The sequence below is a fragment of the Staphylococcus sp. HMSC072H03 genome (assembly GCF_001809305.1).
Classification (GTDB): Bacteria; Bacillota; Bacilli; order Staphylococcales; family Staphylococcaceae; genus Staphylococcus; species Staphylococcus hominis.
In genome coordinates, this window is sequence record NZ_KV796881.1 from 1 (window position 1) to 168,484 (window position 168,484).

At 31.6% G+C, this 168,484-nt stretch carries 163 protein-coding genes, 1 tRNA gene, 2 pseudogenes and 1 riboswitch; of the genes and pseudogenes, 131 read left to right on the forward strand and 35 right to left on the reverse strand.

Going from position 1 to position 168,484, the window contains the following annotated elements; translation table 11 throughout:
• The 4 genes from HMPREF2578_RS02905 to HMPREF2578_RS02920 all read right to left on the reverse strand — a co-directional run.
• Positions 1-324: hypothetical protein (locus HMPREF2578_RS02905; protein ID WP_141743925.1), on the reverse strand; the 324-nt coding region annotated here is incomplete at its 3' end.
• A 151-nt stretch (positions 325-475) separates the two neighbouring features.
• A complete protein-coding gene (locus HMPREF2578_RS02910; protein WP_070443299.1) occupies positions 476-895 on the reverse strand; it encodes a GNAT family N-acetyltransferase in 420 nt (139 codons plus the stop codon).
• A gap of 117 nt (positions 896-1,012) precedes the next feature.
• On the reverse strand, positions 1,013-1,483 hold the full coding sequence (locus tag HMPREF2578_RS02915) for a DUF2538 family protein (protein WP_002448219.1): 471 nt from the start codon (positions 1,481-1,483) through the stop codon (positions 1,013-1,015).
• A gap of 19 nt (positions 1,484-1,502) precedes the next feature.
• The gene (locus HMPREF2578_RS02920) at positions 1,503-2,741 is read right to left on the reverse strand and encodes an LCP family protein (protein WP_070443296.1); all 1,239 of its coding nucleotides are present in this window, start codon (positions 2,739-2,741) and stop codon (positions 1,503-1,505) included.
• 362 nt (positions 2,742-3,103) lie between these two features.
• Here HMPREF2578_RS02920 and HMPREF2578_RS02925 point away from each other — a divergent pair, with 362 nt between their 5' ends.
• On the forward strand, positions 3,104-4,273 hold the full coding sequence (locus HMPREF2578_RS02925) for a serine hydrolase domain-containing protein (RefSeq protein WP_070508274.1): 1,170 nt from the start codon (positions 3,104-3,106) through the stop codon (positions 4,271-4,273).
• Between the two features lie 47 nt (positions 4,274-4,320).
• On the opposite strand, the gene rihC is transcribed toward HMPREF2578_RS02925, so the two are convergent.
• From rihC to HMPREF2578_RS02955, 6 genes are all read right to left on the reverse strand, one after another.
• Positions 4,321-5,223 (reverse strand): ribonucleoside hydrolase RihC, encoded by a 903-nt coding sequence (rihC, locus tag HMPREF2578_RS02930; protein WP_070508275.1) that lies wholly within the window; start codon positions 5,221-5,223, stop codon positions 4,321-4,323.
• A gap of 132 nt (positions 5,224-5,355) precedes the next feature.
• Positions 5,356-5,646 (reverse strand): cytochrome aa3 quinol oxidase subunit IV, encoded by a 291-nt coding sequence (gene qoxD, locus HMPREF2578_RS02935; protein WP_002448242.1) that lies wholly within the window; start codon positions 5,644-5,646, stop codon positions 5,356-5,358.
• Entirely contained in the window at positions 5,643-6,248 is a 606-nt protein-coding gene (qoxC, locus tag HMPREF2578_RS02940) for a cytochrome aa3 quinol oxidase subunit III (protein WP_017175778.1), read from the reverse strand. The genes qoxD and qoxC overlap by 4 nt, the downstream gene beginning before the upstream one ends.
• Positions 6,238-8,226: a cytochrome aa3 quinol oxidase subunit I gene (qoxB, locus tag HMPREF2578_RS02945; RefSeq protein WP_017175777.1), complete on the reverse strand. Its 1,989-nt coding sequence runs from the start codon at positions 8,224-8,226 to the stop codon at positions 6,238-6,240. The genes qoxC and qoxB overlap by 11 nt, the downstream gene beginning before the upstream one ends.
• Positions 8,226-9,338, reverse strand: coding sequence for a cytochrome aa3 quinol oxidase subunit II (gene qoxA / locus HMPREF2578_RS02950; protein ID WP_070508276.1), 1,113 nt, complete (start codon positions 9,336-9,338; stop codon positions 8,226-8,228). The genes qoxB and qoxA overlap by 1 nt, the downstream gene beginning before the upstream one ends.
• Before the next feature lie 308 nt (positions 9,339-9,646).
• Positions 9,647-9,964 (reverse strand): DUF5011 domain-containing protein, encoded by a 318-nt coding sequence (locus HMPREF2578_RS02955; RefSeq protein ID WP_017175775.1) that lies wholly within the window; start codon positions 9,962-9,964, stop codon positions 9,647-9,649.
• 268 nt (positions 9,965-10,232) lie between these two features.
• Between HMPREF2578_RS02955 and HMPREF2578_RS02960 the strand changes: the two genes are divergently transcribed.
• Complete coding sequence (locus HMPREF2578_RS02960) at positions 10,233-11,378, forward strand: globin domain-containing protein (RefSeq protein ID WP_048682325.1); 1,146 nt, start codon at positions 10,233-10,235, stop codon at positions 11,376-11,378.
• 89 nt (positions 11,379-11,467) lie between these two features.
• On the opposite strand, the gene folD is transcribed toward HMPREF2578_RS02960, so the two are convergent.
• Positions 11,468-12,325 (reverse strand): bifunctional methylenetetrahydrofolate dehydrogenase/methenyltetrahydrofolate cyclohydrolase FolD, encoded by an 858-nt coding sequence (folD, locus tag HMPREF2578_RS02965; protein ID WP_048682324.1) that lies wholly within the window; start codon positions 12,323-12,325, stop codon positions 11,468-11,470.
• 210 nt (positions 12,326-12,535) lie between these two features.
• Between folD and purE the strand changes: the two genes are divergently transcribed.
• From purE to purD, 11 genes are read left to right on the forward strand one after another with little or no spacing between them, the layout of a single operon-like run.
• A complete protein-coding gene (gene purE, locus HMPREF2578_RS02970; protein WP_049379554.1) occupies positions 12,536-13,018 on the forward strand; it encodes a 5-(carboxyamino)imidazole ribonucleotide mutase in 483 nt (160 codons plus the stop codon).
• Positions 13,005-14,129, forward strand: coding sequence for a 5-(carboxyamino)imidazole ribonucleotide synthase (gene purK / locus HMPREF2578_RS02975; RefSeq protein ID WP_048682585.1), 1,125 nt, complete (start codon positions 13,005-13,007; stop codon positions 14,127-14,129). Before purE ends, purK begins: the two co-directional genes overlap by 14 nt.
• Before the next feature lie 3 nt (positions 14,130-14,132).
• Positions 14,133-14,837 carry a phosphoribosylaminoimidazolesuccinocarboxamide synthase gene (purC, locus tag HMPREF2578_RS02980; protein ID WP_019835351.1) on the forward strand — a complete coding sequence of 235 codons (705 nt, stop codon included), beginning with the start codon at positions 14,133-14,135 and terminating at the stop codon, positions 14,835-14,837.
• Positions 14,837-15,097: a phosphoribosylformylglycinamidine synthase subunit PurS gene (gene purS / locus HMPREF2578_RS02985; protein ID WP_048682723.1), complete on the forward strand. Its 261-nt coding sequence runs from the start codon at positions 14,837-14,839 to the stop codon at positions 15,095-15,097. The genes purC and purS overlap by 1 nt, the downstream gene beginning before the upstream one ends.
• 1 nt (position 15,098) lies before the next feature.
• Positions 15,099-15,770: a phosphoribosylformylglycinamidine synthase subunit PurQ gene (gene purQ, locus HMPREF2578_RS02990; protein ID WP_048682721.1), complete on the forward strand. Its 672-nt coding sequence runs from the start codon at positions 15,099-15,101 to the stop codon at positions 15,768-15,770.
• Positions 15,763-17,952: a phosphoribosylformylglycinamidine synthase subunit PurL gene (gene purL, locus HMPREF2578_RS02995; protein WP_017175769.1), complete on the forward strand. Its 2,190-nt coding sequence runs from the start codon at positions 15,763-15,765 to the stop codon at positions 17,950-17,952. Before purQ ends, purL begins: the two co-directional genes overlap by 8 nt.
• The gene (gene purF / locus HMPREF2578_RS03000; protein ID WP_070508302.1) at positions 17,931-19,415 is read left to right on the forward strand and encodes an amidophosphoribosyltransferase; all 1,485 of its coding nucleotides are present in this window, start codon (positions 17,931-17,933) and stop codon (positions 19,413-19,415) included. Before purL ends, purF begins: the two co-directional genes overlap by 22 nt.
• Positions 19,408-20,436 (forward strand): phosphoribosylformylglycinamidine cyclo-ligase, encoded by a 1,029-nt coding sequence (gene purM, locus HMPREF2578_RS03005; protein WP_070508277.1) that lies wholly within the window; start codon positions 19,408-19,410, stop codon positions 20,434-20,436. The genes purF and purM overlap by 8 nt, the downstream gene beginning before the upstream one ends.
• Before the next feature lie 2 nt (positions 20,437-20,438).
• Positions 20,439-21,005: a phosphoribosylglycinamide formyltransferase gene (gene purN / locus HMPREF2578_RS03010; RefSeq protein WP_048762318.1), complete on the forward strand. Its 567-nt coding sequence runs from the start codon at positions 20,439-20,441 to the stop codon at positions 21,003-21,005.
• 15 nt (positions 21,006-21,020) lie between these two features.
• Entirely contained in the window at positions 21,021-22,499 is a 1,479-nt protein-coding gene (gene purH / locus HMPREF2578_RS03015) for a bifunctional phosphoribosylaminoimidazolecarboxamide formyltransferase/IMP cyclohydrolase (RefSeq protein ID WP_017175765.1), read from the forward strand.
• A 35-nt stretch (positions 22,500-22,534) separates the two neighbouring features.
• Positions 22,535-23,773, forward strand: a complete 1,239-nt coding sequence (gene purD, locus HMPREF2578_RS03020; protein WP_019835355.1) for a phosphoribosylamine--glycine ligase — start codon at positions 22,535-22,537, stop codon at positions 23,771-23,773.
• Positions 23,774-23,844: 71 nt separating this feature from the next.
• Here purD and HMPREF2578_RS03025 read toward each other — a convergent pair.
• The 5 genes from HMPREF2578_RS03025 to graF form a co-directional block, all read right to left on the reverse strand.
• A protein-coding gene (locus HMPREF2578_RS03025) for an IS3 family transposase (RefSeq protein ID WP_093514945.1) occupies positions 23,845-24,986 on the reverse strand; the annotation gives its coding sequence in 2 pieces (ribosomal slippage) (positions 23,845-24,716 and positions 24,716-24,986; 1,143 coding nt in all).
• A gap of 198 nt (positions 24,987-25,184) precedes the next feature.
• Positions 25,185-25,994, reverse strand: a complete 810-nt coding sequence (locus tag HMPREF2578_RS03035; protein WP_017175761.1) for an energy-coupling factor transporter transmembrane component T family protein — start codon at positions 25,992-25,994, stop codon at positions 25,185-25,187.
• Positions 25,987-27,390 carry an ABC transporter ATP-binding protein gene (locus tag HMPREF2578_RS03040; RefSeq protein WP_017175760.1) on the reverse strand — a complete coding sequence of 468 codons (1,404 nt, stop codon included), beginning with the start codon at positions 27,388-27,390 and terminating at the stop codon, positions 25,987-25,989. Before HMPREF2578_RS03040 ends, HMPREF2578_RS03035 begins: the two co-directional genes overlap by 8 nt.
• A gap of 12 nt (positions 27,391-27,402) precedes the next feature.
• Positions 27,403-27,978, reverse strand: coding sequence for an ECF transporter S component (locus HMPREF2578_RS03045; protein WP_002448226.1), 576 nt, complete (start codon positions 27,976-27,978; stop codon positions 27,403-27,405).
• A gap of 92 nt (positions 27,979-28,070) precedes the next feature.
• Positions 28,071-28,172: riboswitch (TPP riboswitch) on the reverse strand.
• A 264-nt stretch (positions 28,173-28,436) separates the two neighbouring features.
• A complete protein-coding gene (gene graF, locus HMPREF2578_RS11230; RefSeq protein ID WP_002448238.1) occupies positions 28,437-28,556 on the reverse strand; it encodes a glycopeptide resistance-associated protein GraF in 120 nt (39 codons plus the stop codon).
• A 152-nt stretch (positions 28,557-28,708) separates the two neighbouring features.
• Here graF and auxA point away from each other — a divergent pair, with 152 nt between their 5' ends.
• The 5 genes from auxA (at position 28,709) to ptsP (ending at position 34,195) form a co-directional block, all read left to right on the forward strand.
• Entirely contained in the window at positions 28,709-30,004 is a 1,296-nt protein-coding gene (gene auxA, locus HMPREF2578_RS03050) for a lipoteichoic acid stability factor AuxA (RefSeq protein WP_070508278.1), read from the forward strand.
• 153 nt (positions 30,005-30,157) lie between these two features.
• Entirely contained in the window at positions 30,158-31,330 is a 1,173-nt protein-coding gene (locus tag HMPREF2578_RS03055) for a class I SAM-dependent rRNA methyltransferase (RefSeq protein ID WP_019835358.1), read from the forward strand.
• 65 nt (positions 31,331-31,395) lie between these two features.
• The gene (locus tag HMPREF2578_RS03060; protein ID WP_017175756.1) at positions 31,396-31,938 is read left to right on the forward strand and encodes a DUF697 domain-containing protein; all 543 of its coding nucleotides are present in this window, start codon (positions 31,396-31,398) and stop codon (positions 31,936-31,938) included.
• A 272-nt stretch (positions 31,939-32,210) separates the two neighbouring features.
• Positions 32,211-32,477 (forward strand): phosphocarrier protein HPr, encoded by a 267-nt coding sequence (locus HMPREF2578_RS03065; RefSeq protein ID WP_002448249.1) that lies wholly within the window; start codon positions 32,211-32,213, stop codon positions 32,475-32,477.
• Between the two features lie 2 nt (positions 32,478-32,479).
• Entirely contained in the window at positions 32,480-34,195 is a 1,716-nt protein-coding gene (gene ptsP / locus HMPREF2578_RS03070; protein WP_017175755.1) for a phosphoenolpyruvate--protein phosphotransferase, read from the forward strand.
• 51 nt (positions 34,196-34,246) lie between these two features.
• Here ptsP and HMPREF2578_RS03075 read toward each other — a convergent pair whose 3' ends face one another.
• The gene (locus HMPREF2578_RS03075) at positions 34,247-34,480 is read right to left on the reverse strand and encodes a glutaredoxin family protein (protein ID WP_017175754.1); all 234 of its coding nucleotides are present in this window, start codon (positions 34,478-34,480) and stop codon (positions 34,247-34,249) included.
• Between the two features lie 195 nt (positions 34,481-34,675).
• Here HMPREF2578_RS03075 and HMPREF2578_RS03080 point away from each other — a divergent pair, with 195 nt between their 5' ends.
• The 3 genes from HMPREF2578_RS03080 (at position 34,676) to HMPREF2578_RS03090 (ending at position 37,821) form a co-directional block, all read left to right on the forward strand.
• Positions 34,676-36,022 (forward strand): cytochrome ubiquinol oxidase subunit I, encoded by a 1,347-nt coding sequence (locus HMPREF2578_RS03080; protein WP_017175753.1) that lies wholly within the window; start codon positions 34,676-34,678, stop codon positions 36,020-36,022.
• The gene (locus HMPREF2578_RS03085; protein WP_070508279.1) at positions 36,022-37,038 is read left to right on the forward strand and encodes a cytochrome d ubiquinol oxidase subunit II; all 1,017 of its coding nucleotides are present in this window, start codon (positions 36,022-36,024) and stop codon (positions 37,036-37,038) included. The genes HMPREF2578_RS03080 and HMPREF2578_RS03085 overlap by 1 nt, the downstream gene beginning before the upstream one ends.
• A 123-nt stretch (positions 37,039-37,161) precedes the next feature.
• Positions 37,162-37,821: a potassium channel family protein gene (locus HMPREF2578_RS03090; protein WP_002448135.1), complete on the forward strand. Its 660-nt coding sequence runs from the start codon at positions 37,162-37,164 to the stop codon at positions 37,819-37,821.
• Between the two features lie 37 nt (positions 37,822-37,858).
• On the opposite strand, the gene rnjA is transcribed toward HMPREF2578_RS03090, so the two are convergent.
• The 3 genes from rnjA to def form a co-directional block, all read right to left on the reverse strand.
• On the reverse strand, positions 37,859-39,538 hold the full coding sequence (gene rnjA, locus HMPREF2578_RS03095; RefSeq protein ID WP_002448244.1) for a ribonuclease J1: 1,680 nt from the start codon (positions 39,536-39,538) through the stop codon (positions 37,859-37,861).
• Positions 39,538-39,756: a DNA-dependent RNA polymerase subunit epsilon gene (locus HMPREF2578_RS03100; RefSeq protein ID WP_002448185.1), complete on the reverse strand. Its 219-nt coding sequence runs from the start codon at positions 39,754-39,756 to the stop codon at positions 39,538-39,540. The genes rnjA and HMPREF2578_RS03100 overlap by 1 nt, the downstream gene beginning before the upstream one ends.
• A 355-nt stretch (positions 39,757-40,111) precedes the next feature.
• Entirely contained in the window at positions 40,112-40,663 is a 552-nt protein-coding gene (gene def, locus HMPREF2578_RS03105; RefSeq protein WP_002448106.1) for a peptide deformylase, read from the reverse strand.
• A gap of 134 nt (positions 40,664-40,797) precedes the next feature.
• Between def and HMPREF2578_RS03110 the strand changes: the two genes are divergently transcribed.
• From HMPREF2578_RS03110 to auxB, 12 genes are all read left to right on the forward strand, one after another.
• Positions 40,798-41,427, forward strand: a complete 630-nt coding sequence (locus tag HMPREF2578_RS03110) for a YkyA family protein (protein ID WP_017175751.1) — start codon at positions 40,798-40,800, stop codon at positions 41,425-41,427.
• Positions 41,428-41,593: 166 nt separating this feature from the next.
• On the forward strand, positions 41,594-42,706 hold the full coding sequence (pdhA, locus tag HMPREF2578_RS03115) for a pyruvate dehydrogenase (acetyl-transferring) E1 component subunit alpha (protein WP_002448048.1): 1,113 nt from the start codon (positions 41,594-41,596) through the stop codon (positions 42,704-42,706).
• Between the two features lie 3 nt (positions 42,707-42,709).
• Positions 42,710-43,687, forward strand: a complete 978-nt coding sequence (locus HMPREF2578_RS03120) for an alpha-ketoacid dehydrogenase subunit beta (RefSeq protein WP_002448131.1) — start codon at positions 42,710-42,712, stop codon at positions 43,685-43,687.
• A gap of 208 nt (positions 43,688-43,895) precedes the next feature.
• On the forward strand, positions 43,896-45,200 hold the full coding sequence (locus HMPREF2578_RS03125) for a dihydrolipoamide acetyltransferase family protein (RefSeq protein ID WP_048762323.1): 1,305 nt from the start codon (positions 43,896-43,898) through the stop codon (positions 45,198-45,200).
• A gap of 3 nt (positions 45,201-45,203) precedes the next feature.
• Complete coding sequence (lpdA, locus tag HMPREF2578_RS03130) at positions 45,204-46,610, forward strand: dihydrolipoyl dehydrogenase (RefSeq protein WP_002455496.1); 1,407 nt, start codon at positions 45,204-45,206, stop codon at positions 46,608-46,610.
• Between the two features lie 144 nt (positions 46,611-46,754).
• Positions 46,755-47,027 carry a UPF0223 family protein gene (locus HMPREF2578_RS03135; protein ID WP_048762325.1) on the forward strand — a complete coding sequence of 91 codons (273 nt, stop codon included), beginning with the start codon at positions 46,755-46,757 and terminating at the stop codon, positions 47,025-47,027.
• Positions 47,028-47,157: 130 nt separating this feature from the next.
• Positions 47,158-47,697, forward strand: a complete 540-nt coding sequence (locus HMPREF2578_RS03140; RefSeq protein WP_017175747.1) for a helix-turn-helix domain-containing protein — start codon at positions 47,158-47,160, stop codon at positions 47,695-47,697.
• Positions 47,698-47,710: 13 nt separating this feature from the next.
• A complete protein-coding gene (locus tag HMPREF2578_RS03145) occupies positions 47,711-48,805 on the forward strand; it encodes an ABC transporter ATP-binding protein (RefSeq protein WP_017175746.1) in 1,095 nt (364 codons plus the stop codon).
• Complete coding sequence (locus tag HMPREF2578_RS03150) at positions 48,798-49,601, forward strand: ABC transporter permease (protein ID WP_017175745.1); 804 nt, start codon at positions 48,798-48,800, stop codon at positions 49,599-49,601. The genes HMPREF2578_RS03145 and HMPREF2578_RS03150 overlap by 8 nt, the downstream gene beginning before the upstream one ends.
• A gap of 5 nt (positions 49,602-49,606) precedes the next feature.
• On the forward strand, positions 49,607-50,416 hold the full coding sequence (locus HMPREF2578_RS03155; RefSeq protein ID WP_017175744.1) for an ABC transporter permease: 810 nt from the start codon (positions 49,607-49,609) through the stop codon (positions 50,414-50,416).
• Positions 50,413-51,486: an ABC transporter substrate-binding protein gene (locus HMPREF2578_RS03160; RefSeq protein WP_017175743.1), complete on the forward strand. Its 1,074-nt coding sequence runs from the start codon at positions 50,413-50,415 to the stop codon at positions 51,484-51,486. Before HMPREF2578_RS03155 ends, HMPREF2578_RS03160 begins: the two co-directional genes overlap by 4 nt.
• Positions 51,487-51,558: 72 nt before the next feature.
• A complete protein-coding gene (auxB, locus tag HMPREF2578_RS03165) occupies positions 51,559-52,680 on the forward strand; it encodes a lipoteichoic acid stability factor AuxB (protein ID WP_017175742.1) in 1,122 nt (373 codons plus the stop codon).
• Positions 52,681-53,040: 360 nt separating this feature from the next.
• Here the strand turns inward: auxB and HMPREF2578_RS03170 are convergent, their stop codons facing one another.
• On the reverse strand, positions 53,041-54,387 hold the full coding sequence (locus HMPREF2578_RS03170; RefSeq protein ID WP_017175741.1) for an Nramp family divalent metal transporter: 1,347 nt from the start codon (positions 54,385-54,387) through the stop codon (positions 53,041-53,043).
• A gap of 179 nt (positions 54,388-54,566) precedes the next feature.
• Positions 54,567-55,178, reverse strand: a complete 612-nt coding sequence (locus HMPREF2578_RS03175; RefSeq protein WP_002448079.1) for a YktB family protein — start codon at positions 55,176-55,178, stop codon at positions 54,567-54,569.
• A gap of 354 nt (positions 55,179-55,532) precedes the next feature.
• Here HMPREF2578_RS03175 and HMPREF2578_RS03180 point away from each other — a divergent pair.
• Together HMPREF2578_RS03180 and HMPREF2578_RS03185 are read left to right on the forward strand one after the other, a co-directional pair.
• Positions 55,533-55,787 (forward strand): annotated as a pseudogene (locus HMPREF2578_RS03180) (GNAT family N-acetyltransferase); the annotation flags it as partial.
• A 239-nt stretch (positions 55,788-56,026) separates the two neighbouring features.
• Positions 56,027-56,842, forward strand: coding sequence for an inositol monophosphatase family protein (locus tag HMPREF2578_RS03185; RefSeq protein WP_002448077.1), 816 nt, complete (start codon positions 56,027-56,029; stop codon positions 56,840-56,842).
• A gap of 68 nt (positions 56,843-56,910) precedes the next feature.
• Here the strand turns inward: HMPREF2578_RS03185 and HMPREF2578_RS03190 are convergent, their stop codons facing one another.
• Positions 56,911-57,102 (reverse strand): DUF5325 family protein, encoded by a 192-nt coding sequence (locus tag HMPREF2578_RS03190; protein WP_002448174.1) that lies wholly within the window; start codon positions 57,100-57,102, stop codon positions 56,911-56,913.
• Positions 57,103-57,200: 98 nt separating this feature from the next.
• On the opposite strand from HMPREF2578_RS03190, the gene typA reads away from it, so the two are divergent.
• A complete protein-coding gene (gene typA, locus HMPREF2578_RS03195; protein WP_017175739.1) occupies positions 57,201-59,045 on the forward strand; it encodes a translational GTPase TypA in 1,845 nt (614 codons plus the stop codon).
• A 61-nt stretch (positions 59,046-59,106) separates the two neighbouring features.
• Here typA and HMPREF2578_RS03200 read toward each other — a convergent pair whose 3' ends face one another.
• Both HMPREF2578_RS03200 and HMPREF2578_RS03205 read right to left on the reverse strand, forming a co-directional pair.
• Positions 59,107-59,301 carry a DUF2197 domain-containing protein gene (locus tag HMPREF2578_RS03200; RefSeq protein WP_002449988.1) on the reverse strand — a complete coding sequence of 65 codons (195 nt, stop codon included), beginning with the start codon at positions 59,299-59,301 and terminating at the stop codon, positions 59,107-59,109.
• Position 59,302: 1 nt separating this feature from the next.
• Positions 59,303-59,788, reverse strand: coding sequence for a hypothetical protein (locus HMPREF2578_RS03205; RefSeq protein WP_017175738.1), 486 nt, complete (start codon positions 59,786-59,788; stop codon positions 59,303-59,305).
• Between the two features lie 138 nt (positions 59,789-59,926).
• On the opposite strand from HMPREF2578_RS03205, the gene HMPREF2578_RS03210 reads away from it, so the two are divergent.
• From HMPREF2578_RS03210 to HMPREF2578_RS03220, 3 genes are all read left to right on the forward strand, one after another.
• On the forward strand, positions 59,927-60,202 hold the full coding sequence (locus HMPREF2578_RS03210; protein ID WP_017175737.1) for an Fpa/YlaN family protein: 276 nt from the start codon (positions 59,927-59,929) through the stop codon (positions 60,200-60,202).
• A 244-nt stretch (positions 60,203-60,446) separates the two neighbouring features.
• On the forward strand, positions 60,447-61,679 hold the full coding sequence (gene ftsW, locus HMPREF2578_RS03215; RefSeq protein ID WP_017175736.1) for a cell division peptidoglycan polymerase FtsW: 1,233 nt from the start codon (positions 60,447-60,449) through the stop codon (positions 61,677-61,679).
• 335 nt (positions 61,680-62,014) lie between these two features.
• A complete protein-coding gene (locus tag HMPREF2578_RS03220) occupies positions 62,015-65,464 on the forward strand; it encodes a pyruvate carboxylase (protein ID WP_048682800.1) in 3,450 nt (1,149 codons plus the stop codon).
• Positions 65,465-65,587: 123 nt separating this feature from the next.
• Here the strand turns inward: HMPREF2578_RS03220 and HMPREF2578_RS03225 are convergent, their stop codons facing one another.
• Positions 65,588-66,508, reverse strand: coding sequence for a COX15/CtaA family protein (locus tag HMPREF2578_RS03225; protein ID WP_017175734.1), 921 nt, complete (start codon positions 66,506-66,508; stop codon positions 65,588-65,590).
• A 238-nt stretch (positions 66,509-66,746) separates the two neighbouring features.
• Between HMPREF2578_RS03225 and cyoE the strand changes: the two genes are divergently transcribed.
• From cyoE to HMPREF2578_RS03245, 4 genes are all read left to right on the forward strand, one after another.
• On the forward strand, positions 66,747-67,658 hold the full coding sequence (gene cyoE, locus HMPREF2578_RS03230; protein WP_017175733.1) for a heme o synthase: 912 nt from the start codon (positions 66,747-66,749) through the stop codon (positions 67,656-67,658).
• A gap of 29 nt (positions 67,659-67,687) precedes the next feature.
• The gene (locus HMPREF2578_RS03235) at positions 67,688-68,149 is read left to right on the forward strand and encodes a DUF420 domain-containing protein (protein WP_017175732.1); all 462 of its coding nucleotides are present in this window, start codon (positions 67,688-67,690) and stop codon (positions 68,147-68,149) included.
• Between the two features lie 245 nt (positions 68,150-68,394).
• The gene (locus HMPREF2578_RS03240; RefSeq protein ID WP_049382518.1) at positions 68,395-69,456 is read left to right on the forward strand and encodes a CAP-associated domain-containing protein; all 1,062 of its coding nucleotides are present in this window, start codon (positions 68,395-68,397) and stop codon (positions 69,454-69,456) included.
• Positions 69,457-69,474: 18 nt separating this feature from the next.
• Positions 69,475-69,909, forward strand: a complete 435-nt coding sequence (locus HMPREF2578_RS03245) for a YlbF/YmcA family competence regulator (protein ID WP_049382517.1) — start codon at positions 69,475-69,477, stop codon at positions 69,907-69,909.
• Between the two features lie 167 nt (positions 69,910-70,076).
• Here the strand turns inward: HMPREF2578_RS03245 and HMPREF2578_RS03250 are convergent, their stop codons facing one another.
• Positions 70,077-71,012 carry a glycerophosphodiester phosphodiesterase family protein gene (locus HMPREF2578_RS03250; RefSeq protein ID WP_017175729.1) on the reverse strand — a complete coding sequence of 312 codons (936 nt, stop codon included), beginning with the start codon at positions 71,010-71,012 and terminating at the stop codon, positions 70,077-70,079.
• A 144-nt stretch (positions 71,013-71,156) separates the two neighbouring features.
• Between HMPREF2578_RS03250 and HMPREF2578_RS03255 the strand changes: the two genes are divergently transcribed.
• A complete protein-coding gene (locus HMPREF2578_RS03255; protein WP_017175728.1) occupies positions 71,157-71,408 on the forward strand; it encodes a DUF2129 domain-containing protein in 252 nt (83 codons plus the stop codon).
• A gap of 17 nt (positions 71,409-71,425) precedes the next feature.
• Here the strand turns inward: HMPREF2578_RS03255 and HMPREF2578_RS03260 are convergent, their stop codons facing one another.
• The gene (locus HMPREF2578_RS03260) at positions 71,426-71,815 is read right to left on the reverse strand and encodes a DUF7147 family protein (protein ID WP_019835748.1); all 390 of its coding nucleotides are present in this window, start codon (positions 71,813-71,815) and stop codon (positions 71,426-71,428) included.
• A gap of 70 nt (positions 71,816-71,885) precedes the next feature.
• Between HMPREF2578_RS03260 and rsmD the strand changes: the two genes are divergently transcribed.
• Both rsmD and coaD read left to right on the forward strand, forming a co-directional pair.
• On the forward strand, positions 71,886-72,437 hold the full coding sequence (rsmD, locus tag HMPREF2578_RS03265; RefSeq protein WP_002450015.1) for a 16S rRNA (guanine(966)-N(2))-methyltransferase RsmD: 552 nt from the start codon (positions 71,886-71,888) through the stop codon (positions 72,435-72,437).
• Positions 72,430-72,915: a pantetheine-phosphate adenylyltransferase gene (gene coaD, locus HMPREF2578_RS03270; protein ID WP_017175726.1), complete on the forward strand. Its 486-nt coding sequence runs from the start codon at positions 72,430-72,432 to the stop codon at positions 72,913-72,915. The genes rsmD and coaD overlap by 8 nt, the downstream gene beginning before the upstream one ends.
• Positions 72,916-72,961: 46 nt before the next feature.
• Here the strand turns inward: coaD and HMPREF2578_RS03275 are convergent, their stop codons facing one another.
• The gene (locus HMPREF2578_RS03275) at positions 72,962-74,101 is read right to left on the reverse strand and encodes a nucleotidyltransferase (protein WP_019835747.1); all 1,140 of its coding nucleotides are present in this window, start codon (positions 74,099-74,101) and stop codon (positions 72,962-72,964) included.
• 126 nt (positions 74,102-74,227) lie between these two features.
• Between HMPREF2578_RS03275 and HMPREF2578_RS03280 the strand changes: the two genes are divergently transcribed.
• The 5 genes from HMPREF2578_RS03280 (at position 74,228) to pheT (ending at position 79,708) form a co-directional block, all read left to right on the forward strand.
• The gene (locus HMPREF2578_RS03280; RefSeq protein ID WP_017175724.1) at positions 74,228-74,782 is read left to right on the forward strand and encodes a YceD family protein; all 555 of its coding nucleotides are present in this window, start codon (positions 74,228-74,230) and stop codon (positions 74,780-74,782) included.
• A gap of 84 nt (positions 74,783-74,866) precedes the next feature.
• Complete coding sequence (rpmF, locus tag HMPREF2578_RS03285; protein ID WP_001830121.1) at positions 74,867-75,040, forward strand: 50S ribosomal protein L32; 174 nt, start codon at positions 74,867-74,869, stop codon at positions 75,038-75,040.
• Positions 75,041-75,155: 115 nt separating this feature from the next.
• Complete coding sequence (locus HMPREF2578_RS03290) at positions 75,156-75,896, forward strand: TrmH family RNA methyltransferase (RefSeq protein ID WP_017175723.1); 741 nt, start codon at positions 75,156-75,158, stop codon at positions 75,894-75,896.
• Positions 75,897-76,247: 351 nt separating this feature from the next.
• On the forward strand, positions 76,248-77,306 hold the full coding sequence (gene pheS / locus HMPREF2578_RS03295) for a phenylalanine--tRNA ligase subunit alpha (RefSeq protein ID WP_017175722.1): 1,059 nt from the start codon (positions 76,248-76,250) through the stop codon (positions 77,304-77,306).
• On the forward strand, positions 77,306-79,708 hold the full coding sequence (gene pheT / locus HMPREF2578_RS03300) for a phenylalanine--tRNA ligase subunit beta (protein ID WP_049416184.1): 2,403 nt from the start codon (positions 77,306-77,308) through the stop codon (positions 79,706-79,708). The genes pheS and pheT overlap by 1 nt, the downstream gene beginning before the upstream one ends.
• Before the next feature lie 438 nt (positions 79,709-80,146).
• Here the strand turns inward: pheT and rnhC are convergent, their stop codons facing one another.
• Positions 80,147-81,073 (reverse strand): ribonuclease HIII, encoded by a 927-nt coding sequence (gene rnhC / locus HMPREF2578_RS03305; RefSeq protein WP_017175720.1) that lies wholly within the window; start codon positions 81,071-81,073, stop codon positions 80,147-80,149.
• 213 nt (positions 81,074-81,286) lie between these two features.
• Here rnhC and zapA point away from each other — a divergent pair, with 213 nt between their 5' ends.
• The 13 genes from zapA (at position 81,287) to HMPREF2578_RS03370 (ending at position 94,732) form a co-directional block, all read left to right on the forward strand.
• Positions 81,287-81,553: a cell division protein ZapA gene (zapA, locus tag HMPREF2578_RS03310; RefSeq protein WP_017175719.1), complete on the forward strand. Its 267-nt coding sequence runs from the start codon at positions 81,287-81,289 to the stop codon at positions 81,551-81,553.
• A complete protein-coding gene (locus HMPREF2578_RS03315; protein ID WP_061544464.1) occupies positions 81,554-82,075 on the forward strand; it encodes a CvpA family protein in 522 nt (173 codons plus the stop codon).
• Between the two features lie 73 nt (positions 82,076-82,148).
• The gene (gene polX / locus HMPREF2578_RS03320; RefSeq protein WP_017175717.1) at positions 82,149-83,861 is read left to right on the forward strand and encodes a DNA polymerase/3'-5' exonuclease PolX; all 1,713 of its coding nucleotides are present in this window, start codon (positions 82,149-82,151) and stop codon (positions 83,859-83,861) included.
• A gap of 9 nt (positions 83,862-83,870) precedes the next feature.
• Entirely contained in the window at positions 83,871-86,222 is a 2,352-nt protein-coding gene (locus HMPREF2578_RS03325) for an endonuclease MutS2 (protein ID WP_017175716.1), read from the forward strand.
• A gap of 180 nt (positions 86,223-86,402) precedes the next feature.
• On the forward strand, positions 86,403-86,717 hold the full coding sequence (trxA, locus tag HMPREF2578_RS03330) for a thioredoxin (RefSeq protein ID WP_002449989.1): 315 nt from the start codon (positions 86,403-86,405) through the stop codon (positions 86,715-86,717).
• Between the two features lie 96 nt (positions 86,718-86,813).
• Complete coding sequence (uvrC, locus tag HMPREF2578_RS03335; protein ID WP_049382514.1) at positions 86,814-88,598, forward strand: excinuclease ABC subunit UvrC; 1,785 nt, start codon at positions 86,814-86,816, stop codon at positions 88,596-88,598.
• Between the two features lie 421 nt (positions 88,599-89,019).
• Positions 89,020-89,634, forward strand: coding sequence for a succinate dehydrogenase cytochrome b558 subunit (locus tag HMPREF2578_RS03340; protein WP_017175714.1), 615 nt, complete (start codon positions 89,020-89,022; stop codon positions 89,632-89,634).
• Between the two features lie 80 nt (positions 89,635-89,714).
• Complete coding sequence (sdhA, locus tag HMPREF2578_RS03345) at positions 89,715-91,481, forward strand: succinate dehydrogenase flavoprotein subunit (RefSeq protein ID WP_048762346.1); 1,767 nt, start codon at positions 89,715-89,717, stop codon at positions 91,479-91,481.
• Complete coding sequence (gene sdhB / locus HMPREF2578_RS03350) at positions 91,481-92,338, forward strand: succinate dehydrogenase iron-sulfur subunit (protein ID WP_029376803.1); 858 nt, start codon at positions 91,481-91,483, stop codon at positions 92,336-92,338. Before sdhA ends, sdhB begins: the two co-directional genes overlap by 1 nt.
• A 175-nt stretch (positions 92,339-92,513) precedes the next feature.
• Positions 92,514-93,311: a glutamate racemase gene (gene racE / locus HMPREF2578_RS03355; protein ID WP_002450014.1), complete on the forward strand. Its 798-nt coding sequence runs from the start codon at positions 92,514-92,516 to the stop codon at positions 93,309-93,311.
• 30 nt (positions 93,312-93,341) lie between these two features.
• Positions 93,342-93,923 (forward strand): XTP/dITP diphosphatase, encoded by a 582-nt coding sequence (locus tag HMPREF2578_RS03360; RefSeq protein ID WP_017175711.1) that lies wholly within the window; start codon positions 93,342-93,344, stop codon positions 93,921-93,923.
• On the forward strand, positions 93,923-94,435 hold the full coding sequence (locus HMPREF2578_RS03365) for a YfcE family phosphodiesterase (RefSeq protein WP_017175710.1): 513 nt from the start codon (positions 93,923-93,925) through the stop codon (positions 94,433-94,435). The genes HMPREF2578_RS03360 and HMPREF2578_RS03365 overlap by 1 nt, the downstream gene beginning before the upstream one ends.
• Before the next feature lie 223 nt (positions 94,436-94,658).
• Positions 94,659-94,732, forward strand: a tRNA-Arg gene (locus HMPREF2578_RS03370).
• Positions 94,733-94,814: 82 nt separating this feature from the next.
• Here the strand turns inward: HMPREF2578_RS03370 and HMPREF2578_RS03375 are convergent.
• Positions 94,815-95,570, reverse strand: a complete 756-nt coding sequence (locus HMPREF2578_RS03375; protein ID WP_017174530.1) for a hypothetical protein — start codon at positions 95,568-95,570, stop codon at positions 94,815-94,817.
• 432 nt (positions 95,571-96,002) lie between these two features.
• Between HMPREF2578_RS03375 and HMPREF2578_RS03380 the strand changes: the two genes are divergently transcribed.
• The 37 genes from HMPREF2578_RS03380 to HMPREF2578_RS03560 all read left to right on the forward strand — a co-directional run bounded on the left by HMPREF2578_RS03380 (position 96,003) and on the right by HMPREF2578_RS03560 (position 132,963).
• Complete coding sequence (locus tag HMPREF2578_RS03380; protein ID WP_017174531.1) at positions 96,003-96,137, forward strand: beta-class phenol-soluble modulin; 135 nt, start codon at positions 96,003-96,005, stop codon at positions 96,135-96,137.
• 40 nt (positions 96,138-96,177) lie between these two features.
• A complete protein-coding gene (locus HMPREF2578_RS03385; protein WP_070508280.1) occupies positions 96,178-96,312 on the forward strand; it encodes a beta-class phenol-soluble modulin in 135 nt (44 codons plus the stop codon).
• Positions 96,313-96,346: 34 nt separating this feature from the next.
• Positions 96,347-96,481, forward strand: coding sequence for a beta-class phenol-soluble modulin (locus HMPREF2578_RS03390; protein WP_017174534.1), 135 nt, complete (start codon positions 96,347-96,349; stop codon positions 96,479-96,481).
• 42 nt (positions 96,482-96,523) lie between these two features.
• Positions 96,524-96,658, forward strand: coding sequence for a beta-class phenol-soluble modulin (locus tag HMPREF2578_RS03395; RefSeq protein ID WP_002488710.1), 135 nt, complete (start codon positions 96,524-96,526; stop codon positions 96,656-96,658).
• A gap of 125 nt (positions 96,659-96,783) precedes the next feature.
• Entirely contained in the window at positions 96,784-97,473 is a 690-nt protein-coding gene (locus HMPREF2578_RS03400; RefSeq protein ID WP_002448764.1) for a YjjG family noncanonical pyrimidine nucleotidase, read from the forward strand.
• Between the two features lie 380 nt (positions 97,474-97,853).
• The gene (bshC, locus tag HMPREF2578_RS03405) at positions 97,854-99,467 is read left to right on the forward strand and encodes a bacillithiol biosynthesis cysteine-adding enzyme BshC (protein WP_017174535.1); all 1,614 of its coding nucleotides are present in this window, start codon (positions 97,854-97,856) and stop codon (positions 99,465-99,467) included.
• 142 nt (positions 99,468-99,609) lie between these two features.
• Positions 99,610-100,041, forward strand: coding sequence for a division/cell wall cluster transcriptional repressor MraZ (mraZ, locus tag HMPREF2578_RS03410; protein ID WP_017174536.1), 432 nt, complete (start codon positions 99,610-99,612; stop codon positions 100,039-100,041).
• Positions 100,042-100,055: 14 nt separating this feature from the next.
• The gene (gene rsmH, locus HMPREF2578_RS03415) at positions 100,056-100,991 is read left to right on the forward strand and encodes a 16S rRNA (cytosine(1402)-N(4))-methyltransferase RsmH (protein ID WP_017174537.1); all 936 of its coding nucleotides are present in this window, start codon (positions 100,056-100,058) and stop codon (positions 100,989-100,991) included.
• Positions 100,992-101,004: 13 nt separating this feature from the next.
• On the forward strand, positions 101,005-101,406 hold the full coding sequence (gene ftsL / locus HMPREF2578_RS03420; RefSeq protein WP_017174538.1) for a cell division protein FtsL: 402 nt from the start codon (positions 101,005-101,007) through the stop codon (positions 101,404-101,406).
• Positions 101,387-103,633: a penicillin-binding protein gene (locus HMPREF2578_RS03425; RefSeq protein WP_037540980.1), complete on the forward strand. Its 2,247-nt coding sequence runs from the start codon at positions 101,387-101,389 to the stop codon at positions 103,631-103,633. The genes ftsL and HMPREF2578_RS03425 overlap by 20 nt, the downstream gene beginning before the upstream one ends.
• A 174-nt stretch (positions 103,634-103,807) precedes the next feature.
• Complete coding sequence (gene mraY, locus HMPREF2578_RS03430; protein ID WP_017174540.1) at positions 103,808-104,773, forward strand: phospho-N-acetylmuramoyl-pentapeptide-transferase; 966 nt, start codon at positions 103,808-103,810, stop codon at positions 104,771-104,773.
• A gap of 1 nt (position 104,774) precedes the next feature.
• A complete protein-coding gene (gene murD / locus HMPREF2578_RS03435) occupies positions 104,775-106,121 on the forward strand; it encodes a UDP-N-acetylmuramoyl-L-alanine--D-glutamate ligase (protein WP_017174541.1) in 1,347 nt (448 codons plus the stop codon).
• Positions 106,122-106,139: 18 nt separating this feature from the next.
• Positions 106,140-107,285: a cell division protein FtsQ/DivIB gene (locus HMPREF2578_RS03440; RefSeq protein ID WP_019835559.1), complete on the forward strand. Its 1,146-nt coding sequence runs from the start codon at positions 106,140-106,142 to the stop codon at positions 107,283-107,285.
• Positions 107,286-107,388: 103 nt separating this feature from the next.
• A complete protein-coding gene (ftsA, locus tag HMPREF2578_RS03445; protein WP_017174543.1) occupies positions 107,389-108,822 on the forward strand; it encodes a cell division protein FtsA in 1,434 nt (477 codons plus the stop codon).
• Between the two features lie 29 nt (positions 108,823-108,851).
• On the forward strand, positions 108,852-110,030 hold the full coding sequence (gene ftsZ, locus HMPREF2578_RS03450; protein WP_017174544.1) for a cell division protein FtsZ: 1,179 nt from the start codon (positions 108,852-108,854) through the stop codon (positions 110,028-110,030).
• A gap of 154 nt (positions 110,031-110,184) precedes the next feature.
• A complete protein-coding gene (pgeF, locus tag HMPREF2578_RS03455) occupies positions 110,185-111,015 on the forward strand; it encodes a peptidoglycan editing factor PgeF (RefSeq protein WP_048685142.1) in 831 nt (276 codons plus the stop codon).
• 62 nt (positions 111,016-111,077) lie between these two features.
• Entirely contained in the window at positions 111,078-111,752 is a 675-nt protein-coding gene (locus HMPREF2578_RS03460) for a YggS family pyridoxal phosphate-dependent enzyme (RefSeq protein ID WP_017174546.1), read from the forward strand.
• A gap of 5 nt (positions 111,753-111,757) precedes the next feature.
• Entirely contained in the window at positions 111,758-112,348 is a 591-nt protein-coding gene (gene sepF / locus HMPREF2578_RS03465) for a cell division protein SepF (protein WP_002455458.1), read from the forward strand.
• A gap of 22 nt (positions 112,349-112,370) precedes the next feature.
• Positions 112,371-112,667 carry a YggT family protein gene (locus HMPREF2578_RS03470; RefSeq protein ID WP_002455457.1) on the forward strand — a complete coding sequence of 99 codons (297 nt, stop codon included), beginning with the start codon at positions 112,371-112,373 and terminating at the stop codon, positions 112,665-112,667.
• 75 nt (positions 112,668-112,742) lie between these two features.
• The gene (locus tag HMPREF2578_RS03475) at positions 112,743-113,516 is read left to right on the forward strand and encodes a YlmH family RNA-binding protein (RefSeq protein WP_029376746.1); all 774 of its coding nucleotides are present in this window, start codon (positions 112,743-112,745) and stop codon (positions 113,514-113,516) included.
• A gap of 63 nt (positions 113,517-113,579) precedes the next feature.
• Positions 113,580-114,260 (forward strand): DivIVA domain-containing protein, encoded by a 681-nt coding sequence (locus HMPREF2578_RS03480; RefSeq protein ID WP_037540982.1) that lies wholly within the window; start codon positions 113,580-113,582, stop codon positions 114,258-114,260.
• A 219-nt stretch (positions 114,261-114,479) separates the two neighbouring features.
• A complete protein-coding gene (ileS, locus tag HMPREF2578_RS03485) occupies positions 114,480-117,230 on the forward strand; it encodes an isoleucine--tRNA ligase (protein ID WP_037540983.1) in 2,751 nt (916 codons plus the stop codon).
• Between the two features lie 196 nt (positions 117,231-117,426).
• Positions 117,427-118,836: an NAD(P)H-binding protein gene (locus HMPREF2578_RS03490; RefSeq protein WP_029376747.1), complete on the forward strand. Its 1,410-nt coding sequence runs from the start codon at positions 117,427-117,429 to the stop codon at positions 118,834-118,836.
• Positions 118,837-119,028: 192 nt separating this feature from the next.
• Positions 119,029-119,823: a VOC family protein gene (locus HMPREF2578_RS03495; RefSeq protein WP_017174552.1), complete on the forward strand. Its 795-nt coding sequence runs from the start codon at positions 119,029-119,031 to the stop codon at positions 119,821-119,823.
• Between the two features lie 4 nt (positions 119,824-119,827).
• A complete protein-coding gene (locus HMPREF2578_RS03500) occupies positions 119,828-120,304 on the forward strand; it encodes a CHAP domain-containing protein (protein ID WP_025987213.1) in 477 nt (158 codons plus the stop codon).
• An 84-nt stretch (positions 120,305-120,388) separates the two neighbouring features.
• The gene (gene lspA / locus HMPREF2578_RS03505) at positions 120,389-120,865 is read left to right on the forward strand and encodes a signal peptidase II (RefSeq protein WP_002448847.1); all 477 of its coding nucleotides are present in this window, start codon (positions 120,389-120,391) and stop codon (positions 120,863-120,865) included.
• 11 nt (positions 120,866-120,876) lie between these two features.
• Positions 120,877-121,794 (forward strand): RluA family pseudouridine synthase, encoded by a 918-nt coding sequence (locus HMPREF2578_RS03510; protein ID WP_017174554.1) that lies wholly within the window; start codon positions 120,877-120,879, stop codon positions 121,792-121,794.
• A 267-nt stretch (positions 121,795-122,061) separates the two neighbouring features.
• On the forward strand, positions 122,062-122,589 hold the full coding sequence (gene pyrR / locus HMPREF2578_RS03515) for a bifunctional pyr operon transcriptional regulator/uracil phosphoribosyltransferase PyrR (RefSeq protein ID WP_017174555.1): 528 nt from the start codon (positions 122,062-122,064) through the stop codon (positions 122,587-122,589).
• 224 nt (positions 122,590-122,813) lie between these two features.
• Complete coding sequence (locus tag HMPREF2578_RS03520) at positions 122,814-124,127, forward strand: uracil-xanthine permease family protein (protein WP_017174556.1); 1,314 nt, start codon at positions 122,814-122,816, stop codon at positions 124,125-124,127.
• Positions 124,128-124,152: 25 nt separating this feature from the next.
• Entirely contained in the window at positions 124,153-125,046 is an 894-nt protein-coding gene (locus HMPREF2578_RS03525) for an aspartate carbamoyltransferase catalytic subunit (RefSeq protein WP_017174557.1), read from the forward strand.
• A gap of 2 nt (positions 125,047-125,048) precedes the next feature.
• A complete protein-coding gene (locus HMPREF2578_RS03530) occupies positions 125,049-126,323 on the forward strand; it encodes a dihydroorotase (protein ID WP_017174558.1) in 1,275 nt (424 codons plus the stop codon).
• A 1-nt stretch (position 126,324) separates the two neighbouring features.
• Positions 126,325-127,431: a carbamoyl phosphate synthase small subunit gene (locus HMPREF2578_RS03535; RefSeq protein ID WP_017174559.1), complete on the forward strand. Its 1,107-nt coding sequence runs from the start codon at positions 126,325-126,327 to the stop codon at positions 127,429-127,431.
• The gene (gene carB / locus HMPREF2578_RS03540; protein ID WP_017174560.1) at positions 127,424-130,597 is read left to right on the forward strand and encodes a carbamoyl-phosphate synthase large subunit; all 3,174 of its coding nucleotides are present in this window, start codon (positions 127,424-127,426) and stop codon (positions 130,595-130,597) included. The genes HMPREF2578_RS03535 and carB overlap by 8 nt, the downstream gene beginning before the upstream one ends.
• Before the next feature lie 100 nt (positions 130,598-130,697).
• On the forward strand, positions 130,698-131,390 hold the full coding sequence (gene pyrF, locus HMPREF2578_RS03545; RefSeq protein ID WP_017174561.1) for an orotidine-5'-phosphate decarboxylase: 693 nt from the start codon (positions 130,698-130,700) through the stop codon (positions 131,388-131,390).
• A gap of 1 nt (position 131,391) precedes the next feature.
• Positions 131,392-132,000, forward strand: a complete 609-nt coding sequence (gene pyrE / locus HMPREF2578_RS03550; RefSeq protein WP_017174562.1) for an orotate phosphoribosyltransferase — start codon at positions 131,392-131,394, stop codon at positions 131,998-132,000.
• 14 nt (positions 132,001-132,014) lie between these two features.
• Positions 132,015-132,239, forward strand: a complete 225-nt coding sequence (locus HMPREF2578_RS03555) for a hypothetical protein (protein WP_231451764.1) — start codon at positions 132,015-132,017, stop codon at positions 132,237-132,239.
• 319 nt (positions 132,240-132,558) lie between these two features.
• Complete coding sequence (locus HMPREF2578_RS03560) at positions 132,559-132,963, forward strand: VOC family protein (RefSeq protein WP_017174564.1); 405 nt, start codon at positions 132,559-132,561, stop codon at positions 132,961-132,963.
• A gap of 69 nt (positions 132,964-133,032) precedes the next feature.
• Here the strand turns inward: HMPREF2578_RS03560 and HMPREF2578_RS03565 are convergent, their stop codons facing one another.
• Positions 133,033-134,736: an Rqc2 family fibronectin-binding protein gene (locus HMPREF2578_RS03565; RefSeq protein WP_019835569.1), complete on the reverse strand. Its 1,704-nt coding sequence runs from the start codon at positions 134,734-134,736 to the stop codon at positions 133,033-133,035.
• A 158-nt stretch (positions 134,737-134,894) separates the two neighbouring features.
• On the opposite strand from HMPREF2578_RS03565, the gene gmk reads away from it, so the two are divergent.
• The 4 genes from gmk to priA all read left to right on the forward strand — a co-directional run bounded on the left by gmk (position 134,895) and on the right by priA (position 139,604).
• Complete coding sequence (gmk, locus tag HMPREF2578_RS03570) at positions 134,895-135,518, forward strand: guanylate kinase (RefSeq protein ID WP_002448723.1); 624 nt, start codon at positions 134,895-134,897, stop codon at positions 135,516-135,518.
• Positions 135,518-135,730: a DNA-directed RNA polymerase subunit omega gene (rpoZ, locus tag HMPREF2578_RS03575; RefSeq protein ID WP_002448867.1), complete on the forward strand. Its 213-nt coding sequence runs from the start codon at positions 135,518-135,520 to the stop codon at positions 135,728-135,730. The genes gmk and rpoZ overlap by 1 nt, the downstream gene beginning before the upstream one ends.
• Positions 135,731-135,987: 257 nt before the next feature.
• A complete protein-coding gene (coaBC, locus tag HMPREF2578_RS03580) occupies positions 135,988-137,196 on the forward strand; it encodes a bifunctional phosphopantothenoylcysteine decarboxylase/phosphopantothenate--cysteine ligase CoaBC (RefSeq protein WP_017174566.1) in 1,209 nt (402 codons plus the stop codon).
• Positions 137,196-139,604, forward strand: coding sequence for a primosomal protein N' (gene priA / locus HMPREF2578_RS03585; protein ID WP_017174567.1), 2,409 nt, complete (start codon positions 137,196-137,198; stop codon positions 139,602-139,604). Before coaBC ends, priA begins: the two co-directional genes overlap by 1 nt.
• Before the next feature lie 59 nt (positions 139,605-139,663).
• On the opposite strand, the gene HMPREF2578_RS03590 is transcribed toward priA, so the two are convergent.
• Positions 139,664-139,867: a TM2 domain-containing protein gene (locus HMPREF2578_RS03590; protein WP_002448731.1), complete on the reverse strand. Its 204-nt coding sequence runs from the start codon at positions 139,865-139,867 to the stop codon at positions 139,664-139,666.
• A 176-nt stretch (positions 139,868-140,043) separates the two neighbouring features.
• On the opposite strand from HMPREF2578_RS03590, the gene HMPREF2578_RS03595 reads away from it, so the two are divergent.
• The 9 genes from HMPREF2578_RS03595 to HMPREF2578_RS03635 all read left to right on the forward strand — a co-directional run bounded on the left by HMPREF2578_RS03595 (position 140,044) and on the right by HMPREF2578_RS03635 (position 149,091).
• Positions 140,044-140,532, forward strand: a complete 489-nt coding sequence (locus HMPREF2578_RS03595; protein ID WP_017174568.1) for a peptide deformylase — start codon at positions 140,044-140,046, stop codon at positions 140,530-140,532.
• Positions 140,525-141,457 (forward strand): methionyl-tRNA formyltransferase, encoded by a 933-nt coding sequence (gene fmt, locus HMPREF2578_RS03600; RefSeq protein WP_025987215.1) that lies wholly within the window; start codon positions 140,525-140,527, stop codon positions 141,455-141,457. The genes HMPREF2578_RS03595 and fmt overlap by 8 nt, the downstream gene beginning before the upstream one ends.
• Positions 141,454-142,761: a 16S rRNA (cytosine(967)-C(5))-methyltransferase RsmB gene (gene rsmB, locus HMPREF2578_RS03605; RefSeq protein ID WP_017174570.1), complete on the forward strand. Its 1,308-nt coding sequence runs from the start codon at positions 141,454-141,456 to the stop codon at positions 142,759-142,761. The genes fmt and rsmB overlap by 4 nt, the downstream gene beginning before the upstream one ends.
• 1 nt (position 142,762) lies before the next feature.
• Complete coding sequence (rlmN, locus tag HMPREF2578_RS03610; RefSeq protein WP_017174571.1) at positions 142,763-143,857, forward strand: dual-specificity RNA methyltransferase RlmN; 1,095 nt, start codon at positions 142,763-142,765, stop codon at positions 143,855-143,857.
• A gap of 5 nt (positions 143,858-143,862) precedes the next feature.
• Positions 143,863-144,606: a Stp1/IreP family PP2C-type Ser/Thr phosphatase gene (locus tag HMPREF2578_RS03615; RefSeq protein ID WP_019835576.1), complete on the forward strand. Its 744-nt coding sequence runs from the start codon at positions 143,863-143,865 to the stop codon at positions 144,604-144,606.
• A complete protein-coding gene (pknB, locus tag HMPREF2578_RS03620) occupies positions 144,603-146,627 on the forward strand; it encodes a Stk1 family PASTA domain-containing Ser/Thr kinase (RefSeq protein WP_048762376.1) in 2,025 nt (674 codons plus the stop codon). Before HMPREF2578_RS03615 ends, pknB begins: the two co-directional genes overlap by 4 nt.
• 298 nt (positions 146,628-146,925) lie before the next feature.
• Positions 146,926-147,801 carry a ribosome small subunit-dependent GTPase A gene (rsgA, locus tag HMPREF2578_RS03625; RefSeq protein ID WP_017174574.1) on the forward strand — a complete coding sequence of 292 codons (876 nt, stop codon included), beginning with the start codon at positions 146,926-146,928 and terminating at the stop codon, positions 147,799-147,801.
• Positions 147,801-148,445, forward strand: coding sequence for a ribulose-phosphate 3-epimerase (rpe, locus tag HMPREF2578_RS03630; protein ID WP_017174575.1), 645 nt, complete (start codon positions 147,801-147,803; stop codon positions 148,443-148,445). The genes rsgA and rpe overlap by 1 nt, the downstream gene beginning before the upstream one ends.
• Positions 148,446-148,449: 4 nt before the next feature.
• A complete protein-coding gene (locus HMPREF2578_RS03635) occupies positions 148,450-149,091 on the forward strand; it encodes a thiamine diphosphokinase (RefSeq protein ID WP_017174576.1) in 642 nt (213 codons plus the stop codon).
• Positions 149,092-149,142: 51 nt separating this feature from the next.
• On the opposite strand, the gene rpmB is transcribed toward HMPREF2578_RS03635, so the two are convergent.
• Positions 149,143-149,331: a 50S ribosomal protein L28 gene (rpmB, locus tag HMPREF2578_RS03640; protein WP_002448748.1), complete on the reverse strand. Its 189-nt coding sequence runs from the start codon at positions 149,329-149,331 to the stop codon at positions 149,143-149,145.
• Between the two features lie 269 nt (positions 149,332-149,600).
• Here rpmB and HMPREF2578_RS03645 point away from each other — a divergent pair, with 269 nt between their 5' ends.
• The 17 genes from HMPREF2578_RS03645 (at position 149,601) to rplS (ending at position 167,725) form a co-directional block, all read left to right on the forward strand.
• On the forward strand, positions 149,601-149,975 hold the full coding sequence (locus tag HMPREF2578_RS03645; RefSeq protein ID WP_002448841.1) for an Asp23/Gls24 family envelope stress response protein: 375 nt from the start codon (positions 149,601-149,603) through the stop codon (positions 149,973-149,975).
• Between the two features lie 14 nt (positions 149,976-149,989).
• Positions 149,990-151,648 carry a fatty acid kinase catalytic subunit FakA gene (gene fakA / locus HMPREF2578_RS03650; protein WP_017174577.1) on the forward strand — a complete coding sequence of 553 codons (1,659 nt, stop codon included), beginning with the start codon at positions 149,990-149,992 and terminating at the stop codon, positions 151,646-151,648.
• Between the two features lie 583 nt (positions 151,649-152,231).
• Positions 152,232-154,283, forward strand: a complete 2,052-nt coding sequence (gene recG / locus HMPREF2578_RS03655; protein WP_017174578.1) for an ATP-dependent DNA helicase RecG — start codon at positions 152,232-152,234, stop codon at positions 154,281-154,283.
• 138 nt (positions 154,284-154,421) lie between these two features.
• Positions 154,422-154,991, forward strand: a complete 570-nt coding sequence (gene fapR / locus HMPREF2578_RS03660) for a transcription factor FapR (RefSeq protein ID WP_017174579.1) — start codon at positions 154,422-154,424, stop codon at positions 154,989-154,991.
• Complete coding sequence (gene plsX / locus HMPREF2578_RS03665; protein WP_017174580.1) at positions 154,984-155,970, forward strand: phosphate acyltransferase PlsX; 987 nt, start codon at positions 154,984-154,986, stop codon at positions 155,968-155,970. Before fapR ends, plsX begins: the two co-directional genes overlap by 8 nt.
• Positions 155,963-156,889, forward strand: coding sequence for an ACP S-malonyltransferase (gene fabD, locus HMPREF2578_RS03670; RefSeq protein ID WP_017174581.1), 927 nt, complete (start codon positions 155,963-155,965; stop codon positions 156,887-156,889). Before plsX ends, fabD begins: the two co-directional genes overlap by 8 nt.
• Positions 156,882-157,616, forward strand: a complete 735-nt coding sequence (gene fabG, locus HMPREF2578_RS03675; RefSeq protein ID WP_017174582.1) for a 3-oxoacyl-[acyl-carrier-protein] reductase — start codon at positions 156,882-156,884, stop codon at positions 157,614-157,616. Before fabD ends, fabG begins: the two co-directional genes overlap by 8 nt.
• Positions 157,617-157,742: 126 nt before the next feature.
• Positions 157,743-157,976, forward strand: a complete 234-nt coding sequence (locus HMPREF2578_RS03680) for an acyl carrier protein (RefSeq protein WP_001830184.1) — start codon at positions 157,743-157,745, stop codon at positions 157,974-157,976.
• An 81-nt stretch (positions 157,977-158,057) separates the two neighbouring features.
• Positions 158,058-158,789, forward strand: coding sequence for a ribonuclease III (gene rnc / locus HMPREF2578_RS03685; RefSeq protein ID WP_002448736.1), 732 nt, complete (start codon positions 158,058-158,060; stop codon positions 158,787-158,789).
• 69 nt (positions 158,790-158,858) lie between these two features.
• Entirely contained in the window at positions 158,859-162,428 is a 3,570-nt protein-coding gene (smc, locus tag HMPREF2578_RS03690; RefSeq protein WP_017174583.1) for a chromosome segregation protein SMC, read from the forward strand.
• Positions 162,425-163,654 carry a signal recognition particle-docking protein FtsY gene (gene ftsY / locus HMPREF2578_RS03695; protein ID WP_017174584.1) on the forward strand — a complete coding sequence of 410 codons (1,230 nt, stop codon included), beginning with the start codon at positions 162,425-162,427 and terminating at the stop codon, positions 163,652-163,654. The genes smc and ftsY overlap by 4 nt, the downstream gene beginning before the upstream one ends.
• Complete coding sequence (locus HMPREF2578_RS03700; RefSeq protein ID WP_017174585.1) at positions 163,641-163,973, forward strand: putative DNA-binding protein; 333 nt, start codon at positions 163,641-163,643, stop codon at positions 163,971-163,973. The genes ftsY and HMPREF2578_RS03700 overlap by 14 nt, the downstream gene beginning before the upstream one ends.
• A gap of 20 nt (positions 163,974-163,993) precedes the next feature.
• Positions 163,994-165,364 (forward strand): signal recognition particle protein, encoded by a 1,371-nt coding sequence (ffh, locus tag HMPREF2578_RS03705; RefSeq protein ID WP_002448737.1) that lies wholly within the window; start codon positions 163,994-163,996, stop codon positions 165,362-165,364.
• 261 nt (positions 165,365-165,625) lie between these two features.
• Positions 165,626-165,901: a 30S ribosomal protein S16 gene (gene rpsP, locus HMPREF2578_RS03710; RefSeq protein WP_002448807.1), complete on the forward strand. Its 276-nt coding sequence runs from the start codon at positions 165,626-165,628 to the stop codon at positions 165,899-165,901.
• Positions 165,902-166,032: 131 nt separating this feature from the next.
• On the forward strand, positions 166,033-166,533 hold the full coding sequence (gene rimM / locus HMPREF2578_RS03715) for a ribosome maturation factor RimM (protein ID WP_017174586.1): 501 nt from the start codon (positions 166,033-166,035) through the stop codon (positions 166,531-166,533).
• Positions 166,533-167,270: a tRNA (guanosine(37)-N1)-methyltransferase TrmD gene (gene trmD / locus HMPREF2578_RS03720; RefSeq protein ID WP_017174587.1), complete on the forward strand. Its 738-nt coding sequence runs from the start codon at positions 166,533-166,535 to the stop codon at positions 167,268-167,270. The genes rimM and trmD overlap by 1 nt, the downstream gene beginning before the upstream one ends.
• A 104-nt stretch (positions 167,271-167,374) precedes the next feature.
• Entirely contained in the window at positions 167,375-167,725 is a 351-nt protein-coding gene (rplS, locus tag HMPREF2578_RS03725; protein WP_002448843.1) for a 50S ribosomal protein L19, read from the forward strand.
• A 74-nt stretch (positions 167,726-167,799) separates the two neighbouring features.
• Here rplS and HMPREF2578_RS03730 read toward each other — a convergent pair.
• A pseudogene (locus HMPREF2578_RS03730) lies at positions 167,800-168,273 on the reverse strand (transposase); the annotation flags it as partial.
• Between the last annotated feature and the right edge of the window lie 211 nt (positions 168,274-168,484).

Sequence of the window (168,484 nt, forward strand, 5' to 3'; positions counted from 1 at the left end):
ATTAGAACGCGTTGAGTTATTTTGAGATGACGCTGATTGATTTAAGTGATCTAATTTTGCATCATATGTGTATGTATTATTAGTAGTATTTGATTTTACTAATGTAGGGTCTTGGTAAGTTTGCACCCCAGAAATATTTTGAGCTGCATTACTGACTTGATGTTTAGCTACATTGGCATTTTCAATATTTTGTTGATCATCGATTACATTATTAGCAGCCTCTTGTTTGTTTTCAGAGGCTTCAGCATGATGTGTAGTAAATGCTGCACCAAATAAAGTAAGGGCGATCATTGATGGGAATTTAAAGCTAAATTTTTTCGACATAATAGTTGCTCCTTTTTTAATTTACTTTTTTATTATAACGTCAAGAAAAGTAAGAGTAATTATTTTTAACTAATTTGTAAACTAAATTTAATTTTGTTTTTAAAAAATATCTAGCTGGTGTAAATAGAATTCAAGTATCGAAAAATATAATTTAAATTATTTTATACATTTTAATATGAACAATATTTTCTTCTTGAAAAGGAAGACCAATACTAACATAACCTAGTTTTTCATAGAACGGTTTAGCTTGTAGTTGTGCGTTTAAAATAAGTTTATGATGATGTTTTCGTTTTGCAATACTTTCAATCGTGTTCATTAATGTTTTACCGAATCCTTTATTGCGATAAGGTTTTAAAATTGCTACACGTTCTACTTTTATACCATCTTCATATGGACGAAATCGTGCACAAGCAAATGGATGATTATCGTGATATCCAATAATATGAGTAGAAGTATTTTCAAATGAATCTAATTCGTTTTCTAATGGAACCCCTTGCTCTTCTACAAAAACTGACTTTCTAATTTCAAAACAGTCAGAAAGCATAGATTGATTAATTACTTCTCTAAACATGTGACATTTACCTACTCTCTTAAATTAAATAAACTCAATCATTGTATAGAATCATTTTATATTATTTAAATATAGAAAAAAAACTCCTTTTACTAAAAAGTAAAAAGGAGTAATAAATTATAATGCTTCTTGGCGAACAATTGCGCAATATTGCCAAAAGATCCTTAATTGTGCGATGTTCCAGTTATTCATACCCATAGTGAAACCTGAAGGTCTAAAAAGATTAACGTCTGTCACCTCTAAAGCAGCTGCAATTAAATATTGCAAAGGAATACTAATGCTTTGCATTGTTTCTGTAATTCCATTTTCATCATATACCCAAGAAAAGGGTAAATCAGATTCAAATACATCTACTTTATTAAAAATTTCAGGTAAAGCAACAATGTAACAAGCTCCATTTACAATTGGATTCACTGAATTTTCACCATAGTATACTAATAATGCCTCATAGTTTTCACGATGTTCATGATTAACATAAAAGAATTCACTTCTAAATAAAGCCATGTCTTGACTATGAATAATTTGTTGTTCTAATACGTTAAACATACCGTTAATATTAGCAATTTTTTCATATGTTTTGCGTGACATTCTACGTGCTCCTCTCAAATTAATATAATTGATTTATTTCATTTTGATTGTTGAAGTCGTTTGAGTTGTCTGGATTGTTGCTATTGACTTGATTACTCGTTTGATCTTGCTGAACCATAGTACTATCAGATGGATTTTGTTCTGATTGTGATTGCGTAGAAGGGTTAGTATCATTATTTTGAATAGAGTTTTCATCTGTTGTGGTATCATTTTGATTATTTTCTAACAGAAACGAATCAATAGGTGTTAACGGTACTAGATTGCCATAATGTCTAATGACTCTTTCATCCAATAAATCATTCTTATCTGTTATTTTAGATAGTCCTAAATCAGAACGCAATAAATTTGAATATTTTAATATGCTCTTAATGCTAGGGTGATAATAGTAGATACCATTTAAATAATCATTGTCACCTTTAAGTTGAGACTTTTTAAAGTCTATATTATCAGATAAATAAATTGAAGCTATCGATTTAATTTCTTCTGTTGTTAGGTTATGTTTAGCATTTTTACCTACTATTTGAACGAGTTCATCTAGTCTGTCATATGAATCTAAATTTTTTGCTTTCTGAAATAAAATTTTGATTAAATCCATTTGTCTCTCGCCACGTTTTAAATCTGAATCGTGATGACGCGTGCGTGCTACAGCCAAAGCTTCATCACCATTTAATTTGTGATACCCTTTTTTAACTTTGATTCTTCCAGTATCATCTGTGTTAGGTTCATCTAAATCATAAGGTACATCGTAATAAATACCACCTAATTTATCTACCGCTTGAACAAAGGCATCCATATTAATTCGAACATAATAGTCGACAGGGACATTAAGTGTGGCTTCAACAGTATCCATAGTAGCAATAGGACCTCCATAGGCATGTGCGTGTGTGATTTTATCGTAATAACCTACTTTAGGAATATAACTGATTGTATCACGAGGAATGCTTAATAAACGGATTTGTTGTTTATTTGGACTAAGTGTTGCTAAAATCATTGAATCAGTTCTTGAATGTTCAGTCGTTTGACCATTTTTACGTCTACCTTCATTATCGTCTATCCCAAGAAATAATATTGATATAGCGTTTTTAGAAGGATTTATTTTGCTATTTCTTAAAGTAGAATGACGTTTTGCATCAGATTTATTATATGAAGATTGCAAAGCATTCTCAGAATGATGATATAAATTGACAATAAAAATGACAGGAACAACAATAAGTAATAATGTTAATAGCATCATAAAATATTTTAAAAAACGATTCATAATTATGTGCTCCTATACGTATTTATTAAAAAAATAAGTTAATAATTTAATCATACCATTTTAATATAAAAGAATAATAATTATTACTCCCATAGCCATAAATTGTATTACTAATTGGCTAAAATTACAACTTAATTTTAATATAAAAAGATAATGTTTAAAAACTTTTATTTACAATGAAGCAGGCTTGAAAATTTACTTTATCGGGCTAAAGAATGATGTAATAAAAAATAGTCGGAGTAAGATATATTAAAGATGATATTTTAGGGGAAATAATATATAATATAATTTATTGAAAGAATAAAAGTTTAATAAAATAGTGTAGAGTTAATAGTTTTTATTAAATTGTAATGAGGCAGCAAATGAAAAAAAGAATAGAAATAATAACATTAATCATAGTTTTAATCATCTTAGTCACATTATTCGTTATATTCTTAATGAAAGTATATAAAACAAATCATAAAGATACAGAATATAACAAAATTAATGATAATAAAACGTATTTACAAAAAAGAGATTATCATGTATCGAAATTGCCACATTTAAAGATAATTGAAGTCGAAGAACCACATATCAAAAATATTGATGAATATTTAAAAGCAATTCATTTTAATGGGGCAGTTACAGTTCTTGAAAATGGTAAATTAAAGTTGAATAAAGGATACGGTTATCAAAATTTTCATCATAAAACTAAAAACTCACCAAATACAATGTATTTAATTGGTTCCGCACAGAAATTTACAACTGGATTAATTCTAAAAAAATTAGAAAATGAAAATAAAGTGAATATAAATGATTCTGTCACTAAATATTTACCTTGGTTTGAAACAACAAAAAAGATAACTTTAAAAGATCTAATGTTACATAGAAGTGGGCTATATAAATTTGAAGCTTCTCCTAAAACTAAAAGTCTTGATGGTGTAGTACATGCAATACAAGCAAGGGGAATTGATGAAAAATTTTATCATAAACATTTATATAATGATGCTAATTACTTAGTGCTTGCTCAAGTAATAGAAGTAGTCACACATAAATCCTATGCTGCGAATTATTATGATGATTTAGCACAACCATTTAGTTTACAACATAGTGCTTTCTTTAATGAAAAACCATATAAAAAATATATGGCTACAGGATATAAAATGATTGACGGTAAATTAACTGCTATGAAACCAAATATATTAGCTCAATATTATGGAGCGGGTAATTTATATATGACAACATATGATATGGCTCATTTAGTAAATAATTTAAAAAATAATAATATTTTTAGTGAATCAGTGTCAATACCACTGACTCAGCAATTAGGAACAACGTCATATCCTGAATCTTATCGTTACGGATTTTATGTTACACCGCAATATAACAGAATTAATGGTGTATTCTATGGACAAATATTTACCGTCTATTTCAATCAACATTATGTCATCGTACTTGCTTCAAATATAGGTGATAATTCTAAAGTAACAAATGAAAATCGAATCTCATATATTTATCATAAAATATTAAATCAACAATCTTATTATCAATAAGAGTAAAATTAAATATTAAAAGGTCGGAACATTAATTGTTTCGACCTTTAATTTTTTAAAGTATTTAAAAATATTGTTTTATAATGTTCATTTATACTTGATACGACTACAGAACAATTAGGATAGGAAGATTCAAAATCAACTACAGTAGCACCACGAGTCAGTGACCCTTGTAATTCAATTTGCACATCTGCTTCTTTAATTTCATAACTCTTAGGATCAAGCAAATAAAGAATCGTAAATGCATCATATAGTTTTATTCCTTCTTTAAAATCTTCACCGCGATAGTGTTGGAAAATATGATACAACATTTGTGTTGTGTTGTTTTCATCTTTAAGAGTGTCTAAATAAGAATGAGTAAATAATGATTGACGCGCTAAATCTAAGCCAATCATCGTTAAAGGTAAACCAGCATTAAAAACGATATGAGCTGCTTCAGGATCACAATAAATATTAAATTCAGCTAGGGGAGTAACATTACCTCTTCCAGTACTACCACCCATCATAATAATTTCTTTAACATGGTTTTTGCATTCAGGATACGTATTAAAAAGTAGAGCTATATTTGTTAAAGGGCCTAAAGTTACAAGAGTAATAGGTTCATTAGAATGACTTAATATCTCATTCATAGCTTCTACAGCATGAGAAGACGCTAAATCTGAAGTAGAAATTGTAGGGAATTGATAGCCATCCATACCACTTTCTCCATGAATATGACTAGCATCTTGTATTTCACTTATTAATGGTTGAGAAGCTCCTCTATGAATAGGGACCTCACTGTTGAAAAAGGCTTTTAATTTTAAAGCATTCGCTGTGGTTTTCTCAACACCTACATTTCCATTTACAGTAGAAATCATTTTGACATCAAATTTTGTATGAGATAATGCAAGAGCGATTGCTGCTGCATCATCTATACCTGGATCAGTATCAATAATAATAGGTAATGACATGAATACACCTCCAAAGATTTTTACTTTTTCTTATATCTATCATACACAAAGAAGTAATTAATATAAACAAAACAAAAAGCCTGTACAAGTTAAAAAACTCGTACAGGCTTTTTAAGAAAGGTAGAAATTGAATTATAAGTGACTAGAATGTCCACCTTGCATAACCCAATAAGTACCAATAACTGTGATTAAAGTAATAATAATCGCAAAGATAACTTTGGCAGATTGTAAACGTCCATCTTTACCTTCAGTTAAGTGCATGAACATTAATAATTGTAATGCAGCTTGGATGAAAGCAAAACCAAAGATAATTGTTGTTTTAGCATGGAATGTCATGTTTGTGTATAGAGTTACAAAAACTGCTAATAACGTTAAAACGATTGAAGCAATAAAGCCAACTGTATGTTTTACGATTGTGTTCATCCGCTATACACCATCCCTATCATATATACGGCAGTAAAGATGAAGATCCATACAACATCTAAGAAGTGCCAGTATAAACTTACTATAAATAATTTTGGAGCATTAAATTTATTTAATCCACGTGTTGCTACTTGGATTAATAAACAAATAATCCAACCGATACCTAATGAAACATGGGCACCATGTGTACCTAATAGGATGAAGAAACTTGACCAGTAAGAGCCTACTTTAGGTGTTACACCTTCAGAAGCATAATGTGCAAATTCATAAATTTCGAATCCGACAAATACTAAGCCAAGGATTACTGTTAAAATCATCCAAAACATCATTTTACCTTTTTCTTCTTTACGTAAGTAGTAAATTGAAATACCACAAGTATAAGAACTGATTAATAAGGCAAATGTCATGATTAGGACAAGTGGTAATTCAAACAATTCAGTTGTCAATTTACCACCGTAACCGCCCCCATGTTGCAACGTTAATAACGCTGCAAATAGGGTACCGAATAATGCAAATTCGGCTGTAAGGAAAATCCAGAAGCCAAGTTTATTCAATTGACCTTCATGCGTACGTGAATCAATAGTGTTTGTATCATGACTCATGACCTACAGCCTCCCTTTCTTTAATACGTGCTTCTCTTAAACGTGCTTCGTTTTCAGCAACTTCAGAAGCTGGAATATGATAACCGTGATCTTGTACGAAACTTTGATAAATCATAGTTCCGAAGATACCAGCTACACAAATTAGGAATGGAATGATAGATTCGAAGATTAAGAAGAAACCACCAACTAACATGAATATACCCATAAATACACCAGTATGTGTGTTGTTAGGCATATGAATGTCTTTGTAGTTATGATTGTCTAAGAAATGACGACCATGTTCTTTCATATCAACAAATGTATCATAGTCATTCCAATCTGGAGTGATTGCGAAGTTGTATTTAGGTGGAATAGCAGAAGCTGTTGACCACTCTAAAGTACGACCTAAACCATCCCAGTTATCTCCAGTTGCTTCACGTGGAGATTTAATGTGGCTGTAGATAATGCTTGCTACTAAGAATAGGAAGCCGACTGCCATCATTAATGCACCGATAGTTGAGATGAAGTTTAATAACCACCAACCATCAGATGGCATATAAGTGTATAAACGACGTGGCATACCGTCTAAACCAAGAATGAATTGTGGTAAGAAACATACGTTAAATCCAATCATGAATAACCAGAATGCCCATTTATTTAATTTTTCATTTAATTTGTAACCCATCATTTTAGGATACCAGAAGATTAAACCAGCTAGACAGGCAAATACTACACCAGTAACCAATGTATAGTGGAAGTGAGCTACTAAGAAATAAGTGTTGTGATATTGATAGTCAGCTGATGCCATTGCTAACATTACACCAGTAACCCCACCTAATAAGAAGTTAGGGATAAAGGCTAATGAGAATAACATTGGTGACTCAAAAGTAATACGTCCTTTATATAATGTTAATAACCAGTTAAATAATTTAACTCCGGTAGGTACACCGATTAGCATTGTTGAGATTGAGAAGAATGAGTTAATTAAAGCACCATTACCCATTGTGAAGAAATGGTGAACCCAAACTAAGAAACTTAAGAACGCGATACCAGCAGTTGCCCACACCATACTTTGGTGACCGAATAAACGTTTACGAGCAAATGTTGGAATAATTTCTGAATAAATACCAAATGCAGGCAAGATAACGATATAAACTTCAGGGTGCCCCCATACCCAGAAGAAGTTTGCCCATAACATTGGCATACCGCCGTCTGCTACTGTAAAGAAATGAGTTCCGAATACTCTATCAGCTGTCATTAAAGCAAGAACAACTGTGAATACTGGGAATGCTAAAATTACGATTAATGTCGTAATAAAAGTAGTTACAGTAAACATAGGCATTTGCATAAACTTCATAGTAGGTGTTTTACATCTAAGTATTGTTACAAAGAAGTTAATACCTGTCATTAAAGTACCGATACCTGAAATTTGAATTGCTACTAAGTAGTAGTTAACTCCTGGACCAGGACTAAATTCTCCTGCTAGTGGAGCATAGTTTGTCCAACCAGCTGCTGGTGATCCACCTACGATAAATGATAGGTTAAATAAAATCATACCAACAAAGAATAACCAGAAGCTGATGTTGTTCATTACAGGGAATGCCACATCACGAGCCCCAATTTGTAAAGGAACAACAACGTTCCATAAACCGAAAACGAATGGCATAGCCATAAAGATAATCATGATAACGCCGTGCGTACTAAAAATTTCGTTATAGTGATTTGATTCCAAGAAAGTATTATCTGGAATAGTTAATTGAGTACGAAGTAATAACGCATCAATACCACCACGAACGAACATTAATACCGCACAAATTAAGTACATTAAACCGATTTTTTTATGGTCTACGGATGTGAACCATTCTTTGTATAGATATTTCCATAATTTGAAATAAGTAATTACTGCGATTAAACCGATAACTAAGAATGGGGCACCAATTTGTGCCATAGTAATCATCCAGTTACCTTTAACGAGTAATTCATCCCATGGAAAATTCATTAATGTTCACCTCCATGATCATTATCTGCTTTAGACGCATTCTCGTCTTTAGCTCCTTTATTGATTTTTTCCATTTCCTTAGCGTTGTGAGTTTCTTCATCTTTGAACTCACTATCGTAAGGGTCATCGTTGCCTAAAATCATTGGCTTCATACCATGACGAGGATAGTTGACATTTGTAACTGTTACCTTACGAGCTGGTTTTTGAGGTTTATCTGTTACATCTTTGTAAAGATCTTTTTCAGCAACGAAGTTAGGATCTTTTTGAGTATAGTTGTAACGTTTATATGCATAGAAGATATACTCTGGATCAGCTGCAGGATCGACAAATGCCATGTGAGTACCACTAAATGTTAATTCTTTATTTGGAGTACTTGGTAAGATTTGTTTATCAAACTCATCTTGGCTAATAGTTTTCTTACTTTTAGCATCTTTAACCCAAGCATCGAAATCTTTTTGGTCTACAGAGTGAACTTTAAATGTTTGGCGAGAGAAACCTTCACCATTGAAGTTAGAGTTACGTCCTCTGAATGTACCATTTTGATCGGCTGTTAAAGTCCAATTCATTGTCATGCCAGTCATGGCATATTTTTGACCACCTAATTGAGGAATCCAGAAACTAGTCATTGTATCCATAGATTGTAATTTAAATACCACTGGACGGTTTTTAGGAATAGTTAATGTATTCACTGTTTCAACCTTTTGTTCTGGATAAGCAAAGAACCATTTATATCCAGCACTAACTGCATAGACAACTAATGGGTCTTCTTTACTTTCAGGTGGTTTCTCATAATCGTATAATGTTTTAACTGTTGGAATAGCTAAAGCAATTACGATTAAGATTGGTACCACAAACCAAATTGTTTCAATTAAAGAATTGTGGTGCATCTTACCAGATTCGTCATTTTTATTGTAACTATACTTGAAAATAAAAACAGCGAACATAGTAAGTACAACAGCAACAATAACAAGCATGAAGATGATTGAGTAAATAATCAAGAACTTCTGACTACTTGCTACTGGCCCTTTTGCATTAAACACTTCTATGTTTGAACAACCACTAAGTAAAATTAGTGTGCCAAACATAAGAAGCAACGACTTAAATTTTGACACTTTTTTGACCTCCTAATACTACAAATGTAGGGCTTACCATTAATTTTAGTTTATTACGCGATATTTACAAGACCTTATTAGAAAAAAATTACAATAATAAATAGGAAAAAACTAGTAACAATAGGAATGACGGGGAATGTAAGGTTTGTTAAAATTATGTGTCTATTCTGTGAAAAATGTCAAAAATAGAAAATCGTTCGTTACATTTGAGAAACATTATCAATTCTAGCGTTTACAATAAAAATTAAATAAAAAAGACGAGATATTTATCTCGTCTTTTTCAGAAAATTGACACATTTATTTAACTTTTATTTAACTTTTATGTAACGTGTTGATGATTCTTCGGCTCCCTCTGAGTCGATGACATTATATCTTACTTTATATGTACCTACTTTTGACGTATCTACGTGACCATCAACTGTAATTTTATGTGTTAAATCACCATCTTCTTTATCATAGGCACTAATTCCATTTAATACATTATAATCTTGACCTTTTTCAATAACAATATCGTTTACTCCTTTAAGCTGTGGAGTATGATTTGAAGTAGCTTCTGCACTTAAATTTGGAGTCACAAGAGTAGCGGAGACACCGAGAGCTGAAAGAGATTGTATGAGTTTATTCATTACGTTAACCTCCGAATGTAATAAGTCATTTGAATAATTTAACTATACTTTAATTTCTGATTTTTAACATCATACTATAGTCTTAATATAGCTTATTCAAGATTAAATTTAAATGAACTTAAGATAAATAAATATTAAATTTATGTAAAATGAAAGTTCTGTGAATTTAAAAAAATCTATATTACATTATAATAAGTATTGTACTAAAATATATTTGTAGTAAATAAATATATTTTACACATATAATTTTAAGTAGGAGTGGATTTGAATGTTAACAGAACAAGAAAAAGGAATTGTAAAAGAAACTGTTCCAGTATTACAAGAAAGAGGAACAGAGATCACTTCTTATTTTTACAATAGAATGTTCCAACAACATCCAGAGTTAAAAAATATGTTTAACCAAACTAACCAACAAAAAGGATTCCAATCTACTGCTTTAGCTCAAAGTGTATTAGCAGCTGCAGTTAATATTGAGCATTTAGAAAATATTTTGCCAGTTGTTAAAGAAATTGCATATAAACATTGTGCGTTGCAAGTACCACCAGCTGGATATGATATCGTAGGAGAAAACTTAATTGAAGCAATTAAAGCTGTTTTAGGATTAGAAGATAATCATCCTATTATTCAAACTTGGAAAAAAGCATATCAAGAAATTGCTGATGTATTTATTCAAGTTGAAAAAGATATTTATAGTAAAATGTTATGGGAAGGTTTCCAACCATTTAAAATAGAAAAAATTGAACAACTTTCATCTGATATTAAATCCTTTACTGTAGTATCAGATAAATATGATTTAAGTCAATTTACACCAGGAGAATATATTACAGTTGATGTAAGTAGTGAAAAAATGCCTTATCGTGCAAAACGTCACTATTCAATTGTTAGTGGCGATAACAATCATTTAACCTTTGCTGTCAAACGTGATGTATCTACAGACCATGAAGGTGAAGTTTCAACTATTTTACATGATGAATTAAAAGAAGGAAATGATATTAACTTATCAGCTCCAGTAGGTCCATTTGGTGTGGTTAACCAAAATCAACCACAAGTATTTATTGGTGCGGGTATTGGTGTCACACCGCTTGTTTCAATGTTTGATAAAGTAGCTGAAAATGGAAGTCATGCACAGTTTATTCAAGTAACTGGAGACGTTAATGATACACCATTTACTTCTCATTTAAAAGATATTTCAAAACGCTACGACAACGCGAAATATGAGTTATATGATAGACAAGCTAAAGGTTATTTAACTAAAGAAACTCTTGAAAATTATGTGAATAATGATAGTGAAGTATATGTTTGTGGAAGTGCTAAATTTATTCAATCAGTGATTGAAGTATTAAAAGAAATAGGCGTAAGCCAAGAACATATTCATTATGAAACATTTGTTCCAAAATTAAGTGTTTCAGTATAAATGTAATATATTATTAAAAAAAAGAGAGAGGCATAATTAATTTGAAATTATGCCTCTCTCTTTTTTAATAATAAACGTTTGAATTTAAATTATTCAATGCCTCTACGCATTTTTTCAGCTAATAATGTATTATTTAAAACCATCGTAATAGTTAAAGGACCTACACCGCCTGGTACTGGAGTAATAGCACCTGCAATTTCTTTTACTTCTTCAAATTCAACGTCACCTTTTAGTTTGCCATTTTCATCAGGAGTATTACCTACATCCACAATCACTGCGCCTTCTTTTACATCGTCTTTAGTAACTAATCCAGGTTTACCTACTGCACTGACGATAACATCTGCATGTTTTAAATGGCTATGCATATCTTTAGTACGTGAATGTAAGATTGTTACTGTTGCATTTGCTTGTAATAATAACTTAGACACGGGTTGACCTACAATGTGACTTCGGCCAATTACGACAGCATTTTTACCTTCTAAATCGATATCTGCATGTTTTAAAATTTCCATAATTCCTAATGGTGTACAAGGAACAAACGTTTGTTCATCAATGTATAATTTACCAATGTTTGATGGGTGAAAACCATCAACGTCTTTTTCTGGATTAATTGCTTCTAAAATTTTTTGTTCGCTAACCTGTTTAGGAAGAGGTACTTGGACTAAAATGCCACTTACCGAATCATCATTATTTAAACGATCTAGTTCTTTTAATACGTCTTCTTCAGAAGTATCTTCAGCTAAATGAACAATTTCAGATATCATCCCTATTTTTTCAGCAGCTTTCTTTTTAGAATTAACATAGCTTTGACTTGCACCATCATTCCCAACTAAAATAACGGATAATTTTGGTGTATATCCCTTTTCTTTTAAAGTTTCAACTTGATTTTGCAACCCTTGTCTATAATCTTTTGCAATATGTTTCCCATCTAAAATTTTTGCAACCACAAAAAACTCCTCCTTGTTTATTAAACATCTGTCTATAGATTAACTTTAAAGGTATAAAAACGTCAAATTTTAGCTAAAAAGCGTAAATTAAGTTAAGAAACATAGATAAAGTTCGATTTTTGATTGAAATTAAATCTTATACTTGGTATGCTATACGTGTAATATACAACTAATAAGATTTATATTTTAAACTTTGAAAGGGTGTACAAAGTGAAAGTAGCAGTCATTATGGGTAGTTCCTCAGACTGGAAGATTATGCAAGAAAGTTGTGCAATGTTAGAACAATTTGAAATACCATATGAAAAGAAAGTAGTGTCAGCACATCGTACGCCAAAGTTAATGTTTGATTTTGCAAGTGAAGCACGTACAAACGGTTATGACGTTATTATTGCTGGCGCTGGTGGTGCAGCACATTTACCTGGGATGGTTGCTTCAATGACAACGTTACCTGTTATCGGTGTACCTATTGAATCTAAAAGTTTAAAAGGACTAGATTCACTATTGTCTATTGTTCAAATGCCTGGTGGAATTCCTGTTGCTACAACGGCAATCGGTAAATCTGGGGCTAAAAATGCTGGTATTTTAGCAGCGAGAATTTTAAGTATTGGAAATGATTCAGTTTGTAAACATCTTGAACAATATGAACAATCTTTAGTAGATAAGGTAGGCGAAATGCAAGATGAACTTCAATAGATTAAAGTTCGGAGCAACAATTGGTATTATTGGTGGAGGACAATTAGGTAAGATGATGGCACAATCTGCCCAAAAAATGGGCTTTAATGTAGCGTGTTTAGATCCTAATCCAGATAGTCCATGTAAATCAATAGCAGATGTTTTTATCACGGCAGAGTATGATGATGAAGAAGCCTTAAACAAATTGGGTCAACAATCAGATGTGATTACTTATGAATTTGAAAATATATCTGCTCAACAACTTAAGCAACTAACTCAACAATTTAACATTCCTCAAAGTTATCAAGCAATTGAATTATTACAAGATCGTTTAACTGAAAAACAAACATTAGAATCTGCAGGTACGAAAATTGTTCCTTATGTATCTTTAAAAGATGAAAAAGATTTGAATCAAGCAATTGAAACATTAAGTTATCCATTTATCGTAAAAACACGTTTTGGTGGATATGATGGTAAAGGACAAATTTTAGTGAAAAATGATTCCAATGTTGAAGAAGCTAAAGTACTTGTTTCAAAACATGAATGTGTGGCAGAAAAATTTTTAGATCTCGATCGAGAAGTATCTTTAACTGTAACGATTGGTAATCAAAAACAAATTGCTTATTTCCCACTACAAGAAAACGAGCATCGTAATCAAATACTATTTAAAACTATTATTCCAGCTAGATGCGATAAAGAGCAAGAAGCGAGAAAAGAAGTAGATAAAATAATCGAAAAAGTTCACTTTGTTGGTACTTTTACCGTGGAATTCTTTATTGATAAATCAAATCACTTATATGTAAATGAAATTGCACCGAGACCACATAACTCTGGACATTATACGATTGAAGCATGTGATTATTCTCAATTTGATACACATATCTTAGCAGTAACTGGTCAAGATTTACCTCAAGAGATTGAAATTTTAAAACCAGCTGTGATGATGAATTTACTAGGACGCGATTTAGACTTATTAGAAGATAAATTTGGAGATCATCCTGAATGGCATGTCCACATCTATGGAAAAACAGAACGAAAACCGGATAGAAAAATGGGGCATATGACCATTCTTACAAATAATGTTAATGAAACTGAAAATGAAATGTTGAAACAATTTAAAGGGAGAGAATAATCAATGTCATTACTTTATGAAGGTAAAGCAAAAAGAGTATTTTCAACTGAAACAGTACATCAGTTGAGAGTTGAATACAAAGATGAAGTCACAGCAGGTAACGGCGCCAAAAAGGATAAGATGCAAGGGAAAGGACGTTTAAATAATCGAATTACTTCAATTATTTTCGAATATTTAAATAAACATGGCCTTGAAAGCCATTTTATTAAACAGCTTTCTGAAACTGAGCAATTAGTTAAAGAAGTAAAGATTATACCACTAGAAGTAGTTGTAAGAAATATTGCGACAGGTTCTATTACGAAACGTTTAGGTTTTGAAAAAGGCCATGTATTTGATGAACCACTTGTAGAGTTCTTTTATAAAAATGACGATTTAAATGATCCATTGATTACTGATGATCATGTCAAATTACTTCATATTGCTAATGATGAGGAAATTAAGACATTAAAAGATATGGCTAAAAATATTAATAAAGTATTAATTCAATTAATGAATGAAATGGATTTAAGATTAGTAGATTTTAAAGTTGAATTTGGAAAAACAGAAAATGGTGATATTTTATTAGCGGATGAAATTTCACCAGATACTTGTCGTATTTGGGATAAATATTCAGATACGAATTTCGATAAAGATGTATATAGAAATGATACTGGTTCTTTAATAGATACGTATCAAACATTTTTGGATAAATTGGAGGAACTAAAATAATGAAAACAATTGAACTTCACATTACATTACAACCACAGGTATTGGATACACAAGGTCAAGCATTAAATCGTGCTGTGCATGACTTAGGTTATAAACAAGTTAATGACATTAGAGTAGGTAAAGTATTATATATGACTGTTGATGAAGCTACAGAGGAAGCAGTAAATAATATTATTACGACATTAAGCGAAAAGTTATTTGCTAATACGGTTATTGAAGAATATAGTTATAAAATTGTTGATGAAAAGGAGAATGCATAATATGAAATTTGCAGTTCTCGTTTTTCCAGGATCTAACTGTGATAGAGATATGTATAATGCAGCTATTAAAACAGGTGCAGAAGCTGAATATGTAGATTATCGTGAAACATCTTTAAAAGGTTTTGACGGGGTATTAATTCCAGGTGGTTTTTCATTTGGTGACTATTTACGTTCAGGGGCTATGGCAAGTGTCGCTCCAATTATTAGCGAAGTGAAACGTTTTGCCAGTAAAGGTAAGCCCGTTTTAGGTGTATGTAATGGATTCCAGATCTTAACTGAGATAGGACTATTACCCGGCGCCTTATTACATAATGATTCACATCTATTTATTAGTAGAAATGAAAAACTGAAAATTGTTAATAATCAAACTCCTTTTACTAATTTATATGGAGAAAATGAAATTGTTGTTTATCCTGTAGCACATGGAGAAGGACATTATTATTGTACAGATGATATGTACAATGAATTAGTTGAAAATAATCAAATTATTTTAACATATGAAGATAACCCGAATGGGTCTCATGAACATATTGCAGGTATTGTAAATAAAGCAGGCAATGTATGTGGAATGATGCCTCATCCTGAAAGAGCACTTGAAACACTTCTTGGTACAGACAGTGGTGTTAAATTATTCGAAGCAATGGTAAATAGTTGGAGGGAACAAAATGTCTAAGTTTATCGAACCTAGTATTGAAGAAATTAAACTTGAAAAACTATATCAAGACATGGGTTTAAGTGATGAAGAATATAATAAGGTACGTGAGATTTTAGGAAGAGAGCCTAACTTTACAGAAGTAGGTATTTTCTCAGTCATGTGGAGTGAACATTGCTCTTATAAACATTCTAAACCTTTCTTAAAGCAATTCCCGACAACTGGCGAGCATGTCCTTATGGGACCAGGTGAAGGTGCTGGAGTTGTAGATATTGGTGATAATCAAGCGGTAGTTTTCAAAGTAGAATCTCACAATCATCCTTCAGCAATCGAACCTTATCAAGGTGCAGCTACTGGTGTAGGAGGTATCATCAGAGATATCGTATCGATTGGAGCAAGACCCATTAACCTACTAAATAGTTTGCGATTCGGTGAATTATCAGTAAAACAAAATCAACGTTTATTAAAAGGCGTTGTCCGTGGTATTGGTGGTTACGGTAATTGTATTGGTATACCAACTACAGCAGGAGAAATCGAATTCGATGAACGTTACGATGGAAATCCGCTTGTCAATGCAATGTGTGTAGGTGTTATCGATCACGATATGGTACAAAAAGGTACTGCTAAAGGTGAAGGAAATTCAGTCATTTATGTAGGCCTTAAAACTGGACGTGATGGTATTCATGGTGCCACATTTGCATCTGAAGAATTAACTGAAGAAAGTGAAAGTAAACGACCTTCAGTACAAATTGGTGACCCATTTGTAGGTAAAAAATTAATGGAAGCCACACTTGAAGCAATCACATTTGATGAACTTGTAGGTATCCAAGATATGGGAGCAGCAGGTCTTACCTCTTCTTCATCAGAAATGGCTGCTAAAGGCGGTAGTGGATTAGTACTGTATCTAGATCAAGTCCCAACACGTGAACCAGGAATCTCACCATATGAAATGATGTTATCTGAAACACAAGAAAGAATGTTACTTGTTGTTGAAAAAGGAACAGAACAAAAGTTCTTGGACTTATTTGATAAACATGAACTTGATAGTGCAGTAATTGGTGAAGTAACGGATACTGACCGCTTCGTTCTTAAATACGAAGATGAAGTGTATGCAGATATTCCTGTTGATGCACTAGCTGATGAAGCACCTGTCTATATTTTAGAAGGTGAAGAAAAAGAATATAATACCTCAAAAAATGATTATAGTGAGATCAATGTACAAGATGTATTTAAGAAATTATTAAAGCATCCAACAATTGCTTCGAAACATTATTTATATGAACAATACGATCAACAAGTAGGTGCTAATACCATTATTAAACCTGGACTACAATCATCTGTAGTAAGAGTTGAAGGAACAAATAAAGCCATTGCTTCAACCATTGATGGTGAAGCTCGATATGTATTTAATCAACCTTACGAAGGTGGAAAAATGGTTGTGGCAGAAGCTTATAGAAATTTAATTGCTGTAGGCGCAACACCATTAGCTATGACAGACTGTTTAAATTATGGTTCTCCAGAAAAGAAAGAAATTTACCAACAATTAATTGATTCTACAAAAGGTATGGCAGAAGCTTGTGAAGTATTAAAAACACCGGTAGTATCAGGAAACGTTTCTTTATATAACGAAACTAGAGGAACTTCTATTTTCCCTACACCAGTAGTAGGAATGGTAGGACTCATTGAAGATATTCAATATTTAAATGATTTCCATCCAGAAACAGGGCATACATTATATCTTGTAGGAGAAACAAGAAATGATTTTGGTGGAAGTCAAATTGAAAAACTTTTATATAGTAAAGTCAATCATGAGTATGAAGAAATTGATTTAGGTGATGAAGTGGCAAAAGGCGAAGCAATAAAAACATCTATTAGAAATGGAATTGCTTCTCATGTACAAACTGTAGGTAAAGGCGGTTTACTTATTACGCTTGCTAAAATAAGTGCTTATTATAATTTAGGATTAGAAGCAAAAGTAGAACTCTCTGATGCACAATTATTTAGTGAAACACAAGGACGTTATGTCGTTGCAGTCAAAGAAGGACAAACACTAGATGTAGATGGAGCTATTAAAATTGGTGAATTAACAGATGTTGATGAATTTAAAGTATCTAATACTACATCTACAATTACAGAAAAAGTCTCAGATATTAAAGCAATTTGGGAAGGAGCTATTTCAGAATGTTTAACTACAGTGGATTAAACGAAGAATGCGGTGTCTTTGGCATTTGGAATCATTCAGAAGCAGCTCAGTTAACTTATATGGGATTGCATAGTTTACAACATAGAGGGCAAGAAGGTGCAGGGATTGTAGTTTCTGATGAAGATACTCTAAAGGGTGAACGTGGTTTAGGTTTACTTACTGAAGCCATTAAAGAACCACAACTTAATAAACTAAAAGATGGCAATCATGCTATTGGACATGTTCGTTATGCGACATCAGGAAATAAAGGTATCGAAAATATCCAACCATTTTTATATCATTTCTACGATATGAGTGTCGCAATTTGTCATAATGGTAATTTAATTAATGCACAAACTTTAAGACAATACCTTGAAAAACATGGTGCCATTTTCCACTCATCTTCTGATACTGAAGTGATTATGCATTTAATTCGTCGTAGTAAAGCTCCTACATTTGAAGAGGCGCTAAAAGAAAGTTTACGACAAATTAAAGGTGGATTTACTTTCGCGATATTGACTAAAGACGCTTTGTATGGTGCTGTTGATCCAAATGCGATTCGTCCTCTAGTAGTTGGTAAGATGCAAGATGGAACATACATTTTAGCTAGTGAAACATGTGCCATAGATGTGCTAGGAGCAGAATATGTCCAAGATATTCATGCTGGAGAGTATGTTGTCATTAATCACAATGGCATTGAAGTAAAATCATATACAAGTCACACTAACACAGCTATTTCAGCAATGGAATATATTTACTTTGCGCGTCCAGATTCAACAATTGCTGGAAAAAATGTGCATGCAGTTCGTAAAGTTTCTGGTGAAAAATTAGCTCAAGAAAGTCCGGCTCAAGCAGATATGGTTATCGGTGTTCCAAACTCATCATTATCTGCAGCTAGTGGCTATGCTGAAGAGATTCAATTACCTAATGAAATGGGACTTGTAAAAAACCAATATGTCGCACGAACTTTTATTCAACCTACACAAGAATTACGTGAACAAGGAGTACGCGTTAAGCTATCGGCAGTGAAAGATATTGTAGAAGGTAAAGACATTATTTTAGTTGATGACTCTATTGTAAGAGGAACAACAAGTAAACGTATTGTCAGAATGCTTAAAGATGCTGGAGCAAATAAAATACATGTACGTATAGCTTCTCCAGAATTTATGTTCCCTAGTTTTTATGGAATTGATGTGTCTACTACTGCTGAATTGATTTCTGCTAGTAAATCTCCAGAAGAAATTTGTGAGTATATTGGTGCAGATTCTCTTGCATATTTAAGTGTTGAAGGTCTTATAGAATCAATTGGATTAGATTTTGATGCACCCTATAGTGGATTATGTGTAGAAAGTTTTACAGGAGATTATCCAGCAGGTCTATTTGACTATGAAGAAAACTATTTAAATAATTTAAGTACACGTCAAAAAGAATATATTGATAATCATAAACATTATTTTGATAGAGAGGGAAATATACATGTCTAAAGCTTATGAACAATCAGGTGTTGATATTCATGCAGGTTATGAAGCGGTAGAAAGAATGTCTAGTCATGTTCAACGTACAATGCGTAAAGAAGTACTTGGCGGATTAGGTGGATTTGGTGCGACTTTTGATTTATCCCAGCTTAATATGAAAGCGCCAGTATTAGTCTCTGGTACAGATGGTGTAGGAACAAAATTAAAGCTTGCCATTGATAATAATAAGCATGACACGATTGGTATTGATGCAGTTGCCATGTGTGTAAATGATATTCTTACAACGGGCGCAGAACCGCTATATTTTTTAGATTATATAGCAACAAATAAAGTTGTTCCGGAAGTGATAGAGCAAATTGTAAAAGGTGTGAGTGATGGTTGTGAAGCTACTCATACTGCTCTTATTGGTGGAGAAACAGCCGAGATGGGTGAAATGTATCACGAAGGAGAATATGACTTAGCAGGTTTTGCTGTAGGGGCAGTCGAAAAAGATGAATATATTGATGGATCTGAAGTAGAAGAGGGACAAATTATCATTGGTTTAGCTTCTAATGGAATTCATTCTAATGGGTATAGTTTAGTAAGAAAGTTAATTCAAGAATCCGGAATTAATTTGAATGATTCATTTGATGGAAGTACTTATCTTGATACATTTTTAGCTCCGACTCAATTGTATGTGAAACCTATTTTAACTTTAAAAGAAAAAGTTAAAATCAAAGGCATGAATCATATTACTGGTGGCGGATTTTATGAAAATATACCTAGAGGCTTACCTGACGGGTTAGCAGCTAAAATTGATACACAATCCTTCCCAACACCAAAAGTATTTGAATGGTTACAACAACAAGCTGACATTGAAACGAGTGAAATGTATAACGTTTTTAATATGGGCATAGGCTATACTGTCATTGTAAATAAAGAAGATGTATCTAAAGCACTTGATATCTTAAAAGAACAAGATATTGCTGCATATCAAATAGGGGAAATTGTTAAAAGTAATGATGCACCGATTTATCTTGAGGGGGTATAGATATGACTAAGGTGGCTATATTTGCCTCTGGATCAGGAAGTAACTTCGAAAATATTGTATCTAAAGTTGATAAGGGGCACCTTAATAATATAGAAATTACTTCTTTATATACAGATCATCACGATGCTTATTGCATTGAGCGTGCAAAACAGTTGAAAGTGATGGTTCATATTAATGAACCTAAAGACTTTGAAAACAAAGCAGAATATGAACAAAAATTAATTCAACTTCTTCATAGTGAAGAGGTGGAGTGGATTATCTTAGCAGGTTATATGAGATTAGTGGGACCAGACTTATTAAATGCTTATGAAGGTAAAATATTGAATATTCATCCTTCATTATTACCAAAGTACAAGGGGAAAAATGCAATTGGTCAAGCATTTAATAGTGGGGATAAGGAAACAGGTTCAACAGTTCACTATGTAGATAGTGGAATGGATACGGGAGAAATAATTGAACAACGAAAATGTGATATAAAACCGGACGATACAAAAGAAGTGTTAGAAGAACGTGTGAAACAATTAGAATATGAACTTTATCCAAGTGTAATAGCTAAAGTTATTAAATAAGGAGCATAGTTAATCATGAAAAAAGCAATTATTAGTGTTTCAAATAAAAGTGGAGTCGTGGAATTTGCTAAATCATTAACACAATTAGATTATGAATTATATTCAACGGGCGGTACAAAACGTGCTTTAGAAGAAGCCAATGTAACTGTTAAATCTGTATCAGAGTTGACGCAATTCCCTGAAATTATGGATGGTCGTGTAAAAACGTTACATCCAGCAGTACACGGTGGTATTTTAGCAGATCGTAATAAACCTGAACATTTAGAACAATTATCAGAACAACACATTGATTTAATTGATATGGTTGTGGTCAACTTATATCCTTTCCAACAAACTGTAGCTAATCCAGATGTAACTGAAGATGATGCAATTGAAAATATCGATATTGGTGGTCCAACTATGTTACGTGCTGCAGCCAAAAATTTTAAACATGTAACAACCATTGTCCATCCATCTGATTATAATGAAGTCATTCAACGAATTAAAGAACATCGACTTGATGAATCATACCGTAAGTCATTAATGATTAAAGTATTTGAACATACAAATGAATATGATCATGCAATTGTAAGTTTCTTCAAAGGAGATAGTGAAGAATTACGATATGGTGAGAATCCTCAACAATCAGCACGTTTTGTTCGTACTTCTAATAGTAAACATACTATTGCTGGTGCGAAACAATTACATGGTAAGGCATTGAGTTTTAATAATATTAAAGATGCAGATTCAGCATTAGCATTAGTGAAAAAATTTAAAGAACCAGCTGCCGTTGCAGTTAAACACATGAATCCATGTGGTGTAGGTATTGGCACTGATATTGAAACTGCATTTAAACATGCGTATGATGCAGATAATCAGTCTATCTTTGGTGGGATCATTGCACTCAATAGAACAGTTACCAAAGATTTAGCGGAAACGTTACATTCTATTTTCTTAGAAGTTGTCATTGCACCAAAATTTGATAAAGAAGCTTTAGATATTTTAACTCAAAAGAAAAATATTCGCTTATTAGAAATTGATATGACAATTGATAATCGTGAAGAAGAATTTGTTTCAGTCTCAGGTGGATATTTGGTTCAAGATAAAGATAATTACGAAGTGTCTAAAGAAGAAATGAAGGTTGTTACAGACGTTGAACCTACCGATGCTCAGTGGGAGGCAATGCTTCTAGGATGGAAAGTTATTCCATCAGTGAAAAGTAATGCAATCATTTTAAGTAATAATAAACAGACAGTTGGAATTGGTGCAGGACAAATGAATAGAGTAGGTGCAGCTAAGATTGCATTAGAGCGCGCAATTGAAATAAATGACAATGTAGTAATGATTTCTGATGGCTTCTTCCCAATGGATGATACTGTTGAACTTGCTGCAAAACATGGTATTAAAGCTATTATTCAACCAGGCGGTTCAATTAAAGACCAAGATTCGATTGATATGGCTAACAAACATGGTATTGCTATGGTTACTACTGGTATGCGTCATTTTAAACACTAATTTAAAATAATTGAGAGAATAGAGGGAGAAAAGAAATGAATGTTTTAGTTATAGGTGCAGGCGGTCGTGAACATGCATTAGTATCAAAATTACATCAGTCGCCACTTATTGAAAAACTTTATGCTATTCCTGGAAATGATGCAATGACTCATTTAGCTGAAATACACACTGAAATTGCTGAAACCGACCATGAGGCTATTTTACAATTTGTCCACCAACATCATATAGAATGGGTGATTATTGGTCCAGAACAACCATTGATAGATGGTTTATCTAATAAATTGAGAGACAATCATGTTAAAGTCTTTGGTCCTAACAAAGAAGCAGCCCAAATTGAGGGTTCTAAATCTTTTGCTAAAAGGTTAATGGAAAAATATGATATTCCAACTGCTGATTATAAAGAAATAGACAATAAAACTGAAGCACTTAATTATGTAAATGAATGCGAATTACCTATTGTAGTCAAAAAGGATGGGTTAGCTGCTGGTAAAGGCGTAATTATTGCTAATACACGAGATGAAGCAATTGAAGCGGTAGAAGTGCTATATCCACAAGAAGATGGAAAAGTTGTCTTTGAACAATTTCTTGAAGGAGAAGAATTCTCATTAATGACATTCATTAATGGTGATTATGCAGTTCCTTTTGACTGTATTGCTCAAGATCATAAACGTGCCTATGATAATGACGAAGGTCCTAATACTGGTGGGATGGGCGCTTATTGTCCTGTTCCTCATATTTCAAATGACGTTTTAGAACGTACAAACAAAGATATTGCTCAACCAATTGCTAGAGCGTTAAAAGAAGAGGGTTATGACTATTTTGGTTTACTTTATATAGGTGCAATTTTAACTAAGGAAGGTCCTAAAGTTATTGAATTTAATGCACGATTTGGTGATCCAGAAGCGCAAGTATTGTTAAGTCGTCTAGAAAGTGACTTGATGGCACAAATCGTTGCTCTAGACCGTAAAGAACCTATTCGTTTTCAATGGATTAACGATTATGTGGTAGGAGTAATGCTTGCTTCGAAAGGCTATCCTGGGTCATATGATAAAGGTGCAGAGGTTTCAGGCTTTGAATTAAATAACCATTATTTCGTTAGTGGTTTGAAAAAAGAAAATGATACATTTCTTACATCCGGCGGACGAGTTGTATTAGCCATTGGAAAAGGAAAAACTATTCAACAAGCACAAAAAGATGCTTATGGAAATGTAGAAAAAATTAAGAGTGATCAACTATTTTATCGTAAAGATATTGGAAATAAAGCACTCAAATAAACTAAAAATAATAACCCATAGATGATAGGCACTGAACCCTTAAAATGGGAACTTAATAAAAACACTATGTTCTAGGCTGCTAATTCTCTGTATTTTACAGGGGATAAGTAGCCTAGTTTTTGTTGAATTCGATTATTATTATAGTTTTTAATGTATTTTTCGACAATATCTATTACAATATGATTAGAGCTATTAAGCTGATTATTGATGTAAAAAGTTTCAGACTTTAGCGAGGAATGAAAACTTTCTATCGGGGCGTTATCGGCAGGTGTTCCCTTTCGGGACATACTTCTGATAATGCCTTTTTCTTCGCATAATTGATAATAAGCATAAGATGTATAAACGCTGCCTTGATCACTATGTAATATACACCCCTCAGGTATATCGATTTGATTTAATGTATCATTAACTAAACTTTGGTCTTGTTTATCATCTATTTTATACGCCACAATTTCTCCGTTATATATGTCCATTATCGAAGATAAATACAACATAGAGTGACCAAATGGTAAATAAGTAATATCGGTTGTTAATACTTTCATGGGACAACTCGCTTTAAATTGTCTTTGTAATAAATTGTTTGTTTTATAATACGGTTTACCTATCCTTGTCGTCTTTTTAGGTCTAACTCGGCAGTTCAAATGATGCTTCTGCATAATTCTCTGTACTCTCTTATGATTAATTGGTGATGTATAACATTGATTAATCAATGCTGTAATCTTACGATAACCGTAGGTATAGTGGTTAGCTTCACATAATTCAATGACTTTTTGTGTTACAGTATCATTTTTATAGGTTTTGTTTTTCCATCGGTAATATGTTGATTTAGGTATGTTTAATACGTCTAGTATCAATTTGATTGAATAGTTTCCTTTTAATTGATCCACTAAATCTATGACTACCGTTGGTACCACTTCCTTTCCAATGCCTTGTACTTTTTTAAAATATCCAATTCTATATCTTTTCTCTTATTTTCTAATTTTAATTGTTCTACTTCTGACAGCTCTTCTAATCCTTTACCGTAGGTATATTGTTTACCAACGTGTTGTGAAAATCTATAACTTTCCCCATTTCGATACCATCGCCACCAAGTTTTCACTTGTGTTCTATTTCTAATATTTAATTCTTCCATAATTTCTTTTGTTGAAAATCCTGCTGCTTTCATTTCAACAGCTTTATACTTTGTTTCTACTGAATAAGCAACTCTTTTCATAGAAAAAACACCTCCGCATGATTCATTTTAATATGAATCATGCGGAGGTGTTTTTATATACTTCCCACTAATTGGGGTCAGTCCAGTTTTTTATAATGTTAGGGTTTAATATACGAGCAAGATAAATTTACTGTATTTTTGAAACTGTTTTTATCTTTGAACTCAATTTTTACTTTAGTTTGTCTTATGTTAGATATATTACTCTAACATTTCTGAAACACGAGCATCTTCAATACCAGTGATTGGAAAATATTGAGATAAATAAAAAGCAATAATAAGTAAAGCAATTGTCATACCAACAAAAAGAATATCTTTGTATGAGAAAGGTGCTTTATAATAATAGGTACGTGGGCCATCTTTAAATCCTTTTGATTCCATAGCTACTGATAATTGATGTGCACGACGTATGTTTTGACTTAAAACTGGAATAAGTAAGTGTTTTATACGTTTAAATCCACGATAATTGGAAGCATCAATCATTTGGTAACGCATTTTTAAAGAACGTCTTAATTGGATAAATGATGTGAAAATAAGTGGTACCATACGAATAGCAGCCATAAATGCATAGGCGATTTTAGGTTTTACTTTTAAATGTTGCATTAAACTATAGAAAATCATTACAATTTGCGATGTTAATGCAATTAACACACCAAACATTGAAACAGTAATTGTTCTTAAAGATAAGTGAAGACCTCTTACAATGCTCTCAGTACTAATATGAATAATTCCCCATTCAAATAACATATGTGTACCATCACCATATAAAATCATGAATAATGATGATAGCAAGGCAAAGAGAATGGTTGCTGATAAAAATGCAGCAATGACTTTAAAAGCTGTACCATTAAAAGATAATAAAAATATAAACATTAATAAAGTAATATAAATCATGTAATCAAAATTATGCACAAAAATGATAAAAATAAATAATAAAACTCCAAGAATTAATTTCGTAATAATATTTACATCATCTACAAGTGTATGACGCTTTTTCCAACGTTCAAACATTTGATTCACCTGCCATTTCTAAAAGCTTATGATTTTCTACGACAAGTCGACGTGTTGGATAACGATGAATAATTTCAGGGTCATGCGTCACCATTACGATAGTTTGTCCTTGTTTTACACGTTCTTCAAATAGCTTAATCAATTGAAATGTATTATGACTATCAAGTCCAAATGTTGGCTCATCTAGTAAAACAATTTCAGCTTTTGAACTTAAAGCAGTTGCTACGCTTAATCGACGTTTTTGACCTGTAGATATTTCAAAAGGATGATGATGTTTAACTTTTTCTAAATGTAAAAGTTTCAAAAGATGCTCAGTTTCTTCTTTCGATTTTGCTTTATCAAGATGATTATAATGAATATTAATTTCGTCATAAACTGAATTTGTAATAAATTGAAGTTCAGGATTTTGGTATACAAGATACATATTTTGAGCAGCATCTTTAATTTTCTTCAGTAATCGCTTCTCATAAAACATTGTACCGTTGTATTTCACTAATTGCATCATAGATTCGAGTAAAGTAGTTTTACCAGCTCCATTTTTTCCAGTAATTGTAATCCATTCTCCAGGATGAATATTTAGTTCTGAAACTTCAAATAGTGTATTTTTACTACGAATTATTTGTCCGTTTTGAAATTTAAAAAGTGTATTGGAATATTGGGGAGTTAAATCTTTTCGAATAGGTGCATAATCCCAAGCATGAGGATGCCATACGCCAAATTCAGTGAGTAACGATTCACAATGTTTGAGTATGTATTCAGGTGTATTATCAGCTATAATTTCTCCATCATAGTTCATTAATATGACTCGATCTACATGATGCCAAATATGTTCCACTTTATGTTCTACAATTAATACCGTTTGATCAGTCCATAAGTGAATTAATCGTTGCCATAAGTCAGCAGTTGCTTGTACATCTAACATAGCTGTAGGTTCATCTAAAAAGAGTGTATCAGCTTTCTGTAAAATCGTTTCAACGATAGCAAGCTTTTGTTTCATACCACCACTTAAATTATTTACGAAAGTTGAATTATCCACATCTAAATCTACAGACGCAAGTGCTTTTTTAATTTGTTCATCCATGTCTTCTCTTGGCACTTTTTGATTTTCTAAGACGAAAGCTAATTCTTCGTAAACTTTTGGCATACAAAATTGTGTATCTGGGTCTTGAAAAATAACCCCCGAATTAGGATCAATGTCTAGTTCATCATATTTCATCGGTAATTCTATAAGATTAGGAACAATGCCACTAAGGACATTAAGCAATGTGCTTTTACCAGATCCTGAAGGACCTAGTAAAAGCACTTTTTCTTTATCTTTAATTTCTATATTTAGATTATCGAAAATTTTTCGATCACCATTTGGATATTTTAGACGTAAATTTTTGACTTTTAACACAATCATTTCCCCTTATAAGTTGTCGTAATCTTTTTGAGAGGCAGGACGGAATAATTTAGTTACTCCAGTTTGATCTAAGGCTTTTACAATTAAATAAGAGAGTATACCAGACAGTACAATACCACTAATAGCACGGAAAATGATGAAAAGTAGTAAGTTCCAACCCGCAACTTCGTTTAGATAGCCGTAAAAATAATCTACAGGGAAAGATACTAATGCTGTTACTAAACCAGCTAACATTGCTACCATTAAAGAACGTGATTTGTATTTAAAGATAGCAAACACAACTTCACATGCTAGACCTTGTAAAATGGCATATACTATAGTAGGAATATCAAATTTCCCCATAACAATAGTTTCACCTGCACCAGCAGCAAATTCAGCAATTAATGCAATACCTGGTTTAGGAATAATTAAGTAAGCCACAATAGCAGCCATAAACCAAATACCGTATGTAAGTTGCTCTAGATGTATACCAGCTACTTGAGCTAAATTATATGGCAACCACCATAAGTTATAAATGATTGCAAAAATAACAGCAATCAGCACCGTAACTAGAATTTCTGAAAGTTTTAAACCTTTAGACATAAAATAGTTCCTCCTAAAAAAACGCACAACCCTTCGTAGAAAAGTTGTGCGTAAGTTTAAATAAAAATGCTATTGATTATTAAAAACATGATTTATTTAAGTTAACACTTTCCTACGCTAGTTTTTAACTAGATCAGGTTCAAAGGGTTTGAGGTTAAGCCTCATCTCAGTGCTATACACCCCTAGTGCATTTATATTTTATTTATTTTAAATGTATGACTTTTAATAGTAGATGTCAAGATGCTTTTAATCTATATTTAATTAAAAATAAATTATAATTAAACAGTTTACATATTTAACAATTAAAATGTAATTAGTTCTAAAAATAATGAAAGAAAGTAGGATAGATTTATTTCCAACTCAGCCATCGATAGCCAATATATTAAAAATACCTGAGACAGCTTGTATGTCTCAGGCTTATTCATTAAATATTCTTAATGATGACATAAATAAGAAAATTAGTCTAATGTATTTTGAACATCTTGTTTAGTTTGTTCAATATCATCAGTTTTTTCTTCTTTTTGTTCTTTTAATTTTTCTTCATATTCTTTTGCTTTTTTTGCATCTTCATGTGTCATAGGACAACTCTCCTTTTTCATAGATTACTTTACAAAATTAATATACCCAATTAATAAAAGAATAAACTTCATCTCAGTCTAGAGAAGTATTTTATTTTTTATTAAAGACAAGAATAGAAAGTTCATATATAATTAATTTTGAGGTGAACTGTATGTCTTTTCTTAAGAAACACGCCGAGATTATCTATAGTTACTTGATCGGTATCGTTTCACTCTTCACAGGTCTCATTATCTTAATCAATTTGCCTTTAATCCATAAACTAAAAGATAAAGATAAAATTGATTTAAAAATACATAATATATGGGACTTTCTTAATGCATTTTTTAGTGAAATAATTAGAGTGATGAGTAGATTCATAGGCAACTTTCCAGTTGTAAGTGCAGTCATAATTATTCTATTTGGTATTCTAGTCATATTGATTGGATATACGTTATTTAGAACAACCAAATACGATTACGACATCTCAATTTTCTTTTTAGTTATTGGTATTTTATACTTCCTCATTACAATTACATTGATGACTCAAGTATATGGTTTTTGGGCAATTATATTCATTATTCCATTTGTGATTCATACAGGATATATCGTTTATAAAGATGAATTGTATCAAGAAAATAGAAAAGTTCATTATTTATGGATTATTATTTCATATGGAATAAGTTACTTGATTACTCAACTGTCATTGTATGGCAAAATCGATGCAAATGAGATTGAGCCTATTGATATTTTAAGTGTAAATACATTCTTCATCATTATGTGGTTATTAGCTCAAGCGGCAATTTGGAATTTCTTATTCTTACGCCGTGCGTTACCTTTAACAAAAGAAGAATTAGGGGAAGAAGAGCCTGAATTATCAAGAACTCAAAAAGGAAACGTTTCGACTCAATCAAAAGTTCATTTTAAACAACTTCAAGATAAAACATCAGAATATGCACGTAAGACAAGAAGAAGTGTAGATTTAGATAAAATTAGATCTAAACGCGATAAATTTAAAAGTAAATTTAAAAATATTGTAGATATAGAAGAAGATGATATTCCTAAGTGGATGAGACCTCCTAAATGGATTAAACCAGCATATGTGGAAATTTTCTGTGGTTTTATCTTATTCTTATTTACATTTATAGAATTTAATAATAGAAATGCTCTATTTGTATCTGGAGAATGGGAATTATCACAAACTCAATACGTGATTGAATGGATTACACTGTTAATATTACTCTTTATTATTATCATTTACATTGCGACGACATTTACTCATTTTTTAAGAGGCAAATTTTACTATTTACAGTTGTTTATGATTAGTCTTCTATTCTTCAAATTGCTTACTGAATTTATTAATATAATGATTCATGGTCTATTACTTTCAATATTTATTACACCTACATTAATTATTATGTTAATACCTGTAATTATAGCATTTTCGTTGCAATTAAAAGAAAAACCATAATCTGAGTAAGGGAGTGGAACAGAATTCATTTTTGAATTCAGTGTTCCACTTCTTTTTTTAATTTAATATTTAGGTGAAGAATTTTAAATTTGTTAAAATAGTAGAGTAGATTACAATAGATTCGTTACAAAAATTAAAATAGGAGAAATTAAAATGAAAATAGCAACTTTAAATAAAGGCAAAGAAACTAAATATTTAAATCAATATCCTTTAGTTGAAGAAGAAGATATTTTTCAACACGATCATTTAAAAGAAGGTGACTTGTTTAATATAGTTACTGAAAATAACCAATATATTGCAACAGCTTATGTAGGACGTCAACATAAAGGATTAGGATGGGTAATCACATATAGCCAAGAAGAAGATATCAATATTACTTTCTTTGAAAATTTATTTAAAAAAGCGCTAGAAGAAAGAGAGTATTACTATAATATAGAAGGAACTAATGCTTTTAGACTATTTAACGCTGAGGGAGATGGCGTTGGAGGTTTAACTATTGATAATTACAATGGACATCTACTTATTCAATGGTATTCAAAAGGAATTTACAAGTTTCGTTATATAATTATTGAAGCAATAAAAAAAGTATTTAAATTTGAATCAGTTTTTGAAAAAATGCGCTTTAAAGATACGGAGTATACAGGAGGACATGTACTTGGAGAAACTCCGGAATTTCCAATAGTTATTGAAGAAAATTTTACATTTTACAATGTTGATTTAAACGATGGATTAATGACAGGAATATTTTTAGATCAAAAAGAAGTTCGTAAAAAATTACGTGATTATTTTGCCGAAAATAGAAGTATTTTAAATTTATTTAGTTATACGGGCGCGTTTTCAGTGGTAGCATCTAAAAATGCTAAAGTTACAACAAGTGTAGATTTAGCTAATCGTTCTCGTACATTAACTGAAGAAAATTTTGGGTTAAATGGTGTAGACCCTAAAAGTCAATATATCTATGTCATGGATACATTTGATTTTTATAATTATGCAGCACGTCATGGAAAACAATATGACACAATAGTCATTGATCCACCTAGTTTTGCGCGTAATAAAAAGAAAACTTTTTCAGTGCAAAAAAATTATGATGATTTAATTAATGGTGCTTTAGATGTTTTAGCACCAGATGGTACATTGCTTCTATGTACAAATTCAAGTGCTTTTTCTTTAAAAGCATTTAAAAATGTAATTAAGAAAACATTGGAACAAGCTAACGTAGAATATGAAATAGAAGAAGTCATGGGATTACCAAAAGACTTTAAAACACATCCACATTATAAACCTTCTAAATATTTAAAAGCTGTATTCATAAATATTAAGCATTAAAGTACTGAAATAGGGTATTAAATGTATATTGAAAATATTATGAAAAACGAAAGGTGAGTCAGTAAGTGGGTATTATTAATAAAATTACAAATGGAGTTACTGATAAAGTTGGTAAAAAGGTCTTAGATATAGAAGAAATTAACGAAAAAGATATCTTACCTAAAAATGAAGAAGAAATTGCACAACGTAGAGAAAAAGCTAAAGCTGTTGTTAAGAAAAAATCTTTATTATCTTCAGGGATGAGTGTTGTGCCAATTCCAGGATTAGACTTTGGTGTAGATATCAAATTGATGAAAGATATTATTGAAGATATTAATAAAATTTATGGTCTTGATCAAAAACAAGTCAATTCTCTTGGTGAAGATGTTAAAGAACGTATTTTATCAGCAGCAGCAATTCAAGGTAGTTCAATGATTGGTGAAAAAGTAACTAGTGGTGCTTTGAAATTAATTATTAGAGATGTTGCTAAGCGTACAGCAGCAAAACAAACAAAATGGTTCCCAATAGTGGGACAAGCTGTTTCAGCTTCAATTAGTTACTACTTTATGAATAAATTAGGTCAAGATCATATAGAAAAATGTGAAAAAGTTTTACGTGATATTATTTAATTTTTTAAAAATGTAGTATAATAAAAGGGAAGAAATTTATATATAACATTAGAAAATTGACTAACATAACGCTATACCTATTATAAGTAATCAAACTTTGTTTGATTACTTATATAATGATTGCTACTTTATTAATATAAGTGTATTTTTCTATAATAATTCAATTATATAAGAATTGAATTCAGTTATATATTTTGGTAGTGTTAGGGTATAAATTTTTATGTTAGATAATAAGAAAATTAATTTTCTAACTTACGGAGGAGAAATAGATTATGGAACAAAAATCATATGTAATTGTTGACGAAACTGGAATTCATGCACGCCCAGCTACAATGTTAGTGCAAACTGCATCTAAATTTGATTCAGATATTCAATTAGAATATAACGGTAAAAAAGTAAATTTAAAATCAATTATGGGCGTTATGAGTTTAGGTGTAGGTAAAGATGCTGAAATCACTATCTATGCTGATGGAAGCGATGAACAAGATGCAATTCAAGCTATCAGTGAAGTTTTATCAAAAGAAGGTTTAACAGAGTAATTATGTCTAAATTAATTAAAGGTATTGCAGCTTCTGATGGAGTTGCAATTGCCAAAGCATATTTACTAGTAGAACCTGATTTATCATTTACAAATGAGAAAATTACTGATACTGATGCTGAAATTAAAAAGTTCAGAAATGCTTTAGAAGCTTCCAAAATTGAATTAACAAAAATTAGAAATAATGCTGAAAAATCATTAGGTGCAGATAAAGCTGCTATTTTTGATGCACATTTACTTGTACTTGATGACCCAGAATTAATTCAGCCAATTGAAGATAAAATTGCGAATGAGAAAGTCAATGCTCCAGAAGCATTAAATGAAGTTACGACTCAATTCATTACTATTTTTGAATCTATGGATAATGAATATATGAGAGAACGTGCAGCAGATATTCGTGACGTTTCTAAGCGTGTACTTGCTCATCTTTTAGGCGTGGAGTTACCAAATCCTAGTATGATTGATGAAAGTGTAGTTATTATAGGAAACGATTTAACACCATCTGATACTGCACAATTAAACAAAGAGTTTGTTCAAGGTTTTGTTACAAATATTGGTGGACGTACAAGTCATTCTGCAATTATGAGCCGTTCATTAGAAATTGCAGCTGTGGTTGGTACTAAATCGATTACTCATGAAGTAAAACAAGGAGATATGGTTATTGTTGACGGTATTACTGGTGACGTTATCATAGATCCAACTGAAGACGAACTCATTGCTTATCAAAATAAACGTGAGCGTTTCTTTGAAGATAAAAAAGAATTACAAAAACTTCGTGATGCCGAAACTGTAACTGTTGACGGTGAACATGCAGAATTAGCTGCTAATATTGGTACACCTGATGATTTATATGGTGTTATGGAAAATGGCGCTGAAGGAATTGGTCTTTATAGAACAGAATTTTTATATATGGGTAGAGATCAAATGCCAACTGAAGACGAACAATTTGAAGCGTATAAAAAAGTTTTAGAAACTATGAAAGATAAACGCGTTGTTGTACGTACTTTAGATATTGGTGGAGATAAAGAATTACCATATTTAAATTTACCTAAAGAAATGAATCCATTCTTAGGTTATCGTGCAATTCGTTTGTGCTTAGATCAACAAGACATCTTCAGAACACAATTACGTGCGTTATTACGCGCATCTGCTTATGGTAAATTAAATATTATGTTCCCAATGGTAGCCACTATTAAAGAGTTTAGAGATGCTAAAGCTATTCTTTTAGAAGAAAAAGATAAATTAACTAGCGAAGGACAAGAAGTTGCTGATGATATCGAAGTAGGTATCATGGTAGAGATTCCTTCTACTGCTGCGTTAGCTGATATCTTTGCTAAAGAAGTAGATTTCTTTAGTATAGGAACTAATGACTTAATTCAATATACTATGGCAGCTGACCGTATGTCTGAACGTGTTTCATATTTATATCAACCATATAACCCAGCAATTTTACGTTTAGTTAAACAGGTCATTGAAGCTTCTCATAAAGAAGGTAAATGGACTGGTATGTGTGGTGAAATGGCTGGCGATGAAACAGCAATTCCATTATTATTAGGTTTAGGATTAGATGAGTTCTCTATGAGTGCAACCTCTATTCTTAAAGCTAGAAGACAAATTAATGGTTTAAGTAAAAACGAAATGGCGGAATTAGCAAATCGTGCCATTAATTGTGCAACACAAGATGAAGTTAAAGAACTTGTTCATCACATTTCTAAATAATATTAAAAATACCTGAGACAACTTATGATGTCTCAGGTTCTTTTTTATGTATTACAGTTGGATATCAAATATTCTGTTGATTTTTTCTAAATCTACATGATACATAGGCTCTTCATTTAATAAGATAAATGGTGTAGAGAATGCATCATATTCTAACATTTCATTACGATAAGAAGGATACTTAATATTTTTTTCAATAAAATTAATATGATGTTCCGTTAAATAATTTTTTATAAAATTACAAGGTGGACAATCATCTTGTGTATAGATAATTATTTTAGACATAAATCATATTCTCCTTTTAATTATACTTTTCTTACTATATATAAGGTAATTAAAAAATGCAAATTTTGAATTTTATGTGAATTCCATTTAAATTATCTATTAAAAAGTAAACAAAAAAATTTTAGTTACTAATGTTTAGGTATATAATTTAAATCTATAGGATTAAATTTTAAATTATAGAAAAGGTGGTTAAGTATGAATTCTGTCGAAATTAGTCGTTTTTTGACAGGGATGACATTAGGCGTTCATATTATTTTTGCTACTATTGGAGTAGGAATGCCATTAATGTTTGCAATCGCAGAGTTTTTAGGGATCAAAAAGAAAGATCCTAAATATATAGCATTAGCAAAACGTTGGTCAAAAGGGTATACGATTACAGTTGCAGTTGGGGTTGTAACTGGAACAATTATTGGATTACAACTTTCACTTGTTTGGCCTACGTTTATGAAAATGGGTGGCCATGTTATCGCGCTTCCTCTTTTCATGGAAACATTTGCTTTCTTCTTTGAAGCAATCTTTTTAAGTATTTATCTGTATACATGGAATCGTTTTAAAAATCAATGGATACATTTTTTAATTAGTTTACCTGTTATTATTGGTGGTTCATTCTCAGCGTTCTTTATTACTTCAGTGAACTCATTTATGAATACTCCAGCAGGTTTTGAAATGAAAAAAGGTAAAATGGTGAATGTTCAACCATTTGAAGCAATGTTCAATTCTTCATTTTTAGTTAGAGCATTTCATGTTGTTGCAACAGCTGGTATGACGATGGCGTTTATTTTGGCAGCAATTGCTGCATTTAAATTATTGAAAAATAAATATAGTGAAGATGCGCCATATCATAAAAAAGCGTTAAAAATGACTATGATTCTTGGATTTATTCAAACATTATTATCAATGTTAGCGGGAGATTTGTCTGCTAAGTTTCTTCATAAAGTACAACCAGAAAAATTAGCTGCATATGAGTGGCATTTTGATACACATTCCAAAGCAGATTTAGTATTTTTTGGTGTCTTAAATGAAAACACTCAAGAAGTTTCAGGAGCTATAAAAATTCCTGGATTACTGAGCTTTTTAGCTGATAATAATATTAATACTAAAGTAAAAGGTTTAAATGAATTTCCTAAAAATGATTTACCTCCATTAATCGTTCATTATTTCTTTGATTTAATGGTAGCTATGGGAATCTTTTGTTTTATCGTATCAGGCATTTTTATATTAGCATTATTGATAAAAAAACTACGTCCTATTATAACTAAAAAAGTAATGCTTTATGCAGTACTTTTAACAGGACCTGCTTCAATGCTTGCTATAGAGTTTGGTTGGTTCTTAACTGAAATGGGACGTCAACCATGGATTGTTAGAGGTTACATGCGTGTTAGCCAAGCTGCTACACAGGCAGGAGGAATTACATTAGTAACAATTTTATTCGGTTTACTTTATTTTGTACTTCTCTTTACATCTGCTTATGTATTATTGAGAATGTTTAGAAATAAACCAGCTCGCGAGGATATTGATAAAGTGATTGGAGGTCAAGAATAATGGATTATACTGGCATAGGTATTACAGTATTATGGATTTTCCTATTTTGTTATATTATCGTAGCGTCTATTGATTTTGGTGCTGGATTTTTAACTTTGCATACAAAATTAACGGGAGAAGAAAAAAAGATTAATCATCTTATAGAAAGATATTTAAATCCTGTATGGGAAGTAACAAATGTATTTTTTGTATTTTTCTTTGTAGGTTTTGTCGGATTTTTCCCAGATTCAGCTCTTTATTTAGGGACAGTGTTATTAGTTCCTGGTTCAATCGCTTTAATTCTTATTTCTATTAGAAGTAGTTTTTATGCTTTTGAACATTATGGACAAGATAATAAACTGCCTTGGATATTTTTATATGGTATTACTGGGCTTTTAATACCCGCAGCACTCGCAACTGTATTGACTATCTCAGAAGGCGGATACATTAATGAACAAGGCAATCATTTTGATTTGGATTGGGTACAATTACTATTAAGTCCTTTTGCATGGTCAGTTGTATTTTTAGCAATTGTAAGTGTGTTATATATATCATCAGGGTTTTTAACATATTACGCTTCTAAAGCAAAAGATAAAGTGGCTTATAAATTTATGCGTCAATGGTTTATGTTTTGGGGTCCACCGATGATTATTATTTCATTATTTGTATTCTTATCATTAAGAATACAAAACTCTAATCACTTTTATAATGCAATTACGCATTATTGGTGGATGTTTGCAATTAGTTTTATTTTCTTCTTAATTGCAGGAATTTTAAATATGATTAAAAAGTATCATGGTTTAGCATTTATTATGGTGATTTTACAAATGGCTTTCGCTTTTTACGGCTACGGTATGAGTAAGTTACCTTATATTCTTTATCCATATATTAAAATTTCAGATTCAGGTGTAAACTCATCAATGGGCTTAGCATTAACGATCGTCTTTATTTTAGGTTTACTTTTATTACTTCCATCGTTAATATTGTTATTGAGATTATTCGTTTTTGATAAACAATATGTGGAAGGTAAAAAGTAATTTAAATTAAGAGAGGAGCTGAAATGAGAGTGATTTATATTTATAGAACTTTGAATAAGTTTCTAGTATATAAATGAACTTATCATTTTAGCTCTTATTTTTTAGATGGGAGTTCCAGAATTCATGGAGAAAGAGTATGTAGTAATAGGATTAGGTCGTTTTGGAGGAAGTATTGTAAGAGAGTTAAACGCTTTAGATATGGATGTTATGGCTATTGATAGAGATGAAGCTCGAGTAAATGAATATAGTGAAATTGCGACACATGCTGTTGTAGCTGACACTACAGATGAAGCGGTAATGAAAAGTTTAGGTATACGAAATTTTGATCATGTCATTGTAGCAATAGGTGAGAATATTCAATCTAGTACATTAACAACTTTAATATTGAAAGAATTAGGTGTTAAAAAAGTTACGGCCAAAGCACAAAACGATTATCATGCAAAGATTTTGAATAAAATTGGTGCCGACACTGTGGTACATCCAGAAAGAGATATGGGTCGTCGTATTGCACATAATGTAGCAAGTGCAAGTGTACTAGACTATCTCGAACTCGCAGATGAGCATTCATTAGTGGAGTTAAAAGTAAGCGAAAAATTAACTGGTCAAACAATCAGAGATTTAGATATTCGAGCACAATTCGGTATTAATATTATTGCAATAAAAAGAGGTCGAGAAATCATTGTGTCACCAGATCCAAATATGAATATTGAAATTGGAGATATTATGATAATGATTGGACACGATAATGATTTAAATCGTTTTGAGAAAAAAATAGTAAGATAAAAAAAACACGGTATTTCTTAAGAAATACCGTGTTTTTTTATTCTTCATTTACTTTCATAATTACTGGTAAAATCATTGGACGACGAGCTGTTTTTTCATATAAATACGGCTGTAACGTTTCAATGATTGAAGATTTAATTTGATGCCATTGAATATCATCATTTGAATTTAGTTTTGAAATAACATCCGTTTTAATTTTTCGTTGTGCATCATAAATTAATTGGCCAGATTCACGCATGTAAACAAAACCACGTGAAATAATATCTGGACCTGAAAGAAGTTTATTTGTATTAAAATCAATACTTACTACAACAATAACCAATCCTTCTTCAGATAATAATTTACGATCCCGAATGACAACATTACCAATATCACCGATGCCACTTCCATCAACTAATACATTACCAGATGGAATTCGACCAGCTTTACGCGCAGAATCGTGTGTTAAAGCTAAAACATCACCAATATCAAAAATAAAGACATTTTCTTCTTTAACACCACAATCAATACCTGTTTGACCATGAGCTTTTAGCATACGATATTCACCATGAATAGGTAAGAAGTATTTAGGTTGAATTAAACGAAGCATTAACTGTTGGTCGCCTTGGGAACCATGTCCTGATGTATGAATGTTAGAAATCTTACTGTGAATAACATCAGCACCAGCTTTATATAATGCGTTAATTGTACGATTGATACTTTTAGTATTCCCTGGAATAGGAGAAGAACTGAATACTACAGTATCATCAGGTATAATTTTAATTTGTTTGTGTGTCCCATTAGCGATACGTGAAAGTGCAGCCATTGGTTCACCTTGAGAGCCAGTGCATAAAATAAGTAACTCGTGTTTAGGAATATTATTAATTTTGTTAGGCTCAACAAATGTTTCTGGGGGTGCTTTGATATAACCCAGCTCCATACCAATCTTAATATTATTTTCCATTGAACGGCCAAAAGTTACAATTTTACGATTATATTTAATTGCTGCTTCCACCGCTTGTTGGACACGATAGATGTTTGATGCAAAGGTTGCGAAAATAATACGACCTTTACAGTTACGGAAAATTTTATCTACATTTTGTCCAACTTCACGTTCACTTAATGTGAAATCAGGAACTAGCGCATTCGTAGAGTCAGATAACAAGCATAATACGCCTTCTTTACCAAGCTCTGCCATTTTGGCGATATTAGCAGGCGCACCAACAGGTGTAAAATCAAATTTGAAGTCACCAGTATGGACAATTTTACCTTCAGGTGTGTCAACAACAACACCATATGCTTCTGGGATACTATGCGTAGTTAAGTAAAAAGAAATTTCAAAATGTTTAGATTTTATAACACTATCTTCTGTAATTTCATTTAAACTAGCATTACGCAGTAAATTGTGTTCTTCTAATTTATTGCGTATTAAACCTAAAGCTAAAGGGCCACCATAAATAGGCACATTAATTTGCTTTAATAGGTAGGGCACACCACCTATATGGTCTTCATGTCCATGAGTAATAAATAAACCAACAATTTTATCTTGATTTTGTTCTAAGTAGGTATAATCAGGAATAACGTAGTCTATACCTAATAAATTATCATCAGGGAATTTAATTCCAGCATCAATGATAACAATTTCATCTTTATACTCCACAGCATAAGTGTTTTTACCAACCTCACCTAAGCCGCCTAGAGCATATACACCTACTTCATTAGAATGTAATTGTTTCATTATTGAGCGTTCTCCACATTAAAGTGATCAGAATGTTCTTTTTCATATTCTAAATGTGCGCCCTCTAATTTAGTAATAAACTCGATATTATAATTGCGATCTTTTAAATAACGTCTTACTTGTTCTTCAGTTTCACCTTCAACATAAATTGTATTTGTGTTCTCACGAACAATTACTTCGTCTTTATTATGTTGAAAAAATACTTTAAATACTGCCATGATATATATTTCCTCCTAAATAAATGTTTATTTATTGTCTTATGAGCACAAGTAGAAAATAAATAAAATATACATGTTTATTTATTTTCACATCTAACGTGAATGCTACATAACAGGTATTTTAAATTTTTAATATAAAATAATATTTATTTTACTGTGCTTAAAGGCAAATCATACATGTCGTTCATTTTTGAAAGATAGTAATTTACTATGATTTCAGTTAACTTTTATTTTACCTTATGTATCAGAATAAATAAAGCAGTTTATATGTAGTAAAAGTAGTAGGAAATTGAATAAAAAAAGAAAAGCCTAACACATTTATTACAATAATGTAAAAATGCATTAGGCTTGAATATTAAACTTCAACTGAGTCTGGTAATGGAGTAAGAGGATGATCTTTATCGATATAATCGTAGAACATAATGCCGTTTAAATGATCAATTTCATGTTGAAATACAATTGCTGGATAACCTTTTAAACGTAATTTAACTTCATTACCATCAATATCATAAGCTTTAATTGTTGTTCTATAATGACGATGAACTAAACCAGGTATATTTTCATCTACGCTTAAACACCCCTCACCAGTAGGTAAATAAGCGTGTTGGACACTATGACTAATTACTTTAGGATTGACTAACATATAGTCGTAAGATTTACCTTCCCCGTCGTCGGGTAAATACACAGCTATCATTTTTTTTGAGATATTAATTTGTGGTGCAGCTAAACCTACTCCAGAGCGTAGACCGTATTTTTTAGCAATTTCATCATCTTGACTATTAATTAAAAATTCACGCATATCACGCAAAGTATTTTTATCTTCTTCAGAAAGAGGTAAATTCACGTCTTTTGCTTTTTCGCGTAACGTAGGATGTCCATCTCTAATAATATCTTTCATTGTTAACATGTTATACACCTTCCTTATATAATATAAAATATAACAGATAATATACATTTACGTACATTATATAGTTTCATTTGATTTATAAACTATCTTTATATAATATTACAATCGAAACACTATGAGGAGGAATGACATTAATGAAATTACGTAAAACCATAGTTGTTGCAGCTGCCTCTACACTTTTATTAGCTGGTTGTACAACTGATAAAAAAGAGGTAAAAGCTTATGACGAGAATGTTCAAAAAGCATTTGATAAAGAACAATCTATAAATGAGGTTAGTAAAAAACTAAATTCACTTGAAGAAAAGAAACAAGGTTTGTATAAAAAAGCAAATAGCAATGACAGTAATACACGTAGTAAAGCAGCTGACGATGTACTTGATAATATTGATAAACGAGAAAAAACCTTTGATAAGGAAGTTTCAATTTTAAAAAATTCCGAAAAGCAATTTAAAAAAGGCGATTCTCATATTAACGATATTAAAAATGATAATAAAAGAAAAGAAGTTAAACAACTTGACGATGCTATAAAAAACAAATATAAAACACATGACGACTATGCTAAGGCTTATAGAAATGTATTAAGTAAAGAAAAAGATTTATTTGAATTAGTCAAACAAGATGGAGTAACGCAATCTCAAGTAGACGAAAAAAACAATGCGCTTAATAAAGCTCAAGAAAACTTTAAGAAAAAATTCCAGGCTTATGCTAAGGCAATGAATACAGTTAATAAAGAAAAACAAGACGTCGATCATTTAATCTCTTAACATCACTAATACAGTGTTAATTGTTACATTGATACAGTTTCTCAGACTGTATCTTTTTTTAGTAATACAGAACTTTATGAAAATGTTTAACAGTCTAAAATAATTGTGGTACACTATGAGTGGATAAAATGAATTTCTATTATATGGGAAAGGTATGGTGAATTGAATGGCTCCTAAGTTACAAGCCCAATTCGATGCAGTAAAAGTATTAAATGATACTCAGTCGAAATTTGAAATGGTTCAAATTTTGGACGTAGATGGTAATGTCGTAAATGAAGACTTAGTACCTGATTTAACTGATGAACAATTAGTAGAATTAATGGAAAGAATGGTGTGGACACGTATTCTTGACCAACGTTCTATTTCTTTAAATAGACAAGGTCGTTTAGGTTTCTATGCTCCAACAGCAGGACAAGAAGCATCTCAATTAGCTTCTCAATATGCTTTAGAAAAAGAAGACTTCATTTTACCTGGTTACCGTGATGTACCACAACTTATTTGGCACGGTTTACCGTTAACTGATGCTTTCTTATTCTCAAGAGGTCACTTTAAAGGTAACCAATTCCCTGAAGGCGTAAACGCATTCAGTCCACAAATCATTATCGGTGCACAATATATCCAAACAGCTGGTGTGGCATTCGGTATTAAAAAACGTGGTAAAAAAGCAGTTGCTATCACTTACACTGGTGATGGTGGTTCTTCACAAGGTGATTTCTACGAAGGTATTAACTTTGCTTCTGCTTATAAAGCACCAGCAATCTTTGTTATCCAAAACAATAACTATGCTATTTCTACTCCACGTAGTAAACAAACAGCTGCTACTACATTAGCTCAAAAAGCAATTGCAGTAGGTATCCCTGGTATCCAAGTTGATGGTATGGATGCATTAGCTGTATATCAAGCTACTAAAGAAGCTCGTGATCGCGCAATTAATGGTGAAGGTCCAACATTAATCGAAACTATGACTTATCGTTATGGTCCACATACAATGGCTGGAGATGATCCAACTCGTTACAGAACTTCAGATGAAGATGCAGAGTGGGAGAAAAAAGACCCGTTAGTTCGTTTCAGAAAATTCTTAGAAAATAAAGGATTATGGAGCGAAGAGAAAGAAAACGAAGTTATTGAACGTGCTAAAGACGACATCAAGAAAGCAATTAAAGAGGCTGACAATACTCCAAAACAAACTGTTCTTGATTTAATGGATATCATGTATGAAGATATGCCTCAAAATTTAGCTGAACAATATGAAATTTACAAAGAGAAGGAGTCGAAATAAGCCATGGCACAAATGACAATGGTTCAAGCGATTAACAATGCGCTTAAAACTGAATTGCAAAATGACGAAAACGTTTTAATTTTCGGTGAAGACGTTGGTGTTAACGGCGGTGTATTCCGTGTTACTGAAGGTTTACAAAAAGAATTCGGTGAAGACCGTGTATTCGACACACCATTAGCTGAATCTGGTATTGGTGGTTTAGCTCTTGGTTTAACTGTAGAAGGTTTCCGTCCTGTAATGGAAATTCAATTCTTAGGATTCGTATTTGAAGTGTTTGACGAAGTTGCTGGTCAAATCGCTCGTACGCGTTTCCGTTCAGGTGGTTCTAAAACTGCTCCTGTAACAATTCGTACACCATTTGGTGGTGGGGTACACACTCCAGAATTACACGCAGATAACTTAGAAGGTATTTTAGCTCAATCACCAGGTATTAAAGTAGTTATTCCATCTGGTCCTTATGATGCTAAAGGTTTATTACTTTCATCAATTAGATCAAACGATCCAGTTGTATATTTAGAGCACATGAAATTATATCGTTCATTCCGTGAAGAAGTTCCTGAAGAAGAATATACAATTGAAATTGGTAAAGCAAATGTCAAAAAAGAAGGTAATGACATTACATTAATTGCATACGGTGCAATGGTACAAGAATCTGAAAAAGCTGCAGAAGAACTTGAAAAAGAAGGTTACTCTGTAGAAGTTATCGATTTACGTACAGTTCAACCAATCGATATTGATACATTAGTTGCATCAGTTGAAAAAACTGGTCGTGCAGTAGTTGTTCAAGAAGCTCAACGTCAAGCTGGTGTTGGTGCTACTGTAGCAGCTGAATTAGCTGAACGTGCTATTCTTTCATTAGAAGCTCCAATTGCACGTGTTGCTGCTGCTGATACTGTATATCCATTTACTCAAGCTGAAAACGTTTGGTTACCAAATAAAAATGATATTATTGAACAAGCTAAAGCTACTTTAGAATTCTAATAGTATATACAAAACAGTAAGCTATATATGAATCTATATATTTAAAATAAGTATTTTCTATTTATTTTATGTATATATAATTAATTGTAAACTAGAGACGTAGGACAAAATGATAAAGTGTTAACAGACACGACATATTATTCTGTCCTTCCTCTATGTTATAAATTTATTTAAATAATAAATATTTAAATCTTAGGAGGATAAGAACGTGGCATTTGAATTTAGACTACCCGACATTGGTGAAGGTATCCACGAAGGTGAAATCGTTAAGTGGTTTGTTTCAGCCGGAGATACAATTGAAGAGGATGACGTATTAGCAGAGGTTCAAAATGATAAATCTGTAGTAGAAATCCCATCTCCTGTAAGCGGTACAATTGAAGAAGTAGTAGTTGAAGAAGGCACTGTAGCAGTTGTAGGTGATGTCATTGTTAAAATTGACGCACCAGATGCAGAAGAAATGCAATTTAAAGGTCATGATGATGACGATGCTTCATCTAAAGAAGAAGAACCTGCAAAAGAAGAAGCTAAAACTGAAGAAACTCCAGCAGCTTCAACATCACAAGATGAAAAAGTAGACGAAAATAGACGAATTAAAGCAATGCCATCTGTACGTAAATATGCACGTGAAAAAGGCGTGAACATTAAAGCAGTTTCTGGTTCAGGTAAAAATGGACGTATTACTAAAGAAGACATCGATAACCACTTAAATGGTGGCGGTGCTCAAGCAGCAACAGCTTCAAATGAAAGTGCAGCTGCTTCAACATCAGAAGATACTTCTGCAGTTCAAACTCAATCAGTACCTGAAGGAGACTTCCCTGAAACTACAGAAAAAATCCCTGCTATGCGTAAAGCAATTGCTAAAGCAATGGTTAACTCAAAACACACTGCTCCACACGTAACATTAATGGATGAAATTGATGTTCAAGAATTATGGGATCACCGTAAAAAATTCAAAGAAGTTGCAGCTGAACAAGGTATTAAATTAACATTCTTACCATATGTTGTTAAAGCGCTTGTTTCTGCACTTAAAAAATACCCAGCACTTAATACATCATTTAATGAAGAAGCTGGTGAAATTGTACACAAACATTACTGGAATATCGGTATCGCTGCAGATACTGAAAGAGGTTTATTAGTACCTGTAGTTAAAAATGCAGATCGTAAATCTATTTTCCAAATCTCAGATGAAATCAATGAATTAGCTGTTAAAGCTCGTGATGGTAAATTAACATCTCAAGAAATGAGCGGTGCTACATGTACAATTAGTAACATCGGTTCAGCTGGTGGACAATGGTTCACTCCAGTTATCAATCACCCAGAAGTAGCTATTTTAGGTATTGGACGTATTGCTCAAAAACCTATTGTTAAAGATGGTGAAATTGTAGCAGCTCCAGTATTAGCATTATCATTAAGCTTTGACCACAGACAAATTGATGGTGCAACTGGTCAAAATGCTATGAATCATATCAAACGCTTATTAAATAATCCAGAATTATTATTAATGGAGGGGTAAAACATGGTAGTTGGAGATTTCCCAATTGAAACAGATACTATTGTAATCGGAGCAGGTCCTGGTGGATATGTTGCTGCAATTCGTGCAGCTCAATTAGGGCAAAAAGTTACTATTGTTGAAAAAGGTGACTTAGGTGGTGTGTGCTTAAACGTTGGATGTATTCCTTCAAAAGCGTTATTACATGCTTCTCATCGTTTCGTAGAAGCTCAACACTCTGAAAATTTAGGGATTATAGCTGAAAGCGTATCACTTAAATTTGATAAAGTTCAAGAATTTAAACAATCAGTTGTTAATAAATTAACTGGCGGTGTTGAAGGTTTATTAAAAGGTAATAAAGTTGACATCGTTCGTGGTGAAGCTTATTTCGTAGATGAAAATAGTTTACGTGTTATGGATGAGAAAAGTGCTCAAACGTATAACTTCAAAAATGCTATTATTGCAACTGGTTCAAGACCAATTGAAATTCCTAATTTTGAATTTGGTAAACGCGTTATCGATTCAACAGGCGCTTTAAACTTACAAGAAGTTCCTGGTAAATTAGTAGTTGTCGGTGGCGGTTATATTGGTTCAGAACTTGGTACTGCCTTTGCTAACTTCGGTTCTGAAGTTACAATTTTAGAAGGTGCTAAAGAAATTCTTGGCGGTTTCGAAAAACAAATGGTTCAACCTGTTAAAAAAGGTATGAAAGAAAAAGGCGTTGAAATTATCACTGAAGCTATGGCTAAAAACGCTGAAGAAACTGAAAACGGTGTTAAAGTTACTTACGAAGCTAAAGGTGAAGAAAAAACAATTGAAGCTGATTATGTATTAGTAACTGTAGGTCGTCGTCCAAATACAGACGAATTAGGCTTAGAAGAATTAGGTCTTAAATTTGCTGATCGTGGATTATTAGAAGTAGACAAACAAAGTCGTACTTCTATTAAAAACATCTACGCAATTGGTGATATCGTACCTGGTTTACCACTTGCACACAAAGCAAGTTATGAAGGTAAAGTAGCTGCAGAAGTAATCTCAGGTCAAGCATCAGAAGTTGATTACATTGGTATGCCTGCTGTATGCTTCACTGAACCAGAATTAGCTCAAGTTGGCTATACTGAAGCTCAAGCTAAAGAAGAAGGTTTAGATTTCAAAGCATCTAAATTCCCTTATGCTGCTAACGGACGTGCTTTATCATTAGATGATACAACTGGTTTCGTTAAATTAATTACATTAAAAGAAGATGACACAGTTATTGGTGCTCAAGTAGCAGGTAATGGTGCTTCTGATATTATTTCTGAATTAGGTTTAGCTATCGAAGCAGGCATGAATGCTGAAGATATCGCATTAACTGTTCATGCTCACCCAACATTAGGTGAAATGACTATGGAAGTTGCTGAAAAAGCTATTGGATTACCAATCCATACTATGTAATTTCCTTTTGAAATAATTGTGAATTAAATCGACGTATTTAATTGAAATAATTGAAATAACCATTTACGGTGGGACTATGATTTTTATAAGGAATCTAGTTCCACCTTTTTTTATAGAAATAAGTTTATATTTTGGAGGGTAACTATGGAATATCAATATCCACTCGATTTAGATTGGTCTAATGATGAAATGGTTGAAGTTATTAAATTTTTTAATCAAATCGAAAACTATTATGAAAAGTCTATAATAGGTACTGAGTTAATGGAACAATATAAAAAATTTAAACAAATTGTGCCAAGTAAAGCTGAAGAAAAACAAATTTTTAAAGAATTTGAAGAAAAAAGTGGCTATAATAGCTATAAAGTAATCCAAGAAGTTAAAAAGCATCCTGATCGAGAAAATTTTAGTAAACATTAAGATTGCTAATTCAATCTCAATTTTTTAATATACCTATTGAATTTAAAGCTGTATTTTGTTATTTTTATTAAGCATTAAACAAAATGTTTGATAATAGTAAACAATATACAGCTTTTTTAGGTGGTTAGTTATGCAGATTGGATATAAATTAAAAAATTTAAGACGTCAAAAAAATCTTACTCAAGAAGAGTTAGCGGAACGAACTGATTTATCAAAAGGATATATTTCACAAATTGAAAGTGAATATGCGTCTCCAAGTATGGAAACATTTTTAAATATATTAGAAGTATTAGGTACTACACCAAGTGATTTTTTTAAAGAAAAAGCGAAAGAGAAAGTATTATATAAAAAAAGTGAACGAACTATTTATGATGAATATGACAGAGGATATATTTTAAATTGGGTTGTACCTAGTTCAAATGAATATGAAATGGAACCTCTTATATTAACAATTAAGCCTGGATCATCGTACAAATCTTTTGAACCTTCTGAATCTGATACCTTTATTTATTGTTTAGAGGGATGTGTAATACTTACGTTAGGTAAGGAGCGCTATCAAGCTTATGAGGGAGATGTACTTTATTTTAGAGCAAATGAATTACATCAATTACATAATCATTCAGAAAATGAAGTTAAAATTCTAATTGTAGCAACAGCATCATATTTGTAAAGGAGGAAATGGATTGGAATCACTATTATCTTTTAAAAAAGTTACTAAGAAATTTAATGATACAACAATATTAAATAATATGAACTTAGATATTGAATCGGGATATTTTTATACGTTACTTGGTCCCTCAGGTTGTGGTAAAACTACGATTTTAAAGCTTATTGCAGGATTTGAACAACCTAATGAAGGTCAAATTATTTATAAAAATCAGTCTATCGAAAAATTACCTGCAAATAAACGTAAAGTAAATACAGTATTTCAAGATTATGCTTTATTTCCTCATTTAAATGTATATGAGAATATTGCTTTTGGTTTAAGACTAAAAAAGTTTTCTAAACAAGAGATTGATAAGGAAGTTAAAGAAGCATTAAAACTTGTTAAGCTCACAGGTTATGAACAACGTCATATTGATGAAATGAGTGGGGGACAAAAACAAAGAGTCGCTATTGCCAGAGCTATTGTAAATAAACCTGAAATTTTATTATTAGATGAATCTCTTTCGGCACTAGATTTAAAATTACGTACTGAAATGCAATATGAACTTCGTGAGTTACAAAAAAGATTAGGCATCACTTTTATTTTTGTTACTCATGATCAAGAAGAAGCATTGGCACTTAGTGATTATATTTTTGTGATGAAAGATGGTGAGATACAACAATTTGGTACACCAACAGATATTTATGATGAACCAGTGAATCGATTCGTGGCTGATTTTATTGGAGAATCTAATATTGTTGATGGCACAATGGTTAAAGATTTTGTAGTGAATATATATGGTCAGGATTTTGAATGTGTTGATGCTCGGATTCCATCTGGGAAAAAAATTGAAGTAGTGATTCGTCCAGAGGATATTTCTTTAGTTGAATCGACACAAGGTTTATTCACTGCAACTGTCGATTCAATGCTTTTTAGAGGTGTACATTACGAAATTTGTTGTATTGATGAAAAAGGGTATGAATGGGTTATTCAATCTACTAAAAAGACCACAATAGGAAGTCAGGTAGGTTTGTTTTTTGAACCTGAAGCTATTCATATTATGGTTCCTGGAGAAACTGAAGAAGAATTTGATAAACGTATTGAAAGTTACGAGGATATTGAACATGCGTAATTTAAATAAATTTCTCATCATTCCATATTTATTATGGATGATTATTTTTATTATTATTCCTGTGCTATTACTTGTATATTTTTCATTTATCGATATAAATGGTCACTTTAGTTTTACAAATTATCGCCAAGTTTTTTCAATGAAATATTTAAAAATGATGTGGGATTCTATTTTTTATGCGACACTTATAACGATCATTACACTAATTATAAGTTATCCTGCAGCCTATTTTATTAGATCTTCAAAATTCCAAAATATTTGGTTACTTATATTAATCATACCAACATGGATTAATTTATTGTTAAAAACTTATGCTTTTATTGGGATTTTAAGTCACGAAGGTATGATTAATAAAATGTTAGGTATAATGCATATTGATCCCCTAAATTTGTTGTTTACATCAGGTGCGTTTTTACTTGTTGCAAGTTATATTTATATACCATTTATGATTTTGCCTATTTTTAATAGCATGAAATCAATTCCTAATAATTTATTACAAGCTTCAAGTGATTTAGGTGCAAATACATTTACTACTTTTCGTAAAATCATACTTCCTTTGACTAAAGAAGGTATAATGACAGGTGTTCAAGTCACATTTATACCAGCACTATCGTTATTTATGATTACTAGACTGATAGCTGGAAATAAAGTGATTAATATTGGTACATCTATTGAGGAACAATTTTTAGTTATTCAAAACTACGGAATGGGTTCGACAATAGCTATCTTTTTAATTGTATTTATGGCCTTTATCTTAATTATTACTAAATCTAAAGAAACAAATGGAAGAGGGTGAATTAAATGAAATGGTACGGAAAACTTTATATAGGAATATTACTTGTTGTATTATATCTTCCTATTTTTTTCTTAATGTTTTATTCGTTTAATTCAGCTGGAAATATGGTACATTTTGAACATTTTACATTAGAACATTATCAAGCTTTATTTCAAGATGATCATTTAATGTCTGTAATATTTAATACAATAGCAGTTGCATTGCTATCCGCAGCAGTATCTACTATTATAGGAACATTTGGAGCAATATCAATTTATTATTTGCGAAATAAGAAGTTTAAATTGACATTACTTACATTAAATAATGTACTAATGGTTTCATCTGATGTTGTCATAGGTGCCTCATTTTTAATTATGTTCACAGCTTTAGGACATATATTTGGATTAGGGCTAGGATTTGGAACAGTATTAGCATCGCATATTGCATTCTGTATACCTATAGTAGTCATTCTTGTGCTACCACAGCTATATGAAATGAATCATAACATGTTAAATGCAGCTCGTGATTTAGGCGCTACAGAATCTCAAGTACTCGGACGTATACTTTTACCAAACTTAATGCCTGCTATTATTGGTGGTTTTTTTATGGCACTTACCTATTCTCTAGATGATTTTACTGTAAGTTTTTTTGTGACAGGTAATGGATTTAGTGTCTTATCAGTAGAGGTGTATGCCATGGCTCGAAAAGGTATCAGTATGGAAATAAATGCTATTTCAACAATCTTATTTTTAGCTATTGTGCTAGGTATTATTGGATACTATGCACTTCAAAATACATTAAAACGTAGAAGTGCTAAAAGAGGTGCAATAGAATGAAACAATTTTTTCAGTTAATTATCGGTGCCATTGTAGTAGGATTGATATGTTTAGGAATAAGTCATTGGTTTAATTCTCAAGATCATACAAAAACTGGTAAAAAAGTCTATGTATATAATTGGGGAGAATATATTGATCCTGATTTAATAAAGAAATTTGAAAAAGAGACAGGTATGCAAGTTGTTTATGAAACGTTTGATTCGAATGAAGCCATGGAAGCAAAAATTAAAAATGGTGGTACACATTATGATGTTGCATTTCCAAGTGAATATACGGTTCAAAAATTAAAAAGAGAACATTTATTAGAACCTTTAGATCATCAGAAAATACCCAATATTAAAAATTTGGATTCTGATTATATGAATATGGCTTATGATCCACATAATACCTATTCACTACCCTATTTTTTTGGAACGGTAGGTATTCTATACAATAAAAAAGCGTATCCTAATGAACAATTTGATAGTTGGAGCGATTTATATCAGTCTAAATACAAAAATGACATATTACTTGTTGACGGGGCTAGAGAAATTATAGGGTTAGCTTTAAATAAATTGGGTTATAGTTTAAATGATTCCAATCCTGTTCATATTAAGCAAGCAGAACAAGACTTACAATCTCTTACACCTCAAGTTAGAGGGGTAGTAGGCGATGAAATTACTATGATGCTTCAACAAAATGAAGGCCATATTGCTGTAGTATGGAGTGGTGTAGCAGCACCACTTGTTCAAGAGGGAGATACTTATGATTATGTGGTTCCTAAAGAAGGTTCGAATGTATGGTTTGATAACATGGTTATTCCTAAAACTGCTCAAAATAAAGAAGGCGCATATCAATTTATTAACTTTTTATTAGATGCTAAAAATAATAAACAAAATACAGAATGGGTTGGGTATGCTACTCCGAATAAGGCGGCTAGAAATTTATTACCTAATAACATAAAAAATGATCACCGTTTTTATCCAACTCAAAAAGAACAAAAACGATTAGAAGTTTATAAAGATTTAGGGGAGAAAACATTAGGAGAATATAACGAAAGTTTCTTGAATTTTAAAATGTCGTTAAAATAAGTGATAATTAGTAGTTATTTTCCTATAAATTAGATATAATAATTTGACAAGTCAATTAAGGAGTTGTAATAAATGTCAGGAGAACGATACACACAAATCAAACGACCTGTGAGCCGTTTAACTGAGAAACTTTTAGGTTGGATTAGTTGGATTTTCTTATTAATATTAACGGTTATTACAATGTTTATTGCACTCGTATCATTCAGTAATGATACATCAATTCAAAATCTTGAAAATTCCATGAATAATAATCAATTAATACAACAAATACTAGTTAACAATAGTCTAAATACGACTCAATTTGTTATATGGTTACAAAATGGAATTTGGGCAATTATCGTGTACTTTATCATTTGTTTATTAATTTCATTTTTAGCTTTAATTTCTATGAATATTAGAATTTTATCTGGAATATTATTTTTAATTGCTTCCATTATTACTTTGCCTTTAGTGTTATTATTTATTACATTAATTATTCCAATCTTCTTCTTCATTACAGCGATTATGATGTTTGCAAGAAGAAGTAAATTAGAAACTGTTCCAGCATATGGTTCTACTTACGATTATCCCCCTTATTATAATCAAAGAGATGATTATGATGATAGATATTATTATGAAGAAGAACCTACTCAATATAATGATGAAGAAGAGTACATAGAACCACCTCGTAAGACTAAAAAATCAGAACGTCGTACTCGTCGTAAACCTTCAAGTTATTATAATGAAAGAGAACATGATTATGAGGATTATAATCATATTAATCAAAATAATAATGAGCAAGATTTTAATGATGATATTGAGGAAGATAAATATAATCAATATCCTAAACGTGCTGTAACAAGTGAATATCAACAATCTTCAAATGATGATGATACTTCTGGCGTGCTTTCAAGACAAAGAAAGTATAAATATAAATCAAAAAATAGTATGCCGAATGAAGTTAATGATGATGAAAATAATGTAGAAACAGACTCATATATTGATAAGAAAGAACAAAAAGCACAACGTAAAAGAGAAAAAGCGGAATTACGTGCTAAGAAAAAAGAAAAACGTAAAGCTTATAATCAACGTATGAAAGAAAAAAGAAAGAATCAGCCAAGTGCTGTTAATCAACGTCGAATGAATTATGAAGAACGTAAGCAAATTTTAAATAAAGAAGAAAACAAAGAGAAACACTCAGTTGATCAAGAATAATTGAAGGTTATTAGTTTTACGTATAGCTCCCAAGCAATTTGAATTAAATTGCTTGGGAGTTTATTTATCGTCAATAAAAATAAAATTGGATAAGTATGTAATAATAGAAAGATATAAATTAAAATAAAATGCATACATCATTGAAATGATATAATCGCAATAATCAGTTCTATTGGAGTATTTGTAAAACCTACATTAATATTAAAAATTAAATCTATACTATTCATATTATGACATTGATATGAAAGTTTAATATAGTGTGGTTTGCAATGATATTATGGAAGTTATAATGAATTAAAAGAATACAGAGAAAAACTATTGTTAAGATATCATGTTCAATACCTTAACAATAGTTTTATTTTATGCAAAAAATTCTTTAAATGTTTCGATAATTAAATAAACATTAAGTAGGCTTAGAATAATAATTAAACTCCAAGAACAAAAGTTAATCCAGTTTTTATTATAAAAAGGGCCCATTAATTTTTTGTTGCTTGTTGCAAGTTGTAAAGGAATGAGTGAAAACGGTAAAGCGATACTTAAAAATACTTGAGAAAGTACTAAAAGTTGTTCCATTTTATTTTCATTACCTTTAAATACAATTAAACAAATTATAACAGGAATGACAGCTAAACCTCTAGTTATTAATCGTCTTAACCAATTTGGAATTGATAATCTTAAAAATCCTTCCATAACAATTTGACCTGAGAGTGTTCCAGTGATTGTAGAATTTTGTCCAGATGCAAGTAGTGCAATAGCGAATAATGTACTCATGATACTGCCAAGTACTGACCCTAGAAGCGGCTGAGTTTTAAGGGCATGATATAAATCATAAAATCCTCCTAATTTATCAGCATTAACACCATAAAATAGTGCAGCACCTAATATAAGTAACAAGCAATTTACTATAAAAGCGATGCTTAATTGTATATTAGAATCAATTGTTGCATATTTAATTGCTTGTGCCTTATCGTTCTCATTAGTTCTATCATATTTACGTGATTGTACAATCGAAGAATGTAAATAGAGATTGTGAGGCATAATTGTAGCACCAATAATCCCTAAAGCAATATACAGTACACTATGATTTGTAACGATATCCTTATGAGGAATAAACCCGTTAAGAATATTAATCACTTTAGGTGATGAAATAAATACTTCGAATAAGAAAATAATTAGAACAGTAAAAATTAATGTTCCGACAATCGCTTCGATTTTTCTGAAGCCAAATTTCATAATAAAGAGTAAAAGAAAAACATCTAAAACAGTTATAAGTGCACCTATAATTAAAGGAATATTAAACAATAAGTCTAGAGCTATTGCACTTCCGATAATTTCAGCAATATCTGTAGCGATAATAGCTAGTTCTGCTATTATCCAAAATATAATTGCTAACGGGCGATTTAAATAATGACGTGTCATTTGTGCTAAATCCATCTCTGTAGCAATACCTAATCTAACTGTCATGCTTTGCAAAAGCATTGCAGCTAAACTAGAAATTAAAATAATAAAAAGAAGAATATAGCCAAATTGTGCTCCGCCTTGCATAGATGTAATCCAGTTACCTGGATCCATATATCCCACCGCTACTAATAATCCTGGACCTAAAAAAGCTAAAAATTTTTGGCTTGCACTTTTATTACTATTAAAGTCTACTGTATTATTAATTTCGTCTAAGCTACGTTGTTTTTTATTACTCATATAATTCATTCATACACTCCTAAAATCTTTTTAATTATATTAACCTAAATATATTTTTAGGTCAACCTAAAAATGTTGTAAAAAAGAATATTACTGAATTTAGATGGATCTTCAAGACAGTGAGTGATTACCAATAAAATAAAAAACACCTGAGACTTCTAGTAAAGTCCCAGGCCGAAGAATAGTATTTATTCATATAATTTTAAGAATTCATCAAATGTTTCTTTAATAAAAGCTAAAAATGTTTCATCTGATTTTAATCGTTCATCACTAGGGGCTAAAGTACGTGCTATAAAAAATTCTCCTTTTTTCACATTTTTAACACGATCAATAGCTTGATGTAAATCAGTATCACTTAAATCTTTGATATATTGTTTATCTTTTTTCATGTGATTTAAACTAATTTGATAATCATTTGGAAGTTGTTTTAATGCATTAAAATGTTTGTCAAAAACTTTAACACGTTCTTCTTTATTTTTTCCTTCATGCATTATTCCATACATGATAAATAATTGATCCCTAAAAAGGCCAATTTGGAAGTGGGGTAACATTTTATAACCACGTTTATTAGGTGCAAAAGCGACCCAGGTATCTATAGGAGGATTAACACTTCTACGCGCATGTTTAGCAACATGTGCATAAAATGTTTCTCCAGTTTGAGAAGTGAAATACTCACTAAAATAATCGCCTAACTGATGTAATTGAGGTCTAATATATTTATTTAAAGCTTCCATTCGTTCATCTAAACCCTCAACGTCAAATGCTTTAAAATCTTTAGGTGTAAATGTGTATTGTGTCATTGATCTTCCTCCTATTTTAATAGTATGTTGAGTTTATTGTAGCATATATTTCAAAGTGATAATGATAGAATAGTAATATACAATATAGATAGTTAATTTAAACTAATAAGGTAGAGTCAGTACCTAGATGTTAGTCATTTAATTTTTAGGATTTTACCCCTCGTGGTTAGGAGAGTGTCATGAGATTAATAAAAGTAAAAGAAAAAAGACTATAATACAATACTAAAAATTTGGGAGAAATCTGTAGTAAAAACACATGATTTTTTTAAAGAAGAAGATAGAATGCAATTAAAAAATGACCTTCTAACTTATTTAAAATATGTAGATGCATATCTATGATTTTATGATAAAGAAGTTATTGGTTTTTCGGGAATTAATGATGAAAATTTGGAAATGTTGTTTATAGATCCTAAACATTTTAATAAAGGTTACGGTACAATCATACTTCAGTCACTGATTCAAGAAGATAAAATCCAATATGTAGATGTTAATAAAGATAACCAACATGCATTGAAATTTTATATTAAAAATGGTTTTAAAGCATATAGTGAATCTCAAAAAGACAATCAAGGTAGAGATTACCCGATTTTACATTTAAAATTAGCTTAATGATCTTTTATTTATTTATCTTCCATAATTATAAGATGAATGTACATATTTATTCATATATTTTAAATGTTTTCAGTCTTTTATATCATGGATTTGATAGGTTGCTTTTATTGGCGACCTATTTTTATGCTTATAAACTATTCATAAGAGTTTAATATATAGTGATGAAGGTATAAAATGATGTATAACAATTATAAAATTGATTTGATGTATAATAGTAAGCAACAGGAGATGATAGTATGTCGCTATATGATTTTGCTAAAGGCTTAGTTTTAGAAGCAGGAAATAAAGTTAGAATAATGATGAAGGAAGAATTAAATATTGAAACAAAATCAAATCCGAATGACTTAGTTACAAATGTTGATAAAGCTACTGAAAATTATATATATGATGCGATTACCCATAGTTATCCAGAACATCGTGTTATTGGGGAAGAAGGACATGGTCATGATTTAACTCATGTTGAAGGGGTCGTATGGGTAGTGGATCCAATTGATGGCACATTAAACTTTGTACATCAAAAAGAAAATTTTGCTATCTCAATTGGTATCTATCGAAATGGTAAACCATACGCTGGCTTTGTATATGATGTAATGAAAGATGTTTTATATCATGCCAAGGTAGGTGAGGGTGCATTTGAAAATAAACATCCATTATCTACGATTGAATCTACCACCCTAAAGAAAAGCTTAATTGGTATCAACCCAAATTGGGTAACCAAACCTAAAATGGGTCCTATATTTCAAGATATAGTAAATGATGCAAGAAGCTGTAGAGCATATGGTAGTGCAGCTTTAGAAATTATAAGTGTAGCTAAAGGACAATTGGCTGCTTATATCACACCTAGATTACAGCCTTGGGACTTTGCTGGTGGTCTTATTGTATTAAATGAAGTTGGAGGCGTAGCTAGTAACTTATTAGGTGAACCATTAAATATTTCAAGTGCGAATTCAGTATTAGTAGGAAATTCAAATATTCATAAAGAAATATTAGAAATTTATCTAGCACCTAATACGGCTACTTTAATAGATTTACATCAACGCTTTAAAAAATAAAAAATCTTATTTCAATAAAAAAAGCTTGAGACAAAAATATCTCAAGCTTTATATATCTTAATGGTTGATTATAGCCAATTGTTTTCACGATACTTTTTCTTAAGCGTAAATCCGGCGCCAAACGTTGCAATGAAAAGAATAAATGTTAAAATCATCATTGGAATACTTCCGGCACCCACGCTGAAACTAAAGAGCACTAAAAATATAACTGCTACAATAGAAAGTATCCAGAATATACCTTTAGATTTTGGTTTTTCCATCCCCATCCCCACCTTTTAGTTATCTTTTGTTAATATTATGATATAATAAAAAAGTTGCAATTAAAAGTGGGAATTTACTCAAGAAAGGATATTATAAAATGACTAATAGAAGAGAAGATGTTCGTAATATTGCAATTATTGCTCACGTCGACCATGGTAAAACAACACTAGTTGACGAATTGCTTAAACAATCTGGAATCTTCAGAGAAAATGAGCATGTTGATGAAAGAGCAATGGACTCTAATGACTTAGAAAGAGAACGTGGTATTACAATTCTTGCTAAAAATACTGCGATAAATTATAAAGGTACAAGAATTAACATCTTAGATACACCAGGGCATGCTGACTTTGGTGGTGAAGTTGAACGTATCATGAAAATGGTAGATGGTGTTGTACTTGTTGTAGATGCCTACGAAGGTACGATGCCACAAACACGTTTCGTACTAAAAAAAGCATTAGAACAAAATTTAAAACCTGTTGTAGTAGTTAATAAAATTGATAAACCTTCTGCTAGACCAGAAGCGGTAGTAGATGAAGTATTAGATTTATTTATTGAACTTGAAGCAAATGATGAACAACTTGATTTCCCAGTTGTTTATGCATCAGCTGTAAATGGAACAGCGAGTCTTGATCCTGAAAAACAAGATGAAAACATGCAGTCTTTATATGAAACAATTCTTGATTACGTGCCTGCTCCAATTGATAACAGTGATGAACCACTACAATTCCAAGTAGCATTATTAGACTATAATGATTACGTTGGTCGTATTGGTATTGGTCGTGTATTTAGAGGTAAAATGCGTGTCGGCGATAATGTATCGCTTATTAAATTAGATGGTACAGTGAAAAACTTCCGTGTAACAAAAATCTTTGGTTTCTTTGGTTTAAAACGTGAAGAAATTGAAGAAGCACAAGCGGGAGATTTAATTGCTGTATCAGGAATGGAAGATATCAACGTAGGTGAAACAGTTACACCACATGATCATCAAGAAGCGTTACCAGTATTGCGTATTGATGAACCTACACTTGAAATGACATTCAAAGTAAATAATTCACCATTTGCTGGTCGTGAAGGTGATTTTGTAACTGCTCGTCAAATCCAAGAACGGTTAGATCAACAACTTGAAACAGATGTATCTTTAAAAGTTACACCAACAGATTCTCCAGATACGTGGATTGTAGCTGGCCGTGGAGAGTTGCACTTATCTATTTTAATTGAGAATATGAGACGTGAAGGGTTTGAACTTCAAGTTTCTAAACCTCAAGTTATTTTACGTGAAATTGATGGTGTATTAAGTGAACCATTTGAACGTGTTCAATGTGAAGTTCCATCTGAAAATGCTGGAGCAGTGATTGAATCACTTGGTGCGCGTAAAGGTGAAATGTTAGACATGTTAACAACTGATAATGGATTAACACGTTTAATCTTTATGGTACCTGCACGTGGTATGATTGGATATACAACTGAATTTATGTCTATGACACGTGGTTATGGCATTATTAATCATACATTTGAAGAATTTAGACCTCGTGTTAAAGCACAAATTGGTGGCCGTCGTAATGGTGCATTAATTTCAATGGATCAAGGACAAGCAACAGCCTATGCCATCATTGGTCTAGAGGACCGAGGTGTAAACTTCATGGAACCAGGTACTGAAGTTTATGAAGGTATGATTGTAGGAGAACATAACCGTGAAAACGACTTAACAGTTAATATTACTAAAGCTAAACATCAAACTAACGTACGTTCAGCAACAAAAGATCAAACTCAAACAATGAATCGTCCAAGAATTTTAACGTTAGAAGAAGCATTAGAATATATTAATGATGATGAATTGGTTGAAGTAACGCCTCAAAGTATCCGTTTAAGAAAGAAAATTTTAAATAAAGCTGCACGTGAAAAAGAAGCGAAACGTGTAAAACAAATGATGCAAGATCAATAAAACTAATAAAAAGACGCAACATCAAATTTGATGTTGCGTCTTTTTATTATTGAAAAGTATACTATAAGTTTTCATTTGGAAAATGGAGATTAAATTTACGATTTTCATTTGGTCGTTGTCTAGGTGTGTCTAATCGACTTTTACAGTCACTACACATGAATGTTTTAATTGGATTATTACGTAGACGTTTAGCTTCAACTGTACGTTCATCAATTAAGACCTTAGTATCACAAATAATACATTGTACTTCTCGCAACTTAAATCACCTCAATACGAGTTACATATTTAAAGTGATATGAATAGGCGTTCTCCTCGGGATTATAAACAAAGCTATCTACTGAATTATCATCGTACAATCGCTTACCATCTTTAGCAAATTGGAAAAATAGATAAGGTAATAATTCTAATGGAATTTCAATTGAAGATGTATCATTTGAAAGTTTAATTGTAGTTGCACTTTCTAAAGGCTCTGCATTTTTAAAAAATGGTGTCATATTTATTGCAAATGAATCTTCTAATACAGCACGTTTACGATACTTAATTTCAGAGTTTAATGTAGGAGGATTGGTTTGTCCTTCTAAAATAGCCCTATTCCATTCGCGGTTATCTTCAAATTTAATAGGTTTAGTTCCTTCAAAAATACCGTTTTCAATATCTTCTATTTTTACTTTTCTATCATCAAAAATCCATGTTGTACTATCTAAAGTAATAGGAAATTTGACGTCTCCTTTAATTTGAATCATCTTGCCCACTCCCTAGTTTCAATCTAACCATTATTTTATCATATTTAAAATGAAGGGTTTATTGAATAAACTTGCTTTTTAAAAGGTAGTAGGATAAACTTCTGATATGAAGATATTTAATGATAGGGGGAGAATGTGATGCCGAAGCAAATGAACATAAATAGTGCAGCTTATGAGCAATTAAATCAAGATGCTGACCGAATCTTGCATTTAATTAAGGTTCAAATGGATAATTTAACTATGCCATCTTGCCCACTATATGAAGAGGTTCTCGACACACAAATGTTTGGTTTACAAAAAGAAGTAGACTTTGCTGTGAAACTTGGTTTAGTTGATAAAGAAGACGGTAAAAATTTAATGCTTCGTTTAGAAAAAGAATTATCTAAATTGCATGAAGCATTCACAAACGTATAACTCTAAGTCTAATGCTTTGAATATGAAAGTGTTATAATGAGCAAGAATTAATAGATGTAATAATTTATGATAGTGACTGAAATGTTATGTAAATAATATTTTCAGTCCTTTTATTTTATTTTTTACGTTTATGTTTGTTAATTAATAATTACAAAGTATATAATAGTTTAGACAGAATTTAATTTGATAAATCGTTTTAATGAGCATATATAGTTTAAATTTTTAGAATTGGATGATCTTTTTTATGAATAATTTAAAAAATATATTTCGATACATAGGTAGAACCTCTAAGTTTATCGATTATCCATTATTAATTTCATATGTTATTTTGTGTTTTATAGGTTTAGTGATGGTTTATAGTGCCAGTATGGTGGCAGCTACTAAAGGAACGTTAACAGGTGGCGTTGAGGTTTCAGGTACATATTTTTATAACAGACAATTAATTTATGTTATCATGAGTTTCATTATTGTTTTTTTTATTTCATTTATGATGAATATAAAAGTCTTTAAACAATCAAAAGTTCAACAGTGGATTATGATTATCATCTTTGTCCTTTTATTTTTAACATTATTGGTAGGTAAAAATATTAATGGTTCAAAAAGTTGGCTTGACTTAGGATTTATGAATTTACAAGCTTCAGAGTTGCTAAAAATTGCTTTAATTCTTTATATTTCTTATGTATTAAGTAAAAAATTACCGCAGTTAAGAGGTAATTTAAGAATTATCAAAGGGCCAATTATTTTAATTATCCTTTGTTTAGGTTTAGTACTTTTACAAGGAGATATTGGACAAACATTATTAACATTAATTATTATATTAGCAATGTTTTTATTCGTAGGTATAGGTGCTAAGAAAATAGTAAAAGGACCTATTTTATATATTATTCTTGGATTTATTCTTATTGCTGGGTTCTTTATTTTCACTGGAATGATGCCAGAATATTTAAAGGCACGTTTTAGTACAATTTACGATCCTTTTAGTTCTTCTTCTGGAACTGGGTATCATTTATCCAATTCATTAATGGCAATCGGAAATGGAGGATTATTTGGTCGAGGATTAGGTAATGGAATCATGAAACTTGGCTATCTTCCAGAAGCGCATACAGATTTTATTTTCGCAGTAATTTGTGAAGAATTAGGACTGATTGGTGCCTTATTAGTAATAGGATTATTATTTTTTATTGTATTCCGTGCATTTATATTAGCCACTAAAACATCTTCATATTTTTATAAATTAATATGTGTTGGTGTAGCGAGTTATATTGGTAGTCAAACGTTCGTAAATTTAGGAGGTATATCAGCTACGATTCCTCTTACAGGGGTTCCTCTTCCATTTATAAGTTTTGGTGGTTCATCAATGATCAGCTTAAGTATTGCTATGGGATTATTATTGTTAGTAGCAAGACAAATTAAAGTTGAAGAAAAAAGAGCAATAAAAAATAAAAAAACAAAAGTGGATATTCCTAGACAATATTAAAATCATTTAATGATAGATGTAAATATGTAACTAACATTATTAAGAGTGGAAGCAAGAATTAAAAAATTTGCTTCCACTCTTTTTACATTTATGTGACAAGTTAAAGGATTACTAGTCTACAGTAGCGTCTTCAAACTATAAATGATAATATAAAGTTATTAAGTATAATAATTATTAATGATTACATTTTAAAATAGTGATTAAGCTAACCTATTTACTATATTTTCATTTTATAAATTGTATGTAAAAAAGTATTAGCTTTCTCATGTATTTTAAGATAAAATTTTATTATCTAATTAGTTAGAATATTCAAAATATAAAGGGGTGTTTCTTCTTTGAATCATATAAAAAAATTATTAGTAGCCAATCGTGGTGAAATTGCAATTAGAATTTTTAGAGCAGCAACAGAATTAAATGTTCAAACAGTAGCAATTTATTCAAACGAAGACAAAAATTCATTACATAGATATAAAGCCGATGAATCATATTTAGTGGGAAAAGATTTAGGACCAGCCGAAAGTTATTTAAATATTGAACGTATTATTGAAGTAGCAAAACGTGCGAATGTAGATGCAATACATCCTGGTTATGGCTTTTTAAGTGAAAATGAAGAATTTGCAAGACGTTGTAATGAAGAGGGCATAACATTTATTGGTCCTCACCTAGACCATTTAGATATGTTTGGTGATAAAGTAAAAGCAAGAACAACTGCAATTAAAGCAAATTTACCAGTTATACCAGGAACAGATGGACCAATTGAAAATTTTGATGCAGCAAAGGCATTTGCTAAAGAAGCAGGATTCCCACTGATGATTAAAGCCACAAGTGGTGGTGGTGGAAAAGGTATGCGTATTGTTCGCGAAGAAAGTGAATTAGAAGATGCGTTTCATCGTGCGAAATCTGAAGCACAAAAATCATTTGGTAATAGTGAAGTATATATCGAAAGATACATCGATAATCCCAAACATATTGAAGTTCAAGTTATTGGAGATGAATATGGTAATATTGTTCATCTATATGAGCGTGATTGTTCTGTACAACGTCGTCATCAAAAGGTAGTTGAGGTAGCACCATCTGTAGGCTTACCTGATGAATTAAGAGAACGTATTTGTCAGTCTGCATTACAATTAATGAAAAATATCAAATATGTTAACGCTGGAACAGTGGAATTTTTAGTATCTGGCGATGAATTCTTTTTCATTGAAGTCAATCCACGTGTTCAGGTAGAGCATACGATTACAGAAATGATTACAGGAATTGATATCGTTAAAACTCAAATTTTAGTAGCAGATGGAGCAAGTCTATTTGACAAACGTATCGCTTTACCTCCTCAAGAAGAAATCCAAACACTTGGTTATGCTATTCAATGTCGTATCACTACCGAAGATCCTACAAATGATTTTATGCCAGATTCTGGTACGATTATTGCTTATCGTTCAAGTGGTGGTTTTGGTGTACGTTTAGATGCAGGAGATGGTTTCCAAGGCGCTGAAATTTCGCCTTACTATGACTCACTATTAGTGAAATTATCTACTCATGCCATTACTTTTAAACAAGCTGAAGAAAAAATGGAACGCTCTTTACGAGAAATGCGTATTCGTGGTGTAAAAACAAATATTCCGTTTTTAGTTAACGTTATGCGTAATGAAAAATTCCGAAGTGGAGATTATACAACAAAATTTATTGAAGAAACACCGGAATTATTCGATATTGCACCTACATTAGACCGTGGTACTAAAACATTAGAATACATTGGGAATGTAACCATTAATGGTTTTCCGAATGTCGAAAAACGTACGAAGCCAGACTATGAGTCAACTTCGATTCCGCAAGTTTCAAAAAAGAAAATTCAACATCTATATGGTACAAAACAATTACTAGATGAAAAAGGCCCTAGTGGAGTTGCAGATTGGGTTAAAGCACAAGATGATGTTTTAATTACTGATACGACATTCCGTGATGCGCATCAATCTTTACTTGCTACGCGTGTACGTACAAAAGATATGTTAAATATAGCTTCTAAAACTGCTGAAGTATTTAAAGATAGTTTTTCTTTAGAAATGTGGGGAGGCGCTACTTTTGATGTGGCATACAACTTCTTAAAAGAAAATCCTTGGGAGCGTTTAGAAAAACTTAGAAAAGCGATTCCAAATGTATTATTCCAAATGTTATTAAGAGCTTCAAATGCTGTGGGTTATAAGAATTATCCTGATAATGTAATTCAAAAATTTGTAGATGAAAGTGCTAAAGCAGGTGTAGATGTTTTCCGTATTTTCGACTCATTAAACTGGGTAGATCAAATGAAAGTGGCAAATGAAGCGGTACAAAAAGCAGGTAAAATTTCAGAGGGTACTATTTGTTACACAGGGGATATTTTAAACTCAGAACGTTCAAATGTGTTCACTTTAGATTACTATGTTAAATTAGCTAAGGAATTAGAACGTGAAGGTTTCCATATTTTAGCAATTAAAGATATGGCTGGCTTATTAAAACCTAGAGCAGCATATGAACTGGTTGGAGAATTAAAAGCTGCAGTTAATTTACCAATACATTTACATACACATGATACAAGTGGAAATGGTTTATTAACCTACAAACAAGCCATCGATGCTGGTGTAGATATTATCGATACAGCTATTGCATCGATGAGTGGCTTAACAAGTCAACCAAGTGTGAACTCCTTATATTATGCATTAGATGGGTTTAAACGAAATATGCGTACAGATATTCAAGGTTTAGAAGAACTAAGTCACTATTGGAGTACTGTTCGCCCATACTACGTTGACTTTGAAAGTGATATTAAGTCACCTAATACAGAAATTTATCAACATGAAATGCCAGGTGGTCAATACTCTAATTTAAGTCAACAAGCTAAAAGTTTAGGTCTTGGTGAACGTTTTAATGAAGTCAAAGATATGTATCGTCGTGTTAATTTCTTGTTTGGAGATATTGTTAAAGTGACACCATCTTCAAAAGTGGTAGGAGATATGGCGTTATATATGGTACAAAATGATTTAGATGAACAATCTATTATTGAACAAGGTTATAAATTAGATTTTCCTGAATCAGTAGTGTCATACTTTAAAGGTGAGATTGGTCAACCAGTAAATGGCTTTAATAAACAATTGCAGGATATTATTTTAAAAGGTCAACAACCGCTAACTGAACGTCCAGGAGAATATTTAAAACCAGTAGATTTTGATGAAATACGAGAACAATTACAAGATAAAAATTATGGTGAAGTGACTGAGCAAGATATTATAAGTTATGTACTTTATCCAAAAGTATTTGATCAATTTATTCAAACTAGACAACAATATGGTAACTTATCATTACTTGATACACCGACATTCTTCTTTGGTATGCGTAACGGTGAGACTGTAGAAATTGAAATTGAAAACGGAAAACGTTTAATTATTAAACTTGAAACAATTAGTGAAGCAGATGAAAAGGGTAATCGAACAATTTATTACGTGATGAATGGTCAAGCTCGTCGTATTACGATTAAAGATGAAAACATAAAAACAAATGCGAATGTAAAACCTAAAGCAGATAAAACAAATCCAAATCATATAGGAGCTCAAATGCCAGGAAGTGTGACTGAAGTTAAAGTTTCAGTAGGTGATGAGGTTAAAGTAAATCAACCACTATTAATCACTGAAGCCATGAAAATGGAAACAACAATTCAAGCTCCATTTAATGGAGTGATTAAAAAAGTTACTGTTGGAAATGGTGATGCTATTGCAACGGGAGATTTATTAATCGAAATTGAAAAATCTGAGTAGGTATTAAAAAGTTTAAAAGCATAAGATAGAAAGTTAAATGACATTCTATCTTATGCTTTTTTGCATAAAAAACACGTTAGAGATTCCATGTTTTACAATAACTCTAACATGTCTTTTAAAACTTTATTTGATTTTTGATTTTTCACTTCTAATTGAACGAAGCATGAGTAAAATAAAGTAAGCGATTAAGCCAAAAAGTATAGTAATACAAAGTGCGTGTAGCAATGCAATAATTAAATTAACATGTGTGATTACAGACAATGCACCCGTAATCACTTGTAAAATAATTAAAATAAATGCAGCAGTATAGCCATATCTAATTGTACGGTTTTCAGAATAATTTTTGATGGCATGAATAAATGTAATCATAATCCAACAAAAAGTGATAAATGCCATACCGCGATGTGCAAATTGTACCCAATCTTGCTCAGTATGGGGTACTAAATTATTAAACGGCAATGGCCAGCTTCCATATGCTAAACTTGCTTTAGCGTGGCGAACCAAAGCACCAGTGTAAATAGTGACATAAACAACGCCCGTCATAATCCAAGTAAGATTGCGCAATGGTTTTTTTATAAATAATTCATCAGCCTCATATTTTTTATCCACTTCAAAAATAATAAGCATTAATACGAACACAGAAGAAAAACTAATTAATGAAATTCCAAAATGTAAGGCTAAAACGTAAGAATTTTGTTGCCAAATAACAGCTGCTGCGCCAATTAAGGCTTGAATTAATAGGAAAGCGACACTAATAATTGCTAAAGGTTTAACCTCTTTTATGTATCCTATATTTTTCCAAGCTGTGATGGCCAACCATAACACAACAATTAATGATAAACCTGATACAGCTCGGTGACTCAATTCAATGATTGTAGCAATTGGCAAATTCTGAGGTAATAAAGCGCCGTGACATAAAGGCCATGAAGCACCACAGCCATCTTCAGAGCCCGTCTTAGTTACTAAGGCGCCCCCAAGTTGTACCAATGCCATAATAATTGTTGCTACGATTGATAACCATTTAAGGTTTCGTTTGTTAAACAAGTTTAAACACCCCATCATTAATTTAAAATATTTTGTAATATGATATCCATTTATGCTCTGATTTTAATATAAAAGATATAATTATAAATATTACAACTATTATACTACAATAATTAAAGACAAAAAATTAGTGAGACAGGAAGTCGTTAAAGTGTCACAATTTAAATAGATATAACCTAGCCTTTTATAAGTAATTATTATATCATAGTACTATATGAAAATTTTAAGGAGGGGAACCATGAGTAAAGAACACACTTTATCACAGCCGTCAAGTAGAGTGTCTTTTAAAGAACTACAACAAATTATTAAAATGGGCTTGGTACAGGGTAACCTAATTCCTGCTTTTGCAGGCGCTTGGTTAGCTATTGTAATGACAAATCATTCCTTCCTATCGTCAATACCTCAAATCCTATTAATGTTGATAGGTTCGACATTAATTATGGGTGGTGCTTGTGCATTAAATAATTATTATGATCAAGATATCGATAAAATTATGCCAAGTAAACAAAGTAGACCAACAGTAAACGATAGAATTTCAGATAAACATTTATTAATGTTAAGTTTTGGTATGATGTTAGTAGGAGAAGCATGTTTATTCTTATTAAATGTGCCATCAGGTGTTTTAGGACTTTTTGGTATAGTAGGATATGTATCATATTATTCAATCTGGTCTAAAAGACATACGACTTGGAACACAGTAGTAGGAAGTTTTCCAGGTGCTGTGCCACCTTTAATTGGATGGACAGCTATTGATGGACAAATAAGTCTTGTAGCTTTTGCTTTATTTTTAGTTGTCTTTTGTTGGCAGCCTATTCATTTCTATGCTTTAGCTATTAAACGTAGTGATGAATATTCATTAGCAAATATTCCTATGTTACCTTCAGTAAAAGGCTTTAAACGTACAAGAGTAAGTATGTTTATTTGGTTAGTATTTTTATTACCATTACCGTTCTTATTATCTAGTTTAGGCACTACGTTTGTTGTATTAGCAACTTTATTAAATCTTGGATGGATTTTTATAGGTTTAACAACATTTAAGAAAAATACTGATCAAACTAAGTGGGCAACAAAAATGTTTATCTATTCACTAAATTATTTAGTAGTATTCTTTGCATTAGTTGTTGTCATCTCTTTAATAAAAATGATTTAAAATATCTAAGTTAAATAAGGATGGAACATATGAGTTTACCAATTCTACCAACTATTAGTACAAGCTGTATCGTAATTAGTGCTATTTTAGTAGCAATAGGATGGTGGCAAATTGCTCATCGTCATGTTAATACTCACAAAAAAGTTATGTTATGGGCAGCATTTTTCGCATTAACGTTTTTTATAATTTACGCAACTCGAACGATATTTATAGGTAATACAGATTTTGGTGGTCCAGATTCTGTTAGAACATATTATAAGATATTCTTAATCTTCCACATTAATCTTGCTACGATTGGTGGCGTATTAGGATTAGTTCAAATTATTACTGCATTTAAAGATAAATTTAAATGGCATAGAAGAATCGGACCTGTCGCTTCAATTATATGGTTCTTTACTGGTATTACAGGTGTGGCAGTATACTTATTACTATATGTAATTTATCCAGGTGGAGAAACTACATCGGTGATTAAAGCCACACTAGGTTTATAACAATATTGAATATTTTAAAGAATAGCCTGGGACATAATGAGTGTCTCAGGTATTTTTAATATTTTGGCAGTCGATGATCAAATTGTTTAGTATAAATTATGTTTTAATATTAATTGTTTATTTTATTTGTAAATAGGTATAATGTAGTTTAATTAATAAATTTGGAGTTTAGAAAAAAAGAATGGCTTGATTGTTAAAATAGTTATTTTGTACAATATATATAATTCTAAAGAGGTGGGGGAGCAATGACTAAGTTAGTAATCAAAGTTTTAGGAGTCGTATTTTTAATTACATTTTTAATTTATTTATTTTACTCACCAAGATTAAAATTTGATGTTCTTGAAAATCCTAATAACAACAATAAAATAAGTCATTCAAATCAAGTATCACATTCCGTGAAAAAACAGACTGAAAATCCTGCTCCCAAAAATGGGATAGGTACTTGGATAGGTAAAGATATTAATTATCTTACAAATAAATATGGACAAGCAAATCGTACATATCCTGTTAAAGGCGGATATACTGATTATATATTTAAGAGAAAACAACAATATTATATTGTTACTACAAAACATGATGAAATTAAATCTGTTTATGCTACTGGAGAAAAAGCTCAAACCGGATCATTAAAAATCAATGAAAATGCTTCACATATATTTGAAAAAACTAGTATTAATCCTGACCCCTCTTTTAAAGTGAATGGAAAACAATATAATTTTGAGTTATCAGATGAAGATATTAAAACTCAAACTCTAATTAAATATGGTAATATTTATGCTCAAGTTTATGTGGATCAACAATCAAATCGAATTATGGGTATTCGATATCTAGATAAAGAACTATTAGCATTTATAAAACCTTATCAATTAACAGATGAAGAAGATATTTCAGATGATAAATTTAATAATGACAGAAATAATAAAGATTCATTACCATATGAACAAAGCCCAAATCAATTGATAACTCTCTATGAAATTACTAATCAAATGAGAGATTTAAAACATATTCCACCATTGAAAGTAAATTCAGACATTTCACATATTGCTTCAGCAAATTTATATGAAGCAACTGGTACAGAAGATGTTGAATTTACAGAAGAAGCCCTTAAGAGCCAACTTGGTAACGAAAACATTGACTTTATAGCTACAAGTCAAAATGTGGGCTATGATTTTGATGACGTGCCTACATTAATTCATAGTTGGATGAATTCGGATATACACCGTTCAAGAATGTTAAATAAAAAGTATAATGAAATGGGTGGAGAAGTAATGAGAAATTATTATTCACTTATTTTTGTACAAAAATAGGTTGTGAGGTGACCGATAATGTATACAGAGGAAACATTATCAATTTTAGATGAAATTGAAGATTTATCAGACATGATTGTACAATCAAAAGTGTATTTTAATTATAGAGAAGCTCAAAAAACACTTAAACAAGATGATGAAGCACATTTACTGTATCAAGCTTTTTTAAAATCAAAAGAACGTTATGATGAAGTGATGCGCTTTGGTAGATATCACCCAGATTATCAAAATGTAATGTTAGATACACGTCGACGTAAGCGAGCTTATGAAATGTTGCCTAATGTAATGGATTACAAATCTAAGGAAGTACAATTACAAAATTTAATAGATGAAGTGTTGACTACAATCGCATTATCTGTGTCAGAAAATGTAAAGATTGAAGTGGGTAATCCATTTTTTAAAACGGATTCTAAAGGCTGCGCCTCAGGAGGTACATGTAATTGTCGTTTATAATTAAAAATAAAATCTAGTAAATCAGAGGTTGAGTTGCAAAATGAGATGTCAGCATATTTTTACTTTAATTATTGAAGATTAATATATTAAAAGAATCTGAGACAACTATGATGTATGTCCCAGATTCTTTTATGTATATATTTTAATTTTATATAGAATGAGTGTATTTAATTTGAGGTATGTTGTTTTAGTAGTGATTTAAATTGTTTACCTAAATCAGGACGGTCAGTAACAATGGTGTGGACACCTTTTTGATACAAATCATACATTAAGTCAACACTATTGATGCCATAATAACCTGGCACAATATTTAATAAGTTAAGCCATTGAATAAAATGAGTTGATGATAATGGGATACCTTTGAATTTTATAGGCATTTGAAATGTGTCAGCTTGAGGATGATAATGATAACCTAGTCCTAAAATAAACTTAATCACACCTTCAGTCACTTCATGTTGACTTGCACCAGTAGCTATTTCTCCATTGCTTATTGCTCTAAAACGTTCATTTTGTTTTTTATGGAAACTTGTTACAAGTACACGTTTCTCAGCATGATGATGCTTTATAATATCATACATTTTTTTAGGCGCAATAGCTCCTTCATAACTACTTGGAGTATCTTTTAAATCTACATTGATATATTTGCTAGGATACATTTCTAAAAGTTCATCGAAAGTTAAAATTTTAGCTTGTTGATGACCTCTATAAATATGGCGACCATTGATATCAGTAAAATGAAATCCTGCATCTAATTTTTTTAATTCTTTTAATGTGTAATCACATACTTTTCCTGAACCATTAGTAGTACGGTCGACTGTAGCATCGTGAAAAACAATCAATTCTTCATCTTTAGTTAGTCTCACATCTGTTTCAAAGCCATCTAAACCATAATCAACAGCATTATCGAAAGCTAATTGTGTTTGTTCTGGTCGAACTGACATTCCACCTCTATGTGCAAAAATATAAGGTGCTGGTCCATTAAAAAAGTAAGGTATGTCTTTAAGCATTTTAGGCTTTTGATTTCTTTTTAAAAGTAATAAACTGCTTAGTATACCCATACTAGTGATACCCAAATTAAAAAAATTCTTCTTAATGTGTTTCAAGGTATAACCTCCTAAAGTTCATTTAAAATTAATAATTAAAGAAATATTTTTCGAAAGTTAAGTGTTGAGATATTGAATGTATTTTATAAAATTATTAGTCATGGTATAGTAATTATGCATAATAAATGGAGTGAGTGAAATAATATGGAATTGATTCCAAGAGTTAGCTTAATTATTTACTTAAAGCATATTAAACATGAAAGACAGATACGTAAATATGGACATATCGTTTATACTAATAAACCTCGAAAGTATGTAGTAATGTATGTTAATGAACATGAAGTAGACGATATTCTCCAGAAATTAATGAAATTAAAATATGTTTTACATATTGATGGATCCCCTTATAAAAACTTGAAAAAAACATATGATAAAGAAAAGCATGAAAAGCTTTAAGATGTATTTAAACATTGTTATTGCATCGGTGGGATCCAATTTTGTAAACGAAGTACGCTAATTAAATATTTAAAATATAAATCATTCGTATGAAATGCATTTGGCGGTTGAACATCAATGCCGACAATAGGAATATCATACGATTGAGCTTGTTCATTAATCATCTCAAATTTTTTATTACTATTTGGGTAAGGATATTTTAAAGCGTTTAACATCATATATATGGCTTGAAATTGTTTACCGGTCGTAGGATTCATAATAATTGCGACTGATGATAATTGTTTGTCTGACTGTGGTGTATGGAAATAGACAACCTTGTCTATTCTTGCATGATTATATTCAATAAGAGTAAGAAATTCGAATAAATCTGTAAGTCCTTCTCCTAAAATAATAAATGATTGTTTCATAAATATTTAATTCTCCTTTTTCAAAATAAATTATAGTAAATAAATGAATGAAATGGAAGTGTAAGTCAAAATGAGAGTCATTGCTGGAAAACATAAAAGTAAACCACTAGAGAGTTTAGAAGGACGTAATACACGTCCAACAATGGATAAAGTTAAAGAAGGTATTTTTAACAGTTTACATGAAGTATACGGCTTAGGTTTAGACTTATTTGCTGGTAGTGGTGCTTTAGGAATTGAAGCACTTTCTAGAGGTATGGATAAAGTTATATTTGTAGACCAAAACTTTAAAGCAGTTAAAGTGATCCAAGCTAACTTGAAACAATTAAATTTAGAGGAACAATCTGAAGTATATAAAAATAATGCAGATAGAGCGTTAAAGGCTATCAATAAAAGAGACATTCAATTTGATTTCATTTTTTTAGACCCTCCTTATAATAAAGGGCTAATAGATAAGGCTCTAGATCAAATTTCTAAGTTTAATTTATTAAAAGAACATGGTATTATCATTTGTGAGTTTAGTAATCAAGAAAAAATCAATACATATGATTTTGAAGTAATTAAGCAATATCATTACGGTTTAACAGATACTTTGTTATTAAAAAAAGGAGAACACAATGACTAAGACAAAAGCAGTCATTCCAGGTAGTTTTGATCCTATTACTTATGGGCATTTAGATATTATAGAAAGAAGTTCTGATCGATTTGATGAACTTCATGTATGTATATTAAAAAATAGTAGTAAAGCAGGTACATTTTCTATTGAAGAACGTATGGAATTAATACGTGAATCTGTAAAACATTTGCCAAATGTGAAAGTACATAATTTTAATGGATTACTTGTCGATTTTTGTGATAAAATAGGCGCTAAAACAATTATTCGTGGCTTAAGAGCAGTGAGTGATTTTGAATATGAATTACGTTTAACTTCAATGAATAAAAAATTAAATAGTAATGTAGAAACAATGTATATGATGACAAGTACAAACTATTCATTTATCAGTTCAAGTGTTGTGAAAGAAGTGGCTCAATATAAGGCAGATATTTCAGATTTCGTACCTAGGCATGTTGAAAGAGCATTAAAAGAAAAATTTGAAGATTAAAAAATTAGCGTATAGAACAGAAATGAAATGTTCCATACGCTTTAATTCAATTATTTAATCTAATTACAGGGGTATTAAAATCATTTTTCTGTTGACCTGATAATAAGTTATAAATATCGGTAGATTTAATTTCATTTTTAAAAAAATGAGCAGATGTTTTATTAATATTAGTGATGAATTGACGCTCTGGAAATTTGGTTTTTAATTGTTTGAGATAACTTTGTCCGCGACGATTCATTCCTAAAATTCTTACAGCTGAAATGGATTGAATAGAATCTTCTTTTTTTACATTTAAAAGAATTTGCATAAGTATGCGTTGTAAATGAGTATAGGTAAAGCGTTTTGTCTTCAGTAAAGACATAAAGGATTCAAAAGAAGTGGCTTGATTGATATATTTTTTTAATCGATGTTCTAGTCCTTCAGATATAGTGTATATATGAGCCATTTCATGAATTGAATGACTTAAGATATGATATTTAATCAAGCTAAATGTATCCTCTTTAGTTAAATGAGGTGTTGTATACAGTGATTGAATTGAAGAGGGAACAACTGTAGTCCACTGAGTTTCTTGAGTGATTAACGACTGCCTAATTGCAGAACCACTTGCAAAGGATGATGTTTCAATTGTCGCATCATGATGATGAGCATGCACACGTTGGATAGCAAGTCCTTTCATGTGAGGTGCAAATTGTTGTATAGCTTTTAAGTAAGTGATTGCTAAAATATTATTAGGCATTTTCAGTAAAGTATTATCGCTAATTAAATCATTTATAATTTTTGCATAATTACTACCTTCTTTTACTTTTTGATTAAAAGTTGAACTATGTTCTAAATTGATTATTTCATTTGCAACGTTTTTAAGGCGAGTTATATCAGGTGTTTCACTTCCAAAAGCAATAGTATTAACATCTAGATAACGAGCAACTTGAACAGCTATTTGTGCAAAATAATCACTTGAAGAAAGACTAGCGATAAGGGGTAACTCAACAACTAAATCGACATTGGAAAGTGCCATTTGTGTACGTAGGAATTTGTTATAAATAGCAGGTTCACCTCTCATAACGAAATTACCACTCATGATTGCAATAGAGATCTCTGCATCGGACTGTACTTTAGCTTGTTGCGCATGATAAGCATGACCGTTATGAAATGGATTATACTCTGTAATCAATCCAACACTTTTCATTTGCAATTCGTCCTTTCAGTATTCATTATTAGTATTGTAACAGATAATAAGATGTTAAGAAAAAATCTTGACAACTTATAATAGTAAAGTTAAAATAAATTTTGTGTTTGTTAGAGGTGAAGCCATATGAAATGGTCAATAACGCAATTGAGAAAATATCAAGGTAAACCTTTTGAATTCAATGAAAAGGCGAACTTTGACGATTTAATAGAACCTTTAGGTCTGATTGATTTATCAGAGATGAATATCGAAGGTGAATTAACCATAAAATCAAATGAAGTGATAGCAGATATGCATGTTACTGGTACGTATACTATGCCTTGTGCTCGTACATTAGTGCCTGTAGATGTGCCACTTGATGTCAGAACTTCCGAAATATTTGATTTAGAAGGTTATAATAGTTATACCGATGAAGAAGTAGATGAAGATGAACATTATCATCTTGCTACAGATGGTATGATTAATATCCGAGATATTGCTAAAGAATTGGTTATTATTGAGAAGCCAATGCGTGCATTTTCTGAGAATAGTGATCAAATGCTTACAGAAGGTAACGGTTGGGAAGTTATTGATGAAGAACAAGCGCTTGAGCTTGAGCACTCTAAAGATAACGACGATTCCCAAACACGCCAAGTTGATCCTAGGCTTCAAAAATTACAACAGTTATATGATAAAGAGTAATAGCAGGTTAATTTAATTTATAGTATAATAATTAAATGACCGAATACTTGAGATTATGTGTTTTAATATTAAGGAGGATATATCATGGCAGTACCAAAAAGAAGAACGTCTAAAACTAGAAAAAATAAACGTCGTACTCATTTCAAAATTTCAGTACCTGGTATGACTGAATGCCCAAACTGTGGCGAGTACAAATTATCTCACCGCGTATGTAAAAACTGTGGTTCTTACAATGGTGAAGAAGTCGTTTCTAAATAATTTATATCTATTTAAAAAAGGTGGAATACGAATTCATTATGAATTCTATCCCACTCTTTTTTTATATTATCTCAATTTATACCATTGCTATCAAAAATAATTTGGAGAGACTATTATGGAACAAATTACTTCAACACAAAATAATAAAATTAAATTAGCAAATAAACTTAAAAAGAAAAAAGAACGCGATAAAACAGGATTAGCTCTCATCGAAGGCATACATTTAATTGATGAAGCATTTAAAAGTAATATGATGATTAAACAATTATTTGTAATTGAGCCAGAAAGAACAGATTCTAGACTTTTAGAGTATGCAAAAGAAGCTTACGAAATTAATATGAAAGTGGCTGAATCATTATCAGGGACTATTACACCGCAAGGTTTTTTTGCAGTCATTGAAAAACCTAAACATGATATCTCAAAAGCGAAACAAGTGTTATTACTTGATCGTATACAAGATCCTGGTAACTTAGGCACGTTAATTCGTACAGCAGATGCTGCGGGTATAGATATGATTGTAATGGAAAAAGGTACAGCAGACGCATACCAAGATAAAGTAATGAGAGCCAGTCAAGGAAGTGTATTTCATATTCCTATTGTCACAACAGAATTAAATAAATTTATTGAACAATTTGATGGCCCAGTATATGGTACAGCCTTAGAAAATGCTGTGTCCTATAAAAACATCGAATCGCAAGACACATTTGCCTTATTACTTGGTAATGAAGGAGAAGGTGTTAATAAAGAATTATTAGCACATACCTCGCAGAATCTTATTATACCTATATACGGCAAAGCGGAAAGTTTAAACGTGGCGATTGCTGGAAGTATTTTGCTTTATCATTTGAAAGGTTGACCTTTTGATTTAAAATCGACTATACTTAATTGTATACAAAATTAAAATAATATGTTTATTAAAGATAAATATAAACCGATAAAAAGACGTAAACTAAATGATTAATTGCACAGGGAAAGTAAGCGTGACTGAAACTTACTTCAATTTACATTAGTTTTTTTCACCTTTTTGGTTACTTAAAGAAATTTAAGTCGGAGTGCATCTTCGTTAACAATGCTAACAAGTGTATGCTTAGGCATAAATTTGGGTGGTACCACGGAAGGCTTTCGTCCCAGTTATTTAGGGATGAAAGTCTTTTTTTAATTTAATAAAGTAAATTTTATGATAAATAGAAAGTATGAGGTGTAAGTCATGACTCAAAATGATTCAATGACAGAATTAAGACAACAAGCTTTAGTAGATATTAACGAAGCGCAAGATGAACGTGCTTTACAAGATGTCAAAGTAAAGTATCTAGGAAAAAAAGGCTCTGTAAGTGGTTTAATGAAAAATATGAAAGATTTACCAAATGAAGAAAAGCCAGCTTATGGACAAAAAGTAAATGAGTTAAGACAAGCAATTCAAAATGAACTTGAAGAAAAACAAGAATTATTAAAAAATGAAAAGTTAAACCAACAACTTGCTGAGGAAACAATTGATGTTACATTACCTAGTCGCCAAATTAATATTGGCTCAAAACATCCATTAACTAGAACGGTTGAAGAAATTGAAGATTTATTCCTAGGATTAGGATATGAAATTGTTGATGGATACGAAGTAGAACAAGATTATTATAATTTTGAAGCTTTAAACCTTCCTAAATCACATCCAGCCCGAGATATGCAAGATAGTTTTTATATTACAGATGAGATTTTAATGCGTACGCACACGTCTCCAGTGCAAGCACGTACAATGGAAAAACGTCACGGTCAAGGACCAGTAAAAATTATTTGTCCTGGGAAAGTGTATCGACGAGATTCAGATGATGCTACACATAGTCATCAATTTACACAAATTGAAGGTTTAGTAGTAGATAAACATATCAAAATGAGTGATTTGAAAGGAACGTTAGAGTTAGTAGCTAAAAAATTATTTGGTGCTGATCGTGAAATTCGATTACGACCAAGTTATTTCCCATTCACAGAGCCATCAGTGGAAGTAGACGTCTCTTGTTTCAAATGTAAAGGTAAAGGATGTAATGTATGTAAACATACTGGATGGATTGAAATCTTAGGTGCAGGTATGGTACATCCTAATGTTCTAGAAATGGCCGGTTTTGATTCAAATGAATATTCTGGCTTTGCATTCGGTATGGGGCCAGATCGTATAGCAATGTTAAAATACGGAATCGAAGACATTCGTCATTTCTATACAAATGATGTGAGATTCCTTAATCAATTTAAAGCTGTAGAAGATAGAGGTGAAGCATAATGTTGATTTCAAATGAATGGTTAAAAGATTACGTAGATGCTGGTGTACCTGCTAAAGACTTAGCTGAGCGTATTACACGTACGGGTATTGAAGTAGCAGATATTATAGATTACTCAAAAGATATTAAAAATGTAGTAGTAGGATATGTAACATCTAAAGAAAAACATCCAGATGCAGATAAATTGAATATCTGTCAAGTTGATATAGGTGAAGAAGAACTTGTTCAAATTGTTTGTGGGGCACCTAATGTTGATGAAAATCAATATGTGATTGTGGCTAAAGTAGGTGGACGTTTACCTGGAGGTATTAAAATAAAACGTGCCAAATTACGCGGAGAACGTTCGGAAGGTATGATTTGTTCCTTACAAGAAATTGGTGTCTCAAGTAATGTTGTACCAAAAGACTATGAAAATGGAATTTTCGTATTTCCTAGTGAAGTGACACCGGGAACTGATGCATTAGACGCATTATATCTTAATGATCAAATTATGGAATTTGATTTAACACCTAACCGTGCAGACGCTTTAAGTATGGTGGGAACTGCATATGAAGTTGCAGCATTATATCAAACTGAAATGACTAAACCAAACACAACGCTTAACGAAACTGAAACTTCAGCAACAGATGAGTTATCAGTGACAGTTGATAATCCTGAAAAAGTTCCTTATTACAGTGCAAGAGTTGTTAAAAATGTGAGAATTGCACCATCACCTATCTGGATGCAAGCACGTTTAATTAAAGCTGGTATCCGTCCAATTAATAATGTAGTTGATATTTCTAACTATGTATTACTTGAATATGGTCAACCACTTCATATGTTTGATCAAGACCATATGGGTTCTAAAGATATCGTTGTACGTCAAGCGAATGAAAATGAAACAATGACAACATTAGACGATACTGAAAGAACGCTTATTGATACAGATATCGTTATCACAAATGGTAAAGAACCTATTGCATTAGCTGGTGTTATGGGTGGAGATTTTTCAGAAGTGACTGATCAAACAATGAATGTCGTAGTAGAAGGTGCGATTTTTGACCCTGTATCTATCCGTCACACATCACGTCGTTTGAATTTACGTAGTGAGTCTTCAAGTCGTTTTGAAAAAGGTATTGCAACAGAATTTGTTAATGAAGCAGTCGATAGAGCTTGTTATTTACTTGAACATTATGCTTCTGGTGAAGTATTAAAAGATAGAGTGGCACAAGGAGATTTAGGTTCACTTGTTACGCCAATTGATATTACTGCGGAAAAAGTAAATCAAACAATTGGTTTTAATTTATCAAATGATGAGATTAAAGCTATTTTCGAACAATTAGGATTTAAAACGATTCAAAATGCCGATACTTTAACAGTATATGTACCTTCACGTCGTAAAGATATTTCAATTAAGGAAGATTTAATTGAAGAAATAGCAAGAATATACGGATATGATAATATTCCTTCAACTTTACCAGTGTTTGATGATGTAACTAGTGGAAAATTGACAGATCGTCAATATAAAACGCGTACGGTAAAAGAAACACTCGAAGGTGCAGGATTAAATCAAGCCATCACATATTCACTTGTGTCTAAAGACCATGCCAAAGATTTTGCATTACAAGAACGTCCTACAATTAGTCTACTTATGCCAATGAGTGAAGCGCATTCTACATTACGTCAAAGCTTATTACCACATTTAATCGAAGCAACAACTTATAACGTAGCACGTAAAAATAAAAATGTAAGATTATATGAAATTGGACGTGTGTTCTTTGGTAACGGCAAAGATGAATTACCGGATGAAATCGAATATTTAAGTGGTATTCTAACTGGAGAATATGTAGTTAATACTTGGCAAGGTAAAAAAGAAGAGATTGATTTCTTTATTGCTAAAGGTGTAGTCGATCGAATTGCTGAAAAATTAAATTTAGGTTTCACTTATAAAGCTGGCGAAATAAAAGGCCTTCATCCAGGTAGAACTGCGATTGTTTCATTAGAAGGTAAAGAGATAGGATTTGTAGGAGAATTACATCCTCAATTAGCAGCTGAAAATGATCTTAAACGCACATATGTATTTGAATTAGACTATGATGCAATGATGCAAGTAGCTGTAGGTTACATTAATTATGAACCAATTCCAAAATTCCCTGGTGTGTCAAGAGATATCGCTATGGAAGTAAAACGTGACATGCCTTCATCAGAATTATTAGACATTATTCATGAGAATGGTGAAGACATTCTAAAAAATACACTTGTATTTGATGTGTATGAAGGTGAACACTTGGAAGAAGGTAAAAAATCAGTAGCCATTCGTTTAAATTATTTAGATACTGAAAATACACTTACAGATGAACGTGTTTCTAAAGTGCATGATAAAATTTTAGAAGCATTAAAAGCTAAAGGCGCTACAATTCGATAATAAATTAAAGAAGAGATTGGGATATACATCCTAAAAAAATAGCCAGTAAATGAGTTTATTATAAAGTCATTTACTGGTTTCATTATTTACAATACTTTGTATAGTTGGTTCGCTTTATTAGGGAATAAATTTAGTCTGTAGTCTTTAGCGTATCCTATTTTATCAAGAGTCGCGCTAAAATGCTTTTTTTATGTAATTTTACATTGAAATACTTTTAAAAAATAAGGTCCTTTCGTATAATTTAATAAACTTCATTAAATTAACGAGGTACCTTATGTATAAAGATTCTAACATGACTCAACTTACTTGACCGATAGAAACTTCAGCACTTGTTCCCGCAAACGATGTGTCACGATATGTAAATAAAAGTGTTGAAACAATTCTCGATACTGAATTTGATGAATTTAGACATCATCGTATAGCATTCTAAAATGTTCTTTATTGATACTTTTTATTAACCAACGTCCATGCTTTATCACGATTTTTAAAATGTTTTTTTGAAATAGAATCTAACTTACTAATATTATATTTTTCAATAATTTGAGCAGCGATTAAATCTACTTTATGACTCGCGCCTTTTGGAATATCAAAATGCATCATTTTTGATATTGAATCCATGTGCTTAATAAAAGCATAGCGAGAAATGATACTTGCTGCTGCAATAGCAAGGGATTTAGATTCTCCCTTTGTTTCAAATTTTGTTTGATTTGGAAAAGGTAAGTCGCTTAGAGCATAACGCTTGTAGACGTTACGTTCTGCAAATTGGTCAATGACAATGTAGTCTAATGCTTTAGTATCTATCTTGTTAGTTACATTTTTTATCGCTTCATTATGAAGGACTGCTTTCATTTTTACTTGAGACCAACCTAGTGCTTGTCTTTCATTATATTTAGTATTGTTTAATGTAAGTAATGAATGAGGAATAAAGGTAATCAGTTGTTCTGCAAGTTCTATAATTTTAGTGTCTGTTAATTTTTTCGAATCATCTACGCCTAGCGTTCTTAAAATATCTATATGCTCTTTAGATACAAAAGCAGCACAAACCGTTAATGGACCAAAATAATCGCCACTTCCCGCTTCATCACTACCAATACAGTTATAATCATTATATGTTATATTATGTAAATCATCTGCCTTTGAAGATTTTGAATTAGTTACAGAATCAGTAGTACAAAATTGACGCGCTATATGTTCAGCATGTTTTCCTTGAAACATAACTTTACCAGAATTGTAAATACTAATGACAGTGTCATGATATTTGGTTCTTGCTTTCATCCCATTAGGTAAATTGGATGTACTAAAGTTAATTTGGTTCAACAGTTGCTCAATATCTTGATTAGTTAATTTATGTACTACATTTCCCATAAAATGTTTAAACCTCTCTTTTAAAATTCTAATAGATATACTTTAACATAATGAAGATAAAAACGTAGGTTTAGTGGTATAAATAAATAGTATTTTAAATCTATAATTACAAATAAGAGACGCTCATGTATAATAATAATAATCTACTTATTCACTCAACAAAACATTAGTCAAAGAAATTTAAAATATTATCAAAAGTCAGGAGTTAATACAATGGGAGAATTTAAAAATCGTATTAATGTATCGATCAATGATCAAAATTTTACGATTATCGGTGACGATGATCCTGAACACATACGTTATGTAGCACATTTAGTAGATGAACAGCTAAGATTATTAGGACGTAAATCAGCAGGATTAGATACAACAAGAAAAGCAATTTTAACTGCAGTGAATATCATGGACGAAAAAGTGAAATTGGAAGAAGAAAACGAAATATTAAAACAAATGATTTATGAATTAAAACAACAGGATAGCTAAATGACTATAGATTTAGTAATGATACTTATTATTTTGATGTATATGATAATTGGTTTTAGAAGAGGCCTTTGGCTGAATAGTCTTCATTTGTCGTCTACGCTTGTCTCACTATTCATTGCGCATCGTTTTTACCAATATATATCAAAACAAATGATTGTTTTTGTTCCATTTCCTAAAACAGTTGCTTTTGATACGCACTTCGCATTTCAATATCATGATGTACAACAACGTTTTGATACTATTGTGGCATTTTTATGTATTGCTTTTATAAGTAAGTTGCTTTTATATCTTATTATTGTAACTTTTGATAATATAGTGTCATATCATAATATTCATGTTACAAGTCGAATATTGGGAAGCTTATTAGGTAATATTGCCAGTGTGATTGTACTGCAACTTGTTTTATATTTAGTATCTTTATATCCTAATGAATGGATTCAAGAAAGTTTAAAACACGGTTATTTAAGCCATATTATTCTATTTAAGATGCCGTTTTTATCATCTTATATACTAAATTTATAAATAAAAAAAGATAAAAGGTCAGGACTAGGTGATGGATATAAACCTCCTGGTCTCTTTTTATGGAGTGAATGTAATGACAAAGAAAGATGTAATTCAACTACTAGAAAAAATTGCTATATATATGGAATTGAATGGAGAAAATACGTTTAAAGTATCTGCTTATCGTAAAGCAGCACAAAGTCTTGAAATAGATGAACGTTCTTTAGATGAAATAAAAGATGTTACTGAATTAAAAGGAATTGGAAAAGGGGTAGGAGAGGTCATTAGCGAATATCGAGAAACAGGTACCTCATCAACTTTAAAAGAATTGCAACGTTTAGTTCCTGAAGGATTAATTCCTTTAATGAAAATTCAAGGTTTAGGTAGTAAAAAAATTGCAAAGTTGTATAAAGAGTTAAATATTACAGATAAAGAACATCTTCAAGAAGCTTGTGAAGCGGGAAAAGTTAGTGAACTAAGTGGATTTGCTAAAAAAACGGAACAAAACATACTTGAAGCAGTAAAAGCACTAGGAGCTAAAAAAGATCATTATCCTATTGATTTGATGCGACATTTAAATAAAGATATTATGACTTATCTAGAACAATTAGAAGAAGTTGAACATTATTCTGAAGCAGGTAGTTTCCGTCGTTATAAAGAAGTAAGTAAAGATTTAGACTATATTATTAGTACACGACACCCTCTTCATGTACAACAACACCTTTTAAATATTCCAAATAAAGTGAAAGAAGTCGCAGTTGGAGAAACGAAAGTGTCACTTGAATTGGAATATGATGATGAAACGATTGGTGTAGATTTTAGACTTGTTGAACCAGAAGCCTTTTATCATACCTTACAGCACTTTACAGGTTCCAAAGATCATAACATTCGCATTAGACAACTTGCTAAAGCACAAAATGAAAAAGTGAGTGAGTATGGTATCGAACAACAAGATGGAACGTTACTCCAATTCCAAAGTGAAGCTGAAATTTACCAACACTTCGGTAGACATTGGATTGCTCCAGCAATGCGTGAAGATGGCAGTGAGTTTGATCGTGATTTAAATTCAATCATTACATTAGATGATATTAAAGGTGATCTTCATATGCATACAACGTATAGTGACGGCGCTTTTTCTATACGAGAGATGATTGAAGCAAACATTAAAAAAGGCTATGAATACATGGTCATTACGGATCATTCAAAGAGTTTAAAAGTTGCGCATGGATTACAAGTTGAACGATTATTACGTCAAAATGAAGAAATAAAAAATTTGAATGAAGAATACACAGAAATAGATATTTACTCAGGTACAGAGATGGATATTTTACCTGATGGATCATTAGATTATGAGGATGATATACTATCGCAACTTGACTATGTTATTGCAGCTATTCATCAAAGTTTCAATCAATCTGAAGAAGAGATTATGAAGCGCCTAGAACATGCATGTCGTAATCCTTATGTTAGACATATTGCACATCCAACTGGTCGTATTATTGAGCGACGTGAAGGGTATCAACCTAATATAGAACAGTTGATGCAACTTGCAGAAGAAACACAAACGGTAATGGAAATTAATGCTAATCCAAAACGATTAGATTTAAATGCTGCCACTGTAAAAAAATATCCAAATATTAAATTAACAATTAATACAGATGCTCATCATGTGGATCATCTTGATTTTATGAAATATGGCGTAGCTACTGCGCAAAAAGGATTTGTAAATAAAGATAGAGTGATTAATACAATGACGCGTGACGCTTTTAAAAACTTTATTAATAATAATATTAAATTACAGAAATAGAGGGATTGTATGAGACAAAAAACATTAGACGTCTTAGAGTTTGATAAAATCAAATCATTTGTAGCTTCTGAAACGATAAGTGATTTAGGACGTGAAAAAGTGTCTAAAATGTCTCCAGCAACTGATTTTGAAACTGTAGAATTTCAAATGAATGAGACAGATGAAATATCACAAATTTATAATAAACATCGTTTACCTAGTTTAAGTGGTTTATCAAAAGTATCACCATTAATTCACCGTGCTAAAATTGGTGGAGTGCTTAATGTTACCGAATTAAATGTAATTAAGCGGTTGATACAAGTACAAAATCAATTTAAAACATTTTATAATCAACTGCTTGAAGAAGATGAAGGCGTCGTAAAGTATCCAATTTTAAATGAAAGAATGAATCAACTACCTGTACTTACTGATTTATATCAAGAAATAAATGAAAAATGTGATGCTTACGATTTATATGATAATGCAAGTTATGAATTGCAAGGTATTCGAAGCAAAATATCAAGTACGACTCAACGCATTAGACAAAATTTAGATCGTATTGTTAAAAGTCAAGCTAATCAAAAGAAACTTTCAGATGCCATTATTACAGTGCGAAATGATCGCAATGTGATACCGGTAAAAGCAGAATATCGACAAGATTTTAAAGGGATTGTGCATGATCAATCAGCTTCTGGACAAACCCTTTATATTGAACCATCTTCTATTGTTGAAATGAATAATCAAATTAGTCGATTAAGAAATGATGAAGCAGTAGAACGTGAACGTATATTAACAGAATTAACAGGTTTCGTAGCTGCCGATGATGATAATTGTTTAGTGGCAGAGTCGGTTATGGGTCAAATTGATTTCTTAACGGCTAAAGCGCGCTATGCACGATCAATTAAAGGGACAAAACCTACTTTTTATAAGGAAAGAACGGTTTATTTACCTAATGCTTATCATCCTTTATTGAATAAAGATACAGTCGTAGCAAATACAATTGAATTTATTGATGATATTGAAACGGTTATTATTACGGGACCTAACACAGGTGGTAAAACTGTCACTTTAAAAACGTTAGGACTTATCATTGTGATGGCTCAATCCGGGTTACTCATTCCTACATTAGATGGTAGTCAATTGAGTGTATTTGAAAACGTATATTGTGATATAGGTGATGAACAATCGATTGAACAATCGCTATCTACGTTTTCATCACATATGAAAAATATTGTAGAAATTTTGAAAGAAACGGATAAAAATAGTCTTGTTTTATTTGATGAATTAGGTGCTGGAACCGATCCGAGTGAAGGTGCAGCTTTAGCTATGAGTATTCTCGATCATGTGAGGGAGATTGGTTCACTAGTTATGGCAACGACACATTATCCAGAGCTTAAAGCTTATAGTTATAATCGTGAAGGCGTTATGAATGCAAGTGTTGAGTTTGATGTGAATACATTAAGTCCAACTTACAAATTATTAATGGGTGTTCCTGGACGTTCCAATGCCTTTGATATTTCTAAAAAATTAGGTTTAGGATTAAACATCATTAATAAGGCTAAAACAATGATTGGTACAGACGAACAAGAAATTAATTCAATGATAGAATCATTAGAGAAAAACTCTAAACGTGTGGATGAACAACGTATTGAGCTTGAAAAATTATTGAGAGAAGCACGAACGACGCATGATGATTTGGAACGTCAGTATCAACAATATAAAAATTATGAACAAAAATTAATGGATGAAGCTAAAGATAAAGCAAATCAGCGCATTAAATCAGCTACAAAAGAAGCAGATGACATTCTAAAAGATTTAAGAGAAATGCGAGATAAAAAAGGGGCCGACGTAAAAGAACATGAATTAATAGATAAGAAAAAACATTTAGAAGATCAATATGAAGCTAAATCCTTAAAACAAAATGTAAAAAAACAAAAATGGGATGATATTCATGCTGGCGATGAAGTTAAAGTATTATCTTATGGCCAAAAAGGCGAAGTATTAGAATTAAGCGGAGAAAATGAAGCTGTAGTTCAAATGGGTATTATCAAAATGAAGTTACCTATTGAAGATTTAGAAAAAACGAAAAAGAAAAAAGAAAAACCAACGAAAATGGTGACACGCCAAAATCGTCAAACTATTAAAACAGAATTAGACTTAAGAGGCTATCGTTATGAAGAAGCGGTTGGAGCTTTAGATCAATATATTGACCAAGCTGTATTAAGTAACTATGAACAGGTTTATATTATTCATGGTAAAGGTACAGGTGCACTTCAAAAAGCAGTTCAAAATCATTTAAAAAAACATAAAAGTGTTCAATCTTTTCGTGGTGGACTGCCAAGTGAAGGCGGATTTGGTGTTACAGTAGCAGAACTTAAATAATATAAAACTAGAATGTTGATTTTTTTAAAATTTGACGTACAATAAAGCAAGCGTTTAATCTTAACACAAGTTTATGACAAGATTAATAAATAGTGATAAAGATGAGCAAGAGCAATGCAGATATATGGAAAGTCTGTTATAATTTGCTCATCATTTAATATTTAAGGAGGATTGGCAATTATGGCAATCGTAAAAGTTACAGATTCAAATTTTGATGAAAACATTCAATCAGGTGTTAAATTAGTAGATTTTTGGGCAACTTGGTGTGGACCTTGTAAAATGATCGCCCCTGTGTTAGAAGAATTAGCTGGAGACTATGATGGTAAAGCAGACATCTTAAAATTAGATGTAGATGAAAATCCATCTACTGCTGCTAAATATGAAGTAATGAGCATCCCAACTTTAATCGTATTTAAAGATGGAGAAGCAGTAGATAAAGTAGTAGGTTTCCAACCTAAAGAAAACTTAGCAGAAGTTTTAGATAAACATCTATAATATTTAGTACAATTATAAAAGAATGGGGCATTACATGTTATGTAATCGCTCCGTCTTTTTTATGTGAACGTCAAGTTAATAGAAAGGAGGAGACGGATGACCGACTACGAAGAAAAAATTAGAGATAAATTAAGTGTCGTCCCATTTGAACCAGGCTGTTATTTAATGAAAGATCGAAATGACCAAATTATTTATGTAGGTAAAGCAAAACGATTACGAAATCGACTACGTTCTTATTTTACTGGTGCACATGATGCAAAAACTACACGTCTTGTAAGTGAAATTCGTAACTTCGAATTTATTGTAACTTCAAGTGAGACAGAATCATTATTACTTGAGTTGAATTTGATCAAACAATATCAACCTCGCTACAATATTTTATTAAAAGATGATAAAAGTTATCCTTTTATAAAGATTACTAAAGAAAAACATCCTCGTTTACTTGTGACACGTACAGTAAAAAAAGGTACAGGAAAATATTTTGGACCTTATCCTAATGCATATTCAGCACAGGAAACTAAAAAATTATTAGATCGTATTTATCCTTTTAGAAAATGTGATAAAATGCCTGATAAATTGTGTCTATATTATCATATCGGTCAGTGCATGGGACCATGTGTGTATGATGTAGATCAACAAAAATATGCACAAATGACACGTGAAATTACTGACTTTTTAAATGGAGAAGATAAAACAATTCTTCATAATCTTGAAACACGCATGCTAGATGCTAGTGAGAAGTTAGATTTTGAACGTGCTAAAGAATATAGAGATTTAATTCAACATATTCATAATTTAACTAAAAAACAAAAAATTATGTCTTCAGATAATACAATTAGAGATGTTTTTGGATATAGTGTTTCTAAAGGTTGGATGTGTATTCAAGTATTCTTTATTAGACAAGGAAATATGATTCAACGTGATGCAACAATGATTCCTCTACAACAAACAGAAGAAGAAGAATTTTATACATTCATTGGACAATTCTACAGCTTAAATCAACATATTTTACCTAAAGAAGTACATGTACCGAAAAATTTAGATAAAGATATCATTCACTCTGTGGTTGATACAAAAATTGTTCTACCTGCGCGTGGAACAAAGAAAGAAATGGTTGATTTAGCTAATCATAATGCTGAAGTTGCACTAGAAAATAAATTTCAATTAATCGCTAAAGACGAATCTAGAACGATAAAAGCTATCGAAGAACTTGGTGAAAGAATGGGCATTCAAACACCGATAAGAATTGAAGCATTTGATAACTCAAATATCCAAGGTGTTGATCCTGTTTCGGCAATGGTAACATTTGTGGATGGTAAACCGGATAAAAAAGGATATCGTAAATACAAAATTAAGACTGTGAAAGGTCCTGATGATTATAAGTCGATGAGAGAAGTTGTACGTCGTCGTTATACGCGTGTACTTAATGAAGGTCTTCCATTACCAGATCTTATTATCGTTGATGGTGGTAAAGGACATATGTCTGGCGTCATAGATGTACTAGAAAATGAACTGGGTTTAGATATTCCTGTTGCTGGATTAAGAAAAAATGATAAACACCAAACATCTGAATTATTATACGGTACAAATGCTGAGGTTGTACCTCTAAAGAAAAATAGTCAAGCCTTTTATTTGCTTCATAGAATCCAAGATGAAGTACATCGTTTTGCGATAACATTCCATCGTCAAACTAGACAAAAAACTGGATTACAATCTGTTCTTGATACAGTAGAGGGTATAGGAAGTAAACGAAAAACAAAATTATTAAGAACATTTGGTTCTATTAAAAAAATGAAAGAAGCTAGTATAGAAGATTTAAAAGCTGCAGGATTACCTAAAAAGGTAGCTGAAAATCTACAATATGCTTTAAAAGAAGATTAATTTCAAAAAAAGGGGTATGACTTTGAATTTCATACCCCATACATTTAGAAAGAATGTTACAATATAGTTAACAAAAGGCTTATTTTTTTAAGAAAGTATGGAAGCGTTTTCTAAATAAGAAATATTATCATTTTATAGTAGTTACACAATTATCATGTAATACTTGTATATCTCATTTATTCGTCTTGTTTTTAATTATATTTACTTTTTTAAGACATACTTGTAGTTATGAAAAATAATAATACTCAAACTAATAAAAAGTAGATGTTTGATTTGTTTAATTTTCAGAAAATTTACAATCATTATAACTATTATATTTTTATGCATACGAGTACTAAATAAAATAGTAAATGCGTTTATAGTACTATCTTAAAAAGAAGCTATTTAAATTTATTATGTTTTATAACAGGGGGGACTCCTTTTGGCTAAGTCTAAAAATGAATTTTATCTTAGACGTCTTCATTCACTACTAGGGATTATTCCGATTGGTGCGTTTTTAATTGTTCATTTAATGATTAACCACCAAGCGACTCAAGGAGCTGAGGCTTTTAATAAGGCTGCAGGCTTTATGGAATCTTTACCATTTTTATTAGTAACTGAACTTATTTTGATTTACATTCCAATTTTATATCATGGACTATATGGTATTCATATTGCTTTTACTGCTAAAGAAAATATCGGCCATTATTCATTATTTAGAAACTGGATGTTTGCGCTACAAAGGTTAACAGGGATTATTGCTTTCGTATTCATCTTTGTACACCTATGGCAAACACGTTTACAAAAACTTTTCTTTGGTAAAGAAATCAGTTATGACATGATGCATCAAACGTTACAAAATCCAATTTGGGTTATCGTATACATTATTTGTGTTATTGCTGTCATTTTCCATTTTTCTAATGGTATTTGGTCATTCTTAGTGACTTGGGGATTTTTACAATCTAAAAAATCACAACGTATTTTCACATGGGTTTCATTAATTATTTTCTTAATTCTGTCATACATAGGTGTGACTGCAATTTTAGCTTTTGCATAAAAAATGAAAGTAAAAAAAGCATAGTTATAAAAGGAATCAATAGGTTAGTTTCAGATATATTTTAGGGGAGTGACAATTCTATGGCAGAGAAAAAAATTATTGTTGTCGGAGGTGGCCTTGCGGGGCTGATGTCAACAATTAAAGCTGCAGAACAAGGTGCACATGTGGACTTATTCTCAATTGTACCTGTTAAACGTTCGCACTCTGTATGTGCCCAAGGTGGTATTAATGGTGCGGTAAATACTAAAGGTGAAGGAGATTCACCATGGATTCATTTTGACGATACAGTATACGGTGGAGATTTTTTAGCGAACCAACCACCAGTCAAAGCAATGACTGAAGCTGCACCAAAAATTATCCATTTATTAGATCGTATGGGCGTTATGTTTAATAGAACAAATGAAGGATTGTTAGACTTTAGACGTTTCGGAGGTACACTTCATCATAGAACAGCATATGCTGGTGCAACTACAGGACAACAATTACTTTACGCTTTAGATGAACAAGTTCGTTCTTTTGAAGTTGATGGTTTAGTTACTAAGTATGAAGGATGGGAATTTTTAGGATTAGTTAAAGATGATGAAAATGCAGCAAGGGGTATTGTTGCTCAAAATTTAACTACTTCTGAAATTAAATCTTTCGGTTCTGATGCTGTTATTATGGCTTCAGGTGGTCCGGGTATTATTTTTGGTAAAACAACGAATTCAATGATTAATACTGGATCAGCTGCATCTATCGTATACCAACAAGGCGCTAAATATGCAAATGGAGAATTTATTCAAATACATCCTACGGCAATTCCAGGTGATGATAAATTACGTTTAATGAGTGAATCAGCACGTGGTGAAGGTGGTCGAATTTGGACTTATAAAGATGGAAAACCATGGTACTTCTTAGAAGAAAAGTATCCTGATTATGGTAACTTAGTACCACGTGATATTGCAACACGTGAAATCTTTGATGTATGTATCAATCAAAAATTAGGTATTAATGGTGAAAATATGGTGTATCTTGATTTATCTCATAAAGATCCACATGAATTAGATGTTAAATTAGGTGGTATTATTGAGATTTATGAAAAATTCACTGGTGATGATCCACGTAAAGTACCTATGAAAATATTCCCAGCAGTACATTATTCAATGGGTGGATTATATGTAGATTATGATCAAATGACAACTATTAAAGGGTTATTTGCTGCAGGAGAATGTGATTTCTCTCAACATGGCGGTAACCGTTTAGGTGCTAACTCGTTATTATCAGCGATTTACGGCGGTACAGTAGCAGGTCCAAATGCAATTAAATACGTTGAAAATATCGAAACATCATATACTGAGTTAGATGACAGTATTTATCAAAAACGTGTAGATGAAGAACAAAAACGTTTCGACGAATTACTTAATATACGTGGTACTGAAAATGCTTATAAACTTCACCGTGAATTAGGCGAAATTATGACAGCGAACGTTACAGTAGTACGTGAAAATGACAAATTATTAGAAACGGATAAAAAAATTGTTGAGTTAATGGAACGTTATCAAAATATTGATATGGAAGATACACAAACTTGGAGTAACCAAGCTGTATTCTTTACACGTCAATTATGGAACATGTTGCAACTAGCACGTGTCATAACAATTGGTGCGTATAACCGTAATGAATCTCGTGGCGCACATTATAAACCAGAATTCCCAGATCGTAATGACGATGAATGGTTAAAAACAACTTTAGCTGAATATCAAGGTGAATATGAAGCACCTAAATTCACATATGAACCTGTCGATATCAGTTTAATTCCACCACGTAAACGTGACTATACAAGTAAATCTAAAGGAGGTAAAAAATGATGGCTAACAATCAATCAGTAAAAGAAACTCCAGAAGAATTACGTCATACAGATGAACAACATAATCAAGAAACAACACATAAAGAAGAAAAACACACGCAAAAAACAGTTAAATTAATTGTTAAACGTCAAGATAACCAAGAAGCAAAATCGTATGAAGAAACATTTGAAATTCCTTATAAAGAGAATTTAAACGTGATTGCTTGTTTAATGGAAATAAGACGCAACCCTGTGAATAGTAAAGGAGAAAAAACAACGCCAGTAGTATGGGATATGAACTGCTTAGAAGAAGTATGTGGTGCTTGTTCAATGGTTATTAATGGTCGTGCACGTCAAGCCTGTTCAGCAATTGTTGACCAATTAGAACAGCCGATTCGTTTGGAACCTATGAGTACATTCCCAGTCATTCGTGATTTACAAGTCGATCGTACAAGAATGTTTGATAACTTAAAACGTATGAAGGCTTGGATTCCAATTGATGGTACGTATGATTTAGGACCAGGTCCACGTATTCCAGAAAAGAAACGTCAAACAGCATATGAATTATCAAAATGTATGACGTGCGGTGTATGTTTAGAAGTGTGTCCTAATGTAACACGTAATAATAAATTTATTGGTGCACAAGCTATTTCACAAGTACGTTTATTTGATCTACATCCAACTGGTTCAATGACTAAAGATGAACGGCTGAATGCTTTAATGGGTGAAGGTGGTTTACAAGAATGTGGTAATTCTCAAAACTGTGTTAATGCATGTCCAAAAGGTATTCCGTTAACAACGTCAATTGCAGCAATGAACCGTGAAACATCATTCCATATGTTTAAATCATTCTTTGGTTCTGATCATCAAGTAAATTAAATATGACATATTTGCCAGCAAAGTAAAAACTTTGCTGGTTTTTATTAATGGGGAATTCAATACGGATATAAATGTTTATTGAGTAAAATAAAAATGAGCAAAAATATCAATTAATGAATGATTAGGTTTGTCTATGGTAAAATAAACGTATTATGTATTATAAGGATGAATGTAAATGAATAAACCCATTGGTGTCATAGACTCTGGAGTTGGAGGACTAACTGTAGCTAAAGAAATTATGCGACAACTTCCTAATGAGACAATATATTATTTAGGCGATATCGCAAGGTGTCCATACGGTCCAAGACCTGGAGAAGAAGTAAAAACTTTTACGACGCAACTTGCTAATAAACTGATGGAATTTGATATAAAAATGTTAGTCATTGCTTGTAATACTGCAACTGCAGTGGCGTTAGAACATTTACAGCAGTTATTACCAATTCCAGTTATTGGAGTCATTGAACCTGGTGCTAGAACCGCTATTATGACTACAAAAAATCAAAAAGTTTTAATTTTAGGTACTGAGGGCACGATTAAATCAGAAGCTTACCGCCATCATATTAAAAGAATAAACCCAAATGTCGAAGTATATGGGGTAGCATGTCCAGGTTTCGTACCACTCGTTGAACAAATGCGTTATGATGACCCTACAATAACTAGTATTGTAATACATCAGACTTTAAAACATTGGCGTAACACAGATGCCGATACTGTTATTTTAGGCTGTACGCACTATCCATTATTATATAAACCTATTAATGATTATTTTGGTGGAAATAAAAAAGTTATTTCTTCTGGGCTTGAAACTGCACGTGAAGTAAGTGCATTACTTACGTTTAGTAATGAACATGCAAGCTATACGCAACATCCAAAACATCGATTTTTTGCAACAGGTGATACGGTTCATATTAAACATATCATTTCTCAATGGCTGAAATTAGATGTAGAAGTTGAACGTATAAAAGTAGATTAAATTTAAAACAGAAGTGAAAGGAAGATTTAAGTGGCAGACATTGTTATAGCTTCTAACAACAAAGGTAAAATAAATGATTTTAAAGCTATTTTTCCAAATGATAATGTTATTGGCATTTCAGAAATTATAAAGGACTTTGATGTTGAAGAAACAGGCACTACCTTTGAAGAAAATGCACGATTAAAATCTGAAGCGGCAGCTAAAGCACTCAATAAAAGAGTGATTGCCGATGATAGTGGTCTAGAAGTATATGCTCTAAATGGTGAGCCTGGTGTATATTCTGCACGTTATGCTGGTCTTGAGAAAAATGATGAGTCAAATATTGATAAAGTACTTAAAAAGTTAGAAGGTGAGACAAATAGAAAGGCACAATTTGTATGTGTCATTAGCATGAGTACGCCAAATGAACCAACACATATGTTCAAAGGAACTGTATCAGGAGAAATTACAACAGAACGTAAAGGTGATCATGGATTCGGATATGATCCTATTTTTTATCTTCCAGAGAAGAACAAAACAATGGCTGAATTAACTACAGAAGAAAAAAGCGATGTGAGTCATCGTGGAAATGCAATTAAAGCTTTAAATGAATTTTTGGAGCGTGAAAAATAATGTCTAAATGGTTAATTGTAAGTGATAATCACACTGAATCTGGAATTCTGTATCAATTATACGACTATCATAAAGACGCAGATATATGCTTACATTTAGGAGATTCTGAATTTAAATATAATGATACTGAATTAAGCTTGTATCAACGTGTAAAAGGTAATTGTGACTTTTATCCTGAATTTCCAAATGAAGACATCATTGAAAAGAACAGTGTTAAAGCATTATACACCCACGGTCATCTTTATGGTGTAAATCAAACACGTATGCGTTTGGCTGAAAAAGCACAATCTCTTGGTTGTCAATTTGCGTTTTATGGGCATACACATATAGCTAAATATGAAAAATTAGGCGACGTCCATATTATAAATCCTGGTAGTATTTCACAGTCGCGTAGTAATATAGAAGAAACATACGCAGAACTACTTATAGAGGATGAAAGTAAAAAAGCTACGCTGAATTTTAGAAATAGAGATCATCAAGTCATACAATCAATAGAATTTGAAATTAATTAACTATTAAAAGGGCTAGGACTACAATGCAAGATAGTCTAGTCCTAGCTAATTTCAAATTTGATACCAAACATTTAGCTATTTAGTTTAACTAAATAGCAACGAAGAAAGTATGTGATTAGTTGCAATTATACGTAATTAGTGGAAAATATAAACTTTTTTTATATTAAAGCTATTGCTAAATAAGATTTCTTTAGATATAATAATACTTGTGTTAAAAAATAATGTCCTGGTAGCTCAGCTGGATAGAGCAATGGCCTTCTAAGCCATCGGTCGGGGGTTCGAATCCCTCCCAGGACGCTAATAAACCCCGTTAACCATTGTGGTTACGGGGTTTTTGCTTATCTATTTTAAACTCACTATGATGACTTGCTTCAAGAATTTAATTATTATATTTATCCCATTTTCCAGCTGCTATGTCAGCTTCTTGTTCTTTAATGTTTTGATAGACTTCTTCAGCGTCATCACCTTCGTAGTAACCTTGCTCAATTGCATGTTTTGTTTGAAGTTCTCCAGATGAAAGACCGCCATTATATTTTTTTCTGAGTGCATCATAATACTCATCTTCAGTTTCTGCTGCATTGATTTCAGCATTAGGATCCGGAGTTGCATTTTCATCATCTACTGAAACATCTGACTCATTTGGTCGGTCATAAATTGATTTTTCTTGACCATTTTCAACTCTAAGTGAACTTTGATACGCTACACTAGCAGGACCTTCCATTACATTTCCTTGTGGAATAATTCCATTTGCAACTGCACTATTGTAAGCTTGTATCTTTTGTTCTTCACTATAATTTCCATAAATAATTGATTCTAATGTACTTCTATCTTTAATATTAGAGAAATCAATTTGATTATTATTTTGAGATGAAACATCTTCTATGGTATCTTTTGAATCTCTTTCTTCGTTTGACTTCTGTTCATTACTTGTATTTTCAGTATTTTGATTTTGGATAGTTTTGTCATTATGTTCTATAGAATTCTTATCTGATTTTGAAATATGCTTATCTTCTTTCTCTTTTTTATTGTTGGTATCATTCTGTTCTTTTTTATTATCACCAGTTAAAGAAAAATCATTATCACATGCACTTAATATTAAAAAACTACTAAATAATAAAATGAAATATTTTTTCATATGTATTCTCCGTTCGTTCACTCAATTAGTAATTATTAATAACACAGTCCTTTTATTCACATTTTACGTAGGAATTACTTTTAATATCACCACCTTATAACCATTTAATTAAATTTACTAGAATAAATATAATGAAAATATACACTTTTGGATTATATCATATAATTATGTATTAAATATTTTTAATTATTTTATTTTTATAATCTAAAAAACTTTGACGAGATAGACATATTTGAATTCCTAACTGTAAATATAAATTTTTAAATTGCACAGTTTTGATGATTTAAGTATAAGTTACGGAAAATGACACAACTATCTAAATAAACCCTTTATAGTAAAGATAACAAAACGATAGTTAAACAAAACAAAGCAAGCAATACAGTAACCTATCGTTTTAGAATTTTACCAATTAATTTCTAAGGAGTGTATGAAATGGAAGGTTTATTTAACGCAATTAAAGATACAGTAACTGCAGGTATTAATGGTGATTGGACAAAATTAGGTACAAGTATTGTTGGTATCGTAGAAAACGGTGTAGGTTTAGTTAGTAAATATTTAGGTTTCTAATTTAAAGATAATTATAAATAGTACAAAGGAGATAACAAACATGGAAAAATTATTCGACGCAATCAAAAATACAGTAGACGCAGGAATTAACCAAGACTGGACAAAATTAGGTACAAGCATTGTTGATATCGTATCAAGTGGTGTAGGTATCTTAAGTAAAGTATTCGGATTTTAATTAATTATTAATTACGTATAAAGGGGTTATTAACATGGAAAAATTATTCGATGCAATCAAAAATACAGTAGACGCAGGAATTAACCAAGACTGGACAAAATTAGGTACAAGCATTGTTGATATCGTATCAAATGGTGTAAGCATTCTAGGTAAATACTTAGGATTCTAATGTAATAACATTTAAAAATAAAAAAAGAATGGAGAAATTCAAATGACTAAATTAGCAGAAGCAATTGCAAATACTGTAACAGCAGCACAAAATCAAGATTGGACAAAATTAGGTACAAGTATTGTTGACATTGTATCAAGTGGTGCAAGTGTATTAGGTAAAGTATTTGGTTTCTAATACTTAATAGCAAGTATTCAACACTTAAGGATTAATCCTTAAGTGTTTTTATTTTTTGGCATTATTTAATGAATCATGACAAATCTGCTAAAATAATATACATATTATAATTTAGGAGTATAAAAATGAAATACGATACTATTTTACTTGATTTTGATGATACAATTGTGGACTTTTTTGATGCAGAAGATCGAGCATTTCATCAAATGGCACATCATTTCGGTCATTATCCAACTGAAGAAGATTTTCAATATTTTAAGAAAGTAAATCAAAATCATTGGGAAGCATTTCAAAAAAATGAACTATCTAAAGAAGAAGTATTAACACATCGTTTTATTAATTATTTTAAAGAGTATGGCATAGACGTAGATGGTAAAAAAGCCGATGTTTTATTTAGAGACGAACTAGCTAAAGCACCATTAAAATTCTTCAACTCTACTTTAGAAACAATTGATCGATTAAGCCAAGAATGTGAATTGTTTATTGTGACTAATGGTGTTACAGATACTCAAAAACGTCGTATTGCTCAATTAGAGTTTAAAGATATCTTATCTGGAGTATATATATCAGAAGAAACAGGATATCAAAAACCTATGAGTGAATTTTTTGATTATATCTTTGAGAGAATTGGTGAAGAAAAAAGAAAGACTTCAATAATAGTAGGAGATTCTCTTACATCAGATATACTAGGTGGAAAAAATGCTGGTATTACAACATGTTGGTTTAATTATCGTAATAAAGAAAATAACAGTGATATTGTACCGGATTATGAAATACAATCTTTGTATGAATTGGTTAATTTAGTGGAAGAATGATTAATAACAGACCTGAGCTAAATGGCTCAGGCTTATTTATGCAAATAGCGTTTATAGCTTAATGATTTGGAAACCATACTAGTATATTGAACCCTTATGCAAATCTTTATTATTAATTTCTTTTTCTTTAAATTCCTCAAATAATTCAACAGTTTTTTTAATTTATTTAAAGATGTTGAACTTTGCTCATGTTTTCATTATCATTTAAATTCTTTATATATATTGTATCGTCATTAATATACGATTTTCATTTAATAACATATTAATTACTTATAATCTGATAAAATGGATTTGAATTTCAATATTTAAGCCGTAAAATTGTCATCTAAGGATATAATCTTTATACTGAATAAGTAATGTTATATTGAAGGAGTAAGGGAATGAACTGTAAAGTAACTAATTTTCAAGAAAAAGATTCATTTATTACTAAGTTAGAAAACAGTGATGAAACATTATTGAAATTTTATCAATATAATCCAGTCAAACCATCTAGTTTTAATCAAAGAATGAATCGTCCTAATAATGGTAGAGAGCAACAACTTGCTCAAGTGATTAAATCATATATGTCAGATTTGAATATAACAGAAATTCAACAGACTCATCTTACTGCACTCAGTGAAGGAGCTAAAGTGGTAATTGGGGGCCAGCAAGCTGGTCTTTTTGGTGGACCTTTATATACGTTTCATAAAATTCTTTCAATTGTTAATTTAAGTCGTGAGTTAACTGAAACATACCAACAAACAGTTGTACCTGTTTTTTGGATTGCTGGTGAAGATCATGACTTTGAAGAAGTAAATCATACGTATGCTTATAATGCAAAAGACGCTCAATTACATAAAGTAAAATATCATACAATGACACCGCTTGAAACAAGCGTCTCTCGCTATATTCCAGAAAAGGAACAGATGATTGAAGCACTTAATCAATTTTTTAAAGAATTAAAAGAAACGAAACATACTAACGCACTTTATCAAGTATGTTTAGAGATTATAGAAAAGTACAATAATTGGACTGATATTTTTAAAGGGTTACTTCAAGAAGTATTTAAAGATTACGGTGTACTATTTATTGATGCTCAATATGAAAAAATTCGTGAATTGGAGAAGCCATTATTAAAAAATATTATTCAAAAACATAATGAAATTAACCAGGCGTTTAGAAAAACACAAAAATTAACTACGCAATCAGGTTTAAACAAAATGATTGAAACAGATACCAATGTCCATTTGTTCCTTCATGAAGATAGTATGCGTCAACTAATTATTAAAAAAGATGATGTATTCAAATTGAGTAAATCAGATATTACATATAATAAAGATGAATTGTTAAAATTAGTTGAAAAAGAACCAACTCGTTTTTCTAATAATGTTGTAACTAGACCAGTAATGGAAGAATGGCTATTTAATACGGTAGCTTTTATTGGAGGACCAAGTGAAATTAAATACTGGGCTGAATTGAATGAAGTATTTAAAATTTTAGATGTTGAAATGCCTATTGTTTTACCAAGAATGAAAATCACTTATTTACCAATTAGAATAGAAAAGCTAATTAATCAGTATAAGTTAAATGCTGAAAATGTTATTATGAACGGTATAGAAACGGATAGAGAAAACTTCGTTCGTAGCAAAGCCTCAGATACATTTATTAAAAAAGTAGAGTCTTTAAAAGAGAATCATGCCAAAATATACGAATTACTTCTTAAAGAAGTGAATGATAATCATGACAATATCAATTTAGTAAAGAAAAATTATGACATTCATAATAAACAATTTGAATATTTATTAAACCGATATTTACTTAACATTGAAAGAGATAACGATATAAGTATGAAACATTTTAGAGAGATTGAACATGTATTGCATCCAATGGGTGGTCTACAAGAAAGAATTTGGAATCCACTTCAAATGATGAATGAATTTGGGATAGATGCGTTCAGTCCCTCCACTTATCCTCCACTTAAATATACATTTAACCAAATAGTTATAAAACCTTAATTTGTAAGGGAGAGACCCATATTATTTAAATAGATAATATGGGTCTTTTTATGTCAAATTAAAGAATTTTAAGATATTTTACATAATTAGTGGAGGATAGTGGTGAGATGTGGTAAATTATTAATAAGGTGAGGTGGTAATAATGTTCATGGGAGAATACGAGCATCAATTAGATGCTAAAGGACGTATGATAATTCCATCTAAGTTTAGATATGACTTAAATGAACGTTTTATTATCACACGAGGCCTTGATAAATGTTTGTTTGGCTACACGCTTGAAGAATGGCAACAGATTGAAGAGAAAATGAAAACCTTACCTATGACAAAAAAAGACGCACGTAAGTTTATGCGTATGTTCTTCTCTGGAGCTATCGAAGTAGAGCTAGATAAGCAAGGGCGTATTAACATTCCTCAAAATTTGAGGAAATACGCAAATTTAACAAAAGAATGTACGGTAATAGGTGTCTCAAATCGTATAGAGATTTGGGATAGAGGAACTTGGAATGAATTTTATGAAGAATCAGAAGAAAGTTTTGAAGATATTGCCGAAGATTTGATAGATTTTGATTTTTAATGGAGGAATTTATAGTGTTTCATCATGTAAGCGTTATGCTAAAAGAAACAATAGATGAATTAGACATCAAAGAGGATGGCATATATGTAGATTGTACGCTTGGTGGAGCCGGTCATGCACTCTATTTATTAAATCAATTAAACGATGACGGTAGGTTGATTGCAATCGATCAAGATACTACTGCCTTAGAAAATGCTAAAGAAGTACTAAAAGATCACTTACACAAGGTCACGTTTGTACATAATAACTTTAGAGAATTAACTGATATTTTGAAAAATTTAGGAATTGAAAAAGTAGATGGTATTTACTATGACTTAGGTGTTTCAAGTCCACAACTTGATATACCTGAAAGAGGATTTAGTTATCATCATGATGCAAAGTTAGATATGCGTATGGATCAAACGCAAGAATTAACTGCATATGATGTTGTTAATGATTGGTCTTATGAAGCATTGGTTAAAATCTTTTATCGTTATGGAGAAGAAAAGTTTTCTAAACAAATAGCGAGAAGAATAGAAGCACACCGTGAACAACAACCTATTGAAACAACATTAGAGCTTGTAGATATTATTAAAGAAGGTATTCCAGCTAAAGCTCGAAGAAAAGGTGGTCATCCTGCTAAACGCATTTTTCAAGCGATAAGAATAGCAGTGAACGATGAACTATCTGCGTTCGAAGATTCAATTGAACAAGCCATTGAGCATGTTAAAGTAAAAGGTAGGATTTCAGTCATTACTTTCCATTCTCTGGAAGATAGACTATGCAAGCAAATTTTCCAAGAATACGAAAAAGGACCTGACGTGCCTAGAGGGTTACCAATTATTCCTGAAGCTTATACACCTAAGTTAAAACGAGTAAATCGTAAACCAATTACTGCTACAGATGAGGATTTAGACGAAAATAATAGAGCACGTAGTGCAAAATTACGTGTTGCTGAAATATTAAAATAAGGAGTAATTGAGGATGGCTGTAGAAAAAATTTACGAACCATATGAACACATTCAGCACACTAGCATACCGAAAGAACAACCAAAAACACAATCTGAGACGAAAACAGTAACTAAAAAGGTTGTTGTTCAACTTACGCGATTTGAGAAATTTTTATACATAACGCTTGTCACAGCAATTGCTGTTCTAGCAATCTATATGCTATCTTTAAAAATGGATGCATACGATACAAATGATAAAATTGCCGAGTTAGATCAAAAGATTGAACAACAATCTAATGAAAACAATGCAATTCAATCTGAAATTAAGAAAAATTCTTCTTATGAGCGCATTTACGATCAGGCTAAAAAACAAGGTATGAGCCTAAAGAACGATAATGTAAAGGTAGTGCGTACTAATGGCGAAGCGAAAAATTAAAATTAGAAAAAATAAATTAGGAGCAGTCCTCCTTGTTGGATTATTCGGACTGCTCTTTTTTGTATTGGTTTTAAGATATTCATATATCATGATAACTGGACATTCAGATGGACAAAATTTAGTGATGCGCGCTAATGAAAAATATCTCGTAAAAACGCAAGAACAGCCTGAAAGAGGGAAAATTTACGATAGAAACGGTAAAATTTTAGCCGAAGATGTTCAACGATATAAATTAGTAGCTATTATTGATAAAAATGCTGGAGAAGTTGGTGATACACCAAGGTATGTTAAAGATAAAAAGAAAACAGCAAAACAATTATCAAAAATTATTGATATGAAGCCTGATGAAATTGAAAAGCGTCTTAATCAAAAGAAAGCCTTTCAAGTTGAATTTGGACAGAAAGGGACAAATTTAACATATCAAGATAAAGTTAAACTCGATAAAATGGACTTACCAGGCATCACCTTATATCCAGAAACTGAACGATTCTATCCTAACGGTAATTTTGCTTCTCATTTAATTGGTATGGCTCAAAAAAATCCTGATACCGGGGAATTAAATGGTGCATTAGGTGTAGAAAAGATTTTTAATAGTTATCTAAATGGACAGAAAGGCTCGCTATCTTATATACATGACATTTGGGGTTATATTGCACCAAACAGTAAAAATGAAAAAGCGCCAAAACGTGGTGATGACGTTCATTTAACCATTGATTCAAATATACAAGTATTTGTCGAAGAGGCCCTTGATGATATGGTGAAACGATATGAACCAAAAGATTTATTTGCAGTGGTTATGGATGCGAAAACAGGAGAAATTCTTGCATATAGTCAACGTCCAACGTTCAACCCCGAAACGGGTAAAGACTTTGGAAAAAAATGGGCGAATGATTTATATCAAAATGCCTATGAGCCTGGGTCAACATTTAAATCATATGGATTAGCAGCTGCCATTCAAGAAGGTAAATTTAATCCTAAAGAAAAATTTGAATCTGGTCATCGTGATATTATGGGTTCAAGAATTTCTGACTGGAATAAAACCGGTTGGGGAGAAATTCCAATGTCATTAGGTTTCACTTACTCATCTAATACATTGATGATGCATCTTCAAGATTTAGTTGGTGCTGACAAAATGAAATCTTGGTACGAGCGCTTTGGTTTTGGTAAATCAACAAATGGCATGTTTGACGGAGAATTAAAAGGAAATATTGCTTGGTCAAATGAATTACAACAAAAAACATCAGCATTCGGTCAATCGACTACAGTGACACCTGTACAAATGATACAAGCACAATCAGCTTTCTTTAATAAAGGAAATATGTTAAAACCTTGGTTTGTTCAAAGTATAGACAATCCAATTTCAAAGAAAACATTCTATAAAGGTGAAAAGAAAATAGCTGGAAAACCTATTACTTCAGAAACTGCGGATAAAGTTGAAACAGAATTAGATAAAGTAGTAAATAGTGATAAAAGTCATGCTTCCAATTATCGTATTGATGGTTATGATATTGAAGGGAAAACAGGTACTGCTCAGGTCGTTAATGAAAATGGTAGTGGATACGTTAAAGGAGCAAATCCCTACTTTGTAAGCTTTATGGGAGATGCGCCAAAAAAACATCCAAGAGTTATTGTTTATGCCGGTATGAGTCTTGCTCAGAAAAATGACCAAGAAGCATATGAATTAGGGGTAAGTAAAGCTTTTAAACCTATCATGGAAAATACACTTAAGTATTTAAATGTAGGCTCTAAAAAAGATGAGACTCAATCAGCACAGTATAGTAAAGTGCCAAATGTTGTAGGGCAACCAAGTCAAAAGGCACAAGATAGTCTTAAAGGAAAAGATTTACAACCTGTCATTATTGGTAATGGTAATACAATAAAAGCTCAATCTACTAGAGCTAATACAAAATTATTACCGAATAGTAAAGTGTTAGCAGTGACAGACGGCGATATTACTATGCCCAATATGAAAGGTTGGACAACAGACGATGTCCTAGCCTTCCAAGAATTAACTGGAATCAATGTTACGACTAAAGGCAGTGGATACGTAACAAAACAATCTGTAGCGAGTGGGTCAACACTCAAAAGTAATAATAAAATTGAAATAGAATTATCTACTGATGATCCTAATGATAGTACATCCTTAACTGATTCGAGTGGATCTGATTCAAATAACACTTCAGATAATTCAACTGATACAACGTCTAATGATAAAAACGATTCATAAGAACAAATGACGTCGTTTTAAATGATAATAAATAAGGTGTCATATATTATGTATACCTTATTTATAATCTCATTTTCTTACATAATATATATAAAATTAGTTTGAAAATTGATAAGATTATAAAGGAAATAAAGTGAAAAACGAATAAATTTAAAATACATAAAGGAGATTACCATGCTTTTTATATTTGCGATTATCGCATTACTTATCACATTTATTTTAGTTCCTGTACTTATACCGACACTTAAAAGAATGAAATTTGGGCAAAGTATCCGCGAAGAAGGCCCTCAAAGTCATATGAAAAAAACGGGTACACCAACCATGGGTGGTTTAACATTTTTAATTAGTATTATTATTACATCTATTATTGCTATATTTTTCACAGATCATTCCAATCCCATTATTCTATTACTCTTTGTCACAATAGGATTTGGACTCATTGGCTTTATTGATGATTACATTATTGTTGTTAAAAAAAATAACCAAGGACTTACAAGTAAGCAGAAATTTTTAGCTCAAATTGCAATAGCAATTATATTTTTCATTCTAAGCGATGTTTTTCATTTAATAGAATTTTCAACAAGTATAAATATTCCATTTACTAATTTTGGAATTCCATTGTCGTTTGCGTACGTTATTTTTATTGTTTTTTGGCAAGTTGGGTTTTCAAACGCAGTTAATTTAACTGATGGATTGGATGGATTAGCAACTGGCTTATCAATTATTGGATTCACTATGTATGCAATTATGAGTTTCATGTTAAATGCCCCTGCAATTGGTACTTTTTGTATTATTATGATTTTTGCATTACTCGGTTTCTTACCGTATAACTTAAATCCAGCCAAAGTATTTATGGGAGATACAGGAAGCTTAGCATTAGGAGGTATTTTTGCTACAATTTCAATCATGTTAAACCAAGAATTTTCATTACTTTTTGTAGGTTTAGTATTTGTTATCGAAACATTATCAGTAATGTTGCAAGTATCATCTTATAAATTAACTAAAAAAAGAATCTTTAAAATGACACCAATTCATCATCATTTTGAACTTAGCGGATGGAGTGAATGGAAAGTTGTTTCAGTATTTTGGCTTGTGGGCTTAATTTCAGGATTAATTGGATTATGGATAGGAGTGCATTAGAATGCTAAATTATACAGGATTAGAGAATAAAGATGTTCTTGTAGTTGGATTAGCAAAAAGTGGTTATGAAGCTGCTAAGTTATTAGTTAAATTAGGTGCAAATGTAACTGTAAATGATGGGAAAGATTTATCTAAAGATCCCCATGCAAAAGACTTAGAAACATTAGGTGTGAAAATTGTTGATGGTGGTCATCCATTATCATTACTTGATAGCAACCCGATTATTGTTAAAAACCCAGGTATACCTTATACAGTTTCAATTATTGATGAAGCATATCAACGAGGCCTTAAAATTTTAACTGAAGTAGAATTAAGTTATTTAATTTCTGAAGCTCCAATTATCGCTGTGACTGGTACAAATGGTAAAACAACAACAACTTCTCTCATTGGAGATATGTTTAAAAAAAGTAGATTAACTGGAAGACTTTCAGGAAATATTGGGTATGTTGCTTCTAAAGTAGCTCAAGAAACGTCACCTGATGAATATCTAATCACTGAATTATCTTCATTCCAATTACTTGGCATTGAACATTACAAACCTCACATTGCCATCATTACAAATATCTATTCTGCTCATTTAGATTATCATGAGTCATTAGAAAATTATCAAAATGCGAAGCGACGTATTTACAAAAATCAAACAGAAGATGATTATTTGATTTGTAATTATCATCAACGTCATTTAATTGAAACTGAAAATTTAAAAGCTAAAACATTATATTTTTCTACTCAACAAGAAGTAGATGGCATCTATATTAAAGATAATTATATCGTTTATAATGATGTTAACCTTATTAATATTGATGATTTAGTTTTACCAGGAGAACATAACTTAGAAAATATTTTAGCTGCTGTTTTAGCTGCGATACTTGCAGGCGTACCAATTAAGGCTATCGTAGATAGTTTAACAACATTCTCAGGTATTGAACATCGATTACAATATATTGGAACGAATCGAACAAATAAATACTATAATGACTCTAAAGCAACCAATACATTAGCAACACAGTTTGCTTTAAATTCATTTAAACAACCTATTATCTGGTTATGTGGTGGTTTAGATCGAGGTAATGGATTTGATGAATTAATTCCTTACATGAAACATGTTAGAGTAATGGTAGTTTTCGGTGAAACTCAAGATAAATTCGCTAAATTAGGTAATAGTCAAGGTAAAGAAGTAATCAAGGCAGTTGATATAGAAGATGCAGTAAAAAAAGTTCAAGATGTCATTGAACCTAATGATGTTGTTTTACTTTCACCAGCATGTGCAAGTTGGGATCAATATAAAACATTTGAAGAACGCGGCGAAAGATTTATTGAAAGTTTCCGTGCATACCTACCATCTTAATTAAAGGATGTGAAGTAATTGGATGATACAAGGGGCAATAGAAATAAAAAGATTCGTTCTATCAAGCGTTCATTTGATAAAGACAAAACTGAATTAGAAAATGATAAAAATAAAAAAATTAAAGATGATGTTAAATCAAAAGATAGACTCCAAAAAGAAAAGAATCTTTCAAATGATAGAAGGTCAAATAAATCTTTAAATTCTTCGAAAAATAAAGGTGAAAATTTAAAGAAAGAAGTAAAAACAAGGTTAAGAGAAAAGCGCAATAAATTTCAAAATGATAAATATAGTCACTTAACGGTAGCTGAAAAACGAGAACAACAAAAGATAGATAAAAGAAAGCGACAAAAACGTATCCAATATATTATTGTTACTACTTTAATACTTTTAATTATATTATTTCTACTATATATGTTTACACCATTAAGTAGAATTTCTCATGTTAATATTAGTGGTAATCATAATGTAAGTGATAGCCAAGTTGAAAAAGAATTAAATATCAAAAAAGGATCACGCATTTATACTTTTAGTAAAAGCAAAGCTATCAATAATTTAAAGAAAAATTCATTAATCAAAGATGTTCAGATTAATAAACAGTTGCCTAATACTTTAAATGTTAAAATTATTGAAAATAATTTAGTAGGTATTGTAAAAGATAAAAATAAATATGTGCCAATAATTGAAGGAAATAAAAAATTAGACAATTATAATGGTGATATTGCGAATAGTGCACCTGTATTAGAAGATTTTAAAGGTGACAATTTAAATCGTATCACGAAAGCATTATCTAAAATGTCTAATGAAACGAGAGATATGATTTCAGAAATAAAATATGCACCTTTGCAGAATCAACAAAATCGAGTCCTTTTATATATGAAAGATGGCATGCAAGTAGTAGGAGACATCAATACTCTAGCTAACAAAATCGAGTATTATCCTCAAATGTCTCAATCTCTTGCAAAAGATAGTTCAGGTCAATTAAAAACACAAGGATATATTGATTTATCTGTAGGAGCATCATTTATTCCATATAATGAAAATAGCAGTATTAATTCTAAGTCCGATCAAAATGTTCGTCAAAAAACACAGCAAGAAACAGAAGCAAAAAATGAATTACAAAGTGCATTAAATAAAATAAGCGAACAATCGGATACAAATAATTAAAAAATTTCGATAATAATATGTGTTTATAGTTCACAAGCTAAACGACGTATTGTAAACTAAATATAGTGTATTTTAATAGTATTTTGTCAGGAGGTGCCTATCTATGGAGGAACATTACTATGTAAGCATAGATATTGGTTCATCAAGTGTTAAAACAATAGTAGGCGAAAAATTTCACAATGGTATTAATGTGATAGGTACAGGGCAAACCTACACTAGCGGTATTAAGAATGGATTGATTGATGATTTTGATATTGCGAAACAAGCAATTAAAGATACAATTAAAAAAGCTTCTATCGCATCAGGTGTGGATATAAAAGAAGTTTTCTTAAAATTACCTATCATCGGTACTGAAGTGTATGATGAAGAAAACGAAATTGATTTTTACGAAGATACAGAAATTAGTGGATCACATATTGAAACAGTATTGGAAGGTATACGTCAAAAAAATGATGTACCTGATACAGAAGTTATTGATGTGTTTCCGATTAGATTCATTGTAGATGGAGATAACGAGGTTTCGGATCCTAAAGAACTCATTGCAAGACACTCGTTAAAAGTAGAAGCAGGTGTTATTGCAATTCACAAGTCAATTCTAATTAATATGATTAAATGTGTAGAATCTTGTGGAGTAGATGTATTGGACGTCTATTCAGATGCTTATAACTATGGCTCTATTTTATCTGCAACTGAAAAAGAATTAGGTGCATGTGTAATTGATATTGGTGAAGATCTCACTCAAATCGCCTTTTATGAACGCGGTGAACTTGTAGATGCCGATTCAATTGAATTAGCTGGACGTGATATTACAGATGATATCGCAGAAGAATTAAACACTACATATGAAACAGCTGAAAAAATTAAACATCAATATGGACATGCTTATACACAATCAGCGTCTGATCAAGACGTTTTCAGTGTTGATCAGGTAGATAGTGACGAATTAGTAGAGTATACTCAAAAAGATTTAAGTGCAGTTATTGAAAGAACAGTGCAAGATATCTTTGATGAAGTATTTGATGTGTTGGTAGATTTAGGATTAACTAAAGTAAATGGTGGATTCATTGTTACAGGTGGTTCTTCAAACTTATTGGGCGTTAAAGAATTACTAAGTACAATGGTTAATGAAAAAATAAGAATCCATACACCTTCTCAAATGGGAATTAGAAAACCTGAATTTACTTCAGCGATTTCTACAATATCTAGTAGTATCACATTTGATGAATTATTAGATTATGTTACAATAAATTATCAAGATAATGATGAATTTGAAGAAGAAGTCATTGAAAATGACGAACACAATCATACTTCAAAATCAGGTGGCTTTGACTGGTTTAAACGTAAATCTAATAAAAACGAAGACACTGACGAAAATCATCAGCCGGAAGTACGTGAAAAAGCGGAGAAACATGATGATTATGAAACGTATGATGAAAACAACCATCAAGATGGAACACATCATTATGATGATGAACATGAAAAATCTGATAAAGAAGAAAGCAAATTTAAAAAGCTTATGAAATCTCTATTTGAATAATTGGCCATTAAGACTAGGAGGAAAAATAAATGTTAGAATTTGAACAAGGATTTAATCATTTGGCGACATTAAAAGTCATCGGTGTAGGTGGCGGCGGTAACAACGCTGTTAACCGCATGATTGATCATGGAATGAACAATGTTGAATTTATTGCAATTAACACTGATGGGCAAGCTTTAAACTTATCTAAAGCAGAATCTAAGATACAAATCGGTGAAAAATTAACACGTGGTTTAGGTGCAGGTGCAAATCCAGAAATTGGAAAAAAAGCTGCTGAAGAATCACGCGAACAAATTGAAGATGCTATTCAAGGCGCTGATATGGTATTTGTTACTGCTGGTATGGGTGGCGGTACTGGTACAGGTGCTGCACCAGTAGTTGCTAAAATTGCTAAAGAAATGGGAGCATTAACAGTAGGTGTTGTAACTCGTCCATTTGGCTTCGAAGGACGTAAACGTTCTACACAAGCAGCAGCAGGTGTTGAAGCAATGAAAGCGGCAGTTGATACATTAATTGTTATTCCTAACGATCGTTTATTAGATATTGTTGATAAATCAACTCCTATGATGGAAGCATTTAAAGAAGCAGATAATGTTTTACGTCAAGGTGTTCAAGGTATCTCTGATTTAATCGCTGTATCAGGTGAAGTGAACTTAGACTTTGCTGACGTTAAGACAATTATGTCTAACCAAGGTTCTGCATTAATGGGTATTGGTGTATCTTCAGGCGAAAATAGAGCAGTGGAAGCTGCTAAAAAAGCTATTTCATCTCCATTACTTGAAACATCAATTGTTGGTGCTCAAGGTGTGTTAATGAACATTACAGGTGGAGAATCTTTATCTTTATTCGAAGCCCAAGAAGCAGCTGATATTGTACAAGATGCAGCAGATGAAGATGTAAATATGATTTTTGGTACTGTAATTAATCCAGAATTGCAAGATGAAATTGTTGTAACAGTAATCGCAACTGGATTTGAAGATAAACCAACATCTCAAGGACGTAAAGCGTCAAGTACTGGTTTTGGTTCAAGTGCAACTTCTAGTACATCAACTCAAAGTGCACCAAAAGAAGACTCATTCACACATAGTACATCTAATTCACGTCCTTCTGATGGTCTAAGCGAAAGAAGTCATACTACTAAAGATGATGATATTCCTAGCTTTATTCGTAATAGAGAAGAAAGACGTTCTAGAAGAACTAGACGCTAATATTAAAGTATAAATATAAAGAAAGGAGCAGTGATTTCTGAGGAGAATGCTGCTCTTTTTGTTTTGTTTAATTTAAAAAGAAATATGTTATATAATACATTTATCTACATCTTTTAATCGAAATGCTGATAAAATATAAAACAATAGTCTAGGTATGACTATTCTTAAAAGTGAAGGTGGTTTTCACAACGTGGAAAAATTTATAAAACAGCCACATTATTTGAGTTATACATCACAATATGATCAGTTAACACTTGGTTTTACTACACGCGAAGATGGAAAGAGTCCATATCCAAGAGATGCATTTAATATGGCACGTTATATTGATGATGAACCTAGTTATGTGACGCATCATCAAGAGATATTAGCTAATGCTATCAACTTTCCTACACAACAATGGGTTTTTCCTATTCAAACACACGAAAATAATATCGCTCACATTACTAAAGCACATTGTGGCGCTAATATTAAGACATTAGGTAATGAATTATATGGAATTGATGGTATGTATACTTATGATTCAGATATATTATTAACGATGTGTTATGCTGATTGTGTACCTGTATATTTTTATAGTGAAAAACATCATTTTATCGCTCTAGCTCATGCGGGGTGGAGAGGAACATATGGTCAAATAGTAGTAGAAATGCTTAAATATGTAGAATTTGACTATCAAGATTTAAATGTAGTCATAGGTCCAGCGACTTCTTCAACCTATGAAATAAATGATGATATTAAAAAGAAATTTGAAACATTGCCTATTAATTCTGACAAATATATTGAAACACGAGATACTGATCGACATGGTATTGATTTAAAATTAGCCAACGCTTTATTATTAATAAATAGTGGCGTACCAGCTGAAAATATTAACATTACAAAATATACTACGTCAGAAGACTTATCGCTTTTTTTCTCTTATCGTGTTGAAAAAGGTAAAACTGGCAGGATGCTAGCATTTATAGGTCAAAAAGGAGAAGTGTAGTGTAATGCAGTTATATCACTATAATCCTTTATGTCATTACAAAGTTAAGAGGTTGATATATAATGAAAGTGACAGAAAATTTAGAAAAAATACAAACGGAAATTAATCATCATCTTGAAAAAAGTGTGATTAAGACCGCTCCAAACGTGATTGCAGTAACAAAATATGTTACAATAGACCGAGCAAAAGAAGCGTATGATGCTGGTTTAAGACACTTTGGAGAAAATAGAGTAGAAGGTTTTCTAGAAAAAAAACAAGCCTTACCTAAAGATGTTACAATGCATTTTATCGGTTCACTACAGTCTAGAAAAGTAAAAGATGTGATTAATGACATCGATTATTTACATGCATTAGATCGTTTGAATTTAGCAAAAGAAATTAATAAAAGAGCAACTCACACTATTTCATGCTTTATCCAAGTGAATGTTTCTGGTGAAGAAACTAAACATGGTATTGCGCTTAGTGAAGTTAATGATTTTATTGAACAAATTAAAGCATTCGACAATATTAAAATTGTTGGATTAATGACAATGGCGCCTTATACCGATGATAAGGACTACATACATCAGTTATTTAAACAATTGAGATTAAAACGAGATGAAATTAAAAACCTTAAATTAAATTATGCACCATGTGAATATTTATCTATGGGAATGAGTAATGATTATACTATTGCTGTAGAAGAAGGTGCTACATTTATAAGAATAGGGACTAAACTTGTTGGAGAAGAGGAGTGAGCCCCGTGGCTATCAAGGATTTATTTAATAATTTTTTCCTAATGGAAGATGAAGAAGAAGTCGAAAGCCCTGCTGAAAGACAACAGCGTGTAACACAAAATGAAGAAAATCAAAATCGTAATATGCAACAGCAACCTATTGAAAGAACACAGAATAATCAAAATCACTTAAAAACTGTACCTCAAAAGAAAGTATCAAAAAATTACAATACTGAAGAAAGGAATTATCGTATGGGAAATACATCAAATAAGTCTAATTCAAAAAATGTTGTTACTATGAATCAATCAGCTGGTACAGGTTATAGTAATTACGAAAATTCAAAAATGTGCTTATTTGAACCTCGTGTATTTTCAGATACTCAAGACATTGCAGATGAACTTAAAAATCGTCGTGCGACATTAGTTAACTTACAACGTATTGATAAAGTATCAGCGAAACGTATTATTGACTTCTTAAGTGGAACAGTTTATGCCATTGGCGGAGATATACAACGTGTAGGTGCTGATATCTTCCTTTGTACACCTGATAATGTTGAGGTGGCAGGTAGTATTACCGATCACCTTGAACAGATGAATACACAACAACATTACGAATAATTTAAGGAGTAGAATATAATATATGGATGTTGGTATATTAGCTAGTATATTTAACTTTATATTATTACTAGTTCAAATTTATTATTGGGGAATGATTATTTATTTCTTTACTTCATGGGTTCCAACAATTAGAGAATCTAAATTTGGATCATTTTTAAGTAAGATATATGAACCTTTCTTAGAGCCATTTAGAAAGATTATTCCACCCATTGGTATGATTGATATTTCATCAATTGTAGCATTATTTGTACTTGTATTATTTCAATATGGATTGAAAAGTATTTTTGATATGATATTAAATTATTTAATACTAAAATAATTTTATAATAAGTTAGTAGAGCCTGTGATATGCATAATGTCTCAGGCTCTTTAACACTTAAAAGAGGAGGCGTTAATCATCGATATTTATCAGCACTTTAGAAATGAAGAACAACCACTTATTGATCAATTATTAGATAAATGTGAACAAGTTAATCAACAATATGCACCTGTATTGACTTCATTTTTAGATCCTAGAGGACAATATATATTAGAAGTCATCGTCGGTAGTTTTGAAGATATGAAAGTGAGCTATTTCGGTGGTCAATCGGCAGAAAGAAAGAGAGCAATTATTGCGCCTAGTTATTTTGAACCTACTGAAGGTGATTTTGAAGAAGTATTAATCCAAATTAATTATCCTGAGAAATTTGTGTCTATTCAACATCAACATGTACTTGGAACTTTAATGTCTTTAGGTATAGAAAGAGAACAAGTAGGAGATATACTTGTTGGTGATACGATTCAGTTTGTTTTGACAAAGCAATTGGAATCATATATTATGATGGAATTAACAAAGATTAAAGGTGCTACAGTCAAACTTGATTCTATTCCATTTAAAGATATGATACAATCAAAAGAGAATTGGAATATTCATCATAGTACAGTCAGTGCTTTAAGATTAGATGTCGTTTTAAAAGAAATGATTCGAAAATCTAGATCAATTGCTAAACAATTAATTGAAAAAAAACGGGTAAAAGTGAATCATACTTTAATCGATTCTCCCGATTTTCAACTTCAAAACAATGATTTGCTCTCTATTCAAGGATTTGGACGTGCTCGAATTATTGATATAGGTGGCAAAACTAAAAAAGAAAAAGTTCATATAACGTATCAAACACTATTTAAGTAAATGATATTGATTGATAAATAATAAAAACACCTTTATGATGGTTTGTTTTAAGGAGGATAACAGATGGCTTTTACACCTAATGAAATAAGAAATAAGGAATTTACAAGAGTGAAAAATGGTTTGGAGCCTGCTGAAGTTAGCGACTTTTTAACTCAATTAAGTAATGAGATTGAAAGACTTAAAGAAGAAAAAAAACAACTTGAAAAAGTGCTTGAAGAGAGAGATACTAATATTAAATCTTATCAAGATGTTCATCAATCAGTAAGTGATGCGCTTATTCAAGCTCAACAAGCTGGAGAACAAACAAAAATTGCTGCCACAAAAGAATCAGAAGCAATTATCTCTAAAGCAAAAGCGCAAGCTGATGTGATTGTAAATGATGCTATTGAAAAAGCACGTCATTTATCTTTCCAAACTGAAGATATGAAACGTCAATCTAAAATATTTAGATCAAGATTTCGTATGCTTGTAGAAGCACAGCTGGATTTATTGAAAAATGATGATTGGGATTACTTATTAAATTATGATTTTGATGCAGAACAAGTGACACAAGAAAACATACAGCATTTAAATCCACAAGATGTAAATCCAAATGCGAATAGTGAAACTCCAACGAGTGAAACAACTGAGACATTATCAAATGAGGAAAATCAGTCAATCAATTCTAATGAAACAACTAATACAAATAAGTCTACTTCTGAAAATAAGGATGTTTCAAGTAGCGAATCATCATCAAATAAATAGTTAATAAAATGTCAGACACGTAAAAAATAATAAACTTTTCACAGCGAGTTAGGACACGGTGGAAGCCTAATATAAGTCTATTTTTTATATCACTGGCAAATTAAAATTTTATAATATTAAGAAGAGAACTCTAAGTTGAGTTAAGAAGGGTGGTACCGCGGATTTCCCGTCCCTATTAATTGAACTTAGAGTTCTTTTTATATTTAAGGAGTGGAAAATATGAATTACAAAGAAACTTTATTAATGCCAAAAACTGACTTTCCAATGCGAGGAGGTTTACCTAATAAAGAGCCAAAAATTCAAGAGCAATGGGAAGCAAATAATCATTATCAAAAAGCTTTAGAGAAAAATGAAGGAAATCAATCATTTATTTTGCATGATGGCCCACCTTATGCAAATGGTAATCTTCACATGGGACATGCATTAAATAAAATTATTAAAGATATTATTGTACGTTATAAAACGATGCAAGGATTTTACTCACCTTACGTTCCAGGATGGGACACACATGGTTTACCAATTGAACAAGCATTGACTAAAAAAGGCGTTGATCGCAAAAAAATGTCAATTGCTGAGTTTAGAGAAAAATGTAAAGAATTTGCTTTAGAACAAGTTGAACTTCAAAAACAAGATTTTAAACGTTTAGGTGTACGTGGGGACTTTAATAATCCATATATTACTCTTAAACCTGAATATGAAGCAGCTCAAATTCGTTTGTTTGGCGAAATGGCTGATAAAGGTTTAATTTATAAAGGTAAAAAACCAGTATATTGGTCACCATCAAGTGAATCTTCACTTGCTGAAGCTGAAATTGAATATCATGATAAACGTTCAGCATCTATTTATGTAGCCTTTGATGTTAAAGATTCAAAAGGTACTATCGATGAGGATGCTCAATTTATTATCTGGACAACTACACCTTGGACATTACCTTCTAACGTAGCAATTACAGTTCATCCAGACTTGAAATATGGTCAATATAATGTAAATGGTAAGAAATACGTGATTGCTGAAGCTTTAGCTGAAAGTGTTTCTGAAGCATTAGGTTGGGATAAAGATACTATTCAATTGGAAAAAGAATTTACAGGGAAAGAGTTAGAGTATGTTGAAACACAACATCCTTTCATAGATCGAGTGTCATTAGTCATTAATGGTGGTCATGTAACAACTGATGCTGGTACTGGTTGTGTACATACTGCCCCTGGACACGGGGAAGATGACTATGTTGTAGGTCAAAAATACGATTTACCTGTCATTAGTCCTTTGGATGATAAAGGTGTCTTCACAGAAGAAGGCGGACAATTTGAAGGTATGTTCTATGATAAAGCAAATAAAGCTGTAACAGACCTTTTAACTGATAAAGGTGCCTTATTAAAATTAGACTTTATTACGCATAGTTATCCGCATGATTGGCGTACTAAAAAACCAGTTATTTTCCGTGCAACACCTCAATGGTTTGCTTCAATTAATAAAGTGAGACAAGATATCTTAGATGCGATTGAAGAGACTGATTTTAAAGTAGATTGGGGTAAAACACGTATTTATAATATGATTCGTGACCGTGGTGAATGGGTGATTTCTCGTCAACGTGTATGGGGTGTACCATTGCCTGTATTTTACGCTGAAAATGGCGATATTATTATGACAAAAGAAACAGTCAATCATGTAGCTGATTTATTTGAAGAATATGGCTCAAATGTTTGGTTTGAAAGAGAAGCTAAAGATTTATTACCTGAAGGATTCACACATCCTGGAAGTCCTAATGGAGAATTTACTAAAGAAACAGATATTATGGATGTTTGGTTTGACTCTGGTTCATCTCATAGAGGCGTGTTAGAAACTCGTCCAGAATTGCATTTCCCAGCCGATTTATATTTTGAAGGTAGTGACCAATATCGTGGTTGGTTTAACTCTTCAATTACTACAGCAGTTGCGACTAGAGGACAAGCGCCTTATAAATTCTTATTGTCACATGGTTTCGTAATGGATGGCGAAGGTAAAAAAATGAGTAAATCTTTAGGTAACGTTATCGTGCCTAATCAAGTAGTAAAACAAAAAGGTGCAGATATTGCACGATTATGGGTAAGTAGTACAGACTATTTAGCAGATGTACGTATTTCAGATGAAATTTTAAAACAAACGTCTGATGTTTATAGAAAAATCAGAAATACTTTAAGATTTATGTTAGGTAATATTAACGACTTTAATCCTGAAACAGACAGTGTACCTGAACATGAATTATTAGAAGTAGATCGCTACTTATTGAATCGCTTACGTGAATTCACTGCTAGTACTATTAATCACTATGATAACTTTGATTACTTAAATATTTATCAAGAAGTTCAAAACTTTATCAATGTTGAATTAAGTAACTTCTATTTAGATTATGGTAAAGATATTCTGTATATTGAACAAAAAGACGCACATAAACGTCGTAGCATGCAAACAGTGTTGTATCAAATTTTAGTAGATATGACTAAATTACTTGCTCCTATTTTAGTACACACTGCCGAAGAAGTATGGTCTCATACACCACATGTTAAAGAAGAAAGTGTTCACTTAGCAGATATGCCAAAAGTTGTGGACGTTGATCAAGAGTTATTAGATAAATGGAATCAATTTATGTCATTACGTGATGATGTAAACCGTGCATTAGAAGCAGCACGTAATGAAAAAGTTATCGGTAAATCTCTTGAAGCTAAAGTAGTGATTGGAAACAATGATCACTTTAAAGCTGCAGAATTTTTACAACAATTTAATGACTTACAACAATTATTTATCGTCTCTCAAGTTGAAGTGACTGAAAAAGTAGACAATGGAAATGAATACCAACATGGTGACATTCGTATTGAACATGCTTCAGGTGAAAAATGTGAAAGATGTTGGAATTATAGTGAAACATTAGGATCTGTTGGTGAACTTGATCATTTATGTCCACGTTGTCAAGAAGTCGTAAAAACTTTAGTTTAATTCAATAGAGATAGAACGCTTGTAACCTAATTAAGGGTTACGAGCGTTTTTTTATAAAGTATATAAATATTAAATAATAATAATTTGAAAATATATCTGAATAGAGTTTCAAGTTTAGATAAAAACGGATGAGGTTATATCAAATAATAAGTGATAGAATGTTTCTCGTAAGTAATATAGGAAGAGAGATAAAATGATGGGTAAGATTTTACTAACAGAGGCTTCTGGATATATTGGTAGTCACTTAAAAGATAAATTAAAAGTTAATCATGAGATTATCGCAATATCAAGAAATGCTCAAAATAAAAAAAATGAAAAAAATGTAACTTGGAAATCAGCAGATTTATTTGATTTAGATGCTATAACTGAAGTAATGAAAGGTATAGATACTGCGATTTATCTTGGTCATTCAATGAAGACAAGTGCTAAACTTACACAGGCTAATTTTGAAGATATGGATGCACTACTAGCTGATAATGTTGGGCGCGTAGCGAAAAAACATGGGGTCAAACACATTATATTTATGAGTGGTATTATCACGAATGATAGTCATTTGTCACTTCACTTAAAAAGTCGGTTAGAATGTGAAAAAATATTAAGATATTATGGTGTCCCTGTAAGCACATTACGTGCTGGGTTAATTATAGATTCAAACGGTAGTTCATATCCTATTTTTAAAAGAATGATAGAGCGTTTGTCAGCAATGATTCTACCGAACTGGGCTTACAATATGATTGCGCCAGTATGTATGGATGATGTTATTGATAAATTAGCTATGTTAGTCGAACGTTCTCCTAAAGAAAATGAAGTATTTAATATTACAAGGCCTAAGGTAATGAATTATCAAGAATTATTTGAACGTATAGCGACTATTCTTGATAAACATTTGTTTATATTGCACTTACCAACCATCCTTATTCGGTTAAGTCGATATTGGATTAAAGAGAAAATGAATGGTAAAGAAAATGTGAAAAAAGCACTTAAAGAAAAACAAGATGAACAACAAATAATAACTACAAAACAATCTAAATCAAATCAAAATAAGAGAGATGAAGTTAAAGATGTTAGAGCAATGACGCGTTTTAGAATTCCGGAAAGTTATTCGATACAGGATGTAACAAGAGAATATGCAGAATTTATTAATAATATCACGCTCCATTTAGTAAATGGTACCATTAATGAGCATGAATTTAATATTCAATTACCATTAATAAGGAAATGTATTTTAAAAATGAAAAGAGATAATCATGATTCTATTAATGAAATGATTGTGTATAAAATTGTTGGTGGAGATTTAGCTATGGTTAAAGACAGTAGTAATGCACGATTTGAATTTAGACGTATATTAGATACCAACGAAGGTATTGCAGCGTTGCAAGAATATGAATCAACATTACCATGGGGAGTTTATAAGTTTACTCAAGCCATTGCACATAAGTTTGTGATGGGTGTATTCAAACAGCATATGAATCATTTAGCTAGTTATGAAAAAGATAAACAAGATTCCGTTAATAAAATTTTTACTAATCTTGCTATGACTACTGGTGTAATGATTGGTGCATGTGTTGGTACAAGAATCTACAATAAAGTTTTAGCTAAAAAATAATGTACTTTATATATATTTAAAAGTTTTCGATGGAAACGCAATGAAGTTCTCTCTATCGAAAGCTTTTTTAGTCTAAATAGTTGAATATTACGCATTAAGACTGATAAAATTTTAAATATTTTATTATAGAATAATCATTAATCATAGCTTTTTTAAATTGAAAGAGAGATTTTAAAATTTAGGAGGTGTCCTATGTTTCATGATAATGATGCACATTTTATTAATGGTATCACTTTAAATGTAAGAGATTTACGTACTTTACAACCGTTCTATGAAGAATTATTAGGGTTTAAAAAAGTGGAAGAGACATTAACCGCTGTCAAATATCAAGTTGGAGACAGTCACCATTATATTACTTTAAGAGAGATAAAGTCTGGACGAAATCCTTTATCTCAAGAAGCTGGTTTATTTTATATAGGAATTCAATTATCCAATAAACAACATCTGGCAGATCTAATCGAAAAGTTAAATGATTATGAGTTACCAATTAATGGTGGAGAACAAAATGTATGTACATTTATTTTTGTCGAAGATCCAGAAGGTCATATGTTTAAATTTTATGTTGATAAAGCGATTTCTGATTGGAAACAAGAAAGTGAATGGATTAGACTCAATATTAAGCCGCTCGATGTTTCTTCATTATTACCATATGCATCCACCATCGGATGGCAAGGTTTACCTAATGATAGTAAAATTGGGAATATTAGTTTAAAAACCATTCGATTAAATGAAGTAAGAGAGTATTATTTAAACCATTTTGGACTAGTACCTTCTGCATATTTAGATGATGAATCGTTTTATTTAGCTTCTGAACAATATTATTGTCATCTTTCAATGAATCAATGGAATTCAAAAATAAAGCGAATAGATAATGAACATACTTATGGTTTATCTATCGTTGACTTTCATTATCCAGAAACACATCATATCAATATAAAAGGTCCAGATGGTATCCAGTTTAGATTTAATTTTATAGAGGTAGAGTGATGAAATGAAAAAATGGATTTTTTTAATGGTGTTTGTGTGCATGATATTTACGGCCGGTGCAGTTTTTGATGGTCTAGACAATCAAGATATGACTGAACCTACAATTCATTTTTGGGAAAAAAATCCTATGAAATATAACACATACGCTAAAGGTCAATGTACTTACTATGTATTTGATCGAGTAAAAGAAGACCATCATTTAATAAGTAACCAATGGGGTGACGCTAAACATTGGGCAAATAAGGCTAAGAAACAAGGGTATACAGTCAATGAAAATCCAACTAAGGGTTCTATTTTACATTATCCAAAAGGAAAACATGGACATGTTGCTTATGTAGAACAAGTCAATAATGATGGCTCTTTAATAGTCTCTGATATGAATTTCAGAAAACCTTACGAAATTACAACACGTTTTGTAGATGTTGATCAAGTCGATCAATTTAATTATATTCATCCTAAAAGTAACACAAATATGACATAGAAGATTGTAGCTTTTTTTATGCTAAGTAGTAGGCTATAATGTAGAGTGTTGTCAAAGAGTTGAGGGCTGAATGGAGGCACATGAATGAAAAAGAAATATTATATTGGTTTATCTTTAATAGTAGCCATCGTGATTTTAATTATAGACCAATTAACTAAAAAAATAATTACAGCAACCATGAACATTGGTGATTCTTATGAAGTGATTCCTCATTTTTTAAATATTACATCACATAGAAATAATGGTGCAGCATGGGGGATTTTAAGTGGTAAAATGGGATTTTTCTATATTATTACTCTTATTATTTTAGCTGTACTTATTATATTTTATATTAAAGAAACTAAATATAATGCGTTTATGCAAGTTGCAATTAGCTTATTATTTGCTGGTGCATTAGGTAACTTTATCGATCGTTTATTCAATGGTGAAGTTGTTGATTTCATTGATACAAATATTTTTGGATATGATTTTCCAATTTTTAATATCGCAGATTCAAGCTTAACAATTGGTGTTATTTTTGTCATTATTGCATTGGTTAAGGATGCAACTAAAAAAGAATAGGAGGGCACGTAGTGGAAACGTATGAATATAAAATAGAAGATGAAGCACTCGTAGGTCAGCGTATTGATAAATTATTATCTGATTTCAATAGTGAGTGGTCTAGAAGTCAACTTCAAGATTGGATTAAAAATGATTTAGTCACTGTTAATGGTAAAATAATCAAATCAAATTATAAAGTTAAATTAAATGATGAGATTCAAGTGACTGAAAAAGAAGTGGTTGAAGCCGATATTTTACCGGAGAACCTCAATTTAGATATTTATTATGAAGATGAAGATGTAGCCATTGTTTATAAACCTAAAGGCATGGTTGTACACCCTTCACCAGGTCATTATACAGGTACATTAGTTAATGGGTTAATGTATCAAATTAAAGATTTATCAGGTATCAATGGAGAGATACGTCCTGGTATTGTTCATCGTATTGATAAAGATACGTCTGGTTTACTTATGGTAGCTAAAAATGATATAGCACATCGTGGTCTAGTAGAACAACTTATGGATAAAACAGTAAAGCGTAAGTATACAGCTTTAGTACATGGTAATATCCCTCATGATTATGGAACAATTGATGCTCCAATAGGCAGAAACAAAAAAGACCGTCAATCTATGGATGTTGTTGATGATGGAAAAGAAGCAGTGACTCATTTTAATGTAATAGAACATTTCAATGACTATACATTAATTGAATGTCAATTAGAAACAGGTCGTACTCATCAAATTCGTGTTCATATGAAATATATTGGGTTCCCACTTGTTGGAGATCCTAAATATGGTCCTAGAAAAACATTAGATATTGGTGGACAAGCTTTACATGCTGGAGTTATTGGTTTTGAACATCCTGTCACTCATGAATATATTGAACGTCATGCTGAGTTACCTCAAGAGTTTCAATCGCTATTAGAAGATATTCGATTAAGAGAATCATAAAATTAGAGAACAAAGTCGTAAATTAAAAGAAAGCATATTGACTTATGAACTAAAAAGATTTAAGCTAATAACAGTTAAAATTAAACAAAACAGTGTCTTTTAAAAAGAGTCCAGAGAGGCTCAAAAGACAGGGTGACTAATGATATAAATATGATTAACTTTAATTGTTCGATTGTTATCAGACGAATCATATAAAATATTTTTATATACATTAAACCTCATGTCTTTGTAAAAGGCATGAGGTTTTTTCTTTTAAGAGGTGTAATCATGTCAGAACGTATTATTATGGACGAAGCAGCTATACAACGTACTGTTACACGTATAGCACATGAAATTCTAGAATATAATAAAGGAACTGAACAACTTGTTCTTTTAGGTATTAAAACAAGAGGCGAATTTTTAGCACGTCGTATTCAAGAAAAAATTAAACAAATTGAACATCATGTAGTTCCAACAGGTACGATTGACATTACTCATTTTAGAGATGATATTGAAAACTCGAAAAAGCCTATCACTAAAGATGCCATTGAAATTGATCAAGATGTTACAGATAAGATAGTGATCATTATTGATGATGTACTTTATACTGGACGAACAGTTAGAGCATCTTTAGATGCAATTTTATTACATTCTCGACCTATAAAAATTGGCCTCGCTGCCCTTGTGGATCGTGGCCATCGTGAACTGCCAATTAGAGCAGACTTTGTTGGAAAGAATATACCTACTGCAAAAGATGAAGCAGTATCTGTTTATCTTGAAGAAATAGATGATAGAAATGCAGTAGTAATTGAATAACTAACCTTTTAAACCAGTACGAGAGACTGAAAAAGGTAAAGTATTTAATGGTGAGCGTGTAATGTATTTATTAATTGGATAGATGATATGTCTCACTTAAATTAAATACTTTTCCTATGTCATGTTATAAAAAACTTAAAGAAGCTTTTTATAATATTTCATTAATTTATTTTAGTCTCTTTACCATAGTGTAAAGAGACTTTTTTAGAAAGGAAGAACATTTCATGGAAAATGAGCAAATGTTTAAACGTACTGTCAAACCAGTACTAGATGTAAAAGATAAACCAAAACCAGCACAATGGGCGTTTTTAAGCTTACAACATCTATTTGCAATGTTTGGTTCAACTGTCCTTGTTCCATTTTTAACAGGGTTACCTATTTCTGCAGCATTATTAGCATCTGGGATAGGAACATTACTATATATATTAATTACTAAAGCAAAGATACCTGCCTATTTAGGTTCAAGCTTTGCATTTATTACTCCAATTATTACGGGGTTAAGTACACACAGTTTAGGAGATATGCTTGTCGCATTATTCGCTAGTGGCGTAATGTATATCGTTATTGGTATCTTCATAAAATTAAGTGGTACCGGTTGGTTGATGCATCTTTTACCACCAGTTGTTGTTGGTCCAGTTATTATGGTCATTGGTTTAAGTCTCGCACCAACAGCAGTAAACATGGCAATGTATGAGAATTCAGGAGATATGAAGGGTTACAATTTAAGCTATTTATTAGTAGCATTAGTAACTTTACTAGTAACTATTATTGTTCAAGGATTCTTTAAAGGCTTCCTTTCTCTTATTCCTGTGTTAATAGGAATTATTGTAGGTTATATTGTGTCAATTTTTGTAGGCATTGTTAATTTCAAACCAATTGCTAAAGCCAGTTGGCTAGATTTTCCAGATATATATTTACCATTTAAAGATTATGTTCCATCGATACATATCGGACTTATTTTAGTCATGTTGCCTATAGTATTTGTAACAGTCAGTGAACATATTGGCCATCAAATGGTAATTAATAAAATTGTAGGACGTAATTTCTTTGAAAATCCAGGTTTACATCGTTCAATTATAGGTGATGGTGTTTCAACAATGTTCGCTAGTATTATTGGAGGACCGCCTAGTACAACTTATGGCGAAAATATTGGTGTACTCGCAATTACAAAAATATATAGTATCTATGTCATTGGTGGCGCAGCAGTGATTGCAATTATCTTATCATTTATAGGTAAGTTCTCAGCATTAATTTCATCAATTCCTACACCAGTTATGGGTGGTGTATCTATCTTATTATTCGGTATTATTGCAGCAAGTGGACTTAGAATGTTGGTAGAAAGTCGTGTTGATTTTGCTAGTAATCGTAATTTAGTTATTGCATCAGTAGTACTAGTAGTTGGTATTGGAAATTTAGTTATCAATTTAAAAAGTCTTGGTGTGAACCTACAAATTGAAGGCATGGCTTTAGCAGCATTATCAGGAATCATATTAAATCTTATTTTGCCAAAAGAAAAAGAAGAATCAGACATTAAATAAAAGAGGATCTTTTAGGAGGCAGGTCATGAAAAATTTATTTTCAATGGAATATTTAACAAACGACGATATTTTTAATCTTATTCAAACAGCGAGTCGTTTTAAATCAGGAAAAGAAATTGTCCCTCAGTATGAAGGAAAATATGTATCTAACTTATTCTTTGAAAATTCAACACGTACAAAATGCAGTTTTGAAGTAGCTGAACTTAATCTTGGATTGAAACAAGTTAACTTTGAAACAAGCACTTCTTCAGTACAAAAAGGAGAATCACTTTATGACACTTGTAAAACGTTAGAGAGTATTGGCGTCAATTTATTAGTCATTAGACATCCTCAAAATGCATATTACGAAGAACTAGAAAATTTAAATATTCCGATTGCAAATGCTGGAGATGGTAGTGGTCAGCATCCTACTCAAAGCTTATTGGATATAATGACGATTTATGAAGAATACGAAACGTTTGAAGGATTAAATATTTTAATATGTGGAGATATTAAAAATTCTCGTGTAGCAAGAAGTAATTATACAAGTTTAACCTCACTTGGCGCTAAAGTAATGTTCTCAAGTCCTAATGAATGGGTAGATGAAACATTAGATGCTCCCTATGTAAATATTGATGATGTGATTGATAAAGTTGATATCATTATGCTTTTAAGAGTTCAACATGAAAGACATGGTATTACTGATGAAGCAAACTTTAAAGCTGATCATTATCATGAACAATATGGGTTAACTAAAGAAAGGTATCGTCGTTTAAAAGATGATGCGATAGTGATGCATCCTGCTCCAGTAAATCGTGGCGTAGAAATCGATAGTGAACTAGTTGAAGCACCTAAGTCAAGAATCTTTAAACAAATGGAAAATGGAATGTATTTAAGAATGGCTGTAATAGATAAACTTTTATCAAGAAAAGGAGAATAATTATGAAACTTATAAAAAATGCTAAAATTTTAGACAATGGTGAACTTAAATCAACGTCAATTTTAATTGATGGACAATATATCAAGGAAATGAATGAAAATATTAATATTGATGAAGGTACTGAAGTCATTGATGCAAATGGTCAGTTTGTAGCACCAGGACTAGTAGATGTGCATGTACATTTAAGAGAACCAGGTGGAGAACATAAAGAAACAATTGAAACTGGAACAAAAGCAGCTGCACGTGGCGGGTTTACAACAGTATGTCCTATGCCTAATACACGTCCTGTACCTGATACAGTAGAACACATGGATCAGTTGCAATCATTAATTAAAGAAAATGCACAAGTCCGTGTCTTACCTTATGCATCAATTACAATTCGTCAAGCTGGTAAAGAGCATGTTGATTTTGAAGCACTTTCAAAAGAGGGTGCATTTGCATTTACAGATGATGGTGTAGGTGTTCAGGAGTCAGCAATGATGTATGAAGCGATGCAACAAGCTGCAAAATTAAATAAAGCAGTTGTTGCTCATTGTGAAGATAATAGCTTAATTTATGGTGGTGCAATGCATCAAGGTAAACGTAGTGAAGAATTAGGTATTCCTGGCATTCCAAACATTTGTGAATCTGTACAAATTGCACGAGACGTTTTATTAGCAGAAGCAGCAAATTGTCACTATCATGTGTGCCACGTTTCAACAAAAGAAAGTGTAAGAGCAATTCGTGATGCTAAAGCAGCAGGCATTCATGTTACTGCTGAAGTGACACCACATCATCTGTTATTAACTGAAGATGATGTTCCAGGTGATAATGCCATTTTTAAAATGAATCCACCATTAAGAAGTAAAGAAGATAGAGATGCATTATTAGAAGGATTACTAGATGGTACCATTGATTGTATTGCTACAGATCACGCGCCTCATGCCAAAGAAGAAAAAGCTCAGCCAATGACAAAAGCACCATTTGGTATTGTAGGAAGTGAAACAGCCTTCCCATTATTATATACTCATTTTGTTAAAAATGGAGACTGGTCATTACAACAACTTGTTGATTACTTAACAATTAAACCAGCACAAATATTTGATTTACCTTATGGAAAATTAGAAGAAGGCAGCTATGCAGACTTAACAATCATCAATTTAGATGAAGAAAGAGAAATTCGTGGTGAAGACTTCTTATCTAAAGCAGATAATACACCATTTATAGGATATAAAGTATATGGTAACCCTGTTTTAACAATGGTTGAGGGTGAAGTTAAATTTAAGGAGGACAAGTAAAATGTTTGAACGTAGATATCTCGTATTTGAAGATGGTTCATATTATGAAGGATATAAATTAGGGTCAGATCAATTATCAATCGGTGAAATTGTATTTAATACAGCGATGACTGGATATCAAGAAACGATTTCTGATCCATCATATACTGGTCAAATTGTTACATTTACTTATCCTTTAATTGGAAATTATGGTATTAATAGAGACGATTTTGAATCACTTACACCTACATTAAATGGGGTAGTGGTTAAGGAAGCAAGTACGCATCCAAGTAATTTTAGAAAACAAAAAACATTACATGAAGTACTTGTTCAATATCAAATTCCTGGTATTTCAGGGGTAGATACACGCAGTATTACTAGAAAAATTAGAAAATATGGTGTATTAAAAGCAGGATTTACTGACAATAAAGAGGAAATTGAATCACTTGCAGCTAACTTAAAAACTGCAGAATTACCTCGTGATGAGGTAACTACTGTGTCAACAAAAACACCGTATGTATCAACAGGCTCAGATTTAAGCGTCGTGTTATTAGACTTTGGTAAAAAGCAAAATATTGTTAGAGAGCTTAATTCAAGAGGATGTAATGTTACTGTAGTACCTTATGATACTTCAGCAGAGGAAATATTAGCAATGTCACCAGATGGTGTCATGCTTTCAAATGGACCTGGAGATCCAGAAGAAGTTAATGTTGCCTTAGATATGATTAAAGGTGTTTTAGGAAATATACCATTCTTTGGCATTTGTCTTGGTCATCAGTTATTTGCATTATCTCAAGGTGCCAAAGCATTTAAGATGAAGTTCGGACATCGTGGTGCGAATCATCCTGTAAAAGATTTACGCACAGGTAAAGTCGATATCACAAGTCAAAATCACGGTTATGCTATTGATAAAGACTCATTAGAAAATACAGATTTAGAAGTGACACATATTGCTTTAAATGATGGTACGGTTGAAGGATTAAGACATAAAACATTACCAGCCTTTTCAGTGCAATATCATCCAGAGGCAAGACCAGGCCCAAGTGACTCAAATTACTTATTTGATGAGTTCTTAGACATGATGAGAGATTTTAAAGATAATAAAAAGGAGAGTAAAACGAATGCCTAAACGTGACGATATTAAAACGATTTTAGTAATTGGTTCAGGTCCTATTATTATTGGACAAGCTGCAGAATTTGACTATGCTGGAACACAAGCGTGTCTTGCTTTAAAAGAAGAAGGATACCGTGTTATTTTAGTAAACTCAAATCCTGCAACCATTATGACTGATAAAGAAATTGCAGATAAAGTATATATTGAACCTTTAACTCATGACTTTATTGCACGTATCATTCGTAAAGAACAACCTGATGCATTATTACCTACATTAGGTGGACAAACAGGTTTAAATATGGCAATACAATTACATGATAGCGGTGTATTAAAAGCAAATAATGTAGAGTTATTAGGTACAAAATTAGAATCTATACAACAAGCAGAAGATAGAGAATTATTCCGATCATTGATGAATGAATTAGATGTTCCGGTACCTGAAAGTGATATAGTAAATACTGTAGAACAAGCATTTGCATTCAAAGAACAAGTAGGATATCCATTAATTGTACGTCCTGCCTTTACAATGGGGGGTACTGGTGGTGGTATCTGTCATAATGATGAAGAATTAAAAGAAGTTGTAAGTAATGGATTACATTATAGTCCAGCGACTCAATGTTTAATTGAAAAATCAATAGCAGGATATAAAGAAATTGAATATGAAGTGATGCGTGATAAAAATGACAATGCCATTGTAGTATGTAATATGGAAAATATTGACCCAGTAGGTATCCATACTGGAGATTCAGTTGTTGTAGCTCCTAGTCAGACACTATCAGATGTTGAATACCAAATGTTACGTGATGTATCGCTTAAAGTGATTCGTGCTTTAGGTATTGAAGGTGGTTGTAATGTACAGCTGGCTTTAGATCCATATTCATTAAATTATTACATTATTGAAGTTAATCCACGTGTGTCTCGTTCATCTGCACTAGCATCAAAAGCAACAGGCTATCCAATTGCTAAATTAGCGGCTAAAATTGCGGTTGGTTTAACATTAGATGAGATGCTAAATCCTATAACTGGAACATCTTATGCTGCGTTTGAACCAACACTTGATTATGTCATTTCAAAAATTCCACGTTTCCCATTTGATAAATTCGAAAAAGGTGAACGTGAATTAGGAACACAAATGAAGGCTACTGGTGAAGTGATGGCTATTGGTCGTACATATGAAGAATCATTATTAAAAGCGATTCGTTCATTAGAATATGGTGTCCATCATCTTGGTTTACCAAACGGTGAAAGTTATGACTTAGACTACATTAAAGAACGTATTAGTCATCAAGATGATGAGCGTTTATTCTTTATTGGTGAAGCGATTCGACGTGGCACATCATTACAAGAAATTCATGAAATGACTAAAATTGATTATTTCTTCTTAAATAAATTCCTTAATATTATTCATATTGAACATGAACTTAAAGCGCATCCAGGAGACTTAGAATATCTTAAATATGCAAAAGATTATGGTTTCAGTGATAAAGTGATTGCTCATCGCTTTGATATGACTGAAGAAGAAGTATATCAATTACGTCAAGATAATGATATTAAACCTGTGTATAAAATGGTAGACACGTGTGCAGCAGAATTTGAATCATCTACACCATACTATTACGGAACATATGAAACAGAAAATGAATCTATAGTTACAGATAAAGAGAAAATTTTAGTATTAGGTTCTGGACCAATACGTATCGGACAAGGTGTAGAGTTTGATTATGCGACAGTGCATGCAGTTTGGGCAATTCAAAATGCCGGATATGAAGCAATCATTGTTAATAATAATCCAGAGACAGTATCAACAGACTTTTCAATTTCAGATAAATTATATTTTGAACCGCTAACTGAAGAAGATGTAATGAATATCATTAATTTAGAGCAACCTAAAGGTGTAGTAGTTCAATTTGGTGGTCAAACAGCAATCAATTTAGCTGATAAATTAGCTAAACATGGTGTGAAAATCTTAGGAACATCATTAGAAGATTTAAATCGTGCAGAAGATAGAAAAGAATTTGAAGCACTTTTAAGAAAAATTGATGTGCCACAACCTAAAGGTAAAACAGCCACTTCTCCTAAAGAAGCATTAGAAAATGCACGTGAAATTGGTTATCCAGTAGTTGTACGACCTTCTTATGTATTAGGTGGCCGTGCCATGGAAATTGTAAATAGTGATGCAGAATTAGAAGACTATATGGAACAAGCTGTTAAAGCAAGTCCAGAACATCCAGTATTAGTGGATAGATATTTAACAGGTAAAGAAATAGAAGTCGATGCAATTTCTGATGGTGAAACAGTTATTATTCCGGGTATTATGGAGCACATTGAACGTGCAGGTGTTCATAGCGGTGATTCAATTGCAGTGTATCCACCACAAACATTGAGCGATGAAGAAATAAATACACTCGAAGATTATACAATTAAATTAGCTAAAGGATTAAACATTGTGGGTCTCATCAATATTCAATTCGTTATTGCACATGATGGTGTGTATGTATTAGAAGTTAACCCACGTGCAAGTCGTACAGTGCCTTTCTTAAGTAAAATTACTGATATTCAAATGGCACAACTTGCCATGCAAGCGATAATGGGCACAAAACTTAAAGATTTAGGCTATCAACAAGGTATTCAACCATATTCAGAGGGTGTGTTTGTTAAAGCACCGGTATTTAGTTTTAATAAATTAAAAAATGTTGACGTGACACTTGGACCTGAAATGAAATCTACCGGTGAAGTGATGGGTAAAGATTTAACACTTGAAAAAGCTTTATATAAAGGTTTAACAGGTAGTGGTGTAGAAGTAAAAGATCATGGTACCGTATTAATGACAGTAAGTGATAAAGATAAAGAAGAAATCGTTGATATTGCGCACCGTTTAAATGAAGTAGGTTATAAAATCTTAGCTACACAAGGTACTGCACAAAAATTAGAAGCGCACAATATCCCTGTTGAAGTTGTTGGTAAAATCGGTGGAGAAGATGATTTATTAACACGTATCCAAAATGGGGATGTACAAATTGTTATTAACACAATGACAAAAGGTAAAGAAGTTGAAAGAGATGGCTTCCAAATTCGACGTACTACTGTAGAAAACGGAGTGCCATGTTTAACTTCATTAGATACTGCAAGTGCATTAACAAATGTCATTGAAAGTATGACATTTTCAATGAGAAATATGTAATGCCGTAATTATAAGCGACTTATGTGTTAACTTGCTTTATGTTTAAGCACAAGTCGCTTCTTTTTAAAATAAAAGTGATTTATTTAAAGGAGTTTAATGAATGAGAGATTTACCAATTATAGCTTTAGATTTTGATTCTGAGGATCATGTTCTTGATTTTTTAGATCAATTTGATGAACCACTTTTTGTAAAAGTAGGAATGGAATTATATTATCAAACTGGACCAGCTTTAATTAAGAAAATAAAAGAACGTGGACATGATATATTTTTAGACCTTAAGTTACACGATATTCCTAATACAGTTCAAAAAGCTATGGAGGGTTTAGGTAAGTTAAATGTTGATTTAGTTAACGTGCATGCTGCTGGTGGAACTGAAATGATGAAACATGCTGTAAAAGGGTTACGTAAATATAATGAAACTACTAAAATAATAGCAGTGACTCAATTAACATCAACGACTGAAGAAATGCTTCATCAAGAACAAAATATCCAAACGTCTATTGAAGAAGCAGTGTTAAATTATGCAAAATTAGCGCAAGAGTCAGGATTAGATGGCGTAGTATGTTCACCATTAGAAGCTAAATTACTGACAAAGTCTCTAGGTTCTGACTTTTTAAAGGTGACGCCTGGTATCAGACCTAAAGGTGCAGCGGTGAATGATCAAAAACGTATTACAACTCCAGAAGACGCGAAACAATTAGGTTCAACTCACATTGTAGTGGGTCGTCCAATAACTCAAAGTGAGCATCCACAAGAGAGTTATACAAAAATAAAGGAAAGTTGGTTAAGTTAATATGTCAAAACACATAGCAAAATCATTATTAGATATTGAAGCAGTAAGTTTATCACCCAATGACTTATTCACATGGAGTTCAGGCATAAAATCACCTATCTATTGTGATAATCGTATTACATTAGGTTACCCTAAAGTACGTCAAGACATTCGTGATGGATTAAGTGAACTTATTACAGAACATTTTGATAATGTAGAGGTTATTTCAGGAACAGCAACTGCTGGTATTCCACATGCTGCTTATATTTCTGAAAAACTAAACTTACCAATGAACTATGTACGATCTAAAAGTAAAAGTCATGGTAAACAAAATCAAATTGAAGGCGCACAAAGTAAAAATAAAAAAGTCGTTGTCGTGGAAGATTTAATTTCAACAGGGGGATCGTCAATTACTGCAGTGGAAGCTTTAAGAGAAGCAGGGGCTGAAGTCGTAGGTGTAGTTGCAATCTTTACTTATGGTCTAGCTAAAGCAGACGACATGTTCAAACAAGCGAATCTACCATTCTATACGCTAAGTAATTATAATGAACTTATTGAAGTAGCTAAAGAAGAAGGCAAAATTTCAGAAAATGATATTCAAACATTAGTGGATTGGCGCGATAATCTCTAAGTTTCGCTTAAAGGGTGATAAAGTTGTCTAAAGACAAAGATAATAATGCATTTTATAATCAGTTAAAACATGTGAATCAATTTTTATACAGTGAAAAAGAATTTAAACAAACAGCACATGTGTTAACTATTAAAGAAAGTATTAAACATATGCATCACGCACAAATGGAATCTTTTGAGCATGCAAGTGACTTCTTTAAAAAAGCCAAAGCACGTTTACGTCAAAAAGATAAAATCTAAATATAGAAAGAAAGATACATATAAATATGAATCAACATATTTATATGTATCTTTTTATATCAATCTATAATTAACTTAACGTATAAAGATTTTAATTAACACCCATCCGATTAATAAAACGATGACCATTGCTAATAGTGGTAGAATATAATGCATCATATTAAATGCCTCCTATTATACTTTTATTTAATTTTAACTGTTTATGGAAAGTTTTCAAAATTAAAGCTACTTTTAATTCAAAGTTCTTAATAGCTAACTTTTTATTATTTTTAAAAATAGTTTAAAATAGACATTAATTATAAATTATAGGAGGATTACAATGGAAATACCTAAAGTAACACCATTTTTAATGTTTAATAATCAAGCTGAAGAAGCAGTCAATTTATATACAAGCTTATTTAAAAACAGTGAGATTTTAACAATGGTAAAATACGGAGAAGATGGTCCTGGAGAACCTGGGACAGTTCAACATTCTATTTTCACATTAAATGGTCAAGTATTCATGGCGATAGATGCCGATAATGGTGAAGAATTACCAATGAATCCTTCCATCTCTTTATATATCACTGTTGAAGATGCTATGGAAATGGAACGTTTATTTAATGGTCTAAAAAAAGAAGGTGCTATACTGATGCCTAAAACTTCTATGCCACCATTTCGTGAGTTTGCATGGGTGCAAGATAAATTTGGAGTAAGTTTCCAACTTGCATTACCAGAAAAATAGACACTATGATATATAAAATCCGTAGATGACTTAAAAAAAGCATCTACGGATTTTTATTTTTTTATTTTTTTAATTTTTATCCTGCTTCATACGCTGGATTTGGTCATAATCAGGTGTTGCATATAACGTTTTTTGATTATCATATGTGACAAATCCTGGTTTAGCGCCAGAAGGTTTATGGACATTTTTGATTTCTGTATAGTCTACCGGTATCTGACCAGAATTTCCAGCTTTAGAGAAATATCCCGCAAGCATTGCTGCCTCTTTTATCGTAGTCTCACTCGGTGCATCATTTAAAATGACAACATGCGAACCTGGAATATCTTTAGTATGGAACCATATATGTGATTTTTGAGCTTTACGATTTGTTAAATAATCATTTTGCTTGTTATTTTTACCTACTAAAATCGTGTCTCCATCTGAAGATATATATGTTTGTAAATGGATTTTATCTTGTTTTTTCTTTTTAGTATTTTTACGTTGTTTCATAAATCCTTGTTCTGCCAATTCATCACGAATGTCATCAATTTCATCAACTGTAATATGTTCTAATTGCTGTTCAATATTGGCAAAATAGTCAATATTTTCACGTGTAAGAGCAATTTGAAGATCGAGTTCTTTTTCTCGTGTCTTCATTCGGTTATATTGCTTATAGTAGTATTGAGCATTCACGGATGGTGATTTAGTAGGGTCTAATGGAATCGTTACTTCTTCATTAGTATAATAATTTAGAACGTTTATAGACGCGTCACCTTGTTGAATACGATAAATATTAGCAGTAATGAGTTCACCGTATAATTGTTGTGTGTCTTTATCTTTAGCACTTTCGTATTCGTCTATAAGTTTACTTAACTTGTGTTGATATTTTTGTAATTGTTGTTGTACGAAGCGTACTAGATCATTCGCACGTTGTTTTACACGTTCTCGCTCACCTCTAGCATCATAATAACGATCTAACAAATCATGTAATGAATCATAGATAACAATATCATCCGAGAATTGTTTTAATTTCATAAAATAGAAATCTTCTTTACCTGTTTCATGATTTTTATGAAATACTGGTACGGGTACTTTTAATGTTTGGTCAATCACTTCTTCAAAAGCTTGAGGTAGAGTATCTTGATTCATAAATTGGTAACGATTTGTAATTTCATTTGTAATTAGAGGACTAAAGCCTTCAAACGCATTGAGTAATTGTTTAGCAATTTTTCCGGCATTAAAGTCAACGAATTTGAGCACCTCATCACTTGAAATATCATATGGATTTCGTTTGTTTTGAGTAGGAGGAGCTTCATATTTGAAACCAGGCATCACTGTACGATACTGATTTGTATTTGGCGTCAAGTGTTTAAAGCCTTCTATAATTTTATATTGATCATCTACTAGTATTAAATTACTATGTTTACCCATGATTTCCAATATCACTGTTCGATATATCGTATCGCCAATTTCATCTTTACTTTCAATGTCAATTTCTACTCTACGATCATTACCGATTTGTCGTATTGATTTAACAATACCTCCCTCTAAATGCTTACGAAAGACACGTGCAAACATTGGTGGGTCAAAGGGATTGTCGTACTTTTTATTGGTGAGATGCATTCTTGAAAAATTGGGATGAATAGATAACAATAGATGATGGTTTTTACGATTTTGACGAATAATCATAATGATTGTGTCATTTTCTGGTTGATTAATTTTGTGAATTCTACCTGTTACTAAAAATTGTAGTGATTCTATTATCTTTTTTGTAAATAAGCCATCATAAGCCATAATTTTTTCCACCTTCAGTTTTGTCATTCATTATATTGTAACATGGTAACAATAGAGCGTCATGAGTTAAGTTTATCCTAGTACACTCTATACAACGTAAACAACAATGTGATATCATATTTAAATAATAGAAGAATAGCTTAGAGAGGTCGTAAGGCATGGATAATGAAAAAGGATTACTAATTGTTCTTTCAGGTCCTTCAGGAGTAGGTAAAGGAACTGTTCGTAAAGAGATATTTGACGATCCAACTACATCATATAAATACTCAATCTCGATGACTACGCGTCAAATGCGAGAAGGAGAAGTTAACGGTGTAGATTACTTTTTTAAAACGAAAGAAGAATTTGAAGCATTAATTCAAGAAGATCAATTTATTGAATATGCCGAATATGTAGGAAATTACTATGGGACACCCGTACAATATGTTAAAGATACAATGGCTGAAGGTCATGATGTGTTTTTAGAAATTGAAGTTGAAGGTGCGAAACAAGTAAGAAAAAAATTTCCTGACGCATTATTTATCTTTCTTGCACCGCCAAGCTTAGATCATTTGAAAGAACGTCTTATTGGTCGCGGTACAGAAACAGATGAAAAGATTCAAAGTAGGGTAAATGAAGCACGTAAAGAAGTAGAAATGATGAATCTTTATGATTATGTCGTTGTTAATGATGAAGTTCATTTGGCTAAAGAAAGAATTCAATCAATTGTAGAAGCCGAGCACTTAAAAAGAGAACGCGTTGAAGCGATATATAGAAAAATGTTATTGGAGGCAAAGAAATAATGTTAAACCCACCGTTAAATCAATTACAATCACAAATTAATTCAAAATATTTAATTGCAACAACAGCTGCTAAACGTGCACGTGAATTAGACGAAAAGCCTGAAACTGCATTACTAAATGGTTATCATTCAGCAAAACCTGTAGGTGAAGCACTAGAAGAGATCGCAAGCGGAAAAATTTCACCTGTTGTACCTGAAGAGTTTCAAGCATAAATAAAATTATTTCGTTATCAGTTAAGTTGTTGTTCTGAAATATAAGTTACCATGTATTTCAGACTTTTAAACATTTTTGCAATCTCTGATTCAATTGAAAATGTACTTATATAAGCGTTTTTAGAATCAGTTAATCTTGCGGGAGTAGAACAGTGAATTAAAAATCTGTTCTACTCCCGTGTTTTTAGTTTTTCATCTTAGTTGTGTATAATAAATTTAAAAGTGAAGACTATAAATATAACTAAAGGAGTCGAATCATGAAGAACATTCTATTAGCTGTTACAGGAGGCATTGCTGCTTATAAAGCAATTGATTTAACTAGTAAACTTACGCAAGCGAATTATGATGTAAGAGTAATGCTCACTGATCATGCACAAGAATTTGTTACACCTTTAGCCTTTCAAGCCATTAGTAGAAACCCTGTATATACCAATACATTTATTGAAGAAAATCCTGAAGACATTCAACATATAGCATTAGGTGATTGGGCAGACTGTATCGTTGTTGCACCTGCTACCGCTAATACTATTGCCAAATTAAGTGTAGGTATTGCTGATGATATCGTCACATCAACGCTACTTGCTACAGAAACCCCTAAATTTATTGCTCCAGCTATGAATGTTCATATGTATGAAAATAAACGTACGCAACATAATATTTCTGTATTAAAAGACGATGAATATCATTTTATTGAACCTGGAGATGGTTTTTTAGCATGTGGGTACATTGCAAAGGGACGTATGGAGGAACCTCTTCAAATTGTCAAAATCATAAATGATTATTTTAAAGATAAGAATGAACTATCACACATATCTTATACTTCTTTTGAAGGGAAACATGCTTTAGTTACTGCTGGTCCTACAATTGAAGTAATTGATCCAGTAAGGTTTGTATCTAATCGTTCCTCTGGAAAAATGGGATATGCAATTGCAGAAGCTTTAGCTAAAAGAGGTGCAAAGGTGACGCTTGTGGCAGGACCAACGCAACTTGATAATCCAGAGAATGTAGAAGTCATTCATGTAGAAAGTGCAGAAGAAATGTTTAATGCAGTTACAAGTCGATATGAAGAACAAGATATTGTTGTTAAAGCAGCAGCCGTCTCAGATTATACGCCGGCTGATGTATTGAATCATAAAATGAAAAAACAAGATGGCAATCTTTCTGTCACTTTTAAGCGAACAAAGGACATTTTGAAATATTTAGGTGAACATAAAACACATCAATACTTGGTCGGATTTGCAGCTGAAACCCAAAATATTAATGCTTATGCACAAGATAAATTAAAACGTAAAAATGCGGATGTCATTATTTCGAATAATGTAGGAGATCAGACCATTGGATTTCAATCTGATGATAATGAACTCACTATGCATTTTAAAGATGGACAACGTATTAATATAAAAAAAGGAAAGAAAGTGCAACTTGCACAACAAATTTTAGATGAACTGGAAACTAGGTGGCAATAATGATTGCGAAGGTCATTGTAGATATTCCTTCTAAGAGTGTTGATTTTAAATTCGATTATCTCGTACCTGACCATTTAAAAGATTTTATAAAAGTGGGTGTAAGAGTTGTTGTACCGTTTGGTCCACGTACTATTCAAGGATATGTTATGGATATACAACAACAACCAAGTGAAGATGTCAATATAGATAAATTGAAACCAATTAAAGAAATTAGAGATATTCGACCAGAATTAACACCTGAACTTATCCAATTAAGTGAATGGTTGAGTCATTATCATATTTCAAAACGCATTTCTGTGTTAGAGGCAATGCTTCCAAGCGCGATTAAAGCAAAATACACTAAAGTATTTAAAATAGTCCGTCACAATGATATTGAAGAAGATATATTAAAATACTTTGATAACAACGGATATTATAAGTATAAAGATGCGCAAAAAAATAATCATTTAAATATATTAAATCGTTTACTTGAACAACATTTAATAGAAGAAGAAACCATATTATCTCAACATACAAAAAGAAAAACACAGCGTGCAGTACGAGTTGTTGAAGGATACAATCCAGATGATATATTAGCTTTACTAGAAAAGAAATTAAAACAATATGATGTGTATGCTTATCTTTTAGAAGAACATCATAGAAATGTATTTTTAAAAGAACTTGAAGAAATGGGATTTTCTAAATCAAGTATAGAGGGTCTCGTCAAAAAAGGTTTCCTTGAAAAATATGATGCTGAAATTGAACGAGATCCTTTTGCAAATCGTATCTTTGAAAAAGAAGAAAAACGAATGTTAACCCCTGATCAAAATAACGCATTTCAACAAATTAAAGAAAAAATAGATCACAACGCACAACGTACATTTTTATTACACGGCGTCACAGGTTCAGGTAAAACTGAAGTCTACTTGCAAGCCATTGAAGAAGTATTAAAAAAAGATAAACAAGCTATGATGCTTGTTCCAGAAATTGCGCTGACACCACAAATGGTTTTACGCTTTAAGCGACGTTTTGGTGATGATGTAGCTGTCTTACATTCAGGTTTGTCAAATGGTGAACGATATGATGAATGGCAAAAAATTAGAGATGGAAGAGCACGTGTAAGCGTAGGTGCGAGATCAAGTATCTTTGCACCATTTAAAAACTTAGGCATTATTATTATTGATGAAGAACATGAATCAACATATAAGCAAGAAGATTATCCACGTTATCATGCTAGAGACATAGCAGAATGGAGAAGTCAATTTCATCAATGTCCATTAGTATTAGGAAGTGCGACACCAAGTCTTGAATCTTATGCACGGGCAGAAAAAAATGTATATCAATTACTTACTTTACCTGAAAGAGTTAATCAACAAGCTTTACCTTCAATAGATATCATTGATATGAGAGCAGAACTAAGTTCAGGTAATCGTTCCATGTTCTCAGAAGAATTAAGACAAGCGATTCAAGATAGACTGAATAAAAATGAACAAATCGTTTTATTTTTAAATCGACGGGGTTATGCTTCGTTTATGTTATGTCGAGATTGTGGATATGTTCCACAATGTCCACATTGCGATATTTCGTTAACTTATCATAAGACGACAGACCAACTAAAATGCCACTATTGCGGCTATCAAGACTTGCCTCCTAACTTGTGTCCTAATTGTGAAAGCCCACATATCAGACAGGTTGGTACAGGTACACAAAGGGTAGAAGAAATTTTACAACAAGAATTTGAAGAGGCACGTATTATTCGTATGGATGTAGATACGACGTCAAGAAAAGGTGCACATGAAAAGCTATTGACTGATTTTGAAAAGGGAAAAGGCGATATTTTATTAGGCACACAAATGATTGCAAAAGGTTTAGATTATCCAAATATAACATTAGTTGGTGTGCTTAATGCCGACACAATGTTAAATTTGCCCGACTTTAGAGCGAGTGAAAGAACGTATCAGTTACTTACACAAGTTTCAGGTCGTGCTGGTCGTCATGAAAAACCCGGTAAAGTGATTATTCAAACATATAATCCAACTCATTATGCAATAGAAGATGTTCAAAAAAATGATTATTTAACGTTTTATCATAAAGAAATGCAATTTAGAAAATTAGGTAAATATCCACCTTATTATTATTTAATTAATTTTACTATTGCGCATAAAAATATGAAAAAAGTAATGGAAGCTGCTAAACATGTACATCAAATTTTACTGCAACATCTTTCTGAAAGAGCACTCGTACTTGGACCTTCTCCAGCGGCAATTGCTAGAATTAATAACGAACATCGTTTTCAAATATTGGTTAAATACAAGAGTGAGCCAGAATTAATTCATGCATTACAGTACTTAGATGATTATTATCATGAAGCATATATTAAAGATAAATTATCGTTAAGGATTGATATCAATCCTCAAATATTAATGTAAAAAAAGAGTTGCACCGTTTGCGTTTAACTGCGTGGTGTAACTCTTTTTGTATTTACATGTTACATTGTTACGTTTCCATTTTCATCTGCTGGTCTTAGTAATGTCAGAATCGCACTGATGATTGCAATAATATGAGGAATTCCTGTCCAACAGAATAATAAATGAAGAAGACCAGACATCATTTTACCAGCATAAAATTTGTGTACGCCAAAGCCACCTAAAAAGACAGCTAGGATAATGTAAATCACTTTATTGACTTCCATTCTTTATACCTCCTTAGTCTATTTAATATATTAATTGTCTTCATAATTATTTTAGATATGAAAAAAATTAAAAGCAATTAAAGTTATCTGAGAAGAGTGAAGATAAGACTAAGGTCGCATTTTAAATTGAATTACGTTATAATAATATGATGAATTTTTTTCGGGAGGCGTTCTAAGTGGCAATAAAGAAATTAGTTCCATCGACTCATCCTGTTTTATCTAAAAAAGCAAAAAAGATAACAACTTTTGATGAAAATTTAAAACGTTTATTATTAGATATTGAAGACACTTTATATTCTGAAGAAGCATCAGCTTTATCAGCGCCACAAATTGGTGTAAGTCAACGTGTTGCTATAATTGACATGGAAGCGGAAGGACTCTTGCAATTAATCAATCCTAAAATCAAAACAGAATCTAATGAGAAAATCATTGATTTAGAAGGTTCGGTTAATCTTCCTAATGTATTTGGGGAGGTAGAACGTAGTAAAATGATAACTGTAGAAGCAAATGATTTAGAAGGTCACGAGATTGAATTAACTGCTTATGATGATGTGGCTAGAATGATACTGCACATCATTGATCAATTAGATGGTATTCCATTTACCGAACGTGCTACAAAAATATTGACTGAAAAAGAAGTGGAGGCATATTTTGACAATGAGTAAGATAATTTTTATGGGAACACCAGATTTTTCAACAAAAGTACTAGAGATGTTAATCGCTGAACATGAAGTCATCGCAGTAGTTACTCAGCCAGATAGACCAGTAGGACGTAAGCGTGTATTAACCCCTCCTCCTGTAAAGAAAGTGGCAGAAACATACCATATTCCAGTATATCAACCTGAAAAGTTAAAAGATTCTAATGAGTTAAATGAACTTATGGATTTAAATCCTGATTTAATTGTAACGGCAGCATTTGGACAATTATTACCTGACAGTCTATTAAATCTTCCTAAGTTAGGTGCTGTAAATGTACATGCCTCATTATTGCCAAAATATCGTGGTGGAGCACCTATTCACCAAGCCATTATAGATGGTGAAGCACAAACGGGTATTACAATCATGTATATGGTGAAAAAGTTAGATGCAGGTAATATTATTTCTCAAAAGGCCATCGACATTGAAGATGATGATAATGTAGGATCAATGCACGATAAATTAAGCTTTTTAGGTGCAGATTTATTAAAAGAAACATTACCTTCTATTATAGATGGTTCAAATGAAAGTATTCCACAAGATGATTCAAAAGCAACGTTTGCGTCTAATATTAGCAGAGAAGACGAACGTATCGATTGGACTAAAAGCGCTAAAGAGATACACAATCATATTCGTGGATTATCACCATGGCCAGTGGCTTATACAACTATGAATGATAAAAATTTAAAACTATATCAAGCTCATATTGAAAAAGGAAAAAACGGAGAACCAGGTGAAATTATAGAAATCACTAAGACTGCAATTATTGTAGGAACTGGCTCTTTGGATGCTATTGCATTAACAGATATTCAATTATCTGGGAAAAAACGAATGCTTGCTGCTCAATATTTAAGTGGTGTACAAGATTCATTAGTGGGGACTAAATTAGTATGACACAATCAGTAAGAGACCTTGCATTTCATACCATTCAAGATATTTTAAACGATAATGCTTATAGCAATTTAAAAATTAACGAAGTCATTAACCAATATAATATTGCAACTGTCGATAAAGCATTGTTTACAGAATTAGTTTATGGAACAATAAAGCGTAAAATGACTTTAGATTTTTATTTAAAACCCTTTGTTAAGACTAGAATTAAAGGTTGGGTACGTCAATTATTATGGATGAGTTTATATCAATATGTCTTCCTAGATAAAATACCTAATCATGCAATTATAAATGAAGCAGTTAATATTGCTAAACGTCGTGGTGGCCAGCACAATGGGAACATCGTTAATGCTATACTTCGTCACATATTTAAAAGTGACTTACCGACATTGGAAACAATTAAGAATGAAAAGCAACGTATGACGATTGAGTATAGTATACCAAGATGGATTATTGAGCATTGGATTACACATTACGGAATAGAAACGACACATAAGATTGCAAAATCATTTCTAGTACAATCTGCAAGTACAGTAAGAGTGAATACAAGTCGTACGGATGTTGAAACAATAAGTAAGGAGCTTTTACAAGAAGGTTATCATGTGGATATTGATCAACTCATTCCATATTGTTTACACCTTACAGGTAAACCAGTGATTGAATCTCGAGCTTTTAAAGATGGACTTATTTCCATCCAAGATAAAAGTTCAATGTTAGTAGGGTATTTAATGGATGTTCAAAAAGGCGATACCATATTAGATGCATGCAGTGCTCCTGGCGGTAAGGCTTGTCATATGGCAGAATTACTAGCATCCACAGGCCATGTAGATGCTACAGATATTCATAAGCATAAAATTGGTTTAATTAAAGAAAATATCAAAAAGTTAAAATTAAAGAATGTATCCACTTTCGACCATGATGCAACACAACCATATTCAGAACTATATGACAAAATTTTAGTAGATGCACCTTGTAGTGGATTAGGTGTATTAAGACATAAGCCTGAAATTAAATATGTACAATCTAAGGATAGTATTAATGATCTTGTAGAAATTCAATTAAGTATATTAGATAATGTTAAACATAACTTGAAACCAGGCGGTTCACTTATTTATTCAACTTGCACAATTGAACAAATGGAAAATGAAAATGTAATTTATACATTTTTAAAAGAAAATAAAGATTTTGAATTTGAATTGATGACGCATCCTGTTACTGGTGAAAAAGTAAAAACACTACAAATTTTGCCACAAGACTTTAATTCAGATGGCTTTTTCATTACTAAAATAAAAAGAAAGGAAAGTTAAGATGATAACTGCTGAAAAAAAGAAAAAAAATAAATTCTTACCAAATTTTGAAAAACAATCAATATATTCGTTAAGATATGATGAAATGCAAAATTGGTTAATTGAGCACGGACAACAAAAATTTAGAGCTAAACAAATTTTTGAATGGTTATATCAAAAGCGTGTAGACACTATTGATGAGATGACTAATTTATCTAAAGACTTAAGACAATTGTTAAAAGATAACTTTGTTATGACAACGTTAACTACCGTAGTTAAACAAGAAAGTAAAGATGGAACAATTAAGTTTTTATTCGAATTACAAGATGGTTATACCATTGAAACGGTATTAATGAGACACGATTACGGTAATTCTGTATGTGTAACGACTCAAGTTGGCTGTCGAATTGGTTGTACATTTTGTGCTTCAACTTTAGGTGGTTTAAAGCGTAACTTAGAGGCTGGCGAGATTGTATCTCAAGTACTCACAGTTCAAAAAGCACTTGATGCTACTAATGAACGTGTATCACAAATTGTTATTATGGGAATTGGTGAACCCTTCGAAAATTATGATGAAATGATGGACTTTTTAAAAATAGTCAATGATGATAATAGTTTAAACATTGGGGCGCGACATATTACAGTATCAACGTCAGGAATTATCCCACGTATTTATGACTTTGCTGATGAACAAATTCAAATTAATTTTGCAGTAAGTTTACATGCTGCTAAAGATGAAATTCGTTCAAAATTAATGCCAATTAATAGAGCGTATAATGTTGAAAAATTAATGGAAGCAATCAAATATTATCAAGAAAAAACGAATCGTCGAATTACATTTGAATATGGATTATTTGGAGGCGTAAATGATCAACTTGAACATGCAAGAGATTTAGCACATTTAATTAAAGATTTAAACTGTCATGTAAATCTTATACCAGTCAATCATGTTCCTGAACGTAATTATGTTAAAACACCAAAAGATGATATTTTTAAATTTGAAAAAGAATTGAAACGTTTAGGCATCAATGCAACAATTAGAAGAGAACAAGGCTCAGATATAGATGCAGCATGTGGACAATTAAGAGCTAAGGAACGACAAGTAGAAACGAGGTAATCATCATGCTTAACGCACAGTTTTTCACAGATACTGGACAACATCGAGAAAAGAACGAAGACGCGGGAGGTATATTTTATAACCAAACACATCAACAATTGTTAGTGTTGTGTGATGGAATGGGTGGTCATAAAGCAGGTGAAGTTGCAAGTCAATTTGTTACTAATCAATTACGAGACTATTTTGAAATAGAAAACTTTATTGAATTAGACCAAGCTGAATCATGGTTAAGTAAAACATTAAAAGATATTAATCTCGAATTATTTGAATATGCTACAACGAATGAAGAATATCGTGGTATGGGCACAACGTGTGTATGTGCCCTCATATTTGATAATAAAATTGTAGTAGCAAATATTGGTGATTCTAGAGCATACGTGATTAATTCAAGAGAAATTGAACAGATTACATATGATCATTCATTTGTTAATCATTTGCTTATGACCGGACAAATTACTGAAGAAGAAGCGTTTAATCATCCTCAACGTAATATAATCACTAAAGTAATGGGTACTGATCGCCGAGTAAGTCCTGATATTTTTACAAAGCGCATCAGTTACTATAATTATTTATTACTTAATTCTGATGGACTGTCAGATTATGTAAGAAATCATGAAATAGAAACGTTAATGAATCAGTCTACATCATTAAATGAACTTGGAGAAGCACTAATACAAGCTGCCTTAGATCATCAATCTAAAGATAATGTGAGTGTACTATTAGCTGAAATTGAGGGTAATAATGTATGAATGGCAAGCTAATTAATGATCGCTATCAACTCTTAGATAAACTTGGTGGCGGAGGAATGAGTATTGTTTATCTTGCTGAAGACACTATACTTGAACGTAAAGTAGCTATTAAAGCAATTTCTATTTCACAAAACGAAAAAGATGAAACTATGAAACGTTTCTACAGAGAGGTAAATAGTGCTACACAAATTGTTCATGAAAATATTGTGGAAGTATATGATGTTGAAGAAGATGATGATAATTTCTATCTTATTATGGAATATATTGATGGACCGACACTATCTGAGTATATACATAGCCATGGTCCATTGAATATAGAAACAGCTATTGATTTTATTAAGCAAATTTTAAATGGAGTAAAACAAGCACATGAGCAACGTATTATACATAGAGATATTAAACCTCAAAATGTACTAATTAATAAAGATAAAATTTTAAAAATTTTTGATTTCGGCATCGCAAAAGCGTTAAGTGAGACATCAATGACTCAAACAAATCATGTGCTTGGAACGGTTCAATATTTATCTCCTGAACAAGCTAAAGGAGATAAAACGAATGAAACAACCGATATCTATTCAATTGGTATAGTGTTGTATGAAATGTTAGTTGGTGAACCTCCTTTTAGGGGAGAGACAGCTGTAAGTATTGCTATTAAACATATTCAAGAAACAGTTCCTAATATTACTGAAAAACATCCAAATATTCCACAATCTTTAAGTAATGTGGTACTTAAGGCGACTGAAAAAAACCCTAAAGATCGTTATCAAACGATAGAAGAAATGTATAATGATTTGAGTAGTGTGCTTGTTACAAGCAGATTAAATGAAGAAAAGCATACGCGTATAAGTGATACCACCCAAACAGTACCCATTGATAAAAAAGAAATAAAAAACAAACTTGATGAAGAAAATCATAAAAAAGATATAGCGCAAACGATGCAAATTCCTATTATCAATCATCATAAATTTCAAGCAAGTGAAAATAATGTGTACACACCTCAACGTAAAAAACGTTCTAAAAAGAAAAAGGTCGCTATTATTTTTATTCTAGCGCTTTTATTATTAAGCTTGATTGGGTTTATCGCTTGGGGCATGCTTGGTGATAAATATGCAGAAATGCCTGATTTAACGGGTAAAACTGAAAAAGAAGCAGAAAAAGTATTAAAAGCTTCGCATTTAGAAATAGGACATATATCTAGAGAATATAATGATGACTATCCCGAAAATAAAATTATTAACTCCAATCCTAAAGCAGGAGAACGTGTTAACCAACAAGAAAAAGTAGATGTTGTATTATCAAAAGGTCCAGAAAAGATAAATATGCCTAATGTGATAGGGATTAAAAAAGAAGATGCTATAAAAAAACTTAAAGATCATAAATTAAATCATGTGACAATTAATCAAGAATATAATAGTCAAATGCCAAAAGGATATATTTTCAAGCAAAATATTAACCCTAATGAATCGGTGAAAATTAACGATCATCATATTGTACTGACTGAATCGTTAGGTGTAAAAAAAGTTTACGTCAAAGACTATGAAAATAAAAACTATCAAAATGCTAAAAAAGAATTAGAGTCGAGGGGTCTAAAAGTACAAGTTAAGACGACTAATAGTGATACTAAAGATAAGGATATCATTATTTCACAATCTCCAAAACAGACTGAAGTAAATGAAGGAAGTACAGTAGAACTTATGGTTTCTAAGGGGAAAGATAAAAAAAAAGATTCAAAAGAGGACTCGGATTCTTCTGATGATAAGAAAGATAATCATACGACAAGCGTAAAAAATTATACGGAAACTTATCATATTCCGTATACTGGAAATGATGGAGAAAGCCAAAAGGTAAAGATTTATATTAGAGATAAAAATAATAGTGGTACACAGGTAAGTCAAACATACAATATTCACAAGGATAAAATCATTACTATTCCATTAAAAATTGAACAAGGTGATTCTGCTGGATATACGATTGAAGTAGATGACAATGTTATTGCAGATAAAGATATTGACTACGAATAAATTTCAAATATCAGAATAAGAGTAAGATAGTAATGATAAGTTATTCATCGTTTACTGTTTATACATTAACGTGTATTTTATCATATAAATGATGTTAATTTTAAAAGACAATTTCTATTGAAATAATATAGAAATTGTCTTTTTAACAACTATAATTTTATTATGTAAAGTTAATTTTTTAAGTGATTTCAATGTCTTTCTATCCTTATCTTTATGATGAGGGTATAGAATATATATATTATTAATTCTATGTTTGCTATAATAACGTAAACATAAATACTTAATTTGAGGTGTTAATTTGGAAACAGGACGTATTGTTAAACTAATTAGTGGAGTATATCAAGTAGATGTAGGTGGAAAAAAATATAATACTAAACCTCGTGGTCTTTTTAGAAAGAAAAAATTTTCTCCTGTAGTAGGAGATATCGTTGACTTTGACATTCAAAATGAAGATGAAGGTTATATTCACCACGTGCATGAACGCCACAATGCATTAAAGCGTCCTCCAGTAAGTAATATTGATGGTCTGATTATTGTAATGAGTGCGGTTGAACCTAAATTTTCAACACAATTGTTAGACAGATTTTTAGTGATTGCACATTCTTACAACTTATCTCCTAGTATATTAGTCACTAAAAAAGATATTGCTAGTGAAACGCAAATCAATCATATCGAAACAATACTAAATACATATAAGGAAATAGGATATTCTGTTCAATTTGTAGGTAAAAAAACTGATAAAGTTGATATTGTGAATACTTGGCCCAATGGTCTAATTGTGCTAAGTGGACAATCTGGTGTTGGAAAATCAACATTTATAAATACGTTTAAACCAGAACTAAATCTTGAAACCAATGATATCTCTAAATCACTTAATCGAGGCAAACATACGACAAGACATGTAGAGCTATTTGAAAGAGAAAATGGTTTTATAGCAGATACACCTGGTTTTAGTGCACTTGATTTTGATCATATTGAAAAAGATGATGTAAAGTATTACTTTAAAGAAATTAATACTTTTGGAAATGATTGTAAATTTAGAAATTGTAATCATATTAAAGAACCTAAATGCAATGTTAAACATCAATTAGAAAACAATAATTTAGCACAATTTCGTTATGAACACTATTTACAATTAGTTAATGAAATTTCGAATAGAAAGGTTAGATATTAATGAGACACATTTTTCCTTCTTTATTATCAGTCGATTTTTTGAATTTAAAACATGAAATACAATTATTAGAAGAAGCGGGCGTTGACGGTCTACATTTTGATGTTATGGATGGTCAATTTGTACCTAATATATCAATTGGATTACCCATATTAGATGCAGTAAGATCAACTACACAATTACCAATTGATGTACACCTCATGATTGAGAATCCTGAAAACTATATTGAGACATTTGCAAAACATGGTGCAGACATGATTTCAGTCCATATTGAATCAACCCCTCATATTCATCGTGCTATTCAACTTATCAAAAGTCTAGATAAAAAAGCAGGTGTAGTAATTAATCCTGGCACCCCTGTAGATAGGGTCGTACCTGTTCTTTCCATGGTGGATTATGTTTTAGTAATGACGGTTAATCCTGGTTTCGGTGGACAAACATTTATCGACATGTGTGCTTCAAAAATTAAGTTATTAAATGATTTGAAGTCATCTTTTAATTTAAATTTTAATATTGAAGTCGATGGCGGTATAAATGATAAAACGATAGATATTTGTGCAAAACATGGGGCTAACCTTTTTGTTACAGGTTCATACTTTTTTAACCATGATGATTATAAAACAGTGACTAAAATATTGAGAGGTTGAGATAATGAAAATTAATTTACTATGTGGAGATCGTCATTTACCACCTCATATTTTTTCAAAATTATCAACTGAACCTTGGGGTGGAATAGATCGTGGGACTTTAATTCTTTCTGAACACAGTATTGTACCTGTTTTTTCAGTGGGCGATTTTGACTCCGTCAATGATGAAGAAAGAGAAATTTTAAAAAAAACATTAAATATTCATCCAGTTAAAGCTGAAAAAGATGACACTGATTTAGCATTAGGCGTAGAACAAGCTATTCAAAAGGGATATACAGAAATAGATATCTACGGAGCAACGGGTGGAAGATTAGATCATTTTATGGGAACATTACAAATTCTTTTCAAGTCAGACTATATAAAAAAAGAAATTATAATTAAAGTAATAGATAAGCAAAATGAAATCATGCTACTTAATACCGGAACACATCAACTTCATAAATCTGATAAATATCAATATGTTTCATTTATTCCAGTAAATGGAGAAGTGATATTATCTTTATCTGGGTTTAAATATAATTTAAATCATCAGCACTTAGAAATAGGCTCTACACTGACAATTTCTAATGAAGTCAATCGATCAATGGCAATTATCGAAGTTGAAAAAGGTCAAGTACTGCAAATGAGAAGTAGAGATTTAGAGTAATAAAAAAATGCCTTCACCACATATGAAGGCATTTTTAGTGCATTATATTTATTAAACTCTAGTAACTTTACCAGATTTTAAAGCACGAGCAGAAACCCAAACTTTTTTAGGTTTACCGTCAACTAAAATTCTAACTTTTTGAAGGTTAGCGTTAAATCTGCGTTTGTTCGCATTTAAAGCGTGTGAACGATTATTACCAGTCGTAGCTTTACGACCTGTTACGTAACATTGTTTACCCATCAAAGTACCTCCTTTAATAAATATAAATACACTTAACTACTTATATACTTAAATAAGATACCATATATCAATATTTAAAGCAATAAAATCATATGTAATTTATGTTAATTGTTTTGAAAATGTAAATCTATGGTATAATTAACTATTGTGGAGTTATTATAATATATTTTTATGTAGATTGGCTTATTTATAAAATAGTTATCTTTATCATATATGTATACATCATTTATTAAATATGATTTTAACCATAATTCAGGAGGATAATGAAGATGACATTAGAAATCTTAAATGACTATGGCAAAATTGATATCTCAAATGAGGTCATTGCTTCTGTTGTAGGAAGTAAAGCTGTAGAAAGTTATGGCATTGTTGGCATGGCATCTAGACAACAAGTAAGAGACGGTATTGCTGAAATATTAGGACATGAGAATTATGCTAAAGGCATTGTTGTTAAAGAAGATAATGGTGTGATTGATATAGATATGTACATCATTGTAAGTTATGGTGTCAAAATTTCTGAAGTAGCTAACAATGTACAATCATCAGTAAAATATACACTCGAAAGTTCACTTAATATTAAAGTGAATTCTATTAATATTTTTGTACAAGGTGTAAGACTTAATAACAAGGGCAAGAAGGTATAGGAGGACAAAGCACGATGATTAGCAAAATTAATGGTAAATTATTTGCCGATATGATTATACAAGGGGCACACAATTTATCTAATAATGCAGATTTAGTTGATTCCCTTAATGTATACCCGGTACCTGATGGTGATACAGGAACAAATATGAATTTAACAATTACCTCAGGTCGCGAAGAAGTTGAAAATAATTTATCTCAAAGTATTGGTGAATTAGGTAAAACTTTTTCTAAAGGACTTTTAATGGGAGCACGTGGTAACTCTGGTGTTATTTTATCTCAATTATTTAGAGGATTTTGCAAAAATATTGAAGATGAAAAGGAGATTAATGCTCAACAATTTGCTAGTAGTTTTCAAGCAGGTGTAGATACAGCTTATAAAGCAGTCATGAAACCAGTTGAGGGAACTATTTTGACTGTTGCCAAAGATGCAGCAAGTGCAGCTATGACTAAAGCAGAAGAAACAGATGACTGCATCGAAGTAATGGAATATACAATCGAAAAAGCTGAGCAATCTTTAAATAATACGCCAAATTTATTAGCAGTTTTAAAAGAAGTAGGCGTAGTGGATAGTGGCGGTAAAGGTTTATTATGTGTCTACGAAGGCTTTTTAAAAGGACTAAAAGGCGAAAAAGTTGAAGCTAACAAACAAAAATTAGACACAGAAGATTTGGTTCATGAAGAACATGATTTTCATGGGGTTATTAATACAGAAGATATTAAGTACGGTTATTGTACTGAAATGATGGTACGCTTTGGAAAAGATAAAAAAGAATTTAATGAACAAACATTCAGAAATGATATGAGCGAATTTGGTGATTCATTATTAGTTATTAATGATGATGAAATAGTTAAAGTCCATGTACATACAGAAACACCAGGTGAAGTGTTCAATTATGGACAACAATATGGTGAACTTATTAAATTAAAAGTAGAAAATATGCGTGAACAACATCGTGAAGTAATTAGAAAAGAACAAAGTCATCAACAAGCAACAGCTTCGCAACAACCTAAAACAGTTGAAACAGCAGTAATTGCCATTTCAATGGGTGAAGGTATCTCTGAGTTGTTCACTTCAATGGGTGCGACACACATTATTAGTGGTGGGCAAACAATGAATCCTTCTACAGAGGATATTGTTAAGGTGATTGAACAGTCTGAATGCCAGCGTGCAATTATCTTACCAAATAACAAAAATATTAGAATGTCTAGTGATCAAGCAGCACAACTTGTTAAAGCTGACACAGTAGTCATTCCAACTACATCTATTCCTCAAGGTATTGCAGCACTTTTCCAATATGATGTTGCATCTACGTTAGAAGAAAATGCGTCTCATATGAATACAGCGTTAGAAACAGTTAAATCTGGATCAATTACATTTGCTGTCAGAGATACTAAGATTGATGGTGTAGATATTAAAAAAGATGAATTTATGGGATTAGCTGAAAGTAAAATTGTGACTAGTAATGCAGATGAATTTAAAACTATTACTGGCTTATTAAGTACATTGTTAAATGAAGAAAGTGAAATATTAACAGTGATAACTGGTGAAGATGCACAATCTGATATGACAACTCAATTAGAAGAATGGATAGAAAATGAATATCCAGATGTTGAAATAGAAATCCATAAAGGTGATCAACCAATTTATCCATATTTATTTGCTGTAGAATAAAGTGAGATTTAATAGTGGGAGTGATAACGATGAAATAATTGTCGTTGTCACTCCCCATTTTATATTTAAGAAAATTATTGAAAAATATGACAATGGAGAGCTTAATTTAATAGATTTTTCAAGACATAATGACCAATCAATATATAGTAAAATAGAAAGATATGCTATCAGTAATGAACTGTAAAATAGAGGAAGATATAACAATTAAGAAGATATCTAATACTCAAAGAGTGATTAAAAATATCATATAATTCAGCAGTAATAATAACTGGGAATATATGTATAAATCGTTCTTGATTTGGACCTTGATGAAATATAAAATATTTCGTACTTCTAAAATTTAAATAAGATGAAGAGCTAATGCAAAATCAATTAAAATAGATTGAAACATTGTAGGATCTCTTTTTATTGGTTAAGTATGATAATTGATATTAGTGTTAAAAGTGAATGTTGTACGTTTATACGTTTAAATGAAGCGAGTGATATTCATTTGTCGAGTGAGCTATAGTAAGATGGTATCACTAAATATTTATAATAAACGTGATAAAATATAAATAAGATTAAAAATATTAGGTGAGAAATAATGTCGAAAGTTAGTTTAATTGAAAGTCCATATCCGCTTCAATCTATAAAAGGACTTGGACCAAAGAGAATTGCTTTACTACATGAATTAAACATTCACACAATAGAAGATTTAGTGTTATATTTACCAACACGTTATGAAGATAATACTGTCGTAGATTTAAACTTAGCTGAAGATCAATCTACTGTGACAGTAGCAGGAGAAATTTATTCTGTACCCACGGTAGCCTTTTTTGGCCGGAATAAATCAAAATTAACTGTCCATTTAATGATTGATAATATCGCAGTTAAATGTGTATTTTTTAATCAACCGTATTTAAAAAAGAAAATTGAGTTAAATCAAATAGTAACAATAAAAGGTAAATGGAATCGTGCTAAACAAGAAATTAATGGCAATCGTATTTTTTTTAATGACACTCATACCTCTACTGAAGAAGTGAGATTAGAACCGGTATATCGACTTAAAGAAGGTATTAAACAAAAACAGATGCGTGATATGATTCATCAATCTCTTAATGATGTCACTATACATGAATGGATTACAGAGGAATTAAGACAAAAGTACAAATTGGAATTACTAGATTATACTATTAAAACGTTGCATCTACCTAAAGATAAACAAGCGCTTATGCGTGCGAGACGTACATATGCTTTTACTGAATTATTTATGTTTGAACTACGTATGCAATGGTTAAATCGCGTAGAAAAAGCTTCAGATGAAGCCATTGAAATTAATTATGATATTAATAAAGTAAAGTCATTTATCCAGTCGTTACCTTTTGAATTAACAGATGCACAGAAATCGAGCGTTAATGAAATATTTAGAGATTTGAAAGCGCCAATACGCATGCATCGTTTATTACAAGGTGATGTTGGGTCAGGGAAAACAGTTGTAGCAGCAATTTGTATGTATGCACTCAAAACTGCTGGATATCAATCTGCACTGATGGTACCTACAGAAATTTTGGCTGAACAACATGCAAACAGTTTAACAGAACTTTTCGGTGACCATATGAATGTGGCTTTAATAACTGGATCGGTAAAAGGAAAAAAAAGACGTGTATTGCTAGAACAATTAGAGAATGGAACGATCGATTGTTTAATTGGTACACATGCATTGATTCAAGATGATGTACAATTTAAAAATGTAGGGTTAGTGATTACTGATGAACAGCATCGTTTTGGTGTGAATCAACGTCAATTACTAAGAGAAAAAGGTGCTATGACCAACGTATTGTTTATGACTGCGACGCCTATACCGAGAACGTTAGCCATTTCAGTATTTGGAGAAATGGATGTGTCCTCAATTAAACAACTACCTAAAGGTCGAAAGCCAATTATTACACATTGGGCGAAACATGAACAGTATGACCAAGTGTTAGCTCAAATGACAAGCGAACTAAAAAAAGGACGCCAAGCCTATGTGATTTGTCCACTAATTGAAAGTTCTGAACATCTAGAAGATGTACAAAATGTTGTTGAACTTTTTGAGTCACTACAAGAATTTTATGGTAAAACACATGTAGGTTTATTACATGGGAAAATGTCAGCAGACGAAAAAGATGATGTAATGGCACGTTTTAGTCATCATGATATTGATATCTTAGTGTCGACAACCGTAGTTGAAGTAGGCGTTAATGTTCCTAATGCTACATTCATGATGATTTATGATGCTGATCGCTTTGGATTATCTACATTACATCAACTTAGAGGTCGTGTTGGACGTAGTGAACATCAAAGTTATTGTGTATTAATTGCATCACCTAAAACAGAAACTGGCATAGAAAGAATGACCATTATGACACAAACTACAGATGGATTTGAATTAAGTGAACGTGACTTAGAAATGAGAGGCCCTGGTGATTTCTTTGGAGTTAAACAAAGCGGGTTACCAGATTTTATGGTTGCTAATATAGTAGAAGATTATCGTATGCTAGAAGTAGCTCGTGATGAGGCTGCAGAACTCATTCAATCCGGGGAGTTCTTTACTGAGAAATATGAACGTTTAAGAGCATTTATCAACGACCATTTACTTAACATAAGTTTTGATTAACATCAGTAAACTGATATTTAATTCAAATTATTTATTATATGAACATGTAATATTTGTTGAGGATAATAAATAGAAAGTGTTATGATATGTGAGGAATGATTAAGACTTGGTACTAAAATATTTAAAGGGGAGGAAAGTATGAAATTAAAAAAAACAGAACGTCGTCATGAGATTAAGAAGGCGATTAATGAAAACCCCTTTATTACGGATAGTGAATTGTGTGAATTATTCAACGTAAGTATTCAAACTATCCGTCTGGATCGCACACAACTTAATATTCCTGAATTACGTAAACGTATTAAATCTGTAGCTAAACAAAATTATGAATATATCAAAGGATTGGAAGCTAATGAAGTGATTGGGGATCTTATTCAAGTTAAACCTAATTATTCTGCCCAATCTATTATAGAAATTACAGAAGAGTATGTGTTTCAAAAAACACGTATTGCACGGGGGCATATTTTATTTGCTCAAGCTAATTCATTATGTGTAGCCCTAATACATAACTCTACTGTGTTAACTCAAGAAAGTAATTTGAAATTTATTGAAAAAGTAAAGTTGCATGATAATGTTAGAGCAGAAGCAACCGTAATCAATAGAACAAATCGACATTATGATATAAAAGTGGAATCTTTTGTAAAAGATACACGCGTTTTTACAGGCATATTTAAAATGTTTTATATAAGTGAGGATGAAAACCATGGTTAAAATTGCTGTAGATATGATGGGTGGCGACAATGCACCAGGAATCGTATTAGAAGCTGTAGAAAAAGCAATCAATGATTTTAAAGATTTAGAAATTATTTTATTTGGTGATGAAAAACAATATACATTAAATCATGAGCGTATAGAGTTTAGACATTGTTCAGAAAAAATTGAGATGGAAGATGAGCCTGTACGTGCCATTAAAAGAAAAAAAGACAGTTCAATGGTACGCATGGCAGAAGCGGTTAAATCTGGTGAGGCAGATGGCTGTGTATCTGCTGGTAATACAGGTGCTTTAATGTCAGCAGGGCTATTTATCGTCGGACGTATTAAAGGCGTAGCTAGACCAGCACTTGTTGTCACATTACCTACTATCGATGGTAAAGGATTTGTCTTTTTAGATGTTGGAGCCAATGCAGATGCAAAACCTGAACACTTATTGCAATATGCACAGCTAGGTAATATTTATGCTCAAAAAATTAGAGGTATTCAACAACCTAAAATATCATTGTTGAATATCGGAACTGAACCAGCAAAAGGAAATGCTTTGACTAAAAAAACATATCAATTATTAAAAGATGAAGCGACTATTCGATTTAATGGAAATATTGAGGCTAAAACATTGATGGAGGGTGACACAGATGTAGTTGTCACTGATGGTTATACTGGAAATATGGTACTAAAAAACATCGAAGGTACTGCTAAATCAATTGGAAAAATGTTAAAAGGTACACTATTAGCTAATTTAAAAAATAAGCTTGCTGCGGCGATATTGAAAAAAGATATCAGTAAGTTTGCGAAAAAATTAGATTATGCAGAATATGGTGGATCTGTTCTTTTAGGGTTAGATGGTACTGTAGTAAAAGCACATGGCAGTTCAAATGCACGTGCATTCTATTCTGCAATTCGACAAGCTAAAATTGCTGGTGATGAACAAATAGTAAAAATTATGAGAGAAACGGTAGGTAGTGACAATGAGTAAAACTGCAATTGTTTTTCCTGGACAAGGTGCACAAAAAGTCGGAATGGCTAAAGATTTATATCAAGTTAATAAAGATGCGACTTCTATTTTAGAATTAGCGCAAACAACGGTTGATTTTGATTTATTAGAAACGATGTTTACAGATAAAGAGGAAAAATTAGGAGAAACTGAGAATACTCAACCTGCATTGTTAACACATAGTATTGCATTACTAAAAGCACTAAACCATATAGATGCTGACTATACAATGGGGCATAGTCTAGGTGAATATTCAAGTTTAGTGGCTGCTGGTGTACTAAAATTTGAAGATGCAGTGAAAATTGTGCGTAAGCGTGGCGAATTAATGACTCAAGCTTTTCCAAATGGTGTAGGAAGTATGGCTGCTGTTTTAGGGCTAAGTTATGAAGAGGTAAATGAAATTTGTAAAGAAATTTCATTTGGAGATCAATTAATTGAACCTGCCAATATTAATGCACCAGGTCAAATCGTTGTATCTGGGCATAAAGCGCTGATTGATAAATTAACTAAAGAAGGAAAATCTTTAGGTGCGAAGCGTGTGATTCCTTTAGCAGTATCAGGTCCTTTCCACTCTTCAATGATGCAAGTAATTGAAGAGAATTTCGCTTCATTTATTGATCAATTCACTTGGAATGATGCTCAATTTCCTATCGTTCAAAATTACAATGCTCATGGAGAAACAAAAGCAGAAACGATTAAACAAAATATGGTGAAACAACTCTATTCACCAGTACAATTTATTAAATCGACAGAATGGTTAATAGACCAAGGTGTGGATCATTTTATTGAAATTGGACCTGGTAAAGTATTATCTGGTTTAATTAAAAAAATTAATCGAGATGTTAAAATTACATCGATTCAAACATTAGAAGATGTGAAAGGATGGAATGAAAATGACTAAAAGTGCATTAGTAACTGGTGCTTCTAGAGGAATTGGACGTAGTATTGCATTGCAATTAGCAGAAGATGGATTCAATGTAGCAGTTAATTACGCGGGTAATAAAGAAAAAGCAGAAGCAGTGGTTAAAGAAATTAAAGAAAAAGGCGTAGAAAGTTTTGCAATACAAGCAAATGTTGCTGAAGGTGATCAAGTCAAAGTTATGATTAAAGAAGTTGTAAATCAATTTGGCTCTTTAGATGTTCTTGTAAACAACGCAGGTATTACAAAAGACAATTTATTAATGCGAATGAAAGAGCAAGAATGGGATGACGTTATTAATACTAACTTAAAAGGGACATTTAATTGTATTCAAAAAGCTACGCCACAAATGTTACGTCAACGTAGCGGTGCTATTATTAATTTATCTAGTATTGTAGCGGCTATGGGTAATCCTGGACAAGCTAATTATGTTGCGACAAAAGCAGGTATTGAAGGACTGACAAAATCAAGTGCACGTGAACTTGCTTCACGTGGTATTACTGTTAATGCAGTTGCGCCTGGGTTTATCGTCTCAGATATGACAAATGCATTAAATGAAGATCTTAAATCACAAATGTTGGAGCAAATTCCATTATCACGTTTTGGAGAAGATAAAGATATTGCCTATGCAGTGTCATTTTTAGCATCTGATCGTGCAAAATATATTACAGGTCAAACGTTATCAGTTAATGGTGGCATGTATATGTAATATATACGTCATGTATTTAAAAGGATAAATAGTCATTATCCTTTTAATAAATACTTGTGTTTTAGCCCTTAAAATGGGAAAATATAATAGTCTATGGATAGACACTTTTAAAGGAGGTGAATCGACGTGGAAAACTTCGATAAAGTAAAAGATATCATCGTTGACCGTTTAGGTGTAGACGCTGATAAAGTAACAGAAGATGCATCTTTCAAAGATGATTTAGGCGCTGACTCACTTGATATCGCTGAATTAGTGATGGAATTAGAAGACGAATTTGGTACTGAAATTCCTGATGAAGAAGCTGAAAAAATCAACACTGTTGGTGATGCAGTTAAATACATCAATAGTCTTGAAAAATAAAAACTTACATCTGAGTCGTCGTCATGATGGCTCAGATTTTTTTCATAGGACATCAATAACATGAACGGAGGTTTATCAATCATGCACCCGAAACAATCAGAAATGATTAAAGACTTTCAATATCAATTTGATAAAAAAATGAAAATGCTTGGTCTTAGTTATACTCATTTAGATGTGTACCAACAAGCGTTTTCGCACTCTAGCTTTATTAATGATTTTAATATGGATCGATTAGCTCATAACGAGCGTTTAGAATTTTTAGGAGATGCGGTATTAGAATTGACGGTTTCACGTTACCTTTTTGACAAATATCCTAATTTACCAGAAGGAAATTTAACTAAAATGAGAGCGACAATCGTATGTGAACCCTCACTTGTAATATTTGCAAATAAAATTGAATTAAATCAACTCATTTTACTTGGAAAAGGTGAAGAAAAAACAGGTGGTAGAACAAGACCTTCATTAGTATCAGATGCTTTTGAAGCGTTTATTGGGGCTTTATACTTAGACCAAGGCTTAGAAGTAGTCTGGAAGTTTGCTCAAAAAGTCATTTTTCCATATGTAGAACATAATGAATTAATTGGCGTGGTCGATTTTAAAACACAATTCCAAGAATATATTCATAGTCAAAGTAAAGGGGATGTGACGTATCATTTGATTAAAGAAGAAGGTCCAGCACACCATCGTTTATTTACATCTGAAGTGATTTTAGAAAATAAAGCAATCGCAAAAGGACAAGGCAGAACAAAAAAAGAATCTGAACAAAAAGCAGCTGAAAGTGCTTATCATAAGTTAAGAGATGAGAACAAATAATAATGAACGCATTTCATATATTATCTTCTTTTCAACAAGAATGAGTATGAATGAATTAAGGAGAAGAGTATGGTTTATTTGAAATCTATAGATACCGTTGGCTTTAAGTCATTTGCAGATCGTACGAATGTACAGTTCGATAAAGGCGTGACAGCAATTGTTGGTCCAAATGGTAGTGGGAAAAGTAATATTACTGATGCGATTAAATGGGTTTTAGGAGAACAATCTGCTAAGTCGCTTCGTGGCTCTAAAATGGAAGATATTATTTTCTCAGGGGCAGAACATCGTCAAGCACAAAATTATGCAGAAGTACAATTAAAATTAGATAATTCTACAAGAGAGTTGCAGATTGAGGCTGATGATGTGATTGTAACACGTCGTCTTTATCGTAGTGGAGAAAGCGAATATTATTTAAATAATGATAGGGCACGTCTACGCGATATTACAGAGTTATTTTTAGATTCTGGTCTAGGAAAAGAAGCGTTTAGTATTATTTCACAAGGTAGAGTAGATGAAATTTTAAATGCTAAACCTGTTGACCGACGTCAAATCATAGAAGAATCAGCGGGTGTTTTAAAGTATAAAAAAAGAAAAACGGAATCTTTACAAAAGCTAGGTCATACAGAAGATAATCTATCTCGAGTAGAGGATATTTTATATGATTTAGAAGGGCGTGTTGAACCTCTAAAAGCAGAAGCATCTATTGCTAAAGAATACTTACAATTATCAAAAGAGATGGAGCATAGTGATGTTGTCGTAACTGTACACGATATTAATCAATATGATGAAGAGAATCGTCAACTCGATGAACGATTGAATCATCTAAAAAGCCAACAAGCTGAAAAAGAAGGTCAACAAGCTCAATTAAATCAATATTTACAAAAACAAAAAACGCAACGTCAAAAACTTGAAAGAGATACCGACCACACTAATATAGATTTAATTACTACAACTGAGGAATATGAAAAATTTATTGGAAAATTAAATGTACTTGAAGAGCGAAAAAGAAATCAATCAGAAACGAATGCACGATTTGAAGAAGAATTAGATAATTTACAGTATGAATTAAAGAATGTTCAAGATGAAAGAGAACTTTCTGTAGAACAAGTATCTAAACTTAAAAAACAGCATCAATCGCTTAATAAAGAGATTAAACAGTTAGAATCAAAACTTAATCTTACAGATGCACAACATGATGAAAAATTAGAAACTATTAAAAATGAATATTATGAATTAATGTCCGAGCAATCTGAAGTGAATAATGATATTCGTTTTTTAGAACGTACTATTCAAGAAAATGAAACCAAAAAAACACGTCTCGATGCAAGATTAATAGAAGTATTTGATCAACTTAAACATATTCAAAATGACATACATCAAACAGAACAAGCGCATACTACTACATCACAAAAAATGAACATAACAGAGAAAGACATGCGTGATGTTGAAGATCGTTTATCTGAAGCAAAACGTATAGAAGCGACATATGAAGATAAGTTATATCAAGCATATCGATATACTGATAAAATGCGCGTGCGTATGGAAAGTTTAGAAACACAAGCAGAAGACTATTCCTACTTTTTTAATGGAGTAAAACATATATTAAAAGCAAAAGAGAATACTTTAAGTGGTATTCATGGTGCAGTAGCTGAAGTCATCAAGGTACCATCAAAATTGACACAAGCGATTGAAACAGCGTTAGGAGCCTCATTACAACACATTATTGTAAATAATGAAAAAGATGGTCGCCAAGCGATAAAATTTTTAAAACAACGAGGATTAGGAAGAGCAACATTTTTACCACTAAATGTAATTAGAGCAAGAAGTTTATCTCATCATATTCAAAATATAGCTCGAAATTTTGATGGTTTTATTAATATTGCATCGGAAGCGGTTGAAGTTAATCAAACGTATCAAGCTGTGATAGATAATTTGATGGGTACTACAATTATAGTGGAGAATCTTAAAATTGCGAATGAACTTGCAAGAGCGATTCAATATAAAGCACGAATCGTTACCTTAGAAGGAGATATCGTTAATCCAGGAGGAGCAATGACAGGTGGCGGAATGCGTCAATCAAAAAGTATTTTAGCTCAAAAAGATGAATTGGCAACAATGAAAATACAATTAAACGACTACGAAGAGAAAACAAAAGAATTCGAACAACAATTGCAAAAGCAAAAAGAGAAAGTTGAGACATTAAGTAATAAGTATGTAGAGTTAAGCCAACAATATCATCAATTAAAAGATACCGCTCACGAAGAAACATTGACTTTAGATCGATTGAAAAAACAAGAAACACATATAAAAAGTGAACATGAAGAATTTGAATTTGAGAAAAATGATGGCTATCAAAGTGAAAAAAGTCGTCACACATTAAAGCAACAACAATTGCGTTTATCTGAAATTCAAGAGCAACTAAAACAACTTGAAAATGACATAGAGGTATATTCAAAACTCTCTAAAGAAGGTAAAGAAAATGTATCGCAAGTTGAAAAAGAATTAAATCAAAAACGTTCTGATGTTGCAGTCGTTAAAGAAAAAATAAGTCATCAAATTATGTCATTGGAAAGAATAGATAAGCAACTTGCACAAATTAACCAACAAATCATTGCAACTAAAGAGAAAATAGAATTATTTAATTCTGACGATATGATGGGCGAAAAAGCATTTCAACAACTTCAATCAAGTATCCAAGATAAAGCGTCTCAACGTGATAAATTAAAACAAAAACTTGATACTTTAAAAGAACAGAAAGATTCTATAAATGAAGATATTGAAATTCATGAGTACAAACTCGAACAATGCCATCAAGATTTATTATCTATTGAAAGTTTTTATCAAGATATTAAGGCCCAACAGTCTAAATTAGATGTTCTTATTAATCACGCAATGAATCATTTAAATGAAACGTATCATCTTACACTTGAACGTGCGAGAGAAACTTATCAATCAGATGTTTCAATAGAAACATTAAGAAAAAAAGTAAAATTAACTAAGATGTCAATTGAAGAATTAGGTTCAGTTAATGTTAATGCTATTGAACAATTTGAAGAATTAAATGAACGTTATACATTTTTGAATGAACAGAGAAATGATTTAAGAGAAGCAAAACAGACTTTAGAACAAATCATTAATGAAATGGATCAAGAAGTAAAAGATCGTTTCAAAGCTACATTTTTTGAAGTACAAGATTATTTCACAACTGTCTTTCAATCACTTTTTGGTGGTGGTCATGCCAAGTTAGAGCTTACGGATGATGATTACTTGTCTGCAGGAGTAGATATTATTGTTCAACCACCAGGTAAAAAATTACAAAATCTTTCTTTATTAAGTGGTGGCGAACGCGCATTAAGTGCTATTGCATTACTGTTTGCTATTTTAAAAGTAAGATCAGCACCATTTGTTATACTAGACGAAGTGGAAGCAGCTTTGGATGAAGCTAATGTTATTCGTTACGCACAGTTTTTAAATGATTTATCGGAAAAAACACAGTTTATTGTCATTACGCATAGAAAAGGTACCATGGAGTATTCGGATCGTTTATATGGTGTTACAATGCAAGAGTCAGGCGTTTCAAAATTAGTAAGTGTAAATTTAAATACAATAGATGAGGTTATGAAGGAGGAAAATGCATGAGTTTTTTCAAACGACTAAAAGATAAATTTTCTACAAAGTCGACTGAAGATATTGAAAAGGAATTAACGGAAGATGAGGAATTAGATCAACCATCAACAAAAGACAATGAACAAGAAAATGAAGAACCTGCACCAAAAAAGAAAAAACCACGTAAATTAAGCGAAGCTGACTTTGACGAAGATGGGTTAATTTCAATTGAAGATTTTGAAGAAATTGAAGCTCAAAAAATGGGAGCGAAATTTAAAGCAGGTTTAGAAAAATCAAGAGAAAACTTCCAGGAGCAATTAAATAACTTGATTGCACGTTATAGAACTGTAGATGAAGATTTCTTCGAAGCTTTAGAAGAAATGTTGATTACTGCGGATGTAGGTTTCAATACGGTTATGCAATTAACGGATGAATTACGTACAGAAGCACAACGTCGTAATATCAAAGAAACTGAAGGTTTAAGAGAAGTTATCGTTGAAAAAATTGTAGAAATTTATCACCAAGAAGATGATCATTCAGAAGCAATGAATATCGAAGATGGCCGATTAAATGTCATTTTAATGGTTGGGGTCAATGGTGTAGGTAAAACTACAACGATTGGTAAATTGGCACATCGTTATAAAATGGAAGGTAAAAAAGTTATGTTGGCTGCTGGTGATACTTTCAGAGCAGGTGCAATTGAACAATTACAAGTTTGGGGCGATCGTGTAGGCGTAGAGGTAATCAGACAAAGCGAAGGTTCTGATCCTGCAGCAGTGGTTTATGATGCAATCAATGCGGCTAAGAATAAAGATGTAGATATATTAATTTGTGATACAGCAGGTCGTTTACAAAATAAATCAAACTTAATGCAAGAATTGGACAAAATGAAACGAGTCATTAGTCGTGCTGTTCCAGATGCACCACATGAAGCATTATTATGTTTAGACGCAACCACTGGTCAAAATGCACTATCACAAGCACGTTCATTCAAAGAAGTAACCAACGTTTCAGGGATTGTGCTCACTAAATTAGATGGCACAGCAAAAGGTGGTATTGTACTTGCTATTCGAAACGAATTGCATATTCCAGTAAAATACGTTGGTTTAGGTGAAAAACTAGATGATTTACAACCATTTAATCCTGAAAGTTATGTATATGGATTGTTTGCTGATATGATTGAGCAAAATGATAATATCCCTGATGAAATGCAAAGCTTAACAGATAATAATGAGGAACACCAAAATGGGGAAAAATGATTTAGTTAAAACGTTAAGAATGAATTATCTATTTGATTTTTACCATTCTTTGCTTACTGAAAAACAAAAGAATTATCTTGAGTTATTTTATCTAAATGATTACTCATTAAGTGAAATTGCTGAAACGTTTAAAGTGAGTAGACAAGCGGTTTATGATAATATAAGAAGAACTGGCGATTTAGTAGAAGACTATGAAACTAAATTAAAGTTATATGAGAAATTTGAACAACGTCAAATGATTTATAACGAAATGAAACAATCTATTCATGATACTAAAAAACTGGAACATTTAATCCAAAAATTAGAAGAACTAGAATAATTTATAAGGAGGTTGTTAATATGGCATTTGAAGGATTATCCGATCGTTTACAAGCCACGATGCAAAAAATTCGCGGTAAAGGTAAAGTAACAGAAGCGGATATTAAAACAATGATGCGTGAAGTTAGATTAGCATTGTTAGAAGCCGATGTTAACTTCAAGGTAGTCAAAGACTTCGTTAAAACAGTTTCCGAACGTGCTTTGGGATCAGACGTTATGCAGTCTTTAACACCTGGACAACAAGTTATAAAAATAGTACAAGATGAATTAACACAATTAATGGGTGGAGAAAATACATCTATTAAAATGGCTAATAAGCCACCCACAGTTGTAATGATGGTTGGTTTACAAGGGGCAGGTAAAACAACTACCGCTGGTAAATTGGCATTGTTAATGCGTAAAAAATATAATAAAAAGCCAATGTTAGTAGCAGCCGACATATATCGTCCAGCTGCGATTAATCAATTACAAACAGTAGGTAAACAACTTGATGTACCTGTTTATAGTGAAGGTGATCAAGTTAAACCACAACAAATTGTAGATAACGCATTAAGATATGCTAAAGAAGAACATTTGGACTTTGTAATTATCGATACTGCGGGACGTTTACACATTGATGAAACATTAATGAATGAATTAGCTGATGTTAAAGAAATCTCAAAACCAGATGAAATTATGCTTGTTGTAGATGCAATGACAGGACAAGATGCTGTGAACGTTGCGCAATCATTTGATGAGCAATTGGATGTCACTGGTGTGACTTTAACTAAATTAGACGGAGATACTCGTGGTGGTGCGGCACTTTCTATTCGTGCAGTAACACATAAACCAATTAAATTTGTTGGTATGAGTGAAAAAATGGATGGTTTAGAATTATTCCATCCAGAGCGTATGGCATCTCGTATACTAGGTATGGGTGACGTATTAAGTCTTATTGAAAAAGCGCAACAAGATGTGGACCAAGAAAAAGCTAAAGATTTAGAAAAGAAAATGCGTGAGTCTTCATTTACATTAGATGACTTCTTAGAACAATTGGATCAAGTGAAGAATTTAGGACCACTGGATGATATTATGAAAATGATTCCAGGTATGAATAAAATGAAAGGCTTAGATAAGCTAAATATGAGTGACAAACAAATTGACCATATTAAAGCTATTATTCAATCAATGACACCTAATGAAAGACAAGATCCAGCAATTTTAAATGTTTCAAGAAAGAAACGTATAGCAAAAGGCTCAGGCCGTTCATTGCAGGAAGTGAATCGTTTAATGAAACAATTTAATGATATGAAAAAAATGATGAAACAATTTACGGGTAATGGTCGTAAAGGTAAAAAAGGTAAACGTAGCCAAATGGAAAATATGTTAAAAGGCATGAATTTACCATTCTAAAAAGTAATGAAAGCGGAATAACATCCTAAGTGTTATTCCGCTTTTTCATAAATAAGTAAAGGAACGCATGTACATTGGCACATACATAACTAAAATGAATAAAGGTAAGCTCTAGTTAAAGCTAGTACATAATCAAATCTACAATTTATTTCATAAATCTAGATTTGGTAAAGAAAAAAGTCTTTACAAAGTTGGAGGTTCCTGTTATTATTATTTCTTGTAGAAAATAAAAATTAAAAGATTTAAAGGAGAGTTTTATAAATGGCAGTTAAAATTCGCTTAACTCGTTTAGGTTCAAAAAGAAATCCATTCTATCGTATCGTTGTAGCTGATGCGCGTTCACCACGTGATGGTCGTATCATCGAACAAATCGGTACTTACAATCCAGCAAGTGTAAATGCACCAGAAGTTAAAATCGATGAAGAATTAGCTTTAAAATGGTTAAAAGACGGTGCAAAACCAACTGATACTGTTCACAATATCTTATCAAAACAAGGTATTTTAAAAACATTTGATGAACAAAAACGTTCAAAATAATTGATAATAATATCAATATCATATAATAACAGGTCTGTGGCATAAGGTATGTCACAGGCTTTTATTATATTCTCACTTTATAAGAAACATGTTAATATGTATAAATAAACGACTATGTAAGGAGGATAAGGATGCAAGTAGAAGTAGGACAAATTGTAAATACACATGGGATTAAAGGAGAAGTAAAAGTAAAATCTAATTCTGATTTTACTGATACACGTTTTCAACCTGGAGAAGTCCTTATCGTGAATCACCACCATAATGAAATAGAAATGACTATTACATCATATCGTATACATAAAGGATTTCACATGCTTAAATTTGAAGGTATTAATAATATTAATGACGTCGAACAATATAAAGGCGACTACTTATTCCAAGAACGTGATCATGAGGATATTGAATTGAATGAAAATGAATTTTACTATTCTGATATTATTGGGTGTACGGTTTTTAATAATGATACACCAATTGGAAGAGTCATTAATATTTTTGAAACAGGTGCCAATGATGTATGGGTTGTTAAAGGTGACAAAGAATACCTTATTCCATATATAGCAGATGTCGTTAAAGAAGTAGATGTTGAACATAAAACAATTCGTATTACGCCAATGGAAGGATTATTAGAATAATGAAAATAGATTACCTAACATTATTTCCAGAAATGTTCGACGGCGTTCTAAATCATTCGATTTTGAAGCGTGCGCAAGATAAAAATATTATTGAAGTTAATACTGTAAACTTTAGAGATTACGCTGAAAATAAACATAATCAAGTGGATGATTATCCGTATGGTGGCGGTCAAGGAATGGTTTTAAAACCAGAACCAGTGTTTAATGCAATGAAAGATTTAAAACGTACTGATAAAACGCGTGTCATTCTCATGTGTCCTCAAGGACGACCATTCTCTCAAGCAATTGCTGAAGAATTGAGTGAAGCTGAACATATTGTATTTATTTGTGGACACTACGAAGGATATGACGAAAGAATTAGAGAAAATTTAGTAACCGATGAAATTTCAATGGGGGATTATGTATTGACTGGCGGAGAATTACCAGCTATGACTATGACTGATGCTATCGTTAGATTAATTCCTGGAGTACTTGGTAATGAACAATCCCATCAAGATGATTCTTTCTCCGATGGTTTACTTGAATTCCCACAATATACACGTCCAAGAGAATATAAAGGTATGACTGTACCTGACGTATTGTTATCTGGAAATCATGCAAATATAGAAAAATGGCGACATGAACAAAAATTAATACGTACTTTGCATAAACGTCCGGACTTACTAGAAAAGTATCAATTAAGTGATAAGGATAAAGAATTTTTAGAAAGCTATAAAAACCAATTGAAAAACAATTAGGAGTATGCTAATATATATCAAGTGTGAAAAGACACTAAAAATCACTATGATCCGCTGCTATATGAATGTCTAGGCAAGAACATAGGTTGAAGGAGAGTATAAAAATGAGTAATCATAAGTTAATCGAAGCAGTTACAAAATCACAATTACGCACAGACTTACCAACTTTCCGTACTGGTGACACTTTACGTGTACACGTACGTATCGTCGAAGGTTCACGTGAACGTATCCAAGTTTTCGAAGGTGTTGTAATTAAACGCCGCGGTGGAGGAATTTCTGAAACTTTCACAGTTCGTAAAATTTCTTCAGGTGTAGGTGTGGAACGTACATTCCCATTACACACTCCAAAAATCGAAAAAATCGAAGTTAAACGTCGCGGTAAAGTACGTCGTGCTAAATTATACTACTTACGTAGTTTACGTGGTAAAGCTGCAAGAATTCAAGAAATTCGCTAATCAGTATATAGAAAACTATACTAAAAAATGGGTAAGTTAATACGCATTTAAAAAAGAGTCTTGGATATAAAGTTTCAAGATAAGTAAAAAAAGACAATTTCTATTGAAATAATATAGAAATTGTCTTTTTTATAATTTTTGTGATTATTTTCTGCTCATTGAGCTGTTACTTTTCTTAAATTAAGTGTCATTAGCTCAAATCCTAGTTCTCTTTTGTCTTTATTTATCCCTCGAACGGACATTCGAGTGGAACTCAAAATAGCCTTTATAAATCTAAAAACAGACGCCACATCAATTTTTCTTTGACTATAGATGGTTTTTGTTTTTGAAAGCTTTTTATTAATTTGCGCTTTAAAATATTCCCAATTATAATTCTTCATTACTTTTTTATTTGTTTTTGAATTGAAGTTCATACATGGGTGTTTCAGAGGACATTCTGAATCATCATCACATTCATATAATTTAAAATCTCGTTTAAAGCCATATTTATCATGGTGATAGGTATATTTTTTAAATACTAGTCTTTTATTGTTCGGACAAATAAATTCAGTCTTAGTATTTGTTTCTACAATATCATTTACATGTCGTGAAATATCATGTATGGGAATGAGAACTGAAATTACCATTGGTAGAGTAAGATGAATCATATTATAATCTTTATACATAAGACATCTCGTTGATTTAGTTTAGTGATGTTTATTAAATTGTACGAATATGCCTTATTTTCTTAAGTATTTCAATGTAAAATTACATATAAAT

What these genes read in the sequence shown, in the direction of transcription:
- HMPREF2578_RS02910 (WP_070443299.1), bottom strand. Translation starts at nt 895, where the DNA reads ATGTTTAGAGAAGTAATTAATCAATCTATGCTTTCTGACTGTTTTGAA.
- HMPREF2578_RS02915 (WP_002448219.1), bottom strand. Translation starts at nt 1,483, where the DNA reads ATGTCACGCAAAACATATGAAAAAATTGCTAATATTAACGGTATGTTT.
- HMPREF2578_RS02920 (WP_070443296.1), bottom strand. Translation starts at nt 2,741, where the DNA reads ATGAATCGTTTTTTAAAATATTTTATGATGCTATTAACATTATTACTT.
- HMPREF2578_RS02925 (WP_070508274.1), top strand. Translation starts at nt 3,104, where the DNA reads ATGAAAAAAAGAATAGAAATAATAACATTAATCATAGTTTTAATCATC.
- rihC (WP_070508275.1), bottom strand. Translation starts at nt 5,223, where the DNA reads ATGTCATTACCTATTATTATTGATACTGATCCAGGTATAGATGATGCA.
- qoxD (WP_002448242.1), bottom strand. Translation starts at nt 5,646, where the DNA reads ATGAACACAATCGTAAAACATACAGTTGGCTTTATTGCTTCAATCGTT.
- qoxC (WP_017175778.1), bottom strand. Translation starts at nt 6,248, where the DNA reads ATGAGTCATGATACAAACACTATTGATTCACGTACGCATGAAGGTCAA.
- qoxB (WP_017175777.1), bottom strand. Translation starts at nt 8,226, where the DNA reads ATGAATTTTCCATGGGATGAATTACTCGTTAAAGGTAACTGGATGATT.
- HMPREF2578_RS02955 (WP_017175775.1), bottom strand. Translation starts at nt 9,964, where the DNA reads ATGAATAAACTCATACAATCTCTTTCAGCTCTCGGTGTCTCCGCTACT.
- HMPREF2578_RS02960 (WP_048682325.1), top strand. Translation starts at nt 10,233, where the DNA reads ATGTTAACAGAACAAGAAAAAGGAATTGTAAAAGAAACTGTTCCAGTA.
- purK (WP_048682585.1), top strand. Translation starts at nt 13,005, where the DNA reads ATGAACTTCAATAGATTAAAGTTCGGAGCAACAATTGGTATTATTGGT.
- purC (WP_019835351.1), top strand. Translation starts at nt 14,133, where the DNA reads ATGTCATTACTTTATGAAGGTAAAGCAAAAAGAGTATTTTCAACTGAA.
- purS (WP_048682723.1), top strand. Translation starts at nt 14,837, where the DNA reads ATGAAAACAATTGAACTTCACATTACATTACAACCACAGGTATTGGAT.
- purQ (WP_048682721.1), top strand. Translation starts at nt 15,099, where the DNA reads ATGAAATTTGCAGTTCTCGTTTTTCCAGGATCTAACTGTGATAGAGAT.
- purL (WP_017175769.1), top strand. Translation starts at nt 15,763, where the DNA reads ATGTCTAAGTTTATCGAACCTAGTATTGAAGAAATTAAACTTGAAAAA.
- purF (WP_070508302.1), top strand. Translation starts at nt 17,931, where the DNA reads ATGTTTAACTACAGTGGATTAAACGAAGAATGCGGTGTCTTTGGCATT.
- purM (WP_070508277.1), top strand. Translation starts at nt 19,408, where the DNA reads ATGTCTAAAGCTTATGAACAATCAGGTGTTGATATTCATGCAGGTTAT.
- purN (WP_048762318.1), top strand. Translation starts at nt 20,439, where the DNA reads ATGACTAAGGTGGCTATATTTGCCTCTGGATCAGGAAGTAACTTCGAA.
- purH (WP_017175765.1), top strand. Translation starts at nt 21,021, where the DNA reads ATGAAAAAAGCAATTATTAGTGTTTCAAATAAAAGTGGAGTCGTGGAA.
- purD (WP_019835355.1), top strand. Translation starts at nt 22,535, where the DNA reads ATGAATGTTTTAGTTATAGGTGCAGGCGGTCGTGAACATGCATTAGTA.
- HMPREF2578_RS03035 (WP_017175761.1), bottom strand. Translation starts at nt 25,994, where the DNA reads ATGTTTGAACGTTGGAAAAAGCGTCATACACTTGTAGATGATGTAAAT.
- HMPREF2578_RS03045 (WP_002448226.1), bottom strand. Translation starts at nt 27,978, where the DNA reads ATGTCTAAAGGTTTAAAACTTTCAGAAATTCTAGTTACGGTGCTGATT.
- graF (WP_002448238.1), bottom strand. Translation starts at nt 28,556, where the DNA reads ATGACACATGAAGATGCAAAAAAAGCAAAAGAATATGAAGAAAAATTA.
- auxA (WP_070508278.1), top strand. Translation starts at nt 28,709, where the DNA reads ATGTCTTTTCTTAAGAAACACGCCGAGATTATCTATAGTTACTTGATC.
- HMPREF2578_RS03055 (WP_019835358.1), top strand. Translation starts at nt 30,158, where the DNA reads ATGAAAATAGCAACTTTAAATAAAGGCAAAGAAACTAAATATTTAAAT.
- HMPREF2578_RS03065 (WP_002448249.1), top strand. Translation starts at nt 32,211, where the DNA reads ATGGAACAAAAATCATATGTAATTGTTGACGAAACTGGAATTCATGCA.
- ptsP (WP_017175755.1), top strand. Translation starts at nt 32,480, where the DNA reads ATGTCTAAATTAATTAAAGGTATTGCAGCTTCTGATGGAGTTGCAATT.
- HMPREF2578_RS03075 (WP_017175754.1), bottom strand. Translation starts at nt 34,480, where the DNA reads ATGTCTAAAATAATTATCTATACACAAGATGATTGTCCACCTTGTAAT.
- HMPREF2578_RS03080 (WP_017175753.1), top strand. Translation starts at nt 34,676, where the DNA reads ATGAATTCTGTCGAAATTAGTCGTTTTTTGACAGGGATGACATTAGGC.
- HMPREF2578_RS03085 (WP_070508279.1), top strand. Translation starts at nt 36,022, where the DNA reads ATGGATTATACTGGCATAGGTATTACAGTATTATGGATTTTCCTATTT.
- HMPREF2578_RS03090 (WP_002448135.1), top strand. Translation starts at nt 37,162, where the DNA reads ATGGAGAAAGAGTATGTAGTAATAGGATTAGGTCGTTTTGGAGGAAGT.
- rnjA (WP_002448244.1), bottom strand. Translation starts at nt 39,538, where the DNA reads ATGAAACAATTACATTCTAATGAAGTAGGTGTATATGCTCTAGGCGGC.
- HMPREF2578_RS03100 (WP_002448185.1), bottom strand. Translation starts at nt 39,756, where the DNA reads ATGGCAGTATTTAAAGTATTTTTTCAACATAATAAAGACGAAGTAATT.
- def (WP_002448106.1), bottom strand. Translation starts at nt 40,663, where the DNA reads ATGTTAACAATGAAAGATATTATTAGAGATGGACATCCTACGTTACGC.
- HMPREF2578_RS03110 (WP_017175751.1), top strand. Translation starts at nt 40,798, where the DNA reads ATGAAATTACGTAAAACCATAGTTGTTGCAGCTGCCTCTACACTTTTA.
- pdhA (WP_002448048.1), top strand. Translation starts at nt 41,594, where the DNA reads ATGGCTCCTAAGTTACAAGCCCAATTCGATGCAGTAAAAGTATTAAAT.
- HMPREF2578_RS03120 (WP_002448131.1), top strand. Translation starts at nt 42,710, where the DNA reads ATGGCACAAATGACAATGGTTCAAGCGATTAACAATGCGCTTAAAACT.
- lpdA (WP_002455496.1), top strand. Translation starts at nt 45,204, where the DNA reads ATGGTAGTTGGAGATTTCCCAATTGAAACAGATACTATTGTAATCGGA.
- HMPREF2578_RS03135 (WP_048762325.1), top strand. Translation starts at nt 46,755, where the DNA reads ATGGAATATCAATATCCACTCGATTTAGATTGGTCTAATGATGAAATG.
- HMPREF2578_RS03140 (WP_017175747.1), top strand. Translation starts at nt 47,158, where the DNA reads ATGCAGATTGGATATAAATTAAAAAATTTAAGACGTCAAAAAAATCTT.
- HMPREF2578_RS03150 (WP_017175745.1), top strand. Translation starts at nt 48,798, where the DNA reads ATGCGTAATTTAAATAAATTTCTCATCATTCCATATTTATTATGGATG.
- HMPREF2578_RS03155 (WP_017175744.1), top strand. Translation starts at nt 49,607, where the DNA reads ATGAAATGGTACGGAAAACTTTATATAGGAATATTACTTGTTGTATTA.
- HMPREF2578_RS03160 (WP_017175743.1), top strand. Translation starts at nt 50,413, where the DNA reads ATGAAACAATTTTTTCAGTTAATTATCGGTGCCATTGTAGTAGGATTG.
- auxB (WP_017175742.1), top strand. Translation starts at nt 51,559, where the DNA reads ATGTCAGGAGAACGATACACACAAATCAAACGACCTGTGAGCCGTTTA.
- HMPREF2578_RS03170 (WP_017175741.1), bottom strand. Translation starts at nt 54,387, where the DNA reads ATGAATTATATGAGTAATAAAAAACAACGTAGCTTAGACGAAATTAAT.
- HMPREF2578_RS03175 (WP_002448079.1), bottom strand. Translation starts at nt 55,178, where the DNA reads ATGACACAATACACATTTACACCTAAAGATTTTAAAGCATTTGACGTT.
- HMPREF2578_RS03185 (WP_002448077.1), top strand. Translation starts at nt 56,027, where the DNA reads ATGTCGCTATATGATTTTGCTAAAGGCTTAGTTTTAGAAGCAGGAAAT.
- HMPREF2578_RS03190 (WP_002448174.1), bottom strand. Translation starts at nt 57,102, where the DNA reads ATGGAAAAACCAAAATCTAAAGGTATATTCTGGATACTTTCTATTGTA.
- typA (WP_017175739.1), top strand. Translation starts at nt 57,201, where the DNA reads ATGACTAATAGAAGAGAAGATGTTCGTAATATTGCAATTATTGCTCAC.
- HMPREF2578_RS03205 (WP_017175738.1), bottom strand. Translation starts at nt 59,788, where the DNA reads ATGATTCAAATTAAAGGAGACGTCAAATTTCCTATTACTTTAGATAGT.
- HMPREF2578_RS03210 (WP_017175737.1), top strand. Translation starts at nt 59,927, where the DNA reads ATGCCGAAGCAAATGAACATAAATAGTGCAGCTTATGAGCAATTAAAT.
- ftsW (WP_017175736.1), top strand. Translation starts at nt 60,447, where the DNA reads ATGAATAATTTAAAAAATATATTTCGATACATAGGTAGAACCTCTAAG.
- cyoE (WP_017175733.1), top strand. Translation starts at nt 66,747, where the DNA reads ATGAGTAAAGAACACACTTTATCACAGCCGTCAAGTAGAGTGTCTTTT.
- HMPREF2578_RS03235 (WP_017175732.1), top strand. Translation starts at nt 67,688, where the DNA reads ATGAGTTTACCAATTCTACCAACTATTAGTACAAGCTGTATCGTAATT.
- HMPREF2578_RS03240 (WP_049382518.1), top strand. Translation starts at nt 68,395, where the DNA reads ATGACTAAGTTAGTAATCAAAGTTTTAGGAGTCGTATTTTTAATTACA.
- HMPREF2578_RS03245 (WP_049382517.1), top strand. Translation starts at nt 69,475, where the DNA reads ATGTATACAGAGGAAACATTATCAATTTTAGATGAAATTGAAGATTTA.
- HMPREF2578_RS03255 (WP_017175728.1), top strand. Translation starts at nt 71,157, where the DNA reads ATGGAATTGATTCCAAGAGTTAGCTTAATTATTTACTTAAAGCATATT.
- HMPREF2578_RS03260 (WP_019835748.1), bottom strand. Translation starts at nt 71,815, where the DNA reads ATGAAACAATCATTTATTATTTTAGGAGAAGGACTTACAGATTTATTC.
- rsmD (WP_002450015.1), top strand. Translation starts at nt 71,886, where the DNA reads ATGAGAGTCATTGCTGGAAAACATAAAAGTAAACCACTAGAGAGTTTA.
- coaD (WP_017175726.1), top strand. Translation starts at nt 72,430, where the DNA reads ATGACTAAGACAAAAGCAGTCATTCCAGGTAGTTTTGATCCTATTACT.
- HMPREF2578_RS03275 (WP_019835747.1), bottom strand. Translation starts at nt 74,101, where the DNA reads ATGAAAAGTGTTGGATTGATTACAGAGTATAATCCATTTCATAACGGT.
- HMPREF2578_RS03280 (WP_017175724.1), top strand. Translation starts at nt 74,228, where the DNA reads ATGAAATGGTCAATAACGCAATTGAGAAAATATCAAGGTAAACCTTTT.
- rpmF (WP_001830121.1), top strand. Translation starts at nt 74,867, where the DNA reads ATGGCAGTACCAAAAAGAAGAACGTCTAAAACTAGAAAAAATAAACGT.
- HMPREF2578_RS03290 (WP_017175723.1), top strand. Translation starts at nt 75,156, where the DNA reads ATGGAACAAATTACTTCAACACAAAATAATAAAATTAAATTAGCAAAT.
- pheS (WP_017175722.1), top strand. Translation starts at nt 76,248, where the DNA reads ATGACTCAAAATGATTCAATGACAGAATTAAGACAACAAGCTTTAGTA.
- pheT (WP_049416184.1), top strand. Translation starts at nt 77,306, where the DNA reads ATGTTGATTTCAAATGAATGGTTAAAAGATTACGTAGATGCTGGTGTA.
- rnhC (WP_017175720.1), bottom strand. Translation starts at nt 81,073, where the DNA reads ATGGGAAATGTAGTACATAAATTAACTAATCAAGATATTGAGCAACTG.
- zapA (WP_017175719.1), top strand. Translation starts at nt 81,287, where the DNA reads ATGGGAGAATTTAAAAATCGTATTAATGTATCGATCAATGATCAAAAT.
- HMPREF2578_RS03315 (WP_061544464.1), top strand. Translation starts at nt 81,554, where the DNA reads ATGACTATAGATTTAGTAATGATACTTATTATTTTGATGTATATGATA.
- polX (WP_017175717.1), top strand. Translation starts at nt 82,149, where the DNA reads ATGACAAAGAAAGATGTAATTCAACTACTAGAAAAAATTGCTATATAT.
- HMPREF2578_RS03325 (WP_017175716.1), top strand. Translation starts at nt 83,871, where the DNA reads ATGAGACAAAAAACATTAGACGTCTTAGAGTTTGATAAAATCAAATCA.
- trxA (WP_002449989.1), top strand. Translation starts at nt 86,403, where the DNA reads ATGGCAATCGTAAAAGTTACAGATTCAAATTTTGATGAAAACATTCAA.
- uvrC (WP_049382514.1), top strand. Translation starts at nt 86,814, where the DNA reads ATGACCGACTACGAAGAAAAAATTAGAGATAAATTAAGTGTCGTCCCA.
- sdhA (WP_048762346.1), top strand. Translation starts at nt 89,715, where the DNA reads ATGGCAGAGAAAAAAATTATTGTTGTCGGAGGTGGCCTTGCGGGGCTG.
- sdhB (WP_029376803.1), top strand. Translation starts at nt 91,481, where the DNA reads ATGGCTAACAATCAATCAGTAAAAGAAACTCCAGAAGAATTACGTCAT.
- racE (WP_002450014.1), top strand. Translation starts at nt 92,514, where the DNA reads ATGAATAAACCCATTGGTGTCATAGACTCTGGAGTTGGAGGACTAACT.
- HMPREF2578_RS03365 (WP_017175710.1), top strand. Translation starts at nt 93,923, where the DNA reads ATGTCTAAATGGTTAATTGTAAGTGATAATCACACTGAATCTGGAATT.
- HMPREF2578_RS03375 (WP_017174530.1), bottom strand. Translation starts at nt 95,570, where the DNA reads ATGAAAAAATATTTCATTTTATTATTTAGTAGTTTTTTAATATTAAGT.
- HMPREF2578_RS03380 (WP_017174531.1), top strand. Translation starts at nt 96,003, where the DNA reads ATGGAAGGTTTATTTAACGCAATTAAAGATACAGTAACTGCAGGTATT.
- HMPREF2578_RS03385 (WP_070508280.1), top strand. Translation starts at nt 96,178, where the DNA reads ATGGAAAAATTATTCGACGCAATCAAAAATACAGTAGACGCAGGAATT.
- HMPREF2578_RS03390 (WP_017174534.1), top strand. Translation starts at nt 96,347, where the DNA reads ATGGAAAAATTATTCGATGCAATCAAAAATACAGTAGACGCAGGAATT.
- HMPREF2578_RS03395 (WP_002488710.1), top strand. Translation starts at nt 96,524, where the DNA reads ATGACTAAATTAGCAGAAGCAATTGCAAATACTGTAACAGCAGCACAA.
- HMPREF2578_RS03400 (WP_002448764.1), top strand. Translation starts at nt 96,784, where the DNA reads ATGAAATACGATACTATTTTACTTGATTTTGATGATACAATTGTGGAC.
- bshC (WP_017174535.1), top strand. Translation starts at nt 97,854, where the DNA reads ATGAACTGTAAAGTAACTAATTTTCAAGAAAAAGATTCATTTATTACT.
- mraZ (WP_017174536.1), top strand. Translation starts at nt 99,610, where the DNA reads ATGTTCATGGGAGAATACGAGCATCAATTAGATGCTAAAGGACGTATG.
- ftsL (WP_017174538.1), top strand. Translation starts at nt 101,005, where the DNA reads ATGGCTGTAGAAAAAATTTACGAACCATATGAACACATTCAGCACACT.
- HMPREF2578_RS03425 (WP_037540980.1), top strand. Translation starts at nt 101,387, where the DNA reads ATGGCGAAGCGAAAAATTAAAATTAGAAAAAATAAATTAGGAGCAGTC.
- mraY (WP_017174540.1), top strand. Translation starts at nt 103,808, where the DNA reads ATGCTTTTTATATTTGCGATTATCGCATTACTTATCACATTTATTTTA.
- murD (WP_017174541.1), top strand. Translation starts at nt 104,775, where the DNA reads ATGCTAAATTATACAGGATTAGAGAATAAAGATGTTCTTGTAGTTGGA.
- ftsA (WP_017174543.1), top strand. Translation starts at nt 107,389, where the DNA reads ATGGAGGAACATTACTATGTAAGCATAGATATTGGTTCATCAAGTGTT.
- ftsZ (WP_017174544.1), top strand. Translation starts at nt 108,852, where the DNA reads ATGTTAGAATTTGAACAAGGATTTAATCATTTGGCGACATTAAAAGTC.
- pgeF (WP_048685142.1), top strand. Translation starts at nt 110,185, where the DNA reads ATGACTATTCTTAAAAGTGAAGGTGGTTTTCACAACGTGGAAAAATTT.
- HMPREF2578_RS03460 (WP_017174546.1), top strand. Translation starts at nt 111,078, where the DNA reads ATGAAAGTGACAGAAAATTTAGAAAAAATACAAACGGAAATTAATCAT.
- HMPREF2578_RS03470 (WP_002455457.1), top strand. Translation starts at nt 112,371, where the DNA reads ATGGATGTTGGTATATTAGCTAGTATATTTAACTTTATATTATTACTA.
- HMPREF2578_RS03480 (WP_037540982.1), top strand. Translation starts at nt 113,580, where the DNA reads ATGGCTTTTACACCTAATGAAATAAGAAATAAGGAATTTACAAGAGTG.
- ileS (WP_037540983.1), top strand. Translation starts at nt 114,480, where the DNA reads ATGAATTACAAAGAAACTTTATTAATGCCAAAAACTGACTTTCCAATG.
- HMPREF2578_RS03490 (WP_029376747.1), top strand. Translation starts at nt 117,427, where the DNA reads ATGGGTAAGATTTTACTAACAGAGGCTTCTGGATATATTGGTAGTCAC.
- HMPREF2578_RS03495 (WP_017174552.1), top strand. Translation starts at nt 119,029, where the DNA reads ATGTTTCATGATAATGATGCACATTTTATTAATGGTATCACTTTAAAT.
- HMPREF2578_RS03500 (WP_025987213.1), top strand. Translation starts at nt 119,828, where the DNA reads ATGAAAAAATGGATTTTTTTAATGGTGTTTGTGTGCATGATATTTACG.
- lspA (WP_002448847.1), top strand. Translation starts at nt 120,389, where the DNA reads ATGAAAAAGAAATATTATATTGGTTTATCTTTAATAGTAGCCATCGTG.
- pyrR (WP_017174555.1), top strand. Translation starts at nt 122,062, where the DNA reads ATGTCAGAACGTATTATTATGGACGAAGCAGCTATACAACGTACTGTT.
- HMPREF2578_RS03520 (WP_017174556.1), top strand. Translation starts at nt 122,814, where the DNA reads ATGGAAAATGAGCAAATGTTTAAACGTACTGTCAAACCAGTACTAGAT.
- HMPREF2578_RS03525 (WP_017174557.1), top strand. Translation starts at nt 124,153, where the DNA reads ATGAAAAATTTATTTTCAATGGAATATTTAACAAACGACGATATTTTT.
- HMPREF2578_RS03530 (WP_017174558.1), top strand. Translation starts at nt 125,049, where the DNA reads ATGAAACTTATAAAAAATGCTAAAATTTTAGACAATGGTGAACTTAAA.
- HMPREF2578_RS03535 (WP_017174559.1), top strand. Translation starts at nt 126,325, where the DNA reads ATGTTTGAACGTAGATATCTCGTATTTGAAGATGGTTCATATTATGAA.
- carB (WP_017174560.1), top strand. Translation starts at nt 127,424, where the DNA reads ATGCCTAAACGTGACGATATTAAAACGATTTTAGTAATTGGTTCAGGT.
- pyrF (WP_017174561.1), top strand. Translation starts at nt 130,698, where the DNA reads ATGAGAGATTTACCAATTATAGCTTTAGATTTTGATTCTGAGGATCAT.
- pyrE (WP_017174562.1), top strand. Translation starts at nt 131,392, where the DNA reads ATGTCAAAACACATAGCAAAATCATTATTAGATATTGAAGCAGTAAGT.
- HMPREF2578_RS03560 (WP_017174564.1), top strand. Translation starts at nt 132,559, where the DNA reads ATGGAAATACCTAAAGTAACACCATTTTTAATGTTTAATAATCAAGCT.
- HMPREF2578_RS03565 (WP_019835569.1), bottom strand. Translation starts at nt 134,736, where the DNA reads ATGGCTTATGATGGCTTATTTACAAAAAAGATAATAGAATCACTACAA.
- gmk (WP_002448723.1), top strand. Translation starts at nt 134,895, where the DNA reads ATGGATAATGAAAAAGGATTACTAATTGTTCTTTCAGGTCCTTCAGGA.
- rpoZ (WP_002448867.1), top strand. Translation starts at nt 135,518, where the DNA reads ATGTTAAACCCACCGTTAAATCAATTACAATCACAAATTAATTCAAAA.
- coaBC (WP_017174566.1), top strand. Translation starts at nt 135,988, where the DNA reads ATGAAGAACATTCTATTAGCTGTTACAGGAGGCATTGCTGCTTATAAA.
- priA (WP_017174567.1), top strand. Translation starts at nt 137,196, where the DNA reads ATGATTGCGAAGGTCATTGTAGATATTCCTTCTAAGAGTGTTGATTTT.
- HMPREF2578_RS03590 (WP_002448731.1), bottom strand. Translation starts at nt 139,867, where the DNA reads ATGGAAGTCAATAAAGTGATTTACATTATCCTAGCTGTCTTTTTAGGT.
- fmt (WP_025987215.1), top strand. Translation starts at nt 140,525, where the DNA reads ATGAGTAAGATAATTTTTATGGGAACACCAGATTTTTCAACAAAAGTA.
- rsmB (WP_017174570.1), top strand. Translation starts at nt 141,454, where the DNA reads ATGACACAATCAGTAAGAGACCTTGCATTTCATACCATTCAAGATATT.
- rlmN (WP_017174571.1), top strand. Translation starts at nt 142,763, where the DNA reads ATGATAACTGCTGAAAAAAAGAAAAAAAATAAATTCTTACCAAATTTT.
- HMPREF2578_RS03615 (WP_019835576.1), top strand. Translation starts at nt 143,863, where the DNA reads ATGCTTAACGCACAGTTTTTCACAGATACTGGACAACATCGAGAAAAG.
- pknB (WP_048762376.1), top strand. Translation starts at nt 144,603, where the DNA reads ATGAATGGCAAGCTAATTAATGATCGCTATCAACTCTTAGATAAACTT.
- rpe (WP_017174575.1), top strand. Translation starts at nt 147,801, where the DNA reads ATGAGACACATTTTTCCTTCTTTATTATCAGTCGATTTTTTGAATTTA.
- HMPREF2578_RS03635 (WP_017174576.1), top strand. Translation starts at nt 148,450, where the DNA reads ATGAAAATTAATTTACTATGTGGAGATCGTCATTTACCACCTCATATT.
- rpmB (WP_002448748.1), bottom strand. Translation starts at nt 149,331, where the DNA reads ATGGGTAAACAATGTTACGTAACAGGTCGTAAAGCTACGACTGGTAAT.
- HMPREF2578_RS03645 (WP_002448841.1), top strand. Translation starts at nt 149,601, where the DNA reads ATGACATTAGAAATCTTAAATGACTATGGCAAAATTGATATCTCAAAT.
- fakA (WP_017174577.1), top strand. Translation starts at nt 149,990, where the DNA reads ATGATTAGCAAAATTAATGGTAAATTATTTGCCGATATGATTATACAA.
- recG (WP_017174578.1), top strand. Translation starts at nt 152,232, where the DNA reads ATGTCGAAAGTTAGTTTAATTGAAAGTCCATATCCGCTTCAATCTATA.
- fapR (WP_017174579.1), top strand. Translation starts at nt 154,422, where the DNA reads ATGAAATTAAAAAAAACAGAACGTCGTCATGAGATTAAGAAGGCGATT.
- plsX (WP_017174580.1), top strand. Translation starts at nt 154,984, where the DNA reads ATGGTTAAAATTGCTGTAGATATGATGGGTGGCGACAATGCACCAGGA.
- fabD (WP_017174581.1), top strand. Translation starts at nt 155,963, where the DNA reads ATGAGTAAAACTGCAATTGTTTTTCCTGGACAAGGTGCACAAAAAGTC.
- fabG (WP_017174582.1), top strand. Translation starts at nt 156,882, where the DNA reads ATGACTAAAAGTGCATTAGTAACTGGTGCTTCTAGAGGAATTGGACGT.
- rnc (WP_002448736.1), top strand. Translation starts at nt 158,058, where the DNA reads ATGCACCCGAAACAATCAGAAATGATTAAAGACTTTCAATATCAATTT.
- smc (WP_017174583.1), top strand. Translation starts at nt 158,859, where the DNA reads ATGGTTTATTTGAAATCTATAGATACCGTTGGCTTTAAGTCATTTGCA.
- ftsY (WP_017174584.1), top strand. Translation starts at nt 162,425, where the DNA reads ATGAGTTTTTTCAAACGACTAAAAGATAAATTTTCTACAAAGTCGACT.
- HMPREF2578_RS03700 (WP_017174585.1), top strand. Translation starts at nt 163,641, where the DNA reads ATGGGGAAAAATGATTTAGTTAAAACGTTAAGAATGAATTATCTATTT.
- ffh (WP_002448737.1), top strand. Translation starts at nt 163,994, where the DNA reads ATGGCATTTGAAGGATTATCCGATCGTTTACAAGCCACGATGCAAAAA.
- rpsP (WP_002448807.1), top strand. Translation starts at nt 165,626, where the DNA reads ATGGCAGTTAAAATTCGCTTAACTCGTTTAGGTTCAAAAAGAAATCCA.
- rimM (WP_017174586.1), top strand. Translation starts at nt 166,033, where the DNA reads ATGCAAGTAGAAGTAGGACAAATTGTAAATACACATGGGATTAAAGGA.
- trmD (WP_017174587.1), top strand. Translation starts at nt 166,533, where the DNA reads ATGAAAATAGATTACCTAACATTATTTCCAGAAATGTTCGACGGCGTT.
- rplS (WP_002448843.1), top strand. Translation starts at nt 167,375, where the DNA reads ATGAGTAATCATAAGTTAATCGAAGCAGTTACAAAATCACAATTACGC.